158 protein-coding genes, 18 tRNA genes, 2 rRNA genes, 1 pseudogene and 1 riboswitch are annotated in these 193,099 nt (G+C 27.5%); of the genes and pseudogenes, 141 read left to right on the forward strand and 38 right to left on the reverse strand.

The window, feature by feature from the left end:
- The 16 genes from EI91_RS00860 to rpmA all read left to right on the forward strand — a co-directional run.
- A 23S ribosomal RNA gene (locus EI91_RS00860) occupies window positions 1–687 on the forward strand; the annotation flags it as partial.
- Between the two features lie 206 nt (window positions 688–893).
- A tRNA-Pro gene (locus tag EI91_RS00865) sits at window positions 894–970 on the forward strand.
- A gap of 6 nt (window positions 971–976) precedes the next feature.
- A tRNA-Ala gene (locus EI91_RS00870) sits at window positions 977–1,053 on the forward strand.
- Window positions 1,054–1,060: 7 nt separating this feature from the next.
- A tRNA-Met gene (locus tag EI91_RS00875) sits at window positions 1,061–1,137 on the forward strand.
- A 28-nt stretch (window positions 1,138–1,165) separates the two neighbouring features.
- A tRNA-Ile gene (locus EI91_RS00880) sits at window positions 1,166–1,241 on the forward strand.
- Between the two features lies 1 nt (window position 1,242).
- Window positions 1,243–1,333: transfer RNA gene (locus EI91_RS00885), tRNA-Ser, on the forward strand.
- 44 nt (window positions 1,334–1,377) lie between these two features.
- Window positions 1,378–1,453, forward strand: a tRNA-Met gene (locus tag EI91_RS00890).
- Between the two features lie 3 nt (window positions 1,454–1,456).
- Window positions 1,457–1,533, forward strand: a tRNA-Asp gene (locus tag EI91_RS00895).
- Between the two features lie 4 nt (window positions 1,534–1,537).
- Window positions 1,538–1,613 (forward strand) — tRNA-Phe (locus tag EI91_RS00900).
- A 63-nt stretch (window positions 1,614–1,676) separates the two neighbouring features.
- Window positions 1,677–2,177: a hypothetical protein gene (locus EI91_RS00905; protein WP_036452034.1), complete on the forward strand. Its 501-nt coding sequence runs from the start codon at window positions 1,677–1,679 to the stop codon at window positions 2,175–2,177.
- Between the two features lie 8 nt (window positions 2,178–2,185).
- A complete protein-coding gene (gene ileS / locus EI91_RS00910) occupies window positions 2,186–4,882 on the forward strand; it encodes an isoleucine--tRNA ligase (RefSeq protein ID WP_036452035.1) in 2,697 nt (898 codons plus the stop codon).
- Window positions 4,869–5,549 carry a signal peptidase II gene (locus EI91_RS00915; protein WP_051789154.1) on the forward strand — a complete coding sequence of 227 codons (681 nt, stop codon included), beginning with the start codon at window positions 4,869–4,871 and terminating at the stop codon, window positions 5,547–5,549. The genes ileS and EI91_RS00915 overlap by 14 nt, the downstream gene beginning before the upstream one ends.
- A gap of 71 nt (window positions 5,550–5,620) precedes the next feature.
- A complete protein-coding gene (locus tag EI91_RS03500) occupies window positions 5,621–7,105 on the forward strand; it encodes a YitT family protein (RefSeq protein ID WP_051789155.1) in 1,485 nt (494 codons plus the stop codon).
- A gap of 80 nt (window positions 7,106–7,185) precedes the next feature.
- Window positions 7,186–7,431 (forward strand): hypothetical protein, encoded by a 246-nt coding sequence (locus EI91_RS00930; protein WP_036452036.1) that lies wholly within the window; start codon window positions 7,186–7,188, stop codon window positions 7,429–7,431.
- Between the two features lie 121 nt (window positions 7,432–7,552).
- Complete coding sequence (rplU, locus tag EI91_RS00935) at window positions 7,553–7,852, forward strand: 50S ribosomal protein L21 (protein ID WP_036452037.1); 300 nt, start codon at window positions 7,553–7,555, stop codon at window positions 7,850–7,852.
- 7 nt (window positions 7,853–7,859) lie between these two features.
- Window positions 7,860–8,120, forward strand: a complete 261-nt coding sequence (gene rpmA, locus EI91_RS00940; protein ID WP_036452039.1) for a 50S ribosomal protein L27 — start codon at window positions 7,860–7,862, stop codon at window positions 8,118–8,120.
- Between the two features lie 29 nt (window positions 8,121–8,149).
- Here the strand turns inward: rpmA and EI91_RS00945 are convergent, their stop codons facing one another.
- On the reverse strand, window positions 8,150–8,887 hold the full coding sequence (locus tag EI91_RS00945; RefSeq protein WP_036452041.1) for a DNA-processing protein DprA: 738 nt from the start codon (window positions 8,885–8,887) through the stop codon (window positions 8,150–8,152).
- 191 nt (window positions 8,888–9,078) lie between these two features.
- Here EI91_RS00945 and EI91_RS00950 point away from each other — a divergent pair, with 191 nt between their 5' ends.
- From EI91_RS00950 to EI91_RS01000, 11 genes are all read left to right on the forward strand, one after another.
- Window positions 9,079–10,116 carry a 2-hydroxyacid dehydrogenase gene (locus EI91_RS00950; RefSeq protein WP_036452043.1) on the forward strand — a complete coding sequence of 346 codons (1,038 nt, stop codon included), beginning with the start codon at window positions 9,079–9,081 and terminating at the stop codon, window positions 10,114–10,116.
- Window positions 10,109–11,167, forward strand: coding sequence for an aquaporin (locus tag EI91_RS00955; protein WP_036452045.1), 1,059 nt, complete (start codon window positions 10,109–10,111; stop codon window positions 11,165–11,167). Before EI91_RS00950 ends, EI91_RS00955 begins: the two co-directional genes overlap by 8 nt.
- A 55-nt stretch (window positions 11,168–11,222) precedes the next feature.
- Entirely contained in the window at window positions 11,223–11,897 is a 675-nt protein-coding gene (locus tag EI91_RS00960) for a nuclease-related domain-containing protein (protein WP_036452047.1), read from the forward strand.
- A gap of 2 nt (window positions 11,898–11,899) precedes the next feature.
- A complete protein-coding gene (locus EI91_RS00965) occupies window positions 11,900–14,029 on the forward strand; it encodes a helix-hairpin-helix domain-containing protein (RefSeq protein ID WP_036452049.1) in 2,130 nt (709 codons plus the stop codon).
- Between the two features lie 626 nt (window positions 14,030–14,655).
- Window positions 14,656–15,645 (forward strand): ECF transporter S component, encoded by a 990-nt coding sequence (locus EI91_RS00970; protein WP_245597284.1) that lies wholly within the window; start codon window positions 14,656–14,658, stop codon window positions 15,643–15,645.
- Between the two features lie 8 nt (window positions 15,646–15,653).
- Window positions 15,654–18,071, forward strand: coding sequence for an MAG1360 family OppF-related protein (locus tag EI91_RS00975; RefSeq protein WP_036452053.1), 2,418 nt, complete (start codon window positions 15,654–15,656; stop codon window positions 18,069–18,071).
- Between the two features lie 140 nt (window positions 18,072–18,211).
- On the forward strand, window positions 18,212–19,378 hold the full coding sequence (gene cypl, locus EI91_RS00980) for an ABC transporter thiamine pyrophosphate-binding lipoprotein p37/Cypl (protein WP_036452055.1): 1,167 nt from the start codon (window positions 18,212–18,214) through the stop codon (window positions 19,376–19,378).
- A 1-nt stretch (window position 19,379) separates the two neighbouring features.
- Window positions 19,380–20,114, forward strand: a complete 735-nt coding sequence (locus EI91_RS00985; RefSeq protein WP_051789156.1) for an ATP-binding cassette domain-containing protein — start codon at window positions 19,380–19,382, stop codon at window positions 20,112–20,114.
- A gap of 583 nt (window positions 20,115–20,697) precedes the next feature.
- Complete coding sequence (locus tag EI91_RS03650; protein WP_156954222.1) at window positions 20,698–21,738, forward strand: ABC transporter permease family protein; 1,041 nt, start codon at window positions 20,698–20,700, stop codon at window positions 21,736–21,738.
- Between the two features lie 276 nt (window positions 21,739–22,014).
- Window positions 22,015–25,620, forward strand: a complete 3,606-nt coding sequence (rpoB, locus tag EI91_RS00995) for a DNA-directed RNA polymerase subunit beta (RefSeq protein WP_036452059.1) — start codon at window positions 22,015–22,017, stop codon at window positions 25,618–25,620.
- Window positions 25,613–30,043 (forward strand): DNA-directed RNA polymerase subunit beta', encoded by a 4,431-nt coding sequence (locus EI91_RS01000; protein ID WP_036452061.1) that lies wholly within the window; start codon window positions 25,613–25,615, stop codon window positions 30,041–30,043. Before rpoB ends, EI91_RS01000 begins: the two co-directional genes overlap by 8 nt.
- A 105-nt stretch (window positions 30,044–30,148) precedes the next feature.
- On the opposite strand, the gene EI91_RS01005 is transcribed toward EI91_RS01000, so the two are convergent.
- The 4 genes from EI91_RS01005 to tapR form a co-directional block, all read right to left on the reverse strand.
- Window positions 30,149–30,224 (reverse strand) — tRNA-Thr (locus tag EI91_RS01005).
- Between the two features lie 38 nt (window positions 30,225–30,262).
- Entirely contained in the window at window positions 30,263–31,612 is a 1,350-nt protein-coding gene (gene ffh, locus EI91_RS01010) for a signal recognition particle protein (protein WP_036452063.1), read from the reverse strand.
- 39 nt (window positions 31,613–31,651) lie between these two features.
- Window positions 31,652–32,884, reverse strand: coding sequence for a tyrosine--tRNA ligase (gene tyrS / locus EI91_RS01015; protein WP_036452066.1), 1,233 nt, complete (start codon window positions 32,882–32,884; stop codon window positions 31,652–31,654).
- Entirely contained in the window at window positions 32,884–33,468 is a 585-nt protein-coding gene (gene tapR, locus EI91_RS01020) for a TyrS-associated PheT N-terminal domain-related protein TapR (protein ID WP_036452068.1), read from the reverse strand. Before tapR ends, tyrS begins: the two co-directional genes overlap by 1 nt.
- A 45-nt stretch (window positions 33,469–33,513) precedes the next feature.
- Here tapR and EI91_RS01025 point away from each other — a divergent pair, with 45 nt between their 5' ends.
- From EI91_RS01025 to tsaD, 4 genes are read left to right on the forward strand one after another with little or no spacing between them, the layout of a single operon-like run.
- Window positions 33,514–34,374 (forward strand): DegV family protein, encoded by an 861-nt coding sequence (locus EI91_RS01025; RefSeq protein WP_036452070.1) that lies wholly within the window; start codon window positions 33,514–33,516, stop codon window positions 34,372–34,374.
- Between the two features lie 22 nt (window positions 34,375–34,396).
- A complete protein-coding gene (tsaE, locus tag EI91_RS01030; RefSeq protein ID WP_036452071.1) occupies window positions 34,397–34,786 on the forward strand; it encodes a tRNA (adenosine(37)-N6)-threonylcarbamoyltransferase complex ATPase subunit type 1 TsaE in 390 nt (129 codons plus the stop codon).
- Window positions 34,786–35,334: a hypothetical protein gene (locus EI91_RS01035; RefSeq protein WP_036452072.1), complete on the forward strand. Its 549-nt coding sequence runs from the start codon at window positions 34,786–34,788 to the stop codon at window positions 35,332–35,334. The genes tsaE and EI91_RS01035 overlap by 1 nt, the downstream gene beginning before the upstream one ends.
- Window positions 35,334–36,272, forward strand: a complete 939-nt coding sequence (gene tsaD, locus EI91_RS01040; RefSeq protein ID WP_036452073.1) for a tRNA (adenosine(37)-N6)-threonylcarbamoyltransferase complex transferase subunit TsaD — start codon at window positions 35,334–35,336, stop codon at window positions 36,270–36,272. Before EI91_RS01035 ends, tsaD begins: the two co-directional genes overlap by 1 nt.
- A gap of 120 nt (window positions 36,273–36,392) precedes the next feature.
- Here tsaD and EI91_RS01045 read toward each other — a convergent pair whose 3' ends face one another.
- The gene (locus tag EI91_RS01045) at window positions 36,393–38,774 is read right to left on the reverse strand and encodes a phosphoketolase family protein (RefSeq protein WP_036452075.1); all 2,382 of its coding nucleotides are present in this window, start codon (window positions 38,772–38,774) and stop codon (window positions 36,393–36,395) included.
- 514 nt (window positions 38,775–39,288) lie between these two features.
- Between EI91_RS01045 and tuf the strand changes: the two genes are divergently transcribed.
- The 7 genes from tuf to EI91_RS01075 all read left to right on the forward strand — a co-directional run bounded on the left by tuf (window position 39,289) and on the right by EI91_RS01075 (window position 45,242).
- Window positions 39,289–40,476, forward strand: a complete 1,188-nt coding sequence (gene tuf, locus EI91_RS01050) for an elongation factor Tu (RefSeq protein WP_036452077.1) — start codon at window positions 39,289–39,291, stop codon at window positions 40,474–40,476.
- Between the two features lie 646 nt (window positions 40,477–41,122).
- On the forward strand, window positions 41,123–41,659 hold the full coding sequence (locus EI91_RS03570; protein WP_084177989.1) for a tRNA (cytidine(34)-2'-O)-methyltransferase: 537 nt from the start codon (window positions 41,123–41,125) through the stop codon (window positions 41,657–41,659).
- Complete coding sequence (locus EI91_RS01055; RefSeq protein ID WP_036452079.1) at window positions 41,643–42,365, forward strand: TrmH family RNA methyltransferase; 723 nt, start codon at window positions 41,643–41,645, stop codon at window positions 42,363–42,365. Before EI91_RS03570 ends, EI91_RS01055 begins: the two co-directional genes overlap by 17 nt.
- Before the next feature lie 11 nt (window positions 42,366–42,376).
- Entirely contained in the window at window positions 42,377–42,655 is a 279-nt protein-coding gene (locus tag EI91_RS01060; RefSeq protein ID WP_036452081.1) for a DivIVA domain-containing protein, read from the forward strand.
- Window positions 42,655–43,515 (forward strand): ribosome biogenesis GTPase YlqF, encoded by an 861-nt coding sequence (gene ylqF, locus EI91_RS01065; RefSeq protein WP_036452083.1) that lies wholly within the window; start codon window positions 42,655–42,657, stop codon window positions 43,513–43,515. Before EI91_RS01060 ends, ylqF begins: the two co-directional genes overlap by 1 nt.
- Window positions 43,508–43,894: an IMPACT family protein gene (locus tag EI91_RS01070; protein ID WP_036452085.1), complete on the forward strand. Its 387-nt coding sequence runs from the start codon at window positions 43,508–43,510 to the stop codon at window positions 43,892–43,894. Before ylqF ends, EI91_RS01070 begins: the two co-directional genes overlap by 8 nt.
- Window positions 43,878–45,242: a M17 family metallopeptidase gene (locus EI91_RS01075; protein ID WP_036452087.1), complete on the forward strand. Its 1,365-nt coding sequence runs from the start codon at window positions 43,878–43,880 to the stop codon at window positions 45,240–45,242. The genes EI91_RS01070 and EI91_RS01075 overlap by 17 nt, the downstream gene beginning before the upstream one ends.
- Before the next feature lie 73 nt (window positions 45,243–45,315).
- Here EI91_RS01075 and EI91_RS01080 read toward each other — a convergent pair whose 3' ends face one another.
- Complete coding sequence (locus tag EI91_RS01080; protein WP_036452089.1) at window positions 45,316–47,322, reverse strand: toxin-antitoxin system YwqK family antitoxin; 2,007 nt, start codon at window positions 47,320–47,322, stop codon at window positions 45,316–45,318.
- Window positions 47,323–47,610: 288 nt separating this feature from the next.
- Between EI91_RS01080 and EI91_RS01085 the strand changes: the two genes are divergently transcribed.
- The 4 genes from EI91_RS01085 (at window position 47,611) to EI91_RS01100 (ending at window position 53,529) form a co-directional block, all read left to right on the forward strand.
- Complete coding sequence (locus EI91_RS01085; protein WP_036452091.1) at window positions 47,611–48,987, forward strand: leucyl aminopeptidase family protein; 1,377 nt, start codon at window positions 47,611–47,613, stop codon at window positions 48,985–48,987.
- Between the two features lie 80 nt (window positions 48,988–49,067).
- Window positions 49,068–49,688 carry a hypothetical protein gene (locus EI91_RS01090; RefSeq protein ID WP_036452093.1) on the forward strand — a complete coding sequence of 207 codons (621 nt, stop codon included), beginning with the start codon at window positions 49,068–49,070 and terminating at the stop codon, window positions 49,686–49,688.
- The gene (locus tag EI91_RS01095; protein WP_156954223.1) at window positions 49,675–51,201 is read left to right on the forward strand and encodes a hypothetical protein; all 1,527 of its coding nucleotides are present in this window, start codon (window positions 49,675–49,677) and stop codon (window positions 51,199–51,201) included. Before EI91_RS01090 ends, EI91_RS01095 begins: the two co-directional genes overlap by 14 nt.
- 816 nt (window positions 51,202–52,017) lie before the next feature.
- Window positions 52,018–53,529, forward strand: a complete 1,512-nt coding sequence (locus tag EI91_RS01100; RefSeq protein ID WP_036452097.1) for a hypothetical protein — start codon at window positions 52,018–52,020, stop codon at window positions 53,527–53,529.
- A gap of 495 nt (window positions 53,530–54,024) precedes the next feature.
- Here EI91_RS01100 and der read toward each other — a convergent pair whose 3' ends face one another.
- From der to EI91_RS01115, 3 genes are read right to left on the reverse strand one after another with little or no spacing between them, the layout of a single operon-like run.
- A complete protein-coding gene (gene der, locus EI91_RS01105; RefSeq protein WP_036452099.1) occupies window positions 54,025–55,332 on the reverse strand; it encodes a ribosome biogenesis GTPase Der in 1,308 nt (435 codons plus the stop codon).
- Window positions 55,325–56,020 carry a (d)CMP kinase gene (gene cmk / locus EI91_RS01110; protein WP_036452101.1) on the reverse strand — a complete coding sequence of 232 codons (696 nt, stop codon included), beginning with the start codon at window positions 56,018–56,020 and terminating at the stop codon, window positions 55,325–55,327. Before cmk ends, der begins: the two co-directional genes overlap by 8 nt.
- Before the next feature lie 38 nt (window positions 56,021–56,058).
- Window positions 56,059–56,472: a hypothetical protein gene (locus EI91_RS01115; protein WP_036452103.1), complete on the reverse strand. Its 414-nt coding sequence runs from the start codon at window positions 56,470–56,472 to the stop codon at window positions 56,059–56,061.
- A 207-nt stretch (window positions 56,473–56,679) separates the two neighbouring features.
- On the opposite strand from EI91_RS01115, the gene EI91_RS01120 reads away from it, so the two are divergent.
- Window positions 56,680–57,675 carry an NAD(P)H-dependent glycerol-3-phosphate dehydrogenase gene (locus EI91_RS01120; RefSeq protein WP_036452105.1) on the forward strand — a complete coding sequence of 332 codons (996 nt, stop codon included), beginning with the start codon at window positions 56,680–56,682 and terminating at the stop codon, window positions 57,673–57,675.
- An 83-nt stretch (window positions 57,676–57,758) separates the two neighbouring features.
- Window positions 57,759–59,060 carry a trigger factor gene (tig, locus tag EI91_RS01125; RefSeq protein ID WP_036452107.1) on the forward strand — a complete coding sequence of 434 codons (1,302 nt, stop codon included), beginning with the start codon at window positions 57,759–57,761 and terminating at the stop codon, window positions 59,058–59,060.
- A gap of 36 nt (window positions 59,061–59,096) precedes the next feature.
- Here the strand turns inward: tig and EI91_RS01130 are convergent, their stop codons facing one another.
- Complete coding sequence (locus EI91_RS01130) at window positions 59,097–60,629, reverse strand: hypothetical protein (protein ID WP_036452109.1); 1,533 nt, start codon at window positions 60,627–60,629, stop codon at window positions 59,097–59,099.
- Between the two features lie 55 nt (window positions 60,630–60,684).
- Complete coding sequence (locus EI91_RS01135) at window positions 60,685–63,414, reverse strand: cation-translocating P-type ATPase (RefSeq protein ID WP_036452111.1); 2,730 nt, start codon at window positions 63,412–63,414, stop codon at window positions 60,685–60,687.
- Window positions 63,415–63,556: 142 nt separating this feature from the next.
- Between EI91_RS01135 and EI91_RS01140 the strand changes: the two genes are divergently transcribed.
- The 39 genes and pseudogenes from EI91_RS01140 to rplO all read left to right on the forward strand — a co-directional run bounded on the left by EI91_RS01140 (window position 63,557) and on the right by rplO (window position 99,911).
- A complete protein-coding gene (locus tag EI91_RS01140) occupies window positions 63,557–66,373 on the forward strand; it encodes a hypothetical protein (protein WP_036452113.1) in 2,817 nt (938 codons plus the stop codon).
- Between the two features lie 125 nt (window positions 66,374–66,498).
- Window positions 66,499–66,837: a hypothetical protein gene (locus EI91_RS01145; protein WP_036452114.1), complete on the forward strand. Its 339-nt coding sequence runs from the start codon at window positions 66,499–66,501 to the stop codon at window positions 66,835–66,837.
- Window positions 66,838–67,318: 481 nt separating this feature from the next.
- A complete protein-coding gene (locus EI91_RS01150; RefSeq protein WP_036452115.1) occupies window positions 67,319–67,774 on the forward strand; it encodes a hypothetical protein in 456 nt (151 codons plus the stop codon).
- Between the two features lie 278 nt (window positions 67,775–68,052).
- Window positions 68,053–68,709: a hypothetical protein gene (locus tag EI91_RS01155; RefSeq protein ID WP_036452120.1), complete on the forward strand. Its 657-nt coding sequence runs from the start codon at window positions 68,053–68,055 to the stop codon at window positions 68,707–68,709.
- Between the two features lie 2 nt (window positions 68,710–68,711).
- Window positions 68,712–69,401 (forward strand): hypothetical protein, encoded by a 690-nt coding sequence (locus EI91_RS01160; RefSeq protein WP_036452122.1) that lies wholly within the window; start codon window positions 68,712–68,714, stop codon window positions 69,399–69,401.
- A gap of 91 nt (window positions 69,402–69,492) precedes the next feature.
- Window positions 69,493–71,373, forward strand: a complete 1,881-nt coding sequence (locus tag EI91_RS01165) for a hypothetical protein (RefSeq protein WP_036452123.1) — start codon at window positions 69,493–69,495, stop codon at window positions 71,371–71,373.
- Window positions 71,374–71,380: 7 nt separating this feature from the next.
- Window positions 71,381–72,052 carry a winged helix-turn-helix domain-containing protein gene (locus tag EI91_RS01170; RefSeq protein WP_036452361.1) on the forward strand — a complete coding sequence of 224 codons (672 nt, stop codon included), beginning with the start codon at window positions 71,381–71,383 and terminating at the stop codon, window positions 72,050–72,052.
- Window positions 72,053–72,193: 141 nt separating this feature from the next.
- Window positions 72,194–74,242, forward strand: a complete 2,049-nt coding sequence (locus tag EI91_RS01175; RefSeq protein WP_036452124.1) for a hypothetical protein — start codon at window positions 72,194–72,196, stop codon at window positions 74,240–74,242.
- Window positions 74,229–75,869, forward strand: a complete 1,641-nt coding sequence (locus tag EI91_RS01180; RefSeq protein ID WP_036452125.1) for an alpha-amylase family glycosyl hydrolase — start codon at window positions 74,229–74,231, stop codon at window positions 75,867–75,869. Before EI91_RS01175 ends, EI91_RS01180 begins: the two co-directional genes overlap by 14 nt.
- 8 nt (window positions 75,870–75,877) lie before the next feature.
- Window positions 75,878–78,247, forward strand: a complete 2,370-nt coding sequence (locus EI91_RS01185) for a glycosyl hydrolase family 65 domain-containing protein (protein ID WP_036452126.1) — start codon at window positions 75,878–75,880, stop codon at window positions 78,245–78,247.
- Complete coding sequence (pgmB, locus tag EI91_RS01190) at window positions 78,240–78,905, forward strand: beta-phosphoglucomutase (RefSeq protein ID WP_036452128.1); 666 nt, start codon at window positions 78,240–78,242, stop codon at window positions 78,903–78,905. The genes EI91_RS01185 and pgmB overlap by 8 nt, the downstream gene beginning before the upstream one ends.
- 233 nt (window positions 78,906–79,138) lie before the next feature.
- Window positions 79,139–80,449, forward strand: coding sequence for a BMP family ABC transporter substrate-binding protein (locus tag EI91_RS01195; protein ID WP_169738028.1), 1,311 nt, complete (start codon window positions 79,139–79,141; stop codon window positions 80,447–80,449).
- 104 nt (window positions 80,450–80,553) lie between these two features.
- A complete protein-coding gene (locus tag EI91_RS01200; protein WP_084177983.1) occupies window positions 80,554–82,872 on the forward strand; it encodes an ATP-binding cassette domain-containing protein in 2,319 nt (772 codons plus the stop codon).
- Window positions 82,838–84,466 carry an ABC transporter permease gene (locus tag EI91_RS01205; protein ID WP_036452130.1) on the forward strand — a complete coding sequence of 543 codons (1,629 nt, stop codon included), beginning with the start codon at window positions 82,838–82,840 and terminating at the stop codon, window positions 84,464–84,466. The genes EI91_RS01200 and EI91_RS01205 overlap by 35 nt, the downstream gene beginning before the upstream one ends.
- Window positions 84,466–85,407: an ABC transporter permease gene (locus tag EI91_RS01210; protein WP_036452131.1), complete on the forward strand. Its 942-nt coding sequence runs from the start codon at window positions 84,466–84,468 to the stop codon at window positions 85,405–85,407. Before EI91_RS01205 ends, EI91_RS01210 begins: the two co-directional genes overlap by 1 nt.
- Window positions 85,408–85,666: 259 nt before the next feature.
- Window positions 85,667–87,133: a hypothetical protein gene (locus EI91_RS01215; protein ID WP_169738029.1), complete on the forward strand. Its 1,467-nt coding sequence runs from the start codon at window positions 85,667–85,669 to the stop codon at window positions 87,131–87,133.
- 185 nt (window positions 87,134–87,318) lie between these two features.
- A complete protein-coding gene (locus tag EI91_RS01220; protein WP_036452133.1) occupies window positions 87,319–88,971 on the forward strand; it encodes a ribonuclease J in 1,653 nt (550 codons plus the stop codon).
- Complete coding sequence (locus tag EI91_RS01225) at window positions 88,971–90,137, forward strand: hypothetical protein (protein ID WP_036452134.1); 1,167 nt, start codon at window positions 88,971–88,973, stop codon at window positions 90,135–90,137. The genes EI91_RS01220 and EI91_RS01225 overlap by 1 nt, the downstream gene beginning before the upstream one ends.
- Window positions 90,137–90,478, forward strand: coding sequence for a thioredoxin domain-containing protein (locus tag EI91_RS01230; protein ID WP_036452136.1), 342 nt, complete (start codon window positions 90,137–90,139; stop codon window positions 90,476–90,478). Before EI91_RS01225 ends, EI91_RS01230 begins: the two co-directional genes overlap by 1 nt.
- 252 nt (window positions 90,479–90,730) lie before the next feature.
- Complete coding sequence (gene rpsJ, locus EI91_RS01235; RefSeq protein WP_036452138.1) at window positions 90,731–91,036, forward strand: 30S ribosomal protein S10; 306 nt, start codon at window positions 90,731–90,733, stop codon at window positions 91,034–91,036.
- A 20-nt stretch (window positions 91,037–91,056) separates the two neighbouring features.
- Window positions 91,057–91,716: pseudogene (gene rplC / locus EI91_RS01240) on the forward strand (50S ribosomal protein L3); the annotation flags it as partial.
- Between the two features lie 134 nt (window positions 91,717–91,850).
- On the forward strand, window positions 91,851–92,462 hold the full coding sequence (gene rplD / locus EI91_RS01245; RefSeq protein WP_036452140.1) for a 50S ribosomal protein L4: 612 nt from the start codon (window positions 91,851–91,853) through the stop codon (window positions 92,460–92,462).
- Window positions 92,462–92,923 carry a 50S ribosomal protein L23 gene (gene rplW / locus EI91_RS01250; protein ID WP_036452142.1) on the forward strand — a complete coding sequence of 154 codons (462 nt, stop codon included), beginning with the start codon at window positions 92,462–92,464 and terminating at the stop codon, window positions 92,921–92,923. The genes rplD and rplW overlap by 1 nt, the downstream gene beginning before the upstream one ends.
- Window positions 92,924–93,063: 140 nt before the next feature.
- Window positions 93,064–93,909, forward strand: coding sequence for a 50S ribosomal protein L2 (rplB, locus tag EI91_RS01255; protein ID WP_036452145.1), 846 nt, complete (start codon window positions 93,064–93,066; stop codon window positions 93,907–93,909).
- Complete coding sequence (rpsS, locus tag EI91_RS01260; protein WP_036452150.1) at window positions 93,909–94,187, forward strand: 30S ribosomal protein S19; 279 nt, start codon at window positions 93,909–93,911, stop codon at window positions 94,185–94,187. The genes rplB and rpsS overlap by 1 nt, the downstream gene beginning before the upstream one ends.
- Complete coding sequence (gene rplV / locus EI91_RS01265) at window positions 94,187–94,528, forward strand: 50S ribosomal protein L22 (protein WP_036452152.1); 342 nt, start codon at window positions 94,187–94,189, stop codon at window positions 94,526–94,528. Before rpsS ends, rplV begins: the two co-directional genes overlap by 1 nt.
- Window positions 94,528–95,181, forward strand: coding sequence for a 30S ribosomal protein S3 (gene rpsC, locus EI91_RS01270; protein ID WP_036452153.1), 654 nt, complete (start codon window positions 94,528–94,530; stop codon window positions 95,179–95,181). The genes rplV and rpsC overlap by 1 nt, the downstream gene beginning before the upstream one ends.
- Window positions 95,181–95,600, forward strand: a complete 420-nt coding sequence (gene rplP / locus EI91_RS01275; RefSeq protein ID WP_036452154.1) for a 50S ribosomal protein L16 — start codon at window positions 95,181–95,183, stop codon at window positions 95,598–95,600. The genes rpsC and rplP overlap by 1 nt, the downstream gene beginning before the upstream one ends.
- On the forward strand, window positions 95,600–95,794 hold the full coding sequence (gene rpmC, locus EI91_RS01280; protein WP_036452155.1) for a 50S ribosomal protein L29: 195 nt from the start codon (window positions 95,600–95,602) through the stop codon (window positions 95,792–95,794). Before rplP ends, rpmC begins: the two co-directional genes overlap by 1 nt.
- 2 nt (window positions 95,795–95,796) lie before the next feature.
- Window positions 95,797–96,066 (forward strand): 30S ribosomal protein S17, encoded by a 270-nt coding sequence (rpsQ, locus tag EI91_RS01285; protein ID WP_036452158.1) that lies wholly within the window; start codon window positions 95,797–95,799, stop codon window positions 96,064–96,066.
- Window positions 96,066–96,431: a 50S ribosomal protein L14 gene (rplN, locus tag EI91_RS01290; protein ID WP_036452160.1), complete on the forward strand. Its 366-nt coding sequence runs from the start codon at window positions 96,066–96,068 to the stop codon at window positions 96,429–96,431. Before rpsQ ends, rplN begins: the two co-directional genes overlap by 1 nt.
- 28 nt (window positions 96,432–96,459) lie before the next feature.
- The gene (rplX, locus tag EI91_RS01295; protein ID WP_036452162.1) at window positions 96,460–96,783 is read left to right on the forward strand and encodes a 50S ribosomal protein L24; all 324 of its coding nucleotides are present in this window, start codon (window positions 96,460–96,462) and stop codon (window positions 96,781–96,783) included.
- A gap of 2 nt (window positions 96,784–96,785) precedes the next feature.
- Window positions 96,786–97,331, forward strand: coding sequence for a 50S ribosomal protein L5 (gene rplE, locus EI91_RS01300; RefSeq protein ID WP_036452164.1), 546 nt, complete (start codon window positions 96,786–96,788; stop codon window positions 97,329–97,331).
- A complete protein-coding gene (locus EI91_RS01305; protein WP_036452166.1) occupies window positions 97,331–97,516 on the forward strand; it encodes a type Z 30S ribosomal protein S14 in 186 nt (61 codons plus the stop codon). The genes rplE and EI91_RS01305 overlap by 1 nt, the downstream gene beginning before the upstream one ends.
- A 2-nt stretch (window positions 97,517–97,518) precedes the next feature.
- Entirely contained in the window at window positions 97,519–97,914 is a 396-nt protein-coding gene (rpsH, locus tag EI91_RS01310; protein ID WP_036452168.1) for a 30S ribosomal protein S8, read from the forward strand.
- An 8-nt stretch (window positions 97,915–97,922) separates the two neighbouring features.
- Window positions 97,923–98,462: a 50S ribosomal protein L6 gene (rplF, locus tag EI91_RS01315; protein ID WP_036452171.1), complete on the forward strand. Its 540-nt coding sequence runs from the start codon at window positions 97,923–97,925 to the stop codon at window positions 98,460–98,462.
- A 21-nt stretch (window positions 98,463–98,483) separates the two neighbouring features.
- Window positions 98,484–98,834, forward strand: a complete 351-nt coding sequence (gene rplR / locus EI91_RS01320; protein ID WP_036452174.1) for a 50S ribosomal protein L18 — start codon at window positions 98,484–98,486, stop codon at window positions 98,832–98,834.
- On the forward strand, window positions 98,834–99,463 hold the full coding sequence (rpsE, locus tag EI91_RS01325) for a 30S ribosomal protein S5 (protein ID WP_084177984.1): 630 nt from the start codon (window positions 98,834–98,836) through the stop codon (window positions 99,461–99,463). Before rplR ends, rpsE begins: the two co-directional genes overlap by 1 nt.
- Before the next feature lie 4 nt (window positions 99,464–99,467).
- Complete coding sequence (gene rplO, locus EI91_RS01330) at window positions 99,468–99,911, forward strand: 50S ribosomal protein L15 (RefSeq protein WP_084177985.1); 444 nt, start codon at window positions 99,468–99,470, stop codon at window positions 99,909–99,911.
- A gap of 105 nt (window positions 99,912–100,016) precedes the next feature.
- Here the strand turns inward: rplO and EI91_RS01335 are convergent, their stop codons facing one another.
- The 3 genes from EI91_RS01335 to EI91_RS01350 all read right to left on the reverse strand — a co-directional run bounded on the left by EI91_RS01335 (window position 100,017) and on the right by EI91_RS01350 (window position 101,891).
- Window positions 100,017–100,316: a hypothetical protein gene (locus EI91_RS01335; RefSeq protein WP_036452176.1), complete on the reverse strand. Its 300-nt coding sequence runs from the start codon at window positions 100,314–100,316 to the stop codon at window positions 100,017–100,019.
- On the reverse strand, window positions 100,309–101,442 hold the full coding sequence (locus EI91_RS01340; protein ID WP_425411715.1) for an MAG4530 family protein: 1,134 nt from the start codon (window positions 101,440–101,442) through the stop codon (window positions 100,309–100,311). Before EI91_RS01340 ends, EI91_RS01335 begins: the two co-directional genes overlap by 8 nt.
- Window positions 101,443–101,630: 188 nt before the next feature.
- Window positions 101,631–101,891 carry a hypothetical protein gene (locus tag EI91_RS01350; RefSeq protein ID WP_036452182.1) on the reverse strand — a complete coding sequence of 87 codons (261 nt, stop codon included), beginning with the start codon at window positions 101,889–101,891 and terminating at the stop codon, window positions 101,631–101,633.
- Window positions 101,892–102,196: 305 nt separating this feature from the next.
- Between EI91_RS01350 and EI91_RS01355 the strand changes: the two genes are divergently transcribed.
- The 8 genes from EI91_RS01355 (at window position 102,197) to dnaK (ending at window position 106,483) form a co-directional block, all read left to right on the forward strand.
- Window positions 102,197–102,271 (forward strand) — tRNA-Asn (locus tag EI91_RS01355).
- Window positions 102,272–102,276: 5 nt separating this feature from the next.
- Window positions 102,277–102,352 (forward strand) — tRNA-Glu (locus EI91_RS01360).
- Window positions 102,353–102,357: 5 nt separating this feature from the next.
- Window positions 102,358–102,433 (forward strand) — tRNA-Val (locus tag EI91_RS01365).
- A 1-nt stretch (window position 102,434) separates the two neighbouring features.
- Window positions 102,435–102,510: transfer RNA gene (locus EI91_RS01370), tRNA-Thr, on the forward strand.
- A gap of 32 nt (window positions 102,511–102,542) precedes the next feature.
- A tRNA-Leu gene (locus tag EI91_RS01375) sits at window positions 102,543–102,626 on the forward strand.
- A 127-nt stretch (window positions 102,627–102,753) separates the two neighbouring features.
- Complete coding sequence (locus EI91_RS01380; protein WP_036452184.1) at window positions 102,754–103,770, forward strand: heat-inducible transcriptional repressor HrcA; 1,017 nt, start codon at window positions 102,754–102,756, stop codon at window positions 103,768–103,770.
- The gene (locus EI91_RS01385; RefSeq protein WP_036452187.1) at window positions 103,757–104,584 is read left to right on the forward strand and encodes a nucleotide exchange factor GrpE; all 828 of its coding nucleotides are present in this window, start codon (window positions 103,757–103,759) and stop codon (window positions 104,582–104,584) included. Before EI91_RS01380 ends, EI91_RS01385 begins: the two co-directional genes overlap by 14 nt.
- A gap of 93 nt (window positions 104,585–104,677) precedes the next feature.
- Entirely contained in the window at window positions 104,678–106,483 is a 1,806-nt protein-coding gene (gene dnaK / locus EI91_RS01390) for a molecular chaperone DnaK (protein ID WP_036452189.1), read from the forward strand.
- Between the two features lie 198 nt (window positions 106,484–106,681).
- On the opposite strand, the gene EI91_RS01395 is transcribed toward dnaK, so the two are convergent.
- A complete protein-coding gene (locus EI91_RS01395) occupies window positions 106,682–110,938 on the reverse strand; it encodes a lipase family protein (RefSeq protein WP_036452190.1) in 4,257 nt (1,418 codons plus the stop codon).
- A 189-nt stretch (window positions 110,939–111,127) separates the two neighbouring features.
- Between EI91_RS01395 and EI91_RS01400 the strand changes: the two genes are divergently transcribed.
- Complete coding sequence (locus tag EI91_RS01400; RefSeq protein ID WP_036452191.1) at window positions 111,128–112,423, forward strand: glucose-6-phosphate isomerase; 1,296 nt, start codon at window positions 111,128–111,130, stop codon at window positions 112,421–112,423.
- 4 nt (window positions 112,424–112,427) lie between these two features.
- Entirely contained in the window at window positions 112,428–113,159 is a 732-nt protein-coding gene (locus EI91_RS01405) for a pseudouridine synthase (RefSeq protein ID WP_036452192.1), read from the forward strand.
- A 108-nt stretch (window positions 113,160–113,267) separates the two neighbouring features.
- Here the strand turns inward: EI91_RS01405 and EI91_RS01410 are convergent, their stop codons facing one another.
- A complete protein-coding gene (locus EI91_RS01410) occupies window positions 113,268–114,185 on the reverse strand; it encodes a nucleotidyltransferase (RefSeq protein WP_036452198.1) in 918 nt (305 codons plus the stop codon).
- Between the two features lie 212 nt (window positions 114,186–114,397).
- Here EI91_RS01410 and rpmF point away from each other — a divergent pair, with 212 nt between their 5' ends.
- The 5 genes from rpmF to obgE all read left to right on the forward strand — a co-directional run bounded on the left by rpmF (window position 114,398) and on the right by obgE (window position 120,339).
- Window positions 114,398–114,601 (forward strand): 50S ribosomal protein L32, encoded by a 204-nt coding sequence (rpmF, locus tag EI91_RS01415; protein ID WP_036452201.1) that lies wholly within the window; start codon window positions 114,398–114,400, stop codon window positions 114,599–114,601.
- A 102-nt stretch (window positions 114,602–114,703) separates the two neighbouring features.
- A complete protein-coding gene (gene ruvA, locus EI91_RS01420) occupies window positions 114,704–115,303 on the forward strand; it encodes a Holliday junction branch migration protein RuvA (RefSeq protein ID WP_036452204.1) in 600 nt (199 codons plus the stop codon).
- Complete coding sequence (gene ruvB / locus EI91_RS01425) at window positions 115,296–116,255, forward strand: Holliday junction branch migration DNA helicase RuvB (protein ID WP_036452209.1); 960 nt, start codon at window positions 115,296–115,298, stop codon at window positions 116,253–116,255. Before ruvA ends, ruvB begins: the two co-directional genes overlap by 8 nt.
- A 107-nt stretch (window positions 116,256–116,362) precedes the next feature.
- Window positions 116,363–118,984 carry a protein translocase subunit SecDF gene (gene secDF / locus EI91_RS01430; RefSeq protein ID WP_036452211.1) on the forward strand — a complete coding sequence of 874 codons (2,622 nt, stop codon included), beginning with the start codon at window positions 116,363–116,365 and terminating at the stop codon, window positions 118,982–118,984.
- A 92-nt stretch (window positions 118,985–119,076) separates the two neighbouring features.
- Window positions 119,077–120,339: a GTPase ObgE gene (gene obgE / locus EI91_RS01435; RefSeq protein WP_036452221.1), complete on the forward strand. Its 1,263-nt coding sequence runs from the start codon at window positions 119,077–119,079 to the stop codon at window positions 120,337–120,339.
- Window positions 120,340–120,421: 82 nt separating this feature from the next.
- On the opposite strand, the gene EI91_RS03745 is transcribed toward obgE, so the two are convergent.
- The 7 genes from EI91_RS03745 to hisS all read right to left on the reverse strand — a co-directional run bounded on the left by EI91_RS03745 (window position 120,422) and on the right by hisS (window position 135,724).
- Window positions 120,422–120,694: a LemA family protein gene (locus EI91_RS03745; RefSeq protein ID WP_425411712.1), complete on the reverse strand. Its 273-nt coding sequence runs from the start codon at window positions 120,692–120,694 to the stop codon at window positions 120,422–120,424.
- On the reverse strand, window positions 120,631–121,092 hold the full coding sequence (locus EI91_RS01440; RefSeq protein WP_425411714.1) for a hypothetical protein: 462 nt from the start codon (window positions 121,090–121,092) through the stop codon (window positions 120,631–120,633). The genes EI91_RS03745 and EI91_RS01440 overlap by 64 nt, the downstream gene beginning before the upstream one ends.
- A 9-nt stretch (window positions 121,093–121,101) precedes the next feature.
- Window positions 121,102–123,102 (reverse strand): MAG1210 family protein, encoded by a 2,001-nt coding sequence (locus EI91_RS01445; protein ID WP_036452224.1) that lies wholly within the window; start codon window positions 123,100–123,102, stop codon window positions 121,102–121,104.
- A 16-nt stretch (window positions 123,103–123,118) separates the two neighbouring features.
- Entirely contained in the window at window positions 123,119–124,990 is a 1,872-nt protein-coding gene (locus EI91_RS01450) for a DUF262 domain-containing protein (RefSeq protein WP_036452229.1), read from the reverse strand.
- Window positions 124,991–125,254: 264 nt separating this feature from the next.
- Window positions 125,255–132,412: a GA module-containing protein gene (locus EI91_RS01455; RefSeq protein WP_036452232.1), complete on the reverse strand. Its 7,158-nt coding sequence runs from the start codon at window positions 132,410–132,412 to the stop codon at window positions 125,255–125,257.
- A 254-nt stretch (window positions 132,413–132,666) separates the two neighbouring features.
- Window positions 132,667–134,379, reverse strand: a complete 1,713-nt coding sequence (gene aspS / locus EI91_RS01460; RefSeq protein WP_036452233.1) for an aspartate--tRNA ligase — start codon at window positions 134,377–134,379, stop codon at window positions 132,667–132,669.
- A complete protein-coding gene (gene hisS, locus EI91_RS01465; protein WP_036452235.1) occupies window positions 134,372–135,724 on the reverse strand; it encodes a histidine--tRNA ligase in 1,353 nt (450 codons plus the stop codon). The genes aspS and hisS overlap by 8 nt, the downstream gene beginning before the upstream one ends.
- A gap of 251 nt (window positions 135,725–135,975) precedes the next feature.
- Here hisS and EI91_RS01470 point away from each other — a divergent pair, with 251 nt between their 5' ends.
- The 15 genes from EI91_RS01470 (at window position 135,976) to pip (ending at window position 154,373) form a co-directional block, all read left to right on the forward strand.
- Window positions 135,976–136,449, forward strand: coding sequence for a hypothetical protein (locus EI91_RS01470; RefSeq protein WP_036452238.1), 474 nt, complete (start codon window positions 135,976–135,978; stop codon window positions 136,447–136,449).
- Between the two features lie 235 nt (window positions 136,450–136,684).
- A riboswitch (Lysine riboswitch) is annotated at window positions 136,685–136,854 on the forward strand.
- A 90-nt stretch (window positions 136,855–136,944) separates the two neighbouring features.
- Window positions 136,945–138,795 (forward strand): M3 family metallopeptidase, encoded by a 1,851-nt coding sequence (locus tag EI91_RS01475; RefSeq protein ID WP_036452240.1) that lies wholly within the window; start codon window positions 136,945–136,947, stop codon window positions 138,793–138,795.
- Window positions 138,779–141,736, forward strand: coding sequence for an OppA family ABC transporter substrate-binding lipoprotein (locus tag EI91_RS01480; protein WP_036452242.1), 2,958 nt, complete (start codon window positions 138,779–138,781; stop codon window positions 141,734–141,736). Before EI91_RS01475 ends, EI91_RS01480 begins: the two co-directional genes overlap by 17 nt.
- 79 nt (window positions 141,737–141,815) lie before the next feature.
- Complete coding sequence (locus EI91_RS01485) at window positions 141,816–142,976, forward strand: ABC transporter permease (protein WP_036452245.1); 1,161 nt, start codon at window positions 141,816–141,818, stop codon at window positions 142,974–142,976.
- Window positions 142,977–143,249 (forward strand): hypothetical protein, encoded by a 273-nt coding sequence (locus EI91_RS03720; RefSeq protein WP_245597285.1) that lies wholly within the window; start codon window positions 142,977–142,979, stop codon window positions 143,247–143,249.
- Window positions 143,250–143,288: 39 nt separating this feature from the next.
- Window positions 143,289–144,362, forward strand: coding sequence for an ABC transporter permease (locus EI91_RS01490; protein ID WP_245597286.1), 1,074 nt, complete (start codon window positions 143,289–143,291; stop codon window positions 144,360–144,362).
- Between the two features lie 8 nt (window positions 144,363–144,370).
- Window positions 144,371–145,423 carry an ABC transporter ATP-binding protein gene (locus tag EI91_RS01495; RefSeq protein WP_036452249.1) on the forward strand — a complete coding sequence of 351 codons (1,053 nt, stop codon included), beginning with the start codon at window positions 144,371–144,373 and terminating at the stop codon, window positions 145,421–145,423.
- Window positions 145,413–147,881, forward strand: a complete 2,469-nt coding sequence (locus EI91_RS01500; protein ID WP_036452252.1) for an ATP-binding cassette domain-containing protein — start codon at window positions 145,413–145,415, stop codon at window positions 147,879–147,881. Before EI91_RS01495 ends, EI91_RS01500 begins: the two co-directional genes overlap by 11 nt.
- A gap of 1,297 nt (window positions 147,882–149,178) precedes the next feature.
- Window positions 149,179–149,397 carry a hypothetical protein gene (locus EI91_RS03505; protein ID WP_051789160.1) on the forward strand — a complete coding sequence of 73 codons (219 nt, stop codon included), beginning with the start codon at window positions 149,179–149,181 and terminating at the stop codon, window positions 149,395–149,397.
- A complete protein-coding gene (locus EI91_RS01505; RefSeq protein ID WP_051789161.1) occupies window positions 149,363–151,162 on the forward strand; it encodes an MFS transporter in 1,800 nt (599 codons plus the stop codon). Before EI91_RS03505 ends, EI91_RS01505 begins: the two co-directional genes overlap by 35 nt.
- A 176-nt stretch (window positions 151,163–151,338) precedes the next feature.
- Entirely contained in the window at window positions 151,339–151,803 is a 465-nt protein-coding gene (locus EI91_RS01510; RefSeq protein WP_036452255.1) for an L-threonylcarbamoyladenylate synthase, read from the forward strand.
- Window positions 151,803–152,024: a TM2 domain-containing protein gene (locus EI91_RS01515; RefSeq protein ID WP_036452257.1), complete on the forward strand. Its 222-nt coding sequence runs from the start codon at window positions 151,803–151,805 to the stop codon at window positions 152,022–152,024. The genes EI91_RS01510 and EI91_RS01515 overlap by 1 nt, the downstream gene beginning before the upstream one ends.
- A 149-nt stretch (window positions 152,025–152,173) precedes the next feature.
- The gene (gene rpmG / locus EI91_RS01520) at window positions 152,174–152,326 is read left to right on the forward strand and encodes a 50S ribosomal protein L33 (RefSeq protein ID WP_036452260.1); all 153 of its coding nucleotides are present in this window, start codon (window positions 152,174–152,176) and stop codon (window positions 152,324–152,326) included.
- 65 nt (window positions 152,327–152,391) lie between these two features.
- Window positions 152,392–153,438 carry a M24 family metallopeptidase gene (locus tag EI91_RS01525; RefSeq protein ID WP_036452262.1) on the forward strand — a complete coding sequence of 349 codons (1,047 nt, stop codon included), beginning with the start codon at window positions 152,392–152,394 and terminating at the stop codon, window positions 153,436–153,438.
- Window positions 153,438–154,373 carry a prolyl aminopeptidase gene (gene pip / locus EI91_RS01530; protein WP_036452264.1) on the forward strand — a complete coding sequence of 312 codons (936 nt, stop codon included), beginning with the start codon at window positions 153,438–153,440 and terminating at the stop codon, window positions 154,371–154,373. The genes EI91_RS01525 and pip overlap by 1 nt, the downstream gene beginning before the upstream one ends.
- 93 nt (window positions 154,374–154,466) lie before the next feature.
- Here the strand turns inward: pip and EI91_RS01535 are convergent.
- From EI91_RS01535 to lepA, 3 genes are all read right to left on the reverse strand, one after another.
- Window positions 154,467–154,540, reverse strand: a tRNA-Gly gene (locus tag EI91_RS01535).
- Window positions 154,541–154,634: 94 nt separating this feature from the next.
- A complete protein-coding gene (locus EI91_RS01540; protein WP_036452267.1) occupies window positions 154,635–155,375 on the reverse strand; it encodes a class I SAM-dependent methyltransferase in 741 nt (246 codons plus the stop codon).
- A gap of 2 nt (window positions 155,376–155,377) precedes the next feature.
- Window positions 155,378–157,183: a translation elongation factor 4 gene (lepA, locus tag EI91_RS01545; RefSeq protein ID WP_036452270.1), complete on the reverse strand. Its 1,806-nt coding sequence runs from the start codon at window positions 157,181–157,183 to the stop codon at window positions 155,378–155,380.
- A gap of 121 nt (window positions 157,184–157,304) precedes the next feature.
- On the opposite strand from lepA, the gene EI91_RS03510 reads away from it, so the two are divergent.
- Window positions 157,305–157,901, forward strand: coding sequence for a thermonuclease family protein (locus EI91_RS03510; protein WP_051789162.1), 597 nt, complete (start codon window positions 157,305–157,307; stop codon window positions 157,899–157,901).
- 19 nt (window positions 157,902–157,920) lie between these two features.
- Here the strand turns inward: EI91_RS03510 and EI91_RS03725 are convergent, their stop codons facing one another.
- From EI91_RS03725 to EI91_RS01565, 3 genes are all read right to left on the reverse strand, one after another.
- Complete coding sequence (locus tag EI91_RS03725) at window positions 157,921–159,516, reverse strand: YitT family protein (RefSeq protein WP_084177986.1); 1,596 nt, start codon at window positions 159,514–159,516, stop codon at window positions 157,921–157,923.
- A 167-nt stretch (window positions 159,517–159,683) separates the two neighbouring features.
- Complete coding sequence (locus EI91_RS01560; RefSeq protein ID WP_036452273.1) at window positions 159,684–160,961, reverse strand: amidohydrolase; 1,278 nt, start codon at window positions 160,959–160,961, stop codon at window positions 159,684–159,686.
- Window positions 160,962–161,020: 59 nt separating this feature from the next.
- Window positions 161,021–161,096: transfer RNA gene (locus tag EI91_RS01565), tRNA-Lys, on the reverse strand.
- 86 nt (window positions 161,097–161,182) lie between these two features.
- Between EI91_RS01565 and gltX the strand changes: the two genes are divergently transcribed.
- From gltX to EI91_RS01695, 26 genes are all read left to right on the forward strand, one after another.
- Window positions 161,183–162,601, forward strand: a complete 1,419-nt coding sequence (gltX, locus tag EI91_RS01570) for a glutamate--tRNA ligase (RefSeq protein WP_036452276.1) — start codon at window positions 161,183–161,185, stop codon at window positions 162,599–162,601.
- Complete coding sequence (locus EI91_RS01575) at window positions 162,591–162,989, forward strand: hypothetical protein (RefSeq protein ID WP_036452279.1); 399 nt, start codon at window positions 162,591–162,593, stop codon at window positions 162,987–162,989. The genes gltX and EI91_RS01575 overlap by 11 nt, the downstream gene beginning before the upstream one ends.
- 61 nt (window positions 162,990–163,050) lie before the next feature.
- Window positions 163,051–164,049, forward strand: coding sequence for a hypothetical protein (locus EI91_RS01580; protein WP_036452282.1), 999 nt, complete (start codon window positions 163,051–163,053; stop codon window positions 164,047–164,049).
- Window positions 164,050–164,130: 81 nt separating this feature from the next.
- Window positions 164,131–164,436, forward strand: a complete 306-nt coding sequence (locus tag EI91_RS01585; protein WP_036452286.1) for a 4'-phosphopantetheinyl transferase superfamily protein — start codon at window positions 164,131–164,133, stop codon at window positions 164,434–164,436.
- Window positions 164,437–164,446: 10 nt separating this feature from the next.
- Entirely contained in the window at window positions 164,447–165,211 is a 765-nt protein-coding gene (locus EI91_RS01590) for a lysophospholipid acyltransferase family protein (RefSeq protein ID WP_036452289.1), read from the forward strand.
- Window positions 165,204–166,001, forward strand: a complete 798-nt coding sequence (locus EI91_RS01595) for a segregation/condensation protein A (protein WP_051789163.1) — start codon at window positions 165,204–165,206, stop codon at window positions 165,999–166,001. Before EI91_RS01590 ends, EI91_RS01595 begins: the two co-directional genes overlap by 8 nt.
- Window positions 165,991–166,560, forward strand: a complete 570-nt coding sequence (gene scpB / locus EI91_RS01600) for an SMC-Scp complex subunit ScpB (RefSeq protein WP_036452292.1) — start codon at window positions 165,991–165,993, stop codon at window positions 166,558–166,560. Before EI91_RS01595 ends, scpB begins: the two co-directional genes overlap by 11 nt.
- Window positions 166,561–166,597: 37 nt before the next feature.
- Window positions 166,598–167,440 (forward strand): pseudouridine synthase, encoded by an 843-nt coding sequence (locus EI91_RS01605; RefSeq protein ID WP_036452295.1) that lies wholly within the window; start codon window positions 166,598–166,600, stop codon window positions 167,438–167,440.
- 8 nt (window positions 167,441–167,448) lie between these two features.
- Window positions 167,449–167,751, forward strand: coding sequence for an Asp-tRNA(Asn)/Glu-tRNA(Gln) amidotransferase subunit GatC (locus tag EI91_RS01610; protein WP_036452297.1), 303 nt, complete (start codon window positions 167,449–167,451; stop codon window positions 167,749–167,751).
- Window positions 167,751–169,091 carry an amidase family protein gene (locus EI91_RS01615; RefSeq protein ID WP_036452299.1) on the forward strand — a complete coding sequence of 447 codons (1,341 nt, stop codon included), beginning with the start codon at window positions 167,751–167,753 and terminating at the stop codon, window positions 169,089–169,091. The genes EI91_RS01610 and EI91_RS01615 overlap by 1 nt, the downstream gene beginning before the upstream one ends.
- On the forward strand, window positions 169,084–170,505 hold the full coding sequence (gene gatB / locus EI91_RS01620; RefSeq protein ID WP_036452300.1) for an Asp-tRNA(Asn)/Glu-tRNA(Gln) amidotransferase subunit GatB: 1,422 nt from the start codon (window positions 169,084–169,086) through the stop codon (window positions 170,503–170,505). The genes EI91_RS01615 and gatB overlap by 8 nt, the downstream gene beginning before the upstream one ends.
- Window positions 170,506–170,593: 88 nt before the next feature.
- Complete coding sequence (locus tag EI91_RS03660; RefSeq protein WP_036452303.1) at window positions 170,594–172,267, forward strand: site-specific DNA-methyltransferase; 1,674 nt, start codon at window positions 170,594–170,596, stop codon at window positions 172,265–172,267.
- Between the two features lie 2 nt (window positions 172,268–172,269).
- A complete protein-coding gene (locus EI91_RS01630; protein WP_036452306.1) occupies window positions 172,270–174,546 on the forward strand; it encodes a DEAD/DEAH box helicase in 2,277 nt (758 codons plus the stop codon).
- 290 nt (window positions 174,547–174,836) lie between these two features.
- The gene (locus EI91_RS01635; RefSeq protein ID WP_036452309.1) at window positions 174,837–176,423 is read left to right on the forward strand and encodes a hypothetical protein; all 1,587 of its coding nucleotides are present in this window, start codon (window positions 174,837–174,839) and stop codon (window positions 176,421–176,423) included.
- 145 nt (window positions 176,424–176,568) lie between these two features.
- Window positions 176,569–177,618 carry a hypothetical protein gene (locus EI91_RS01640; RefSeq protein ID WP_036452312.1) on the forward strand — a complete coding sequence of 350 codons (1,050 nt, stop codon included), beginning with the start codon at window positions 176,569–176,571 and terminating at the stop codon, window positions 177,616–177,618.
- A gap of 22 nt (window positions 177,619–177,640) precedes the next feature.
- The gene (locus EI91_RS01645; RefSeq protein WP_036452315.1) at window positions 177,641–178,246 is read left to right on the forward strand and encodes a hypothetical protein; all 606 of its coding nucleotides are present in this window, start codon (window positions 177,641–177,643) and stop codon (window positions 178,244–178,246) included.
- A 131-nt stretch (window positions 178,247–178,377) separates the two neighbouring features.
- A complete protein-coding gene (locus EI91_RS03665) occupies window positions 178,378–178,626 on the forward strand; it encodes a hypothetical protein (RefSeq protein WP_156954227.1) in 249 nt (82 codons plus the stop codon).
- Window positions 178,627–178,694: 68 nt separating this feature from the next.
- Window positions 178,695–178,800, forward strand: a 5S ribosomal RNA gene (rrf, locus tag EI91_RS01655).
- A 127-nt stretch (window positions 178,801–178,927) separates the two neighbouring features.
- Window positions 178,928–181,066, forward strand: a complete 2,139-nt coding sequence (locus EI91_RS01660) for a HinT-interacting membrane complex protein P80 (protein WP_036452319.1) — start codon at window positions 178,928–178,930, stop codon at window positions 181,064–181,066.
- Complete coding sequence (locus tag EI91_RS01665) at window positions 181,066–182,361, forward strand: HinT-interacting membrane complex lipoprotein P60 (RefSeq protein WP_036452322.1); 1,296 nt, start codon at window positions 181,066–181,068, stop codon at window positions 182,359–182,361. The genes EI91_RS01660 and EI91_RS01665 overlap by 1 nt, the downstream gene beginning before the upstream one ends.
- Before the next feature lie 2 nt (window positions 182,362–182,363).
- Window positions 182,364–182,678 carry a histidine triad protein HinT gene (gene hinT, locus EI91_RS01670; protein WP_036452325.1) on the forward strand — a complete coding sequence of 105 codons (315 nt, stop codon included), beginning with the start codon at window positions 182,364–182,366 and terminating at the stop codon, window positions 182,676–182,678.
- 138 nt (window positions 182,679–182,816) lie between these two features.
- Window positions 182,817–183,065: a 30S ribosomal protein S16 gene (rpsP, locus tag EI91_RS01675; RefSeq protein WP_036452327.1), complete on the forward strand. Its 249-nt coding sequence runs from the start codon at window positions 182,817–182,819 to the stop codon at window positions 183,063–183,065.
- Window positions 183,065–183,853 (forward strand): tRNA (guanosine(37)-N1)-methyltransferase TrmD, encoded by a 789-nt coding sequence (trmD, locus tag EI91_RS01680; RefSeq protein WP_084177987.1) that lies wholly within the window; start codon window positions 183,065–183,067, stop codon window positions 183,851–183,853. The genes rpsP and trmD overlap by 1 nt, the downstream gene beginning before the upstream one ends.
- The gene (gene rplS / locus EI91_RS01685; protein ID WP_036452329.1) at window positions 183,843–184,199 is read left to right on the forward strand and encodes a 50S ribosomal protein L19; all 357 of its coding nucleotides are present in this window, start codon (window positions 183,843–183,845) and stop codon (window positions 184,197–184,199) included. The genes trmD and rplS overlap by 11 nt, the downstream gene beginning before the upstream one ends.
- A 464-nt stretch (window positions 184,200–184,663) precedes the next feature.
- Window positions 184,664–184,749: transfer RNA gene (locus EI91_RS01690), tRNA-Leu, on the forward strand.
- Between the two features lie 6 nt (window positions 184,750–184,755).
- Window positions 184,756–184,831 (forward strand) — tRNA-Lys (locus EI91_RS01695).
- A gap of 709 nt (window positions 184,832–185,540) precedes the next feature.
- Here EI91_RS01695 and EI91_RS01700 read toward each other — a convergent pair.
- The 8 genes from EI91_RS01700 to truB form a co-directional block, all read right to left on the reverse strand.
- Window positions 185,541–186,368 (reverse strand): deoxyribonuclease IV, encoded by an 828-nt coding sequence (locus EI91_RS01700; RefSeq protein ID WP_036452332.1) that lies wholly within the window; start codon window positions 186,366–186,368, stop codon window positions 185,541–185,543.
- Window position 186,369: 1 nt separating this feature from the next.
- Window positions 186,370–187,482 (reverse strand): potassium channel family protein, encoded by a 1,113-nt coding sequence (locus EI91_RS01705; RefSeq protein WP_036452384.1) that lies wholly within the window; start codon window positions 187,480–187,482, stop codon window positions 186,370–186,372.
- A 43-nt stretch (window positions 187,483–187,525) separates the two neighbouring features.
- On the reverse strand, window positions 187,526–188,479 hold the full coding sequence (locus EI91_RS01710) for a LacI family DNA-binding transcriptional regulator (RefSeq protein WP_036452334.1): 954 nt from the start codon (window positions 188,477–188,479) through the stop codon (window positions 187,526–187,528).
- A 190-nt stretch (window positions 188,480–188,669) separates the two neighbouring features.
- Window positions 188,670–189,674, reverse strand: a complete 1,005-nt coding sequence (gene recA / locus EI91_RS01715; RefSeq protein ID WP_036452335.1) for a recombinase RecA — start codon at window positions 189,672–189,674, stop codon at window positions 188,670–188,672.
- Window positions 189,675–189,759: 85 nt separating this feature from the next.
- On the reverse strand, window positions 189,760–190,026 hold the full coding sequence (gene rpsO / locus EI91_RS01720) for a 30S ribosomal protein S15 (RefSeq protein WP_036452338.1): 267 nt from the start codon (window positions 190,024–190,026) through the stop codon (window positions 189,760–189,762).
- A 131-nt stretch (window positions 190,027–190,157) separates the two neighbouring features.
- Window positions 190,158–191,033: an FAD synthase gene (locus EI91_RS01725; RefSeq protein ID WP_156954229.1), complete on the reverse strand. Its 876-nt coding sequence runs from the start codon at window positions 191,031–191,033 to the stop codon at window positions 190,158–190,160.
- Window positions 191,033–191,851 (reverse strand): YcsE-related riboflavin metabolism phosphatase, encoded by an 819-nt coding sequence (locus tag EI91_RS01730; RefSeq protein WP_036452341.1) that lies wholly within the window; start codon window positions 191,849–191,851, stop codon window positions 191,033–191,035. Before EI91_RS01730 ends, EI91_RS01725 begins: the two co-directional genes overlap by 1 nt.
- A complete protein-coding gene (gene truB, locus EI91_RS01735) occupies window positions 191,852–192,682 on the reverse strand; it encodes a tRNA pseudouridine(55) synthase TruB (RefSeq protein WP_036452344.1) in 831 nt (276 codons plus the stop codon).
- A 176-nt stretch (window positions 192,683–192,858) separates the two neighbouring features.
- Here truB and EI91_RS01740 point away from each other — a divergent pair.
- On the forward strand, window positions 192,859–193,099 hold a 241-nt coding region (locus EI91_RS01740; RefSeq protein ID WP_036452347.1), incomplete at its 3' end, for a hypothetical protein.

Raw genomic sequence — 193,099 nt, forward strand, 5'->3', positions numbered from 1 at the left:
CTGCCTCCGTTATCCGGAGGGGAGACAGTGCGTGGTGGGTAGTTTGACTGGGGCGGTCGCCTCCTAAAAGGTAACGGAGGCGTTCAAAGGTACACTCAATACGGTCAGAAACCGTATGTAGAGCGCAAAGGTAGAAGTGTGCTTGACTGCGAGACTTACAAGTCGAGCAGGTGCGAAAGCAGGACTTAGTGATCCGGCTATACGTTATGGAACGGTAGTCGCTCAACGGATAAAAGTTACCCTGGGGATAACAGGCTTATCTTGCCCAAGAGATCACATCGACGGCAAGGTTTGGCACCTCGATGTCGGCTCATCGCATCCTGGAGCTGGAGTCGGTTCCAAGGGTTTGGCTGTTCGCCAATTAAAGCGGTACGCGAGCTGGGTTCAGAACGTCGTGAGACAGTTCGGTCCCTATCTGATGTGGGCGTTGGAATATTGATGAGAGCTGCTCTTAGTACGAGAGGACCGGAGTGGACGTACCGCTGGTGTTCCAGTTGTTTCGCCAGAAGCATAGCTGGGTAGCTAAGTACGGAAAGGATAACCGCTGAAAGCATCTAAGTGGGAAGCCTCCTCAGAGATAAGTATTCCCTTGAAATTCCTTGTAGACGACGAGGTTGATAGGATGGAAGTGTACGTGTAGCAATACATTTAGCTGACCATTACTAATAAATTGATAGGTTTAAAAGTTAAGATGTATATTCAGACATTTTAATAAATTATTATTACTATTCAGTTTTCAAAAAACTAAGCCCAAGAGGGCATTTTTTTTATTTTTTTATTGACATTTTTTAAAAATATGTTATACTATTAAAGCAAAAGTAATAAATAAAAAATATTTTTTGATTTTTGTCAAAAAAGTAATATAATAGTAAAGCTTATGTAAATAAGTTTGTGGAGAAGTAGCTCAGCTTGGTAGAGCACTACATTTGGGCTGTAGTGGTCGCAGGTTCAAATCCTGTCTTCTTCACCATTTAATGGGGGGTTAGCTCATTTGGCTAGAGCGCCTGCCTTGCACGCAGGAGGTGGTGGGTTCGAATCCCATACTCTCCACCATTTTTATGGCACTGTAGCTCAGTTGGTTAGAGCATCCGGTTCATACCCGGAAGGTCAAGAGTTCGACTCTCTTCGGTGCTACCATATCTATTATTTTGAGCTAATATAATTTGGACCTATAGCTCAACGGTTAGAGCAACCGGCTCATAACCGGTCGGTTACAGGTTCGAATCCTGTTGGGTCCACCATGGGTGATTACCCAAGTGGCTGAAGGGACTAGTCTTGAAAACTAGCAGGGGCTTCACGGCCCGCGGGGGTTCAAATCCCTCATCACCCGCCATGAAAAAAAGAACTATGCAGGTGCTTAACTTAATAGACTTATATAGCGGAGTGGAGCAGTCGGTAGCTCGTCGGGCTCATAACCCGAAGGTCGTAGGTTCAAGTCCTGCCTCCGCAACCAAATGGTCCAGTGGTAAAGTGGTTTAATACGCCTCCCTGTCACGGAGGAGAACGCGGGTTCGATCCCCGTCTGGACCGCCATTATGGCCCTGTAGCTCAGTTGGTAGAGCAACAGATTGAAGCTCTGTGTGTCGCTGGTTCGATTCCTGCCGGGGCCACCATAAATTACTCTATTTTGTTAGGTTTAACTTAATAAAATAGAGTAATTTTTGTATAATTTTAAAATGTTTAAAAAAATATTAATTTCTTTATCTGTTATAAGTACAGTGCCATTACTTTCTGTTTCTTGTGTTGATAAAAATAAAATTGAAATAAAAACATACAATGAAATGGCTAAAATTTTAAATAATATTCATTTGCAATTTAAACCAATATTTGTTGATATTTCATATGAAGAACTTTCTAAGTATACAATTGAAGATTTATGGATACAAAATAAAATATTATGAACCGAATTTCAAAAAGAATTTAATTTTAATAACAAAAAAATTTTTTTATTTGGAAAATTAATAGAAATTGCTTTTAGTAACACAAGTAAAGAAGTTACTTTTAAATATTTATGAAAAACAGATGATCGTAAAATTGAACTTACAAGAGAGTATCATTTAAATATTTTTAAACAAATCATTATTGGAGATACCGAAATTTGTCATTATGGACATTGCCATAAACCAAATGGAGTTTCAATTATTACTGTTATAAATGAACCTTTTATAGGTAAATAGGAGTTTTTATGGATTTAAAAAAAACATTAAATATGCCAAATACAAAATTTGACATGCGTGCTAATTTAACGCAAAAAGAACCTTTATATCGCAAAGAATGATTAAATAACAATGTATATCAAGAAGTATTGAAGAAAAATCAAGATAATCCAAAATTTATTTTGCATGATGGTCCTCCATATGCAAACGGGAATATTCATGTTGGTCATGCTTTAAATAAAATTTTAAAAGATATTATAGTAAGATATAAAACACTTAAAGGTTTTTACTCTCCATATGTTCCTGGTTGAGACACTCATGGATTACCAATTGAACATAAATTTTTAGTTGAAGCACAATTAAATAAAGATGAAATAAATCCAATTATTTTAAGAAAAAAAGCTGCTAAATATGCTTTGAAACAAGTGGAGTCACAAAAAAAAGAATTTCAAACCTTACAACTTTTTTCAGATTTTTCGAAAACATATGTAACTTTAGACAAAAAATATGAAGCTAAACAACTTAAAGTTTTTAAAAAAATGTGTTTAGATGGTTTGGTTTATAAAGGGCTTAAACCAGTTTATTGATCTCCAAGTAGTCAAAGTGCGCTAGCCGAAGCAGAAGTGGAATATCAAGATGTTGTTAGTCCTTCAATTTATGTTGCTTTTGATATCGTGTCATCTGAATTTTCAAAAATTAAACCAGAAGATAAAATTATTATTTGAACAACTACTCCTTGAACATTAATAGCAAATGCAGGAGCAGCTCTTGGAAGTGAAATTGAATATATTGTTGTTTTATTTAATAATCAACGTTATATTCTTGCTAAAAGCTTATTTGAAACATTTTTATCTAAAGTTAAATGAGAGGGCTATGAAGTAGTTGATAGCTTTTACGGTAAAGAACTTAGAGGTGAAGTACTTTATAAAACACCTATTTTAAATAATACGGCTCCTATTGTTATTGGACATCATGTTACTGAAGAAAGTGGTACAGGTATTGTTCATATTGCACCTCTATTTGGAGAGGATGACTTTCAAATCGGTCTTAAATATAAATTAAATATGATTATGCATATTAGTGACAAAGGTTATATAGAAAATACAAATACAAAATTTGATAATCTTTTTTATGATTATGCTAATAAAGAAATTTCTAATTTTTTAGGAACAAACTTATTATTTTTTGAAAGATTTAAGCACTCTTACCCACACGACTGAAGAACTCATTTACCTGTTATTTTTCGTGGTACACCACAATGATTTGTTTCTATAGATAAAATTAGAGATCAAATTTTAAGCCAGTTGAAAAATGAAGTTTCAACTTATCCAGATTGAGCTAAAAATAGAATGATTCAAATGATTGAAAATCGTCATGATTGAACTATTTCTCGTCAAAGAACTTGAGGAGTACCTATAATCATTTTCTATGATCAAAATAAGGAACCGGTAATTAAAGAAGATATTTTTGATTACGTTATTAATCTAGTTTCTAAATATGGTACAGATGTTTGATGAGAAAAAGAAACAGATGAACTTTTACCTGAAAAATATCGTAACTTAGGTTATACACGTGAAATGGATATTATGGATGTTTGATTTGATTCGGGAGTATCATCTGTGGCTGCTGATATAGATGAAAATTTAAATTTACCATATGATATATATTTAGAAGGTGTAGATCAATACAGAGGATGATTTAATTCATCTATTATTAATGCTGTTGCTTTTAAAGGAGTTTCACCTTATAAACGTTTAATTTCACACGGATTTGTTCTTGATGGAAAAGGTGAAAAAATGTCTAAATCTAAAGGTAATGTAGTTACACCTCAAGAGGTTGTTTCAAAAAGAGGTGCTGATATCTTGAGATTATGAGCAGCTAATAGCGATTACACGAATGATGTTTCTATTTCAGAAGAAATTTTGGATCAAAATACAGAAATTTATCGTAAATTAAGAAATACAATTAAGTTTTTACTAGGTAATATTCAAGGTCATGTTTTTGATTCTAAATTAGAGTACGAAGGAATTCATAAGTTTATTAATATTCAGTACAAAAAACTTGCAAAAGAAGTTTTCCAAGCTTATGAGGAATATAAATTTTTAACAGTTGTTAAATTATTAAATAATTTTGTTGTTGAATTATCTAGTTTTTATTTATCAGTTACTAAAGATATTTTATATGTACGTAAACTTACTGATAAAGAAAGATTAATGGTAATTAATAATTTATATGAAATTACACAATTTTTATTATTAGCTTTAGCTCCTATTTTACCTACAACAAGCGAGGAAGCATACAAATTTTTTGCTCCTGAAAGTCAGTTCAAATCAATTATGTTTGAAACATTCGCAGAATATTCAATTTCTAAAAATGACGAAAACATTTTTAGTCAATTTAAAGAATTTTTTGATTTAAGAGATCAAGTTAATATTCTTATTGAAAAACAAATAAAAGCTGGTTTGGTTAAACGTTCAAATGAACTTAGTTTAAAAATTCCTAGATTAAGTGGTTTTTTAAGCAAATTAGATTTAAAATTACTTTTAATGGTAGGTAAAGTAGAGGTTTCTGATAGTTTTTCTGAATTGATTTTAGAAAAATTTGATTCAGAAAAATGTTTAAGATGTTGAAATCATTTTGAAATAGGAACTTTAAAAGATGATCTTTGTGAATTATGTTTTGAAGTAGTTGATGAACTTAAGTCTTTAGAAAATGAAAAACAATAATTTAATATTTAAATTACAAAAAAGATGACAGCAAAAAATTTTAGCTCATTTTAAAAAATACTGAAAAGAAATATTAATTAATTATTTAATCTTTTTTGTTGTTTTTATTGTGTTTATTTTAATTGATCAACTAACTAAAACTTATTTATGAGATCACCCAGTAAACGTTTTTGAGAATCATAGTGAAGATAATGCAGAATCAATTTGACCTATTTCTAAAATTTATAATGGCGATCAGCATGGTAGTGGACTTTTTGGAATTAGATATGTTTGACACAAAGGGGTTACTGTTTTACCTGAAACTTGAGATGTTTATGCTTTAATTCAAACTTTAAGTTTATTACTTTGCTTTATTGCATTGCTAGTACCTATGTTTTTAGTTCATAAAAAAATTCGTTTCTTTTATGTTGTTGCCTTTTCATTATTAATGGCAGGAAGTTTAGGTAATGCACTAGATCGATTTATTTACTTAGGGTATGTAAAAGATATATTTTATTCACCAGCATTCGAAAATTGAAAACAAAAAACAGTAGGAACTTTTAATTTTGCTGATTTTACAATTTTCTTTTCTGTTGCTTTATTTATTATCGTGAGTGTAGGATCATCTGTTTTAGAAATTAGAAATAAAAGAAAAGAAAAACAAACTGTAGATATTAAAAATATTTAAAACAAAGCAATCGTCTTTGTTTTTTTATTTTTCAGATAATTAAATTTTTATTTTAATGTAAAATTTTTGATATGAACGAAAACAAAAACTTAGATAAAACTTTCAAGAGAAAAAGACTAAATTATACCGATAAACATATCTTAGAAAAATATAAAACATGACATTTAAATAAATATAGAAAAAGCGATTCTAATACAGTTATGGATGCTGTTTTTAATAAAAATGAAGTTGTTGAAATTACTAAGTCTTCTGAAGAAATTTCACAATTTGAAATTAAAAAAGAAACTGAAAGACTTAAATATAAAATGGGTAAATATTTAGCAAATAATAAAAAAGTTAAATTGACACCAAGTATCTTTTTTAATCGCTACTGAAAAAGATTTTTACTAATTTTTTTAGCAGCAGTTGTTTTCAATTTTGGTATTCAAGTTTTTTTAAGTAGAGCAGATACAATTCCTTCCGGAATTACTGGAATCCCTACTATTTTGCAATATATCTTTCCTAGTTTAAAACAATATTTTGCTTTGATTTACTTAGGGTGTAATTTACCTTTATTTATTATTTTTTGAAAAAAATCCAAATCAAGTTTTATGTGGTTAACGTTAGCATTTATGATTTGTCAAATTTTTATTAACTTTTTATTCACAAATATAAATGCAGTTCATGAATTTATATCTAAAAAAATTCTGCTAGTTCCAGCAGATATCGAAGATGTTCGAAATTATATTTATAAACCAGTTCGCTTTGATGTAAAACTTGCTAATAATACTGTAGAAAAAATTTATAAACTTACTGATTATCAAACTAATATTATTCATGATTGACATACAATGTATCCAGAATTAATTTCGCTTTTTGATTCTGAAAGAATAAGTGTTAATCAGTATTTATTAAATATACGTAATATTTTAAATACAAATAACACTTTTGATTATTTATCTAATTCTGAATTGCAAGCGTACTGATATCACGTAGGAAAAACATGACCTATTTTACTTTATGGTTCACTAGGAGCTATGTTTATCGGTATGGGAATCGCTTTATCTTGAAAGGCTGGTGGCTCAACAGGTGGCACTGACATTGTTGCTTATTACTTTTCAACAAAAAGTAAAAAAAGTGTTGCTAACATTTTATCTACAATTGCTATTTTTACAGCTATTGTTTTCTTAATTATTTATTCATTTATAAAACCAAATGAGCATGATGAAATTTTTGGTATGAGAGAATTATCAACCTTTGCTTACATATTGGTTTCAAATTTAATTGTTAATGTTTTATATCCTAAATATAAAAAAATGAAATTAACTATTATTTCTCAAGATCCTCAAAAAGTCATTGCTTATTTCAATCTTATTAATTATTGACATAGCTACAGAATTGTAAGATATAAATCAGGATATACTGGCAAATATAATTACAAAATCGAAACTGTTATCTTGCTTTTAGAATCAAGAAATTTAGTTGATGATTTAAAATTAATTGATCCTAATATTTGAATTTCACAATCAAAAGTAGAAAAAGTAAACGGAAAATTTAGTACTCAATTTGTTGAATAATATAAACTAGGTTTTATACCTAGTTTTTAGTTTATTTTTTGTACATACTTAAAATTAAATTAAATAATTTAAGGGATAAAATGAAACTAGAAGAGGCTAAAAAATTAGAAATTAAAGATCTTGAAAGAATAACGGTTGGTTTTTCAGCTGTTGCTTTGATTAGTAGTATTGGAGCTTTGGCAAATGCAATAGCACCAATTGTAGGATTAATTAAAGTTGCAATGTCACCACAAGGAGAAATTAAGGATAAAACTGTAGGTTATAAATGACAATTAACTGACAAAACATCAAAAAGTACTATCGATACCTTCACAACATTTGAGTAAAAAATTTTATTTTTTTTGAAAAAGAATTATAATAAAGAAGTTACTTCGAGTAACCGTTCTAAAAAGGTTTTAAAGTACATTATTTGTCACCTTAAAGACGAGCCACTTATGGAGGTATTGCATGTTAGCAATTATCGAAGCGGGTGGAAAACAACTTTTAGTTAAAGAAGGTCAAACAATTTTCATCGAAAAAATCGATGGTGAAGAAGGACAAGAAGTAAAATTTGATAAAGTTTTACTTGTTGATGACAAAATCGGAAGACCTTTCTTAGAAAATGCTTTAGTTACAGGTATCATCGAAAAACAAGGGAAAGCTAAAAAAATTATTGTTTATCGTCACAACGCTAAGTCAACTCACAAGAGAAAACTTGGACACCGTCAACCATATACACGTGTAAAAATTACAGGAATTCAAGGGTAATTAGAAAATGGCACATACCAAAGCCGGTGGATCTACCAGAAATGGTCGTGATTCACACTCAAAAAGACTAGGTGCTAAATTAGGTGACGGACAATACTGTACAGCAGGTTCAATCATTTATCGTCAAAGAGGAACTAAAATTTTCCCAGGTGTAAATGTTGGACGTGGTGGAGACGATACTTTATTCTCAAAAATCGATGGATACGTAAAATACGAAAGCAGAAGAAACAGAAAGTTTGTTTCTGTATACCCAGAAAAAACAAAATAAATAATAATGCGCTAATTTAGCGCATTTTTTTATTGTATTTCGACTAATTTAGTTATTAATTTAGCGCCTTCTCTTAAAAATTGAGTATTACCATCATTTATATCTAGTCCTGGGAAACAGTAAATTTCTTTCCCATAACTTAAAAAAGCATTTACTAAACCTTGTATCTTTGTGTTCTCGTTGCTTGAAACAATGATTAAAGCATCAGCAACAGCTGCTAATAAATAGTTGCTTTGTTTAAAGTAGGCTTTTTTAGGGTGTGAATTTAATGGATACAAACTTAAATGTAATTCAGATTCTTTTTGTTCATCAGTAACTAAGTTTACATTTTCTAAGCTTTCACAGTGTATAAATATTTTTCTTTTGTAAGGTATTCCACTATATCTTTCTAAGATTTTATCATGTACTTTTTTAAAATCTGTAATAACTAGCGTAAAGGGTTGAATTCCGAAATTTAATCTTGTTTGAATAAAATAGTCAGTTTTATCATTGTTAATTTCGTTGCAAATTAAAAATTTGTTTTTTGTATTTAAAAGTCTAATATTACCTTTGTAATAAATAACAAATGGAGGTATTTTATTTTGGAATAAATCTTCTGGATACTCATTATTTAATACGGTAATAAAATTTGTCCCTGATTCCTTATATTTATTTTGAATTTCTTCAATGCTACTTTTATTAACTTGATATTCAGAACTTAAAAATTCATAAATTTCTTTGTTATTTCCACGTAATGTATCGGATAAATATAGTAATATGTTTTTCATGTTTTTCTCCATTGATTATTTATAAAAATTTAAAATATGAACAAAAAATAAACTAAAAAAATAATACTTATAAAAAGTAGGGAATTAACTCCACATTTTTTTGCATTACATAATATCTATGCTATGTAGAAATTAAAAAATAATATAATTAAGACAAAACAAAAAACACTAGAGCAACAGGAGAATATTTTATGAAAATTGCTTTTTTTGATACAAAAGATTATGATGTTAAATACTTTGATAAGTATAATGAAGGAAGACACGAAATCGTTTACTTTAAAGAAAATTTAACTTTAAATACAGCTCACTTAGCAAAAGGTTTTGATGCTGTTTCAGGTTTTGTTAATACATATGGTGATAAAGTTATTTTAGAAGTTCTTAAAAAAATGGGTGTTAAATATTGATTCCAAAGATCAATGGGTTACAACAAAATTGATGTTGCAAAAGCAAATGAATTAGGAATTGAAGTTTTTAGAATTTTCAACTATTCAGCTGAAAGTATTGGTGAATTTGCATTTGCAGGATTACTTAGTTTAAATAGAAACTTATATAAAGCACACGATAGAGTTCAAAAATACAATTTCTCACTAAATGGACTAGACGGTAAATGTGTCGGAAACTCTACAATCGGAGTTATTGGTTCAGGTAAAATTGGTCAAACTTTTATTAAACTTGCTAAGGCTACAGGTGCAAGAGTTTTAGTATTTGATGCTTTTGCTCAAGAAAATTTCCCACAAACAGCCGAAAAATTCGGTTTTGAATGAGCTTCACTTACTGAATTATTAAAAGAAAGTGACTTTATTTCAATTCACTGTCCTTTATTGCCTTCAACAAGATATTTAATTGACGATGCTGCAGTTAACGCAATGAAAGAAGGGATGATTTTAATTAATACAGCTAGAGGTGAAACAATGGATATTAAAGCTGTTATTAAAGGATTAAAATCAGGTAAAATTCGTGGATTAGCTACAGATGTTCTTGAAAGAGAAGAAGGTAGATTTTACGAAGACGTTTCAGCAAGAATTGATGATTTAAAAGCGCTTGATCCAGATTGAAAAGAATTAATTGAAATGGATAATGTTCTTGTAACATCACACCAAGCTTATTTAACAGATCTTGCGTTAACTCAAATAGCTAAAGCTACATTAGAAAATGCTGATAACGCAGCAAACGGTGTATTTGATAATGCACTCAAATTAATGGAGAACGGAAAAATTAAAAATGGATAAGAATATTAAATATAAACAGAATAATACAAGTGATTTTTCAGCTTTTTTTAGAAGCTTTTTCTCATTTTTCAATTTAACTCAAGCAAGAAGAATGAATGCTGAAAAACCTAAAGATTTACGTACATGAATCATTCACGGTATTTCTGAATTCATCGGAACAATTTTTATTTCTTTAGGACTTGCTGGTTTAAGTATTTATGTGGCAGGTTCAACTGACAAACCATTAGTTATTGAAGAATTTTTATTGCATCCAATTATCGTTGGATTTTACGCAGGATTTATTGTTGTAGGATTGTGTTTATTTATATTTTTACGTTGAAGTTGTGATTTAAACCCATCTGTAAGTTTATATCGTTATATTAATGGTACAAACAATGGTTACTATACAACTTATAAAATTATTATTCAATTTTTAGGAGCTATAGTTGCAGCCTGCATTATTTATTTAGTAGGTCACGCTACTGCTCCAGAAGGTGTTATTGCTAATGCTCCAATTGATGCTATTTCAGCTGCTCATAAAGCTTTCGAAACAGAAACAACACCATCAATTGCTTCAGGTACTGCATGAATCTTTTTTGTAGAACTTGTAATGACATCTATTTTACTTTTCCCAATTTTTTCTCCTAATATTAACGGGAAATATCGTGATTTAATGATTATGTTCATTATTTCAATGTCAGTTTGAATGGGTATTTTAGGTGGTTCGGCAGCTATTAATCCAGCTAGAGGTTTAGCTCAACAATTACCTACTCTTATGTTTCATACAGGTGATACTGATTTAACACATTATTTTGCTATGAAGAATTATAAAAATTTAGGCTTTGGAGAAATTTCACAAGCTGTTGAACAAACTTCAGTAGCCTGAAAAAGTGTGGTTTCAGCTTCTATAATTATGGTTATTGCTGACTTACTTGCACCAATTTTTTACGCATTTGTACAAGGTTTAACAAAAACATTGGTAAACCCATTTGTTGTAAAAGTTATTTCTTATAAAAATTACAAAGCATTAAACATGGAAAAACCTTCAGATAAAAATAAAAACATGAAATAACTTCATGTTTTTATTTTTACTGAATAATTTGTTAAACTAATTAAAAGGATGTTAAATGAATAATCACATTATTATTACAGTTATTATGATTTGTATTTTTCTTTTGCTAATTTGCAGTTGAATAGTTCTTTACTTTTTAAGCAAAATAAACAAAAATAAAGCTTTAAAAAGTGGATTTGAGTTTGAAAATCAAGTTAATTTGGAATTAAAGAGAATAACGAAAAATAAAAAAATTACTTGATTTGGTGGTGATATTTATAAATATGATAATAAATACTTTGAAATTGATGGTTTTTTAATTTTTCAAAACTTAGTAGTTGTGGTTGAAGTTAAATCATATCACGGAATACTAAGTGGTTTTGGAAATAGCCAAAGTGTAATGCTAAGCTCACAAACTAAAAATGGCATTAAAAATGTGGAATTTAAAAATCCAGTGATTCAAAATGAACGTCACATGAATCATATTGCTAAAATTATAGGAAGCACAGTTCCTATTGCTTCATTAATAGTTTTCCCGGATGATTTAAAAAATAATTTAACTAATGTTCCAAACCATGTTGTTTTAGCTAATATGCAAGATTTAGAAAGTGTTATAAAAAACTTTTATTTATATAGCAAGCAAAATAAAAATATTAACTGCAAACCCAAAATTATTAAAAATGCCATGAATAATTTTAGAGTAACAAGCAAAAAGGAAAAAAATGAATTTCAAAAAATAGTTGAAAGGTAGTTATGAATCCAAATGTAATAAAAAAAGTAGCTCAGCACTTAAGAATAACAGAAAAGCAAGTGAATATAGTTTTAGATCTTTTAGAAGATAAAAATACAGTTCCTTTCATTTCTCGTTACCGTAAAGACTTAACTGGCGGTTTAGATGAAGAACAAATTTATCAAATAGAAACACTTTATAAATATTCTTATGAGTTAGACGAGCGTAAAAATAGTATTTTACAAATATTAGCTGAAAAGAAACTGTTAACAGATGTTTTGAAAGAAAAAATAGTTAATGTAAAAACTAAAAGTGAACTAGAAGCTCTTTATGAACCTTTTAAGGTGGGTAAAGTTACTAAAGCAACAGCTGCAATTGAATTAGGTTTAGAACCTTTAGCTAAGGTTATTTTTAGCAATAAAAACATTAATTTTAACCCTCTAATAGAAGCTCAAAAGTACTTAAATAAAGATGTAACAACTGTTGAGTTTGCTTTAGAACAAGCAAATTACATCATAGCACAGTGAATTTCACAAGATTTTAAATTAAGAGAAGAAATTAAAGAAAATATTAATCGTTTTGGTATTTTAAAAACTTCTTTTAAAAAATCTGCTGTCGATGAGCAAGAAAAATTTAAAAATTATTATGAATATCAAATTCCAATACGTTATATTAAAAATCACAATGTTTTAGCAATTAATCGAGGTGTAAAATTAAAAATTTTAAAATTAGATTTTGAATACTCAGCTGAAAAACTTATCACTTTATTACTTCGTCGTTTAGATAAAACAAATAAGAATCATGCTAATTTAAAACTACCTGCTGAAGATGCCTTCAAAAGATTAATTCAACCTAGTGTTGAGCGAGAAATTTTCAATGATTTATTTGAAAAAGCTGAAAAAAATGCAATTTTAATTTTTGCAAACTCAGTAGAAAAATTACTTTTTGCACCGGCTCTTCAAGGTCATAATATTCTAGCCATCGACCCTGCTTTTGTCAATGGATGTAAATTAGCTGCTTTAAACCAAAATGGTGATGTACTTGAGATTGCAAAAATTTATCCGAATGCACCTAAATTTGAAATAAAAAAAGCTGCCGAAATTGTTTATAAAATGATTTTAGCACATAAAATTGATATTATAGTTATTGGTAATGGTACTGCATCTCGTGAAACTGAACAATTTATTGCTAAGTTAATTAAAACAAATAATTTAAAAGTAAAATATGCAATTGTATCAGAAGTTGGAGCTTCAGTTTATTCTGCTTCAAAAGTTGCCATCGAGGAATTTCCGAATTTAAGTGTCGAAGAAAGAAGTGCAATTAATATTGGTAGAAAATTTTTAGATCCTTTAAATGAATTAGTTAAAATCGAACCTAAATCTATCGGAGTAGGTCAATACCAACATGATTTAAACGAAAAAGAATTAGATAACTACTTAACTTTCAAAGTTGAAAAGGTAGTTAATACGGTAGGAGTTGATATTAATACTGCTACTAAATCTATTTTGGAATATATTTCAGGTATTTCTTCTAAGCAGGCTGAAAAAATTGTTGCCTTTCGTAAAGAAAATGGAAGTTTTTTAAATAGAGAACAAATTAAAAAAGTTCCTGGTTTAGGACCTAAAACTTATGAGCAAGCAATTGGTTTTTTAAGAATTTTTAATTCTGATAATTTTTTAGATAAAACTTTTATTCACCCTGAATCATATGATTTAGCTAATAAAATTATTAAGAATGAAAAACTGAATCCAAGTGAAGATGGAATTAAAAATTTAAGTTTAAATGTAGAAGAACTTATCAACAAATATAATTCAAACTATTATGAAATAGAACTTATTTTAAAGGCTTTATCAAATCCTGTGAAAAATTTTGAAACCAATAAACAAGGATTTTTATTAAAAGATGAACTCTTAAATGTTGAAGATTTAAAACTAGGTGATTTAGTATCTGGAACAGTTGAAAATATTACTGATTTTGGTATTTTTGTTTATATAGGTATTAAACAAAGCTTATTCATTCACATTTCGGATTTAAATCTACAAACAAATGACAGTATTTTTGATTATTATTATCCTAGTCAAGTAATTAGGGCACAAATTACAGGAATTGATTTAAATAGAAACAGGATTTCTGGAAAAATCATTTCTGATTAAAACAACCAAACAATAAAAAGAGCTGACAGCAACCTTGTCAGCTTTTTATGTTTATGCACTATTTAATTTAATATTTTAGAAATATATTTTCTAAAAATTGATTCTATTTCTTTTGAATTTGACAAATTGTTTAAATAAATAAGCATAAGTTTTTAAAAACTTGTGATTAATATCTAAAATTTTTTTGTATTATGATGATAGTTGTGTTTGATTTGGACTAAAAAATGTTGATTTGTATGCTTGTTTTTAAAGATTCAGTCAATATCATGTTTAATGTCCACTATTATATTTTTATTATTTAAATTACTATTATAAAAAATAGATTGCTTTAATAAATAATCTTTCAAATTTTTAAAATCATTATTATTTTCGCTCAAAATTATTTGTAAATATTTTGGTTGTTATATAAGTATCAACTGCAATTTCACTAGCTTTCGAAATTTTCAATGAATTATTTTTCACAATAGTGCTTAAGTACTTATTATTTATTATTTTGATTTTTAATTTTGTTTAATCAGCAGATTTTTATTTTATATTATTGTAAGTTCTTTCTAAAATATTCATGCTATTTTATTGGATAAATAAGAATAAAATAATATAAAATTAAAGTAAATAAGGGAGAGAGCGTGAAACACAAATTTGAATTTATAAATATAAAATTATTTCCTAAATGAACAATTCGTAAAATGGCATTTGTGGCTATTTTAATAGCTATTTCAGTTGCTTTTACAGTAGTTTCTGCGCAAATTGTTCCCTTGATCACCTTGTCTTCTTATAAAATAGCTTTTATTGGTTTACCAGTAAAAATAGCTGGTTTTATTTTTGGACCATTTGTTGGATTTTTTGTTGGAGTTGTTAGCGATCTTTTATCATTATTATTTATTCCGCCGGCAGGATATTCACCAGTTTATACTTTAGCTGTAGCGATGAACGGAATAGTTGCTGGTATTTTTGGTTACTATTTTATGCAATTCACTAATCGTGCTTTTTCCACAGAGTATAGACTTGCAAAAAATAAAATGAAAATTCATTTATATGTTAATAAATATAAAAATGCAATAGCATCAAATAATAATATTACTGCTGAAGAAATTAAAATTAAATTAATTTCTTTATATAATAAGCAAAAATTTATCACTCCTTCTAATTCACAAAAATTGCTTGCCAATATTTCTTTAGTTAACGGAGTTGTCTTTTTAAGTATTATTTTAGTTATTATTTTAACTTATATATCTTTATCTGTCACAGAAAGTGATTTAGTAAATTCTCTTGTTAAAAGCAAAAAAGTGCTTACTATTTTAATGAATGCTGGATTACTTGCTATGATTGTTTTCATTATAATTGGTCGTTTTACCTTGAAATTAGAAAGATATACAGTTTTAGTTCCAATTATTGTTTTTTCAGCTTTTTTAGAATTAATAAATTTACCTATTTTGTCATATGGAGATATGATTACGCTTTCAGGTGGTAGTGGCGGTAAAGAACAATTCTTCTTTTGAATTTCACAACACATTCTAAGTTCGCCAATTAAAATATGGTTTAACATGTTTGTTATTTATTATTCTTATTTAATTGTGTCAAAATTAATTAATAAAAATGAACATTTAAAATACTAGAGGTGGAAATGAAAAAAAATAAAAGTTTATTAACTATTAAAAATATTTTTGCACCAGTAGATTATTTAGGAAAAACAGAATATATTAGTGTTCCATTTTTAAATTTTAACTGCAATGAAAAAACCGCTTTATACATAAATAATCAAAATAATATTTTAACTTTTGATGCACTTTGAAATGCAATTAATAATGATTCTAGTGTAACGCTAGCATACACTAAAAAAGATGAAGAAGATCATGATATAGAAACTAAAGTTATTATTGACAAAAATGAAATTTTAAAAAAAATAGCTGTTTTTGATATCCTAGAAGTTACAGATGAAGTTGATAAAGAAATTCCTTTGTTTGATATTTGAAACAATACTATTTCAATACCAGATAGTGATAAGCTGCTTTCAGAAGTTAATTTACTTTTTAAAGATTTTGAAATAGCAACAAAAAATACACTTTACAACATTATTTCTAAATATTCTCAAAAAATTATTGATATAAATCAAAACAATATAAAAGAAGCTAGAATTTTATCTAAAAAACTAGCATCTCCAGAAATATTAACTGATAAATTAGAGTTTCATAATAACCTAGTTTTACTTGATGAAATTGGTGAAAATTATCAAAATGACATTTTTGCTGTTTTTATGGATTTTTTTCAATCTCTGAAAGATAATCATGAACAATTATTAAAAAATTATGAATTCAGTAATACTATTTTGCAAAAACAAACTATTAAAGATGGTCAGTTAAAACTTTATTATATGAATAAAATTAACAATAGTTCAATTAATAAGGTTGATAATGATTTCAAAATTAAAAAACTAAAAATTGAGAAAGATTTTTATTTAGATTTCCAGAAAAATACTAAAGTTAAAGCGTCGCATTTACTTTCTTTCATTATGAATTCAGTCAAAAATGAAATTCATATTTTAAATTTTAAACTTAAAAACTTAAATCCAACATCTCCTGAATATTTTGAAACATATAAAGATGTTCTTATTAAGCGAAAAGTATATAAGCTTTTAATGTGTAATAGATATGATTTATTATATTTATCAGCATCTAAAATATGAGAGTTAAATGAACATTTAAATTCTGAAATTAAAATTTTTGTTAATGAATCATTTAGATTTAGAAAAATTGATCAATCATTACAAGTCTTAAAAAAAATACGTAAACTAGTCAAATATGAATTTAGTTTTAAAATAGATTCTTACTTAAATGAATCTAAAGAAAGCAAAATTGAAATTGAACAAAAAATACAGTTTTTTGAAAAGGAAATTAAAAAATTAAGCAAATTGAATTTTCAGAAAGTTGCTAATAGTAAGAACTCTTTAAAAATGCGTCGTTTTGAACAACAGATCAAAATGGCACAGGCAGAATTAGAATGATCTAAATTTAGTGAAAAAAAATTATTTAATAGTTTATTAAAGAGCAAAGAAATTAAAATTAGAAGATTAAATAATAGTTTAAAAAACCTTTATAACGAAATAAGCAAGTTAAAAACTCAAATTTCTGATTTAGCGAAAACTCATTCTAATATTTTTTATGAAGAAGAAACTTTTGAATCTCTTCGTGAGCATTTTAATTTTTTATCTGAATCAAGATGAATGACAGATGTAACTTCAATTTTAGCTAACTTCACTATTTCTAAAATTTCTGCTTCACCTAAAATACTAACTATTTATAAAAACATCTTAAAATTTATCGATACAGTAGAAAGTATTTCCATTCAGAAAAATAGTTATTTAATTCCTTATAAAAAGCTAAAAATAGTTGATAAAGCTAAAATTAAACTGATGAAACATGTTTTATCAGAAACAGATTTACTTTTTGTTAAAGACAATAACAAAAATATTCCTCTAGAAATTAGATTGGAATTTTTAAGAGTTTTATTTAAAATTTCTAAAAAATACAATTTTAATTTTGTATTCGTAACCCATCACCTTGGATTAATTAAAGGTAATTTTGAAAAAGTACATTTCTTTAATAATTATTCACTTGTTGAAGGTGGACAAGTTTGCAGAGTGCTAGGTGAACCAAAACATCCAAGTGTTATTTCTCTTATTAGAAGTAAAAAATATTTAATACCTGATTCTAGGGAAACAAATTTATTTATTTATGATGATATTTTTGAAATAGATAGCAATCATTATGTATATGCTTCTTTAAATCAATTTCAAAAGTGAAATGATTATAGCAATCAAATTCAAAATAATGAGTTTAGTCATGCTGATTATATTTCAAAAACTAGCACAAATATTATTGATGATTTTGAAAGCATTTTTAACGATTATGAATTTGAATTAGAATTTGACATTTCAAAAGATAACCTAAATAAAAAAGAAAAAGAACTTTTAGAAGAACTTAAAAATAATACCGAAGAAATTGAAAATGATGCAGTTGATGAAAATATTAATGAAACTTTTTAAGTTTAACTATATAATTTAAAGTAAGGACAGAGGTACTTACTTTTTTTTAGTAGGTTGAGAAATACTCTTATCAGCTGATCTAGGTAATTCTAGCGGAGCGAGTCTTTCCCTTTCCTGTCCAATTTGGAGGGAATTTTTTTATGAAAAAATTACAAAAATTTTTTAAAAGCACAGCTTTATTGATTCCATTATCAATTTTACCTGTTGTGGTTTCTGCTGCTTGTGATAATCAATCTTCAAAAATCTACAAACTTGAATTAATTAGTAATAGCAAAAAAGATAAAACTATTTGAAAAACAAAATATGAAAAGCTTTTCAATGATGCACTTGCTAAAAACGGTTCAAAAGCAAAGGTAGAAGTTAGTTTTGGAAGCAGTGATGATTACAATAATACAAAAACTAGAATCGAAAAAAATGAAATAGATTTTGGTCTTTTATCTTCGGGTTCTCTTTTTAATACCAAAAATGAACTAGATAAGAGTGGAATTAGTGTTATTTTACAAACTTTAACAAATAAATTTGCTGGAGAAAATCCTCAAGCAACTTACTCTAGTGAACCAAATGGTAGTGCACTTGTTAAGTCTGCACAAAATGAATTTGCTGTTTTTAGTACACCACCATATGAAACATGAGGTGATACAAATTGAAATGGTTCAATCTATACTAATGCTTATGATGTTCATAAAGAAAATGATAAAGAAGTATTCTCTTTAGTTGATTATCAACGTGGTTTATTTGTTATTTCTGCTACAGATGAAATCAAGGCTAAAATTATTAAAGCTTGAAATGATAAAAATTTAACTGAATTTTTATCTTATGGGATTGCAATTGGTTCTCCAACATCAGGAAGTAAATATTTATTACCTGAAAAGTTAATGAAAAAACATTTTGGAGCAACCTTCTCATCATTTTTAGCTTTAAAAAATAATGATCAATACAAAAACTTTATTAGACAAAGCAAATTAAAAAACCTTAATGATACTGAAAACTTAAAAATACATATTTTTCTCGAAAATGAGGGATTTTATGGATATAACAAAACAGTTAATGGTAAGTTATTTAAGCCAGGTGAATCTAGACCTGGAGAAAGTTTATTTTTCTTAACTTTAACTGATCCGTTGCCTTATAATGTGGGAGTTGCATCTAATAGAATTACAAAATCAGATGCAAAAATTATTGTTGATGCTTTAATTGAGTTGTCTAAAAAAGGTGAAGATGATTGAGGACCTTCGGAAGGATTCAATTCTTACGAATTTTATGATAATGATAATGATTTTTGAAATAAATTAAACGAAACATTAGGTTAATATGGTTAATTTTTTAAACGTAAATTTATCTTATAATGACAAAGACATAGTTTTAGAAAATTTAAATTTTAGTTTTTCTAGCGGCTCAATTATTGGTTTTATTGGCAAAAGCGGGTGTGGAAAAACGACACTTTTAAAATCATGCTTTAACACAAATTTAATTCATTCCGGTCAAATAACCATTAATGATGTCGAACTTAACCGTAAGTCTTCAAAAAAAGATTTAAAAAAGTATAAAAAAAGTATTGTTTTTTTAGATCAAGAAAATCTTATTTTAGAAGAATATGATTTTTATCATAATTTCTTATGAAAATTTAATAATTATAAAAACATTTTTTATAAATTTTTTAGATTATTGAGTGCTGAAAATAAAGAAAATTTAGAAAAATGATTAGATATTTTTGAAATAAAAGAGCTTTTATTTACTCCAATGCAAAATTTGTCGAGTGGACAAAAACAAAGATTTAATTTATTATTTGCTTTCTTGAATAATTCACAGCTTATTTTAGCTGATGAGCCAACAAGCAATTTAGATGTATATTATAGTGACTTAGCTTTAAAAGAATTGAGTAAATTAGTTAAAGAAAAGCAAAAAACTTTTTTGATGTCTATACATGATTTAGATTTAGCTATAAAATATTGTGATTATTTAGTCGCTATTAAAAATGGTCAAATTCAAAAAATTTATAGTAAAGATAATTTCGAAATTAATGAAATAATTAATTATTTTGATTAATAAAATCAAGCAAATAAATAGAAAAAGATTTATTTTTATTTCATTTTCTATTATTATTTTTTTATTTGGTATTTGATATTTACAATTTTTTCAAATACATATTAATTTATTTAGTAAAAGTTTTGAAATTATCCGAAATTTATTCGCTTTTAAATGAGATTATTTAAACAACCCAAATGATAATTTGTGAATTTGAAATTTAAAAAAATTATTTGAAACAATAGAAATTATTTTTAGTGCTACAGCATTTAGCTTTTTCATAGCTTTAATTACTGCTTTTTTTTCTGTTCCTCGAATTTTCCAGCACAAAATTTTGATTTATACAACCAGAATTTTAATTTTAATACTTAGATCGTTTCCGATTTTAATATTTCTTACAATGTTTCAAAAAATATTGGGTTCACAAAAAATAATTGCTTTTTCTGTTTATTTTTGATTTACTTGACTTTGGTTGCATCGTTATTTTGTTGAAATTATAGAAAATAGTAGTTTTAAAAAATTTTACTTATCTGTTTTACTTGGTGAGTCTAAACTAATTGCTTTTTATAAATATTTATTTTTACCTAATAAAAATAAATTACTAATGAATTTTTTACTAGGAATTGAATCAAACGTAAGATGAAGTGCAATTTTAGGTATTGTTGGTATTTTTGGTATAGGCGACTTTTTTCACACCTTCACAAAAATAGAAGATATGAAATATTTAGGAATTACTATTTTATACATTATGCTACTAGTTTTCTTTATTGAGGCTATTTTATATACTTTTAATAATTTTTTATTTAGAGAAAATAAATATAATTTACCACAAAAATCTAAGTGATCAATTTATCGTCATAAACAAATAATTAAAATAGTTTTATTTTTATTTTCACTTTTCTATAGCTTATATGGTTTTATGCATATTCTATTTGATTCAAGTTATATTTTTAATCAAAATGGTTTTAGTGAATTTTTTGGAACTTTTTTTAAGTTAGATTTTAGTGAAATTACAAATGATCCAAAAGTTTATTTAATTTATATTAAAATAGCTTTTCAAGTTTATATTGTTTTATTTATTGGTTTTTTTTCTGCTGCTTTTTATTCCTTTTTTTGTGCAGATAAACTACATAATATATCAATAGTTTTTCTTTTTAAACTTCTTTTGAGCTTTATAAAAGCTATTCCAATAATTATTTTTTTCATTATTTTTAATCCTATTTTATCCACTTATGCAGCACTAACGCTATCGTTAGCTGTTTCTACCTTCAGAAGTTTAGCTAAGCAATTTAATGAACATTTTAATGCTATTTCTTCAAAAGAAATTAATCTCCTAAGAGATTTAGGATGAAGTAAATGAAAGATTTATATAGACTTTATCTTTAAAAAGGCACTTAAATTTGTCTTGGGTAATGCGTCTTTTGAAATAGAAGGTACATATCGGAATGCTATGAATTACAGCATGTTTATTCCGTCTGGTATCGGTATTTATGAGCTTATTAGTCGTTATTCAAAGTATAATCAATATGGAAAAATTGTTCCTTTATTATTACCTGCAATCATCCTTTTTATATCTTTGGAATTAAGTTACCTATTCATTAAGACTAAAAAATTTCAAAAAGATAATTTACGTTGAACGAACTAATATAGTTCGTTTTTTTGTTTACAAAACAAATATAAAGTAAAAATTTTAAGTAATTTTAAGAATTAAAATATCTGTATACTAAAAAATAAAAACTTGATGGTGCAAGATTTTTTTATTCCATATTTTTTTAGAAAAATTCAAAAAAAATCTTAAAATGCCTATTTTTTAGGTAGAAAAACTTTTTAAACTGTTTGCTTTCGAAAAAAAACTTTTTTGCTAAAATATATATGCATTTTATAGACATATTATTAAATATGTAAATAAGGAAGGGTGTTTATGGAACAAAAAAAATACATTAACCGTAAGTTTGGACCTAAAACAATAAGAAGAGATTACTCAATTACAAAAAAATCACTTCCATTGTTTGATATTCTTGCAACAAGTAAAGAGAGTTTTGAACTTTTTATTAATAAAAAAATTCAAGAATGCTTGCAAGAAGTATATCCAATCGAAGCAGCTAATAAACAAGTTAGACTAGATTATTTAAAAAATTCACTTAGATTAGAATTACCTTTTAAAAAATCTACTAGCGAAAGCGAAGAAATTAAAAAATGTAAAGCTAAAGGTATTAACTTTAGTGTTAAAGTGTACGCAACTTTAAAAAGAGAAATCACAGAAACAGGAGAGGTTCGTTTAGATGAAGTTTTAATTGGTGAAATTCCATACATGACTTCAGGTGGAAGTTTTATCATTAATGGTTCTGAAAAAGTTATTGTTTCTCAGTTAATTCGTTCACCAGGTGCTTACTACGGACTTGGAGTTCGTAACAAACAATCTGATGACCTTTTCAACAAATTAGAAATTTTACCAAGAATTGGTTCTTGATTAGAAGTATCACATAAAGTTACATCTTCAACAATCGACTCAGTTAAAGTTAAAGTTGATAAAAACAAAAATATTAACTTAGCAACATTTTTAGGGTCATTTGGTTTAAGTGCTCAAAATATCGAAGAATTATTTGGTAAAAGTGAACTTTTAGAAGAAACTCTTAGAAAAGACAAATTAATTTTAAATTCAGAATTATCACATGAAGAAATGGTTGACGCTTGTCAAGAAGAACTTTTCAGAGGTTTAAGAAAAGGTGATCGTATTTCAGATGAAGCTAAGAAATCATTAATTCCTGGTATTTTATTTGATAAAAAACGTTACAACTTATCAGTAACTGGTCGTCACATGCTTAATAAAAAGCTTTCTCTTTTAGACCGTATTACTAACACATACTTAGCGGAAGATTTAAAAACTAAAAACAACGAAGTTGCTTTTGCTAAAGGTACATTCATTGATTTTAAACTTGCTAAAAAAATTCAAGAACATTTTGAATTAGGTTTAATTTCATCTGAAAATATTCCTGGTATTGATCCTGAATTTGTATATCACAGATTAATTAATACAAATAAAGATCTTAAGAAAAGAACAAAAATTATTAAAGTTAAAGTTTATCCAACAAGAAAAATGATGGAAAATGCAGATAAAGAACCAGTTCTTGTTATTGGAAATGATCCAAAATCTGTCGAACAACATTTATTAATTTCTGACATTATTGCAGCAATTAATTACTACTTCAATTTAACAGAAGGAATTGGGCAAGATGATGATCCGGATTCACTTACAAACAAACGTATTGTTTCTGTTGGTGAATTACTCGAAGGTCAACTTTCTGTAGCTTTAACTAAGTTAGAAAAAACCACTCGTGAAAGAATGGGTGCGAAAGAAGCTGAAAAAGTTACAGCTAAAAATGTTACAAATAATAAGTTAGTAACAAACCAAATGAAGACATTCTTTAACTCTTCAAAACTTTCACAATTTATGGATCAAATCAATCCACTTGCTGAAGTTTCAAATAAACGTCGTGTTACATCACTTGGGCCTGGAGGTCTTAACCGTGATACAGCTCAATTTGAGGTTCGTGACGTTCACTCTACTCACTACGGAAGAATTTGTCCTATCGAAACTCCTGAAGGACCAAACATCGGACTTATTCTTAACTATGCTACATTTGCAAAAGTAGATGATTTAGGTTTCCTTAAAACACCATATTATAAAGTAAATGATGGTATTGTTGACTACAACGATGTTAGATATTTAACTGCTGCAGATGAAATTGGTTACTCATTTGCTCAATCATCAGTTCTTGTGGATGATACAAATAGAATTGTTTCACCAACTTTAACAGTTAGACGTGATTACAACTATATTATTGCTAAACCAGAAGATGTAGACTTTATTGAGGTTTCATCTAAACAAATTGTTTCGGTAGCTGCCGCTGCTATTCCATTCTTAGAAAATGACGATGCTAACCGTGCACTTATGGGTTCTAACATGCAACGTCAAGCAGTTCCTCTTTTACAAGCTGAAGCACCTTATGTTGCTACAGGTATTGAATCTGATATTGCTAAATATTCTTCATACAACATTACAGCTAAAAAACCTGGTGAAGTTGTTTATGTAGATGGTTCAAGAATTCATATTAAAAATGATAAAGGTGTAACTGACAAATATTCATTAAGAAACTTTGAAAGAAGTAACCAAGGAACATTAATTCAACAACGTCCAATTGTACAAGTTGGTCAATTTGTTGAAAAAGGTGACTTACTTGTAGATGGTTCATCATTTAAAGATGGTGAAATGGCTTTAGGTAAAAACTTACTTGTAGGATTTACTACATGAAATGGTTATAACTTTGAGGATGCTGTTATCATTAACGAACGTCTTGTTAAAGATGACGTATTTACATCAATCCACATTGAAGAACAAACAATTCAATTCAGAAGCAGCCGTGCTGGTGATGATGAATTAACTAACGATATTCCTAACGTTTCAAAATTTGCTTTAAGACATTTAGATGAAAACGGAATTGTTAGAGTAGGTTCAGAAGTTGTTCCAGGAGATATTTTAGTTGGTAGAACTTCTCCAAAAGGTGAAGAAAACCCTTCACAAGAAGAAAAATTATTGATGGCTATCTTACAACAAAGATCATCAAATAAAAAAGATACTTCATTAAAAGTTAAAAATGGACACAACGGAACAGTTATTCACGTAGAAGTCCTTTCAAGAGACAAAGGTGATGTTCTTGAAGAAGGAATTGACAAAATCGTTAAAGTTTCTATTGCACAAAAACGTAAAATTAAAGTTGGTGACAAGGTTGCTGGACGTCACGGTAACAAAGGTGTTATCTCAATCGTTTTACCTGAAGAAGATATGCCATACTTAGAAGATGGTACACCACTTGATGTAATGCTTAACCCACAAGGTGTTCCTTCACGTATGAATATTGGACAAATTCTTGAATTACACCTTGGTATGTCAGCAAGAAAATTAGGTGTTAAATTTGTTACACCTTCATTTGATGGAGTTAAAAAGACAGATATTGAAGCCGCTTTAGAAGAAGCCGGATTAAATAAATCAGGTAAACAAGTATTAATCGATCCAATTACAGGTAGAAAATTTGATAAACCAATTTCAGTTGGAGTTATGTATATGCTTAAACTTAACCACATGGTTGATGATAAGATGCACGCACGTAGTGTTGGTCCATACTCATTAATTACACAACAACCACTTGGAGGTAAGTCTCAAAATGGTGGACAAAGATTTGGAGAAATGGAAACATGAGCTATCGAATCATATGGTGCAACAAATGTACTTCAAGAAATTCTTACCTATAAGTCAGACGATATTGCAGGACGTAATGCATTATATAGTGCTTTAGTAACAGGAAAAGAATTACCAAATCCTGGTATTCCAGAATCATTCAACGTTCTTAGTTATGAACTTAAAGGACTTGGAATGAAATTAGATATTTCAGAAAGTGAAAGTTCAGAATCAGAAGATGAAATGGAACTTTTCCAATACTTAGATGGAGGAGGAGAAAGTTATGAATAATTTCAAAGATGATAAAGAGCAAGAAATTAGCCAATTAATTAATAAAATTACTCTTTCATTAGCTACTAACCAAGATATTCTTGATTGATCTAATGGTGAGGTTAAAAAACCAAAAACTATTAATTATAAATCATATAAACCTGAAAAAGATGGTTTATTCGATGAGCTTATTTTCGGACCTACAACTGACTATAAATGTCCTCTTTGTGGAACAAAATATAAGAAAAGCGATGAAAACTCAACTTGTGGAAAAACACCTGCTTGTGAAAAATATAAACCACAAATTTTACCTAAAATCACACGTAGAAGTAGAATGGGTCACATTAAATTACATAACCCAGTTGTACACTTCTGATTCTTTAAAATCGATCACTCAATCATTTCAAAATTATTAGGTCTTAGAGTTCACGATTCAAATAAAGTTGTAACTAAGGCTGATTTAGAAAAATTAATTTACTATAAATCTCATATCGTATTAAGTAGCGGTGAATTAACTTCACTAAAGAAAAATACAATTATTGATATTAATGATGCTGCTACAATTTACCAAGATGCTTTAGTAGAAATGCTTAAAAACTACGAAGAAGGCACAGAAGAATATGAAGATATTAAAATGGCATTAGACGAACTTAGAGAATATGCTGTTTCTAAAATTGGTAAAGATTTCGGGATTGATTTTTATCAATACAATGAAATCATTCATGAGTATTCAAGTGCAAAAATTGATACAGGTTCAAAAGCAATCGAATACTTACTTAAAAATATTAATTTAGAAGAAGAAGCTGCTAACGTTCAAGCTGAAATTGATGCTATTAATGCTTCAAGCACAGAAGATGGACTTACTTCAACTAAATTACAAGAACGTCAAAAACTTTATAAACGTCTTACAGTAATTAACTCATTTATTAAATCAGGACAAGAACCTACAAGTATGTTAATTTACAACTTACCTGTTATTCCTGCTGATTTACGTCCATTAGTTCAATTAGATGGTGGAAGACACTCAACTAGTGATGTTAACGAATTGTACCGTCGTATTATTATTAGAAATAATCGTTTAGAAAAATGAAATGAAGCCGATGCTCCAATGCTTATTAAGCAAAATGAATATCGTATGATTCAAGAAGCTGTTGATGCTTTAATTGATAACGCTAGAAAGAAACCATCTCCTGTTACATCAAAAGATGCACACCCTTTAAAATCAATTTCTGATGCTTTAACAGGTAAAAAAGGTCGTTTCCGTCAAAACTTATTAGGGAAACGTGTTGACTACTCAGGACGTAGTGTTATTGTTGTTGGACCTACATTAAGAATGCACGAAGTTGGTATTCCTCGTGATATGGCTGCTAAACTTTTTGAACCTTGAATTATTAAAGAATTAATTAAAGGTGAAGAAGGCATTACAAGTGTTAAATCAGCTAAAAAATTAATTGAAAACTTAAACCCAATTATTTGACCTTATGTAGAAAAAGCAATTGACGGACGCCCAGTTCTTTTAAACCGTGCTCCTACATTACACCGTTTATCAATTCAAGCTTTCCAACCAGTTTTAATCCGTGGTAAAGCTATTAAATTACACCCATTAGTAACAACAGCTTTTAACGCCGACTTCGATGGAGACCAAATGGCTGTTCACGTTCCAATTTCAGATCAAGCTGTTAGAGAAGCACAAGAATTAATGCTTGCTTCAAAAAATATTCTTGGTCCAAAAGATGGAGAACCAATTATTAACCCTTCTCAAAATATGATTTTAGGGTTATACTATTTAACAATTGAAAAAGCTAATGTTAAAGGTGAAGGAAATTATTATGCTTCATTTGATGACGCAATGTTAGCTTACGAAAACGGATATATTGATTTACACGCTAGAATTGTTTTACCAATTTCAAGTTTAAATAAAGAATCAATTTCAAATAATACAGATGAACCTTACTTAATTTCAACAATTGGAAAATTAATTTTAAATAATGCATTTCCAACTGATTTCCCATTTATTTTTGGTAAATATGTTTCAAAAACTTATAAAACAAACCCAGATGGTTCTGAAAAAGTTGTTGAAAAAGAAATGATTCATACATCAGAAGAAGATTTAAATAGATATACTCTTGCTTATGGTGCAGACTTTAGAGCAGAAATTGCAAAAATGGATGTTAATATTGCATTAACTAAAAAAGATATTGCAAAAATTGTTCGTAAGGTTTATGAAAAATATGTTGCTATTGTTAATATGGAAGATATCGCATCAATTATTGACACTATTACACAAAGCAACTATGATTATAAATTTGAAGATTGTGCTGAATTAGTTGACTACAAAGGTGATGTCATTCCAACTTCACACGCTAAAATTATTTTTGAATTAATTAGAAGTACTTTTGCAGAAATTAGCTTCAATAATGCTAAAAACAGTCAATCAGATAGTGTTCGTTTCGAATTAGAACAATACACTAAAGCACTTGCAAAAGTTTGATTTGGATACACAAACTATGTTGCTTCTATTCTTGATAAAATTAAGAATTTAGGATTTAAATACTCAACTATTTCAGGTACAACAATTTCAATGAATGATATTACTACCTTAAATACAACTAAAGAAAAAATCAAAAAAGGTGAAGAACACATTGAACAATTAAAAACTTACTTTGAAAGTGGTTTCTTAACAGACGATGAGCGTTATAACCTTGTTATTAAAAAATGATCTGAAGTAAAAGATTCAATTGAAAAGGATCTAAAAGAAGTTACAAAATCAGATTTAGACAACCCACTATTTATGATGTTCACTTCAGGAGCTCGTGGTAACTCTTCAAACTTTACTCAGCTAGCTGGTATGCGTGGACTTATGCAAAATAACACCAAAGTTTTAAAAGCCGATGCTGAAAACGACCGTGTGGTTCGTAGTACTGTCGAAATTCCAGTTAAGTCTTCATTCCTTGATGGTCTTAGTGCTTATGAATTCTATTCATCAACTCACGGTGCTCGTAAAGGACTTACTGATACAGCTCTTAACACAGCTAAGTCAGGATACTTAACACGTAGACTTGTTGACGTTGCTCAAGGAATTGTTATTCGTGAGGAAGATTGTGGAAGTGACTTTGGATTTGTTGTAAAAGATATTAAAGATACTAAAACTGATACAGTTATTGAATCATTGGCTGAAAGAATTGAAGGTAGATTTACTAACAAACCAATTTTAGATGCAAATGGTAATGTGGCTATTGCTGCTAATACATTTATTACTACTGAAATTGCAGATCAAATTATCAATGAATTAGGTATGAAGGAAGTTGAAATTCGTTCAGTTCTTTCATGTCACACTAAAAATGGTGTATGTAAACGTTGTTACGGTAAAGATTTAGCCTCAAACAGAATTGTTAATATCGGTGAAGCTGTCGGAGTTGTTGCAGCTCAATCAATCGGTGAACCTGGTACACAGCTTACAATGCGTACATTCCATACAGGAGGAGTTGCCGGAGTTGAAGATATTACAGGTGGATTTGGTCGTTTAATCGAATTAATCGATGCCTACGATTTCCCTTGAGGACGTCCTGCTGTTATTTCTAAAGTTTATGGTAAAGTTCTTTCTATTTCATCAGCAAAAGACAAAGCTGGTAAAGATACTGATGTTTTAATCGTTGAAATTGAAACTAAGAAAGATTCTAATACTGTTGAAAACATCTTTGAAAGCGGAAAAGTTTCACAAAAATTAAGAGTAAAAGTTGGTGACAGAGTTGTTCCAGGGCAAAAGATTTTTGAAGGTCCAATTATTCTTAATGAACTTTTATCTGTTGCTGATACTCGTGCAGTGCAAAACTACTTACTTAAAGAAGTTCAACGTTTATACCGTTTACAAGGTATTACAATTTCAGATAAATATATTGAAATTATTATCCGTCAAATGTTATCAAAAATTATGATTACTGATCCAGGAGACTCAAACTTCTTTACTGGAAGCTTAGTAGATACTTTTGTTTATCAAAAAGAAAATGGAAAATTACTTGCTGAAGGTAAAAAACCTGCTTTTGGTGAAGTTAAAATCCGTGGAGCTAAACAAACACCACTTCTTAGTGATTCATTCTTAGCTGCTGCTTCATATCAAGAAACAGCTAAAATTCTTGTAAACAGCTCTATTGCTAAAAGAGTTGACTATCTTGAAGGTCTTAAAGAAAATATTATTCTTGGACACAAAATTCCTGCTGGTACAAACAGTAAATTTGAAGAAAAAGGAAAATACGATATCCGTGATCCGAAAACATATTTTGAAAAAGATTTATTACCAGAGTTATCAACTCTTGATAATCAAATTTATGCAGATGATATCATGGATTTAGATTTACTTCAAGAAAACGAAGAATACTACGAAACAGAATTAAATCACTTTGAAATTGATGATATTTCATACGATGCAATGGATGATGATAACTAGAAATAATTAGTGCAAAGCAATTTGCACTTTTTATTTTGCTAAATTTAAAATAATAAAAAGCGTAGCACAATTAATTGCACTACGCTTTTTTAGTCATGAATGATATGGTGCCGACAACTGGATTCGAACCAGCGACCACCTCCTTACCATGGAGATACTCTACCTGCTGAGCTATGACGGCATATGTAAAATTATTTTACCACAATTTTACAATTTTACCTAAAATCCACCAAAGCCGCTACCTGATGGCATTTTACCAGCTTTAACATTTTTCACAATTTCACTCATTTTTTTGCTCATTGCATCAAAATCATTTAATAGCTTGTTAAATTCTTGTGCTGAGCGACCACTTCCTTTTAAAATTCTTTCTTTACGCGAAGCTTGTTTTAAAAGTTTTGGATTTTTTCTTTCTCTAATCGTCATAGAAGACATAAGGATTTGATAAACTCTCATTTTTTCTTCTGCTTTATCAATTTGTTCTTCATCAACTTTACCAGCTAGATTTCCTGGTAACATTTTTAAAATTTTAGAAAATTTACCTAAATTTTTGACTTGTTTAATTTGTTCCATTAAGTCATCAAGAGTATATTGACCTGAAAACATTCTTTCAAGCATTGATTGAGCTTTATCTTGATCAATGACATCTTGAGCTTTTTCTACAAGAGAAAGCACGTCACCCATACCTAAAATACGGTCTGCCATACGTTCTGGATAAAATAAATCAAGATTAGAAACTTTTTCTCCTGTTCCAATAAAACGAATTGGTAAATTTAAAACTTGGCGTAAGCTAAGAGCTGCACCACCACGAGCATCTGAATCTAATTTGGTGATAATTGTCCCTGTTAATTTCAAATTATCGTTAAAAGTTTGAGCAACATTAATAACGTCTTGTCCACTAAGAGCATCGGCAACAAAGAAAATTTCACTAGGTTTGGCTATTTTTTTAACTTCAATTAATTCTTGCATTAATTTTTCATCAATACTTAATCTACCTGCAGTATCGATAAGAATTAAATCATTTCCATTTTCAGTCGCAAATTTTAAAGCATTTTGCACAATTTCTTCTACTGAATGATTGGTGCCCATTTCAAAATAATCCACTTGAATACTTTTAGCAAGTGTAACAAGTTGATCGACAGCCGCAGGACGGTAAATATCTGCTGCAACAACTAGTGGTTTTTGAACCAGTTTCTTTTTACGTAAGTAAAAAGCTAAACGAGCTGTTGTTGTTGTTTTTCCTGAACCTTGCAATCCTGCCATCATAATAATGTAAGGTTTTTTATCAATTTTCATTTCTTTAACTTGTCCACCTAAAATAGCAGTTAATTCTTCATGAAAAATTTTAACCATCATTTGAGATGGATTTAGTTTTCCTATAACCTCTCTCTCTAAAGCTTTTTCTTTAACATTTGTTATAAAGCTTTTAACAACTTTTAAGTTAACGTCGGCCTCAAGAAGTGCCATTTTTACTTCACGTGTGATTTCGGCGATATCTTCTTCTGTAAGCATTGTTTTCTTAGCCATTTTAGCTAAACTTTTTTCAAATCTTTTTTCTAAAAATCCAAGCATATTTACCTTTCTTTTAATAAAAAAGAGCTAAGCTCATTTTTACTTAATTTTAATGCAGTATACGTTTTTCTTTCCAACGTGTAAAATAGCATATTTATTTTCGAATAATTTAGAGTTTAATAAAAATTCTTCTGTAATTGGTTCGTAGTTTATTTTAATTGAATTAGTTGCTAAAAATTCTCTAGCTTGACGTCTTGATGAAATAACTTTGTTAGATATTAATTGTTCGATTAAATTTTGATTTGCTTGCAATGTAAGAGATTGAATTTCTTTTGAAATAAAATCTAAGTCTTCAATAGTATAACTTGATAAATCATTGTTTTTACTAAATAACAACTCTGTTACTTTTTGAGCTAAAATAGCATCTTGTTCCGAATGGACTTGCTTAATAACATGAAATGCTAATGATTTTTGTGCTAATCTTTCTGAAGAATTTGCATTATGTTTTTCCATAATTTCATTAATTTGTTCAATAGGTAAAAATGTTAATCAATTTAATAATTTTTCAACCTGAGAATCTGGTTGATTAATTAAGAATTGGTACATTGAGTATGGTTTAGTCATTTCTTTATCTAATCATAAACTACCACCACCAGTTGATTTACCAAACTTTTTACCATTAGTATCTGTTAGTAAATCAGATGTTAGAGCAACAGCTTTATGTTTGTCACCCACCACTGATGCAATCATGTCTAAACCTGTAGTTAAATTACCTCATTGATCAGAACCACCAAATTGAATAAAAATTTGATTATCTTGATAAAGTTTTAAAAAGTCATATCCTTGAATTAAGGTATAAGTAAATTCGGTAAAACTTAAACCGTTATGAATACGAGAAGCAATGCTATCTTTAGCTAGTAAATAACTAATATTTACTAATTTTCCAATATTTCTTAAAAATTCTAGAACATTCATATCTTTGTAAAAATCATAATTATCAATTACTGTCAAGCCAAAGCTTTCAATTTGATTTTTAACTTTTTCTTTATTTTTTGATAATGTTTCTGAATCTAAAAGCTTTCTTTCGCTTTCTTTAAATGAAGGATCACCAATCATTCCTGTGGCTCCACCTAAAATAGCGTAAACTTTATACCCTTTTTCTTTAAATCTAAGGAGATTAGCAATTTGAATGTAGTTACCTAAGTGCAGACTTGTTGCTGTGGGATCAAAACCAGCATACACACCTGTCCCTTCTGGTAAAGCTAACAATTTCTCTTCATTGCTAATGTTTTTTAAAACACCACGACTTCTAAGTTCTTCTACGATATTCATTAGATTAGGTATTCCTTTCCTATTTGTTCTTCAGTTCCAAAAATTAAACCTTCTTTTTCTTTACCAAGTGTTTTATAACCTGTTAGCATTCCCTCACTAGTAACATCCAAAACTTTACCTGTTAAAACAGATGTACCCATAAATGTTGTAGCTCCAGGACGTGCTAATACTACTACTTTTCCTTCTTGTGAATCTAAAGTATTTGTTACTAATGTAACAGTTTTATTTTCTTTTGTGTCAATTAAAACTTCTAAGACAAAAAGTTTTTCGCTTTTAGGGTGCACATTTCTAGATAAAATTCTTCCATAAACAAATTGCGAAATAATGTTTAAACTTAAATTATTTTCTTTTGCATATTGTTTCACAATCTCTTCTTGTTCTAAATTTAAGCTAAAATATTTTTGATCTTTTGAAATTTTTAACACACTATTATCCAATCAGTTTATTGATTGAATTTGATTATTTTCATCTACAAAAAAGATAGCTTTATCAGTGGTAATTTGTTTAGTTGCTTTAATTTTTGAATCTACAAAAATAATTGAATGATTTTGAAAAAAGGTATTTAAATTATTTGCTATTAACATATTACATATTATAACAAAAACGTTTTTTTATAATATAATAAAAACATGTTAAAAATAGCTATTGTAGTAGATTCTTCTGCTGGTTTATCAAAGCAAGAAGCAACAAAAAATAATTGATTTTTTATTCCATTAATGATTTTTTTTGATGATAAAAAATTAGCTGATGGAATTGATATTACATCAGATAATTTATTTGATCATTATAACTTAGAATCTGGTAGTGCAAAAACATCAGCAACACCTATTGGCATAGCTCAAGATACTTTTGAAAAGTTATCATCAGAGTATGACTATGTTTTAGTTTTTCCTATCTCTAAATATTTATCAAGTCAAGCTGCAATGCTTGAAAGTGCAGCCAAGGATTTTGCTAATGTCCGTGTAATCCAATCAGTTTATGTTGCTCATTTAATTTCTCTTAAAGTAAAAGAATTTGAAAGCATGATTCAAAAGGGATTTTCTTTTGAAGAAGCTGCTAATCAAATTGAAAAATGAGATGATCAAATTGATGTAACATTAGTTCCAAAATATAATGATTATTTAGTTAAAGGTGGGAGATTAAGTCCTGCAGCAGCTACTCTTGCAAAATTACTTCAAATTGTTCCGATGATTAAATTTACAGATGGTTCTTTAGTAAAAGAAGGTAAAGGTCGTATTTTTTCTAAAACTATTCAAAAAGTTATTGACAGCAAGTTTGAAAATTTAACCGATATAGAAAACTATGATTGTGTTATTTTACACTCAGGAAACTTGGAAATTAGTCAGTATGTTGAATATTTAACTTCTAAGTATAATATTGTTCCTTATATTTCTAGTTTAGCTAATGTTATTGCGATGCACACAGGCCCAGAAGCGATTGTAATTATTAAATTACCAAAATTAAGTGAAAGTCAAAAAGCATTGTTTTAAAACTATGCTTTTTATTTAATTTATGAAACTAATAACTAACTCAATTACAGAACTTGATAATTTTATTGCTACATTAATGGCGAAAATTAAAGAAAAACAGTTTGTTTTACTTGAAGGTGACTTAGGTGCAGGAAAAACAACTTTTGTAAAATTACTTGCAAAACAATTAGGAATTACAGAAAGAATTACTTCTCCGAGTTTTAACTATATGAAAGTATACGATGGATTAGTACATATTGATTTATATAACTATAAGGGTGATTTAGAAGAATTTGAAGATTATTTTGAGGATAATATAGTTGCAATCGAGTGAGCTAATTTATTAAAAAGTAATTTGCCACATTATCTGAAAATTCAAGCTAGATTACTAGAAGATGGGATGCACGCTTTTGAACTTGTGGAGGAAAAATAATGAACGTTTATTTAGATACTGCAACTGAAGATTTTGTTTTAATTTTGTTTGATGATAATTTTAAAGTTTTAGATTCAGTTCTTTTGCAAGGTTACAAAAAGAAAGTCCAATTAATTACTGAACAATTTGAAATGCTTTTAAATAAAAATAAACTGAAAGTGCAAGATATTACAGGTTTATATACCAATTTAGGACCAGGTTTTTTTACAGGAGTTCGTAGTTCGCTAGTTTATTTTAGAACTATCAGCTTATTAACGGGAGCAAAAACTTTTTTTACAAATAGTTTTAAATTACTGAAAAATCAAAAACCTGATTTAGAAATGTTAATTTTAGATGCTCAAGGTAATAAGAAGTATTGTTTTGAAACTAAAAATATTTTTTATGATGAAAATACTATACAAGTTTTAGAAACAGAGCAAGTAGCTATGAAAATTGATTATCAAGCAATTATTAATAATTTTGCAAATTATAAAAATTGCTTTGAAGAAATTTTAGCTATGCAGGCTGAACCGCTTTATATTAAAAAACCACAAATTGGAGGTCATTAATGCGAATTTTAGGAATTGAAACATCGCACGATGATACTTCTATTGCGGTTTTAGAAGATGGTAAAGTATTAGATTTATGAACTATTTCACAAATTGAAATTTTTAAACAATTTGGTGGAACAATACCTGAACTAGCTTCTCGTGAGCATGTATTAAATATTGCGTTAATCCAAAAACTAGTTTTAGAGAAATATCACCCTGAAACTTTTGATTATATTGCCTATACAAAAGAACCTGGTTTAATCGGTACATTACAAGTTGGGTATTTGTTTGCTAGTGCTTTTGCTCTTGTTATTAATAAACCATTAATTGCAGTAAACCATTTACATGGGCATTTTTTATCAGCAACTATCACGGAAAAAATTCTTTTCCCTGCTCTATGTTTGTTAGTCAGTGGTGGTCATACTCAATTAATTTTAGCTAATGATGTGGATGAATTAGAAATTATTGGCGAAACACTGGATGATGCAGTTGGAGAAGCTTTTGACAAAGTTTCTTCTCGCATAGGTTTAGGTTTTCCAGGCGGACCGATTATTGACAAAATTTCAAAAGAGTACCAAGGTGAATATTTAACTTTTACAAAACCACACACTGAAGAACTTTTAGATTTTTCATTTAGTGGTTTAAAAACCCAAGTTTTAAATTCAGTAAATAAAATTAAGATGAAAAATGAAACTATTAATAAAGCACAATTTGCTGCGAGCTTTCAAAAAGTAGCGGTTGAATATTTAATTTCAAAAACTCGAAAAGCATTAGAGTTGCATCCAGAAGTGAAAACTTTAGTTTTAGGTGGAGGTGTATCGGCAAATAGTGAACTTAGGGAGGAATTTGTAAAATTACATTCTAATACAATTATTCCTTCCTTAAAATATGCTACTGATAATGGTGCGATGATTGCACAAGCTGCTTATTTAAAATTAAAAAAATCAGGTAAGTAATATTACCTGATTTTTATTATGCTACTACTGGGAAACATAGGAGTAATTAATATATGAAAATAAATTTAGTATAAAAAACTAGCTAATAAATAGCTAGTTTTGGGTACTAATTAAATTGAATTATTTTTTCAATCCTTCTCATTTTCAGAATCTTACTTCATCTTCATCAATACCTACTGATTGAATGTATTCTTTGTGGTATTTAATTTTATCATCCATAAGTTTTACAAAATCAGCTGCTTTATCACCGTATACAGCTTTTGCTGCTGTTTGTGACATGTGGTATCTATCCATATCGCTCATTAAACGAATGTCAAATGCTGTTGTAATATCACCATTTTCTCTATATCCGTGTGGGTAAAGGTTGTGATTGTGACGATCAAAGAAAATATCTCTAATTAATCCTTCAAATCCGTGGAATGCGAAAACAACTGGTTTATCTTTTGTAAAGATTGCATCAAATTCTTCATCACTAAGTCCACGTGGATCGTGTTTAGGATTTCTTAATCTTAATAAATCAACAACGTTAACAAATCTAATTTTAAGTGTTGGATATTGTTTGTTTAAGTATTCTGCAGTAGCTAAAAGTTCAAGTGTTGGTTCTGTACCTGATGAAACAAGAACTAAATCTGGTTCTTCATTCATTGAACATGTTGATGCTCAGTCAACAACTTTAAGTCCTTTTTCAACAAGTTCTCTAGCTTCTTCTACACTAAATCATTGTTCTCTTGGTTGTTTTGAAGCAACAATAAGGTTAATTACATCTCTTTCTGTTAATGTTTTGTCTAAAACAGCAAGTAGTGTGTTAGAGTCAGCAGGTAAGTATTCTCTAATAAGTTCAGGTTTTTTATCTGCTAAGTGTCCTAAAAGTCCTGGATCTTGGTGAGTATATCCGTTGTGGTCTTGTTGGAATGCTGTTGATGTAGCAATAACGTTAAGTGATGGGTAGTCATTTCTTCAATGAACTTTTCTTGCTTTTGCAACTCATTTCATGTGTTGTGTAAGCATTGAGTCAACAACTCTAAGGAATGATTCGTATGATGCAAAGAAACCGTGACGTCCAGTAAGAACATATCCTTCAAGGAAACCTTCACATTGGTGTTCTGAAAGTTGTGAATCGATAATTCTTCCTGCTGGTCCAATTGCTTCATCTAATTCTGGATCAACTTTTTCTAATCATTGACGTTTTGTTACTTTAAGTAAGTCAAATAGTCTGTTTGATTTAGTTTCATCTGGTCCAAATGCACGGAAGTTTGTAGGGTTACGTTTAACAACTTCTGCATAGTATTTACCAGCTGTAACCATATCTTGATCTTTAATTTCACCTGGTTTTGAGAATTTTAATGCAAAATCTTCTCATTTTGGTAAATCAAGAACTTTTGGATCGATTCCACCATTTGTAATTGGGTTCATCGCCATACGTTTGTTACCTTTAGGTGCAATTTCAGCAAGTTCAGCTTTAAATTTACCATTAGCATCAAATAATTCTTCAGGTTTGTATGACATTAATCATGCTTCTAAATCTTCGATCATGTTTGGATTTTCACTTGTTACTGGAAGTGGAACTTGGTGTGATCTAAAACTTCCTTCGTATGTAAGCCCATTAATTTTGTGTGGACATGTTCAACCTTTTGGTGTACGAACGATTAAAGCTGGTCATAGTGGTCTTGTAGCTTCATCGGCAGATTTTTTTCTAGCTTCAGCATGAATTTTCAAGATTTTTTCAATAGCTTCATCAAATTTTTCTGCCATTTGTGCGTGAATTCCAACTTGATCATTAACATCAGCTTCAACAAAAATAGCTTCTCAACCAAATCCGTATAACATACTTTTAATTTCTTCGTTTGTTTTACGTGACATGATTGTTGGGTTTGAAATTTTTCCACCATTAATGTGAAGAATTGGTAATACAGCACCATCGTTTACTGGGTTAATAAATGATGTTGAGAATCAGCTTCCTGCAAGAGGTCCTGTTTCTGATTCACCATCTCCAATTACAGTAGCAGCAATAACGTCTGGGTTATCTAAAATTGCTCCTGTAGCGTGTGAAAGAGAGTATCCTAATTCACCACCTTCGTGAATTGAACCAGGTGTTTCAGGAGCAGCGTGGCTAGCTGTTCCACCAGGGAATGAGAAACGTTTAAACATTCTTGTCATTCCAGCTTCGTCTTCTGTAATTTCTGGGAATAGTTCTGTGTAACTTCCGTCAAGATATGAGTTAGAAATCATAACTTGTCCACCGTGTCCAGGTCCTTCAATATAGAACATATTAAGATCATATTTGTTAATTACACGGTTTAAGTGTGCATAAATTAAGTTTTGTCCTGGAATTGTTCCTCAGTGTCCAATTGGGTACATTTTAACATCTTCAGCTTTTAATCCACCTTTAAGAAGTGGGTTACTTCTTAAATAGATTTGTCCTGCTGAAAGATAGTTAGCTGCTCTCCATCAAGCATGGATTTTATCTAAGTATTCTTTTTTATCAAATTTTGTTTGATTCATGTAACTTCCTTTTTTAATAAATAATTTTCATTAAATTTGACACATTAGAAAAACTAATTTTCTGAATATGTATTTTAATTATCTTATTTTTCTTGCAAATAGTAAATAAATTTTTTTATATGTGGAACGTTTTCCAGTTTCATTTTTTTAAAATGTTTTAAAAAGTATTAATTGATTTCGTTTTATTTGGATTAACAATAAAATTATTTTCAAAATTTCTTAATCAACAATTAACTAAATTAATAAATAGATAAAGTTAATTTGCTGAATTTTGTAAAAATGCTTTTTTTGTTAAAATATATCTATATTTAAACGAAATGATATAAATAATAATTTTCTTATTCCACTCGTTGGTTACGGAATAATATTTTTTGTGTTTATTTTGTTAAAATATAAGTGCTAAATTAAATAGGACAGGTCCTAGGTGAAAGACTAGGCTTTGGTGGTTTTAGCGCTAGAACAAATATTATATGTATATTGAAATAAATAATTAATTCATTTAGAAAGGATACAAATGGCAAAATTAGATTTTGACCGTAGTAAAGAACACGTTAACGTTGGTACAATCGGACACGTTGACCACGGTAAAACTACATTAACAGCAGCTATTGCTACAACATTAGCTAAAAAAGGTTTATCAGAAGCTCGTGATTACGCTTCAATCGATAATGCACCTGAAGAAAAAGCACGTGGTATTACAATTAATACATCACACATCGAATACCAAACAGAAAAAAGACACTACGCACACGTAGACTGTCCAGGTCACGCTGACTATGTTAAAAACATGATTACTGGAGCAGCTCAAATGGATGGAGCTATCTTAGTTGTTGCTGCAACAGATGGACCTATGCCTCAAACACGTGAACACATTCTTTTATCTAAACAAGTTGGTGTTCCTCGTATCGTTGTTTTCTTAAACAAATGCGATATGTTAGAAGGTGAAGAAGAAATGATCGAATTAGTTGAAATGGAAATTCGTGGTCTTCTTTCAGAATACGGATTTGATGGTGATAATGCACCAATTATCCGTGGATCAGCTTTAAAAGCACTTGAAGGTGATGCAGCTTACGAAGAAAAAATTATGGAACTTATGGAAGCTGTTGATTCATACATCGAAACACCTGTTAAAGAATTTGACAAACCATTCTTAATGGCTGTTGAAGACGTTTTCACAATTACAGGACGTGGAACTGTTGCTACAGGACGTGTTGAACGTGGAAAATTACAATTAAACGAAGAAGTTGAAATTGTTGGTCTTAAACCTACTAAAAAAACAGTTGTTACAGGAATTGAAATGTTCCGTAAAAACCTTAAAGAAGCACAAGCTGGAGATAACGCTGGATTATTACTTCGTGGAGTAAACCGTGAAGATGTTGAACGTGGACAAGTTTTAGCTAAACCAGGTTCAATCGTTCCTCACACAGAATTCGAAGCAGCTATCTATGTACTTAAAAAAGAAGAAGGTGGACGTCACACACCATTCTTTAAAAACTACAAACCTCAATTCTACTTCCGTACAACAGACGTTACAGGTGGAGTTGAATTTGAAGCTGGACGTGACATGGTTATGCCAGGTGAAAACGTTAACTTAAAAGTTAAATTAATCGCACCTATCGCTGTTGAAGAGGGAACAAAATTCTCTATCCGTGAAGGTGGACGTACAGTTGGTGCTGGATCAGTTACAAAAATTATTAAATAATTTAAAACAAAATCCAAATCTCAAAACTCAGTTTTTAACTGAGTTTTTTATTTTTATTAGAAATATAAAAATAGTAAAAATAATTTTTTTAAGAATGAGTTGAAAAAAATTTTTTAAAACTTATATTACTGTTTTTAAGTGTTAAAAGTTTTTTAGATTTGGTTAAGAAAAATAAAAAAAATACTTTTAAACCTATTTTTAAGGTATAAAAGTAATTTTTAATGATAAACATGGTTAAATGTCGTATAAAAAAATTTTTATACCTTAAAAATAGTGTTTTTAGTTTAAAAAATTCGGTTAAGTTTTATAATTATTATGTGGAAGTAAAAAATGAATTGCATATTTAAAAATTACCAAAAGTAATTTATTAGAACTTGCAAATTTTCTTAATATGGTCAATTAAGAATGAATTCTGATAAATTGAATTTGTTATAACACACTTGAAAATAAGAATTTAAAACTTATAGTATTTATTTAATTCATCTGCATTTTATTATACATTCCACACTCTAAAAAAGAGTTTTTAAATAAATACTATTTAAATTGAACTTATTTGTTTTTATTTCATTCATAAAAAACGCACTTTTTAGTGCGTTTTTCTTTTTTAATAACTTATTTTATTAAATATAAAATATATAATAATAATATGTTAAATATAGTTTTATATCAACCTGAAATTTGTCCTAATACAGGTAATATTATTCGTACTTGCTTTGCTCTTGGTGCAAAGCTACACATCATAAAACCAATAGGTTTTGATTTACATCCAAAATGATTAAGAAGATATGGAGCAGGTAGAATGCTTAGTGATATACCGCATGAAGTGCACGCTTCATATGAAGATTTTGCTAAAAAATACAATGATAAAAAGATTTTTTATGTGACTCGCTATGGCTTGAAAACTTATGCTGATGTTGATTATAAGACAGAATATCAAAATACAAAGGAAGTTTGAATGATGTTCGGAAGAGAATCAACAGGAATTGATAAAAAGGTTTTACAAGATCATTTAGAAGATTGCATTCGTATTCCAATGGTGTCAGCAATGCGGTCAATTAATTTAGCAAATTGTGTAAGTATTTTAGGTTTTGAAGTTATGAGACAATTAGAATTTGTTGAGTTATCAATTTATGAAGTTGAAAAAGGGAAAAATTACTTAATTGAAAATGATTTTAACAAGTAAGAGCAATTCAAAAGTTAAATTTTGAAAAAAATTACGAGAGAAAAAATATCGTGATTTAGAAAATCTATACCTTATTGATGGATATCATTTAGTAGAAGAAGCTCGAAAGCAAAATCTTTTAGTTGAAACTATTGAATTAATAGGAAAGGCACGTTTTTCAGATTCTATTCAAGTTACTGAAGATATTTTAAAATATCTCTCAAGTACTGTAACTCCACAAAGCATTATAGGAGTTGTACAAAAAAGAAAAAATCAAATAAAACCAATTCACAAAGTTGTTGCTTTAAATAACTTACAAGATCCAGGCAATGTTGGTACAATTATTCGACTTGCGAAGGCGTTCGAATTCGATACTGTTTTAGTTGAAAATTTAGATCCTTATAATGATAAAGTTATTCGTGCAAGTCAAGGTGCTTTTTTTGATGTTAATATTTTAGAAACTAAAAATATAGCTTTCAATCTTCAAAAACTTAAAGAAAAAGGATTTTTTGTTTATGAAACGTTGCTAGATCAAAATGCTAAAAAACTTGCTGAAGTTTCATTTCCTAATGATAAGTTAGTAATTGTGCTGGGTAATGAGGGAAATGGTATTAGTCAACAAGTAAAAGAACTTTCGGATACAAATGTTTATATACCTATTGCTTTTGAAAGTTTAAATGTAGCTTGTGCCGCTGCAATTATTATGGAAAGAGTGCGAAATAGTTAAAAGGAGTAGTTATGAATGATTTAATTAAGAATTTAAAAGAAGAAATAGTTAGACGAAATTTTAAAGTTTCATTAAATGGTTATTCAAAAGCTGATGTGGATATTTTTTTAGAACATATCGCTACTCGTTTGCATTATTTATCGCAAGATATTAATTTATTAGAAAGTGATTTAGATAAAAAAGAAAAAATGATTGTAGATCAGAAAAATAGAATTGATGAACTAACTTTTGAAGTTAACAGACTTGAAAAACAAATTAAAAAATTAGAAGAAAGTAATAAAGGTAACTAATGGAAGAATTTAAAGAGCAATCAACAGAATACCAAAATTTAATTCAGTGATTTCCTGGACACATGGCGAAAGCAATGAAGGAAATCAAAGAAAATGCTAACTTATGTGATTTATTCATTATTGTTTTAGATGCTAGATGTCCAATTAGCTCATATAATGAAGATTTTGATGCAATTTCACCTCAAAAACCACGGCTTTTCATTGTCACAAAAAGTGATCTTATGGATAAAAGTAAAAAAGATTTAATTAATGGACGCTTCAAAGGTGAAAATATTTTATGACTTGACCTAAGACAAAAGTCGTCAAAGAAAATTATTTTGCAAAAAATTAAACAAATTATGAAAGCAAAAATTGAGCGTGATAAAGCTAAGGGTATGCTAATTTCAAGATTAAAATCATTTGTAGTTGGTGTTCCAAATTGTGGTAAAAGTACTTTGATTAATTTAGTTTCGGAAAAAGCTAAATTAAAGGTTGCTAATTACCCTGGTGTTACTCGTGAAAAAAAATGGGTTGTTAATAACGAGTTTCTTTTTTTAGATACACCTGGTATCTTGCTTCCAAAATTTGAAAACCAAGAAACTGCAATCAAATTGTTAACAATTGGTTCAGTAAAATTAGAAAACTTTCCAACTGAATTTGTTGCCATTCAAATGTGAAAATTAATTAGCAAATATTATCCTGAAAGGTTAGTTAACTTAGGTTTACAAGTTTCAAATGATGATAAAGAAATTTATGGGTTATTCTTTGAATACGCTGAAAAGTTTAAGTTTTATAAGGATAAAGGCCGTGTTGATTTGGATAAAGCTCATCAACATTTTATTAATTTTTGTCGTAACCTAAAAGATGTTACTTATGATTAAAGAAGAGTTAGTTATTAAAAAATCAAAATTTATTAGTTATGCATTTAAAGTGCAAAATAAAGAAGAAATTAAAGAAATTTTATTAAGTCTCAAAAAAGAGCACAAAAAATCTCGTCACGTTTGTTACGGTTACTTATTATTTCAAAATGGTGTAGAAAGTGCTGGTTTTAGTGATGATGGCGAACCAAAAAACACCGCGGGTAGACCAATTTATGATTTATTACAAATTAAAAAGGTTTTTAATTACTTGATAGTTGTGGTTCGTTATTTTGGCGGAATTAAGCTTGGAGCTGGTGGTTTAGTTCGTGCTTACCGTGAGAGTTCTTTATTAGCCATTAATAAAATTTTAGAAGGGAAACAAAATGAAGATTTTAAATAATAAAAATTTAAATTATATGCTTATTCGGGCTGCATACGAGAATGGAAAATTTCCTGAATTTGTTGCAAGAAAAAATTTAGCAGTTACAGAAGATTTACAAAATAATATTGCTTATGTTTATATTGATAAAAAACACAGCAACTTAGAAGGTGTTACTCAAGTAATTAACAAATTTGCAAGCAGTTTAAACCGTAATTACGCTTTTGATTTAAAAAGTTTTATAACAGAAAATTTATCTGTTGAAGAATTAATTAGATTATTTATTATTAAAAGTGATTTTGCTACTGCAAAGCTCTTTAAGAAAACTATTGAAAAATCAGAAAAAAACGAAAAAAGCTTAGCTTTATATTTAAATCAAAGATATGATGCTGAACTCATCAAAAAAGCTCAATATCTTTCAAGAGCAATTTCAAAAGTTAGAAATTTACAAATTATGCCAGAAAACTTTTTAAATTCAGAAATTTTAGCTTCTTTAGTAAGTAATGACTTTTCGGGAATCGATCACTTAAAGACTACAGTACTTACAAAAAAAGAAATTACTGATTTAAATATGGGTCTACTTTTATCTGTTAATAAAGGTAGTACACATGAGCCTAGAGTTGTAATTGCTGAATACAAAGGTAATCCTGATTCAGAAGAAAAAATTGCAATCGTTGGTAAAGGTATAACTTTTGATACAGGTGGTGTAAATACTAAAGGATATCATATGGATGGAATGAAATATGATATGTCAGGTTCAGTTATTGCCGCATATGCTGTTAAAGTTTTAGCTTTATTAAAAGCAAAAGTTAATGTGGCTGCTGTAATGTGCATTACCGATAATAGAATTAATGCAGATGCTTCTTTACCAGAAAATGTTTATCAATCAATGAGCGGAAAATGAGTTGAAGTTGTTGATACAGATGCTGAAGGACGTTTAGTTTTAGCTGATGGTCTTTATTATGCAGCAACAAAATTAAAAGCTACTACATTAATTGATGTTGCGACATTAACAGGTTCAATTTTAGTTGCTCTTGGTAATGTTTATTCTGGAATTTGATCAACAAATGATGCTAAATGAGAAACATTTAATAAAGCAGCTCAAATTGCTCAAGAAAAAGTTTGAAGAATGCCAATGCATGAAGATTATAATAAGGGTAACAAAGGTTCTAAGGTTGCTGATTTAGCTTCATGAAGTAAAACAGTTCGTGTCGATTCTTCACAGGCAGCTATGTTTTTAAAAGAATTTACCAATGGTGTTGATTATATTCACTGTGATGTAGCTGGTACAGCTGATAGAAACGGTGAACCACAAGGAGAACTAGTTTCTACTTTAGTTGAATATTGTTTATTAAACCAAAGCAAATAATAATAAAATCTCAGACATTTCTGAGATTTTTTGTTTAAAAAATAATCTTACTATCAGTAAGATTATTTAAATTTTAATTTTCTTTTATATTATCTTTTGAAAAGCTTGCGGTACGAACATTTTTACTAAATAAATCAGTGTCTCTGATGATGTCATCAGCAAATTTATTAGTTCTTTTTTCATATTGTTCAACCGAAATTTTATTTCCTTCTCAGTAAGCTTCTTTAGTAGAAACTGTTTGATTAAGGAAGAATAATAAGTGGAAACCATGTTTTAAACCATTTTCAAATTGAGTTATTTCTTTATATTGAAGTGTTTTTTCTGCTTCATTATAATATCATTCAATTCTATTACCATTTTCTTTTCCGTTTGAATAAGCAGTTGAAAGTTGTAAGTTTTTATTTTCAGTAAAGCTATCTCCATCAAAAATGTAAGCATTACCGTTTAAAATACCCATTTCATAGCATCTAACAAAATAAACTCATTTTTCAAATTGGTCTTTTTCATAACTTATTTCATCACCATTTTTTACACCATTTTTGAAGTTGCAAAGATATAAGATTTTTGAGTTTTTTGTATCTAAAATTGAAGATTTTTTGGTGTATTTTCCTGTTTTTAAACCTTCTCTATTAACTGTGAATTTTTCACGCATTTCATCGCTAGTTTTTTGAGTATCAATTAATGGTTGATATAAAGTTAATGTTGTATTTCCACTATCTAAGTCTTGATCGACATCAATAATACTTTTGACTTTATAATTTGTAATTTCTAAGTAAAGTGGTTCAAAAGTTTTTGAAAAGTTTTCAAATAACTTAGTTATATTAAATAAGGTTCCTAAAAATCCTAAAACCATCAAAATAATAGAAGCATATTTAAAAAGTAAGTTAGGTTTTTTATTTGTAAGAACGTAGTAAATAAATTTTTTATCTTTTGATTTTGTAATAGCTTCTCTTTTAGAATCCATTTTCATAGTTGAAGGATCATCTTCAGATTTGAAAAATTCTAATTTACGTGATTCATATCAAACTCTTGTGCCATAAACACCCAATACAATAGACATAATTAGCAATATTGCAAGAGCTAAACCTAGAGAAACTCAATAAGCTATTGGAAAATCTGTATAGTCAACAAATTTGTTTATAAGCATTTTTGATAATAGTGGTAATAAAACAAGTAAGAATAATAAAATTCCACCAGAAACAAAACCTTTTATAAAGTTTGTTTTAGCATTTTTAGTGCTTTCTTCATATCTTTTAATAGGTGCATTATACTCGTTGATAACTAAAATATATTCATCATAGCATTGCTTTGTGAATTCATTAAAAAATACTAATTCAGATAACTTGATAAATAAATCAATATTTTCCTTTGTAAATTCATTGTTAGTTTTAAAATTTTTAGCTTTCTTAGCGATATCAAGTAAATTTAAGTTGCTTTCAAAATAAAATCTTTCTGGTTGTGTTTTGTTAATAACGCTTAAAACTGAATAAATATTTAGTTTGTTTAAATTTTCTAAGTCATTTTCTAAACTATCTTCTATTTTTTCTTTTGACCCAGAAAAATCTTGGTAAAAAGTATCAATACTTTCAGTGTCTTCAAAATAGTCTATTTTATTTTTAATATCTAAATATTTATTATATTCATCACTTTTGAATTTATTTGCAATTTTTTGCTCATTAGCTTGCAAAATAGCCATGATAGTTCAGTTAATTAATGGTAGTGAATAAAGAGTTAGCTCTTCTTGCCCTCCGTTAATTAAATAATTGAATTTATTAGAAAAATCTTCTCAGTATTTTTTGCTTTCATCAGATGTATTTTTTAAATTTTCAAATTTAATCAAATTTTTTAAATTTTTCTTAATGTCCTCAGTATTTTGTTGATAAATATCATTTCTTGCTACTAATTTATAAACATTAATGTATCTAAATGTTTTTAAATTCGAATCAGGTGTTCAAGCTTCGCTTAGCAAGTTTTGGTTTTCTAATACAGGATCTTTAATAATAAAATTTTCTCATTTTTTCAGTTTATTACGTGTTTCTTCAAGTGTGTCTTGATTAAAAATAAAATTTTTATCAATCATATTTTTGTTTCTCCTTCTAACAACAAACATTTTAAAATTTATGTTTTTATATCTCGTAAATTCAAATGTTTTTATATTTTTATTATATATACGAATATAAATAAAAAGCTTTTTTGGTTAATTTACATTAAAAAAATGAAATTTTATTTCATTAGGTGTTTTTATTTTTTAAACTTCAAAAATTGAAATATTTGAATTTTTGAATAAATCAATATTTAGAAAAAATAATAATGTTAAAACTACAAAAGTGTAAAATTAAACATATATTTAATATAAGAAAGGATATTTATGAAAATTACACAAGTTGAAAATTTAAGAAATAGTGATTTATTAGTTAAAGCTGTTTTTAAAGGTGGAGAATACCCAAAAACATTAATTGAAAAAAATTCTGTAGTAACAGAATATTTTGATAAAAATGAAGCATTAGCTTATATGGGAGATGCTGAAAAATATGATTATAATTCAGTATTTAACTTCGCTAAATCATTTTTCTCTTCACAAGTTAGAAATGTGCAAATTGATTTAGATTCATTTGTTAATGGTAAAGTTTGCATTTCATGTGTAGTTAAAGCTTTCGTTTATGCTTATAACTATGTAAAAGCTGATATTTATTCAGCAAAAACAAATAAAAAAGAAGAAGAATACTCAACAAGTTTATTAAGTACTGCTGATAGTTCAAAATATCAAGAAGCACTTAACGAAGCTGTAGTTCTTTCAGATGCTGTTAACTTTGCTAGAAATTTACAAGTTACACCACCTAATATTTGTAACTCAGAATGATTAGCAGAAGAAGTTGTTAATGATTTAAAACAATATTCAAATTTAAAAGTAACAGTTTTAGACAAAAAAGCTATTGAAGCACAAAAAATGGGATTACTTTTATCAGTAAACCGTGGAAGTATGTATGAACCACGTGTTGTTGTAATCGAGTACAATGGAAATCCTGATTCAAAAGAAAAATCAGTATATGTTGGAAAAGGTATTACTTTTGATTCAGGTGGATACAGTTTAAAACCTGGAAGAAGCATGCTTGGAATGAAATACGATATGTCAGGTTCAGTATTTGTTGCTAGTGCTATGAAAGCTATTGCACAATTACAACCTAAAGCAAACGTTGCTGCAATTATGTGTATTACAGACAACCGTGTTAATGGTGATGCTTCATTACCTGATTCAGTTTGAACATCAATGAATGGTAAAACAGTTGAAATTAATAATACAGATGCTGAAGGTCGTTTAGTTATGGCTGACGGTTTAACTTATGCTGTTAGAAATCTTAAAGCGACACGTTTAGTCGATGTTGCTACACTTACAGGTGCTATTTTAGTAGCTCTTGGTTCAACATATACAGGAGTTTGAGCTACTACAGATCAAGCTTGAAATGACTTAAAAGCTGCAGCTGACAAACAAAACGAAGCTGTATGAAGAATGCCGCTTGATGAAGCGTTTGCTAAAGAAATTAGAAATTCAGTTGTTGCTGATTTAAAAAACACAGATTTATCTGGAGCTGGTGGTGGAAGTTCATCTGCTGCAATGTTCTTAAAAGAATTTACAGAAGATGTTGAATACATTCACTTAGACGTTGCTGGTACTGCAGATATTGCTTCTAGACCAACAGGAGTAATGGTTAAAACTCTTGTGCAATTAGCTTTAAATCAAAAATAATTGTTTAAAACCACTAAGTAAATTAATTCACTTAGTGGTTTTTATATAAAAAATAAATTAGATATATAAAGGATAAGTTTATGAAATTTCAAAAAATAATACCAATATTATCTTTGGGAACAATTACTGCGACAATTCCATTATTTTCCTCTTCTCAAAGCGAAAAAACAGTTGATATAAAAAAAGAACTTTTAGACTTTTTAAAACAAGATTTGACTGAATTTTATAAAAATAATGTCAAGCGAATTCGAGTCTTTTTTAATAAAGTAAAAAATGATAATCAAATTAAACAATATATTAATTCAGTTAATGAAAATTTTTCATTAACTGAAATTCTAGAATTATTGGTGCATTTAAAAATTACATTGTTTGAGAAAAAAGTAGTTTTAGCAGAAACAAAAAGACACAAAATTAGAGAAATTCAAAACAATAAAATATATAAAACGAGTAAGAAAATCTACAAAGATAAGTTTTATCCAGTTTATAAAAAAGAATATACTGAATTAGATAATTTAAATCTTCAAAATGGTGTTGTTTGAAAAGTTGCTGATGGATGATTTTCATATCCAAAGTTATATATATCACCTGAACTAAAGAACATTATAGGTTTATATAAATATAAAGATTATAAATATACACTTTTATCAGAAGGGAATGGATTCAATTTTGGAAACAAAATTAAACTTAATGAAAAGATCTAGAAAATGAATTTCATGAATTGGTCTTTCTGTACCAGTAGGACTTGTTGCTTCTTTTTATATTTACCAAAGTTGAAAAGAAGAAAATCCTAAATTCAGTCATTTTAATAAAAATAATAATTTACTTTCATATAATCTTTTACACGATATACACACTAATATTTTAAGTTCTAGCGATTTAGAAGGTTTTGGTTCTTTTTCAGACAATTCATATAGAGTAAGTAGATATCCGAGTGATGTTAAAACTATTCAAGATGTAGATAATTTTTATAAATTTGAAGATAAAAATTTTTATACAAATTTTGTTCTAGTAGGTAGAGAGGTTTTTGATGAAATCGGTGTACTAGTTCTGTATTTTGAAAGAAGGGAAAACTTTTCTCAAAAAAATATTGAAAAACTTAACCCTAATAATATGCATAAAGTTATACTTAATGGCTTTCGAAAAAAAGATATTTCTAGCAAAAAACCTGAAACTACTATTAATGCAGCAACTGAAGTTAATAACATAGGATTTTATTATCAAAATAGTGATAAGACAGAAATTGGAAATGGTAATTTTTTCAATTTTATAAAAACTAATGATAATTCTTATCCTAGAAAATGATTTTTAATTACAGCTGGTCATACTCTTTATGATGCTTTTGATAAAGAAAGCTTTAATTTAAATTTATTTAATACAGATGTCAACATTAAAGTGCAAGCCAAAGTAGTTCAGGACGGAAGAAATCAATGAGATTATGATTTAACTCTTTTAACAAAAAACTTACCAGATAATTTAAAAGAAAAGGGAATTTCTCCTTATCTTGATTATGCGATTCTAGAAATTGATTTTCAAAATGAAGATGACGCTAAAAAAGTTACATCAACTAATATTAAAGATAATATCTTCTATCAAATTTATGGTTTTAAAAAACCAACAGGATTTTACGATATTGAAGAGGAGAAAAGTGTTTATAAATATATAGAAAGTTCGAATAGGTACAATTATAAATATTCAAAATACTTTTCAGAACCTACAAGTGCAAATAGTGAGATTTATTCATATCTAGAAGTTCCGTATTTAAAAAATGAAAAAGTATTTATATTAAATGATAAGTTATATATTGATTTATCTTATTATGAAATATTTACTGATACCAAACTAGGATTAGGGTCATCAGGAATAGCTGTAAATGCAGATATTACTCCGTATATTAAAATTGCAGAAAATAAAAATAACGGACTTTGAATGCCTTTTCTAAATACTAATAAACTTAGAGAAAGTTATGAAACTATACTCAATTTTTTATTTAATGATAATGTATCAAATACCTATATTGATTTAGGATATAACATTTTATTTGAAGATAAATATGCTGCAAATCAAAGCAAAAGTTTTGAAAAAACCTTTCAAAATCTTTATCCAAATTCAGAACTTGGTTTTTCTAAAGAAAAATTATTGATTAATATAGATAAAAAAGAATATACGATACAAATTAATATAAATGATTTATTAAAAACAATAGCCAATAAATAAACTTCTGGCTATTTTTTTATTGGCAATGTATTTTCATGAGTTTCGGAGTTTTAAAAGTTAAAAAAACGAAGATAACTGAAAAATAGTGATATTCGTATTTTTTATCTTTAAATTACTTGCACAATTATTGTATAAATAAATATTTAGAAAAATAATAATCATAAAAATACAAAAGTGTAAAATTAAGCATATATTTTGAGAAAAAATATTTATGAAAATTAAATAAGTTGAAAATTTGAGAAACAGTTTTTTAGTAAAAGATGTTTATAAAGATTGATAATACCTTTTTAGTAGCTCTTGGTTGAATATATACAAAAGTTTCAGTTACAAGAAAATAAGCTTAAAACGATTTAAACCCTGCAATTTATAAACAAAATGGAGTTATTTACAAGCAATAAAACAATATATTAAATTTATGTAAAATTTTTGATTATCTTGATTTTAAAAAGTTATATGACTCGATAGTTTTAATATATTCATTGAGTATTTCGATTGCGTTAGTTGAGCGACAAATATAAGAATAACATAAACTTTAACAGCTTTAAGCTTATTAGACTTGAAAGTGTCAATACAATTTATGAAAATTTTAATGTTTAAGGTTTAAATGATTGAAATTTTCAACTTGAAAATAATTCAAATAATATGTTATAAATTTCTTTTAAATATAGTAATAAATTAAAAATGGTGTAGTTTGAAAAGTAACAGATGGGTAATTTGTGTATCCAGATTTATATGTTGTAATTCAAATAAATAATAATCAATACGATTACAAAAATTACAAATATTATTGATTATCACCAGGAAATGAGTTTAACTTTGGAAATAAAATCAAAATTATTTAAAAAAATACTTTCTTTAGGATTTCCAATAACTGGTGGAATTATTCTTGCTGGTATTTCTATTTATATTTCAGCAAAACAAAAAAATCCAAAATTTGAGTATTTTAATAAACTTGATAAATTACATTCTTATAATTTATTTCACAATAATGGTTCTTTATTTTCTCAGTCTACTAGCATATCTAAATATGGCATATTTTTAGATAACAATTATAAAACAACTAGATATCCAAGTGATATAAAAAGAGTCAAAGATGTGGATAATATATTTAAATTTACTAATTATAATATTTATTCAAATACGGTATTAGTAGGTACGGAAGCTTTTGATGAAATAGGTACATTAATTTTGTATTTTGTTGATTCTAAAATATATAGTGAAACAAATATTGATAATATTGAACCTAAAGAAATGCAAAGGGTAATTATAAGTGGGTTTCTTAAAAAAGAAAGAAAATCATCATCTAATGAAGTTAAAACTACTTTGACTGCAAATAATCAACCTAATAATATTGGATTTTATTACCAAAATAATGCAAAAAAATATTTAGGAAATGGTAATTTTTTTAATTTTTTAAAACCAAACAACGAGAAGTACCCAACAAAATGATTTTTATTAACAGCTGGTCATTTATTTTATGATCTTTTTGATAAAAATAGTTTTGACTTAAATATATTTAATACAAGTATTGATATTCAAGTAAAAGCTAAAGTAATACAAGATGGAAGAAATCAATGAAATTCTGAATTAAGCTTTTTTAAAAAATTTCTACCAGATAATTTAAAAGAAAAAGAAATATTACCTTATTTAGATTACGCTATCCTAGAAATAAATTTTAAAAATGCAGAAGATGCAAGAAAAGTAACATCAATTAATATCGAGGAAAATGTTTTCCATAAAACTTATGGTTTGAATAATTCTGTTGGTTATTATGATTTAAATGATAATAACCAACCTGTTTATAAGTATATTAATAATTCTAATAGATATAATTACAAGTATTCTAACCAAAATGGTGTACAAAATCCAAGTAGATATTATATTTATTCATATTTAGAAGTTCCTTATCTCAAAAATCAAAAAGTATTTACAATAAATGGGAAATTGTATATCGATCTTTCTTACTATGAAATTTTTACAGATACTCAGTTGGGATTTGCATCATCTGGTTTAGTTGCAAATCCGCTTTACATTCCTTATATTAAATTAGCTGAAAATGACATTGATGGGCTATGAATGATATTATGAAATAGTTATAGAATTACACTTGATTACCGCGAAATTTTTAGAAAGCAATTTAATGAAGAAACGTATGAAGCATATTCAAATTTAAGTTATAACATTTTGTTTGAAGATAAATATGCTCCAAATCAAAATAAAAGTTTTGAAAAAACATTTAATGAATTGTATAAAAACCAAGAATTAGGATTTAAAAAAGAAGATTTATTTGTAAATTTTAGTGATTACAGTATTCCTTCAAAAAAATAAGTTAAAAATAAAAAAGTTGATTAAATTATCAATTTGCCTTAATTGTAATTTACAGTGCAACACCCTGATTATTAGCAAAATAATATTAGGGTGTTGTTTTTTTCTAAATTTACAATAAAAAAATCCACTTCAGAACTTTAGACAACTAGTGGATGGATAAATATTATATAAATAATGTGGCATAAACACAAAATATAATTAAAATTTCTTTCTATTATTTTACGAGAAATCAAATTTAATCAAATTGATAGAATTTATAAATTTAGTGATGCCGATAGAAAAACTTATAGAAGATATAAATATAAAAAATATTTTGTTATAAAAATTAAAAGTCTAAAGATTTTATTAGAAAAAGCTCAGTAAAATAATTTTAAAAAATTAATATTATGTAAAGTTTAATTTATTTTCTGAGTATTTATTAAGAGTTTTGCAGTTTGCTGATTTTAGTTTTATCTTTTATTAAAAAAGCTGACAAATTACTTGTCAGCAGAAAAATTATTCTAAACCATTTTTATTTTTGAAATTAATTTGAATTGGACATCCACGGAAGTCAAATGTTTGTCTTAATTGATTCTCTAAAAATCTTTGATAAGAGAAATGGACAAACTTTTTATTATTAACAAAAAATGTAAATGTTGGTATTTTAGCTCTTTCTTGACGAACATAGTAGATATTTAATCTTCCACCGTTATATGGCTGAGCTGGTTGAATTAACTGAGATTCAAGTACTAAGTTTGAAAGTAAAGATGGTTTAATATCTCTTTCTAAGTTAGTACGTACTAGTGTGATTGTTTCGTAAAGTTTATTAATTCTTTGATTAAATTTTGCAGAAATAAAGACAAAAGGAACTCAAGGTACGAAATGAAATTTATTACGCATTTTTTTCTCAAATTCCGCCATTGTATTAGTCTCTTTAGCGACTAAATCTCATTTATTTACAACTATAATTATTGGTTTTTCATGATCTAAAGCATAACCAATAATTCTAGAGTCAAAATGAGAAAATTCTGGTTGTGTTGCGTCTATTACAATTAAAGATAAATCAGCTTCTGATAAAGAATTCATTGCCCGCATTAAAGCATAGTGATCAACGCTTTCTATTAATTTTGATTTTTTAGTAATACCTGCAGTATCAACAACATTATATTTTTGATCATTTAAAGTAATAATTGATTTTACACTATCACGAGTTGTTCCTGCTATTTCTGAAACAATTGAACGATTTTCTTTAGCGAGATTATTAAGAAGAGAGCTTTTCCCGGCATTTGGTTTACCAATGATTGCTAAGTTAAAAACTTCTTCTTGTTCTTGGTTAGAAAAATCTAAGTATTCAATACATTTATCTAAAACTTCACCAATACCTTCACCGTGCATAGCACTAATTGGGAAAATATCATCAACACCAAGTCGATATCAGCCATAATCAAATTGTTGGTTATTTTCAAGCTTATTTGCTACTGCAATAATTGGTTTATCACTTTTACGTAAAATATTCATAATGAATAAATCATCGTTTGTAATTTCACTGAGACCATCAAATAAAAAAATGATAACATCTGCTTCTTCAATTGCAATTTTAGCTTGAATTTGAATTTGTTCTTGAAAAGGACGATTTTCAATTTCAATACCACCTGTATCAATGAAACGCATTTCTTTTCCAGTTCAAAGAACCTTTTCATACAATCTATCTCTGGTTACACCAGGCTGATCATGTACGATAGATACTTTTTTACCAATTAATTTGTTAAAAAAAGTACTTTTCCCTACATTGGGTTTTCCTATTATTGCTACTGTATTACTCATTTTTCTCCTTTTCAAGCTCTTTATCTTTAATTGTTTTATTTACTAAATCAATAATTTCCTGAATTACTTCTTCTTGTGTCATATGAGTGCAATCAATTAAAATAGAGTCTTCAGTTTTATGTAAAGGATCGACTTCACGGTTCATATCTTGTGCGTCACGTTTTTTAACATCGTATAGCACTTCATCATAATTAGTTTCATAACCCATTTGTAAATTTTGTTTGTATCTTCTGTTTGCTCTTTCTTCAGGATCGGCTCAAAGAAAAATTTTAACTTCAGCGTGAGGCATTAATTTAAAAGTTGTATCACGTCCGTCAATAATAAAACCTTTTCTTCTTTTTGTCATATGATGAATAAAATCAACGACATACTCACGAACTTCTGAAATTTTAGCAATATTTGGGACAGTTTGAGAAATATATTCCCTACGAATATCTTTAGAAATATTTTCATCATTTAAAAATATTTCATCATTTTCCTTTAATTCTATATTTAAATCTGAAAGCGAATTGATAATACCAACTTTATCATTAGAAGCAATATCACTTTTAATGACATTAAAGGTAATAGCACGATAAATGCTACCACTATTAATAAAAGTATATTTTAAACGCTTAGCTATTTCGTTTGCAACTGTTGACTTACCTGCACCTGATGGTCCGTCAATCGCAATATTTACTCTTTTCATAATTACCTTTCAAATCTAAAAATAAAAACATCACTAAATTAAATATCAAGCTTGTTGACAATAATTCTAGTGGTGTTTGTCATATCAATTTTTTCATTTTTGGTTTCTTTGACACTGTTTTGGTCAATTAAAGACATCAATCAGTTGATTTGATTACTTTCAAATGAGTAAGTGTCCATAAAACAACCCTTTTGTAATAAAAGAGCGTTTTCAAGATTAATGAATTGTTCATTTAAAGCTTCAAGTGGTTTGCTTAAAATAGTTTCAGGTTCTAACCCTAATGTCTTATGAGTGCTTTCTTGGATAGTAAAATCAGCACCTCGAAAATGCACTTGCTTCGTAATTTTATTAATTCATTCTCACTCTTTTTGGATTTCTTTATTTTCTAAAAGAGCAAGCTTTTTAAGATCAGAGAAACTATTTTTTTTATAAACTCGATGCTTAATCTTCATAAGATTATTTTACTATAAATTTAATTTTTACTTTTTTAAATTTCACTATAAAAATTTGTTTTTGATAAGACATTCTCTAAGGATGACTAAATATATTTTTTATTATAGTTTCATCAATAAATTTTCACTTTTATTAATGTGATAAATTTATCAATATTTTTTTCAAAAAAGGGAAAAAATCAGATTATTTTATATAATTTTAACACTATGAAAAAAGCAAAAAAATTTGGTTTTATTGGCACAGGAGCTTGATCTTCAGCTCTTGCGAATGTTCTTAGTGAAAATGGATATGAGTCAATGCTTTACGGAATTGATAAAAATGAAATTGATGATATTAATAGTGGTTATAATAAAAAGTATTTTAATAGTAGAATGTTTGTGAATCCAGAAAATATTAAGGCGACAAACTCTCTTGAAGAAGTTTTAAAATTTGCTAATGTTATTGTTCTTGGTGTTCCTTCGCATATTGTTCGTTCAGTATTAAAAGATATGCAAGATATTTTAAAATATAAAAAAATAGATTTAGTTAACCTTTCAAAAGGTATTGAACCTAGCAGCGAGCTATTTTTTTCAGAATTTATTAAGAAAAAGTTTAAGAAAAATTTAAAAAATTTAGCTACGTTTATTGGTCCATCATTTGCTAGTGAAGTTTTCAATAATAAACTTACTATGATAAATGTAACTGGTGATAATGCTGATTATATTGAAATGTTATGTGGACATTTTAACAATAATAAATTTAAAATTGTTCCTAATTTTAATACTAAAGGGACAGAAATTTTTGCTGCTCTTAAAAATGTTTTAGCAATTGGTATGGGAATTGTTTCTTATCAAGACGATTCTAGAAATACACATGCAGCTTTATTATCAATGGGACTAAGAGAGATTGTTAAAGTTTATCAACGATTATGCCCTGGTGAAAGTAATTCACCAGTAGCGTTGGATTTTGCTGGTGTTGGTGATACTGTTTTAACCTGCTCTAGTTTTCAAAGTCGGAATTATACTTTTGGAAAAGATGTTGCTGAATTTGGAATTGATGTCGCTGTAGAACGTAATGCAACAACGGTAGAGGGTTATCAGACAGCTAAAACATTAGAAAAAATTATTCGTAAAAAGGATATCGATGTCCCTTTATTTAAAAACATTATTCAAGTTTTATTTAAACACAAAAATCCTTTTAAAATTTTAGATTTTTTGAAGTAAATGGATTTTTCTTAAAAAGATAAAAATAATGTAAAATATAAATAATTTATAAAAATATATTTAGACATTTAGGAGAAATAATAATGAAACACGAATTAAACGAAGCAAAAAACGAATTAGTTGTTTTGGTAGATGCTTCAAAAGAAGAAATGGAAACTACAGTTCAAAAGTACGTTGATTCTGCTTTAAAAACTGTTAAAGTACCAGGTTACCGTCCAGGTAAAGCACCTAAAGAAAAAGCCCTTGCAAGAGTAAATTTTGAAGAAGTTAACAATAAAGCTTTAAATGATTTATTCAATCAAAAATATTTTTCAGTACTTACATATATTTCAGAAAATAAATTAGAAGCAAGCTCACAATTCTTTCCATCTTTAGATACTAAAGAAGATGGTTCATTTACTTTAAAATATCACTTTGCTTTACTTCCAAAATTTAATTTTGAAATCGCTAATGCAAAATCAAAAATGGGAGAACTTAAAGCGACAGATGCTGAATTAGAAGCTAAGTTAGAACAATGATTAAAAAGCTTATCTGTTCCAACTCAAGTTGAAGGGCCAACACAAAATGGTGATGTGGTTAATATTGATTTTAAAGGATTTATTAATAACGAACCATTTGAAGGTGGCGAAGCTGCAGGTTATGACTTAACTCTTGGTTCAAATAGCTTTATCCCAGGATTTGAATCACAATTAGAAGGAAAAGAAAAAGGATGAAAAGGTTCAATCAACGTAACTTTCCCTGCTGATTACTTCTCAAAAGAATATCAAGGAAAAGAAGCTGTTTTTGAAGTAACAATTAATTCAATCAAAAGAGCTGAATCAATGGAACTTAAAGATGAATTAGTAGAACAATTCTTTATTGATAATGTTAAAACAGTAGCTGATTTCAAAGCATTTTTCTTCAAAAAACAAGCTACTGATCACTTCTTTAAAATAGAAACTGATTATTTAAATTCAGTTATCGCTGAAGTTGCCGCAACAGTTAGCGCACCACTTCATGAATCATTCTTTAGTGAAGAAGTAGATAAATTAGAAAAAGAATTAGCAAATCAATTAAAAACTTTCAAAATTAAAAAATCTGAATACTTAGGTCTTGTAAAATTAACAGAAGAAGAATTACATTCACAATTTGTTAAACAAGCAGAAAAAGAAGTTCTAGATCGTTTAGCAACAGGATTTTTATTTGAAAAATATAAAGATTTAAATTCAGAAGAATTAGTTGAAAAAATTAAAGCTTTAAATTTATTCCCTGCCAACTCAAATGAAGAAACAAGTCAAATTTTAGCAAAACAATTTTTAATGGTTCAAGCTTTATTAGAAGAAACAAAATCTGAAAAAGCAGAACAACACAAAGCAGAATTTGATGCTCTTACAGCTACTAAATAATAAAAGTATTAAAAAATCAGCCTAATGGCTGGTTTTTTATTCGTTTATTTTTCAAGTTTTTTGTTTTATTGCAATTTGATTTAACTGAATTTTATATAAGAATCAAGCTATTACTCCAGGAATAAGTAAGATTAAAATGATCAGAATAACTGTAATTAATAAAAAGTTATTTTGTAAGTCAAATAAAACCGAAATTCCTTGCAGTAAAGATGCGGCAGATAACAAAATACCAAAAATAGCAGCTCACATTCCGTATAGCAAAGAACGATTTTCTTTTTTCATTTGTTTAATGTCTTTATAAATATTATTATAGCTTTCTAAATGTCATTCTAATATAGCTTCATTTTCTTCGATTTGCATTGATTTTTTTAGTTCTAAAAAATATTCATTTAAATCACTACTTTTATTTGATGGTAAAAATATTTTATATTGAAACATTAATTTTTTGTAAAAATTAATTAATTCTATATTATCTTCAAGTTGTTTAATTTGAACGTTTTTCATCGGATCTTTACTATCAAATGTTGTTACCAAATGATCAATAATTTTAGTAAGAAAAATTTTATAATGTAAAGTCATTAAGTATATAAAGTAATAACAATAATTTACTTTATTTGTTAAATAATTCACTACTTTTTTATTCTTTTCTTCTTTTTCTTTCTTTTCATTCTTATTCATTTTTTCATTGTCTTTTTTTAAATCAAATAATTTGTGATTTTCTATTTTAAATATAGAATTATTATTTTTAAAATATGCATTAAAATCTCTTTGACTATAAACTCATGAATTATCCACTAAATTTAAAGGAGAGTATTCTAAATAATTCATTTCTAAGAATGAATTAGCAATTTTATTTGCTTCCTTTTCGTCAGTATAATAAGCATTAAAAACATAACTATTTTCTCTAAGTAATTGATAAAAACTATCTTTTAATATTAACTGACTTAATTTACTTCCGTAAAGAGAGGTTGCAATTTTTAAACAAATTTGTTCAATATCTTTTCCTAATAAATCATAAAAAAATCGTGTAGAATTATATTTTTTATTATCCATTTCAAAAGCTAAATTGTCATTTTTATGCAATTTTGTACTTTTATCACCAAAAATAGTATTAATTCATGATGTATTTTCTAAAATTTCATTTTGAAAAACAATTATTTTTAGTTCAATAAAAATGATGCCTGATTTAAAAAAGTGAAATTTTATGCCATTAACAGAAAAAATGCATTCCTTTTTAAGTTTATTATCTTCAGTGTTTACATTTTGAATTTTTATATTTTTAAATTTTTTTAAATTATCTTTAACTATTGTAATTAAAATTTTGTTTTCATCATTTTCTGTTGATAAGAAAGAATTAAACATTTTATTAAGTTTAAAATATTCAAATTTTAATTTATTATCTTCATTTTTTTGAATTTTAAAAATACCAGATTCTTTGAAGATTTTACTTAGTTCTTTCATGTTTAAGTTAAAAGTAGACTGTTTTCATAAATTTTTTTCAGCAGAATTATCAATAATATCCAACATATCAAAACTCATAAAAATTTTATTTGTAATTACTTTATCCATTTATTGCTCCTAAAATTATTTTAAAGCAAAATAAAAGTGTTTTGAACAAACACCTTTATTTTTTATATCTAAAGAATTCTTTTAAATTATAGTTAATTCATGCTTTATGAATTTCTTCGTATCCTAAAAGAATAAATCCGAATAGAATAGGTACGATTCAATATCCATGATTAAAATTCTCTGGCTTTAAGCTTGATAAATTAATCATTTTAAACATTGAATTTAATCCTGGGACAAAAGCTACTAGTAAAACTAAAAATAATGATGATAAAGTAGCTAAATAAACTCATTTGTATTTAAGTGGATTACATTTAAAAATATTATTTTTGCTCATTAAGTTTAATGAATTAATACTTGCTCCTATCCCTAAAGTTGTGAAACATGCAAATGCAGTTAAGTGCACAAATTCTGAACCAGTTACACCTTGTGCTTTAGCAATAAATCCAACAATTAAATAAGATAATAGGGCAGCAAAAGATAAAATTAAACTTTGAATAACTAATTTTCATCCCATACCACGTGAAAAAATGCTTTCATTTTTACTAAAAGGCATACGTGTCATAACGTTGTCATCAAGTGGTGTCATTCCTAGTGCAATTGCTGGTAATCCGTGAGTTAATAAGTTAATTCATAATAACTGAGCAGCAGATAAAATAAAGAATTCTTCTTTACTAATAGCTGTATTAAAAATGAATCTAAAAGCAAAGAGTCCGACTAACATGACAATAATTTCTGTTAGGGAAGAAACTAAAAGGTTTAGAATTACAGTTTTAATTCTATCGAATGTTTCTCTACCGTCTTTAATACCTTTAACAATAGTGCTGAAGTTGTCATCAGTTAAAATAACATCAGCAGCTTGTTTAGAAACATCGGTTCCAGTAATACCCATTGCGCATCCTAAATCAGCAGCTTTTAGAGCAGGAGCATCATTTACACCATCTCCAGTCATAGCTACAACTTTAGAATGTGATTGTCAAGCTTTTACAATTCTAAGCTTATCAATTGGATTTACACGTGCATAAATTGAAATAACTTCAACTTTATCAGCTAATTCTTCATCTGTCATTTGCGCTAGTTCTTCGCCTGAAACAACTAAATCACCTTGCTGATAGATACCTAATTCGTATCCTATAGCTTTTGCAGTAGTTAAATGATCTCCTGTAATCATTACAGTTTTAATTCCTGCTTTTTTAGCTTCTAAAATACTTGCTTTTACTTCTGGACGAGGAGGATCTATCATCCCTACTAATCCGATAAATGTTAAATCTTTTTCATCATGTAAATCTATATCGTTTTTATAATCAGGTAAGTTCTTAAATGCAACAGCAATAACTCTTAAAGCTTTTTCTGATCATCTATTTACACGATCTACATCTTCTTGTGTGACGTTTTTTGAACGATTTAAAATAACATCTGGAGCGCCTTTAGTAATCATGAATTTTTTACCTGCTCCATTATCGACTAAAACTGACATCATTTTTCTATCACTATCAAATGGTAGTGAAAAGATTTTTTTGTTAGTTTCATAAAATTTTTCGAAACTATTATTATTTTTAATACCAAAACGCAAAATACCTGTTTCAGTTGGATCTCCAACTTCTTCATATTCACCGTTTTCATTTAAATGAACACTAGCATCACAGCAAGCAACAAAAGCACTTAATGCTTTAGAAGTAGATAATTCTCCTTCTTTTTGTAGTGCATCATAAAATTTCACGACTGTCATTTTATTTTGTGTAAGTGTTCCTGTTTTATCAGAACAAATAACATTAGTAGAACCAAATGTTTCGATTGCAGGGAAAGATTTTACAATAACATTTTCTTTAGTCATTCTAGAAACACCAATTGCAAGCAATACGGTTGTGAAAGTAATTAACCCTTCCGGTATAGCAGCCACTGCTAATGAAATAGCTATTATTAAAGCATCAGAATATACTTGTGGCTCTTTTCAATTTTCTTCATAGAATAAGTTTGTTAATAAAATTTGTAATACTAATGATACAACAAGTAAAACAATTCCTAAAATACCAAATAACTTACTTAATTTATTTAATTTAACTTGTAGTGGTGTTAAACTTACTTGTTGTTCCTGAATTAGTGAATTAATTTTACCAATTTCAGTATTTGAACCTGTGCTGACAACTTCAGCAACTGCTTTTCCGTTTACTACATATGTTCCTGAAAAAATTTGATTAATTTTTTCAGCAAGAGGAATAATATCTTCATTTTTTAAAATTTTAACTTCTTTATCAACAGGTGTCGATTCTCCAGTTAAGGCTGATTCTACAACTTTTAAAGAATATGATTCTATTAATCTTGCATCAGATGAAATTGCGTCTCCGGCTTCTACAACCAATAAATCTCCAATTACAACTTCATGCGATGGAATTAAAATTAATTTACCATCTCTAATCACTTTAGCATTTAATTCATTTGTTTTTTCTAAAGCTTTGACAGCCTCATCACTTTTAACCTCTTGATAAGCACCAAGGGCTGAGTTTAAGGCGACAACAGTTAAAATAATAATTGGTTCTACAAAACTTACGGCTGTTTCGAGCGATGATTTTACTCCTGTGTTTAATGTTTGATAAATAGCAACACAGAAAGAAATGAATGCAGCAATTAAAAGAAGGATAATCATAAAATCTTTAAATTGACTAAAATAAATTTTAGCTAAACTTCTTTTTTTATTAGCTTTTAATTGATTAGGTCCATATTTTGCTAATCTTCTTTGAGCTTCTGCACTAGTTAAACCAAAGCTTTTAAATTCTTGTTTTTCTCCCATTTTTTCCTTTCTTTATATATCTTATATATAAAATTAATTATATTAAAATCCATGCATCTAAAAAAATTAAATCTTTTTATTTAATTAAAATTTATTAATTAAATGCACTGTTTTATTTTCTTATAAATATATAATTAAAATTATGAATAATAAATTAAAAAATAAATTAACTTTATTGCTTTCAACTGCCGGTACATTGCCAGTTGCTGTGTTATCTGCAAGCTGTGAAAATAATGAAAAAATTAAAGAACCAAATTACCCTCAAATCACTTTTGGGAAAGGGAACTTGACAACTGCAACAGAATTTGTTAATAAATTTAAAGAATTTACAGTTGATGAAAGTTTGAATAATTTAAAGTCAGAAGTTTCAACGTTAGCTAATGATTTTGAAAAAAGAATTTCGATAAAAGATGATAATCAATTAAATTTAAAATGAGCTGAGCAAATTTATAACATCTTATATTTAAATATAGTTATGCAAACATTAGATGTGGCTTTTAGTTTTATGCAAAATGAAGGTAATTCTTTAGATAAAAGAGCTATTACTGTTTATATTAATGCTTTTGAAGTTCCTGATAATTCAAACAGTGAATTAGCAACCTTGCTAAGTAAAGTTCAAAATGATTTAAAGTCTGAAGATTATAATTTTGAACAAAATAAATTAGAAATCCAAAAATTATTTTTATTAAGTGCTAAAAACTTATTGCAAAATGTTAGTGATAAAAATTATATTTTTCAAATTCAAACATTAAATTTTTTATCAAATTTAATTAGCAATAATGCAAATATGCTTACAGAAAGTATTCAGGAATATCCTTTTTTAAATATTTTAGTTTCGCAAGCTACTGAAATGGTTAATGGAGTAAATTCTAAAATAAAGTCAGTTACAAAACCACAGGATTTTTATACCAAAAAAGAAATGCTTGATTTAATACTAAAAGCAGCAAATTGATATAATAAAACAATTAGTTTTTTAACTACAAAATCTAATTTTAAGAATTTTTCAATTTTAACTTCTCATTTTGAAAATAACAATAAATTTCATCAAGATTTTGAAAAACAAATTCAAAAAATTGACAATACTCAAAATGAATTGAAAAATTTAACAAGTACTACTTATAGTCAAAATAAAATTTATTTAGCATTAGAAAAATCTAGTGAAAGTTTAAAATATATTGAACAAAATAGTAAAGGTGAAATTTCTTTTTCGGATGAATTAGTACTAAATAGTGTTAATTTAGGTTATACTGGAGAATACTCGAATTTATATAATGTTATTATTAATAATTTAGCTACAAGCATTAATGAATTACTAAGTTTTTTAGGTACAAATGTTTTAAATTCTGCAAAAGAATTTGTGAAAAAAGAAAATAATCAGGCTAACGATATAAAATCTCAAAATCCTATTGAGCTTTTATATTTTTACGATAATAATTATGTTGAATTTCTAAAAAACATTGATAGTTTAGCTCAAAAAAATAATTTTTCAAACTTAGAAGAAATTAAAACATATTATGAAGCATTACTTAACCAATTTGCTAAGGTTTACCAAAACTATTTAGGTTATTTATTACCTTATTCTGAAAAACTAGGACAAGAATTTCAAAAAGCTATACAAAAATTTGGAATTATAAGTTCATTATTTCCTGTTTTAGATTTTTTTGATGTTTCCGTATCTGCTTTAAAGGAATACACTGAACAAAATAAGCCTAATATTTTCGAAGAATATTCACAAAAGTTTAATTCTGTTGCGAAAACATTTGAAAACTTCTTTTTAAATCCAACTCAAGAAACTAATAAGCTAATCTTTAATAAAATTCAGGAATTAAATTTAAATTTAAGTCAATTCTATGAACAAAAATTCTCAGATTCAAACATTTTACCAACTTTAAATTATTTTGAATCATACGATGATTTTGAATCATTTTTAAATTTAACAGATGCTAACAATTTATTAGATAAAGAAATTCAGGATATTGAAAGAGTAAAATTACCAGAAGCTGAAAAAAGTAATAATACTCAGAATGTTGAATTATTAAAACGAAATTTACTCGAAAATAAACTTTTAAAATCAATTTCTGATACTCAAGGATTAAATCATGAATTTATACCTACTTTAGAAACTAATTTAAATTTAGGACATTTAATTTTAAGTAATAATACTTTTAAAAACCAAAATACTGACAACCAAAATAATTCTTTAATTTCAAAGCTAGATTTTAGAACTTATATTTTAGATCAATCTTTTGGAGCAAGTGATGATTGAGATAATAAGTTAAAAAATACTTTTCTCAAAGATGATTTAGAAAAAGTTTATCTTTTACAGTTTAATTTAAGCCTTAGTAAAATGGAAAGTATTGGTTTTTCACCACTTACTGTTTACGGTAATTTAATTACAGGTGATAAAATTTATAATTTTGTTAATTTACAGTCTCTGTCAGCGCAAGATTTTAATATTTCACAAGAAAATAATCAATTAAATGTAAATTTTAATTTAGTAAAAACTTTAAATAATAAAGTAATACCTAATAATTTACTAAAAGTGCTTAACGGAAATGAACTTTTTGCTTTTAATCAAGATCTTACTAAAGATTCCGCTTTAAATTTATCAATTATTTTTAAAATTAGCAAGCAAGAATATGACTTATTAGAAAATTATAAGCAAATTGCAATACCTAGAAATATTTCTGCTGTTTTTTATTACCTAAAAACATTGTCTTTAAATGATAAAACAAACTTATTAAAAGAAGTATCTGCTAAGTTAATTGAATTTATTAATTTAAATAACTTTGATATTCAATTAGATAGTTTGAAGCAACTTTTAGGTTTAGAAATAAAAAATGATGAACAATTTGTTAAGTTGTTAAATACTTTCAAGGTTGTTTATTCAAATACGCAAAGTAAAGTAGAGGAGCATAACACAACCCAAAGAGTTTCTAGCACTATAACATTAAAGTAATCTATTAGATTACTTTTTTTGTAAAAATCTTTCATACTTATACAAAATTTAAAATGTTTTTATTAAGAAGTATTATCATTTTAATTAATTAAACATTTTTTATTAAAATTTAGTTGAGGATAAATATGAACAAAAAACTAAATCTTTTTGTCTTTTTACAGTTAAAAAGAATATATAAAAATAACCGTTTTGAAAATTTAAAAAATATTAAAGTTGATAAAAATATTTATGCAAATTTAATTGAATATAGTATCAAATCTAAACAATTTTATTTAATTACAAGCGCATTTTTATTATTCATGACATTTGTAATTTGTTTTATTAGTGTGTTTTTTACTAAATCTATTTTTCCTGAATTTAGTTTTTTTCAAGAAAAATCAGATATTCAAGTTATGTTAATTTTTAATTTTATTTCAATTTTTGTGTTTGACATAGTGTTGTTAATAGCTTTTTTATCCACTTAAATAACTTTATCTTTTCCATAAAAATAATTAAAGAGTTAGAACAATTAGAAAAAAACAATCCAAATTTATCAGAAGAAAACCATATTAAACATTTAATTTTTACAGAAAATACAAGTGTAGCTGAAAAAACAGATTTATTTAGAGAAAAATATACTTTATATCCTTCAAAACTAAAAAATAAAGGAAAAAGTATTGATAATGCTTTTTTTCAATTAACATCTGATCGAAAAACATTTCTTTATCTTTTTATGTTTTTAGTTCATTCTGGTTACAAATTTAAAGAACTTGAAAACACTTCACTTGAAAATTTTGCTGATGACTATAATAGAATCTTTAAAAATTAAATAAACATAAATACTCCATTTAATTAGTAAAAGTTTTAGTTACTTTTGTGGAAATATTTCACATTTATGTAAATTTTTGAATTTTATATTTAATAAGTATTATGATTATTTTATATGAAAAATAGCGAGGTTAATTAATGAAAATAAAAGTTCTCGATACTTTTAATATATTAAGTGCACCTGCTGAAATTACAAATTCAGTTATGCCTAACACAGTTCAAACTGTAAATACAACTGTAAAGACAGAAAATCAGGTGAAAGCAGATGATTTTATTAAAAAATTTCAACAAAATATTTATCAAAGCAAAAATAAAACTCTTGAAAAAATAAGTAAAAACATTTTAGATAATAAAATGTCAACTTCAAAAGTAATAAAAAATATTAATGAAAATGATAAAGAAAACTTATTTAATTTAGCTAAGGAACAAATTAAAAATTCTAATTTCAGTGAGGATGAAAAAAATAATTTTTTAACAAAATTAGAAAAAAATAAAAATGACTTTTTGGAAAGAGCTGCAAAAGAAATAAAAAATGTTGTAGTTCAGCATAAAGAAAACTTGAAGGTTACTCAAAAAAATCAAAATATAAGTTAACACAAACAGAAATAAAGACAATCAAAACTTCTTTAAAAGATAATTTTGAAATAAATGATGATGGCGGAATAAATTCTAAAAAAATTCTTGTTAAAATTCAGGAACTTACAAGAGTCAAAACATTTTTAGAAACTAAAGTTAAATATGCTAATGATGAATTAGAACGTTTAGAAAAGAATAGATTAATATTAATTAGTTCAGCTTTAGCTTTTTCCGTTGCGTCTACAATAGGATTTATTTTTGGATTATTTTCTTTTGGTGTTGGTAGTGCAATCGGCTTGGGTACCGCAGCAGTAGCGTCGGGTTTTTCAATTGCTGCATCTTTTTTGTCTTCTTTGATTTCTGATTATAGCAATATAGTAGGATCTGTAAAAGATTTAATAAAAAATATAAAAACTGATGACACACTAGATATAATTCCTGCATTAATAGGGCCGGCTCCTTTATTAAGCAAATCTATTAAAGCAACAAAAATAATTTCAAAATCGATTTCTTATGCTTCTTCAGGTGCTTCAAATGTTTTTGAACCAGGTGCTACTGAAGTTTTAGGTCTAGCGTCTGCTTTGATTAGTGTTGGTATCGATTCTTATAAAGTAAATGAAATTCGTAATCATTTATCTGAGATAAGAAATAATTCTATATTAATTTCTGAAAAAATTCAAGAAATATATTTGTATATTAATTCACAAAGAAAAAACGAATGAGTTGTTGTTAACGAAACAAAGTTAAATAAAAAATATGATGAAGGTGGAATTGGTGGAAGAAACTTACACTTTCAAAATTTACTTACAAATGAAATTCTTTCTATTTCTGAAATGCTAAATAAACCAAAATCTTGATTAGATTTATATAATTTAGAAAAGGTTCATAGTAAAACCAGAGGATGATACATAAGAAAAAAACCAAATTCAATAAAAGAAGATAATTTAGGATAAATATGAATAAAAAATTAAATCTTTTTGTCTTTTTACAGTTAAAAAGACTATATAAAAATAACCGTTTTGAAAATTTAAAAAATATTAAAGTTGATAAAAATATTTATGTAAATTTAATTGAATATAGTAAAAAAGTTAAACAAATGTATTTAATTACAAGTGCATTTTTATTATTAATATCAGTTGCAAGTGTTTTCATCAGTTTGTTTCTCACTAAAACAATTTTTGGCGATTTTATTACATTTGACAAAACTAATGCAAATACACGTGTTATGTTAGTTTTTAATGTTTTTCTTATTTTTGTGATGGATTTACTATTGTTTATTGCGTTTTCTATGCACTTAAGTATTTTTATCTTTTCTATAAAAATACTTAAAGCATTAGAAGAATTGGAAAAAAATAATCCAAATTTATCAGAAGAAAGACATATTAAATATTTAATTTTTACAGAAAAAACAGACGAAACTGAAAAAACAGATTTATTTAGAGATAAATATACTTTATACTCTCCAGAACAAAAAAATAAAAGAAAAGGTATTGAAAATGCTTTTTTCAAATTCGCATCTGATCAAAAAACACTTCTTTATCTTTTTATGTTTTTAGTTCATTCTGGTTACAAATTTAAAGAACTTGAAAACACTTCACTTGAAAACTTTGCTGATGATTATAATAAACTATTTGAAACTAAATAAACATAAAACTTGCATTCAATTGGTGCAAGTTTTTAGTTACTTTTTGTAAAAACTTTTTTGATATAATTAACAAAACATAAAAGGAGAATTAATGAAATTTAAAAATAAAATCCATTCATTATTATTTAGTTCACTTGCTGCACTTTCTACACCACTTGTTATTTTATCTGCTGCTTGTGGTAATACAGATAAAACAGTACAAAATAATGACAAACAAAACGATACAACACAAAATGTTGATGTACAAAATACAAATGATTCAAATACACAAAACGGAGATACAAAACAACCTGAAACCACTACTCCTTCAGAACCAGTTCAAAATAATCCTGAACAACCAGTAGATAATGTAAGCAATGATGAGACAAATCCTGCAGGTACAACAGATAATCCGAATGATCAAAATACTGGAACAGCAAACACTGATTCTACAGTTGATACTAGAGAAGTATTTGAGTTACAAGAAAATTTAGTAAATAAATTTATGCAAATTGAATTTTTTGATGAAGTTGAAACAATTAAAACAGCTAGAGGATTATTTAATGCTAAGTTTCAAAATGCTTCAACACAATCTCAAAAAGAAGCTTTAATTAGAGATTTTCATGAAAAATTATTAAAAATCCAAAACGCTTATAATAAAACGAATATTTTACAATCAATTAAAAAAGAAATTAAATATATTCAATCTCTTTATGTTAAAACTTGATGATTTTCTAATCCGTTAAAAGAACGTGCTTATAAATTATTAACAACAATTACAATCAAGCCAACCGATACTTCAGTTGAAGCTGCTTCTACATTACTTACCGTTTTAGCTTTAAAAAATGATTACAAAAAATTAGAAGCTAAATTTAATAAGTATTTAGATTTAATTCAAACAAGAAATGCTTTAGTTGCTCTTTATGCTCGTTTATCAGATTCGGTTGTTAGCAAATTAGACCAAGAGCAACAAAAGAAAGCTAATAAATTTAAAGAAGATTACAACACAATCGTTAGAACTAAAACTGTTAAAAACGGCAAAAATGTTTATTCATATAAAGTTTTATTTAGCAACTCAATTGAAGAAATGGAAGCTAACATTGTTGAAATGAAAGCTTTTACAGCTCAAGCATTAGTTGATGTAGTTCCGAGCGTTGTTAAAACAATGAAAAATTTAATGCTTACAAACAGTAAAAAAGCAGAATACAAACTAGGTTACTACGCTGAGTACAAAAAATTACTTGACGAAGGTGCTAATTTACAGTTAAGTTCGCAACCAACAGAAGCAGAAATTAAAGCTGTTTTTGATAAATATGTTGAAGCAAATAATAAAAAAACAGACATTGAAAATGAATTATTTGCTATTTCAGGAAAAGTAAAAGAGGCTTTACCTCAAAGAGCATTTACTTTAAGCATTAATGTTCGTAGCTTAGAAGATCAATTATCTGCCGGTGAAGAATTAGTTTGATTATATAAATCTAAGTTATCAGATGGAAGTACACCAGAGAAATTATTTGTTAGTTCACTAGCTCCAGAACTTCCTATTGCTTACCAAACCGAAGAAGGATTATTACAGTACAATAAGTTTAAGGATTTAAGAGCTTTAATTCTAAAAGATTTATTTGTTTTAAATAATGATTCATTCACTAATACTAAATTTTATGAAACAAAAGGTTCAGAAGCTGCAAATGGTACTAAAATATTGGTAACATACTTGATGAATTCAATTGATTTTGCAATTCAAGTAGGAATTATGAATGACACAGTTTATAACTTTTTACGTGGTTATGCAGAACAAACTCAATTTAGTTTTCCTACTATTCCTTATTTTTCATACACATATGATAAATCAGTTTTAGATCGTGAAGTAGGAACAGGTTCATCACGTCCAACAGTGGTGGTTCACACGAAATTTAATTTAATCAGCAATTTTGCTGATTTTTCTTTACTTCTGATTAAAAAATCTAGATTGATTAGTCAAAAAACATTATAATAATTACATGGAAAAAAATAAGTACAAAAACAAAACTTGTCAAATTACGGAATACTTAATGGATTTAATTAAATCTGGTAAAGTTCCAACAAATAAAATAATGCCTAGTGAACACCAATTAATGCACAAATTTGATTGTTCACGTAATATTGTAGTTGCTGCATATCAAAAACTTACTTCACTAGGTGCCGTGTATTCAATTTCAAAAAGAGGACATTTTGTTGCTGAAAATTTTCATAATTTAATTAAACCGCTTTCTTTTTTATTTAAATCAAATCATGAAACAGGTAGTGAAATTTTAAATGTTAATGAATTACCACAATGAATGATTGATAAACATATTATTTTTCTGGACGGATTTCGTGTCTTTGAGAAAAAATATTTTGATGAAGAAAATCAAATAGCAGATGGAATGGTGTATATTTCAACTAAGCATATATACGAAAATGATGAAATTGATTTTGAAAAACCGATTATTGATTTTTTAATTAAGAAAAATGCAGTGTTAAATATTGTTTATCACCTTATTTTTGAACCTATTGAAAAGTATGGTTCTAATCCATCTTTAGCGGTTAGATTTTTTGGTTATGATAACGAAAGTATTTCCATAGCTGGAAAATTTTATATTGATCCAAATTATTTTGAATTTTATCACCAAGAGTTTTCGCTATTAGGTTAGTTATAGCCTAATTTTTTTATTATTTTTTAATTAAAAAACTAATAAAAATTTGATAGTAATTCTTGTTTATTTGTATTGAACCATCAAGATATTTTGTTAAAAAAATGCTCCAAGTTTATTAAAAATTATAATTATATTACGATGAACGTTAAAAAACAAAATGATGATTTTTTTAAAAAATTTGATCATAAATATGCAAATTTAAATGCAAAATTAGGTATTCAATATATTGAAAAAGAAATTTGCGTCAGCTTATGACAACCAATTGCCAAAAAAGTAGAACTTCTGATTTTTGACAAAAATGACTGAGATAAGAAAATTGCTACTTTTGATATGACTTGTGAAAAATTTGTTTGAACTACTAAAATCAGTCAAAATTATGACAGTTTTTATTATCAGTTCCAAATTACACATGATGATGAAAGTATCACTTTAGCTCTAGATCCGTATGCTCTAAGTATGGCACCATTTAATTGATCAGGGAATGAAAAGAAAGTGGGAAAAGCTGCTTTTGTCAATATTAATTCTGATAAAGCTGGTTGCAAACCAATTAATTTAAATTCCAGTTTAGATAATTCTTTAGATCCATATATTTATGAATTGCACGTTAGAGATTTTACAAGTTTAAAAAACCAAAATAAATTAAAACATAGACTAGGAACATTTGAATCATTATTGGAAGCGGACATTTTTAAACATTTAAGAGATTTATCAATAACTCATTTACAACTTTTGCCCATTCATTCTACATACACAGTTAATGAACTAGATAGTAAGATTTATTTAAAAGGCGAAGGAACTAAATGAACAACAAATTATAACTGAGGGTACGATCCGCACAATTACTTTACAATTAATGGTATTTATTCTTTAAATCCACAAGATCCATATTCTCGTATATCAGAATTTCGAAAATTTGTAAATCATGCTCATAAAAATAAAATTGGAATAATTTTAGATGTAGTTTACAACCATATGATGACAAATGATATTTTTAATAATATTTTAGACGGATATTACTACAGAGATAACGCGAAAGTTGTTCCAGTAAGCCAACCACCTTTAGCTGATGAAAGATTAATGGTTAAGAAATTAATTATTGATTCTCTAAAGCATTTTGTAACAGAATACGGAGTTGATGGTTTTCGTTTTGATCTTTCTTGTTTTATGCATGCGGAAACATTACAAGAAATCGCTATAGAATTACGTAAATTAAATCCTAATATTATTTTGCACGGTGAAGCTTGACCATTTAGTGATTTAAAATACGAAGAATCATGAATTAAAGGATCTGCAACAAATAATTATAACTTTGCTTACTTTAATGATACACTAAGAAACTCTATTAAAGGTGGAGAAAATGGGATAGAAAGAGGATTGATTATTGAAAATAATGAAATCTTTTTCAAACAATACGTTAGTTCAATAGTTGGAAATTTAAAAACATTTGATTTTCAAAACTTTGAACATTCAGACAATGATTATGACTTATTTAGTGATAATTTAGGTATGAATTTAGCTTATTCACACTGTCATGATGGAATGACTTTGTGAGATAAAATAAACACTTCCAGTTTTAATTTAAGTTTTCAAGATAGATTAGAACGTTACCGGCAAGGTGTTTTACTTAGTGTGGCAACATTTGGGCGACAATTTATGATGGCTGGAACAGAATTATTACAATCTAAACCAATGGATATAACAGGAATGGACTCTGATAGAGGTTTCCCTTCAAATTATTTAGACGAACTAATTGATGACCCGGATTTAAATCAATATCATTCTAACTCTTATAAAACTACTGATTTTGTAAATGGTTTAAAATGACATCATTTAGAAAATGAAATGGTTAAGCAATATATTTATTATTTTGTGAAAGATTTAAATGCTTTTAGAAAAAATACTAACTTTTTTAAAGCGAGAAACTTATTGGAATTAAAAAATAAATTTAGCTTTATTAAAGTGAATTCATCAACGGGTATTATCATTTTTCAAATTAAAAATAATAATGAAACAATTATTGTTGCACATAATTTTGAATCTGAAAATTATGTTATGGATTTTAAATTTATGAATAATTTTAAAATCTTAATAAATACAAAATTAAATAATAATTTACTTGCTAAAAAAATACTTGCTGCACATTCGAGTGCAATAATAAAAATCGGAAGTAACTATGAAACAAATTAAACTAAAAGATAAAATTTTATATCAAATTTTTCCTCGTTCTTTTTATGATGCAAATAATGATGGTGATGGTGATTTAAAAGGAATTACTAAAAAATTAGATTATTTAAAAGATTTAGGAATTAATGCAATTTGACTTTGTCCAATTTATGATACTAATTTTGTTGATGCTGGTTATGATGTACTTGACTATAAGTCTGTATGAAAACAATTTGGAACATTAGAAGATTTTAAAGAATTAGCGCAGGAAGCTAAGGAGCGTGGTATTGATTTAGTAATGGATATTGTATTAAATCATGTTTCAAATGAACATGATTGATTTAAAAAAGCATGTGAATCTACTAATAATAAAGAGCATAATTATTTTATTTGACGTGAAAAATTAAATGAACAAGAAAGCCAAGCAAAAAGTATTTTTGGTGGTAGTGCTTGAGAATTTGTTCCAAGTGTTAATAAATATTATTTTCATTTATTCGCTAAGGAACAAGTGGATTTAAATTGAGCGCATCCAGATACTTGTATAGCAATGGCACAAGTGATAGATTTTTGATATAAATTAGGAGTTAGAGGTTTTAGATTAGACGCTATCAAGCATGTTGCAAAAACTTTTGATGATACCAAGAATAATCCAGCTTTTGCATGATGCGATGGTGCAGTTGAATATTTAAAAATGTTTAACGAATTAGCTTTTAAAGATAAACCTGATGCTTATACATTTGGTGAAGCAAGCGGAATAACCGCAGATGAACTACAAAAATATGGAATTGGTTTAGATAAGGTTGCGGATAATTATTATAATTTTTCTTGATGATGAATTGGGTGAGGAAGAAAAACTGGGCGTAATGGGTATGATGCAAATTGAGATTACAAAAATTTCGTCATTCAACAAAAACCATTTCAAGAAAATACTAATATTTTAGGAGAAAGTTTCACAAACTTTTTATCAAATCATGATACTTCTCGAAGCGTTTCTCGTTGAGGTAATGAAACAATTTTTCACAAGCAAAGTGCAAAGACTCATGCTTTATTACTTATGACATTAAAAGGAGTTCCTTGCATATATTATGGTGAAGAAATTGGACTTTTAAATAATATTTTTAATAATCGTAATGAGTTTAAAGATGTTGATATTCAAAATGGTTTTAAAGAATTAGTTGATACTAAACAAATATATTCAGAAAGTGAAATGCTGCTTTATTGTAATATAAATTCTCGTGATGCTGGTAGAACAATCATGCAATGAGACAATAAGCAAAATGCAGGTTTTAATGAAAGTCATCAACCTTGAATTAAGCTGGGACGTTTTAAAGAAACAATTAATGTAGAAACTGCTATGCAAGACTTAGATAGTATTTGACATTTTTATAAAAAGTTAATTAGCTTAAGAAAAAATGAATTCAGAAATGTTTTAGTAGAAGGAACAAGTGAAATAAATTTACAAAAAGATGGAGCAATTGAAATTATTCGTAAATTTAAAAATGAAAATATTTACGTTTATATAAACATGACTCAAAAAGAAATTAAAGTGGATACTGTAAGTGGAGAGCAAATTTTATCTTCTTATTCTGATAATAAAAAAGTTATAAATATGCTTAGACCATATGAATCAGTTTTACTTTATAAAAAATAGAGGTAGCAATGGAATTTTTAAAATACGATGTTAAAAATAAAAAAATTTCACAAGTTAAATTTGATAAAAAAGTTGTGGCTAAAACAGAAAGCATTTTTTCTTTAGGGAATGGACATATTGGAATTCGAAGTGCTGATGAAGAAAGAACGATTTACAATAAAGAAGATTTTTTTGTCAACGGATTATTTAATAAAGATAATAAAAATGAAGTTAGCGAATTAGCTAATTTAGCAGATTCTTTATCAACTCCTATTTATTTTGATGGTGAAGAATTTGAGGTTTCTCCTGAAGATACTTATGAAAAAACTCTTTATATAAAAGAAGGAATTTTAATCAGAAAAGTAATTGCCAAAAGAGGCGAAAATAAGTTTGAATTAACATTCGAAAGATTTGTTTCACAAAAAGATTTTGATAAATACGGACAAAAAATAAAAATAAAAATTTTAAAAGCTGATAATCCTGTTGAAATAGTAATTAAACCAGGTATTAATGGTCAAGTTACAAATAATGGAACTCAACATTTTGAAGAAGGTTTAAAAATACGTCCGACAAAAGAAAGTCTCCAAATGCAACAAAGAACCACTTTTTCTCGTAGACTAGCTATTCATAATTTACTAACAAAACTTTTTGTAAATAATAAGCTTATTCTTGGTGGAAACGATGATTATGTAATTGAAATAAAACGTAGAAAAATTGAATTTAAAATTAAGCAAGTTTTAAAAGAAGGTGATTGTTTAGAACTAGAAAAATTAATGTCAGTTAACACTTCCGTTGATAATAAAAAATGTTTAATTACAGATTCTAAAGTTGTTAAAAATGCACAAGAAAATTTAGATTTCTTACTTAATACAAGCTATAAAAAAATGAAAAATGATTCAATTGCAGCTATGCAAGAAAAAGTTTGAAATCGTTTTGATGTTAAAATTGAAGGAAATGATGAAGCTGAATATGATTCTTTAGCTTTAGATTTTGGAATTTTTCATTTAAATAATTTTGTTCCAACTAATTCTGAAAATAAAAATGTTGGAGCAAAAGGTTTAAGTGGTGAAGGATATCAAGGCCATACTTATTGAGATACCGAATTTTTCATTAATCCAGTTTATTTATTTAATGATCCTAAAGTAGTTCGCAATTTACTTACATACCGTTATAAAGGAATTGAGGGTGCAAGATTAAAAGCACAAGAACAAAAAGAACGTGCTGAGGAATCAAATCTCCAAGGTGCTCAATTTCCTTGAGAAATGGCTTGACCTACCGAAGGTGAGGTTTGTCCATACTGAGGACAAGCTGATGTTGTTACAGGCAAGCAAGTACCAATTGCTTCCAGAAGACAAGAAATTCATGTTTCAGCGGACGTAGCATATGCAGTTAATCAGTACTTTAATGTAACAAAAGATATTGAATTTATGAAACAAATGGGATATGAAATGATAATTGATACAGCGTGATTTTATGTAAATCGTGCAGAAGAGCAAGCTGATGGAACTTTTGAAATAAAAGATGTTATGGGACCAAATGAATATAAAGGAAACATTGATAATAACGCTTATATTAATATGATGGCAAAACATAATATTGAATTAGCCCTTAATTATATTAAAGATTTAAAGCGGACAGACAAAATTCTTTATCAGTCAATTATTGATAAAATTCCTTACAGAATTAATGTTTCTAAAATGGAACATGTCCTTAGAAAATTAAAACAACAACATCCAAATGAAAATAAAATTATTGCAGAAAACGATCAATTTTTAAAATTACCAAAAATTGACGTTTTACCATTTCAATGTTTAGGTGATGCAGGTAAGAAATTATTTACTACAGCAGAAGGACATAAAAGATTATGTTCACAACTTGTTAAACAAGCTGATGTTGTCCTTTTAATCAACATTTTACCTCACTTTTATGATCGTGAAATTCGCCAAGCTAACTTTGAATATTATGAACCTCTAACAACTCATGATTCTTCTCTGTCACCTGCAACTTATGCTATTGAAGCTGTTAGATTAAATAAATTAAAAAAAGCCTATGAACTTTTTAAATACGGAATTAATATAGATTTAGGTCCAAAAATGCATACTTCTGATGCGGGAATTCATGCTGGTTCACTTGCTGCAATTTATCAAATGATCGTTTTTGGTTTTGGTGGTTTAGATTGACATAATAATGAATTGCATATAAATCCTAAATTACCTGACAATTGAAGTAAATTAAGCTATAAATTCTGATATCAAAATACTCAATTAGAAATTAATATTAATAAAAAAGAATTTACAGTTAAAAATATAACTCAAAATAAAATTGTAGAAATTTATATAAATAATAAACGTGAATTTATTGGTGTACAGAATAAAACTTTTGAGGTAGTTAATGATTAAAGGATTTATTTTTGATTTAGACGGAGTTATTACAGATACTGCAAACTTACACTATAAAGCTTGAAAAAATAAAGTTCAAGAACTTGGCATTGAATACAGTGAAAGTGAAAATGAAAAATTAAGAGGCTTACCACGTAAAGCAACTTTAGAAGCAATTTTAAAATTAAAAAATCCAGATATAAAATTATCTGAAAAGCAGTTAGATGAAATTTGTGAAGCAAAAAATCAAGAATATATTAAATTGCTAAATACTGAAATTACTCAAAATTCAATATTACCTGGAATTAAAAAATTTTTAGAGCAAGCTAAAAAAAATAAAATAAAAATAGCCATTGCATCAAGTAGTTACAATGCTCCGCTTATTTTAAAAAAATTGGAAGTTATTGATTTGTTTGATTATATTGTGTTTCCTGGTGATTTGAAAAAAGGAAAACCTGATCCTGAAATTTTTCTTAAAGCAGCTGAAGGACTAAATTTGAATGTAAATGAATGTGTTGGTTTTGAAGATGCAATAGCCGGAATAGAAAGTATTAAAGCAGCTAATATGTTTTCGGTAGCAATTAAAAATGGTTCATCAGAAGATTATTGCAAAGCAGATTTAATTTTAGAAACAACCGCTAGTTTAGATTTTGATTTTATTATTCAAAAATTTAGTTAAATTTTAATTATTTTAAAATGTGAAAAGTTTTTCACATTTTTTATTTTATTAAATTCAGTGTATTTAATTTTTTTAACACTGTAATATAGGGATATTAGTAAAAATAATTCTAAAAAAATTATTTTTGAAATTTAAAAAATAACAAAAAATCAGAAGAAAAGTCTTAATAAATTTATAATAATAATTCATAAACATGCAAAAAATTCGAGGTATTTATAAGTATTATGAAAAAAATGAAATTTTTATTGTTATCAGGGTTAACAGCTGTTTCAGCTTTTCCTTTAGTTGCTGCCGCATGTGGTAACACAGATACTAAACCAGCTTCATACATTAAAGAAGATAAAAGAATCGCTACTTTAGTTGCTAATAATTCTTTAACAGCAGATTATGTTGCTGAACATACAAAAAGTAAAGCACTTGAAGTGGCTTTAGTAACAGATGCTGGAAATGTTACAGATAAATCATTTAACCAATCATCTTGAGAAGCACTCAATAAACTTTATGATCAAAGTGGTGGTAAAATCAAAATTAGACAACTTAAACCAAGTGGAACAGATTATGAATCACAATACATTAATTTATTATCAAAAACTTCTGCTACTGTTTGAGTTCTTTCAGGTTTTAAACACAACGATCCAATTAGTAAGTTTTTAAAAAATGCAGAAACTAAGAAACAAATGATGGACAAAAAAATTGTTATCGTTTGTGTTGACTTTTCTTTAAGTTCTGATGTTTATCCATACGCATACAGTCTTTTATTCAAAGTTGAACAATCATCATGAATCGTGGGTAACGCTACTGCAAATTATTTATCACAAGTATACTCAAGTGATGCTGCTAAGAGATTAGCTGTGTCATTTGGTGGAGGAGCTTTTGGAGGTGTTACAGATTATAATATTGGTTTTGAACGTGGACTATTAGCTTGAAATAAAGCAAATGCTGATAAAAAAGTTAAAACTAATTCTTCATCAGTTCCACTTAACTCAGGATTTGAACCAAACGATTCTATGAGAAACGTTATTAACTCAGTAATTGGTGAAAATCCATCAGTTATTTTACCTGTTGCTGGACCTGCTACACAAGAAACAGTTGGTAAATTAGATCAAGATACTAAATACAATGATGTTAAAGTTATTGGTGTTGACGTTGATCAATCATTAACCTACCCAAGTAATTCATCACAAAACGGAAGATTTTTAACAAGCATTACCAAAAATATTGCACAAGCAGTTTACGATGTTATTCTTGCTACAAAATTAGATTTAGATACTAAAGATCTTTCTGTTAAAGGTGCAAACGGAGAATTACAAGGTAAAATTCTTAATAAAGGTTTAGACTCAGGATGAGTAGGTTACAGTGAACCACACATTCAAAATGCAGACCATAAAAGAATTATGACAGCTGCACTAGCAAGTGCAAAACAAGCATACGAATCATTATCTGCTGAAGATAAAAATAATTTAACTTCATTGACTGTTAATGGTACAGCACAAGAAAATGTTCAAAATGCATTAAATTTATTAGCACAAGAAATCAACAAGTAATATTAAGAACATAAATATAATAAATAATAGTAATACTATTATTTATTTTATTTTTCTAATAAATATAATTACAACTACGAAATTTATTATAAAAAAGGAAAAAAATGGAAAAATTCAACGCAATTGAGTTTAATGAGATTTCCAAATATTTTGGTGAGATTAAAGCCAATCAAGATATAACATTTGAGGTAAAAAAAGGATCAATTCACGCATTAATTGGTGAAAATGGTGCTGGGAAAAGTACTTTAATGTCTATATTATTTGGTCTTTATCAACCTGATAAAGGAACAATCAAAGTAAATGGTAAAGAAGTGTTAATTAAAGGACCAAATGATGCTAATTCTCTTGGTATTGGTATGGTTCACCAACACTTTAAATTAGTTGATGTTTATACTAATCTTGAAAATATTATTTTGGGTGATGAACCATATAATAAAACTTCAAGAGTTATTGATTATAAACCTGCAATTCAAAAAATTAAAACAATTCAAAATGCTTTTAATTTACATTTTGATTTGAATAGAATTACTGGTAAAGAAACTGTTGCGACACAACAAAAAGTCGAAATTATGAAAATGCTTTATCGTGATTCAGAAATTTTAATTTTTGACGAACCTACTGCTGTGCTAACAGACGAAGAAATTCAAGGATTACTTCATACTTTTAAATTATTCCGTGAGCAAGGGAAAACAATTTTATTTATTTCACATAAACTTGCCGAAATTAAAGAAGTTGCTGATAATGCAACAGTTATTAGACATGGTAAAGTTATGGGTAACTTCAAAGTTGCTGATGTTTCAATTGAAGAGATGGCTCGAAGAATGGTGGGTAGTGATGTTGAAATTGTTCGTAATGAATATTCAGACACAAGCAAAAATGATGTTATTCTAAAATTAGAAGATGTTTCAACTGCTGGCGAAAAACCTTTAAAACACGCTTCACTAGAAATTAGAGCTGGTGAAATTGTGGCAATTGCTGGTGTTGAAGGTAATGGACAAACAGATTTAGAATATGTAATTAGCGGTATGACAAAACCTACAACTGGTTCTGTTTTATATCGTAAAACTGAATTAGTTAAAAATAGAATTGAAAATATCAAAAAATCACACCGAAATAATAAATTTATAAATTTAGGTCTTTCATTATTTTTTGCAATCATTGGTTTTGCATTACTATTTATACCTTTTGAAAGAAATGATCTGAAAAGTGTTGCAGAAGTATTTGCAGGTTTCTCGTTATTTCTATCAGTTTTATTCTTATTTATTTTATTAAACAGTATTTTTAAATTTACAAATATATTTCAAAAAGCATTAGGTGGTAAAGAAGCTTATCGTGAGCATTTTGCTAGTCAAAAATATGACGTAAAATTTATTAACAACCTTAATAAAATTCATCTTATAGCAGTTATTGGTTTTGTGCTTTTAGCTCTTTTATCTTTAACTTTATTATTTGAAAAAACTTATTTTTATGGAGCGATTATTGTTTTAGTTATTTTAATTGCCACTTTTATACCTGTTATTTATCTAAAAGTATTGTTTTATAAAAATTATTCAAAATTATTTGTTCGTACAAATGGACATTTAGCTTCATTAATTTTATTCGAATTATTACAATATGGTTCAGCTTTAATTCTTTTAGCATTTTCATTTAAAGCTATTTTAAGTAATTCATATTCAAGTGACTTTATTTACCCTGTTATTTTTGCATTAGTATTGTTATTTATTTCAGGATTTGGTAAATTATTATTTTTATCATTTACTCATCAAAAAGATTCGAAAGTTGCTGATAATGATTTTATTGAAATTTCACAAAATTCTGTTTATGACATTTCTAAATTAGGATTTTCATTTATCCCTTCAGATCGCCACAAACATGGATTAGTGCTTGACTATAATATTAAATCTAATACTGTTTTACGTAGATTATGAGATCCTACATATGTCAAACTATCTATTTTAAAATCAAAAGCCATTAAGCAAGAAAACGACAGTATTATTGAAAAATATGATGTTCGTGGTGCACGTAGAGGTCTTTCAATGGCACGTTCACTTTCTGGTGGTAATCAACAAAAATTTATTGTTGGTAGAGAAATGAATGCTCCACACGATTTTATCTTAATTGTGCAACCAACTAGAGGTCTTGATGTTGGAGCGATAAAAAATATTCATAATCAAATTTTGGCTGAAAAACAAAAAGGGAAAGCGATTTTACTAATTTCTTATGAGTTAGATGAAGTTTTAGCTTTAGCTGACAAAATTGCAGTTATTAATGGTGGTGAAATTTTAACCGTTAAAGAAGCAAGAGATTTAACACGTACTGAAATTGGTATTTATATGGCACATAAAGGTAACTCAAAAGAGAAAAACCTTATTAGTCAGGAAGGAAGAGATGAAACAAACCAACAATCATTCCTTGTTATCTAAAGCAAGAAACTTTTTTATGTTTGATGATCGTGTTGTTACACGTAGAAAAACGTATGCTTCACTTTGATCAATTTTTATTGGTTTAGCAGTTGCATCATTGATTTACTGAATTATTACAATTTCTGGTGATAATCCTGCTTCACCTTTTACATTTATTTATTACTTATTTACATTTGCATTTGATAGTGATACATTATCAGTTTACAGATTAATTGGATACTTTTTAATTTTCGCTTTTGCTGGTTTAGGAGTAGCAATTGGATTTAAATCTGGTTTATTTAATATTGGTATTGCGGGACAAATGCAATTACCAGCAATTCTATTTTTTGCAATTATTATTCTTGCTAAGGTAGATATTGAAAACGTTTCATTCGGATTGTTATTTGCTGGATTTTTACTTTTTATTGTTGTTTCCATGTTTATCGGAGCTTTTGCTGGATTTTTAAAAGCTTACTTTAATGTTCATGAAGTTATTTCAACAATTTTTCTTAACTGAATTGTTACATATATAGGTGTTTACTTATTTACACGTGTTAATAATGTTTTTGATTTAACTACTTTTGATTATTTACTTGAAACACATGGTACTAAACAAATTTTAATTAGCAATGAACAAACAGCAAATTTCTTAATCATTGGTGTAGTTTTACTTCTAGCACTTTGTGTTACATTTTGATTTATTTATCAACACACTACTATTGGTTATAAAATGAAAATGGTAGGTTTAAATAAAACTAACTCAAAATATGTTGGAATTAATGAAAAATTAACAACTATTATCACAATGGCCATCTCTGGTGGACTTGCTGGTATTGCGGGTTTCTTTTATACAATTATTATTTCAAAAAATTATGGTGGAGATAGTGTTCCGTTAACTATTGGTTTTGAAGCTATTGCTATTGCTCTTATTGCACTTAATAGTCCGATTGGAGTTCTTTTTGCAGGATTACTTTATGCAATAATTTACAATGGTCAATCAGGATTCCAATTATTAGAAGGTTCTCAAATGGTTGGTCCAGACTTTTTCCCTATTATTAATGGTATTATTATTTTCTTATCAGCCTTAGCCATTATTTTCTATAAATTTAAACCACTTCGTGGAACGATTAAGTTCGTTTATTTACTTTTTAATAAAGAGTATTGACAAAACAAAAAATTACGTTCTCAATCTGGAATGAAATACTTATTTAAAGAATATTTTGCAATTAAAAAGTTATATTTCATTAATTGAAAATTAAAATCTAAATTTAGAAAAAATGTTAGAGCTTATGAAAACTATGTTGCTCAAAAAATTAATGAAATTAATAAGCTAGAAAATCAAATTAAAAATGAAGATGATGTTTTAGTTAAAAAGAATGTCCAAAATCAAGTTTTAGATATTTATAACGATATTGCTGTTGAAAAATTTAAATATCTTAAAATGCGCGAAGAATTCGGGTTAAATAAATACTACGATGCAAAAAATAAATTTAAAAATCAAATTTATTCAAGAAAAGTAGCTTTCAGAAGTTTAAAGGAAAAACTTTTCATGGATTTTGTTAAAGAATTTAATGCTAAAATCTTTGGTAAAAAAGAAGAAAGAGAGGTTAAATAATGGAATTAGTTATTTCATTTACAGGTTTTTTCTTCTGTTTAATCCTTTTAGGCACGCTTTCTGGTATTTTCTCAGAGCGTGTTGGTATTGTAAATATTGCAATTAACGGTTTCATGGTTTTTGGAGCACTAATGTACACACTTATTAGTGTTGTGGTTTATAAAATCGCTGGAACATACGGTTCTGCATGGAATCAAATTTGAATTACAGTTTTAGCGGCCATTTTTACAAGTTTATTCGCTGTTCTATTTGGATTCGCTACTATAAAATTAAAATCAGATCAAACAATTTCTGGTTTTGCGATTAACAGTTTAAGTGTTGGTATCACATCAGTTCTTGTTCTTATTTTACTTGGTGTTACAGACGCTGGTATTGCTCTTAATTTTGGTGATAGACAAGAATTAGCATTAAAACCAGATACATCTTGACTTAATTTAGTTTCTTTTAAAGTTGTTGTTACTATTCTTGTTGTTTTATTCTCATGATTTGCACTACAAAAAACTCGTTGAGGACTTAGATTTAAAGCTATTGGTGAAAATCCTCAAGCTGCAGACGTTGCGGGTGTAAATGTTAATAAAACTAAATGACAAGGTGTTCTAATTGCAGGATTCATAGCTGGTATTGCAGGTTCTATATATGCACAGTCAAATACTACTGCTTTTAGTTTAACAAAAGATGTTCAAGGACTAGGATTTATAGCTCTTGCTATCATGATTACTTCAAGATGAAAAGTAACATTATCAATTGTTGTATCATTATTTTTCTCTGCGCTTTTATCATTATCATTCTATGGAGTTTCCCTATTTGACTGAATTTTACCTTATAAAGACTTAATTTCACTTCTTCCATATTTAATCACACTGATTATTATGATTGCAACAAGTAAAAACTCAGTTGGTCCAGCAGCTGCAGGTATACCGTACGATAAATCTAAGAGATAAATATTTTCTCACATTTATTTTCTAAAACAAAAAAACTCTCTTTTAACTATTAGATTAAAAGAGAGTTTTTTCAATTTAAACAAATTTTAATATGGAAACGTTTTCATAAGAGATTAAAAATTTAGTATAATTAAGAAAGAAATATTTTAATTTGAAATTATAAAAATGGAGAATTAACATGACTAAAAACTCATTGAAAAAATTTTGATTATATTCAATTCCAAGCACTATTTTACCTGTTCTTTTATCAGCATCCTGTATGGAAAAACAAAATAATGAAGTTAAAGAAGATTACGAAAATATTAGTTCATGAAAAAAAGATATTATAAAAGAGTTTCCTAGTTTAAAAATAGAGAAGGCATCAAATTTATATGATTTTAGTGCTATTTATACTTTTCTTTTGGATTTTTGAAAAAATACAGCTAATGCATCAGCTTCTGAAGATATTAATTCAAAATCTTTTAAAAAAAAGAATAATCCATTCTTAGAATCTGAATTTAAAATAAATAAGAATAATTATTTTTTAAAACAAGATATTTTTAAAAGTATTAAATTAATTTCTAATAATGAATTTTGGAACTCAAAAGGAGAAGAGAGAAAGAAAAAATGGATTGAAATTAATCAATTTAATAATTTTTTAAGTTTTTTAATGGATTACCAAAAATATAATTCTAGCCACTCTAATAGCAAAAAAAATGATGACTTTTCAAAAATATATAAACTAAATACTGAGATTGAACTTAATTCAAATATAGATAAAAAAGAAATTTATAGTTTTAATTCTTTAAATGAAAAAGATTTTGATATTTTAAACGAAAAAGAAAAAAAGAAAATTTATTTACATCCATATAGAAGAGAAATAAATTATTTATATCGTTATATTGATCCTTGAGCGTTAATGGATAATGAAAATTTAGGAAAAAATCATTTTAAAAATTATTCTAATTTAAAAGCAATTCAAGATATTTTTTATAAAAAAGAATTTTGAGACTTTTATAGTGATTATGATAATAATGATTTATGAAATAATTTTACTTTTGATTTTGAGCAAGATAAACAGTTTGCTAAAAATCCTTTAGCTTTTTACTATAAAGGAAAATCATATAGAAGCATCAAAAATCTTAAATTGTACAAAGTCAATCAAAACAATTTTAGCAACGAAAGTTTAAATAAAATTTTACAAAAATGAATTACAAGCGAAAAAATAGATGTAAAGGCTGAAAAATATAAAACTGCAATTTACTTGTTAGATATATTTTCAAATAAAGATGTACCATTTGACATTTATAACTATATTTATAATACTCCGACAGCAAAGAAAGTAATAGTTAATCAAAAAGTTGGCTTTTTCGATGTAAATAAAACAAAATGAGAGTACTTTTTAGACAAATGTAATCATAAAAAAATAGAATTAAATTCTGTATTAGATTATTGAAACGAATTTAAAAAAGAAACTTATTCTTTTTTTGAATATATAGCAGATCAATTTTTAAATAATATTACTAGAAGTCATAATTTACTTTCAGCAGAGTATATTTCAGAAGTAAGCAATGATTTGTTTGAAAAAAATAGTTTATTTAAAGATTGAAATTTAGAAACTTTTGATGAAGAAAATTATAATAACAATTTTGTTCATCATAAATACTTGATTTTTTACGTAGGTTCTGAAGCTGATTTAATTAATTTAGAAATTTCTGGGAATTTTAATAAAAAAATAATTGATTAATTAAATTTTAATTATTTTAAAAATTCATCCAAACACAGGGTGAATTTTTTAAAAATAAATTTTTTCAATAAACTAAATATGTTTTACTTTGTTTTTTAATAATATAAATATATTTGTTTTATAATTAATTAAATTTAATTAATTTAATTTTATTCTTCAAATCATAATTACTCGAAAGGAACAAAATGGAAAATATAAATATTTTTGCACTTGGAGGTCAAGACGAAAATGGTAAAAATTGCTATATTCTAGAAGTAGATAATAGTATTTTCATCATTAATGCTGGAGTAAAAATTCCGATTAATTCACAAAATGGTGTTGATACTTTAATTCCTGATTTTTCTTACTTAGAAAAAAACAAAAATCGTATTAAAGGTTTGTTTGTTACTGATGTAAAAAACGAAACTTTTAGTGCCTTACCTTGATTGGTTATGAAAATTCCTGGTTTAAAAATTTTTACATCCAGTTTTAATAAGGTTTTAATTCACGAAAGACTAAATAAATATAATATTTCAGAAAATCAATACAAAATTATCGTTGCAAATCAAAAAATTAAATTTCAAAATTTAATTATCGAGCCTATTCCACTTTCAGGAAGTATGCCAGGTAATTTGGGTTTTAACTTTTGCACAAAAAATGGTGATTATTTATTTATGTTTAATTATTCAATTGGTGATTTAAGTAGCTATGGTAAAACGGATATTATTTCACTACAAAAAGTTTTTTCAAATCGTAATTTAGTTGCCTTAATTTCTGATGCAGGTAAAAGTAATGTTCTAGGGCACTCAATTGATAAATTTAATCAATCTCATCAATTAGTTGAAGCTTTTAAAACTACAGATCCTACAAATCGGATTATCATTGGTGCATATGATGAAGAAATGGCTCCGCTTGAACAAGTGTTAAAACTTGCTCTTGAATATAAAAGACCACTTATTGCATATGGAAAGACATATGCACAGTTGCTTTATTTAATTAGTAAATTAGATAACAAAATTCAGCTCCCACAAATTGTTGAACATAAACAAATAAACAAATATCCTAATGCTGTTATTTTAGTTACTGGATCAATTGACCGTTTATATCATCGTTTTTTAAGAATCGCTGATAACAATGATGTTTATTTAAAGCTACAAAAAACAGATACTGTAATTATGATCGCTCCGCCAGTCAATGGATTAGAATCGGTTGCAGCTTTAACACTTGATGAGATAGCTAGAATTTCACCTAAGTTATATGACATTATGGATAATGAGTATTTTAGAGCACGCCCAACAAGAGAAGATTTATTAGATTTTGTGCTGGCTTTAAAACCTACTTATTTTATTCCTACGCAAGGTTTATATCGTTATTTAGTGGATTCAGCTAATTTTATTACAAATAACAAAGAAGCTAAAAAAACGACAACTCCAATTATTTTACTTAACGGAAAAGTTGCTCATTTTACAGATGGCAAATTATTTAGCATTAACGGTAAAGTCAAAGAAGTGGGAGACACTATTATAGATGGTTTTGGTGTTGGTGATATTTCTAGTGAAGTTGTCGCTGAACGTGAAGCACTAGGGCGCGAAGGTGTTATTATCATTAATACACTTTATTCTCCTAAAACTAAGAAGATTATTAGTCAGCTTCATATTAATTATGTTGGTGTAATCGATCCTAGCGAGCAAGAGAAAACTAACAAATTTATCAAAGATATTATTATTGATACTTTAGAAAACAAAGAATTTACTTCAATGCGTGAACTGAATGAAAAACTCAGAAAAGTTATTCGTAAGAAGATTTTCAAAATTACAGATAAAGATCCGATGATTGCATTAACACTCACTTCTATTTAATGCCTAAGACACAATTAACTCAAAAGCAATTATTTAAACTGTTTAATATTAAAGCTTTTGAGAATATTCCTAAACAAAAAGCTAATACAAAAACTAAATTTAAAACATATTCATTTCTTATTTTGCTTGTTTTATCTTTAATTTCTTTTGTATTTGCTTTTTTATTAAAAATTTTAAATGTATCATCAGAAAATCTGTCTTATCAAATTTATGGTTATACTTTTGGTTTGCTATTAGGATCTTTTGTTTGAATAATTCCTATCATTTGAGTTTTAGTTCTGCTTTTTTATGTACTGAGTTTTAAGTGAAAAGCAAAAGCCATTTCATTTTTAAAACCTTTCTATTTACCTAGTTATGCATACTTACCTAAGCTAAAGATGGCTTTTATTTTAATTGTTCTGCTTGCGGTTCTAATAGAAAAAATAGTTTTTTCTCACCTTATGCTTAATGATGTTGTCTTTGACTTTAGTCAAAGCAATGCTAAAGAAGTTTTTTATAAAACTTGATTTGGACTCTTTTTATTTGAAAAATCTTTTATAGATTTACACATGGGTTTTATTTTAGATAATTTACTAAATTTGATATTTCTATTAACAATGTCTCCTGTATTATTTTATGTATTGGCATTAATTTGTATCTTTTTAATTTATTGATTTATTTATTTTTATCCCAAAAAGATAATTTTTAAGCAAGAAAAAGGTGATTTTCTTACTTTTTATGATTTTTATATTAAGATTAGTAAAGGAAGAAGTTTATACTTAATCCAAAATCAAACATTAGAACTTTTAAATTTTTTAATCTACGTGAATAAAAAACTCAATTTTATTAATTACAATCAAAAAACATATTTTGAGGTTTTGAACGCTACTTTATATCAACTTGCAGATTTTAAAATATTAGAAAAATGATTTTTGAAATATCAAGAAACGAAAAAAAATTATTTAAATAAATTTCAAAATTTAAATGAGATAGATAAAACAGATTTTAATTCTAATGTCTTAAAATTAAAAAAATCAGAAATTGAAACCAAAAATTTAAAATCTGAAGATAGTAAAAAGTTTCAATTAGAAAATACCAAAACAAATTTAGAAAACAAACCTCATATTAGTATACAAACAACTGATATTAAAACTAAGTTTACACAAAACAATAATAAGGAGAAATAATGAAAAAATATTTATGAGAAGAAGCTCAAAAAATTATTAATGATAATCCAGATAATAAATTAATTTTTGCTGAATTTACAACTACATGATGTGGAGATTGTCATATGATGCGTCCAATTGTAAACCAAGTAGCAAATAAGTATAAAGATAATCCTAACATAACATTTTTAGAAGTTGATGCAGAAGAAGCTCAACTTTTTAGAAGAGTAGACACACGCTGAAAAGTTCTTAGGGTACCAACAATTTTATTAATCCAAGGACAAGAAATCATTGAAAAAGGTTATGAGTATATCCCTGGAGAAATTTTAGAAAACTGAATTGATAAAAAACTTTCTAATTAAAATAATTAACTGACTGATGTCAGTTTTTTTAACAATTAAAAAACGCGATACACCAAAATGCGTTGTTAATTTTTAATTATGAAATTTTTTCATTTTTCCGTTTTGTAAATTTAACTTTTACTCTATAATATAAAAGCAACTATAACTATGATCTATAAGGTTGCTAAATTGCCAATTCTAAGAAAGTTGTTGAGGACAATTTAGGTTTTTATAGGGAGTTATGTTCAAACAAGAACAAAGGAGACAACGAAAATGAGTAAATTAAACATCAAAGTTAAAGGTTTTGATCACGCTTTAGTTGATGAAGCTGCTAAAAAAATCTTTTTCGTTGCTAAAGAAACAGGAGCTAAAGTTAGCGGACCAGTTCCTTTACCAACACTTAGAGATGAAATTACTATCTTAAGATCTGTTCACGTTAACAAAAAATCTCGTGAACAATTCGAAAGCAGAACACACCAAAGATTAGTTGTTATTACTGATCCTTCTGCTGAAACACAAGACAAAATCAAAAGACTTGAATTACCAGTTGGTGTAGAAGTTCAAGTTAAAGTTAAATAAGAATACCCAAGGAGTAAATTATGAAAGGAATCTTAGGACGTAAAGTTGGTATGACTCAAATTTACGGTGAAGATGGAACAAGAATTCCAGTTACTGTAATCGAAGTACAACCAAATGTTGTGTCAAAAGTTTTAACAGATGACAAAAATGGTTACGTTGCTACACAACTTGCAGTTTTTGATAAAAAAGCTTCACGTGTAAACAAACCAGAACTTGGCCACTTTAAAAACGCAAACACAACACCTAAGCGCTACGTAAAAGAAGTTCGTGATATGTCAGGATACGAACTTGGACAAGAAATTAAAGCTGACATCTTTGTTGCTGGTGAACTTGTAGATGTTACAGGTACATCAAAAGGAAAAGGATTTGCTGGAACAATTAAAAGACACAATCAACACATTGGTCCTAAATCACACGGTGGAGGTGGAGGTTCACAACCTGTACGTCAAACTGGTTCATTAGGAGATATTTCAGGTAACAAAGTCGTTAAAGGTATGACAATGCCAGGACAACTTGGAAATGTTAAAACAACAGTTCAAAACCTTGAAATTATTAAAGTTGATACAGCAAATAACTTACTTTTAATTAAAGGATCAATTCCAGGGCCTAAAAAAGGTTTCGTTACAGTTAAAGAAGCTGTTAAGGGATTACCAAATCATGAAGCTGCAAAACTTGTTGACGTTCAAGAAGTTGTTTTAATGAACGAATTAGTTGAAAAAGCTAAAAAATTCAATATTGAAGTTACTGTTGGAATGCACTCAAGTGAATTAGCAGAATTAATCGCTAACGCTGAAGCACAAGAAGGAGATAAATAATGGCTGATAAAGTTACTAAAGTAGAATTTAACGCTACATTACCAGCTTCACTTTTTGCAAGTGAAAAAATCTACGAACAAGCTATTTTTGATACTATCCTTTCAGAAAGAGCTTCAAGACGTCAAGGAACACACCAAGTTAAAAACAGAGCTGAAGTTTCTGGAAGTGGTAAAAAACCTTGAAGACAAAAAGGAACAGGACGTGCTAGAACAAGTTCTTTACGTACACCAGTATTCGTTGGTGGTGGTAGAGCCTTTGGTCCACAAGCTAACAAAAACTATACTCTTAAAGTTAACAAAAAAGTTAAATATGCTGCATTTGTTTCAGCTTTAACAATGCTTGCTAACGATAAAGCAGTTGCTGTTAATGACTTAGCACTTGACACAATTTCAACTAAAAAACTTGTTTCATTACTTACAGAATTAAACGTTAACAATTTAAAACACGTTTTAATTGTTACAGAAGACGCAAATGTTTTCAAATCAGCTAGAAACTTACCAAATGTTGCTACATCAAAAGCTCAATCACTTACAGTTGAAGAAATTGTTGGTGCTGATGTAATGATCATTTCAAACAGAAGTTTAGAACTATTAGAAGGGAGAGCTAAATAATGGAATTAACAAGAGTTATTAAAGCGCCTATTTTAACAGAAAAAACAGATGGTCAAAGAGCAAGCGGTGTTTACACATTTAAAGTAGACTACCATGCAAACAAACATCAAATTGCATTAGCAGTTGAAACAATTTTTGGTGTTAAAGTTACAAAAGTTAACACAATTAAAATTGAGAAAAAAGCTAAAAACGTTGGACGTTTCCACGGATTTACAAATCGCTACAAAAAAGCTATGGTTTGAATCGCTGATGGTCAATCACTTAACTATCTTCCAGAAGATGGTTCAGAAGCTTTAGAATCAGAAGAAACAGCAACAGCTAAAGCAGAAAAAGTTGCTAAAGCTAACGAAGTAGAAAACAAAGTTGCTGCTAAACTTGCTTCTAAAAAAGCAACAGCTACAAAAGCTGCTAAAGCACCAGTTAAACAAGCTACTACAAGACGTAAAGTTGGTGGAGAATAATAATACACTCCGATGAATTTTACGGACACATACTATTAATATTACTTATTGCAAATTATTACTCATTGTAAAAGCGGAATTATGTTTGCTTAAAAGACAGATCCGCAACTATTTTTAAGCAAAAGGAGAAAAGACAAAATATGGCAATTAAACATTATAAGCCAACGACTAATGGTCGTAGAAACATGTCTTCTCTTGATTACAGAAAAAACTTATCAGGACACAAACCTACAAAATCACTTTTAGTTAACCTAAAAAATAATGCAGGTCGTAACAACCAAGGTAAGATTACTGTTAGACATCACGGAGGACGTGTTAAAAGATTCTACAGACTTGTAGACTTTAAACGTAATAAAGACAATATCCCTGCTATTGTTAAAACAATTGAATATGATCCAAACAGATCAGCAAACATTTGTTTATTATCATACGCAGATGGAGAAAAGAAATACATTTTAGCTCCTAAAGGTATTCAATTAGGACAAACAGTTATTTCAGGTAACGATGTAGATATTATTGTTGGAAACGCACTTCCACTTTCAAATATCCCTGAAGGTACATTTGTACACAACATCGAAATGCAACCTGGTGGTGGAGGAATCATTGCACGTAGTGCAGGAACTTCAGCACAAATTCTTGGTAAAGATGATGATGGTAAATACGTAGTGTTAAGACTTAAATCAGGTGAAACACGTCGTATCTTAGCACGTTGTCGTGCAACAATTGGTATTGTTGGAAATGAAGAACACTTACTTGTAAATGTTGGTAAAGCTGGAATTAACAGACACAAAGGAATCAGACCTACAGTTCGTGGTTCAGTTATGAACCCTGTAGACCACCCACATGGAGGAGGAGAAGGTAAACAACCAGTTGGACGTAAAGCTCCTCTTACACCATGAGGTAAAAAAGCTCTTGGAGTTAAAACTAGAAAAACTAAGAAATCTTCAAATAAACTTATTTTAAGAAGAAGAAAGGATGCTAAATAATGGCACGTAGTCTTAAAAAAGGTCCTTTTGCAGACGATCACTTACTTAAAAAAGTAGATGCTATCGTTGAAGGAAAAGCACCTAAAAAACCAATTAAAACTTGATCAAGACGTTCAACAATCTTCCCAAGCTTTGTTGGATTAACATTTGCGGTACACAATGGAAAACAATTTATCGAAGTTTACGTAACTGATGATATGGTTGGGCATAAATTAGGAGAATTCTCACCAACAAGAACTTACACAGGACATGGTGCAGATAAAGGTAAGAAGAAATAATGGCACAACAAGCAAAAGCTCACGTTAAATTACAAAGAGTTAGTGTTAAGAAAGCAAAATTAGTTGCTAACTTATTCAGAGGCAAAGATGTTGCTTTAGCTCTTGGTATCTTACACAATACATCAAAAAAATCAGCTCCTATTTTTATTAAATTATTAAATGCCGCTATCGCAAACGCTACAAACAACCACGGAATGGACGCATCAAAATTATTTGTAAAAGAAGTTTATGTAAATGAAGGTCCAACTCTTAAAAGATTCCAACCAAGAAGTCAAGGTAGAGCTTATTCTATTTTAAAACGTACATCTAATTTATCAATCGTATTAGAGGAGAGAAACTAATGGGTCAAAAAGTTAATCCTAATGGATTCCGTTACGGAGTTACAAAAAAACATAATACACAATGATTTGCTGAAAAAGCAAACTTTGGTTCATATTTAGTAGAAGACGCAAAAATCTACAAATTCTTTGATAAATTAGTACGTAGATACGAACTTGGTAAAGTAGAAGTAAAAAGAAATCAACAAAACAAAGTTACAGTAGTACTTCACACAGCAAAACCAGGTGTTCTATTAGGAACAGAAGGTAAAAATATCCAAGAATTAACTGTTAAATTACAAAAACATTTAAAAAACAAAAAAGCAAACATCAACTTACAAGTTGTTGAACTTGCACAACCTGAACTTAATGCAAAATTACTTGCAGAAATGATTGCAACAAAATTAGAAAACCGTGAAAGCTTCCGTTCAGCACAAAAAATCGCTATTAGAAGTGCAATGCGTGCTGGAGCTAAAGGTATTAAAACTGCCGTTAGTGGACGTTTAAATGGTGTTGACATGGCTCGTACAGAAGGATATTCTGAAGGAGAAATGAAACTTCATACACTTAGACAAAATGTTGACTATGCTACTGCAACAGCAAGAACTACATATGGAGCTATTGGTGTTAAAGTTTGAGTATCATTAGGTGAAATTTTGGAAGGAGAAAATAAATAATGCTTCAACCAAAAAGAACAAAATACAGAAAACCATTTTTAGTTAAACACGACAAACGTAAGGCTACTAAAGGTAACACAGTTGCTTTTGGTGAATTCGGTTTACAAGCAGTTACATCAGCATGAGTAACAGCAAGACAAATCGAATCAGCTCGTATTGCTGCTACACGTAGAATGGGACGTGAAGGACAAGTTATTATTCGTATCTTCCCTCACTTTGCTAAAACATCTAAACCTATCGGAGTTCGTATGGGTTCTGGTAAAGGTACACCTGAATTATGATACACAGCAGTTAAAGTAAACACAATGATGTTCGAAGTTTCAGGAGTTCCTGAAGACGTAGCACGTGATGCTTTACGTTTAGCTGGTCACAAACTACCTGTTAAATGAAAAATTGTTAAAAAAGAAGGAGATAAATAATGCTTTATAAAGATTTACAAAACAAATCAGTTGAAGAACTTACACAATTAGTTGCTGATTTAAAAGCGGAATTATTTACTTTAAGATACAGAAATGTAACAGGTGATTTAAAAGAAACACACAAAATTTCAGTTATTAGAAAAGACATCGCAAAAGCTCTTACAGCTTTAAATGAAAAACAAGGAGCTAAATAGTTATGGAAAGAAACACAAGAAAAACCTTAACAGGTACTGTTGTTTCAGCTGGAAAAACAGCTAAAACAATTATCGTTGCTGTTGATACATACAAAAAACACCCTCTTTACTCTAAACGTTTCAAATCAACAAAACGTTTTGCAGTACATGATGAACAAGAAGTTGCTAAATTAGGTGACATTGTTGTTATTATGGAAACTAGACCACTTTCAAAAACAAAACACTTTAGATTAGTATCTGTAAAACAAGCAGCTATTGAAGGAGCAAACTAATGTTATTAGAACTTTCAAGAGCAAACGTTGCTGATAACTCAGGTGCTAAAGAAATCGGTGTTATTCGTATTTTAGGTGGTTCTAAAAAGAAAATTGCCAAAATTGGTGATGTTATTGTATGTTCAGTTAAAAAAGCAATGCCAAATGGTATGGTAAAAGAAGGTCAAGTTGTTAAAGCTGTTGTTGTTCGTTCACGTTACGGAATTCACCGTGAAAACGGATCATACATTCGTTTTGATGACAACGCTGTTGTAATACTTAAAGAAGATGGAACACCACGTGGAACACGTGTATTTGGTCCAGTAGCACGTGAAATTCGTGAAAAATATCCAAAAATCGTTTCTCTTGCACCAGAGGTATTATAATTACAAAACATTTCAAGGAGTTTAAAATATGAAATTCAAAAAAGATGATGAAGTAATCGTTATTGCTGGTAAAGAAAAAGGAAAAATTGGAAGAATTGAAAAAGTATTACACAAAACAAACAGAGTTATCATTAAAGACGTTAACATCGTAACAAAACACAACAAACCTACACAACAAAATCATGACGGTTCAATAACTGAAAAAGAAGCTCCAATTCACGCTTCAAACGTTGCATATTTAGTTAAAAAAGCATCAAAAAACTCTCCAGCCGAATACTCAAAACTTGGATACACAACAAATAAAGATGGTAAAAAAGTGAGAGTTGTAAGAAAAACTAAGAAGGAAATCTAATTATGTTAAAAAACACATATAAAGAAAAAGTAGTACCTGCTTTACAAGAAAAATACAACTACTCATCTATCATGGAAGTTCCAAGAATTGAAAAAATCGTTATTAATATGACAGCTGGAAAAGAAGTTTCAAACTCAAAAGCAATCGAAGAAGTTCTTAATGAACTTACATTAATTACAGGTCAAAAACCATTTCAAACAAGAGCTAAGAAATCAAACGCTTCATGAAAACTTCGTGAAGGAATGCCTATGGGTGGAAAAGTTACACTTCGTAGAGATAGAATGTGAGAATTCTTAGAAAAATTAATTCATGTTGCAATGCCACGTATTCGTGATTTCCGTGGTGCTAACCCTAAAGCATTTGATGGTAGAGGAAACTTCGCTTTAGGTATTAAAGAAGAAATCATTTTCCCAGAAATTGAATTCGACAAAATCCGTCGTATTAAAGGACTTGACGTTCTTATCGTAACAACTGCTAATACAGATGCTGAAGCTAAAAGTTTATTAGAACTTTTAGGTGTACCATTTGATAAAAAAGGAGCTAAATAATGGCTAGAAAAGCGTTAATTGAAAAAGCAAAACGTCAACCAAAATTCTCAACACGTGCTTACACACGTTGTGAATTATGTGGACGTCCACACTCTGTTTTAAGAAAATACAAAGTATGTCGTATCTGCTTTAGAAACCTTGCACACGAAGGAAAAATTCCAGGTATGAAGAAAGCGAGTTGATAATTATGTTTATTACAGATCCAATTTCAGATTTAATCGTTAGAATTAAAAACGCTAACGCAAGAAAACACAAAACAGTTTCAATTCCATATTCAGTTAAAAAAGAAGCTATTGTTAAGTTAATTGAAAGCGAAGGGTACATTACTTCATACGAAGTTAAAGGTGAAGGCACAGAAAAAGAATTAGTTGTTACATTAAAATTCAAAAAAGGTCAAGCTGCTATCGTTGGGATTAAAAGGGTTTCAAAACCAGGTCTTAGAGTATATGTAAAATCAGAAGATATTCCTACAGTACTTTCAGGATATGGTACAGTTATTATTTCTACATCAAAAGGACTTATGACAGGAAAAGAAGCTAGAAAGGAAAATGTAGGTGGTGAAATCATCGCTTACATTTGATAGGTATTAGTATGTCTCGTGTTGGAAATCGTATTATCACAATTCCTGCAGGAACAACTGTTACTGTTGAAGGAACTAAAGTTACTGTAAAAGGTAAATTAGGAACTTTAGAAAGAATTTTTAGTCCACTTATCGCTGTTAATGTAGAAGATAACACAGTTAAAACACTTCGTGCAAACGAAGAAAAACACACAAAACAATTACACGGAACCACAAACTCACACATTTCAAATATGATTAAAGGTGTAAGTGAAGGTTACAAAATTGAATTAGAAATTAAAGGAGTTGGGTACAAAGCAACTCTTAAAGGTCAAGAATTAGAAATTGCTGCTGGTTACTCACATCCAGTTACACTTAAAATTCCTGCTGATGTAACTGTTACAGTTGGTAAACCAACTGAAGTTGCTGTTTCAGGAATTGATAAACAAAGTGTAGGACACTTTGCATCAGTTATTCGTGCAGTTAGAAAACCAAATGTTTACTCAGGTAAGGGAATCGCTTACAAAGGTGAACAAATCAGACGTAAAGAAGGGAAAACAGCTTCTAAATAATTTAGAGCTTAGGTATTTAATATGGCAAAATTATCAAGAAATCAAGCTAGAAAAGTTAAACACGTTCGTTTACGTCAAAGCATTTCTGGTACATCAGTTAAACCACGTTTAAATGTTTTTAAATCACACCAAAACTTCTATGCACAATTAATCGATGATTCAAAAGGTGTTACATTAGCTAGCGTTTCAACTTTAAACTCAGGTGTTTATGGTGGAAACGTTGAAGCTGCTAAAAACTTAGGAATGGCAATGGGAGATAAAATCAATTCTCTTGGAATTAAAGAAGTTGTTTTTGACCGTGCAGGTTACATTTACCATGGACGTGTTAAAGCATTTGCTGAAAGCGTAAGAGAAAAAGGAGTTAAATTCTAATGGAAAACCAAAAAGAAACAAAAGTTGTTGCTCAAACAACAGGAACACAAGAAGTTACTGCTAAAAAAGTGTCAAGAAACGAAAAAACAGAACAATCTCAAGAACGTAGACCAAGACCACAAATGCAAAGAAGACCAAGAAGAGCTAAAGTAGAATCAGAATTTAGTGAAAAAGTAGTTGATATCGCTCGTGTTACAAAAGTTGTTAAAGGTGGAAGAAGATTTAGCTTTAGTGCTTTTGTTGTTGTAGGTAACAAAAAAGGACAAGTTGGATATGGACACGGAAAAGCAAATGAAGTTCCAGATGCAATTAAAAAAGCTATTAAAGACGCACAAAACAACCTTGTAACTGTACCAGTGGTTAACGGTACAGTTCCACACGAAACAAACGCAAAATTCTTAGCTTCAAGAGTTATGCTTAAACCTGCTCCAAAAGGGAAAGGGCTTATTGCTTCAGGTACAGTACGTGCAGTTGTTGAGTTAGCTGGATACACCGACATCGTAACAAAAACATATGGTTCACGTTCAAAAGCCAACACCGTTAAAGCAACAGTTGAAGCTCTTAAACTTTTAAGAACAGTAGAACAAATTGCTGATATCAGAGACAAAAAAGTAAAGGACTTTGAATAAAATTATGGCAAGAATTACATTACACGAATTAAGCTATACAGAAGGTTCAAGACCAGAAAAACACCGTAAAGGTCGTGGACACGCTGCAGGTAAAGGTAAACAAGCAGGTAAAGGTCAATCAGGTCAAAACAAACGTAAAGGACACAGACTTGGATTTGAAGGAGGACAAACTCCTTGATTCAGACGTATTGGAAAACGTGGATTTACAAATGTAAACCACATCGAATTCCAAGTAGTTAACTTAGAACAATTAGAAACTCGTTTTAATGCAGGTGATGAAGTTACAATCGAATCACTTTTCGCAAACAACTTAGTAAAAAGAACATTACCAATCAAAGTTTTAGGAAAAGGAACTTTAACTAAGAAATTAACAGTTAGAGTTCATAAAGTTAGTGCTTCAGCTAAAGCTGCAATCGAAGCAGCTGGTGGAAAAGTAGAAGAATTATAATTCTTATTGAATTTCTAAAAAAAGAAGACTTGGAATAATAAAGTCTTCTTTTTTATTTAAATAAATTTTTATTTTAATTTTAAAAAAAGTCGTACAAACGACTTTTTATTTTTTATTAATGTTTTTAAACTCTAATATGCTGTAAAAAGTAATGAATTTCTTACCAAGTGAAAAAGGACAACATCTTAAAAATATTAAACAAATTGATTTCAGTGTAAAGTAAATTAAAAAGATAAAAGAAATTACATCAAATACAACAAAAAATCCTAAATCTAGTTTTGTTTCAATTGCAGATTGGGTAAGTAAAATAGCAAACATTAAGAATATTAATAATAATACAATGTTAAAGAATATTTTTAAACCTGTTGTTTGATTAAAAGCGATTCTTATTTTTTCATTAATCATTTTTAACCTCCAAATAAGCAGCTAAGATTAAATATCTAAGATCTACTTGAGATGTTGTTGGCTCGAAAGTATTAAATATTTCTTTAAGAATGGTGACATCCTTTTCAATTTTAATTGTATTTTTTAACTTATCAACACTTTCATGCGAATCAAATTCTTGTGTAAGTGAATGAATATTTAAATAATTTTTACTATTAAATTCATAATAAATTTCAGTAATTTTTTCTTTGTTCTCGAGCAAACGATAGGTATTATTATAGGTTTCTTTAATTGGTTGGGATTCTATTATGTAGTTTAAAATTTTTTTAAAATTTACATTTAAATGTAAATTATTTTGTTTTTGAATTAAATCAAGTTTTTTATTAATATTTTCTTTTGTTAAAATTTCTGTTCACTTTACAAATTGATGTTGAGTAGCAAAGTAAGTCGTAAATAAATTGCAAATTAATTTAGTTATATAAATTTCTTCAATCATATTTTTATCATTTATTAATTTATTAATTTCTTTATCATTTTGTTCTAAGATAAAATTGATATCACCAATAATATTTAGTAATTTATTTTCTGAAATATCAAAAATTAAATATTTAATAAATTGCCCATATTTATCTAATAATGCAACTTCAGGTTTAACAACATAAATACCATTTTTTCTAGTAATAAATTTATCTGGTACCCAAGTTGTATTAGATATTCCTATTTTGGTATCTCCTGATTTAGCAAAGATAAATAAACCATCATTAAAATCTATATCAAGGAAGTTTTTAGCTAAATTTTCTGGTAATGATTTTTTATCTAAATTAAATAAATCTATATCACCAATTGTTCTTGAATTTTTATTTCAAAATATTTCATGAGCAGCAGAACCATAAACAACATATTTATTCTTTGAAAGATATTTCAGAATTTTTTTATCATACTTATCTAAATTTCATAAATTTTTTTGAGAATTTTTAAATTTTTTAAATTCTAAATTAAGCAAGTAGTATAGTCTTAAACCTTTTAAACTATTATAATTTTTATTTTTGAATTTTAAAATAAGAGCAGATTTTGTAATTATGTAAATAGAGAACAGTCAAATTATTAATAGACTAATTAAAATAATAAATTTTGCTGAAAAAAGTATTTAAATTAGCTTTTTTCAGTAAATAAACACTATCTGGCACTATTAATCCAAAAATAAATAAAAATAAATTGGTGCTTACAATACAAAAAATTATTGCAAATATAGATATTATGACAATTTTTTTAAATGTGCTTTCATAGTATAAAATCTGATTGATTTCTTTTCTGATAAATTCTTTTTTATCTTTATTAATTGTATCCATATAATTGCTCGCTTCTTTCTTGTTCGGCTTTTATTCTCTCTGCTTCGCTAAAAACTACCTGAGCTTTTTTCATATATTCTTCAGTTTTTGAAAATATATCATCATTAGTTAATCTTTTAGTTCAATATTTTGAAGAGATTTCATACTTTCATCTTTTATTTATTACATATTTATAATATTCTGGGATATTATTAGAATTTAGTTCATCATTTTGTATTTTTTCTAGAGCTTTGTTATTTATTAACATAATTGTCTAATTCCTTTAAGTGAAACGGGAAATAAATTCCCTAATATAATCATATTCTTTTATTTAATCAATAATTTTTTATATTTATAAAAACTTTTTTATTTTTACTAAACTAAAAAATATATTTATTAATCTAACTTTATTTTTCTTCTAATTTTTATTAATATTATGTTTAACAAATATCAAAAATATGGTATTATTTATTTGCAAGTAAACGACACTATCGCTAATTGCTAAAGATTTTTTTAAAAAAATATTTTGTTTTTTAAAAAAATAATTTATAATATTTAAGCAAACAAATAAATGCCGATTTAGCTCAGCGGTAGAGCAGCTGGCTGTTAACCAGTTGGTCGTTGGTTCAATCCCAATAATCGGCGCCATTTATGGTCTGTTGGTGAAGCGGTTAACACACATGGTTTTCATCCATGCATTCACGGGTTCGATCCCCGTACAGACTGCCATTTTTGGAAGATTAGCTCAGTTGGGAGAGCATCGCCCTTACAAGGCGGAGGTCGTGGGTTCGAGCCCCTCATCTTCCACCATGCCGTCTTAGCTCAGTTGGTAGAGCAACTGACTTGTAATCAGTAGGTCGTAGGTTCGAGTCCTATAGACGGCACCATTAAGCATTAGCTTATTTTTTTTATCTTAAAGGCGCGAATGGTGAAATTGGCAGACACGCTAGATTTAGGCTCTAGTGCCTTTGGCATGAGGGTTCGAGTCCCTCTTTGCGCACCAGAATAAAAACAAGTTTAATACCCAGTATTAAACTTTTTTTTATTTTTTAGTGCACTCAAATCTTTTATTATTTAGCAGATGAATATTCACTGTGCTAAAAAAATAAAAAACATGTTATAATTATTCCATGAATAACAACAGAATTGAACTAAAGTACGAGCTTATTTTAAAGCACACAGTAGCATTGCATATTGAAGAAGCAAAGCCTATTAGTAGTTCACACCTTATTGAACGTTTCCCAAATGATATTCAGTTTTCTAGTGCTAAAATTAGATATTTAATGAATGATTTAGAAGTAATGGGATTTTTAGAAAAAGCTCATACTTCTAGTGGGAGAATTCCAACCATAAAAGCTTTAGAATACTACGCTAAATATTTAAGTATAAACGAAGAAGAACAACTTTTAAAACGCCTTAAAAAAGTTTTTAGAGATAAAGAAATTAGTATTGAAAATACAGTTGATCAAGCTGCAAGCCTAATAGCTGAAATGACAGGTTTAACTTTAGTAACAACATCATATAGCTCTGATGCACTGCTAAAAAGCATTGATTTAGTTCCTTTAAGTGAAAATTTGGCGACAATTATTTTAGTTGTTTCAACAGGTGAAGTTTTTTCTAAAAAAATTACCTTTAAACCTAATGAAATTAGCATTAATGATTTAAAGGTAGCCATTAGAATTTTTAAAGAAAGACTAATAGATTTGCCTTTAGCAAATTTACCAGAACGTGCGAATATGTTGAGTCCTATTTTAGCTGAAGCTGTTAAAAATTATCAAAAAGTGTTAGAACAATTTGTTAATAACGTTTTTAATGTTTCTTTTAAAAACAATAAAGTTTACGGTAAAAATAACATTATTTTAAGTAATCAAATTAAAAGAGAAGACTTGACTAAATTGATAGATATGATTGAAAATCAATCTATTTGAGAAAAAATTGATAAAGAATTAGGTGATTCAGAAACTATAAAAATTTCTGTTGATAATGTTGGTTCATACATGTCTAAAAGAATTAATCATAAGTCAGTAGTAACTGAAATTTCAGTAGTAGGAGCTAAAGGTTCAGATTACAACAAAATGAAAAGCTCGATTAGAGCATTGGAAAAATGATTAATTAATTACGATAAGGAGACAAATGAAGATGAATAAAATTGGTTTAAACGATAAAATTACTGCAGATTTCGCATTACTTGTAGACAACGAAAAACAAGATAATTACACTAAAAATATGACTATTGAATTAGGTAAAGAAGAATATTTACCGGAATTCGATGAAAAATTAATTAATAGAAAATATAAAAGAACTTTAGAGGTAAAATTTACTTTTTCAAAAGATTATCCAATTTCTGAATTTAGAAAAAAAGAAGCTGTAGTTTTGCTTAACAATATTAATATCGTTGGCAAACAAGCTAAAAATTTTAAAGAAGAAGTTGATAAATTAGAAAGTTTAATTTCTGAGCTAAAAGCAAAGTTAACAACTAAAGAATCAGAATTTAAAATAATGGAATACACTTTTAAAGCAAAAGCAGAAGAAGTTTCGAAGAAAGCAAAAGAGCAATTAGAACAAAAAATTTCTGAGTTAGAAACAAAAAGTAAAATCGAAATTCAAGAAAAACAACAATTTGCTCTAGCGAAATTTATAGAAGATCTTGAAATGCCATTCAATAACCTAGCAATGGCGACTAAAGCAGGTGAAAACTCGGATAATATTCAAGTAAAAAATTACTGTATAGGTTTTTCACTTGTAATTAAACAGTTTGAGCAAGTTTTTAACGATCATAATATTGAATTGATAACTCCTGTAATTGGAAATGAGTTTGACGCAAATACTCAAGAAGTTGTAGATTTTTCTAACAATTCTGAAATAGATGAAAATATTATTACTAAAGTTGTTCGGCAAGGGATTAAAATTCAAGATAGAGTTATTAAACCTGCTTCAGTAATGGTTAACAAAAAAATTTAGCAATATATCTATGAGATTGCTAAATTTATGCTAAAATATTATTAGTACAAAGGTAGTACCGAAAATAAATCCCAAAAATTAGGAGGATAAAATATGGCAAAAGAAATAGTATTAGGAATTGATTTAGGAACAACAAACTCAGTTGTTTCTATTATTGAAAATAAACAACCATTAGTTTTGGAAAATCCGAATGGTAAAAGAACTACACCAAGTGTTGTAGCTTTTAAAAATGGTGAAACTATTGTTGGTGAAGTTGCTAAAAGACAAGTTGAAACCAACCCAAATACAATTGTTTCAATTAAAAGATTAATGGGAACAAGTAAAACAGTTCACGCAAATAATAGAGATTATAAACCTGAAGAAATTTCAGCAATGATTCTTTCATATATGAAAGATTATGCTGAAGCTAAATTAGGACAAAAAGTTTCAAAGGCTGTTATTACAGTTCCTGCTTACTTTGATAACGCACAACGTGAAGCAACAAAAATTGCAGGTAAAATTGCAGGTTTAGATGTACTTAGAATTATTAACGAACCAACAGCAGCAGCTTTAGCTTTTGGTTTAGAAAAATCAAAAGACAAATCAATGAAAGTTTTAGTTTACGATTTAGGTGGTGGAACATTTGACGTTTCTGTGCTTGAACTTGAAGACGGAACTTTTGAAGTTCTTTCAACAAGTGGAGACAACCATTTAGGTGGAGATGATTGAGATCACGAAATCGTAAACTGAATGTTAAAAGAAATTAAAAATAAATACTCTTACGATGCAACAAACGATAAAATGGCATTAGCAAGATTGAAAGAAACCGCTGAAAAAGCTAAAATTGATCTTTCAGCTCAATCAGTTGCACAAATTAATTTACCATTTTTAGCTGTAACATCTGATGGTCCAGTTAACGTAGAATTAGAGCTTAAACGTAGTGAATTCGAAACTATGACAGCTCATTTATTAGATAGAACAAGAAAACCAATTGAAGACGCTCTTCGTGAAGCAAACATTACAGCAAATGAATTGCATGAAGTACTTCTTGTTGGTGGTTCAACAAGAATGCCTGCTGTTTATGATATGGTAAAAAGAACACTCAATAAAGAACCAAACCGTTCAATTAACCCTGATGAAGTGGTTTCAATTGGAGCAGCAATTCAAGGTGGTGTTCTAGCAGGTGATATCGATGACATCTTACTTTTAGACGTTACACCTCTTACATTAGGAATTGAAACAATGGGTGGAGTTGCTACACCACTTATTGCAAGAAATACTACAATTCCAGTTACTAAGTCACAAATTTTCTCAACAGCAGCAGATAATCAAACTGAAGTAACAATTAGAGTTGTTCAAGGTGAACGTCCGATGGCAAATGACAATAAACTTTTAGGACAATTCAATCTTGACGGTATTGAACCAGCACCTAGAGGTGTTCCACAAATTGAAGTTAGCTTTTCAATTGATGTTAACGGAATTACAACAGTTACCGCTAAAGATGTTAAAACACAAAAAGAACAAAAAATTACAATTTCAAATTCAAGCAAATTAACAGAAGAAGAAATTGAAAAAATGGTAAAAGAAGCTGAAATGAATAAAGAAGTAGATGCTAAAAGAAAAGAAGAAGCAGAAACAATCGTTCGTGCTGAAAGTTTAATTGCTCAAATTGAAAAAGCAAATGCAGATCAAGGTGATAAATTAGATCCTAAAGCAAAAGAAGAATCAGATAAATTAATTAAAGAAATTAAAGAATTAATTGAAGCTAAAGATATTGAAAAACTTAAAACAAAATTAGACGAATTAGAAAATGCAATTAAAAACTTCGCAAATTATGCTGCACAGCAAAATGCAACAAATTCAAATGCAAATTCTAATTCAAAAGAAAATGTAGAAACTGCGGAAGTAGTTGAAGAATAAAATTTAAAAAAATAGATACATAAAGTCCAAATTTCATATAATAATGCCTTAGGCAAGAAATATGTACCACTAGGTGCATATTTTTTAATATTGTAGAAGTAATTTAGATATAAAAAATACGAATAGATCTATTTTTCACGGTTATTAGTTTTTTAAACTTTTAAAACTCCGAAACTAAAAAACCAGCTGACATGCTGGTTATTTTTTGAACTTTCTTTTAATGTAAGCAACAACTGTAAAAATAATGAACAATCCACTTAATATTCCAATAGTTGTTCACAATATTCAAAGTTTATTTTTCTTTGTTTCTTGAGCTTTAGTTTTTTCTTCGTTTTTACTCAAATTTGCTTTTCATTCTTTAATTTGATTTTTCAATACAGATTTAACAACATTATCAATTGGAATGTTTAAAACCTTTTCCATTTTTAAATTAAAGCTTCTAACTTCGTTTATTGTTAAGTTGCTTGTTTTAATAATTTCAAAGTAGTTGTCATCGATTAACTGATTAACCAAAATTTTGTATAAATTATTATCTTCTTTACTTGAAGTAATTTTTATCAAACTTTCCACTTTCATTCCATTAATTGATAATGCAATAGATTTTAAAAATAAAAACTTTGCTCTAAGCTCTTCGTATTTGCTAGTTAATACTTTTTTAGCATTTTGAAATTTTGACTCATTAATGAGTTCTAAATTTTTATTAGTTATATCTATATTTTTATATTGTGAAATTTCTAAAAAATCTGAGTCTTTAAATTTATTTAGCAATGTGTTAAACTCAAACAACTTATTTAGATAGTCTAAAATGTTTTGATATAAACTTTTATCAATCAATTCATTATTAATTTCATCTAAATTAAAATTTTTAGCATTTAAATCTTCATTAACAATTTGGATGTACCAGTTATTTAAACTAGTTATGTTATCTAAAGTTAATTGAATTTGATTATTAAAAATTTCGCTGTCAAACTCATGCTGAATGATTCATCCTTTGATTTGATTTAAAGCTTTATTAGAAATAAAACTGTTTGAATTAGCGATTTTTAAATAAACATTTTCTTTTCTTAAATTAAGTTGTTTTGCACTAGTAAGTGCTAAATTTCCATCTTTATTTAATTTTTCTAAATAAACATTTTTCTCAAAAGTAGATAAAAATTCTAAATTTAAAATTTCAGCTTCTTCATTTGAAAAATTAGTTAATTGTTCTTCTGGTGCATTTGTGCTTTTTACAAGTACGTTAATAGTGTTGTATGCATTAACAGTTAAGTTATTTCAAGGAGCAAAAATTACAAAGTTTTTTGGAATTTCTAGCTCTTTTTCTACTAAAGTTTCACCGTATTTTTTTTCAATTAATTGTGATGCAATAATTTTTTTATTGCTTAAATAATTAATTTTAACTTGATAAATATTTCGCTCTAAAATGATTTTATTTACTTGTTGATCATTTAGTGCATTTAAATCTCAATCTGAAGCTAAATGATAATTTTGAGGAACTTTAATGTTAATTAAATTTTGTTTTTCTATTTTAATTATTTTTCCTAAGCTATTGTTATTTTCATCTATAAACTCAATTAAATAAAAATTAGGTTGCCTGTTAACATGAATTTTGAAAGTAGCATCCGCGGTAACTACAAATGACCTTTGATTTTCGCTAATTATATAGCTATAATCATTATCAAAAAAGTCTTTTAAATTTAAAGTTTGATTATATTTTAGGTTCAGATTCTCCTGCTTAATGATTTGATCGTTAAAAAGAAATTGGACAGTAATTTGGTAATTTTTAGGTTGAATTTTTCAAATGTTAAGAGCATTAGGTTTCGCTAACGATTTTTTTGTTAATAAATCATATCCATTAGGTATTTCAATTTGATTAATTTTGGCATCAAATTCTGAAGGTTTAGTAGTAAAAGATATTTGACTTACTTGTCTGCTTTCATCATCTGATAAAACAAATCTAATAATAGTATTTTGTAAAATTTCTTCTCGATCAAGTAGTACAGTTATTTGATGTTCTTCTTCGACATTATTTATTTTAGGAATATCGCTTATTTGATACACAAAATCTAAATTATTAGAATTAGGCACTGTAGGAACTTGATAATCTTCTTGATATTTCACGGGAATTGTTACAGTTTTAACTGTAGAATTTGTTTTTTTATCAACAAAATTATAGGTGATGTTATAAACTCTTTTAATTACTTCTAAATTATTTTCTTTTCCGCTTTCCAGTTGTGGATTTTGCTGAGTTAATGTGTAACCGTGTGGGACTACTAAATCACTTTTAGCAACTTGTTCACCTGGATTTTTTGAAATTTGTTGTAAAGCTATTACTTGACCTTGAAAAAGATAATTTACTTTTGTTATAACATTGGCTTTTTTAATATATTTTAAGTATATATTGTAGTTTCCGTTATTTGTTACATTTGCTGGTATTTCGTCTTTCGAAGCTATTAAATATTCATAATTATTATCTGATGTGCTAGGGATTTCTAAGTCTGGTGTTTTATCATTTAATTGTTTTACATAAGTTTTTGTAATAGTTTTTTTCTCTGGTTCACTGATAATATAGTTATATCTTAAAATATAATTCTTTTTAGTAACTTTTACCGTATTAACGATATTTTTTTGTAAGTTTTCAGGGAAAACATCTGATCGGTATCCAAGAGGTACTCATTCTTCATTAAAGTAAACTTTATTTGTTTCTTTTAATATTTTTTTATGAAAGGTACCGACTTTTTTCATCGTATCTTTTTCTACAAAATCAATTATTAAATCATCCCATTGCTCTTTGTTGTATGCTTTTTCAACGTTTAAATCCATATTAAACACTAAGTTATTACTTAAATTTGTAGTTCTTTTTAATTGTTCTGGATTACTTAATACATATTTAAAATATTGACTAGCAGGATGACTTGGAACTACTGGTAGTTCATAGTCATTTAAATTTTCAACATTAACATTAACTTTGACTGATTGAACTAAGTGATTATTTTCTTGAAAATTATAAGTTACTACATAGTTAATTGGTTCAATTGTTATATTTTTATCTTTAATTGGTTCATTTTTTTGAATTTGATTTTCTGAAACTTTGTAATAATCAGGTACATTAGTGCTTAAAAATTTACTATATCTTTGTTCATTAAAAGCAACTGCTTTTAAACTTTTGACAATCTTTTTATTACTGCTAGATATGTAATTAACATTTAGTGGTTTTTTAGTTAAAGACAGCTCTCTAAGTTTTGGTTGATAATTATTATTGTTGCTTAATAAACTTTTTTCTCCAACGGTAAAGAAATTTCTTACTGGATTATCTTCAAAAAAACTTGCTGTTTTGTGACCGTTTACTACCTCTCCAACATTAATATTGGGTTCAAAATAACCAACAAACTTTGGAATAAAGTCACCATTAGCAACTCTAAAATGACTTGAAAACCCACTTTGAGATAATTTATCACTTTCAGCTTTATACTTTGAATTTTTAATTTGTGGAGCATTAAAGGTATAAACATGCTTAACTTGATCATAGTTATGTTTTTTAGCATATACTCCTGCAAGTTGTGATAAATATCCTCCAAGTGAATGTCCAGTTATATAAATATTTTCTACTTCTGAGCGATTTTTGACACTAAAATTAGCGTCCAAAATTTCAGGTGTTAAAATATAGTTCGGATCCGCAATTCATGAAATAGAATCTGTAACTTGACTATCTTGCCTAGTTGACTTTCCTAAAAATAATTTGACATCTTCAATATTATCTTGTGCATCATCTGTTCCACGAACCGCAAGCACATTAATAGTTTGGTTCTTAATAAAGGGAAAATCACTTTGATTTGTTAGTCAATAAGCAAAATATCCTGAGCTATTTTCTCAGTGCTTCACAATTTTTCAATAGCGTGAATATTGTTGATTAAAATTTGATCAAAAATAAAAGTGTTTTTGATACTCTTTTGAATCAAAAATAGGTTGAGCTTCTTCTTTTTGCTTTGCTAAATTTTCATAGTAATTATCACTAAGCATTTTTTTGCTAAATTCATAATCACGATATGCCATTTTCATAAAAATCATAGCATCGCGGTTTGAAAAGTTTCAATTTAGAGGTTCTAAGTCTTTGCTGTCAATAATTCCGTCTCCATCAGTATCGGCTAACCTAGGATGTGAATTATAGCGGTAAAATATTTTGCCGTTTTTATTAATAATTTCAATTTCATCTTGATTTAAGATTCCATCGTTATCATCATCTTGATTTGGCAATAATAAAGGTTGGTTAAATAACAACGAATCATAGTAATCATTTTCAGCTAAAATTTCACCACTTTGAATTTTTTGTGCAAGTTCAGTAGTTAGTCTTAAAACCTGCTGTGTAGTTATGTTACTTGCTGAAACTGTATGAAAGCTTAAAATAGATACAGCTGATAAAATAACTCATTTTAATCCTTGTAGTTTATTTTTTCTCATTTATACCTCTTTATACTAGTTTTTTCATTATACTTTTTTATCATGATTTTGAATATTTTTTTAACTTTTTATTAAACTAAATTTACTTTTGTATCTATTTTTTAGATACTTATAATTTACAATTAATTATAAATTATCAGTTATTTCAAAATATAAATCGATATAATTTATAAAAAATATGGAGGAATAATGAAATTAACACATTTAGAATTAAATTTAGCTAATGCTTTAACAAATGAACAAGAACAATTAGCAAAATTTCAAAAGCAAGTTTCTGAAATTCATTTAGCAGTTAAAAATAAAACTGTTGCCGAAAAAGATTGATTAGGTTGATATGATTTACCAGAAAACTATGATAGAGAAGAATTTGCTCGTATGCAAGAAAAAGCTAATCAATGAGTAAAATCAGGTGTAGAAGTAGTAGTAGTTATTGGTATTGGAGGTTCATATTTAGGTGCAAAAACCGGATATGATTTCATTTATGGGCCTTATTCAGTAAATAAACCAAAAATGGAATTAGTGTTTGCTGGTAATGATATTTCAGCAGAAGCACTTTACAGTAAATTAGAGTATGTAAAAAATAAAAAGTTTGCAATTAATGTTATTTCAAAATCAGGAACAACTTTAGAACCATCAATTGCATTTAGAGAGTTCCGTAATTTATTAGAAAGCAAAGAAACTAATGCAAGTGATCTTATTGCAGCTACAACAGATAAAGCAAAAGGTGTTCTTTTTGAATTAGCAACTACAAAAGGTTATGAAAAATTCATCGTTCCAGATGATATTGGTGGTCGTTTTTCAGTTTTAACTGCTGTAGGACTTTTCCCATTCCTTTGTGCAGGAATTGATGCAGAAAAAATGCTACAAGGTGCTGCATTAACTAACCAAGAATTAGCGTCTGAATTAATTAGCGAAAACCCTGCTTATGCTTATGCAGCTGCTAGAAACTTACTTCACGCAAAAGGATACAGTGCTGAAATGATGGTTTCTTATGAACCTAAAATGCAATATTTTGCAGAATGATGAAAACAACTTTTTGCTGAAAGTGAAGGGAAAGATGGTAAAGGAATTTGACCAATGAGTTCAATTTTCTCAACAGATTTGCACTCACTTGGACAAATGATTCAAGATGGAAATAAAATTCTTTTTGAAACCGTTTTAACACTTAAAAATCCAAAACACAATATTACTTTCAAAGCAGATGCTGAAGATTTAGATAAGCTATCTTATTTAGATGGAAACAACTTACACAATGTAAATAATGTTGCTTTTGAAGCTACAACTAAAGCACACACTCAAGAAGGTAACATTCCAAATATTCATATTTTATTTGATAAATTTGATGAAGCTACACTTGGATCATTATTTATGTTCTTTGAAAGAGCATTAACTATGTCAGCTTATTTACTTGGAGTTAATCCATTTAATCAACCTGGTGTTGAAGTTTACAAGAAAAATATGTTTTCAATGTTAGGTAAAAAATAATTTAATGAAAAAACGAATTGATTGAGTTTTAACTAATTATTTAAATTTTTCACGTAAAGAAGCGAAAGAATTAATCAAGAAGCAAAAAGTCCTTCTGAATAATCAGATTGCTACTTTAAGTGATAGTTACACTTTTGAACTTGATACTTTAACAGTCAACAATGAAAGTTTTAGTTTTAAAGAGCATTATTATTTTGTACTAAATAAACCAAGTGATTATGTTTGTGCAAACAAAGATCATTTAAATAAGACAGTATTTCAATTACTGGATTTATCAGCTCAGCACATACCTAATTTACATACTGTCGGTAGATTAGATAAAGACACTACCGGTTTATTATTATTAACTAATGATGGTAATTTCACTCATGAATTAATGTCACCTAAAAAGCATGTAACAAAAACTTATCATGTTATTTTAGATAAAACTCTAACTAGTACTGAGCAAAAAGAATTAATTCTTTCTTTTGCAAACGGTATATTCGTTAGTGATGATGAAATTTATGCTCCTAGCGAGCTAAGCTTTATTAATGTTAATGAAGCATTATTGACAATACATGAAGGCAAATACCATCAAGTTAAACGTATGTTTCAAAATGCTGGTTATAAGGTCGTTGCTCTAAATAGAATTAAAATCGCTAATTTAGAATTAAAAAATTTAAATTTAAAACAAGGTCAATATCGTGAATTAACAGAAAGCGAGCTTAAATTACTTTCTGTTAAGTTTGATAAATAGTTAATTATTTTCTGAAATTTACTTAGTATCAAAATGACAAACTAAACTAGTTTGTCATTTTTATATTTAAATATTGTTTATCGAAAATTTGAAACCCAATTTTAAAAATTATTTTTTGATTTTTAATAAAACAAATAAGTAAGTTCTTTTAATTCTGCTTGCTGTATATCTTTTGCTTACGCAGGAATTAATAAAAGAATCATAATCTGGATTATCAATTTGTTTTTTAAATAAATTTTCAATACCTTCAGAAATCATTTTGTACTCTCTTAGTTGCTCTGGAGTGCTATTTCTAATTATTTTTTGGAATTTTGGATAAGTATTTTCAATTTTTCGCTTAGAAGAAATTTTTTTAATTTTTAAAGGTGAAAAAAAGCTGATATCTTGATTTTGAGTCAGTTTTTCTCTAAGCATAGTAGCGCTTGCGAATTGGTTATTGGCTTCAAGGCTATGAAAACCAACAGTCCGCTTTAAAGCTACAGGAGTTATATCTAAATCGTAATTCACAATAGTTTTAACATATTCCAGTCCTAAAATATCATTAGGCATTGAAATATCTTCGCCAGAAAGTTCTTGTAAAGCTAAATTTGTAGCTCTAGGAAAAGAATTACCTTTTTGTTTGAGGTAAAACTTAACAAGTTGATTATATTTTTGTTCATTATTTTTAATTAAATGAGCAATTTTTAAAAATAAATTAACATCTGCTGTTTCGGAACCAAAAACTAAATAGTTTACTTTTTGTTTAGCTAATTTTAGAACTGCTTCACGTGCAAAAATATGTGCTGCTTGTGCTGAAATATCAACAGGTAATTTGATAAATTTTGAAACACCAAATTTTTTAGCAATTCGAACTCTTTTTCTTCATGAAACGCAAATAATTTCACCTCGCTGTGAGTATTTATGACTCATTGCGACAATTATCTTTGAATTAGTAAAATTTTGTTTAATTCAACTTAACTGATAAGCATGACCATTATGAAAAGGATTGTATTCCGCTACTATACCTACTTTAATTCTTTTTTTCATAATTGCTATTATAAAAAAATAAAAAAAAGTACCAAGTAGTAAAATGTTTAATTTATTGAAAGAATATTTTTAATTATTTTGTTTTGAAACTTTCTTTATCACTATTTTATAGATATAAAACATAATTAAAAAATCATAAATAATGCTTATTTTTATAAAAATTTATATTATAATAATTTTGCTAAATTATAAAAACCACAAAGGAGGACCATATGGCTATTGTACCAAAGCGTAAAACTTCAAAACAACGTAAACACAAAAGACAAACACACAGTGCGTTAGACTTACCTAACCTTGTTAAATGCTCAAATTGTACAAAATTAATTGAGCAACACGTAGTATGTAGATTTTGTGGTTTTTACAAAGGTAAAAAAGTTGAAGGGTACGTCGCTTTAGACGACCGTATTCAAAAATAGATTTTTTTAAATTATACGGATAGCCTTTTTGGCTATTTTTATTTTCCCTTTTTTGTTCAATCTTTACTTTTTCTTACATATTTAATGTAACAAGGAGAAAAAATGATTTTATATAAAATTGGAGAAATAGTTTATAAAAATAAAGGAAATATTATTTTAGAAAGTGGTGGTACAGGTTATATTTTATCTGTGCCACAAGAAAATAGATTTGAAGTTGGTCAAAAACTTAAATTGTATTTATATGAGTATCGAACAGATTATTTAACTAATACCTATGGTTTTAAAGACTTTAAAGAACGCTTATTATTTATTGATTTGATTAGTATTGATAAAATTGGTCCTAGAATTGCTTTATCAATTTTAGATACAGGTTGAGAAACAGTTGCTACTTTTATAGCTAATGAACAATGACAAGAGTTAACAAAATACAATTTTGTTTCAGAAAAAACTGCAAAACTAATTTGTGTTGAGTTACGAAATAAATGAAATAAATTAGTTAACTCAAATAATAAGAATAAAGATAAAACAGAAGTTAATAATTTAACTGATTTAGCTAAAACGTTAGCAACTTTAGGTTTTAAAAAACATCAAATTGATTTTGCTCTTAGCAAAATACACAATTGTTCTGATTTAGACAAAATGGTAGAAGAATCAATTGAAATCATTGCCAGCAACAATAAAATAGCTCAAGTAAATGGCTAGTAAAAATTTACGTCCACAATCTTTTAAAGATTTTATTGGGCAGGAAAAATTAATTATTACACTCAAAGCAATGATAAAAAGTTCGCAAGTTACTAAAAAACCAGTTCCACATATCTTGCTTTATGGTTCACCTGGAACTGGTAAAACAACATTAGCAACAATTATTGCTAATGAAACCGGAAACAAAATTCATTATGTGCAAGGTTCTAATATCGAGAAAAAAGCTGATTTAATTAATATATTGTCTGTTATTAGTGAAAATGATATTGTTTTTATTGATGAAATTCATAGTGTAAATAAAAATGTTATTGAAATGCTTTATGTGGCAATGGAGGAATTTGTATTTGATTTAATTATTGGTGTTGAAGAAAATGCTCGTGCTATGCGTATGAAACTTAAACCCTTTACTTTAATTGGAGCTACTACAAAAATTAACTTAATTGCTCAACCTCTTAAAGATCGTTTTGGATATTTAGCTAGAATTGGAAATTATTCTGATAAAGATATTGAAAAAATATTAATGCTTTCAGCAAAAAGATTAAATATTACTTTATTGGATGAAGATAGAAAATATATTGCAAGTTATTCAAGATATATTCCTAGACTTGCTAATAACTTATTAGAAAGAGTGAATGATTTCGCAATCTGACAAAATAATGGACAAATAAATCAAAAAGTAATTAATAAGACTTTTAAATCAATGGAGTTGTATCCTTACGGATTAACAAAAGATCACTTAGAATATTTAGAAATTTTATACAAAGGTTTTAATTACAAATATGCATCATTAGATACTATTTCAGGATTAGTACTTCATACTAAAGAAACAATTATTAATGAAATTGAACCGATATTATTATTTTTAAATTTTATTGATAAGTCCTCTAGAGGCAGAAAAATCACTAAAAAAGGTATTGAATACTTGCAAAAACCTCGGCTTATAACACATTAAAATTAGTGTGTTTTTTCTAAAGATTTAGTATTAAAATAAAGGTTTTAAATTGTTTAAATGTCTTAGTAAATAGTGATTAAAAAATAGTTTTGTGATATCATTAAATTATGATTAAAAAAATTAAAAATATGTTGAAAATAACCAATTTCAAAAGGTTTTTAATTAGTTTTGTAACTATTGCATCAGCTGCTGTTGCCATTACACTCGGGAGTACTTTTTACGTTTCTAAAAATGTTAATAAGTCAATTGAATATGGTGGTGGAGTTGAAGTTGTAGTACAAGCTCAAGTTAAGGATGATAAAAATAAAGTTGTTAATGCTGATAAAACTTTAACTGAGCTTGTGAATAAGTCACTTTACGATCGTCTTACTGGAGGTACAGGTTTAAACGGTGTTACCGTATCCACTGAAGGTGATGGAAAATTAAGAATTACCAAAAGTGGAACATATTCTACAAGTCAATTAGATGAATTTGAAAAAGAAATTATTACCAAACCTATCTTAACTATTACAGACACTCAAATGCGTCCATTATTTGTTCGTGATGGTTCTGTGACTAAATTTGTTACTGATGCTTCATTATTTAATGCTGAAGGACAGTTAGAAAACTTGAGCAAATTTATTCCACCATTTGCAAATACAAGTAATTCAGTTACAGCTACTGCTAACCCATCAACTGGACAATGAAGTGTTGAAATCACCTTAGACGGTGAAGCTGGTCGTAACGCTTGAACTGATGCAACTCAATATATTGCAAATCAAAAAGATAATAAAATGTTAATTTGATTAAATCTTAGTGATTTATTAAAATTAGCTCAAAATCCAATTCATGCGGCCGATTGAGAAGCTTCTGGACATAATTTATGAAACTTTGTGCATATTAATAACTCTGTTTTAAATAATCAAGGAAGAGAAAATGCTTTAAAAGAAAATCAATTTAAAGCTGAATCGTATTTAATTTCTTCTCCTCAAGTTACAAGTGCTATCACTAGTCCTAAAACCTTAATTCAAGGTAATTTCACTCATGAAAGTGCTTTAAAGCTTGCTAATAGTATTAATTTTGGACTTAGCAATTATGAATTAGTGCCTCTTGTAAAATACTATTTACAACCTGAAAAAAATTCAAACGCTTTTAATAATGCGATGATTGCTGGAATTGTAATTTTTGTTGTTATTGCATTATGAATGATTGTTAATTACGGTTTACTGGGTGCACTTAGCACAATTAGTATGTCATTATACATTTTCTTAACTTTACTAATGTTCACAGTGTTGCGTGGTGAATATTCACCAGCAACAATTGCTGCCTTAATTATTGGTATCGGAATTAGTGTTGATGCCAACGTTATTACTTATGAGCGTTTAAAACGGCAAGTTTATGATGGTGATTCGTTTAAAAAAGCTTATAAAAATTCAAATCGTCAGTCGTTATCAAGCATTTTAGATGCTAACATTACAACTATTTTAGTTGGATTTGTCTTGTTTTATTTTGGGACAAAAGATGTTAAAGGATTTAGCATCACGCTAACACTTTCTGTTTTATTTACATTAGTTGTTATGCTTGTGTTCCAAAGATTTTTAGCAACTATGATTGCAAACACAGGAATTTTTGATAATAGACTTTATTTACTTGGTATTCGTAAAAGATACATAAAAAACCCTACAAAATTAAAAGAAAAAATTGATAATGCTGACTTTTTAAAATATGCGAAGTGATTTGTTTTAATTTCTTTTATATTTATTTTAGCTGGAGCAATTGTATTTACGATTTTAGCAGTTCAAAATAACGCTTTTAGTGCTGGAGTTAATTCATCATTAGAATTTAGAGGTGGTATTAATCTCTCAATTGTTGGTAATGAAAATCTCGGAGTTATTTTAGACCAAAATTCTGCAAGCGAAATTAAAACCGAATTAATTAAGCATCAATCGGACTTAGGTATTGATAATTTAGCAAACTTAATTACTTCAAAAGTAGCTAACCAAGATACAGGTTCTTATGTAGTTTCTATTGAGACAACTCAAAGTGTCAACCAAGTTGAATTAACAGCAAAAATCAATCAAATTATTAGTCAGATTAATCCAAACTTAAGCATTCTAACATTCCAAGTATCTAATGCTGAAGCTCAAAAATTAGTACTTAATGCTTTACTAGCAACAGGACTAAGCTTTATCGCTATCATTCTTTACTTGTTATTCAGAATGAGCTATACTTATTCTATCGCGGCAATTGTTGGTCTTTTACACGACTTTTTAATGGTTGTAGCCTTTATTGTTGTTACACGTTTACAAGTTTCTACAATTGTTGTTGCTGCTATGCTTGCTATTTTAGGATTAAGTATCAATGATACTGTAGTTACATTCGATAAAATTCGTGAAACAATAAACTCACGTTATGCTCGTAAAATTTTAAGTAAAAACGATATTAGAATGATTATTAATAGTTCTATCGCAGATACTTTAAAAAGAAGTATTTATACATCATTAACAACCATTTTTGCGATTGTCGTTCTTCTAGCATTTCAAAATGCAACGGACTTTGCGTTTAATATAATCATGTTATTTGGTATTTCAATTGGAGTTTATTCATCAATTTTTATTTGTACTAGAGTCTGAGCTTCTCTTGAAAATAAACGTCAAATTCGGAAAGCTAAAAGAATTCAAACGGGATATTGACAAATCAATTATCCTGAAGAACAAACCTTTAATGGTATTAATGATTATTTAGATTAACTAGCTTTTGCTAGTTTTTTTATTGTTCCAATTAACCAAAATAAATGTTAAATATGGTAATATTTAAATACAAAGTATTTAAAGGAGAAATTATGGCAAAATTTGTAGATCAAGTCAAAATTTTAATTCAAGCTGGTCGCGGTGGAGATGGAATGGTATCTTTCCGTAGGGAAGCTCATGTGGACAAAGGTGGTCCTGATGGTGGTGACGGTGGCCGCGGAGGACATATTTATTTTGTGGGCGATTCAGGTAAAAACACCCTACTTAGTTTTTACAAAAGTAAGCATATCGTCGCTGAAGATGGTGTCAAAGGTGGACCAAAAAATCTTTATGGAGCTAACGCAAAAGATACCTATATCAAAGTGCCAGTTGGAACATTAGTTTATAATGGGAAAAAATTAATTGCTGATGTGATTGAACCAAATAAGCCTTATTTAGTTGCTTCTGGTGGTAAAGGTGGTCGTGGAAACACAAAATTTAAAACTGCTAAAAATACTGCACCAAGAATTTGTGAAAATGGAATGCCTGGTGAAAAATTTGAAGCTGACATTGTGCTTAAAATTTTAAGTGATGTTGGTTTAGTAGGTAAGCCATCAGCTGGTAAAAGTACTTTTTTAAATGCTATTTCAAACGCTAAAGCAAAAGTGGCTGATTACGAATTTACGACTCTTGTCCCTCAATTAGGAATGGTAGAGTTTAACGATGACTCCTTTACAGTTGCTGATCTTCCTGGTTTAATTAAGGGAGCTTCTTTAGGTAAAGGACTTGGAATTCAATTTTTAAAACACATTGAGCGTTGTAGAGTAATTGCACACATTATTGATTTTGGTTCACCAGAAAAAGACCCAATTTTAGATTATGAAATCATCAATGATGAGTTAAAAAGCTATAATTTAAAACTTGAAAATAAACCGCAATTAGTTATTGCAAATAAAAGTGATATGGATGATTTTGAGAGCCATTTAGCAGCGTTTAAACAGAAGTATCCAGCTGTGAAAGTAGTTCCTATTTCAGCAATTTTCCACGAGAATTTTGCACCTGTTAAAGGTGAATTACTTAAACTCATTAAAGAATCAGCTCTAGCACCTATTGAAAATGAAGAAGAAGAGATGAAAGTGATTCAGTATGAGCCTGATTATGTGATTTTTTCACCTTACAAAGGTTACTTTGAGGTTTCTGGCAAAAAAGTTGAAGAGCTTTATCATAGAATTCCAATCAATAGTTATGACAATCTTTTAAGATTTAATAATATTTTGAAAAAAATAGGAGTTTGAGAAGATTTAGTTCGCAGAGGAATTCAACAAGGTGACGTTGTATCAATTTATGGATTTCAATTTGAATGAGAAAATGAATAATTATATAAAAAACACAATAGCATAAACTATTGTGTTTCTTTTTGTAAATTTATACAAATTTTTGATTTCAGATCTAATTTTATTATTTAAATAGATTTTCTCGAGATCTATTTTTAATTTCACTTGAAGTAGAAAAAGGAATTCTTGTTGTGTATCCTGCTTTTGCAGCAACAATCATTTTAGTAGGTCATTTATAAATTTCTTCATTTCATAGTAATACAGAATCATTATAAATTTCTCTTGCTGCTGTAATTTCTCTTTGCAAGTAATTATTTTGCTTCATAGCTTCTATTAAAGTTGTGTGTGATTTAAGCTCTGGATATTGTTCCATTTGAACTCGAATATCCCTAAACATTCGATCAACGTTTTGATTAATTGATGATCTTTGTGTTTCTTTTTTTCTTCAACACCTGAACGTAATTTTGCTACATTCATCATTACTTCTTTATCTAAATCAATAAATTTATTGACAATGCTTACAGCATTTTCTAAAATAACAACTCTTTGCTCAATAAAGTTATCTACTTGCGAAGCGTTATGCTGTATTTTTTGCTGGATTCTTTTTAAGTAATTTTCAGCTTTTATTTTTTGGAATATTCATATAATTCCAGGTATTATAAATGGAAATCACAAGAAAAATATAAATAATTTTGCTTGAAATCCAACAGTTACTGGTAACTGTTTGTTTATTACATTTATGTCACGTCCAGCTTCATTTACTGGGCCATTTAGTTCGTCTAGTTCGTTTGCCATATGTACCTCTTAATTTTTAGTTATTAAATAATTAATTATTTCTGATCTTGAACTAATTATTTGAGTATGTTTTGTTGTCTTTTTTACTGGTTTATATTCAATTCATTTAACAGGAACTTTATAGTATTTATCATTTCCCGCTTTTACTGGAATATATTCCGTGTGTGGTATTTCTTTATGTCCGTATGCTGTTACATCAAAGTTCGCTTTATTTCCTATTTGTTTTTTGTTAGTAACATTATAAATGTTTATTCCGGTAGCTGATGGATGTTTTAAATCGTTATAATCACAATCAAATTTACCGGCATTAATATCTGCTTCTATTTCTTCCATTGCGATATCTTCAAGAAAATCATTTTTTCAAACTTTTTTTGTTTTTTCTTCCATATACATAGGTATAGCAATAAAAGGTGCTAATGATTTAAATAAATTTTCAATACCTAATTTATAAGCTTTTAAAAACATTTGTTTTAAATTGGTAAAACAAAGTCCCATATCAGGAAAACTATTAATATAATTGTTGAAATATTTTGGTGCGTGAAAGTTTAAAAGATTAGGTTTTTTTATTTTATGAATTTCTTCTTTTTTTGCCAATCAAAAATTATCGCCATCAGAAAAATCACGAGTTAGTAATATTTTTTCATATTGCTTTTGTGCTAGTGGTGTAAATAATAAACGATAATTTTTTTCATTAGTTCTATCAAAACAATTAAATAAAGATTCAAATTTTAAGTTACCTAAAATAGGTTGGAAACTAGAATCGGAATTTACTGATTTTTTATATTCCTTTTGAAATTTTTGACTTTGCTTTTCGATAAATTTTTCAAGTTTATTTGAACTGAATTCATCAACCCTGTTAGGACTTCGTGAAAAGTTTAATTCAGGAATAAGATCATTAGAATAAAAAAGATCGTTGATTAAAGAATAATTTGGTGCTGGTGCGGTATATTGAGCTCTTAAAGTTTCTGTAAAAGTACGTCATTCTGATTTATATCCACCATTTCTTCAGACTTTTACTCTCTTTTTGTAAGTTATCTGTAATGAACCTTCATATGTTTTATCTAAATATTCCATTTTATTAGTTGAAAGATAGACAAAAGGAGAATTATTTAAAAATCCTGATTGTACAAATTCAACTGCTGCTAGTTGATTTATTTCTTTTGAATATTTTTTTAAATTTTTAATGTATGTAATATCCATAACAGATTGACTTGTCTTATAATTCAAAGTAATAAAAGGAAAAATTTTATTAGCAATTTCTAAATAAATACCATCCATTTTACATAAATTAATTAAAGGACTTAAATTTTCTTTAACATGTTTATTTATTTGAGATAGATTTTGATTTATACCATCTAAGATACTTTTATCTTGTTTTTGAATTTTTCAAAAGCGTACTAATGGGACAATTCCTTCAAAACTTAATAAAATTCATAATACAATGAAAAATATAGATGCAATATATGTGCTTTGATATCCGTCATTTGAATACAGATTAATTAAAAGATATGTTAAAGTAGTGATAATTGCTAAAAATAAAACAACTACAATGTGTAAAATTAATATTTTATTTTCTTTAAATTTACCTTTATGTTTTTTACTAAACAACATAACAGAAGGCCAAACTATAATTGTTACTAAATTAAATATCAATAAAATAGTATTAAATCCAATTAAGATAAAAAATCAAGTTTCATAATCATAATAATTATTTTCATTTTGTTTTATCTTAATAGATAAGTATAAAAATAAAATAGACAGTGTTGTTAAAAATATACTAAAAATGATTTGTCCTATAAAAGAATTTCTTTTATTTCTGCTATTTTTTTCTTGTGATGAAGCATTTTTTTGTTTGTTAGATACTTGTCTAAATTCATCTTCTAATTGGTGAGCTTTTTCCAAATCTATTTGTGATTTTTCAGCTAAATAATTAAAATAATTTTCGATTTCATTTGAAATTTTAGGTTGATAAATTGCTTTGTAATCTTCTAAAAAGTTTTGATCTTCCATTTTATTCCCTTTATGTTTAAATATTAAAATCTTCAATAATTGTTTTAATTATGAATTTTCCTCGCTCTTGTATGTTCTGCTGCGTTCATTCATATATAGTTTCGTCATTACTATCTGACTTTTTGCTGTGCTGTTTAACATAATCTATAAATTCTTTTGTAATCATAAAATCTTTATATTTAGTATCTATTTCGTTAATTTTTTCTGTAATAGTTTTATTAGATAATGTTGAATTTTTCGATCTAACAATGAATGTTAAATTACCAATTTTGTGTAAGTATTCAGCGTGACTTTCCTTATTAAATATTTGTTCTCATTCTGGGTTCAATGTCTGAGGCATAATATGTTCTATTGTTAACTTGTCTGTTGTTTCTGTAATCGTTTGGTCTTTGCATAAAATTTTTTCATATCTATAAAGGATGTAGTTATTAAATTTTTTAGTATAAATATCTTCACTTAATGTCTTTTCTAACACTATTTTGTCATAATGGTTTCTTCAAATAGATGAGTTTAGCACATCTACTGGATTTTCTGATTGCTCAATTAAATTTAAAATATTCGCTAGTTTATTAAAAATTTTAGAACGAGTTAAACCTGTTATTCAAAAATAAGTATAGTAATTCTCTAATTTTTTAATGAATTGAGTTTTTAAACTAATATTTTCATTTAATTTATCACTAAATTTTTCATTAAACATTAAAAGTGGTGATTTTCACTGCATATCAGGTATATAGTTATTCATTATTTTTAGTGTATTGATATATTCTATTTGATTATTAGTAGAAACTTGAGTTACATCTATATCATTTTTATATATTTCAAAGAAGTTAAACATTTTATTAATAAAATCAATACCAGGTTTTATTAATGGTGACTCTTTATCAAGACTTTTTAATTTAAAAATATCTTCTTCAAATCAGTAATACAATGATTTTGACCCTGATTTTTTAGTATAGATAGCTCTTATTAATTCTAAAAATAAATCAAAATCAACTTTGTCTTTTTTATCTCTGTTTTTAAAGTTGTTTTCTATATATTCTCATTTTTTAGCGTAATCTTCTACAATTTTTGAATCATTTGCAGAAACATATCTTAAATTAATTGTTTTTAAAATATCGGCATTTGATAATTTAACACCTCTATTGTTAATTATTGTAAATAGATTATACGCATCACTAATAGTATCGGTGTTAATTTTTGCAAAAATAATATTAGTTTTAAAAAATCTATATATGAATTTACTTAATAATTGTGGATTTCCAAAAACACTTTTTTCTTGATATTTTTCAATATTTAACTTTATGTAATTTTTAATGCTATTAACAGCATTAAAAATTGATTTCATAGTTTCATCATTTTTAATCAGTTTTTTGATATCTTTTCTGTGAAGTTCTTCTTCGAGTTGTCCTTTAGTAGCTGCGACTATTAAATTTGAAAGTTGATCGTCAACAAAACTTTTTGTTTGGAAAGATATTCTTGGAATTGTTTTTGTTGAAACACCATCACCTGTGACTTCTTTAGCATATGCAAATTTTTCTTTCAAAAGCTCTACTAAGGCATCATACTTTTCGTTATCATTGAAATTGAAGGCTATTATATCTATTAAACACAATCAAATTAAAATTAATGTTGTTAATCTTTGTTGTCCGTCTAATAAATAAAATTTATCATTAGAATTTTCAACATTACATAAAATAATTGAACCTAAAAAATAATTATTTTGTTCATTAGTTTTGTATTCAATTTCAAAGAAATCAATTAAATCATCAAGTAGAGAATTAATTTGTTCTTCTTTTCAAACATATGGTCTTTGATACGAAGGAATAACATATGATTTATTTGAAAAGATATCTTGTACGTTGCTTTTACTTATATTAAAATTATTCATTTGAGTTCCTTTTATATAATTACTTTACAAAAAAAAAAAAAAACGGAAGCAAATGATTTTTTTTGATACATTTTTGAAAAATATTTTCATTTTTGATTTTAAATTAAAATTTAATTAGTTGTAACTTAATATTTTTTAGAAAAATGATTTATTTTATTTCTAGCATCTTTGTTATCTGTGCGTAAAAGGAACTTTAATTTTGATAAAAAGCTTCATAAAATATAAAAAACACAATAGTGTTTAAACTACTGTGTTTATTTTTTATTATTTTTTAGATACTTTCACAATTATTCCTAATGTAGTTAACATTCCGACTGTGGCTAATGATAAGACTAATCATCATGGTCATTTTAGAATTTCATCTTTAGCTTCAGTAGGTTGCATTTTATGAATTGCACTTTGAATTACATTTGAGAATGATTTTATGTTTTTATTTAAATCATTTAAGCGATCTATAACAGTTTTTGGTGCGGTATTATTAGCTTTTTGTGAAACCGCAATAATATCAAAGTATTTAGCGACTTTTAGTTCTAAAGTAGGTAAATCATATCCTGTGAAATCGTTTTTATGTAAGTCTTTAACAGTTTTCTCAAAAATAGATTGATCATTATTTAAGATTGCATCAACTAGTTTGAGCTCAGCATCAGCTAAAACTAAATTACGTTTTAATGAAAATGTATCACGAGCAATATCTGTAAGAATATCTGATCTTAGTGAAGGATTTTTAACTGCTTCTTTTCCTTTTTCTATTGCAGATAGTAAATTATTTTTAGCTTGATTGTATGATTCTTCATCATTTATATCTGCATTCTTGTAATTATTTAGTGCATCAGCTAAACGATGTGCGTTAACAATTGTGTTTAACGCATTTTGATAATTATCTTTAGGTAATGAGAAATTATCTAGTTGATTAATTAAGTTTTCTAAATCAGAAATTTTATCTTCACTGTAATTACGTGTTAAATCATGAATTTTAGCTAAAATTTGTGAAACTAAATCATCAGCAGCTTTAGCATTAGCTAAAATTTTATCAATTTCTTCTAATTTTTTAGCATCACTTGGGTTAGAATTATCAAAGTTAACATTTTTAATGTCATTAATAAATTTGTTTTTTTCTTCATCAGTTAAATTGCTTAATTGATTAATTTGATCTATTCTATCTTGCTTTTGTTTGTTAATTAATTTAGCGTTTTCAATGATTTGTTTTGCAATGTCATCATTACCATTTTTAATTTTTTGTTTAGCTTCTTCTTTTTCCTTATCACTTAAATTTGGTAAGCGATCAATGGCGTCAAAATATAATTCCATTTTTGCATCAACTAACTCTTTTAAAATCTTGTTAACTTGTTCTGATTTTAAAGCAGGAGTTTCATATTCACTTGGTGCAATGTTATTTAGTAATTTTTGTGCATCACTAAGTGCTTTATCGTATATTGCTTTTGCTCTATCGCTTGCTTCTTGATATAAATTACTATTCACAACTTCTAAAGCTTTATTAACTGCTTGTTCTAATTCTGCCATTGCATTGTCTGTCTTTTTAGCTTCATCTAAAATATCTGCAGCACTATCAGTATTTTCGCGATATTCATCTAAATTATGATTAATGATTTCTGATTTAAAGTAGTCTTTTTGGGCTTGATTTAAATGTTCTAAAGCAAGCATTTGATCAACTAATACTTTTTTATCTTCGTTATTTTTACTTGCATTAGCAAAAATTTCATCTGCTTGATTTTGATTTTTAGCTTGAGCAATTTGGTTTTTGTAGTTAGTTTTTTCTTCGTCTGATAAATATGATAATTGATCAATTTTATCGTTGATTTTTACTTTATCTTCATCAGTTAAGTTGCCTTTTAAGTAAGGTCCGTATTTTTTAATTGCACTTGCAATAATGTTTGATTTGTCTGCTTGTGTAACAGGAGAAAGTTTAGCATATTCATTTTCTGAAAGACCTTTATTAGCATCGCTTGTATTTGTTAACTCAGCGTACTTGCTGTTAGCTAAAGCTTCTTTTAATTGATCGTATGAATGATCATTAACAGCGTTTAATAGCCCAATAGCTTCAGCAATTTTGTTATCAAATTCTTCTTGCGATGTATTTGTAGCATTAATAATTGCATCAACAATTTTAACTTCAGCATTGGCTTGGTTTTGAATTTTATTTACTTGTGGTTCAACTTCTGTTAATAAAGTTTTTAGCTTTGGATCAGCTAATTCTGTATCGATGTTAATGCTTTGCTTTGCTTTATCAAGCTTTTGCCCTAAATCTTTAACAGCTTCTTTTAATTGATTTTCTAAAGTTGCAAAACCATCGTTTAATACATTAGCTTTTTTGTACTTATCAAGAAGATCTTCTACTTTATCTTTTTCTTTTAGTAGTTCAAACATATCTTTTTGTTGAGAGTAGTCTTTTTGGTTTGCAATTGGTCCATTTTCATTTTGATTAATTAAATTATTAATTTTCTTAATCAATTCTGCTTTTTTATCTTTGTTTTCTTCTTTTGATAACTGAGATAAAGCGTTATCGATGTTATCGTGATTTGCACTATCTAGAATTTTGTTAATTGCTTTTAATGCTTCAGCATCGTTTTTGTCATTATTTTCAAATTCTACTTTTTGAATTTTTTCTTTTAATTTTTCTTTTTCTTCGGGAGTTAAAAACTCTAGTTTTTCTATTTTGGCAATTGCATCACCTTTAATTTTATTAATTGCAATAATATTATTAATTACATCATTTAAATTATTATTTGAATCACCTAATTTTTCTTTAGCTTTATTTTTTTCATTTTCAGTAATATTAGGTAAATTATCTATACCGTCTTTTAATGTGTTAAGTTTATCTAATTTAGTTATACTAATTAAATGTTCAACTTGTTCTTTATTTCAATTTGCTGTTGTTGGTTTACTTACAGCTGGTTTTATTGTTTGATCATCTCAATTAGTATTTGCTAAATCAGGAGTAGGGTTTTCTTTATTTTTACTTTTATCATTAACTAAGCTACTTGCGGCTTCAATATCAGCTTCATAATGCTTTTTATTTACATTTTCATTGGTTAATTCAGTATAAATAGGAAGCTTTTTGATTGCTGCACTATCAGTAATTAATTCTTTAAGATTACCCATTGCAGTGTTAAGGTTTTGAGCATCAGTTTTAACTTTTTCGGTTGCTGAACCTGTGTATGTTTTATCAGCAGCTGGTTCGATATTTGAAGCAATAATATTTTCTTTAACTTGTGTTAGCTGAGGACCATTTAAGTTAGGGTATGTTTTTGCTAAATTGTCAATTAATTTTTTCTTATTATTATCTTTTGTAGTTGCTTTTGCTACTATTTCTTCTAACTCAGTACCAGCTTGTGGATAAGTTTTTGTTACTCCATCAGTGGCTTGTTCTAATTTATCGATTTGTTCTAAATACTCTTGTTTTTCTTCAGGTGAAAGATATTTTTTATCGTTAATAGCTTTTTTAGCATCTTGAATTTTTTGTTTGAAATTTTGTTTTGTTGTATTGTAGAAACCAGTAATTTTTGCTGTTCTTTCTTCTGATTTTTCATTAGTAATAGGATTAAGAACTTTGTATTTAATTACTAAGTTATGATCATCTGAATTTTCAGTATCAGCTTGTACATCAGTTACTTGTCAATCTTGTCAAAAATCTACTTTTTGTTCATTTTCACCATCACGTTGCGGCATAACATTGGCATTATTATTTCCACCTGTAGTTTGTAATGTATGTGTAACTTTTTTCATTAATTCTTCTGATTTTGCCACTTCAGAAGCTTTGACATTTTCTTTGTCAGTATCTTGATCGCCGTATTTTCAAACTACATCAGCACCATTAAGAGCTAATCTAGCTTTTTTAGTGTTTTGAATTAGATCACTTATATTTTTTAAATTTTGTGAAGCAGTAGCTTGCAATTTACCATGCTGATCATTATTCTTAAATTGATTTGAACTTTTATCGTAACCTAAGTATTCTAAAGTCTTATTAATTAAATCATCATAAGCTGTTTTTACGTATGTTTTTTCTGTTTGAGATGCATCTTCACCAGGTTTAGGAGCATCGGCTAATAGGTAAACAGTTTTATCTTTTAATGATTTTAAGAATAAATCTGCTTCAGTGCTTAAGTCTTTTGCTAATTCATTTTTAATTGTCGCTTCTTGAACGATACGGTCAACAAAATCACCAGAAGTTGTTTTTGAATTATTGATTTTTTGTTTATATTCATTAATTAATTCAGGACTTAAATATTCTAATTGACCTAATTTTTTTTGTGCTTCATTTTTTGAATTTTGAAGTTCTTCAGTTTCTTTTTCGTTTATTTTATTATTAAGCTCTTCTAAAATTTTATTTCATTGTGGAATGATGTCGGCTCTTTCAGGTTTTATAGCTACAAAATTTGATTGACTTTGATTTTTTGGTAATTCATTATTTGTTAATTTATGAACATCAGCCATTTTAGCTTTTAAGTCTTTTTCTAATTGATTAACTCTTTCATTAATTGTATTTCAAAGCTTATCTTTTTTGGTTAAACCACTTTGCAATTTAGCACCAAATTCATTCATAAATTTATCTTTATATGCTTTAAAATATTGACTAACATTATTATCTTCGGTTAATTTTAATAATCCTGTTTGATCATTATCAATGCCATTATTTAAATCATCCATGATAGGAGTTTTATCACTAATATTTTTTGTGATAGTATTTTTAAGTTCAATTAACTCAGCAAGAGTTGCTGATGGTTTTTGTTTTAATGACCCTCATTTAGCTAAATCTTGAATATAAACAGATTTTGTACTTTCGAATGTTTTTTTGTAAGTTTTTAAGTCATCTAAGTAATTTACTCATTTATCTAAATATTCCGCATTAAATGCACTATTTGTAAATCTAGCAATTGATTGATTTACATTAGGATCAATATTTTCTCTGTAATTATCTTGTTGTACATCATGAAAGTTTTTAACATAATCATTAATTTGTTGCACGAAATCATCTTTAGCAAATGCAAATGGTTCTACAAATGGACTGTAAGTATCAAAACCAACACCTTCACCACTATTAATAGAACTTAAAGAAGCTTGAATAGCTGAATCCATTAAAGTAGCTTGTGGTAAGTCTTTAATATATTTTTTATATGCTAAAGTTGAAGATGAACCACGTCAATCTGAACTAACACCACCCATTCAGAAAGAAGGTGTTTGAAGAGCTATTTTGTTATTGTTTTCTAAACTTCTTCAAGGCTCATTTTCTCAAACTTTATCATTTGAATAAGCGTATTTAGCAATTAATTGATTAAGCTTTTCATATGATTGTTCTGCAGTGTGTAATAATTTTGTATCTTCTGGATTGAAGTCATTTGAAATTTGATTTTTTCTTATAAATTCAGGGATTTCTGCTTCGATTTCTTTGAATGCTTGATAAAAATCAGAATAATATTTGTTAAATTGATTGTATTGCTCATCTGTTAAAGTTACACCATCTTTAACTGTTTTTAAACTAAGTTTTAGTAAAGCGTTTATAGGTATTAGTTTCTGAGAATCAAATGCTTTCATCCCAAATTGTGATTGAGTAGTTACACTGTTTTCACTAGCTCATTTTTTTGCTTCTTCAATAGTTCATTTATCTTTTGGATCACCATCAAATGATGCTGAAAGCAATGTATACAATGCATTAACTCTTTCGAAGTATGGATAAACGTAAATTGCATCATATAACTTTCTATAAGATTTGTATGCATCAGCCATTGAATCTCTAAATTGATTAAAATCAATAGATTTAAGATCTAATGAATTTACATTATCTCTTTTTGATTTGGCTTCATCAAATAGTTTTTTAATAGCAGGGACTTGTTCATAACTTTTTGCTTTTTCTAAAAAATTATCCACTAATGTTATAAAAGTAGTTTTTTGATCATTAAAATATGAAACTAAGTCTCCCATTTGGTTTACTAATGATTTTGATTTTGAATCAGTTTTTTTGTGAGGTAAGTAATTTAAAGCTTGCACTTGGTCAATAAATTTTTGAGCATTAATATCAACTTTTCGATATGCTTCGTGAGTTTGCTCACTTAATTCTTTTGATTGTGCTTTAGTTGAAAAATTAGAATTTATTATAAATTTTCTTGCATTATGATCGTAAGTAAAAGTTGTAGGACTTGGTTGTTCTCATCTTGTAGCAACACTTCCGTCTGGGTTTGCGTATGTAACTTTTCAGACATACTTGTTATTTACTTGATCTGCTTTTGTTAAATCTTCATCGAATGGTAAGTCAAATGTAAATCTAGATTTAACTGTATTGTTATGTGTTTTATCTATAAATTCATTATCTCTAAGTGTTGGAATGATTAGCATTGCTTCCAAGCAATTAGGTTCTAGTGATGAATTACATTCTGTTGTATTTTTACGTTTAAATAATTCATAATTTAATCCAGGTTCAGTAACTTTATTTTGATTATTATAATTATTAGTAATTTCAGCTGTTACACTTAATAATGGATTTCTTGTAAATTCGTTAACTGCTAAACGTTGAAAAATGTGTGATCTAGAACCTGTTGGCATATCTCATGATTTAAATGCACCACCAACAAATGATTTACTTGGTGTTTGATATGCTTTTTCTTTTAATGTTAAATCTTTTAAATCATTTCTAGGTTTGGTGCTAAAACGAAATTCAAACTTCTTATCTCTCATTCAAGAATCTGTTTTATACTGAACTTTTAATACGCTACCAATATTAGAATGTCATTCTCTATGTGTTTTGAAATATTTACCTGTTAGTAAATCTAATCCTGTATCGTAACTAGCTATTAAATTATAGTTACGTTGTTTTTGTTCATCTGTGCTAGGGTTACCGTATGTTGTTAATCCGATAAGTCTTTCGTTATCATCAATAGTAGTTAGAACATTTTCATTTTCTTGTTCTGCTCTTCTTTTGTCTCCTATTGGTATTGATATTGTTTTAATTTTTGTTACACCATCTGGTTTAAAAATGTCTAGTCAGATTGTGTCTTTATCTACTACTAAATCGTTAGAAATAAAAATTGCAAAATATGGATCACTTGTTCAGTAATCATATCCTGATCCACCTCTGTCTTTTAATGGTTTTGAATTAAATTTAATAGTTCATTCTTGCTTATCAGATTCAATAGAGTTTGTTAAAGTTGTGATAACTTGTCTTTCAGCAGTATCTTTTGCTTGTTCTCCCTCTTGTGGATGGCTTCCTTCACCACCACCATAAACTGGTGCTTCTGCAATTCATGTTGGTGTATTTTTTGTATAAGTTGTATAAAGAGATGTGACAAATTCATCTCTTTGGAACTCTGAATTATTTTGATTTGTGGTTGCTGCCGATACCATTACAACTGGTGAAATTCCAGCAATAATTGCAGTGCCTAATATTTGTTTGTGATATTTTTTTAACCTCATAAAACTCCTTAAATTTGTTTCTAAAAGTGACTATATTTATTTTATAACTTTTAGTTTTATATGTAAATTTAGTTACTTTTATGCTTATTTCACCTAAAAAGTTTTAATAAAATCAAAAAAATAATAAAAAAATAACTTTTTCATATATATATATATATATAACGAGGGTATAAAAAAATAATTTTTTTATAAAAAAGTGGTGTTTTTTCAAAAAATATAGATTTTGAAAATAAAAAAGATAAGTTTGCACTTATCTAATTTGTATTTTTATCTTGTTTAAGCTGAATGAATAAATCATTTAATTGATTTATGTCAACTCCACTTGGTGCTTCGGTAAATACATCTTCATTTTTAGCATTCTTTGGAAAGGCGATAACATCACGAATTGTTTTGTGTCCTGATAAGATCATAACAATACGATCGATACCTAATCCAATTCCGCAATGTGGTGGTACACCATATTCGAAAGCTTTTAGAAAGAAACCGAATTTAGTTTTTTGTGCTTCTTGGTCCATTCCGATCATTTCAAACATTTTCTTTTGCATGGTTTCATCGAAGATACGTGCTGATCCGCTTCCTAGTTCAAAACCATTAAGAACTAAGTCATAGCTTTTTGCACGAATTTTTTCTTTAGGTAGATTATCTAGTTCTTCTAAAGTATTATCAAATTGAGTAAATGGATGATGTGCAGCTGCTCAGCTGTTATTTTCTTCATCGTATTCAAACATAGGTCAATCAACTATTCAAGAAAAGTTATATTCATCTTTAGCTCAGTTGTATCAAGAATTTAATTCAACTCTCAGAGCTCCAAGAGCTTGAGAAGCATTTTCAAATTTATCAGCACAAATTAAGTATGTTCCATCTTGTTCTTTTTGTGATTGAATAAGTTCTTTAACTGAATCTGCTACTTTAGTTGCAAAGTTACTATCAACAACTTCTCCATTAGATACTGTGAAATAAAATAAAACTTTAACCTTATTTTTCTTAGCGATTTCTTCAAGTGATTTAAATTCTTTCTTTGTAATAATTTCACTAATTTTAAGAAGTCTTTTACTGTTTGCATTTTTTATGATATTAAATTCTGTATTTTTACAAAAATCTGGAATATCACTGATTTTGTTTTCAAATCTTAAATCAGGTTTGTCTGAACCATAATCTCTAATACAATCATCAAAAGCTAGACGTTTAAATGGAATTGTTACTTCAACATTCATAACTTTTTTCATTAAATATTGAAACATTTTTTCAATGTAACTTTGAAAATGTTCAACATCCATAAAACTAACTTCCATATCTAGTTGTGTAAATTCTGGTTGACGGTCTTTACGTGAATCTTCATCACGAAAACAACGTGCAATTTGATAATATTTTTCAAATCCACTAATCATTAGTAATTGTTTAAATAATTGTGGACTTTGTGGCAATGCATAAAAACTATTAAAGTTTCTTGTTGGAACTAAAAAGTCTCTTGCACCTTCGGGAGTTGCTTTACTTAAAATTGGTGTTTCAATTTCGGTAAATTCGGCTGATTGAAGATATTCTCTAATTGCAAAAATTAAATCATTTCTTAATTTTAAAGTTTTTTGCATAATAGGTCTACGTAAATCTAAAAACTTGTTTTTTAATCTTAATTCTTCTTTCACATCGATGTCATCACGAATTTGAAATGGTAATTCTTTTGCTGTTGATAAAACTTTAAAATTAGAAACAGCTATTTCTATTTGACCTGTAGGAATTTCATTGTTATAGTCTTTTCTTTCTCTTACAACTCCAGTGACTTCAAGTACACTTTCTTTTGAAAAAGTAATAGGTTGATTAAAAACTAATTGAGTAATCCCGTATTTATCTCTTAAGTCAACAAAGTTTAATTCACCAAATCTACGTTTATTAGCTACCCAACCATAAAGTGTTACAGTTTTATTTACATCACTTAAACGTAACTGGTTATTATTAATTAATTTATTCATTTCCAAATACTCCTTCAATTAATTCTTCAACTTGATCAACATCAACATCATCAATTTCTTTTTCTGCCATAAAACGAACTAAATCAATAATACCTTGTTCATTTTTGGCGAACATTATTTTGTCATTGCTATCTAAGTGTTTTGCAAGTAAAAGATTTTTTTGTTCGAGATTTTTATCATCACAAATAATAATTTGTGCGTGTACTTTTTTAGCACGATCAAAAATTTTCTTAGATTTAATTAATTCATATTCTATTTTGACATTTGAAAAAATTGCTCTAATATAATTATTAATAATTCCATGCAAGAATTTTAAATTTTCATCATTTTCAGAGGCAGCTACATAAATTGATGCACTTTCTAATGCGGTTGTAATTTCATTTTGTTCAATTACTCTTTCACCAATAATCGAAATTAAACGGTCTACTCCAAAACCAAAACCAATACTTGAAAGTTCTGGTCCACCAAGTTGTTTGATTAAGTTAGAATAACGACCACCACCTATTAAAGTAGATTGACTACCAGTATTTTTATCTGTTGAGACAAACTCAAAAACAATTTCATCATAATAGTCTAGTCCTCTAACTAATTCATGAGCAATTTCGAATTCAATTCCTCACTCAGTTAGTAAATCCGTTAATTTTGTAAAGTATTCCTTAGATTCATCTGATAAGTAATCAAAAATCATTGGTGCATTTTGGACAATCTCTAATTTGCTATCTACTTTATCATCTAAAATTCTTAAAGCTTTATTTTCTTTTAATCTTCTTTGTGAATCTTCTGAAAGTTGATCGACATATGGTTTAAAATATTCGATTAAAGCTTTTTCATATCTATTACGTGTTTCTAAATCACCAATGGTATTAATTTTTAAAATGGTTTCAACTTCTAAGTTATTAAGTAAAATTTGTGCCATTAAAATTATTTCAGCGTCTTTAAAATAATTTTTTTCTCCAACGAATTCAACACCTGCTTGGTAAAATTGTCTATAACGTCCTTTTTGAGGTTGTTCATAACGAAACATTGGTCCAAAATAAGCGAATTTATCTCAATTTGATCCAAATCATTTATTTTCAATTAGTGCACGCACAAAACTTGCAGTTCCTTCAGGACGTAAGCAAATTTCTCTTTTACCTTTATCAAGAAATTCATACATTTCTTTAGTTGCAATTTCACTATCGTCACCAACACTACGTTTAAATAAATTGGTTGATTCAATAATTGGTGTTTCAACCATTAAAAATCCAAATTTATTAACTGTATCTTCAAAAATAAATTGAATAAATTTTTTGACTTCAAAATCCACTGGATTATAGTCTTTTGTTCCTTTAATTTTGCTAATCATTTTAGCTCCTAAATTTATATAAAAAATAATTATCTATATTTTACAATTTTTGAAAAAAATTACTTGATTAATATATTATTTATTTATATAAAAATTAAAGAGAGTCTATGTTTTTAGTACAAATTTTTTAACATCAATTTTTATCAGAATGTGTTTTGTACTTTTTTAAATTTATTTTGCAATTTTATTATTGACATTGTTTTTTTATTTCAAAAACACAATAACTAAAAACAAGCTCAAGAAGGAGACAAATGTCTAAAAACAAAAATTTAATTAAAAATGCAAATTTAGCAGTAGCTGCTTTAATTGTGTTTGGAAGCATTATTCAAACAATTGGAGCTTTATATTTAATGTTATCAATCCGTAACTGAGCTAAATTATCATCAAACGCCCATTTAGCTTCAGAAGTTTTATTTGTTCTTGGATTTGTTATTTTAATTTTCGGAGTTTTCGGATTAGTTTTTAACTTTTTTATTATTAAACCAACTAACATCAAACAAGCAAATGCTTTATTTTATGTTATTCCACTTTTTTTAAGTTTATCTCTTACAATTTCTACTTTTATTATCCTTTTTGGTTTTGATACAGTTAGTCAAAAAACAACTTTATTAATATTAGTAGGATTGAATTTATTTACAATGCCAATTTTAATTTTTACTGGAGTAGCAGAACTTAAAAATATTAAAGTTAAAACTTTATTTAATTTTAAAAGTAACAAAAATTAAAACATAATTTCATATATATGCTAAAAACTTGAAATTTTTTCTTTTTAATTTTGAGTTTTTAGCTTTTTTCTTTTTAAATCGTTTTTTATGGTTTATAATTGTGACATGAATCAATTAACAAACAAGAAAGCAATTATTAAGAACTGAACCATTCGTTTTAATATTATTATTAAAATGTGTTTTTAGTGTTGCTATCTGTTTTATTAAACATAAGCAGATAGAAATCTGTTTATGTTTAAGCTATAGAGGAGCTTTTAAAATAAGTAAGTAATGGAGCAGGCATGCTAAGAAGTTACTGAAAGGTTATAAAAGCCGAAACATTTAAAGTGGCAGCTTTAAGTGTTGGTAGAAAAACATAAAAGATTTCTACTCTTTGGTTATTAAACCATTGGTGCTATAGAATTACAAATTTTGATTAACTTATCTAATTTATTGATATTAATTAAATCTTTGTAGTTTTATAGACTACAAAGATTTTTCTATTTTGAGGTTACCATGAAAAGAAAAGTTCAAACTACTTATCAAAATTTAAATGATGAGAGTAAATTTGATTTAGAGAGTATTTTAGAAAATTTAACTTTTGAGCAATTATTAGATGTGTTAAAAGAGCAAGCTGATAGTTTACTAAAGTTACAAGAAACTAAATACAACTCTGCTAAGGATTTTAAATTAGAACTTTTAGGTAGAGCAAAAATGATGGAAACGTACAATAAATTAGAAACTTACACAAAAAATTGTGTTGCTGTTAGTTTAACTGATGGTAATGCTAAATTAATGCGTAAGCAATTTGAAAATCTTTGACAAAGTTTAAAAAATAAATTTGGTTCAGAAGATGCTGATTTTTATAAAAACTTTTCAAAAATTCAACAATTACTTAGTGATGAAGAATTAAGTTTTTATAAATATGCATATCAAAAACAAAAACTAAAAAGTCAACATTTTTTAGGTTTAGAGGTTGAAGAGTATTTAAATAAAACCGCAGCTACTAAGCCTAATTATTATGAATTATTTAAAACTATTACCACTCTTGGATTGAGTTTTAAAGATATTCAAACCACAAAACAAAAAGTCAATCACGCAAGTAAAACATTGCTATTAAGTCCAAATGATGAAATCAGACAAGACTTTTATAAGAATTATTATGCTGGTTGACTTAAGCAAAAAGAAGTTCTTAGTCAGTTGCTTTATGCACATTTTGAACAAAAATGTACAGAAGCAAAACTTCGTAAGTTTAAATATCCAATCGAACAATTTTTATATTTAGATCAAGTTAATGAAGAAGTTCTAAAAAATTTATATCAAGCAGTAAAAAATCATAAGCATATTTTTGATGACTATCAAAAATATCATCGAAAGTTTTATAAAGCTAAATTTGGTAAAACTTGTAAAAATTGAGATTTAGAGCGAGAATTAATTACAAGTCCAATTAATTGAAATTTTAATTCAATGAAAGAAATGGCACACATTGCTCTCAAATCACTCGGCTTTAAGTATTCAAAGATCATTGAAAAAGCTTTTTTTGAAAAATGAATTGATTATGAGCAAGCTAGTGACAAAGTCAAAGGTGCTTATACAAATATTAATTCATACGGAATTAATAAAAAATTAATTTTAATGAATAACACTAATACTTTAAGAAGTGTGGAAACATTAGTTCATGAATTAGGACACGCTGCTCATAGTTTTTTAGTAGATTCACAAGAAAATTATTATCACTCTGAATATCCAATTTTACTTGCTGAAGTAGCTTCAATGTTTAATGAAATGATTTTATATGATACATTAATGCTTCGTGCTGCTTCACTTGAAGAACATTTTTACTACTTAGATAAATTAATTAAAAACATTCAAAATACCATTTTTAAACAAACCATGTGATCTAATTATGAATATAACTTATACCAAGCTGTGTGAGATGGAAAAGCGAATAATTCATATGAATACTTACGAAAATTATATTGAGAAAATTATTGCGAATATCATGTTAATCCAAAACTAGAAAACGAATTATTAGTTCCTGCATTTTCAGTTTCGCATTATTACTATGATTTTTACATGTATAAATATGCAATAGGCCAATTTGTTGCTATTTATTTTTACTCAATTTATAAACATAATCCCAAAAATTTTAATAAACATTATATTGATGATTTTTTAACCTTAAGTGGAAGTGACTTTCCGTTAAAAATTTTAAAAAGCGTGGGTGTGGATTTATTAAATAAAGATTTTTACCTCCCAGTTTTTGATTACATTGAAAACTTAGTTAGACAATACCAAAAAATAGGAAAAAAATTATTTTTAAAAAGACAAACCAAAAAAGGAGAAAAAAATGAAAAGATTAAATAAATTATTGTTCTTATCTAGTTCTTTAGTTGCTACCGCAACACCACTTGTTGTTTTATCAGCTGCCTGTGATTTTTCAGGCGATTCAAAAGCACCAACAAAAACAGATGGAAACGGAACAAATGGTTCAAACGATGCAAATGGAAATTCAAATACCAATCCAAAAACAAGCAATGTTAACACAAACCCTAATAGAGCATTATATGAAAATGTAGTAAATCAAAGAGTAGAATACGATTCAAATCTTTCAGCATTTGCTGCCAAAGGAATTTACCGTAATGAAGTTAACTCAGCTTACAAAAATACTGATTTTTCATGAGATAGATCACTTATTTACGGTACAAAATCTTCAAGATTAGTAGATACAACAATCGGTAATATTATTGATTTAGAATCACTTGGAAAACCTAAATTTGAACAAAGAACTGAAATTGTAGACCCAGTTACTTTACAACAAGAAGTTATTGTTAAGATTAAACAACCTTCATTAGAAAGATTTAGATTATCTCTTGCTTCATCAGTAGTTGTTACACTTAACGATGGTACTGAGAAAGTGTATGATTCAGATGAAGCTGATGTAGCACCACAGCCAGATGATGGTCAATTTTTCAAGAAAGTTGTTTACAAATTATCATCAAAAAACCCACGTTCAATTAACTCACCAGCTTTTGAAGAAGACTTACATAATGCAAAAAAAGTAAGTTTCAAAATTAGAACAGAAGCTCACTGAGTTGATAAAACAGGGAATGCTACAGAATATAATTTATCAGCTAATGACTTTTGAGCAAGTCTTGTTAGAACTAAAGCGTATGCTACAAATTACCGTCGTTCAAACGGTGGAACAAAAGATATTGATGTAATCATGAATAAAAATTCAACTCAAGAAAATTACTTAGAAGATAAAAGTTATTCAAACGAATACTTATTCGACTTATTCAATATTGATTTTTCAAAAATGATTGATCAAGAAACTGCTGTAACTATTAAAGAAGATGGTTCAGAATACTTCAACATTGAGAAAAAAGATGCGTCACAGCCAGCACAATTTTCTGATGTAATTAAAATGCTTTATGAAAACCTTGAATTCGCTCCTGTGCCATATAAATATATCCAAGCACACAAAAATGAGCCAGTTGTAAAATCATACAAAACATTAACAGATTCAGAACAACAAGAATCATTAAATGCCGTTAAACAAGCTACTGGTCTTGCAAAAGAAGTTGGATTATATTGATATGGTTCAACTCTTGAAAATACACTTTTCAGTGGAAAATACTATCCAGTACCATATGATTCATCAGCTCAAGTTGATAAAGTTCTTCTTAACGAACACTATGCTCGCCAAGATTATCCACAAGATCCAACAGTAGTGCGTGTTTTTGAAAACCACTACGCAACTAGTCCACAAGCACCAGAGGTATGAAAGAAAACAGTCTTTAATTACTTTACTTCAGGTAACCAATCAACAGTTTCTCTTTCAGAATTAGAACCTCAAGATTTACAAGTATTACAAAATAACATTGAAAAATATGGATTATCATATTCAGAAACAAAACAAAATACAAGATTACAAAAATCAGTATTTAATACTGTTTTCCCACTTTTTGCTTCAGGTGGAAAAGAAAGTTACTACACATTTAACGATGCAACTTCATTACTTTTATATGGAGCTAAATTAAAAGATTTAGCAACAGCTAAAGCTACAACAGTAGATACACTTTTAGGTAATGCAGCTCAATTTAGAACAATGTTAACAGCAGCAATTAACTGAAATGCAGTTGTTGATGATTTCTATGGTTCAGGTACACCAAGAAAACCATGATTAGTACCAGTTGCTCCAGATTCATTAATTAAAGCAGATCCTAATGGTACTGATACAACAGTTAAAGAAAATACACCAAGAGGAAATCTTTCAGAATTACACAAATTATTTGTTCTTGATGCTAAAACACACCAAAAAGTTGATTTAGGAAACGGACTTGGAACAACAATTTCACTTGAACAAAGTAGTTCTGTTGGAAAAACTGCTGACGAAAAATACCAATCAGCTGCTTTTGCAAAATTACAAGATTTAATGACACAGTTCTTAGATGATTTTTATAGAGAAAATAATTTAGCTGAAACTGAAAAAATCGTAATGAATTTTGGTTCTAGATATACAAATGCTAATGCAAATGAAAAATTAGCTTATGAACAAATTGTTAAAACTTGAAAATCTATTGATAAAAAAGGAAGAATTGATGTAACTTTTTCAATTTCACTTCCGAAATTTGAAGCAGATGATAACAGAAACTGAGGTTACTTCTGACAAACAAATAGATTAACAACAATTGCAGGTTGAGGATACGATTATGATGGAATTACATCAGGATTAGATGGATATACTGGTCAAATTAGTGGTGTAACTATTGCACTTGGAATGCTCGCTCAAGACGAAGCAAAAATGAATCAATATAAAGACACTCTTCCTCAAACAATTAAGTTAGCAAAAGCATTTAAAGCTTATGTTGAAAAATTAGAAAGAGAAGATAATATTCAACTTTCAGTTCCATTAAGTGTGTGAAGTGAAATTAATAACAAAAACGTTTCATCAATTACAGAGGTTTTAGGTACTGCAAAATGAGATGCAACTGCACAAAAATTTGTTTCATGAACACCAGATGATGGTAAAACAGGTATTGATTTTGGAACACTTTCAGCTAAATTCTGACTTGAATATGGAAATAGAAAAGATGTCACAAAACTCGATTTAATTCACTTAACTTCAGAAATTTCACAATTAGTTGGTGTTGCTCTTGGAATTAATTTTGGAGTAGCAACAAGCTCATTAAACCAATACTTTATTAACCCTAGTTACTTAAACGCTACATCATCTTCAGATGTTTACGATTATACAAATACTAAATTAGGTCAACCATACCACAAAGAAGCAACTCAAAAATAGCTTCTTGATTGTTTAAACAACAAACAGAAAACTAACTAATATCTAGTTAGTTTTCTTGCATTTACAGAAAGGAGTTATTTTGCTCAAATATATTTCGCAACGTATTTTCTTTGCTTTATTAACACTGATTATTATTATTTTTATTGTGTTTATGTCAGTTGCAATTTTTTCTGATAACCCATTTGCTAAGCAAGCCCTTAATACAAATGGTTCAGGAGCAGATGCAGGAGAAGCGACAGCACAGAAAGTTCAAGAATTATTCAACAAATCAGTTGCTTATCATTTAGTCCCTGATGTACCTTATAAAGAGGTTGAAAGGACTTGATTTAATTTAAAATTAAATCCATTTATTCGTATGGCGTACTGATTTAAAGATGTCTTCGATAGTAAGCAACCATTTGGTCTTCCATATGACGAACAGATTTTAAGTGTTAGTGGTGCAAAAACTATCCCTGAATATTTCTTTAAGTTCTTAAAATTCTCAATTATTATTACTTTACCAAGCTTTTTACTTAGTGCAATTATTGGTATTAGTTTAGGAATTGTTGCAGGTTACAAACGTGGTAGCTACTTTGACGTAATTGTAAACTTTTTCTCATTACTTTTTGTAGCACTTCCGAGTTTCGTGTTAGCACCAATTTTAATTTCTATTTTACTTAAAGTAGGAATTCAACCCTTATTTTTAAACCCATCCGATGCTAATGTAATTCAAGCAAAAGGTTGAAATCAAGTTATTTTATCATGATTACCACCTATTTTAATTATTGTACTTGGTTCACTTTCAGGTTACATTTCATATACCAGAAACCAAGTTGTTTCTGTACTTACTTCAAATTACGTGCTAATTGCTCGTTCAAAAGGATTAAGTACTACTCAAATTTTCTTCAAATATGTTTTTAGAAATATTTCAATTCCATTAGCTGCTGCTATTATTCCTTCGTATATTGGATTGCTATCAGGAGGAATTATTATTGAAACATATTGAAGAATTCCTGGTACTTCTACAGTACTAACACAAGCATTCCCAAATGGTGAAATTAATTTAATTATGTTTTCTACTGTGCTTTTCACCTTTTTAGGTTTAATGACAAGTATTTTAGTTGATATTGTATTTGTTTTCCTTGATCCAAGAATTAAATACGGTTCAGCTTCAAAATATAATTACAAGTTATTATTTACATCATATTTACAACGTCAAAAACAATTTAAAGAATATCAACTTGATAGAAAGGAAAAGTAGATGAGTTCAAAAGAATTTAATAAAAAATATGGTTTAAATCTTTCAGACAAATCTACTGATTTGTTTAAAAGAGTTGTAAATAACCAAAAAAACTTTGTTAACGTTGGTGGTAAACCAAAGAAAATGGCTGCTGAGGTTTTTAAAAGATACTTCACTAACTGATCAGTTGTATTTTTTACAGTAATTTTCCTAGTAGTTCTTCTTTTATCACTTATTGTTACTTTTTCATCAACACATGATGCAAATCATCCAGTCTCATCATCAACTTGATAAAAAATTCCAGAATGAGATCCTAGCGCTAATAGTTTTAAAGTGGATGCAAATGGAAAATTAATTTTAAAAGATACTCTTGGAACAGGAATTGTTAAATCACTTCCACCTGCATATAATCCATGAGTTAATAGAGAAATTTTCTTTCCAGGTCAACAATTCCAAGATAATGTCGAAGTTCTCAGTAAAGAATATCATGGATACGTTTGAAATAATTTTATTTTAAATCCTTCTTCAAATGTGCCTGACTCAAGCTTGTCAATTAAGCAAGATCCAGCAACTAAAGTAATTTATGTTAATACAGTTAGATTCTTAAATGCTATTAATACTTATACTTTATTACTTGCTTCAAAATTACCTACTAGTGCTACTGAACAACAAGTTTCAGAAGCTGTGAATTTATTACATAAACTTAATGGGACAAATGTATTTTATCCAAATTCAATTTTAGGTACAAATAGTGCTGGTATTGATGTTTGAACTTCATCATGAATTGGAACATGAAATGCAATTAGATTAGCATTAATTGTTGCTACTTTACAAACAATCATCGGTGTTGCTGTCGGTTCATATTTAGGATTCCATGTTGGTTCTTGAATTGATACAGTAATTATGAGATTGATTGAAATTTTTGTAGCTCCACCAGGATTAATTTGATTATTACTTTTTGCTTCTATTTTTGGAACAAGCGATTGAACATTAATTTTTGCTTTAGTGTTTACAGGTTGAACAGGTTCAGTAGGTGGAACAAGAATGTTTATTATTACTGTTAAAGATTCTGAGTTTATTACTGCAAGTAAATCTGTTGGTGCCTCAAAAATGCGTTTAATTTACAAACATGCCTTACCTGCAATTATTGGAAAAATTGCCAATAGCTATGTTGCAAGAATACCAGGAATTATTTTAAGTGTTTCATCACTTGCGTTCCTTGGTTTCTTCAAAGGAGATACTGCTAACCTTGGTGCTCTTCTCTCATCAGCAGCTGGTGAAGCAGGACAAAACTTCTGAATCTTATTATTACCATCATTAATATTACTTTCAATATCGGTTTCACTACACTTTATGGCTCTTGGAATTCACGATGCTCTTGATCCAAAAGTTATTAGAGGAAAATAAGGAGATTTATGGAAAAAGAAACTTTATTAAGAGTTCGCAATTTAAAAGTTAACTTTAGAACTGGACGCGGAAAATTCATTAATATTGTCCGTGGTGTTGATTTAAATATCAAACGTGGACAAATTGTTGGATTAGTTGGTGAATCAGGTTCAGGGAAAACAGTTACAAGTAAATCTCTTATTAATATTAATGAAAATGCAATTATTACTGCTGATGAAATGGTAATTAACAATATAGATTTAACACAGTCAACTAAAGAAAAATTTTGACAAACAATTCGTGGAAACGAAATTGGATACATTCCGCAAGATCCACTTACTTCACTAAATCCAACACGTAAAATTGGAAAGCAACTTTTAGATGCTTTAAATACTAACAAAGATTGAAAAAACAAAAAGTATACAGAAAAACGTGAATACTTAGTTGGTTTATTAACTAAGTTTGGAATTAGAAATGCCTCACAAGTTTTCGATATGTATCCACATACTCTTAGTGGTGGTATGAAGCAACGTGTCGTAATTACAATGGTAGTTGCTCTCAAGCCAAGTTTAATTATTGCTGATGAACCTACCACAGCACTTGATCCAACAGTTCAAGCTTCTGTACTTGCACTTTTTGAAGACATTAGACAACAAATGGGAATTTCAATTATTTTAATTAGTCATAATATTTCAGTTGTTGCAAAATTCTGTGATTATATTTATGTAATGTATGCAGGAAAAATTGTTGAAAAAGGAACTAAAAAAGATATTTTCACTCAACCAGCCCATCCATATTCATGAGCTTTAATTTCAGCTATTCCAGAAAATAAAGAAGATCGTTTATATTCAATTAAAGGAACTCCACCAGATATGTCTAACTTACCTTTAGGAGACGCTTTTGCTCCTAGAAATGATTACGCAATGGAAATTGATTTTATTAAAGAACCACCACTTTTCCAAATTAGTGAAACTCATGCCGCAGCTACTTGATTGCTTCACCCTGAAGCTCCACAAGTTGAGTTACCAGAAGAATTAAAACAAAGATTAGAAAACTTTAGAAAGGTATTCGATGAAAAATAATCAAAAAGAACAACCTATTTTAGAATTATCTGGTTTAAAAAAGTATTTTGTTAATGGTAGCAGAATTAATAAAGCTGTTGACAACGTATCTTTTGAAGTTAAAAAAGGTGAAATTGTTGGGTTAATTGGTGAATCAGGTTCAGGAAAAACAACTGTTGGTCGTTCATTACTTAGATTATATGATGACTTTAGTGGATTTGTCACACTGCAAGATCAAATTATTTCTGGTAAAAGAATTTCACGTAAACGTGCAAAATTTATGCACAAAAATATTCAAATGATTTTTCAAGACCCAATGGCTGCCCTTAACGGTCAAAATAACATTTTCTCAATTTTAAAAGAACCTCTTGTAGTTAATAAAATTATTAAGAATCGTATTAATGATATTAAAGTGGATTGAAAGAATGTTACTGACAATTTTCACTATACTTTTTTAGAACAAGCTTTAAAACTCAAACTCGAAAATCTCCAAATCGCTCTAAAACTTTATGGTCCTTTTATTAAAAAGTGACAAGCTGTTAAATTGGAAGAATTTACTGCTGAGCAATCACTTGACGATCAATTTAATTCTTATTTTGCCTTTCTTGAAGAAAAAAGCAAAATTAATTCAATTATTATTAATAACCTTTATAAAAATTCAGAAAAATTAATTAGTTTATTTGAAGCTAAACAAAGTGATTACCGTAATCAAAAAATTGATTTTGATGAAGTTGAATTAGCTAATGCTCAAAAAGAATATAAATTCCAAAAACTCCTTAGATTCCATACAAAAGAATATTTAGATGCAAAGCAATTACTTAAAGAGACATATAAAAACCATAAAAATAACTGTGCAGAGCTAGCAGAACTATCAAGTGTAGGGAAAAACGCTCTAAAAAACTTTAAATATGAATTTAAAAATGAAGCTGGAATTCACAAAAATGAAGCTTTTAGTTCTTCTGATTTAGATTATTTTTTCCACCAATACAAACTTTATAAAATTAATAATCAAATTAAAAAAGAGTTCCACAAACGTTATCAAACTCTTAATTTCTTAAGTTTAAGTGACTTAAAAACTTTAATGCAAGAAATTCAAGACTATGGAAAGAACTTTTATGAAAATAAACTAAAAGTTGATCAAAGACAGAAAGCGTCAATTAAAGAAATTAAAAAGATTGTAAAAGAAGAGTTTAAATTTGATTTTTCAAAATATGAAACCAGTTCTTTAAAAACAAAAAAAGAATTATCTAATAAAAATATGCATTCTCGTAAGCAGTTAATATCTACTCTTAAAAAAGCTATTAAAGAGTTTGCTAAATTACCAAAATCAAATAAAGAAAATTTAGAAGCTGCTAAAAAGAACTTAGAAAAAACAAAAGAAGTCTTCGATCAAGAACTTGATAAGTTTATTGTTGAGTATCAAAAGAGAATTTCTGGTTATCGAGAAGAAATTGCAAAATTAGAAGCTGAAAGAACAGAAATATTAAATATTGAAAAAGAAGAAACTAAAAAATTCTTTGAAATCCACCGTAAATTTAATGATTTCTTTAAAAGAGATGTCATTAAAGTTGCTCAAAATAAATACGAAGAAGCTAAAAGAAACTTTAAATTATCTGATAGTAAAGCTCAAGATGATAAAACACAAAAATCTATAAAAAGAGCTAAAAATAAATTAGAAAATCTTAAAACACAATACAAACAAAAACAAATTGATTTAAAAATTTACAATACAAATATTATTGATAAAGTTAATAGCAATAAATCATTTGATATTGAACTTAAAATTGTCGAAAAAGATATAAATAATATTTATTTACTTCTTGGTATTTCTGATTTTGATCAAAAAGTTTTTGGTTCAAAAATTAAAGGAATCTTCCAAAGTTTAACCTCAGTTTACCGTAATAAGAGATTAAATCACTTATTTACACAGACAACAATTTATAAAGCCCTTGAAGATGTTGGGTTACTTAAACAATTTGCTTATCGTTATCCACATGAATTTTCAGGTGGTCAAAGACAAAGAATTGTTATTGCTCGCGCTTTAATTACACAGCCAAGCGTTATTGTTGCTGATGAACCAATTGCATCACTTGATATCTCTATCCAAGCACAGGTTGTCAATCTTTTAAAAGATTTATGTAAAGAAAAAAATATTGGAATGGTATTTATTGCTCACGATTTATCAATGATTGAATATATTGCTGATCGTGTTCAAATTATGCATTTAGGTAAAATTGTTGAATCAGGTGTAACTGAAAAAATTTATCAAAATCCAGTTCACCCATATACAAAAAACCTTTTCAAAGCAATTCCGAAAATTTCGAATGCAAATGAGAAATTTAAAGATGTATCATTTGAAACTTCTTACTTACTTGAACAACAATATCCTAATATTCCAAGTGTGCATGAAATAGAACCACAACACTGTGTTTATGGTACTGATGAACAAATTGCTAAATGAACAAATAAAAATAATTAGCAACCTAGCTTTTTTAATCAAAGTTATCAATTGTGATATTTTTACACTTATGCATTAATTTGCATTGGTGTTTTTTTATTTGAAATTTTAAAATGTTTTAATAATGAGATGGTAAATTTTAGTGAATTTATTATAATTCTAATATAAGTTAATATTTTTTTGATAATATTAACTTATATTTTTTGAGAAATAAAATAAGTTTTCAAATGAAAGCAAATAAAATATGTTTGAAAATTTTCAAAACGATTTTTTAAATACCATAAGTACTGATAGATCTTTTCAGCTTTTAAAACTATTAAGTTTAATAAATAAACATACATATGATTAGATATTTAATAATGATATTGAAATTGTCAATTTGCCCATAACAATTCAAAGAGTTAGAAGCTAAATGGGAATAGGAAGTGATTCTAAATCTTATAAAGTTACATCGGTTTCGATTCCTAAGTTTGCTTTTTATTTAGCAGATAGCATTTAATTTAATTTAAAATTAATGCTAAGAACTAAAAATATAGAAAAAGTAAGATATATTGTTAATACTTTTAGATGCGAAGATGATATTAGAAATGTTCAATTATTACTTTGAATACGAAAAATATTTAAGGATTTTATCTGAACTAAATTATTTTTTAGATGAATTTAATAAAATTTATTTTACTAATATTAAATATTAAACTAATTATAAAAGGTAGTTATGTTTCAAAAAAGCACAAAATAACTTCTAAAAAATAAATGATTTAGATTTTTGTTTTTCTGATAAAGCATATTTTATAAGTCAAAGGTTACTAATTTTAAAAATCTATTAATTGCTCATGCTGAGGAAACAAGATGTATTTTATTTAATAATCAAGTGTACAACCAAGGTACCATCGATTGAAAAAATACGAATATTATGTTTTTGATTCAAAGCAAAACTTTATAAAAAATAAAAGGTACTCCTATTAATAATTTTGTTTATTCTAATGAAAAAGTAAGAAAAATTAATAGACCTATTTTAGAACTAGAAAACTATGATTTTTTAGAAAAAATAAAATATATCAAGTTATTTCTAGTCAAAAAACTTATTGAGATTCTTAATTTTTGAATACAAGAAATTCAGATAATAAAATTAATTAAAATTTAGATTATTTTTCAATACCTTATGAATTATATTTTGGTTTGGGTTCTACAGATATAACTGAATTTCAATTCATGAATGTGATTACAATTGTGATATACCTTCTAATAAAATTCATTCAGTAGAATCATCTCTTTTAATTAAAAATATTTACTATTTAATGATGACAGTGGAGATTATATGTCAATTTTGCTAAAAACATACAGTAAAAACCTAACTAAATATATTGGAGCTGTCGGAATCTCTTCTCTAGGTTCAGAAGCATTTAAATTAGCATCATCACTTTATATTTTCAAAATTACTGGAGATTTATGATTGGTTACTTTATTTTATCTACTAATACAAATACCTTCATTATTTGTATATGCTTTTAGTGGTAAATTTAATAAAGTTACTTAGCGATAGAAAAGCTCTTTTATTTTGTGATATTCTAAGTGCTTTTGTATTAATAATTCCGCTTATATGAATTTTTATTTACCAAGATAATCCAAATAATAAATTATCTTCCTTTTCGATAGTTTTAATTGTAATTCAATCGCTTCTAGGTTTTATTCATTCATATCGGTTTATACATTTAAAGAATATTGTTTATTATGTAGCTTCTGATGATTCGGAACTTAAAAAAATGAATATTGGTTTTTCATTAGGTTTAGGAATTAGTTTTGTCCTTAGTCCTTTATTGTCGTTATTTATATATAACAACTTGCCTTTTTATTCATTAGTGATACTTAATATTGTTACCTATTTACTGTCAGGTCTTTTATATTGAAGTATTGCTACTTTCGAAAAACCAAATGAGTTTGAAGTATCTAAAAGTGCTTCAAATTCAATTAATATTTATAAAGGCAAGCATTACAAATTCTGATCTTGAATGTTTATTTTAGCTTGTTCATTTATTATTGGTATTATTCTTTTTCCAAAAAATTCAGGATTAATTCAATACTTCCAATCGCTTCCGGATTATTCATATCAGCAATGATCGTTTTACTTTACAATCATTATGTCTATATCAGGATTATTAGGCACTATATTTGTTTATTTATTAAATTCAAAAAAATCTAAAATTAAAAATATTAATATTAGTTATGTTCTGATACTGATTTCAGTTATTAATATTTCTTGAATTCCTGTTGGATTAAAAGGCACTTCAACAGTTAACCTTATTTATTACATAACAATAAATGCTACTCAACAAGTTTTATTTAGTTTATTTTTACCTAGTTTTTATAGCATTTCATATAAATTATTTGATCATCAAAATTTTCATAAACAAAATGGTATATCTTTAATTTTTAGAATTATTTTATCCAGTTCAGTTACTTTAATCCTAACTTATTTAAATAACTTTTTTGGTTACTTTATTACTTATACAACTTATTCAGTTTTAGTATTTGTTCTGACAGTATTAGCGGCAGTTTCTTATTATATTTTAACTACTTACAAATCCCAAAATTATTACAACACCGAGACTGTTAAAGATCTTTATTTAGAATATAACAAAAATAAGCTATGATATTCAGAAAAAGCTGTAATTACGAAATATTTAAAACAAAATCATGACAATATCAAAATATTAGATATAGGTTGTGGCGCCGGAAGAACTACATTTGCTATTGCAGAGCTTTATCCAAATTCTAAAATAGATGCTATTGATATTTCTAAAAAATTAATTAATGAATGTAGAAATAATAATAATAATAATTTTAACAACATTACTTTCAAATTTCAAGATATTACAAAATTCAGATTAAGTTCTAAATTCAAATATGATTTTGCTTTTTTCTCATTTAATGGGATTACAAATATTTTAAAAGCAAAAAAAGTTCATAAAACTTTTTCTAATATTTCTAGATCTCTTAAAGATAATGGTTATTTTATTTTTACAACTCATAATTTATATTCAGAAGAAAAGTATCGTGAATTTTGGGACGAAGTAATTAAAATAAATGATTTAGATACTTTTTCAGAAAAAAAGGTTTTAAATCGCGAAGAATATGGGACTATTGTTAAAAACAGGTTTTATACATTTAAAGATATTGAATTTATCGCTAAAAGACATGGTTTCGAAATTATTGAACATTTTAATCGTGATGAAGATTTAGAAACAGAGAATGTTAAATCTATTTCAACACCTGTTACTTTTTATGTTTTAAGAAAAAAATAATTTAGATAAAATTAGCTGCAATATGCAGCTTTTTGATTAATTTTTCATTTAATCTTTAACTAACTATTTTGACATTATGATATAATACCTAAGAGCCGACATCGAGAAAAGCGTATATGCTTATTGATGTTAAACAGCCTTCATTGAAGGCTTTTTTAATAAAGAGGTTTAAATATATGAGTGAGTATCGAGATATAATTATTTGCACAACTGATACTGTTACTGGAATTGGTGGTAAAATTTCACCAAAAGTTCTTAGTCAAATTTATGAACTAAAAAAACGTCCAATTGATAAAAAAATTATGATTTTAGTTGGAAGTATTGAACAAGCTCAAAAGTTTAGTCAGTGAAATGATTTGGCTACACAAAAAGCTAAAATTTTATGGCCTGGCGCTAACAGTATCATTATTAACAACCAAGGTTTTCGAATGCCAAATTCTCCTCAGTTATTAGCTTATTTATTAGAAAATGGCCCAATTTATATGACCAGTTGTAATTTATCTGGTGAAAAACCTTTAAGTTTACAAGAAGCAAAAAAAGTTTTTCCGATGGTTGACCATTTTTATGATTTTGGACCAACATCAGGTAAACCTAGCAATATTTATAATTTAGATACTGGTCAAATTATTGAGAGGTATTAATGAACAACGTTTCAGATAAAAGCAGAACAGCTACAGTTTTACTTTCAATTTTCTTAGGTGGCTTAGGTGTTGACCGTTTCTACGCAGGTCGTATCGGTTTAGGTCTTTTAAAATTATTTTTTGGATGAGCTACATTCGGAATTTGATGACTAGTTGACCTTATTTTCGCCGCTACTGGAAGCATGAAAGACGGTCAAGGAAATTCAATTAGTCAATGATAATTAAAGAACAGATTTTTATCTGTTTTTTTATTCAAATTATCAATTAAAAACCTTTATAAAAGTTGTTTAAAAAGTTTAAAAAAGCTTTTAAAGAAAAATTTTTCAGTTATAATTTAGTAAGAATTGTTAACAATATATAAAGGAGCACTATGGCAAGAGAAGGATATACACTTGTATGTACAGAGTGTAAAATGGAGAATTACATTTCAAAGAAAAACAAAAAAAATACTCCTGAAAAAGTAGAACTTAAAAAATACTGTTCAAAATGTAATGCTCACGTAAATCACAAAGAAAAGAAATAATAATCAATTTGAATAGTTCATGCTATTCATTTTTTATTTAAACAAAACAAACCGAAAGGGAATTTATGAATCGTACAAAATTAGACCAAATGTTTAATAAACTAGGTGTTGAAGTTTTAATTTCAGAAGCACCACAAACAAGATTATGATATGCTGGAGTTCAAACTACTGATGGTTTCATTGCTATCGAAAGAGATAAAGCGACACTTTTTGTTGATGGAAGATACATTGAATATGCAAAAAATAATGCAAAAAATGTTGATGTTGTCTTAATTAAAGGTCTTTCAATGCTTGAATGATTTGAACAAAGAAATTTCAAAAAAATTGCATTAGAAAAAAATTACTTAACAAAAGAAGTTCAAGATCGAATTGTAAAAATGGTAAATCCTGAAGTTATTGAATGAGTTAATGCTCAAGAATTAAGAATTTTAAAATCAGACGATGAATTACAAACTATGCAAAAAGTAATCGATATTACTTTAGATGCTTACAACGAATTTATGCAAAACCTTAAAGAAGGTATGACAGAAAAAGAAGCTGCTGCATTATTAAATTACTATTTAAAAATGCATGGAGCTGAAAAAGAAGGTTTTGATGAAATTATTGCAACAGGACCATCAAGTGCAGAACCACACCATCATCCAACTGACCGTAAGATTGAAAAAGGTCAACTTTTAAAAGTGGATTTTGGAGCACAATATAAAGGTTACACAGCTGATATTACACGTACAAGCATTTTTGGTGGTGAAGAAACAGCTAAAAATCCTAAAATGTTAGAAATTCTTAACATTGTTAAGGAAGCTGCTTACGAAGGACGTAAAGCAGTTAGACCTGGAATTAAAGCTTCAGATATCGATAAAGTTTGTCGTGATTATATAACAGCTAAAGGCTATGGTGACTATTTTGTTCACTCAACAGGTCATGGATTAGGAATTGATGTTCACGAACTTCCAAATGTATCTGCTGTTTCACCATTTGTATTAGAACCAGGAATGATTATTACCGTTGAACCAGGAATTTATATTGAAGGACTTGGTGGAGCTAGAATTGAAGATGACGTTTTAGTTACTGAAGATGGACACTACGTATTTTCTAGACCTAACGAAAAATAATGTCAAAACTTTATAACGAAATTGAACCTTACTTAACTGGACATCTTCCGGTTAGTGATCTTCATCAAATTTATTATGAAGTTAGTGGTAATCCAGATGGAATACCACTTTTATTTATTCACGGTGGTCCTGGTGGCTCTACTTCAGCTAAATGTCGTCAATTATTTAATCCTAGCAAATATAAAATTATCCTCTTTGATCAAAGAGGTGCTGGTAAAAGCTTACCTGCTTATGAAACAAAAGATAATAACACTTGAGAATTAATCAATGATATTGAAAAACTTAGAAAACATTTAAATGTGGATAAATTTGTGATTTTTGGTGGTAGCTGAGGGACAACTTTAGGTCTTAGCTATGCAATTAATCATCCTAAACATGTTTCACATTTAGTTTTACGTGGTGTGTTTTTAACAAGACAAGAAGATATTGACTTTTTATACGAAAAAGGTGCTGATGCTTTTTATCCAGAGTATTTTAAACCTTATAAAGAGTTTGTGAAAGATGTGCCAAAAGACACGCTTTTAGAAAAATACTATCATGTGTTTAATTCTGGTGAATATAGCGATGATTTTATTAAACGTGCAGCATATTTATTTGCTAACTGAGAAAGCTGCTTGGTTAGTGTTCACCACCAAAAATTATTTGATGATGAGCACTCAAATTTAAGTATCAGTAAATTAGAAACTCACTATTTCCATCATAAGTCATTTTTCCCAACAGATAATTATATTTTAGAAAATGCTTATAAAATTAAAGATATACCAACCTTTATTGTGCATGGTCGTCAGGATATGGACACACGTCCAATAGGAGCGTTCTTGTTAAAAGAACAGCTAAATAACTGCGAGCTTAATGTTATGGACGTAGCAGGACATACCATGTGAGATGAAAATAATTTGAACAAACTGATTGAAATTTTTGACAATTTAAAGTAATTTATTTAAAAAAATCACAATTTATAATTGTGATTTTTTAATAAAAAATAAAAAATTAAGTCACAAAGACTTAATTCGGTCAATCTCTTGAAATGGAGCGAGTGAAGGGAATCGAACCCTCACAGTCAGCTTGGAAGGCTGAAGTTCTACCATTAAACTACACTCGCAACTGATTTGCTTTAATATTATAATAGATTTTAAATGAACACCAAATATTTTTTTAATTTTTTTATAAAAAAATAGCACCATTAAAGTACTATTTTAAGCTTCTTTTTTTATTTTGCTAAAAGCGTAAAAAATTACAGGTGTAGATAATGTTTTAACTCAACTTGGTTCTAAATTATCGTCACGTTTTTCTTCAAGTATAATTTGAAAATTAAATAACTTTGCGATTTCATGCATGTCTTTTGTTGTAAAAAATCTATTTTTACATTCAAATCCATTATCAATTCTACTTAATACTTTTTCATCACTAAATAAATCTAAATCATATACTTTTTTCTTATTAACTCAAAAATCGTGATACTCAGCCGATGAAAACATATCATGAACAGTAAATAAGAAAATAGAATTTGCATCTTTTAATAAAGAATGAATTTTTTGAAAAATTTTCTGCAAATCTTCTGCATCTGTATTGTTAGTAATTCCATTAAAACTAAAGAAAATGAAATCAAATTTTTTAGTATCATTGATATTCAAAAGATCAGCTGTCTGAAATTTGAGATTATCAAAAGTGTTTTGTTTTTCACAAGCATTAATCATGCCACTAGCTATATCGATAGCTAAAATTTCAGAACGAGGAAAAAGTTTTGCTAATTCAAAGCTAGTTCTTCCAGCGCCGCAACCAATATCTAAAATTTGGTAATTTTTATCTTTTAGAGGTAGTAAGTTATTAATGTGCTTTTTTTCAGCTTCTCATAATCCATGAGAAGCGTATTCAATATATGAATTTAATGTTTGATTATCATCATAGTAATCTGATATTTGTTGTTTTTTGCTCATAATTATTTATTATCAATATTAGTTTTTAAAATTGATAAGAATGCTTCTTGTGGAACTTCAATTGTTCCAAGTTTTTTCATTCTTTTCTTTCCTTCTTTTTGTTTTTTAAGTAATTTTTGTCTTCTAGTTACGTCACCACCATAAAGCTTAGCTGTAACATCTTTACGGTAAGCTTTAATTGTCTCACGAGCAATAACTTTTCCACCAATGGTTGCTTGTACTGGAACTTCAAAGTTTTGACGTGGAATGGCATCCTTAAGTTTTTTACAAAGTTCTCTTGAACTTTCATAAGCTTTATCACGGTGAGTAATAATTGAAAAGGCATCCACTTTATCACCATTAAGTAAAATATCCACTTTAACTAAATCACTTTCACGATATCCAATTCATTCGTATTCAAATGAAGCGTATCCTTTTGTGGTTGATTTAAGACGATCAAAGAAGTCAAAAATTGTTTCCGCAAGAGGAAGCTCATAAATAACTTTTGAACGACGTTCATCAATCATTTCTAGTGATTTGTATGTCCCACGTTTTGTTTGACAAAGTTCCATAACATTTCCGATGTATTCATTAGGGATAAAGATGCTTGCTTCGATATAAGGTTCTTCAATAAAGTCGATAAAAGTTCGATCTGGGAGTAAAGTAGGGTTTGAAATTTGTTCTGTAGTTCCGTTTGTTAAATGCACTAAATATTCAACTGATGGTGCAGTAGCAATAATTCCGACTTTATATTCACGATCTAGACGTTCTTGTAAAATCTCCATGTGCAGAAGACCAAGAAAACCGACTCTAAACCCAAAACCTAATGCTTTTGATGTTTCTTGTTCTCATGTAATTGAAGAGTCACTTAATGAAATTTTTTCTAAACTCTCTTTAAGTAATGCGTAATCTCTAGTGTCAATTGGATAAAATCCTGTAAAAACAACAGGTTTCATTTTTTTGTAGCCAGCTAGAGGTGTTTGAGTTGGATTGTTCGCTAGTGTAATGGTATCACCAACATGAACTTCTTTAGCGTCTCTAATTGCGGCTGATACTCAACCAACTTCGCCAGCTTCTAATCATTCTTTTTTACTTTCGTGTGGATTTCTAACTCCTAAATCAATTACGTGATAATCTTGTTCTTCATAATTGCGTGACATAAAAACAAATTTATCACCAGATTTTAGTTTTCCTTCCATAATTCTAACTAGCATAACTACTCCACGATAAGGGTCGAAGTAACTATCAAATATTAATGCTTTTAAAGGTTTGTCATCATCAGCATCAGTAGGAGAAGGAATATATTTTACAATAGCATCTAAAAGTTCATGAACACCTTGCCCGGTTTTAGCACTAACTAAAACAGCATTTTCAGCAGAGATACCAATTACTTCTTCGATTTCTCTTTTTACTTCTTCGACATTTGCACTAGGTAAATCAATTTTATTAATTACTGGAATAATTTCAAGGTTATTTTCAATAGCTAAATAGACATTTGCTAATGTTTGAGCTTCAATCCCTTGAGTTGCGTCAACTAACAATAATGCACCTTCACTAGCTGCTAGTGAGCGTGATACTTCATAAGTAAAATCAACATGTCCAGGAGTATCTATTAAGTGAAAAATATAATCTTTATATTTTAATTGAACTGCATTTAATTTAATTGTAATTCCACGTTCTTGTTCTAAATCCATAGAATCTAGAAATTGATCTTTTAAATCACGGTTTGAAACTGTGCCTGTATATTCTAAAATACGATCTGCTAAAGTACTTTTACCATGATCGATATGTGCAATAATTGAAAAGTTTTTTATCTTATTTTTATTCATAAAAATAATTATATTAAAATTTTTCTTTTTTCTCTTGAATAGCAGTTATCTTTACGAAAAAATAGTTTCTTTTTAGTTCTTTTTGTTTTTAAAAATACTTATTAATTAGAAAGGTATTTTTATGAAGTTTAGAAAATTTATAATCTTAATTTTTAGTTTAATAACTTTGATTTCTTTATTTTGTGGCTCGATTAGTTTGCAAAAAATTAACTATAATAAAATAACTTTTAATTTACATTCATATCAGGTTACCAAAATTTTTGATGGTGATACTTTAGAAGTCAATGGTGATCAAATTATTCGGTTGCAAGGTGTTGATACACCTGAAATTTACAAAGATTTTAAAGATGAAAACCTCGCTGTCAATGAAAATTTTTGAGCACAAAAAGCAAAGCAGTACACTGAAAGCTTAATAAGAAAAAATAATAACAAAATTTTTTTAAAAATTAATCAAACAGATAAATATAATCGTTTAGTTGCGATTGTCTTTTTTAATCAAAATTTAGATTATCAAAATTCCTTGAATAATTTGTTAGTTCAAAATGGTTTAGCAAGAGTTGCTTATATTGATATTAAAAATAAAGCTAGTCCTTATTATGTTTCAAGTGCAATCGAAACTAATTTTGCTAATGTAATTAAGGAAAGTGAAACTATTGCTAAACAAAATAAATTAAATATTTTTTCTAAACCTTTAAGATATTCTTTTCACAAGGTATAAAAAAAGAGCAATCGTGCTCTTAAAATTTATTTTCTGGTAAGTATACATAACCATCGATACTTGAAACTTCTGAAATTGAAATAAATGCATCAGGATCAATTGCATGTACTTTTTTGATAATGCGCACAACTTGTCTGAATAATGTAATTGATGTTATTACATTGACATCAGTATTTTTGTATCCACCACGTGCTTTGAAAATTGTCATTCCTGTAACAATTCTTTTATCTTCATTGATTAAGCATTTAATTTGTTCTCATTGTTCTGAGAAAATTTCAATTTTAACAAGTTTAAATTTAGGATAAAGTTTATTTAAAGTAATAATATAAATAATATTTGTAAGAATTGTTGCTACAAAATTAGGTGAAAGATAAAGTTCAAATGTTCAAGCTTTATCAATAACTTCTAATGTACGACTAAATGGTACTCAAAGTGCATTAAATTGAGTTAAGTAACCTGTACGGCTAAGAATTGTTTTTGTTGATTCTAATAATTTATCAAAATCAGAGTGGTTAAGATAAATTGAACCATCTTGAGATAATCCTTGATATTTTGTTAAATCATATGCAATTGCACTTGCAATTTGATTTGTTTCTGCACCACTATTAAAAATTTGATTAAATGTTTGAATTGATTGATTAATTGAATTATCTGAAATTACATTTCCTTTTGAAATAGTATCTGCTAAAGGTAATAAAATTTGATGCACATTATTTTCTAATCCGTTAGCTGCTGTTTTAAGACTTAAAATTTGTTCACTTTTTGCTTCCTCTAAAAGAAGTGAACCAGGTAATCAAGATCCTACAGCAACCGATATTAAAACAATTATTATGTTCATGTATCCTGAGATTGAACCAAATGATTTTTGTTTTTCATTTGCGTATCACTCTCCAATAACACCGGTAACTCCTGCTGTACCACCAATAATTTGAATAATTGCGAAAATTCAAGCAAGTAAGTATCCATAAACTACTGCATAAATCATTAATGCGATAATATTACCACCATCACTTCAAAGTAGAGGAATAATACCACTTAAAGCTTTTTTAAATTCAGGTAATACATTTTTAATTTCACTATTATCAAAATTACCGATTAAATAAACATGGTTAGCATTTGGAATTAATCCAATTGAAAATGAAACTAGTGAAGATATTGCTAAAAATAAAACTGTTAAATTGGTAAATAGTTTTCCAATCTTTTTGTATCCAAAAATAAAAATAGGAATACTTAAAATAATATATAAAACTCAAAAGACAAACTGATCAATTAGGTTTCTTGTAACTTCGCTAACTTGATCAGCTTTAAGTTCAGTAACTAAAATTCTAGCTGCTGCTTGTCCAAAAGCTGCTAAACCAAAATTATAAATTCCGACGTTTTTAACAAAAAATACACTTATAACACCAAAAACAATAGCTGTTACAATTGTGATTAAAATAATTTTTCACATCGGTAAATTAGTGTAAAGGGTGTGAAGCTTAAGTCCAAAATTGGACATCCTTGTTCTTTTATATACAGTATTTTTCTTTTCAATTTTTTCGGTTATAACATCATAACCTGAAAGAGAATTTTCGATATCTTCTCTTACTTTTTTACGGTTGAAAAAATTAAACATAACACCTTTCTGTTTTTAAAAATTATGAATTTTTAATTAAATATAAACATTAAAAAAATAACAAACTAGCACAAGCTAATTTCTTACTTAAATTATTATATTACTTACTCTTAAAATTCCATTTTTTTTTAAATTTATTCGCTAAATATGAAAAGTTTTTCACATTTTTAAGCTATTTTTGAAATTCTATTACTTATTTTTGTTCTCAGTTCTTTTAAATCAAAATTATTAATTTTAAATTCTCGATTTTCATAAACAATTTTACCGTTGATAATGACTGTATAAACATCATTTTTAGCAGTTGAATAAGCTAAAGAATTTACTATATTGTTAGTTGGTGTGTGATGAATATTATCTAAATCAATAAAAATTAAATCCGCTAAATATCCTTCTTTAATTTTTCCTAATTTGTTTTCTAATTGTAAAGCTTTAGCAGCATTAGTTGTGGCTAATTCTAATGTTTGATAAGCATTTAAAGCAGTTGGATTAAGAGTAGTTCCTTTTGCCAGTAATGAAGATATTTTAAGAGTTTCAAACATATCTAAAGTATTATTTGAACAGGCTCCATCGGTTCCGAGAGTTATGTTAATATTATTTTCTAGCAATTTTTGTACTGGCATAATTCCTGAAGAAATTTTTAAATTGGAAATAGGATTATGAACTAATGTTAGTTTATTTTCTTTTATAAATTCAATTTCTTCTTCATTTAAATGTACTGCATGTGCAACAATAGTTTTACTATCTAATAAATTATGTTGTTTAGCTCATAACAATGGTGTTGTTTTATTTTCTTTAAGACAATTATTTACTTCGTTATTTGATTCATTTAAATGAATTGTTAAAAGAGGATTATTTAATTTTTTACGTAATTTTGCTACTTTATTTAAGGAGTCACTAGTATTGGTATATACAGCGTGTGGAGCTAAAATAGGTGTCACAAGTTTTGAATTTTCATAATCTGAAAACATTTGAACGATCTGACTAATTCTGTCGTCAATTGTAGATGCAGCAATCCCAAAACCTAAAAAACCACGCATATTCATTTCTTCACATGCTTTTGCAACTTGATCTTCAAAGAAATACATATCTACAAAAGATGTTGTTCCAGAAGCAATCATTTCAGCTATTCCAAGTTTTGCACCTAAATAAATATCTTGTGGAGTTAACTTGTCTTCTATTGGAAAAATTTTGTTAAAAAGTCAGTCTTCTAAGTTTAAATCATCAGCAAGATTACGTAATAAAGTCATAGGAACATGCGTATGCATATTTATTAGTCCTGGCATTACTAAATTACCATTAGCGTTAATTATTTTTGTTTTTTCATTAGTTTTTGGACGTGTTTTGCCTAAATAAGTTATTAAATCGTTTTCAATTAAAATAAAGTGTTCTGTTAAAAGTTCTTTACTCTCCATAGTTAAAATTTTTGCATTTTCAATTAATATCATTTAGATACCTCCAAATTTATAAAATAAAAGCCCAAATGGGCTTGGTCAATTTCTTGAAATGGTACATCGTACAGGGTTCGAACCTGCGACCCGCTGGTTAAGAGCCAGCTGCTCTACCGACTGAGCTAACGATGCATTAAAATTATAAAACTTTTTAATATTTTTGTTAGTTAAATATATAATTAAAATAAAATTAAAAAGAATAAATTTCGAGGTTAATTATGCAAAAAATTAGAACACGTTACGCTCCAAGTCCAACAGGTTATTTACACATTGGTGGAGCTCGTACAGCTTTATTTTGTTATTTATTTGCAAAACATTTTAATGGTGATTTTATTTTTCGTTTAGAAGATACTGATGTAAAAAGAAATGTTGAAGGTGGAGAAGCTTCACAGCTTGATAACTTAGCTTGATTAGGTATTATTCCTGATGAAAGTCCATATAAACCAAACCCATCATGCGGAAAATACCGTCAAAGTGAAAAACTTGATCGTTACAAAGAAGTTGCTCAGTTACTTTTAGATAAGGGTTATGCTTACAAAGCTTATGACAATAGTGAAGAATTAGAAGCACAAAAAGCCGAAAGTGATGCAAAAGGAATTCCTAGTTTTAGATATAACAAAGATTGATTAAAAATTTCTGATGAGGAAAAAAATAGAAGAGATTTAGCAGGAGAATATTCAATTCGTTTAGCAATGCCTAAAGATGTAAAACTTGCTTGAGATGACATTGTTCGTGGACCGATTGAATTCAATTCTAGTGATTTAGCTGATTGAGTAATTTTTAAATCTGACGGTTATCCAACATATAACTTTGCTGTCGTTATAGATGATTATGATATGCAAATTACACATATTTTACGTGGTGAAGAACATATTGGTAATACACCTAAACAACTTGCTATTTATAATTATTTAAATTGATCAGCTCCTAAATTTGGACATTTAACAATCATTACAAACATGGAAGGTAAAAAATTATCTAAACGTGATTCTTCTTTAAAACAATTTATTGAAGACTATAAAAATGAAGGTTACATGCCAGAAGGTATTTTTAACTTTTTAGCTCTACTTGGTTGAACATCAGAAGATGCTTCAGAAATGTTAACTAAAGAGCAACTAATTGAAAAATTTGATCCTGTTCGTTTAAGTAAAAGTCCATCTAAATTTGATATTGTTAAAATGAATTGATTTTCTAAACAATACTTAAAAAACAAGTCAAATGAAGAATTAATTACAGCTATGCAATTAAGTGAAAATGATTTTACACCAGAATGATTAGATTTATTTGTCGATACCTTCAAGCAAAGTGCGGTTACAATAACAGAATTAAAATCACATTTAGCAGAATATCAAAATTTATCTTTTGCAAAGCAAGATTTTGATGAGAAAGATTTACTTACTGTGCAAACATTTTCTAAGTTTCTAAAAGAAATAATTTCTAATAATGAATTCACAATTGAAAATATTCAAAATACAATTAATTTAGTTCAAAAGGAATTAAATGTTAAAGGTAAAAATTTATTTATGCCAATTAGATTAGCAACAACATGTGTTGCGCATGGACCAGAATTAGCGAAAGCAATTTATCTTTTTGGTGTAGATACAATTACAAAACGTTTGGAGAGTTATGAAAATTAATTTTAAGTCAATTATTAGACAAAATGAACAAGAACAAACAATTCAATTTGATTCGCCAGTAACTATTACAGATGAAAATGGTTTTAAAGTTTTTAGCTTTACAGAACCAAGCCTAGAAGTTGAAAACCGTATTGAAATTTCAGATAAAGAAATTAATATTTATGCTGGAAGTTCAACAGTTCACCTTAAGAAAGATGAAAAAACTGAATTTAATTTAGATTTAACTTTAGATGATGGTAAAGAATATAGTTTTACTTTAGTTTCGAATTGATATAAATCGAATTTTCAAGATCCTAACTTTTATTCTTTTGAATATAGTTTAGCAAAAAGTTTTGAAGACGAAGATCTTATTGGAAGCTATCACATTGAATTAACAATAACTGAATAAATTGTTAAAAAGCTAGAAATTATTTCTAGTTTTTTAATAAAAATTCATAAGGATATTAAAAATGAATAAAAAAAGTAAATTAGAAAAATTTAGAGAAATTAATTGAAAAACCAATAGTGAAGGTAAATTTGTAAAACCTCGAGACAAAGAAGAATTAACCTCATGAAAGAAACAGACACATACTAAAAAGTTTTTTGAAGACAAAAAAGAACTTTTTTGATATTTATACAAGCGTTATTATATTCAAGGTGTTTATATTTCATTTTTTAGTTTTATTTTATTAACTGTTTTTGCATTAGTTACAGATTTTTATTTGCCTTTATTAGAAATTAGAATAACACTTATTTTAATTTCTAGTGTGTTTTTAGTAATTGGAATAATCAAAATTTTTAAATATTACCATTACAATTTTAATAGTTATGATTTTTTAAGAAAAATTTATATCCCAAGTCCGGATGATGATTTTTTTAATGAATGAATTCCTCGAAATTCAATTCATCAAGAAAATTTAGATTTATATAAATGATTAAATTCTAATTATGAAAAAAATATAAATATTTTAATAGAAAAAATAGAGAAAAATTTCAAAAAGACAGTTAAATTCAATAAAAATATTACTATTATATTTTTTATAATTTTTTCGATTTTTTATGCTTTATCTTTAGTTTTGATTTTAAACGCAATTTATTTTATAGGTAGTGGTCTTTTAGATGAGAAAAATCCTTATTTATTTTTTTACGGTCATAAATTAGATTATGATGATTTTCTTTCTATTTTTTCAGTTACAGGTATTCTTTATTTATTTTTTGCAAGCTTTTTAAAAGTTTCTAAAGTTCTTGCACGCTTTCCGATTAAAAAGAAGTTAAGTTTTGACTTAAAAATTACAGTAAGACCAAATGCGATAACTTTTGCTAGATTAAAAGCTAATTTTTTAAACGATCCTAGTGAGAACAATTTAATTTTTCTATTAAAATATAATAGTTTGCAAACAGTAAAAGAACAAATTGATAAAAGAATAACAGAATGTGAATTAGATAATCAATATTTAATTTCAAAATAAATGAAAGTAGCACTAAGCTACTTTTTCTCTTTTTGTAAATATTACAAGTAAAAAATAAATATTTAATATAATTAAAATATTATGAAACATGTTGGTGTTGATTTAACAACAATTTCTCGCTTCGAAAATATTCCAAATGGGTTTGAAAAGCGTTTTTTATCAAAGTGAGAATTAGAACAATTTTATTTATTACAGCCCAGTAAGAAAGCTTTGTTCTTAGCTCGTTCATGAGCTATTAAAGAAGCAATTTTTAAAGCTAATAATCAATACCATACTTTTACAAATATAGAATTAAGAAAAAAAGATCACCGCTGAACTTTTAAGAATTTTGAAATTTCGATTAGTCATGAAAAAGACTTATTGATTGCTTTTGTGGTGGAAAAATAATGGAGAAAATATGAAAAAATTTGCTGTTAATCCAAATTTAAAAAAAGTTGTGTTTATTTTTGCTTGATTACATCGTTTTAGAAAAATTTGATCTTTATCACGTAAATACAAGAAAAATCCTGATCAAGCTTTACTTGCTGATCGTCATGAATACATGCTTAAAGTATCAAAAAAATTACTTAAACTTTACAATGTTGATTTAGAAATAGTTGGTTTTGATAATTTACCAAATAATGGTGGTATTTTATTAACACCAAATCACAAGTCAAATATGGATCCGTTTTGTTTAATTGCTGCACTTCAAAAGCAAACAGAAGCTTATGGTGATACTCACAAAATTCCTAATTTCGTGGCAAAAGAAGAATTAAACAAAAAATTTATTGTGCGTCATGGAATGAGAATTTTAGATACATTTACAATTGACCGTAGTAAACCTAGAGAAGCTCTTAGAAGTGTCATAGAATTTGGTGCCTTTGTTAAAGAACAAAAAACATACGGTGTTATTTTCCCGGAAGGAACTAGAGTTTCAGGAGAAGAATTAGGTGAATTTAAAGCAGGTGCATTCGTTACTGCTCAAAAAAATTATTTATCAATTATTCCGGTTGCTATTTCCAATTCAGAGCAAGCATTTAATTCAAAACGTAAAGGTAGATTAACTGTTACAGTATCATTTTTAAAACCAATTAAAGCTAGCACATTGCTTAATCAAGAACCAAAAGGTGTGGCTGAAAAAGTTAGAAAAATGATTGCTGAGGAATTAAAGCAATATGCCTAGTAAAAATAATAAATATTTTAAAAAGAATGATTCATCAGATGAGTTTATTTCAGATGAATATACTTTTAAAATTAATGATTTTGACGGTCCTTTAGATTTATTACTTACCTTAATCAAAGATAAGAAAATTAGCATTATGGAGGTGAATTTATTAGATATTGCGAATCAATATTTAAATATTATCCATACTTTAAAGGAAAATCAAGTTGATGTAGCTGGTGAATATTTAGTTATGGCTGCTACTTTGATTGATTTAAAAGCGAAAATGTTACTCCAAGAACCTGGTGAAGAGGTTAGTCAAGAAGTTGAAGAGCAAAAGCAAGTCTTGCTGAGACAACTTATTGAGTATCAACAATTCAAAGAAGTTAAGGAGGTTCTTCGTAAATTTGAAAACGAGCGTCAAAATATTTATATCAAAACACCATCAAGTATTGATGAATTTATTTTAGATACTGATGATGCTAAGCTTGATGGTCATTCTAATCCTTTAAAATTAATTTCAGTTCTTCGTAAAATGTTTGAAAGACGCTATGCTCAACATTTGCGTGAAACTAAAATTGATAATTTTAATCTAACTCCTGCAGATCAATTTGAGCACATTAAAGATTTACTTAGTCAAAAAGAAAAATTAAATTTTGAAGAAGTCTTTACTTTACCATCTTTAAAACATTTTGTTGTGACACTTATAGCTGTTTTAGATTTAGCTCGTCAGCAAGTTTTAAAAATAGTGCAAGATGAACAGTTTGATAAAATTATCTTAATTAGAGGAGAACAATTCGATGAAAAATAAAATTTTAGAAGCCTTATTATATATTCAAGGCGATGAAGGTTTAACTCTTGAACAAGTTAAAGAAATTTTTAATCTTAATACTAATGCAGAAGCTAAAAAAGTAATGAATGATTTTCACAAGAGTTTTAATGATTCTGACAGAGGATTAAAAGTAGTCGCTTTTAATGATGTTTACAAATTGGCTACTAGAGAGAGTGTCAAAGAATACATTCAAAAAATGGTTTCTGTTACTAAAAAACAACGTTTGTCAAACGCTGCTATTGAAGTTGCTGGAATTATTGCTTATAAACAACCGATTACTCGTGGACAAATTGCGACAATTAGAGGGACTGCAAGCGATCAAGTGATTAACACATTACTTGTTAAAGGAGTTATTGAAGAAGTAGGTGTTTCACCAACTCCAGGACATCCAGTATCATACGGTGTAACTAACAAGTTTTATGATTATTTTCGCATTACCACAATGCGTGACTTACCTTCTTTAAACGATTTTAATTATATTGAAGGTGTAGAAAATGAAAATAATGACTTTGATTTATTCAGTAGTCAAAGAGAATAATCCTACTTTGTAGGTTTATTTTTTATAAAGGAAAATTATGTTTGAATTAATAACAACAAAAAATGATGCTGGTCGTACGCTTTTTAAATTACTAATTAAATATTTAAATAATGTACCATTAAGCAAAATAGAAAAAATATTTCGAAAAAAAGATATTAAAGTAAACGGAAAACGTTTAAATCAGAAAGATTATTTAGTAGCAGAAGGTGATCACATTGTCATTTATGGTGTAGATCAACCACAGCAAAAAGAACAAATCAAATATCAAAAAACAAATTTAGATATTTTATACGAAGATGATCAAGTTTTAGTTTTAAATAAACTAAATAAGGTTGAAGTACACGGAAGTGAAAATTGCTTAGACTTTCAAGTTTTAGCATACTTAAATTATAAGCAAGTAGACAGTTTTAAACCATCGCATGTAGGTAGATTAGATAAAGACACAAGTGGTATTATTGTTTACGGTAAAACTTATAAGGCTTTAGTTTTACTTAATGAAGCAAATGATAAATTTACTAAAAAATATCAATTTTTAAGTGATTTTAATGAAGCGAAACGAGAAGTAAAACTTTATATGTTTAAAGATTATTCTACAGGCAAAATGAAAGCTTCACGCACAGAAGTTCCAAACAGTAAAGAAGCTAAAACAATTTTAACTTTTGACGGTAAAAGAAGAATTGCTGAAATTCTAACAGGACGTAAACACCAAATTCGTGTTGCGTTACAAAATATCGGAAAACCCATTTATGGAGATAAAAAATATGGTGGTAAAAAAGCAGAGCGTTTAATGCTTCACTCATATTATTTACGTTTTGAAGGTTTGACTGGCGAACTAAAATATTTAAATAAAGTAGAATTTTATTGCTTGCCAAAATGATAGGAGAAAAAATGAAAGATATTAGTCACGAAAAATTAAAGGAAATTGTAAGTTCTTTAATGTTCGAACCAATTCCGGAAGTTATGGATAACATTTTAAATAATTGACATAAACTTGAAAAGGATTTATTAGCATTAGATAAACTTGATTTATCAAGTGTTAAACCTCTTACTCATATTAACGAAATGCCATTAGTAGATTTTTTACGTGAAGATGTTGAAGATACAACATGAAGCATTTCAAAAGAACAAATTTTAGCAAATGCAAAACAAAAAGATGATGATTATATCATTTTAACTAAGGTGGTTAAATAATGGAACGTACTTTTAAAAATCCTGGTAATTTTGCTAAAGCACAGCAAGAATTAAAAAATGATCAAAATAATGCTGTTGCATTAGTTTTTGAAACACCTATGAGACATCAAAACGGAATTTTAAATGATGTTGTTTTAACAATTAAAGATGTATTTGCAACCGAAGACTCAGTCACAAGAGCAAGCTCTAAAATTTTAGAGAACTTTCAACCTAGTTACAATGCTACTTGTGTGCAAAAATTACTTGATCAAGGTTCTCTTGCTGTTGGGAAAGTTAATAATGATGAACTTGCTCTTGGTGGAACAGGAACACACAGTGCATTTGGTTTAATTACTAATCCAAAATCTAATAAATATTATGTTGGTGGTAGTTCTTCAGGTTCAGTTGCTACTTTTACTAAAAATGTAGGAATTGCACTCGGAAGTGATACTGGTGATTCGGTTCGTTTACCTGCTAGTTACAACGGTACAATAGGATTTAAACCATCTTATGGTGCCATTTCTCGTTATGGTATGTTTGCCTATTCTTCTAGCTTAGATACAGTTGCTTATTTTACACATAATATTAATGATTTAATTCTAACTTCACAAGCTTTATACGGAAAAGATTTTAAAGATATGACAAGTGTAGAAGTTAATATTAAAAATATCGAGAAAACAAAACCACACACAGTTTTAGCGTTAGATTTCAATGAGTTTGTGGAACCATATGTTGCAAAAAGTTTTGAGAAATTAATTGAAAAATTACGTCAAAATAACATTGAAGTTAAACTGCTAAAACCTAATTTAGATATTCTTAGAGCAATTAAGCCTGTTTATCAAATTGTTAGTTTTTCTGAAGCATCTTCAAATCTTGCTAACCTTAATGGTGTTGCTTTTGGAATGCGTCAAGATGCAGAGACGTGAACTGATATTATGATTAAAACGCGTAGTACACAATTTGGAAAGATGGTTCAAGAGCGTTTAAGTCTTGGAAGTTACTTCCTTTACTCTGAAAATCAAAAAGAGTTGCTTGAAAAAGCACAAAAAGCACGTCGTGTTATTAAAGATTATTTTACAGAACTTCATAATAGTGCAGATTTAGTTATTTATCCTACTTTTGGTGGAGTTGCTCCTAAGTTTGGTGCTGAAAAAAGTTATGATGTTATGGACTACATTTTAACAGGAAGCAATCTTGCTGGTAACCCATCTTTAACAATTCCACTTGGTAAAAAATACATTGAAGAAGATGAAGTTACATTACCGTATAGCGTTACACTTGATTGCGGAATTTATCAAGATGCCAAATTACTTGGATATGCTGAGTATTTTGAAGAAATTTTAGGAGGTGAAAATGAATAATTTTGAAACAGTTATTGGGATTGAAATTCACCTTGAATTAAAAACAAATACTAAAATGTTTTCGCCGGCAAGAATTGATTTTAATGCAGAACCAAATACTTGTGCACACCAAATCGATTTAGCTTACCCAGGTACATTACCACTTGTTAACAAACAAGCTGTTAAATATGGTGTTGCACTTGCAAAAGCATTAAATATGACAATTGATGATGAATTACATTTTGATCGGAAAAATTATTTCTATCCTGACTTACCAAAGGGATATCAAATTACTCAGTTTTATCGTCCAATTGGTTCAAATGGTGAAATTGAAATTAAAACAAGTAATGGAATTAAAAAAATTCAAATTGAAAGAATTCATCTTGAAGAAGATACTGCAAGACAACATCATCAAGATGACGGAACAAAATTAGACTATAACCGTGCTGGAATTCCTTTAATCGAAATTGTTACTTATCCTGTTATTCGTTCAGCAGAAGAAGCTGCTGCTTACGTTGATGCAATCAAAAAAACAGCTTTATGTTTAGAAATTTCGGAAGCAAAATTAGAACAAGGTAGCTTGCGTGCCGACATTAATATTTCAATTCGTCCATATGGTACAAAAGAATTTGGAACTAAAGTGGAAATTAAAAATATGAATTCACTTTCAAATATTAAAAAAGCAATTGAATACGAAATTAAATTACAAACTGAAAAATTATTAACTGGTGAGCAAATCTTACAACAAACTAAGCGTTTTGACGATCAAAATAATATTAATATTGTAATGCGTACTAAAACTGGAACAACAGATTACAAATATTTCGCTGATCCAAACATTCCTTTTATTAAACTTTCTAAAGAATTTATCGATTCAGTAAAATTAAAAGAATTACCAAATCAAAAAGAGCAACGTTATCTAGATAGTAAAATTCAACCAATTTATGTTCAATCTCTTATTGATGATTTAGACTTAGCAAAGTTTTTTGATGCAATTGATTATTTAGATAAAGATAAACTTGCTAAAGTATTTTTTGCTGAAGTAGTTTCGCTTGCAAACGCAAAAGGAGTTCCTGCCTATCAATTAGGAATTCAGCCTATTTATATTAAACAATCTTTGGAATTACTTGAATCAGAAGTTATTTCAGGTAAATCACTTAAAAAATTAATTCCGCTTTTAGTTAATTTTGAGGGTGATATAGCTCTTTTACTTGATAAACACAATTTAAAACAAATTACTGATGTTAATTTAATTACTAACATGGTTAATGAAATTATTTCAAACAATGAAGCATTAGTTAGCGAATATCCTAATCGTCCAGAAAGAGTTGTTAAGTTTATTTTAGGTGCTGTTATGAAACAAACAGGTGGTCAAGTTAACCCACAAGTTTCCAATGAAATTACTGAAAAAGCACTTAGAGAAAAATTTGCTTAAATTTTGACACTTTTAAATCATCATTAATGTGATGATTTTTAATTTTTCCCATTTTAATAAGATAAAATTAAAGGTAAAGGAACGTAGTATGGAAAATAAGACAAATATTAACAAACTTAAAATTAAAAAGTTTTTAGAAGATTTAAAAAACTCAGAGAGTTTAAGTGTTGAACAACTGCAAACTATTAATGAAATTGAAAGATTCATCAATGCAAAGAAATTTGGCTTAGTTTATGAAAATTATTTTGAAAGAGTTGAAGAATTAGCTCAAAATAATTTTTTAGCTTTAGAAGGCCAACAAGAAAAAACAATTGCAGCAAATAAAGATAAACCAATTAATTATTTAATTGAAGGAGATAATTTTTTAGCATTAAAACTATTGCAAAAAACGCATAAAAATCGTGTAGATGTAATTTATATTGATCCTCCATATAACACAGGGAATAAAGATTTTGTGTACAACGATAGTTTCGTCGGAATTGATGATGCTTTTCGACATTCAAAATGACTTTCATTCATGGAAAAACGTTTAAACCTTGCTAAAAATTTGTTAAAAGAAGATGGTGTAATTTTTATTTCAATTGATGATAATGAGCAAGCACATTTAAAATTACTATGTGATGAAATATTTGGTGAAAGAAATCACATTCAAACATTTTTATGAAATAAAAATTCAGGTGGCTCTTCGCTTTCTAAATTTACTCGTTCAGATTATGAATATATCCACTGCTATGCAAAAAATATATCGGCAATTAAATATGAATTTGTGTCAAAACTTAGTGTCGAAACCATAGATGCTTCATTGTTTAATAATCCAAATAAATATGCACCTTTATTTTTTGATGCAAATATTATTAATTTTAAAAATATTAAACAAGGTGTAATTAAACCATTTAAAGCAGATAACTTCGAATTACTAGATGAAATTATTATTGAAAATAGTAAAAATAAAAACTCAGCAACAATTTGATCTAAATGAAAATGATCTCAAGAAAAACTTGAAAATGAAATTAAATTAGGTACTAGAATAATTTCGAAAACTCAAAACCTAAGACTTCGTTATGAAAAAACTCCTCAAGGTAATACTATTAAACCTACAAAATCAATTACGAAAGAAAATAATGTTGGTTATACAGTAACTGGTTCTTCTGAATTACAAAAATATATAGGCAAAAATGATTTTAGTTTTCCAAAACCAACTTCATTAATTCAATATTTAATTAATATGGTAACTTATAATAAAAAAGACTTTACTGTATTAGACTTTTTCGCAGGAAGTGGAACCACAGGTCATGCTGTGCAACTTTTAAATCAACAAGACAGTGGTAATCGTCAATATATTCTTTGCACAAATAATGAAAATAATATTGCGGAGGATGTGACTTATAAAAGATTAAGTAAAATTCAAAATGAATTACCTCATAATTTAAAATATTTAAAAGTTAAATTTTACAACAAAGAATCTGTGGCAGAAAGTGATGAGTTATATACTCAGTTTACCGAAAGTTTTAGTCAATTAATTGAACTAGAAAACAATTTAACAGTTAATAGAGCAAATAATGAAATTATATTTTTAAACACTGAAGAAGATTTTTTCAAAATATCAATTACTGACTTACTCAAAGCTAAAATCATTTACAAAGATAATGTTTTTCACTGACAAGATTATTATCCTGAAATAACCAATGAGCAAATGTTTGAAATTAACTCAAAAACACATTATTTACCAAATTATTACTATGATTCGGAGATGAAAGAATAAATATGATTAAATTAAAACAATTTCAAAAAGAAGCAATTGATTTTTTACTTCGTGAAACGAATAATAATGTAGTTGAAACAATTATTTTAAAAAGTTGTACAGGTAGCGGAAAAACTATTATAGCTCAAAGCTATATTCAAGAATTAATCAGTTTAACTCAAAAACAAAATTATGTTTTTCTTTGATTAACACCAGGTAAAGGTGAACTTGAAATGCAATCTAAACTAAAAATGGAAAAGCATTTTAATCAGTTAGATACAGGTTTACTTAATGATGTATTAACTCAAGGTTTTCGAGAAAACTATACTTATTTTGTCAACTGAGAATTAATTACAAACAAAAAGAATAAATCAATAACTGAAAGTGAACGAAAAAACTGATATGACCGTGTTTATGAAGCTCATCAAAATCATTTAAAGTTCATTGTAATAGTTGATGAAGAGCACAGTTATAAAACAGCAAAGACTTCAGAAATTTTAGAAAAATTACATCCGTATAAAGAAATTAGAATTTCAGCTACTACAAGCGTTAAAAAAGCTAGCAAAAATATTGTTTTTTATCAAATTGATGACAAACAAGTTATTGATGAAGGTTTAATTGCGAAGAAAATCTTAATGAATAAAGATATTGAAACAAAATTGATTAATGACAAAGATATTTATTTAAAAGAAGCTGAAATTTTAATTGATCTTGCAATTGATAAACAAAAGCAAATGTATTTGGAGTTTCAAAAAGAAGGTTTAAATGTTAACCCATTAGTTCTTATTCAAATTCCAAATATGAATCAAGAGCTATTAAATTTTGTGCTTGAACTATTAAATAAAAAAGATTTTAATTATGATAATGGAACTGTTGCTCGCTGAACATCAGATGATAAAATCAACGCTGATGAAGGACTAGTTAAAAACAATTCGCCAATTACTTTTTTGATTTTTAAACAAGCAATAGCAACAGGGTGAGATTGTCCAAGAGCAAAAATTTTAGTTAAACTGAGAACAAATATGACTGAACAATTTGAAATTCAAACTGTGGGTCGAATTCGAAGAACAATTAATCAAAAACACTATGATAATGATGTTATTGATAATTGTTATATTTATACTTTTGATGAAAAATTACGTTCAGAAATGCTGCAAATAGCTGCTGAGCCTGTAGTTGAAAAGATTGTTAACTTAAAAAGTGAGTTTGAATCATTTGCACTCACAAAACAAGTTCGTAATCACGAATACGAAAAAATAATGTTTAATCAAAAACATTATAAGGAAGTAAAAAATGCTTTTAAAGATTTTCTTAAATCTAAATATAATTTGACAAATAATTATGCAAAAAATCGTGAGATACTTGAAAATAAAGGTTTTACTTTTAATGAAAGAGTTTTGAATGATTTAATGTCTGGAGACATTTATACATCAGATGGAAGCATTTCTGATTTAGTTTATATTCCGGTAGAATATACTTTTAGCAACGCGACTAACAATGGTGATTATTTAAATGCAATTAGATATATTGGAAGTAGATTTGAATTTGATGATAAAAATATACAAGAATTACTTGAACATATATTCTTTTACCGTCCTAAAATTTCCAATAACGCAATTATAAAATTAGGCAACCTTAATTTTAGAAACTTCAAAGTCTTTATTATGAATAATTACAAGTTGATAGGGCTTGATGCAGAAGAATTCCGTCGTAGCACCCAGTACGTAGTTAAACAAAAAATTAAAGTTGCGAAACCTTTTAGCAACCAAAGTTGAAAAATTTTAAAAAATGACTTAATTGTTTTTAATCATAAAAATTATAATGAAAATAATTTTGTTGAAAAAAGCGTTTACGAAAAGTTTCCAAGAATGGCTGCAGATTGAGATCTTCGTAAATCAAAAAGCGAAAGAAGATTTGAAGAATTTTGTATAAATTCAGATTTTGTTAAATATTTTTATAAAAATCATGATAAAGGAGTAAATTACTTTAGCATTGGTTATTTAGACACCTTAGGTAAAAACCATTTATTTTATCCTGATTATATTTTGATTGATAAAAACAATAAAATATGAATTATTGAGACAAAAGGTGGTGAAACTCAAGAAGGAATTAATAAGCAAATAGATAAAGATGTATCTTTAAAATTTAATGCTCTAAAAAAATATGCAGCAGAATTTAATTTAAATTTTGGTTTTGTTAGAGACAAAGAAATCTCTAATTCTTTATTATTTAATAACACTGAATATGAAGAAAATTTAAATTCTAATAATTGAATAGATATTAAAAAAATCTTTGATTAAAATAATACTAACTATGACATTTTAAGTTTGTCATAGTTTTTTATTTAATCAGCTAGTATTAGGAAAAAATAAGTTAAAAATTAATTTATTTTTTAATTATATTTATAGAAAATTACTAAATGTTATAAAAGTAAATAGAATTATTTTTTCAATTTATTCTAATTAAACATATTATATTCATGAAAGAAAAATTCAAAAATTAAAATATTAATTGAAAAAAACAAACACTTTTTTTAAAAATTTTTAATTTTACTTATAATACTTTCGTAAAAAATGAAAGGAGAATTTAAATGAGAAAATTCATAGATGCAATTAATTTGTTGGGTTCTTTTAGCGCGAGCATAGATCCCGGACAAAATGTAGCTATAAAAATTGATTTAGATAAAGAAATTGAATATAAATTGCAAACAACTATTGGTTTTAATTCAAACAATTTAAAAATCAATAATATTGAAAAAGTATCAGAAAAATTAGCTGATCAGTCTTATTTAAGGGAAATTGATAATGAACTAAAAAACAATATTTCTCAAGATAAGTTAATAAAAAAGGTTTTAACTGATACTGAGTTTTTTGAAAAATCAGTTAATTCAGATGTTGATACCAGAACAAAAGAAAAAATTATCACAAATAGTAGTGAATACGTGAGTGCAATTCGCTCAAGTGACACTAAAAAAATTAATGATATTAAAACAGAAATAAAAAGAGTAGGAACTTTTAATGATAAAAATGAAGAAAGTGATAAATTTATTAGTGCTCTTGATGATTTAAAAAATGTTTCTGCTTCATCTAATCAAATTGAAGCTGAAAAAAATATAAAAATTAGAAAAAGAAGATATTTAATAGATACTTCTGATATTATGTGTGACAATGATCCTGGAGTTTACGCATGAGGAAATACATATCACACAACAACACCAGGGTGCTCAGCTCATGAACAACCTAATTATAAGCAACAAGAAGAAATAAAACAAAGTATTTTACAAGTTTTTGATAAAGATTTTCAAGAAACTTGAAAGAACCAAAAAGAACAAATTCAAAATCAGAGAAGTAAAATAAATAACATTTTTAATGCTTTAAAAAAATACAATGATCATTTATATGGATTAAATGTCGCTTCTGCTGTAATACTTTCTATTATTTGAGCTACTTCTGCAGCGTTGTTCATAATGGCTTTTTGAACATTTGGTTCAACATTAGCGGACGCAACTGTTTTAGCAATTCAAGGTTCTATAGCTACCGTTTTTTTAAAAAAATCTTGAGATTCATATTATGAATATTATGACACTCAAAAAATGATTGAAACTTTACAAAATTCATTAGATAATTCTGAGATTATTCAAGTTTTTGATATTCATGATTTTAAAGCTGACAAAATAAAAGTTATTAATAAAATTATTGCTAATAAAAACGATTTTTGAAACACAGCTTCAATAATTTATACTTCCGTTGATAACGCAAGTAAATTAGGTGCTATAAAAAAACTATTTGAAAAAACTGTAGATTATTCCATTCGAAAAATACTTGAATTCTCTTTAAATAAAATATCTGCTAAAATGAGTGCTAAATTTGGTTCAAAATTCTTAAGTGTAGTTGGTTGAGATATTTCTCAAGCTGTATCTAAAATGAAAAATATTAATAATATTTTCAACGGATTAAAGAAATTAATAAGTTGACCTCAAATTATTGCTTTTCCAGTCAGAACCGTTCAAGAATTAGGAAAACAATGAAGCGGTTTTGCTTTAAAAATGAAAGCTAATTTAGCTATTGGAGTAGCTTCTAAAATCATTTCTATTATTGATACTGTTGTATCTGTAACTAGTTTATTTGTTTTGAATAGCCTAGAAAAAGATATCGTAAAAGCAATTGAAGGAATTTAAAAATATAAAAAAGATTTTTTATTAAATCTAATTTAATGATTACAAAAAAAACAATAGAAGAAATTGATAAATTTTTATTTAAAAAAGATAAAATAAAAAGCGTTCAAAAAAGAAAGAATAATTTTTTATTCAAATTAGGAGAAAAATGACAGAACACAACACAGATTATTTAAAAACTGTTGAAGAAATTAGATGAAAACGTAAAGATGGACTTTACGTTAAACCTCAATCAGCAGAAGAATTAAAAGAATGATACAAAGAAACAAAAAGCAAAAAGTTTTTTGATAATGCTAATGATTTATTTTGAAATCAATATAAAAAGTACTTTATAGTAAGTAGATTTTTAATTTTAATTGGTATTTTTCTTTTCCTTTTCTCAATTATAGGAATTGATTTATTTTTTGGTTTTTGATATGTCAGAATACCAGTTGGATTAGTAGGTCTTTGTTTACTTGCAGCAGGAACTTTAAATTTATTTAAATTCAGAAAATACGGAATGAACCGTTTTGAATGATATAAAACAGCATTTAGTTATGGTAAAGAAGCTGTTTCACCAAAAATGGAAAAACAAATTAAAAGAGATAATGATAGCTTTCAAAAAATTATGAATTTAGTTAAAGAAGATGAAAACAAATTACTTATGATAAAAAATCATTTACTTTCTATTTATTTAACTAAATTTGAAAAAATTATGAAATCAGAAAATACAGCGGTATTTTGAAAAAGTGCACTTTTTTCTATTAAAACAATAATTGTACCTATTTTGATTACTTGAATAATTGATACAAGATTTACAGATAGTAATTCACTGATTTCTTGATATGGATTTTCAACAGAAAATACACTACCAATTGCTATTACTTTATTTGTTATTGCAGTTTTAATAAATATATTTTTACTTCGTTTTCACGATATGTTTTTCCTTTTTAATGTTCCTCTTTTTAGAACTACACATTTAGAACAATTAGGTTTCAACTTAAATTCAGCAATTTTATTTAGAGCTATATCAACATATGAAAACGAACCTAATTTAACTAATTTAGAAATTTTGTTAACTTTTAGTGAAACAAAAAAAGAAATTTATAAATTTTTATTTAATGAAGAATTAAATGAAATGGGTGAACTTTTAAATACATACGCAAAATTTCAAAATAAAAAAACAAATAAATCAGATACAGAAGAAAATAAAAAATAAATATTAAGCTTAAATTTACTAAATGACAGAACACAGCTCAGATTACTTAAAAACTGCTGAAGAAATTAGATGAAAACGTAAAGATGGACTTTACGTTAAACCTCAATCAGCAGCAGAATTAAAAGAATGATACAAAGAAACAAAAAGCAAAAAGTTTTTTGATAATGCTAATGATTTATTTTGAAATCAATATAAAAAGTACTTTATCTATGGTAGAGTAATATTGGTTTTAGGAATTATGCTAATGCTTTACTCGATTTTTGCACAAGATGAAGTGTTTCAATTTTGGTATCTTAGAATAATTTTCTGTTTTATAGGACTAATTATTTTAGCTTTTGGAATTGTCAAATTGTATTTTTGTAAAAAATATGGAATAAACCGTTTTGAATGATATAAAACAGCTTTTGCAAATTTTCCTAAAGCATCAAAGATAAATCAAAAAAAATTAAATGATAAATTATATGATGATGAACAAGTTCAACAAATCTTAAATTTTGCTCAAGCTAATAATAACTTAGAGGCTATAGCTAAGAATTTAATTTATAAATATGAGTTAAGATTTAAAAACAATTGAAAGAAGCAAATTTTTGAATTATTTTATTTGCTTTTGTCTTTGCATATCAACTAATTGCTCTTTCGCACATTTTACCTTATATTTTTATGTTTTCAGAATCAAGATTTCATTACAGTTCATTTTGATTTGGTTTTAAAATTTCATCGCTTATTTTTTATGCATTCTTATTAATTTTTTTATCCTTAATGAATTTTGTTCTTATTCACTTTAAATTTATAAGAATAATTTTTAGATTACCAATCAATAGAAAACTTTCTACATTCCAAGGGAATGCTAATAATTTTGAAACAATAACTATTAAATATCTTTCAAATTATTTAAATGATATTAGTTTAGAAAGTTTACAAAAGTTATTAGAAGTAAAATGAATTAAAAATGATGTTTTTAATTTTATTACAAATGAAATTAAAAAATCAGAATCATTAAAAAACTAAGATGATTTAAAAAAATAAAAAAAATTTAAAAAAATAGTTGACGTTATTAAAAAACGTGGTATCATATTATCAGTGGTTATAGCAAAGAGGTTCACCTGATCCCATTCCGAACTCAGTAGTTAAGCTCTTTAGTGCCGACAATAGCCGAAAGGTGAAGATAGGGCGCCGCTGTTTTTTTATGCCTTTTTTTATTTTAAAAACAGCTAAAAGATAAAGAGTAATTTTACTGTAATTTGCTATAATTTTTTTAAAATATATATATTTTAAAAGAAATTTTTTTCTTATTCAGAAATGGAGTTTTATGGCCAAAAACAAAAAATCATTTTTTGAACGTCTTGCCGAAGTAAACGATCAATACGATAATAAAACAAATAAAAAAACAACTAGCAAGAAAAAAAGAAATAATACAGCTATTGCTATTGCTGTACTTTTAACTGCAGGTGTAACAACAGCTATCGCTGTTCCGCTTGCATTAAATGTTTCTAAGGTAAATTACACTGAAGCTGAAAAAGCTGATGCTAATTTATTTAGTTTTAACTTACCAAATGGCGAATCTAAAGAGTACCAATTAGGTAATTTTGAAAAGACTTTAAAAGAAAATAAATCAGTAAACCAAGAACAACTAGACAAAATTTACCGCGAAGCAGTTTTTTACTGATATGCACAAGAACAAAAAGCATCGAAAGATTTTCAATTTAGATATAACGCAAGTTTACAAGCTGGTGATTCACGTGTAAGCAATATTGAACTAAAAAGCTTGGATGAAATTCGCAAGCAACAAAAAAACAAGCTTAGCGATGCAAAATTAAATTTACAAAAAACATATGGTTTTGAAAATTGACATCAAAAATTTAATGAACTATTGCTAAGTGAAGAATATGGAAAAAGCAAAACAGAAGATGAAGCTGTAGAATTTGCAACTTTCAAAGTTGTTGAACATGAAGCAACTAGAAGATTTAGAATAAAAGTTCAATATCAAAGCGTTAATATGTTAAAAAATGCTGATAAAGAATTGAAACAAATTAACGAGGGCGGTGTGGCAGAAGTTTCTGATAATGGGAACGCACTTGTAAAAATATCTGCTGGACAACCTATTTTTCCATTTTTAAGAAATATTTCTAGTGAAACAAATCTTTTTAATTCAGATTTTCAAGGTATGTATTATTATAATTTACCTTACAGCAATCAAATTGTGACAATTAGTACAGAATCATTTATTCCTGAACACATGTCATTTGCACCTTTAGTAAAAGATTATTTAGCAAAAAATAATTTAGGAATTTCTACTAACTTAGTTTTACCTGGTAAATTTACTAATGCTCTTGAACCTAAAATGGAACTTGATCAAGAAGCTCGTAGTAAATTAGCTAACTGATTTAAATACGCAGTAATTCAAAAAGATAACAAATATTTAACAGAATCAATTTTTAAAATCGCTCTTGATAAACAAGGAGTATTGCAAAATACAAATAGTGATTTTTGAACAAATAGCGTTTCAAATAATCAATTAATAGCGCGTTACAACTTGTTTAATGATTTTTTAAGTACAGCTAAAAACGAAACAAAAGTCACAGAATATAATGATTTTTTTGTAAACAATATTAACCAAGGAATTGCTTTATTATCAGATGAATTATTCAATTTTAATGCAAATCCTGATTCACTACCTACTGTTAGTTTAGAAAAGCTTTATCCACTTCCAAATGCAATTAAATCTTCTGTGGATGCTAAATTAGAAGTAATTAACAACCTAACAGATGTAAATCAAATTTCATCAGCTGTTACTGATTTAAATACTTACATTGAACAATATGTTTTAAATATGTCTGATAATGAATTACAAGCCTACTTATCAGATAACTTACTTAATAATTTAGTGCGAAATTTCCGTGGAGCTAATCAAAAAGTTTCATTTGCATATAAATTAAGCAACCAAAAAGGATATCTTGTAGTTGATAAAGATAAATTAGTATGAAGTAGAAGAGATAATTTAAGTGATCAAAGTATCTATGATAACTTACTAACATACTTACAAAACTTCAATAATAACGAGCAAAATGATGTTATAGCAAGTGTTAACCGTGCTTACAACAAAAACATTTTATTAGCAAGTGCTTTTGTTGATACTGATTTAATTAATTCATTAAAAAATAAAGAAGAGCTAAAAAGCTTTAATTTTGAAAACCTCAAAGCAGCAAATACTTCAATTTTACTTGGAAGTCAAAATGAAAAAACTATTAACGCTCTTGTTTTAATTGATAAATGAGTAAAAGAAACGAAAGAACTAGGTAATTCATATAATTTAACATATTCTGATGGTCAAATTTATCTTGCTAATCACAAAGATAACCAAGTTGTTGCATCAAAAGATTTAGCTTACGAAACTATTGCTAATACTTATGAAGCACAATTAAAAAATATTAACAAAGGAGCTAAATAATGAAAAAATGATTTAAATCTTTTCTTGCTCTTTCTTCAACTGTTTCTTTATCTGCGTTTGCTCTTTCATGTGGAAGAACAGAAGACTCTGTTTCAAAAATTGAGCAAGATAAATTGCTTTCAGAAAAAGATAGTGTTTCAAAATTAGCAGAAAATATTTGATTAGCTAACACATTAGCAAGTCAATATAACGTTCAGTTAGAAGGTAATTTAAATTTAGATGGTCAGTTAGAAAAATTAATCACAAATGAAGCTTTCTTTAATGATGCATATGATTCATATCTTGCTTATTTATCTAATAAAAATTTAACAGAGCCTGGATTTTTAGCAAAAAGAATCAATGATTTACTAGCTAATGGAAAAATCGTTGACGGAGATATTTTCAATTCTTTTGTACAATCGCCAGCTCAAAATAATTTAACTAAAGAACAATTTACAAGTTTATTTAATAATTCTTTTTCAGAAGTAGCTAACGAAACTAATAAGATTTTATTAACATACAAATATTTTTTAATTAATGCAAGTGATGATTTATTAAAACTAAATGGAGATTTATATAATCAAAATAAAAATAAATTTGATAATAAATATTTTAATTTAGTTAATTATGCTTTAAATAAAGAATTAATGCAAGCTTGAAATTATTCATCTAATGATTCAAATGCTATTTTTACTGAAATTTTTAAATCTATTGATTCAGTAGACGCTTTTAATGATTTTATTAAAAACAAAAGTGTTGGAACAGATAAGTTAGCTTCTAATTTATGAATTAACAAGTCAGCTCCATACCAATTACAAATGGGTGGATATGACGGTGTTATTAAAGCTTCTTCAAAAGGTGTTAATTTTAATTTTACTTATGATACACTAAGTAAAATTAATGACTATCAATCATTAGTTGGTTTTTACGATTATCAAAACCAAAAAATTATTCCTGTTTTAAACCAAAATGATAAATGAGTTTTACAAAGCCCAATTTCTGTTGCTCAAAGTCAAACTAATATTGGAGTTACATATTTAAATATTTTTGCTCCAATTGCTAAAGAAGAATCAGTAGTGACAGGTAAAAATGAAGACGGCAGCGATCGTAGAGAAACTGTTAGTTTATTAACTTTTGATGGAACTCCATATCAAGATAATTTAATCAAAACAGTTGCATTGCTTTATGCTAGTGATGCAACACTTTATCAAAATGCACAAAATGCATTCGTAAAATTAGGGTATACATTCACACTTAAAAATATTAGTGTGATTAATGAAATTTTAAAAGGCTTAAAATTCGTTAAAAGTGAGTAATTATGACAATTTTTACAAAAATTATTAATCGTGAAATTCCAGCAAATATTTTGTATGAGGATGACAAAATCATTGCTTTTTATGACATTAATCCTAAACAACCAGGACACTTTTTAGTAGTTCCAAAACGTGAAGCAGCTAACTTACTTGAAAATACTGATGAAGAAATTGCTTATGCTTTTGTAAAAGCAAAAGAACTAGCAAAAGAAGAAATGCTACGTCAAGAAGCTAGTTCTTTCAAAATTGTAGTTAATACAGGAGCTAGTGCTGGGCAAGTTGTATTTCATACTCATATTCACGTTATTCCATACAAATAATTAGCTAATATTTAAAAAGTTGACAAATAATTTTGTCAGCTTTTTATTTAAAAATAAATCTTGTTTTTTGTGCTGATATGCTATAATTTAAACACAAATAAGGTGTCAAGCACTTTCGCTTGACAGTAAGGAGGACAAATGGTTAAAATTAGATTAAAAAGAATGGGAAGCAAATTCAGACCAGTATACAAAATTGTTGCTGCTGATGCTAGAGCACCTCGTGATGGAAAATTTATTGAAGCTTTAGGACACTACAATCCTGCTACAAAAGAACTTGTTTTAAATAAAGAACAAACTGCAAAATGATTAAAAGAAGGTGCACAACCTACAGTTACTGTTGCTAACCTTTTTAGAGCTAACAAATTAACAGAAGAACTTAAAAAATAATGAAAATTAACTTTCTAACCTTATTCCCAAATTACTATGATGCTTTTATTAATGAAAGTATTATAGATAAAGCTAGAAAAAAAGGCTTAATTGATTTTGAAGTTATTGACTTTAGACAATTTAGCAAAGATAAACACCACAAAGTAGATGACGAAATTTACGGTGGTGGTCACGGTTTACTACTGCAAGTTGAACCAATTGATGATGCATTAGCTTCATTAAAAAGTGGTGGAGGATTAAAAATTTTAGTTTCACCACAAGGTAAGAAATTTAATCAAGCTATGGCTAATGAGTTAGCAAAAGAATCTGAAATTACTTTTATTTCAGGTAGATACGAAGGCTTTGATGAAAGAGTTACTTCACTTGTAGATATGGAATTATCAATCGGTGATTATGTTTTAACAGGTGGTGAATTACCATCTATGGTTATGGCAGATAGCATAATTAGATTACTCCCTGGAGTAATTAAGGAAGAATCACATCAATTTGATTCATTCCAAGGAATAGGTTTACTAGATTATCCACAGTATACAAGACCAAGAGATTATAAAGGAATGCAAGTTCCAGAAGTTTTATTTGGTGGCAATCACAAGGATATTTTAGAATGAAAAACTAAGGAAAAGTTTTTAGTTACAGCAAGAAAAAGACCGGATATTTTAGAGCAATTACTTAATGAAGGTGCTGACTTAAAACCATACTTAAAATTAATTTCTAAACACGATTTAGAGCAATTAAATTTGAAGACAGAAACCTTAGTTAGATTGAAAGGAATTAAAAATGAGAAATAATTTATTAGAGTTAGTTGAAAAATCACAATTACGTTCAGATTTACCTGAATTTCAAACAGGTGATAACGTTAGAGTTCACGTACGTATTCGTGAAGGTGAAAAAGAACGTATTCAAATTTTTGAAGGTTTAGTAATTTCTAAAAAAGAATCAGGAACAAGAGAATCATTTACAGTTAGAAAAATTTCATACGGAATTGGAGTTGAAAGAACATTTGCTCTTCACTCTCCACTTATCGCACACATCGATGTTGTTCGTTCAAACAAAGTTCGTAGAAAAAGATTATTCTACATGAGAGACCGTAAAGGTAAAAGTGCTCGTCTTAAAGAAATCAAAAGAAACAAATAATTCCATTTTCCTTATTAAAAAACAAAAAGCTGAAATTAAAATATTTCAGTTTTTTTATTTAATACTTAAAAAAATTTTATTAAAATAAATTTTTTTCTTTATAATAATTATGACAAAGAAAGCTTACAAATATACTAGTGAATAAAACAATTCTACTAAAGTAATTTTAATTTGACAGCTGTAAAATCACCTTCTTTTCTTTGTTTGTTTATAGGTTTTTATAGCTTTACTTTAGTGACAAACCATTTGGTTTGTCAGGTTGTCGTTCTTTACTAAATATTTAATTATTTTGCAAATCGCCATTTAGGCGATTTTTTATTAAAATCATATTTTTGCTTGGAAACTTGCTATTTTTTGTTATCATAAATAAGCACTAAATATTAAAAAATATTTTTTTAAAAAAATAAAAAAATTCTTTTGTTTTTTTAAAAAATAAATTATAATATTAAAGCAAACAAACAAAAGCCCGGGTGGCGGAATGGTAGACGCAAGGGACTTAAAATCCCTCGGTAGCAATACCGTGCTGGTTCAAGTCCAGTCCCGGGCACCAAAATGTGCGTCCTTAGCTCAGCAGGTAGAGCAAATGGCTTTTAACCATTGGGTCAGAGGTTCGAATCCTCTAGGACGTACCATTTCAAGAAATTGACCAAAGAAAACACGAAAGTGTTTTTTTTTTTTTTTTTTTTGATTTGCTCAGTAGCTTTTAATTGCTATTTACAATTATGATATGAGAAATCATAAGGATGCTTGCAAGACTTAGGAGTTATTATATGACAAAACTAATTTTTTTATGTTAGAAAATGTAAAAAAACTTTCAAAGTATGATAAAAGAAATAGTTTTAATGTTATTACAAGAAAATTAAGGTTATATACCAACTGAAAACATTTAATAGATGTCAATTTAGATTAATTATTACAAACAGCTTTAGATACTTTGCATAGACATAAAAATAAACAGTAATCAAAAAATCAACTATTGTTAATGATGTTAAAAATCTAATTCATAATACTATCATGATCACAGCTGAATGAGGGAAAGAAATTTGATTAAACAATTTAAAGAAGAATATAAAGCAGAGCTAATGTAAGCAACAAGAAAAAAAATAGATTCAGACTCCTAATTAATTAGTTGAATTATAATGTATTGTCAATTACATTTTGATTGAGAATAATGTTAATAAATTTGCTTTTTTAAAAATATTAGCGACATCAAAAAGATAAATTATTTGATAATTCTGCTTTCATTTAAGTGTGCTTAAATAAGCTTTAAATTCGTTTAAAAAAAGAATGAAGTTATACACTTCACTCTCAATTTAGAAATTAAATTTAAAAGTTCATAAATTATTTATCTAGCAACATTTTAATTTCTTGTTTATAAGGCGAACCTTCTTCGGTTCAAGGTGTTTCTAGAATAATCGGAATGTTATCAAAATCTGGGTCATGAACAAATTGTTTTAAAGTTTTTAATCCAATAAAACCTTGATCAATATTTGCGTGACGATCTTTGTGTGAACTAAGATCGTTTTTGGAATCGTTTAAATGAATAACTTTTACCTTAGGTAATAAGTTATATTTATTTAATTCATTTTTAAATTGATAGTATTGTTTTAAGTCATATCCTGCATCTCATAAGTGGCAAGTATCTAAACATACAGCAAGGCGATCAGAATTTACTTCTTTTAGAAGGTAAGTGATTTGTGCGAAATTGATACCAATTTCTGTACCTTTACCTGACATAGTTTCAATACAAATGATAACATCTTTAGTTTGACTTAAAATATATTTTAAACTGTTTGCCAAAGTATCTAAAGCTACCTCAGGAGAGTAAGTTGTATATGCTCCTGGGTGTAACACCAATAAGTTGCAACCTATATAATTCATTCTTTTTATTTCTTTAATTAAAAAATCATTTGAGTAGTCGCTTTTTTGTGGGTTAGCTGGATTAATAATATATGGTGCATGAACCACAATATCTTTTTTTGGGATTTTATCACTAAATTGAGCTTCATATTCTGCTAATTTATATTCAGATTCACTAGCACGTTTAGTTGTTTGTGGAGCTCCTAAATAAATCATCATTGTGTTAGCTCCATTTTCCAGAGCTTCACTAGCTGCACCAAACAAATAGTTTGGTTTTTTAAAAGAATTAAAGCTACCTAATTTAATCATTTTATTCTCCTTTATTGTTTGTTTTTATTTCTTTTTTCACTTTTATTTTATCAACTAATTTTTGACGTTTTTGATTTTTTTCGTTAGCTTTCTTTTGTTGAACTTCTGTTAGAAAAGCACTTGCAATAATCCCTGATGGAATTGCGATAATAGCAATAGCTAAAAGGGAAATGAAAACAACGATAATTCTTGTTATAGGCGCGTGTGGAACGAAATCACCATAACCAATTGTGGTTAACGTAATAGTTGTAAAATAAATTGCAGTTCAAAAATCAGTTACATATCCATTACTTAGAGCAGTAAATTGTGAATCGTGATGTTCTAAGTAAGGTATTGTAATCTCAATAATTTTCTTGTATGTATCACTGGTTACATCAGGATTATTTGTGCTTTCTAAGTAATTTTGGTATTTTGTAAACATTTCTAAACTAGAATTTTGTTTAGCTCATTCTCAAGCATAATCTGTTTCAATTTGTTTTAAATATCCTTGTTCATTATTTCAAATTACAAATGCAAATAAAATAATTAAAATAACAATTAATAAAAACACTGAACTAAGAACTTTCTTTTGTGAGCTAAATACTTTTGTGATAGCAGAAAAAGGTGCAAATATTGTCAGAACCATAAAAAGTCTTACGATTCTAATAATATTAAAAGTTTTAAAATATTCTACCGTTTTTTTGAATTCATCAGTTGTAGTTCCGAAATACCCAATAATGTGAATAGAAGCCAAAATACAGCAAATAATTACTATTGAGTTTCATGAAAAAACATATTTTAAATAAGTAATGAAACTATTTTTATTTGTAATATTTTTAATATATTGGTAAGTTAGTGCGTGTAAAACATAATCAGCTATAAAAATAATTAATGTAAATAATTGAACAAATTTAATTGCAGTTTGTATTTGTTCACTTGTGATTCTAAATAAGGAACTAAAAGAAATTAAACAACAAATTGCTACAACAACCGCATAAATTGTTCTAAATAAAATAACTAACTTATTATTGTCTAGAGTTTCTGCTTCTTCATTTTTTGATCACACTACAATAGCTAAACTTTTTCAAAATTTTTCTTTATTAAAAGATGCTTTTTTTCAAAATTTTCAATTCATATTTTCCTTTCATGATTAAAAAAAGATGCGTTTGCATCAATTATTAAACTACTTGCAATTTTATAAATTTTGTTTGGATTTCATTGTCGTTTGATTCGCTTATAATAATCATTCTTTCGATTTCATATCCAATTTTTGCGTAATCAATAAAAATTTTTGATTTGTAGTTATTAATATTATCGTAAATTGAAGTATAACCAATATCCGTTAATCTCAAACTTCTTGTACCTATTACAGCTAGCGAAATAAAAGCTTCGTGTGTAGAACATACAATATTAGAAAAACCTTCTTTTTTGGTGTATTTATCAAAATCAACAATATCTTTTTGCTGTTTTCTCATTGGGATTACATAATATTCGTATTCAATATTTAAATCTTTACATGCTTTTTCAAAACCTCTAAAACGATCATTTCTTTGTGTTAATGAAAGCTTTTCATCTGCTAAAAATAGCATTTTTTGATTATCTTTTCCTAATTTATCGTAAAAATTACGAGTTAATAATTCAAAAGAACTAGTTTCATCTGGTTTAATTCAAGAAAGTCCATCAACTTGATGTCCATATATAATAAAGTTAACATCTTCTATTTTTCTAATAAATTCAAAAAATTCTCTATCGTAATAAGGAATAAAAACTACCACTGAAGTTGGACGTCAAGATAAGATATATCTAACAGTTGCTATATATTCTTCGGTTGTAGTTCCAGTATAAGAGGTATTAACTCTTTTATTGTTTCTTTTAGCAGAAACAATAATTCCATTAACTATTTGAGAATAAGAAAGTTCTCCTCAAATAGGCATAATTACAAAAATTGAGCGATCTTTACCACGAATTAAGCGTGCACCATGATTTGGAAAATATTCATGTTTACGCACAACTTCTTCAATCTTTTGCTTAGTTGCTTTAGAAACATATCCTTTATTATAGTAACGGCTAACAGTTGAAATTGACACTCCAGCTAACTCTGAAATATCTTTATATGATATTTGTTTTTTCATGCATCCATTATAACAAAAATATGGAAAATTTTCCACATTTTTTGACAAAAAAACCACATATATGTGGCTAAATCATTATGTGAAAGGAGGGTTATATCTCAAGCAGTGATAGTTCGTAACTATCTCATTCTTGTTTTATCAACAAGTATTGATTAAATTATAGCATAAACTTTTACTAAAGTAAGAATTTTTAATTTTTATTTTGCATCATAGCTACAATAATTTTTTCTTTTAATTCTTGATGTTCATTTAGATATTCTTTCATATTCTTTTTACCTTGAGCAATATTCTTATCATCTAAACTATATCAAGCTCCTTTTTTGTCGATTATTTCTAATTCTACTGCTGCATCAACTAATTCTCCAATTTTATCAATACCTTTTGAAAAATAAATTTCACTATTAGCTGTTTTATAAGGTGCCGCAAGTTTATTTTTTACAACCTTAAATTTTATTTCGTTACCGATGATGTCTTTGGTTTCATTAATAACTGAACCTTTTCTCACTTCAATTCTAATGCTTGAGTAAAATTTTAAAGCTCTACCACCAGGAGTTGTTTCAGGATTACCAAAAATCACTCCTACTTTTTCACGTATTTGATTTATAAAAATAATTGTAGTTTTATTTTTGTTTAAATTTCCTGTAATTTTACGAAGTGCCTTTGACATCAGTCTAGCTTGCAAGCCAATTTGCTGATCTGTCATTTCTCCGTTTAGCTCTGCTTCTGGAACTAGTGCAGCAACAGAGTCAACCACAATTAAATCTACTTTTCCGGTTTTAGCTAAAATATCAACAATTTCTAAAGCTTGCTCTCCAGAATCAGGTTGTGACAAAATGAGTTGATTTATATCTACACCAATATTTGCAGCATAACCTGGATCGATTGAATGTTCAGCATCAATAAATGCAGCAATACCACCATTATTTTGTACCGCTGCAATAGTGTGTAAACTTAAAGTAGTTTTTCCACAGCTTTCAGGACCATAAATTTCAATAATACGTCCTTTTGGTAAGCCATTAATTCCTAAAGCACGATCTAATGCATAGCTACCGCTGTGAAAAGTTTCGACATTAGCATTAGGAACTTCTCCAAGCAACATAATAGCTTCTTTACCGTATTTTTTTTCAATTTCTTTTAGAGCTTCTTTTATATCTTTATCAGAATCAATTGTTATAGGTTTATTTTCTGAGTTCATTTTTCCTCCATATAATAAGGAAACTTTTTCTTTAATTTTACAAAAAAAGAACAAAAAAATCTCTAGACATGCTAGAGATTTAAAATTATTTACGAATGTTTAAATCTACAAGTGTTTTAGTGTATAAATCTAAATCTGTATCTTTAAGGTGTTTTAATAAAACTTTACGTTGTGCAATTTTTGCTAAGAAACCTCTACGTGAGTGGTTATCTTTAGGGTTGTTTAAGAAGTGAGGTTTAAGTGTTTCAATATCTTCTGTTAAAATAGCGATTTGAACAACTGCATTTCCTGTATCTTTAGCGTTTTTCCCGTATTTTTGCACTAATTCAGCTTTTCTTTCTTTTGAAACCATAATATTTCTCCTTTTATTATGTTTTAAACCTAGTTAATAATTACTTATTAACCAAGCTTAAAATTTATGTTTTACTAATTTTATATTAGCTTATTTATTATATGATAAATTTAATTTTTTCAGAGCGAAAGTTAGAAATTTTGTCAAACTTCTTTTGCAACAATTCAATCACTTTCGCTAATTTTATCTTTTTGATTAGAAACAATTAAACGTGTCTTATCTAAAATTTCAATTAACATGTTAGTTCCAGTTTTGATTTTAGACATATCAAATTCAAAAAGTTTTAAAAAATAATTGTTTTGTAAATCAATATGCAATAAAGCATAAAAAACCATGTTTTCAATTAAAACATTAACCGCGTAAACACCAGGGTGAATTTTAGTTAGAAACTCAAATTTTTGAATTTTTGAATCTTCTAAATAAATTGCACTAAAAGAATAAGGAGAAATTAATTTACTATTAACAAATTTAATGTTCCCAAACAAAAGTTCTTCTTTTAGTTTTGAAGTTGATATTTTCTTATCGTCCATTTTAAGCAGTTTATAAACATGTAAATTTGCATTTGGTAAAAAAGATTGAATACTTAAAACATCACAGCTAGCATTTCTTCCGAAACGAAAATCTTCTCCAACAAAAATATCAACTGGTAAATTATTTGTGAGTTTAGTTAAAAATTCATACCCTTCTAGTAGTGCGACTTTTGAAAAATCTAATTGGACTACTAGATCAAAATCTAGCTGTGCAATTGTCATGTATTTAGCATGATTGTCATAAAAAACTTCGCCTTTAAATTTAGGCATTAAGTCTTCATTACTAAAGCAGACTAAAATTTTTCTACCCTTTGCTTTTTGATTAAGTTCATTGTATAGAAGTAGATGTCCTTTATGAAAGGATTCAAAACTTCCAAGCATAAAAGCATCACTTTCTTGAGGCTTAAAAAGATGAAAAGGAACAATTTCTAATGTTGCAGGTTCTTCTGTAGTATCAACATTAACGAAGTTAGCCATTAAATAAGTTTTAATTCCTTTAATTTTCAATATACACCATCATATTCACAATCAAGCGCAATATCTTTAGCAACACGTTTGATTTTATCGTTAGCTCTTTCCATTGCTACACCGTAAAAAGCGTCACGCAACATTTCGAAGTCATTAGAACTGTCACCAAAAGCGATTAAATAATCCATAGAATAACCTAACTTATTAGTTAAAATTTCAAGTGTGTGGCTCTTGGTTACATTTTTAGGACTAATAAAGAAACCTCTCGATCAACGAGCTGAAATTTCCATGTCATAATTTTTTTCTTCAATGTACTTAGCCATTTTGTCGCTAAGTTCTCTAGTATTATGTTCTGAATTAATTGTAGCAACATATAAATCAGTTCTTGAAAGATATCCTTCTGCAAAATCATGATAATTTTCTACAAATGGACGAATAAATCATGAATTTAGTGATAAACTCGGTGATTTATATACTTTATCAAAATCAGAAACTGAAAAGCCATCCATTTGCTCATCAAACTGACGGTATACATCAATAATTTCGTCTTTTTTCAGTGTCGCTTTAAAAAGAAACTCTTTTTTATTGTTATCTCAAATAAAAGCACCGTTTGCACCAATAAAATAATCAACTGGTGCTAATTGTTCTAAAAAATCTCCAATTGTAGCAAATTCTCTAGCTGTTGAAATTACAGTTGTAATTCCTTGATTTTTTAAAGCTTGAAACATCTTTTTTGTATTTTTACTAAAATATGTTTGACCATTAGGAAGTAATGTTCCATCAACATCAAAAGCAGCAACTTTAATTTTGTCTTTTAAATTTTTCATCTATAACCTTTCTAAAAATACTTTTTTTGGATAATAAGTATTTTGTTTAACCTCACCAACACTGACTATTTGTTTATTTTTACTTAATAAATAAATAGCGTCATTTTTTGTAATTTGAAAACTTCTACCATAGCTAAGTTCTTTAGCTTGAGCGTCATTTATTTCTAAAATTTGGTAGTCAAATAAATCTGTTAAATTTATTTCTTCTGTTTCTTGTTGTTTTAGATTATCTAAAGTAACGTTACCACAAGCTGTTCGAATCAAAGAATCCATTACAGCTGAGCTATTGCATTCTTTAGCAATGTCCATTAAGATGCTACGAACGTAAGTTCCTTCGGATACTTGCATTTGAATTTTTGCACTTTGCTTCTCGAAATCAAATTCTAATAGTTCTAATTTATGAATTGTAATTTTTTGTGGTTTTAGTTCTACTTTGATATTTTGTCTAGCTAAGTCATAAGCTTTTTGACCGTTAATTTTTTTAGCACTATAAATTGGAGGTATTTGACTAGTTTGTTTTTTTATTTTATCTATGGCTAGTAGTAACTCTTCTTTGGTAATTAATTTATCAGTAACCTTTTCGTATTTTGTATCAATATCATATGATTCTGAGTAGTAACCAAAAAAGCAAGTAGCAATATAACTTTTTGTTTTATTGCTAATATATTGAAGTAATTTAGTATCTGAATCAGTAGCAACAATCATTAGTCCACTTGCTAGTGGATCTAATATTCCACTATGTCCAATTTTTTTTGCAGCTAGTTGCTTAGATAATTTCCGTACAGATTCATTAGCAAAACTACTGCTTTTTTTGTGATATTTGTAAAACATAATTCTCCAATTCATATCAAAATTTGTTTGCTTACTAATTATATAATTTAGTTGTATTTTTCATAAAAAACGAATTTTAATTATTAAAATTTCGATGTTGTCAAGTATAAGTCACCACAGGATATGAAAGAGCACCAAACGGTGCTCTTTTGTTTACAAATTTAAGGAGGTAATTCATGGGTGCTTATTCAAACATATTACTCGAAGAAGAATGAATGTCAACTTTATCGGAAAAAGAGCTTCGAAAATTTTGATTAAAAAAATCTTTCAACGAACAAATTAATTTGGATTTTGAAAAGAAATATAAAAAGTCCGTAATCTTTAAAACACACACCACAAATTTACCGAAGATTGCAGCTAAGCAAATTTTTCTTTCAAAAACATTTTATGAAATGTTAAACACTAACGGTATCATGG

This window comes from Mycoplasma buteonis (assembly GCF_000733865.1).
GTDB classification, from domain to species: domain Bacteria; phylum Bacillota_I; class Bacilli_A; order Mycoplasmatales; family Metamycoplasmataceae; genus Mycoplasmopsis; species Mycoplasmopsis buteonis.